Annotated in this window: 169 protein-coding genes, 2 tRNA genes and 1 pseudogene; 73 read left to right on the top strand and 99 right to left on the bottom strand. The window is 49.0% G+C overall.

The genetic code is table 11. The features are described 5' to 3' along the window. Positions 1-173: 173 nt before the first annotated feature. The 6 genes from flgE to ACXAH4_RS16715 form a co-directional block, all read right to left on the bottom strand. Positions 174-1,559, bottom strand: a complete 1,386-nt coding sequence (gene flgE / locus ACXAH4_RS16740) for a flagellar hook protein FlgE (RefSeq protein WP_474844623.1) — start codon at positions 1,557-1,559, stop codon at positions 174-176. Positions 1,560-1,573: 14 nt separating this feature from the next. Next, complete coding sequence (locus ACXAH4_RS16735; protein WP_119500516.1) at positions 1,574-2,263, bottom strand: flagellar hook assembly protein FlgD; 690 nt, start codon at positions 2,261-2,263, stop codon at positions 1,574-1,576. A 24-nt stretch (positions 2,264-2,287) separates the two neighbouring features. Continuing rightward, positions 2,288-2,710 (bottom strand): flagellar basal body rod protein FlgC, encoded by a 423-nt coding sequence (flgC, locus tag ACXAH4_RS16730; protein WP_119500515.1) that lies wholly within the window; start codon positions 2,708-2,710, stop codon positions 2,288-2,290. Beyond that, positions 2,710-3,117, bottom strand: coding sequence for a flagellar basal body rod protein FlgB (flgB, locus tag ACXAH4_RS16725; protein WP_119500514.1), 408 nt, complete (start codon positions 3,115-3,117; stop codon positions 2,710-2,712). Before flgB ends, flgC begins: the two co-directional genes overlap by 1 nt. 142 nt (positions 3,118-3,259) lie before the next feature. Beyond that, positions 3,260-4,093, bottom strand: coding sequence for a CheR family methyltransferase (locus ACXAH4_RS16720; RefSeq protein WP_474844622.1), 834 nt, complete (start codon positions 4,091-4,093; stop codon positions 3,260-3,262). A gap of 19 nt (positions 4,094-4,112) precedes the next feature. After that, positions 4,113-5,033: a chemotaxis protein CheV gene (locus ACXAH4_RS16715; RefSeq protein ID WP_474844621.1), complete on the bottom strand. Its 921-nt coding sequence runs from the start codon at positions 5,031-5,033 to the stop codon at positions 4,113-4,115. A gap of 165 nt (positions 5,034-5,198) precedes the next feature. Here ACXAH4_RS16715 and flgA point away from each other — a divergent pair, with 165 nt between their 5' ends. The 3 genes from flgA (at position 5,199) to flgN (ending at position 6,804) form a co-directional block, all read left to right on the top strand. Further along, complete coding sequence (gene flgA, locus ACXAH4_RS16710; RefSeq protein ID WP_474844620.1) at positions 5,199-5,933, top strand: flagellar basal body P-ring formation chaperone FlgA; 735 nt, start codon at positions 5,199-5,201, stop codon at positions 5,931-5,933. A 93-nt stretch (positions 5,934-6,026) separates the two neighbouring features. Beyond that, positions 6,027-6,362 (top strand): flagellar biosynthesis anti-sigma factor FlgM, encoded by a 336-nt coding sequence (flgM, locus tag ACXAH4_RS16705; RefSeq protein WP_119500510.1) that lies wholly within the window; start codon positions 6,027-6,029, stop codon positions 6,360-6,362. Between the two features lie 10 nt (positions 6,363-6,372). Continuing rightward, a complete protein-coding gene (gene flgN / locus ACXAH4_RS16700) occupies positions 6,373-6,804 on the top strand; it encodes a flagellar protein FlgN (protein WP_119500509.1) in 432 nt (143 codons plus the stop codon). A 78-nt stretch (positions 6,805-6,882) separates the two neighbouring features. On the opposite strand, the gene ACXAH4_RS16695 is transcribed toward flgN, so the two are convergent. After that, on the bottom strand, positions 6,883-7,359 hold the full coding sequence (locus ACXAH4_RS16695) for an LPP20 family lipoprotein (RefSeq protein ID WP_119500508.1): 477 nt from the start codon (positions 7,357-7,359) through the stop codon (positions 6,883-6,885). Between the two features lie 234 nt (positions 7,360-7,593). Between ACXAH4_RS16695 and ACXAH4_RS16690 the strand changes: the two genes are divergently transcribed. The 3 genes from ACXAH4_RS16690 to smrA all read left to right on the top strand — a co-directional run bounded on the left by ACXAH4_RS16690 (position 7,594) and on the right by smrA (position 9,556). Then, on the top strand, positions 7,594-8,769 hold the full coding sequence (locus ACXAH4_RS16690) for a flagellar assembly protein T N-terminal domain-containing protein (protein WP_474865838.1): 1,176 nt from the start codon (positions 7,594-7,596) through the stop codon (positions 8,767-8,769). Positions 8,770-8,854: 85 nt separating this feature from the next. Continuing rightward, a tRNA-Arg gene (locus ACXAH4_RS16685) sits at positions 8,855-8,929 on the top strand. A gap of 39 nt (positions 8,930-8,968) precedes the next feature. Then, positions 8,969-9,556 (top strand): DNA endonuclease SmrA, encoded by a 588-nt coding sequence (gene smrA / locus ACXAH4_RS16680; protein WP_474844618.1) that lies wholly within the window; start codon positions 8,969-8,971, stop codon positions 9,554-9,556. Positions 9,557-10,517: 961 nt separating this feature from the next. Here the strand turns inward: smrA and purL are convergent. Then, entirely contained in the window at positions 10,518-14,414 is a 3,897-nt protein-coding gene (purL, locus tag ACXAH4_RS16675) for a phosphoribosylformylglycinamidine synthase (protein ID WP_474850998.1), read from the bottom strand. A 214-nt stretch (positions 14,415-14,628) separates the two neighbouring features. Here purL and ACXAH4_RS16670 point away from each other — a divergent pair, with 214 nt between their 5' ends. Further along, entirely contained in the window at positions 14,629-15,582 is a 954-nt protein-coding gene (locus tag ACXAH4_RS16670) for a membrane-bound lytic murein transglycosylase MltF (RefSeq protein ID WP_474882694.1), read from the top strand. Positions 15,583-15,857: 275 nt separating this feature from the next. Here ACXAH4_RS16670 and tadA read toward each other — a convergent pair whose 3' ends face one another. Continuing rightward, positions 15,858-16,394, bottom strand: a complete 537-nt coding sequence (gene tadA, locus ACXAH4_RS16665; protein ID WP_474882692.1) for a tRNA adenosine(34) deaminase TadA — start codon at positions 16,392-16,394, stop codon at positions 15,858-15,860. Positions 16,395-16,689: 295 nt separating this feature from the next. On the opposite strand from tadA, the gene ACXAH4_RS16660 reads away from it, so the two are divergent. Next, entirely contained in the window at positions 16,690-16,923 is a 234-nt protein-coding gene (locus ACXAH4_RS16660) for a hypothetical protein (protein ID WP_119500502.1), read from the top strand. Between the two features lie 8 nt (positions 16,924-16,931). Here the strand turns inward: ACXAH4_RS16660 and ACXAH4_RS16655 are convergent, their stop codons facing one another. After that, a complete protein-coding gene (locus ACXAH4_RS16655) occupies positions 16,932-18,869 on the bottom strand; it encodes a cation:proton antiporter domain-containing protein (protein ID WP_474882702.1) in 1,938 nt (645 codons plus the stop codon). Positions 18,870-19,043: 174 nt separating this feature from the next. Between ACXAH4_RS16655 and ACXAH4_RS16650 the strand changes: the two genes are divergently transcribed. Then, entirely contained in the window at positions 19,044-19,949 is a 906-nt protein-coding gene (locus ACXAH4_RS16650) for a GGDEF domain-containing protein (protein ID WP_474844614.1), read from the top strand. A 62-nt stretch (positions 19,950-20,011) separates the two neighbouring features. Here ACXAH4_RS16650 and tilS read toward each other — a convergent pair whose 3' ends face one another. From tilS to rpsB, 17 genes are all read right to left on the bottom strand, one after another. Beyond that, on the bottom strand, positions 20,012-21,364 hold the full coding sequence (tilS, locus tag ACXAH4_RS16645) for a tRNA lysidine(34) synthetase TilS (protein ID WP_474882691.1): 1,353 nt from the start codon (positions 21,362-21,364) through the stop codon (positions 20,012-20,014). 16 nt (positions 21,365-21,380) lie between these two features. Then, entirely contained in the window at positions 21,381-22,337 is a 957-nt protein-coding gene (gene accA, locus ACXAH4_RS16640) for an acetyl-CoA carboxylase carboxyl transferase subunit alpha (RefSeq protein ID WP_119500499.1), read from the bottom strand. A 33-nt stretch (positions 22,338-22,370) separates the two neighbouring features. Then, positions 22,371-25,853 (bottom strand): DNA polymerase III subunit alpha, encoded by a 3,483-nt coding sequence (gene dnaE / locus ACXAH4_RS16635; RefSeq protein WP_474882689.1) that lies wholly within the window; start codon positions 25,851-25,853, stop codon positions 22,371-22,373. An 11-nt stretch (positions 25,854-25,864) separates the two neighbouring features. Next, positions 25,865-26,440: a ribonuclease HII gene (gene rnhB / locus ACXAH4_RS16630; RefSeq protein ID WP_474844611.1), complete on the bottom strand. Its 576-nt coding sequence runs from the start codon at positions 26,438-26,440 to the stop codon at positions 25,865-25,867. Then, positions 26,433-27,587, bottom strand: a complete 1,155-nt coding sequence (gene lpxB, locus ACXAH4_RS16625) for a lipid-A-disaccharide synthase (RefSeq protein ID WP_474844610.1) — start codon at positions 27,585-27,587, stop codon at positions 26,433-26,435. Before lpxB ends, rnhB begins: the two co-directional genes overlap by 8 nt. After that, positions 27,588-28,358: an acyl-ACP--UDP-N-acetylglucosamine O-acyltransferase gene (gene lpxA, locus ACXAH4_RS16620; RefSeq protein WP_474844609.1), complete on the bottom strand. Its 771-nt coding sequence runs from the start codon at positions 28,356-28,358 to the stop codon at positions 27,588-27,590. Between the two features lies 1 nt (position 28,359). Then, positions 28,360-28,809, bottom strand: a complete 450-nt coding sequence (gene fabZ / locus ACXAH4_RS16615; protein WP_303574431.1) for a 3-hydroxyacyl-ACP dehydratase FabZ — start codon at positions 28,807-28,809, stop codon at positions 28,360-28,362. A gap of 186 nt (positions 28,810-28,995) precedes the next feature. After that, positions 28,996-29,511, bottom strand: a complete 516-nt coding sequence (locus tag ACXAH4_RS16610; RefSeq protein WP_119500493.1) for an OmpH/Skp family outer membrane protein — start codon at positions 29,509-29,511, stop codon at positions 28,996-28,998. A 48-nt stretch (positions 29,512-29,559) separates the two neighbouring features. Then, on the bottom strand, positions 29,560-32,037 hold the full coding sequence (bamA, locus tag ACXAH4_RS16605) for an outer membrane protein assembly factor BamA (protein WP_474844608.1): 2,478 nt from the start codon (positions 32,035-32,037) through the stop codon (positions 29,560-29,562). 57 nt (positions 32,038-32,094) lie between these two features. Then, positions 32,095-33,450, bottom strand: a complete 1,356-nt coding sequence (gene rseP, locus ACXAH4_RS16600; protein ID WP_474882688.1) for a sigma E protease regulator RseP — start codon at positions 33,448-33,450, stop codon at positions 32,095-32,097. Then, positions 33,450-34,631 (bottom strand): 1-deoxy-D-xylulose-5-phosphate reductoisomerase, encoded by a 1,182-nt coding sequence (gene ispC / locus ACXAH4_RS16595; protein WP_474882686.1) that lies wholly within the window; start codon positions 34,629-34,631, stop codon positions 33,450-33,452. The genes rseP and ispC overlap by 1 nt, the downstream gene beginning before the upstream one ends. Next, a complete protein-coding gene (locus tag ACXAH4_RS16590; RefSeq protein WP_119500489.1) occupies positions 34,631-35,494 on the bottom strand; it encodes a phosphatidate cytidylyltransferase in 864 nt (287 codons plus the stop codon). The genes ispC and ACXAH4_RS16590 overlap by 1 nt, the downstream gene beginning before the upstream one ends. A gap of 53 nt (positions 35,495-35,547) precedes the next feature. Then, positions 35,548-36,327, bottom strand: coding sequence for a polyprenyl diphosphate synthase (uppS, locus tag ACXAH4_RS16585; RefSeq protein WP_474882684.1), 780 nt, complete (start codon positions 36,325-36,327; stop codon positions 35,548-35,550). A gap of 9 nt (positions 36,328-36,336) precedes the next feature. Beyond that, positions 36,337-36,894, bottom strand: coding sequence for a ribosome recycling factor (gene frr / locus ACXAH4_RS16580; RefSeq protein ID WP_119500487.1), 558 nt, complete (start codon positions 36,892-36,894; stop codon positions 36,337-36,339). Positions 36,895-36,910: 16 nt separating this feature from the next. Continuing rightward, complete coding sequence (gene pyrH, locus ACXAH4_RS16575) at positions 36,911-37,651, bottom strand: UMP kinase (RefSeq protein WP_119500486.1); 741 nt, start codon at positions 37,649-37,651, stop codon at positions 36,911-36,913. 193 nt (positions 37,652-37,844) lie between these two features. Further along, complete coding sequence (tsf, locus tag ACXAH4_RS16570) at positions 37,845-38,717, bottom strand: translation elongation factor Ts (protein ID WP_474844604.1); 873 nt, start codon at positions 38,715-38,717, stop codon at positions 37,845-37,847. A 128-nt stretch (positions 38,718-38,845) separates the two neighbouring features. Beyond that, a complete protein-coding gene (gene rpsB, locus ACXAH4_RS16565; protein WP_119500484.1) occupies positions 38,846-39,577 on the bottom strand; it encodes a 30S ribosomal protein S2 in 732 nt (243 codons plus the stop codon). A gap of 404 nt (positions 39,578-39,981) precedes the next feature. On the opposite strand from rpsB, the gene map reads away from it, so the two are divergent. From map to dapD, 3 genes are all read left to right on the top strand, one after another. Then, positions 39,982-40,776: a type I methionyl aminopeptidase gene (gene map, locus ACXAH4_RS16560; protein ID WP_303574437.1), complete on the top strand. Its 795-nt coding sequence runs from the start codon at positions 39,982-39,984 to the stop codon at positions 40,774-40,776. A gap of 184 nt (positions 40,777-40,960) precedes the next feature. After that, positions 40,961-43,612 carry a [protein-PII] uridylyltransferase gene (gene glnD / locus ACXAH4_RS16555; RefSeq protein WP_474882682.1) on the top strand — a complete coding sequence of 884 codons (2,652 nt, stop codon included), beginning with the start codon at positions 40,961-40,963 and terminating at the stop codon, positions 43,610-43,612. Further along, on the top strand, positions 43,609-44,433 hold the full coding sequence (dapD, locus tag ACXAH4_RS16550) for a 2,3,4,5-tetrahydropyridine-2,6-dicarboxylate N-succinyltransferase (protein ID WP_119500480.1): 825 nt from the start codon (positions 43,609-43,611) through the stop codon (positions 44,431-44,433). Before glnD ends, dapD begins: the two co-directional genes overlap by 4 nt. Before the next feature lie 100 nt (positions 44,434-44,533). Here dapD and ACXAH4_RS16545 read toward each other — a convergent pair whose 3' ends face one another. From ACXAH4_RS16545 to ACXAH4_RS16535, 3 genes are read right to left on the bottom strand one after another with little or no spacing between them, the layout of a single operon-like run. Next, complete coding sequence (locus tag ACXAH4_RS16545) at positions 44,534-44,983, bottom strand: flavodoxin domain-containing protein (protein ID WP_474882680.1); 450 nt, start codon at positions 44,981-44,983, stop codon at positions 44,534-44,536. Positions 44,984-45,005: 22 nt separating this feature from the next. Continuing rightward, positions 45,006-45,725: a pseudouridine synthase gene (locus ACXAH4_RS16540; RefSeq protein WP_474844601.1), complete on the bottom strand. Its 720-nt coding sequence runs from the start codon at positions 45,723-45,725 to the stop codon at positions 45,006-45,008. Between the two features lie 28 nt (positions 45,726-45,753). Next, positions 45,754-46,065: a YqcC family protein gene (locus tag ACXAH4_RS16535; protein WP_474844600.1), complete on the bottom strand. Its 312-nt coding sequence runs from the start codon at positions 46,063-46,065 to the stop codon at positions 45,754-45,756. A 109-nt stretch (positions 46,066-46,174) separates the two neighbouring features. Between ACXAH4_RS16535 and ACXAH4_RS16530 the strand changes: the two genes are divergently transcribed. After that, positions 46,175-47,227: a DUF3549 family protein gene (locus ACXAH4_RS16530; RefSeq protein WP_474882678.1), complete on the top strand. Its 1,053-nt coding sequence runs from the start codon at positions 46,175-46,177 to the stop codon at positions 47,225-47,227. 4 nt (positions 47,228-47,231) lie between these two features. Next, the gene (locus tag ACXAH4_RS16525) at positions 47,232-47,534 is read left to right on the top strand and encodes a DUF3301 domain-containing protein (protein WP_303574442.1); all 303 of its coding nucleotides are present in this window, start codon (positions 47,232-47,234) and stop codon (positions 47,532-47,534) included. Between the two features lie 847 nt (positions 47,535-48,381). Here ACXAH4_RS16525 and ACXAH4_RS16520 read toward each other — a convergent pair. Both ACXAH4_RS16520 and ACXAH4_RS16515 read right to left on the bottom strand, forming a co-directional pair. Continuing rightward, positions 48,382-49,029 (bottom strand): GNAT family N-acetyltransferase, encoded by a 648-nt coding sequence (locus ACXAH4_RS16520; protein ID WP_474865750.1) that lies wholly within the window; start codon positions 49,027-49,029, stop codon positions 48,382-48,384. Between the two features lie 135 nt (positions 49,030-49,164). Beyond that, a complete protein-coding gene (locus ACXAH4_RS16515) occupies positions 49,165-49,524 on the bottom strand; it encodes a DUF3192 domain-containing protein (protein ID WP_474844597.1) in 360 nt (119 codons plus the stop codon). Positions 49,525-49,732: 208 nt separating this feature from the next. On the opposite strand from ACXAH4_RS16515, the gene ACXAH4_RS16510 reads away from it, so the two are divergent. Beyond that, the gene (locus ACXAH4_RS16510) at positions 49,733-50,026 is read left to right on the top strand and encodes a hypothetical protein (protein ID WP_474844596.1); all 294 of its coding nucleotides are present in this window, start codon (positions 49,733-49,735) and stop codon (positions 50,024-50,026) included. Positions 50,027-50,029: 3 nt separating this feature from the next. Here ACXAH4_RS16510 and syd read toward each other — a convergent pair whose 3' ends face one another. Beyond that, entirely contained in the window at positions 50,030-50,578 is a 549-nt protein-coding gene (syd, locus tag ACXAH4_RS16505; RefSeq protein WP_474882677.1) for a SecY-interacting protein, read from the bottom strand. Positions 50,579-50,680: 102 nt separating this feature from the next. On the opposite strand from syd, the gene queF reads away from it, so the two are divergent. The 7 genes from queF to ACXAH4_RS16470 all read left to right on the top strand — a co-directional run bounded on the left by queF (position 50,681) and on the right by ACXAH4_RS16470 (position 58,254). Beyond that, positions 50,681-51,523 carry an NADPH-dependent 7-cyano-7-deazaguanine reductase QueF gene (queF, locus tag ACXAH4_RS16500; protein WP_474844843.1) on the top strand — a complete coding sequence of 281 codons (843 nt, stop codon included), beginning with the start codon at positions 50,681-50,683 and terminating at the stop codon, positions 51,521-51,523. Between the two features lie 32 nt (positions 51,524-51,555). Continuing rightward, positions 51,556-53,076 (top strand): GGDEF domain-containing protein, encoded by a 1,521-nt coding sequence (locus ACXAH4_RS16495; protein ID WP_474882675.1) that lies wholly within the window; start codon positions 51,556-51,558, stop codon positions 53,074-53,076. Between the two features lie 9 nt (positions 53,077-53,085). Further along, a complete protein-coding gene (ppnN, locus tag ACXAH4_RS16490) occupies positions 53,086-54,444 on the top strand; it encodes a nucleotide 5'-monophosphate nucleosidase PpnN (protein WP_474844593.1) in 1,359 nt (452 codons plus the stop codon). 91 nt (positions 54,445-54,535) lie between these two features. Further along, positions 54,536-54,910 (top strand): DUF3192 domain-containing protein, encoded by a 375-nt coding sequence (locus tag ACXAH4_RS16485; protein ID WP_119500471.1) that lies wholly within the window; start codon positions 54,536-54,538, stop codon positions 54,908-54,910. A gap of 10 nt (positions 54,911-54,920) precedes the next feature. Beyond that, entirely contained in the window at positions 54,921-56,534 is a 1,614-nt protein-coding gene (locus tag ACXAH4_RS16480) for an HDOD domain-containing protein (RefSeq protein ID WP_474850990.1), read from the top strand. A gap of 219 nt (positions 56,535-56,753) precedes the next feature. Beyond that, a complete protein-coding gene (locus ACXAH4_RS16475) occupies positions 56,754-57,761 on the top strand; it encodes an isocitrate dehydrogenase (protein ID WP_119500469.1) in 1,008 nt (335 codons plus the stop codon). 169 nt (positions 57,762-57,930) lie between these two features. Beyond that, positions 57,931-58,254: a ComEA family DNA-binding protein gene (locus ACXAH4_RS16470; protein ID WP_119500468.1), complete on the top strand. Its 324-nt coding sequence runs from the start codon at positions 57,931-57,933 to the stop codon at positions 58,252-58,254. 58 nt (positions 58,255-58,312) lie between these two features. Here ACXAH4_RS16470 and galU read toward each other — a convergent pair whose 3' ends face one another. The 4 genes from galU to wecA form a co-directional block, all read right to left on the bottom strand. Further along, positions 58,313-59,206, bottom strand: coding sequence for a UTP--glucose-1-phosphate uridylyltransferase GalU (gene galU / locus ACXAH4_RS16465; RefSeq protein WP_119500467.1), 894 nt, complete (start codon positions 59,204-59,206; stop codon positions 58,313-58,315). Positions 59,207-59,566: 360 nt separating this feature from the next. Then, the gene (locus ACXAH4_RS16460; RefSeq protein ID WP_474882674.1) at positions 59,567-60,424 is read right to left on the bottom strand and encodes a glycosyltransferase family 2 protein; all 858 of its coding nucleotides are present in this window, start codon (positions 60,422-60,424) and stop codon (positions 59,567-59,569) included. Further along, positions 60,421-61,311: a glycosyltransferase gene (locus tag ACXAH4_RS16455; RefSeq protein WP_474882672.1), complete on the bottom strand. Its 891-nt coding sequence runs from the start codon at positions 61,309-61,311 to the stop codon at positions 60,421-60,423. Before ACXAH4_RS16455 ends, ACXAH4_RS16460 begins: the two co-directional genes overlap by 4 nt. Positions 61,312-61,405: 94 nt before the next feature. Then, complete coding sequence (gene wecA, locus ACXAH4_RS16450) at positions 61,406-62,476, bottom strand: UDP-N-acetylglucosamine--undecaprenyl-phosphate N-acetylglucosaminephosphotransferase (RefSeq protein WP_119500465.1); 1,071 nt, start codon at positions 62,474-62,476, stop codon at positions 61,406-61,408. A gap of 553 nt (positions 62,477-63,029) precedes the next feature. Between wecA and ACXAH4_RS16445 the strand changes: the two genes are divergently transcribed. From ACXAH4_RS16445 to galE, 8 genes are all read left to right on the top strand, one after another. Further along, entirely contained in the window at positions 63,030-63,383 is a 354-nt protein-coding gene (locus ACXAH4_RS16445) for a hypothetical protein (protein WP_474882670.1), read from the top strand. A gap of 14 nt (positions 63,384-63,397) precedes the next feature. Continuing rightward, positions 63,398-65,245: a polysaccharide biosynthesis/export family protein gene (locus ACXAH4_RS16440; RefSeq protein ID WP_181013654.1), complete on the top strand. Its 1,848-nt coding sequence runs from the start codon at positions 63,398-63,400 to the stop codon at positions 65,243-65,245. Then, positions 65,245-66,027: an ABC transporter permease gene (locus ACXAH4_RS16435; RefSeq protein WP_119500462.1), complete on the top strand. Its 783-nt coding sequence runs from the start codon at positions 65,245-65,247 to the stop codon at positions 66,025-66,027. The genes ACXAH4_RS16440 and ACXAH4_RS16435 overlap by 1 nt, the downstream gene beginning before the upstream one ends. After that, positions 66,024-66,674, top strand: a complete 651-nt coding sequence (locus ACXAH4_RS16430) for an ABC transporter ATP-binding protein (RefSeq protein ID WP_119500461.1) — start codon at positions 66,024-66,026, stop codon at positions 66,672-66,674. The genes ACXAH4_RS16435 and ACXAH4_RS16430 overlap by 4 nt, the downstream gene beginning before the upstream one ends. 25 nt (positions 66,675-66,699) lie before the next feature. Then, complete coding sequence (locus tag ACXAH4_RS16425) at positions 66,700-67,806, top strand: KpsE/RkpR family capsule polysaccharide export protein (protein ID WP_474844587.1); 1,107 nt, start codon at positions 66,700-66,702, stop codon at positions 67,804-67,806. A gap of 199 nt (positions 67,807-68,005) precedes the next feature. Beyond that, positions 68,006-69,487 carry a peptide MFS transporter gene (locus ACXAH4_RS16420; protein WP_474844842.1) on the top strand — a complete coding sequence of 494 codons (1,482 nt, stop codon included), beginning with the start codon at positions 68,006-68,008 and terminating at the stop codon, positions 69,485-69,487. A 110-nt stretch (positions 69,488-69,597) separates the two neighbouring features. Beyond that, positions 69,598-69,900: a DUF6170 family protein gene (locus tag ACXAH4_RS16415; protein ID WP_303574457.1), complete on the top strand. Its 303-nt coding sequence runs from the start codon at positions 69,598-69,600 to the stop codon at positions 69,898-69,900. Continuing rightward, entirely contained in the window at positions 69,897-70,916 is a 1,020-nt protein-coding gene (gene galE, locus ACXAH4_RS16410; RefSeq protein WP_474844586.1) for a UDP-glucose 4-epimerase GalE, read from the top strand. Before ACXAH4_RS16415 ends, galE begins: the two co-directional genes overlap by 4 nt. 99 nt (positions 70,917-71,015) lie before the next feature. Here the strand turns inward: galE and ACXAH4_RS16405 are convergent, their stop codons facing one another. Genes ACXAH4_RS16405 through ccmA form a run of 10 tightly spaced genes read right to left on the bottom strand, consistent with a single transcriptional unit; the run spans position 71,016 to position 78,903 of the window. Next, positions 71,016-71,834, bottom strand: coding sequence for an MlaA family lipoprotein (locus ACXAH4_RS16405; protein ID WP_474850973.1), 819 nt, complete (start codon positions 71,832-71,834; stop codon positions 71,016-71,018). Further along, a complete protein-coding gene (gene ccmI, locus ACXAH4_RS16400; protein ID WP_474844584.1) occupies positions 71,831-73,084 on the bottom strand; it encodes a c-type cytochrome biogenesis protein CcmI in 1,254 nt (417 codons plus the stop codon). The genes ACXAH4_RS16405 and ccmI overlap by 4 nt, the downstream gene beginning before the upstream one ends. Next, positions 73,081-73,533, bottom strand: a complete 453-nt coding sequence (locus ACXAH4_RS16395) for a cytochrome c-type biogenesis protein (protein WP_474844583.1) — start codon at positions 73,531-73,533, stop codon at positions 73,081-73,083. The genes ccmI and ACXAH4_RS16395 overlap by 4 nt, the downstream gene beginning before the upstream one ends. After that, positions 73,530-74,135: a redoxin family protein gene (locus ACXAH4_RS16390; RefSeq protein WP_474882668.1), complete on the bottom strand. Its 606-nt coding sequence runs from the start codon at positions 74,133-74,135 to the stop codon at positions 73,530-73,532. Before ACXAH4_RS16390 ends, ACXAH4_RS16395 begins: the two co-directional genes overlap by 4 nt. Beyond that, positions 74,132-76,129 (bottom strand): heme lyase CcmF/NrfE family subunit, encoded by a 1,998-nt coding sequence (locus ACXAH4_RS16385; RefSeq protein WP_474882667.1) that lies wholly within the window; start codon positions 76,127-76,129, stop codon positions 74,132-74,134. The genes ACXAH4_RS16390 and ACXAH4_RS16385 overlap by 4 nt, the downstream gene beginning before the upstream one ends. Beyond that, positions 76,126-76,596 (bottom strand): cytochrome c maturation protein CcmE, encoded by a 471-nt coding sequence (gene ccmE / locus ACXAH4_RS16380; protein ID WP_119500454.1) that lies wholly within the window; start codon positions 76,594-76,596, stop codon positions 76,126-76,128. The genes ACXAH4_RS16385 and ccmE overlap by 4 nt, the downstream gene beginning before the upstream one ends. A gap of 1 nt (position 76,597) precedes the next feature. Beyond that, a complete protein-coding gene (gene ccmD / locus ACXAH4_RS16375) occupies positions 76,598-76,828 on the bottom strand; it encodes a heme exporter protein CcmD (RefSeq protein ID WP_474865695.1) in 231 nt (76 codons plus the stop codon). Beyond that, positions 76,818-77,573 carry a heme ABC transporter permease gene (locus ACXAH4_RS16370; RefSeq protein ID WP_474850959.1) on the bottom strand — a complete coding sequence of 252 codons (756 nt, stop codon included), beginning with the start codon at positions 77,571-77,573 and terminating at the stop codon, positions 76,818-76,820. Before ACXAH4_RS16370 ends, ccmD begins: the two co-directional genes overlap by 11 nt. Continuing rightward, positions 77,573-78,241 (bottom strand): heme exporter protein CcmB, encoded by a 669-nt coding sequence (gene ccmB / locus ACXAH4_RS16365; protein ID WP_303574465.1) that lies wholly within the window; start codon positions 78,239-78,241, stop codon positions 77,573-77,575. Before ccmB ends, ACXAH4_RS16370 begins: the two co-directional genes overlap by 1 nt. After that, positions 78,238-78,903 (bottom strand): cytochrome c biogenesis heme-transporting ATPase CcmA, encoded by a 666-nt coding sequence (gene ccmA / locus ACXAH4_RS16360; protein WP_474851167.1) that lies wholly within the window; start codon positions 78,901-78,903, stop codon positions 78,238-78,240. The genes ccmB and ccmA overlap by 4 nt, the downstream gene beginning before the upstream one ends. 141 nt (positions 78,904-79,044) lie before the next feature. Between ccmA and ACXAH4_RS16355 the strand changes: the two genes are divergently transcribed. Continuing rightward, on the top strand, positions 79,045-81,108 hold the full coding sequence (locus ACXAH4_RS16355) for a hypothetical protein (protein WP_474882665.1): 2,064 nt from the start codon (positions 79,045-79,047) through the stop codon (positions 81,106-81,108). After that, a complete protein-coding gene (locus ACXAH4_RS16350; protein ID WP_474844574.1) occupies positions 81,105-81,413 on the top strand; it encodes an EscU/YscU/HrcU family type III secretion system export apparatus switch protein in 309 nt (102 codons plus the stop codon). The genes ACXAH4_RS16355 and ACXAH4_RS16350 overlap by 4 nt, the downstream gene beginning before the upstream one ends. Before the next feature lie 52 nt (positions 81,414-81,465). Here the strand turns inward: ACXAH4_RS16350 and ACXAH4_RS16345 are convergent, their stop codons facing one another. The 3 genes from ACXAH4_RS16345 to ACXAH4_RS16335 form a co-directional block, all read right to left on the bottom strand. Then, positions 81,466-83,454 carry a methyl-accepting chemotaxis protein gene (locus ACXAH4_RS16345; RefSeq protein WP_474882664.1) on the bottom strand — a complete coding sequence of 663 codons (1,989 nt, stop codon included), beginning with the start codon at positions 83,452-83,454 and terminating at the stop codon, positions 81,466-81,468. Between the two features lie 378 nt (positions 83,455-83,832). Next, entirely contained in the window at positions 83,833-84,870 is a 1,038-nt protein-coding gene (gene recA, locus ACXAH4_RS16340) for a recombinase RecA (protein WP_119500446.1), read from the bottom strand. Positions 84,871-85,078: 208 nt separating this feature from the next. Continuing rightward, complete coding sequence (locus ACXAH4_RS16335; protein WP_474850951.1) at positions 85,079-85,594, bottom strand: CinA family protein; 516 nt, start codon at positions 85,592-85,594, stop codon at positions 85,079-85,081. 329 nt (positions 85,595-85,923) lie between these two features. Here ACXAH4_RS16335 and mutS point away from each other — a divergent pair, with 329 nt between their 5' ends. The 9 genes from mutS to ACXAH4_RS16290 all read left to right on the top strand — a co-directional run bounded on the left by mutS (position 85,924) and on the right by ACXAH4_RS16290 (position 98,590). Next, positions 85,924-88,497, top strand: coding sequence for a DNA mismatch repair protein MutS (mutS, locus tag ACXAH4_RS16330; protein ID WP_474851166.1), 2,574 nt, complete (start codon positions 85,924-85,926; stop codon positions 88,495-88,497). Positions 88,498-88,663: 166 nt separating this feature from the next. Then, a complete protein-coding gene (locus ACXAH4_RS16325; protein ID WP_303574471.1) occupies positions 88,664-90,295 on the top strand; it encodes a CTP synthase in 1,632 nt (543 codons plus the stop codon). 58 nt (positions 90,296-90,353) lie between these two features. Then, entirely contained in the window at positions 90,354-91,646 is a 1,293-nt protein-coding gene (gene eno, locus ACXAH4_RS16320) for a phosphopyruvate hydratase (RefSeq protein WP_119500443.1), read from the top strand. A gap of 78 nt (positions 91,647-91,724) precedes the next feature. Next, positions 91,725-92,384 (top strand): hypothetical protein, encoded by a 660-nt coding sequence (locus ACXAH4_RS16315; RefSeq protein ID WP_474882662.1) that lies wholly within the window; start codon positions 91,725-91,727, stop codon positions 92,382-92,384. Positions 92,385-92,652: 268 nt separating this feature from the next. Further along, positions 92,653-94,212 carry a 2-isopropylmalate synthase gene (gene leuA / locus ACXAH4_RS16310; protein WP_119500442.1) on the top strand — a complete coding sequence of 520 codons (1,560 nt, stop codon included), beginning with the start codon at positions 92,653-92,655 and terminating at the stop codon, positions 94,210-94,212. Beyond that, a complete protein-coding gene (leuB, locus tag ACXAH4_RS16305; RefSeq protein ID WP_474882661.1) occupies positions 94,213-95,310 on the top strand; it encodes a 3-isopropylmalate dehydrogenase in 1,098 nt (365 codons plus the stop codon). It begins immediately after the preceding gene. A 9-nt stretch (positions 95,311-95,319) separates the two neighbouring features. Continuing rightward, positions 95,320-96,720: a 3-isopropylmalate dehydratase large subunit gene (gene leuC / locus ACXAH4_RS16300; protein WP_349584831.1), complete on the top strand. Its 1,401-nt coding sequence runs from the start codon at positions 95,320-95,322 to the stop codon at positions 96,718-96,720. A gap of 3 nt (positions 96,721-96,723) precedes the next feature. Beyond that, entirely contained in the window at positions 96,724-97,326 is a 603-nt protein-coding gene (leuD, locus tag ACXAH4_RS16295; RefSeq protein WP_474844569.1) for a 3-isopropylmalate dehydratase small subunit, read from the top strand. 85 nt (positions 97,327-97,411) lie between these two features. Beyond that, positions 97,412-98,590, top strand: a complete 1,179-nt coding sequence (locus tag ACXAH4_RS16290) for an HD-GYP domain-containing protein (protein WP_474882659.1) — start codon at positions 97,412-97,414, stop codon at positions 98,588-98,590. Between the two features lie 7 nt (positions 98,591-98,597). Here the strand turns inward: ACXAH4_RS16290 and ACXAH4_RS16285 are convergent, their stop codons facing one another. Together ACXAH4_RS16285 and ACXAH4_RS16280 are read right to left on the bottom strand one after the other, a co-directional pair. Further along, positions 98,598-99,725, bottom strand: a complete 1,128-nt coding sequence (locus ACXAH4_RS16285; RefSeq protein WP_474882658.1) for a general secretion pathway protein GspB — start codon at positions 99,723-99,725, stop codon at positions 98,598-98,600. Then, on the bottom strand, positions 99,718-100,629 hold the full coding sequence (locus tag ACXAH4_RS16280; protein WP_474844566.1) for an ExeA family protein: 912 nt from the start codon (positions 100,627-100,629) through the stop codon (positions 99,718-99,720). Before ACXAH4_RS16280 ends, ACXAH4_RS16285 begins: the two co-directional genes overlap by 8 nt. 136 nt (positions 100,630-100,765) lie before the next feature. Between ACXAH4_RS16280 and ACXAH4_RS16275 the strand changes: the two genes are divergently transcribed. From ACXAH4_RS16275 to hemW, 5 genes are all read left to right on the top strand, one after another. After that, complete coding sequence (locus tag ACXAH4_RS16275) at positions 100,766-101,878, top strand: tRNA nucleotidyltransferase/poly(A) polymerase-related protein (protein ID WP_474882701.1); 1,113 nt, start codon at positions 100,766-100,768, stop codon at positions 101,876-101,878. Positions 101,879-101,939: 61 nt separating this feature from the next. Further along, positions 101,940-103,892: a RecQ family ATP-dependent DNA helicase gene (locus ACXAH4_RS16270; RefSeq protein WP_474882656.1), complete on the top strand. Its 1,953-nt coding sequence runs from the start codon at positions 101,940-101,942 to the stop codon at positions 103,890-103,892. 66 nt (positions 103,893-103,958) lie between these two features. Next, complete coding sequence (gene srmB / locus ACXAH4_RS16265; protein ID WP_474882655.1) at positions 103,959-105,170, top strand: ATP-dependent RNA helicase SrmB; 1,212 nt, start codon at positions 103,959-103,961, stop codon at positions 105,168-105,170. 19 nt (positions 105,171-105,189) lie between these two features. Beyond that, positions 105,190-105,792 carry an RdgB/HAM1 family non-canonical purine NTP pyrophosphatase gene (gene rdgB / locus ACXAH4_RS16260; RefSeq protein ID WP_474882654.1) on the top strand — a complete coding sequence of 201 codons (603 nt, stop codon included), beginning with the start codon at positions 105,190-105,192 and terminating at the stop codon, positions 105,790-105,792. Next, entirely contained in the window at positions 105,785-106,924 is a 1,140-nt protein-coding gene (gene hemW / locus ACXAH4_RS16255; protein WP_474882653.1) for a radical SAM family heme chaperone HemW, read from the top strand. The genes rdgB and hemW overlap by 8 nt, the downstream gene beginning before the upstream one ends. 4 nt (positions 106,925-106,928) lie before the next feature. On the opposite strand, the gene ACXAH4_RS16250 is transcribed toward hemW, so the two are convergent. The 11 genes from ACXAH4_RS16250 to ACXAH4_RS16200 all read right to left on the bottom strand — a co-directional run bounded on the left by ACXAH4_RS16250 (position 106,929) and on the right by ACXAH4_RS16200 (position 115,759). Then, positions 106,929-107,723 carry a DUF2884 family protein gene (locus ACXAH4_RS16250; RefSeq protein ID WP_474882651.1) on the bottom strand — a complete coding sequence of 265 codons (795 nt, stop codon included), beginning with the start codon at positions 107,721-107,723 and terminating at the stop codon, positions 106,929-106,931. Between the two features lie 95 nt (positions 107,724-107,818). Then, on the bottom strand, positions 107,819-108,325 hold the full coding sequence (locus tag ACXAH4_RS16245; RefSeq protein ID WP_303574488.1) for an Lcl C-terminal domain-containing protein: 507 nt from the start codon (positions 108,323-108,325) through the stop codon (positions 107,819-107,821). A gap of 2 nt (positions 108,326-108,327) precedes the next feature. Further along, positions 108,328-109,998, bottom strand: a complete 1,671-nt coding sequence (locus ACXAH4_RS16240) for an Lcl C-terminal domain-containing protein (protein ID WP_474882650.1) — start codon at positions 109,996-109,998, stop codon at positions 108,328-108,330. Positions 109,999-110,097: 99 nt separating this feature from the next. After that, positions 110,098-110,589 (bottom strand): PAS domain-containing protein, encoded by a 492-nt coding sequence (locus ACXAH4_RS16235; RefSeq protein WP_474850934.1) that lies wholly within the window; start codon positions 110,587-110,589, stop codon positions 110,098-110,100. Next, positions 110,589-111,581 (bottom strand): response regulator, encoded by a 993-nt coding sequence (locus tag ACXAH4_RS16230; protein ID WP_119500426.1) that lies wholly within the window; start codon positions 111,579-111,581, stop codon positions 110,589-110,591. The genes ACXAH4_RS16235 and ACXAH4_RS16230 overlap by 1 nt, the downstream gene beginning before the upstream one ends. Before the next feature lie 209 nt (positions 111,582-111,790). Further along, complete coding sequence (locus ACXAH4_RS16225) at positions 111,791-112,531, bottom strand: LrgB family protein (protein ID WP_474850930.1); 741 nt, start codon at positions 112,529-112,531, stop codon at positions 111,791-111,793. After that, on the bottom strand, positions 112,528-112,914 hold the full coding sequence (locus ACXAH4_RS16220; protein ID WP_474882648.1) for a CidA/LrgA family protein: 387 nt from the start codon (positions 112,912-112,914) through the stop codon (positions 112,528-112,530). Before ACXAH4_RS16220 ends, ACXAH4_RS16225 begins: the two co-directional genes overlap by 4 nt. Positions 112,915-112,983: 69 nt before the next feature. Beyond that, positions 112,984-113,814, bottom strand: a complete 831-nt coding sequence (locus ACXAH4_RS16215; protein WP_474850926.1) for a LytR/AlgR family response regulator transcription factor — start codon at positions 113,812-113,814, stop codon at positions 112,984-112,986. 17 nt (positions 113,815-113,831) lie between these two features. Next, positions 113,832-114,179: a DUF3718 domain-containing protein gene (locus ACXAH4_RS16210; RefSeq protein WP_474850924.1), complete on the bottom strand. Its 348-nt coding sequence runs from the start codon at positions 114,177-114,179 to the stop codon at positions 113,832-113,834. Positions 114,180-114,501: 322 nt separating this feature from the next. After that, positions 114,502-114,831, bottom strand: a complete 330-nt coding sequence (locus tag ACXAH4_RS16205; RefSeq protein ID WP_119500423.1) for a hypothetical protein — start codon at positions 114,829-114,831, stop codon at positions 114,502-114,504. 118 nt (positions 114,832-114,949) lie between these two features. Next, positions 114,950-115,759, bottom strand: coding sequence for an MbnP family protein (locus ACXAH4_RS16200; protein ID WP_474882647.1), 810 nt, complete (start codon positions 115,757-115,759; stop codon positions 114,950-114,952). A gap of 313 nt (positions 115,760-116,072) precedes the next feature. Between ACXAH4_RS16200 and ACXAH4_RS16195 the strand changes: the two genes are divergently transcribed. Continuing rightward, positions 116,073-116,149, top strand: a tRNA-Ile gene (locus ACXAH4_RS16195). 174 nt (positions 116,150-116,323) lie between these two features. Here ACXAH4_RS16195 and ACXAH4_RS16190 read toward each other — a convergent pair. Then, positions 116,324-116,629 (bottom strand): annotated as a pseudogene (locus tag ACXAH4_RS16190) (integrase core domain-containing protein); the annotation flags it as partial. Positions 116,630-116,780: 151 nt separating this feature from the next. Between ACXAH4_RS16190 and ACXAH4_RS16185 the strand changes: the two are divergent. From ACXAH4_RS16185 to ACXAH4_RS16175, 3 genes are read left to right on the top strand one after another with little or no spacing between them, the layout of a single operon-like run. Next, positions 116,781-118,151, top strand: coding sequence for a sugar porter family MFS transporter (locus ACXAH4_RS16185; RefSeq protein WP_474846329.1), 1,371 nt, complete (start codon positions 116,781-116,783; stop codon positions 118,149-118,151). A gap of 19 nt (positions 118,152-118,170) precedes the next feature. Further along, positions 118,171-119,154, top strand: coding sequence for an inositol oxygenase family protein (locus ACXAH4_RS16180; RefSeq protein WP_474846331.1), 984 nt, complete (start codon positions 118,171-118,173; stop codon positions 119,152-119,154). A 55-nt stretch (positions 119,155-119,209) separates the two neighbouring features. Further along, positions 119,210-120,148 carry a family 43 glycosylhydrolase gene (locus tag ACXAH4_RS16175; protein ID WP_474846333.1) on the top strand — a complete coding sequence of 313 codons (939 nt, stop codon included), beginning with the start codon at positions 119,210-119,212 and terminating at the stop codon, positions 120,146-120,148. 134 nt (positions 120,149-120,282) lie between these two features. Here the strand turns inward: ACXAH4_RS16175 and ACXAH4_RS16170 are convergent, their stop codons facing one another. After that, entirely contained in the window at positions 120,283-122,997 is a 2,715-nt protein-coding gene (locus ACXAH4_RS16170) for a TonB-dependent receptor (RefSeq protein WP_474850916.1), read from the bottom strand. 499 nt (positions 122,998-123,496) lie between these two features. Between ACXAH4_RS16170 and ACXAH4_RS16165 the strand changes: the two genes are divergently transcribed. Continuing rightward, positions 123,497-124,513, top strand: a complete 1,017-nt coding sequence (locus tag ACXAH4_RS16165; RefSeq protein WP_474846337.1) for a LacI family DNA-binding transcriptional regulator — start codon at positions 123,497-123,499, stop codon at positions 124,511-124,513. 934 nt (positions 124,514-125,447) lie between these two features. Next, positions 125,448-127,115 carry a glycoside hydrolase family 28 protein gene (locus ACXAH4_RS16160; protein WP_474882645.1) on the top strand — a complete coding sequence of 556 codons (1,668 nt, stop codon included), beginning with the start codon at positions 125,448-125,450 and terminating at the stop codon, positions 127,113-127,115. Positions 127,116-127,452: 337 nt separating this feature from the next. On the opposite strand, the gene ACXAH4_RS16155 is transcribed toward ACXAH4_RS16160, so the two are convergent. After that, complete coding sequence (locus tag ACXAH4_RS16155) at positions 127,453-128,277, bottom strand: inositol monophosphatase family protein (RefSeq protein ID WP_474882644.1); 825 nt, start codon at positions 128,275-128,277, stop codon at positions 127,453-127,455. Positions 128,278-128,470: 193 nt separating this feature from the next. Between ACXAH4_RS16155 and ACXAH4_RS16150 the strand changes: the two genes are divergently transcribed. Further along, on the top strand, positions 128,471-129,046 hold the full coding sequence (locus tag ACXAH4_RS16150; protein WP_474882642.1) for a DUF502 domain-containing protein: 576 nt from the start codon (positions 128,471-128,473) through the stop codon (positions 129,044-129,046). Here ACXAH4_RS16150 and ACXAH4_RS16145 read toward each other — a convergent pair. After that, entirely contained in the window at positions 129,043-129,465 is a 423-nt protein-coding gene (locus ACXAH4_RS16145) for an RrF2 family transcriptional regulator (RefSeq protein ID WP_474846343.1), read from the bottom strand. The two genes, ACXAH4_RS16150 and ACXAH4_RS16145, sit on opposite strands and share 4 nt — an antisense overlap. Before the next feature lie 117 nt (positions 129,466-129,582). On the opposite strand from ACXAH4_RS16145, the gene ACXAH4_RS16140 reads away from it, so the two are divergent. Further along, on the top strand, positions 129,583-130,485 hold the full coding sequence (locus ACXAH4_RS16140) for an NAD(P)/FAD-dependent oxidoreductase (RefSeq protein ID WP_474846345.1): 903 nt from the start codon (positions 129,583-129,585) through the stop codon (positions 130,483-130,485). Between the two features lie 70 nt (positions 130,486-130,555). After that, complete coding sequence (locus tag ACXAH4_RS16135; protein WP_474882641.1) at positions 130,556-131,077, top strand: GNAT family N-acetyltransferase; 522 nt, start codon at positions 130,556-130,558, stop codon at positions 131,075-131,077. A 19-nt stretch (positions 131,078-131,096) separates the two neighbouring features. On the opposite strand, the gene ACXAH4_RS16130 is transcribed toward ACXAH4_RS16135, so the two are convergent. The 5 genes from ACXAH4_RS16130 to ACXAH4_RS16110 form a co-directional block, all read right to left on the bottom strand. After that, a complete protein-coding gene (locus tag ACXAH4_RS16130; RefSeq protein ID WP_474882640.1) occupies positions 131,097-131,441 on the bottom strand; it encodes a Dabb family protein in 345 nt (114 codons plus the stop codon). A gap of 29 nt (positions 131,442-131,470) precedes the next feature. Then, positions 131,471-132,508, bottom strand: a complete 1,038-nt coding sequence (locus tag ACXAH4_RS16125; protein ID WP_474882699.1) for a sulfotransferase domain-containing protein — start codon at positions 132,506-132,508, stop codon at positions 131,471-131,473. A 48-nt stretch (positions 132,509-132,556) separates the two neighbouring features. Continuing rightward, a complete protein-coding gene (locus ACXAH4_RS16120; RefSeq protein ID WP_474882638.1) occupies positions 132,557-133,465 on the bottom strand; it encodes a MipA/OmpV family protein in 909 nt (302 codons plus the stop codon). A gap of 67 nt (positions 133,466-133,532) precedes the next feature. Further along, on the bottom strand, positions 133,533-133,769 hold the full coding sequence (locus tag ACXAH4_RS16115; protein ID WP_474850906.1) for a hypothetical protein: 237 nt from the start codon (positions 133,767-133,769) through the stop codon (positions 133,533-133,535). Positions 133,770-133,873: 104 nt separating this feature from the next. Continuing rightward, positions 133,874-134,353, bottom strand: coding sequence for a (R)-mandelonitrile lyase (locus tag ACXAH4_RS16110; protein ID WP_474882637.1), 480 nt, complete (start codon positions 134,351-134,353; stop codon positions 133,874-133,876). A gap of 365 nt (positions 134,354-134,718) precedes the next feature. Between ACXAH4_RS16110 and ACXAH4_RS16105 the strand changes: the two genes are divergently transcribed. Then, positions 134,719-135,177 (top strand): (2Fe-2S)-binding protein, encoded by a 459-nt coding sequence (locus tag ACXAH4_RS16105; RefSeq protein WP_474882636.1) that lies wholly within the window; start codon positions 134,719-134,721, stop codon positions 135,175-135,177. Then, the gene (locus ACXAH4_RS16100; RefSeq protein WP_474882635.1) at positions 135,177-137,417 is read left to right on the top strand and encodes a xanthine dehydrogenase family protein molybdopterin-binding subunit; all 2,241 of its coding nucleotides are present in this window, start codon (positions 135,177-135,179) and stop codon (positions 137,415-137,417) included. The genes ACXAH4_RS16105 and ACXAH4_RS16100 overlap by 1 nt, the downstream gene beginning before the upstream one ends. Positions 137,418-137,502: 85 nt before the next feature. Here the strand turns inward: ACXAH4_RS16100 and ACXAH4_RS16095 are convergent, their stop codons facing one another. From ACXAH4_RS16095 to ACXAH4_RS16080, 4 genes are all read right to left on the bottom strand, one after another. Continuing rightward, positions 137,503-138,990, bottom strand: coding sequence for a catalase (locus tag ACXAH4_RS16095; protein WP_474850899.1), 1,488 nt, complete (start codon positions 138,988-138,990; stop codon positions 137,503-137,505). A 240-nt stretch (positions 138,991-139,230) separates the two neighbouring features. Next, a complete protein-coding gene (locus ACXAH4_RS16090) occupies positions 139,231-139,419 on the bottom strand; it encodes a hypothetical protein (protein ID WP_150154239.1) in 189 nt (62 codons plus the stop codon). A gap of 82 nt (positions 139,420-139,501) precedes the next feature. Beyond that, positions 139,502-140,266, bottom strand: a complete 765-nt coding sequence (locus tag ACXAH4_RS16085) for a hypothetical protein (RefSeq protein WP_474846363.1) — start codon at positions 140,264-140,266, stop codon at positions 139,502-139,504. Positions 140,267-140,427: 161 nt separating this feature from the next. Beyond that, positions 140,428-141,336 (bottom strand): LysR family transcriptional regulator, encoded by a 909-nt coding sequence (locus ACXAH4_RS16080; protein ID WP_474850897.1) that lies wholly within the window; start codon positions 141,334-141,336, stop codon positions 140,428-140,430. A 335-nt stretch (positions 141,337-141,671) separates the two neighbouring features. Here ACXAH4_RS16080 and ACXAH4_RS16075 point away from each other — a divergent pair, with 335 nt between their 5' ends. From ACXAH4_RS16075 to ACXAH4_RS16050, 6 genes are all read left to right on the top strand, one after another. Then, positions 141,672-142,877: a CaiB/BaiF CoA transferase family protein gene (locus ACXAH4_RS16075; protein WP_474850895.1), complete on the top strand. Its 1,206-nt coding sequence runs from the start codon at positions 141,672-141,674 to the stop codon at positions 142,875-142,877. Beyond that, the gene (locus tag ACXAH4_RS16070; protein WP_474882633.1) at positions 142,874-144,160 is read left to right on the top strand and encodes a serine hydrolase domain-containing protein; all 1,287 of its coding nucleotides are present in this window, start codon (positions 142,874-142,876) and stop codon (positions 144,158-144,160) included. The genes ACXAH4_RS16075 and ACXAH4_RS16070 overlap by 4 nt, the downstream gene beginning before the upstream one ends. 6 nt (positions 144,161-144,166) lie before the next feature. Further along, entirely contained in the window at positions 144,167-145,444 is a 1,278-nt protein-coding gene (locus tag ACXAH4_RS16065) for a CitMHS family transporter (protein ID WP_474882631.1), read from the top strand. Positions 145,445-145,465: 21 nt separating this feature from the next. Further along, complete coding sequence (locus ACXAH4_RS16060; RefSeq protein WP_474882629.1) at positions 145,466-146,374, top strand: hydroxymethylglutaryl-CoA lyase; 909 nt, start codon at positions 145,466-145,468, stop codon at positions 146,372-146,374. A gap of 84 nt (positions 146,375-146,458) precedes the next feature. Continuing rightward, positions 146,459-147,034, top strand: a complete 576-nt coding sequence (locus ACXAH4_RS16055) for a tannase/feruloyl esterase family alpha/beta hydrolase (RefSeq protein ID WP_474882698.1) — start codon at positions 146,459-146,461, stop codon at positions 147,032-147,034. Positions 147,035-147,278: 244 nt separating this feature from the next. Next, a complete protein-coding gene (locus ACXAH4_RS16050) occupies positions 147,279-150,050 on the top strand; it encodes a TonB-dependent receptor domain-containing protein (RefSeq protein WP_474846375.1) in 2,772 nt (923 codons plus the stop codon). A 234-nt stretch (positions 150,051-150,284) separates the two neighbouring features. On the opposite strand, the gene ACXAH4_RS16045 is transcribed toward ACXAH4_RS16050, so the two are convergent. The 4 genes from ACXAH4_RS16045 to ACXAH4_RS16030 form a co-directional block, all read right to left on the bottom strand. Further along, positions 150,285-150,530 carry a hypothetical protein gene (locus ACXAH4_RS16045; protein ID WP_474846377.1) on the bottom strand — a complete coding sequence of 82 codons (246 nt, stop codon included), beginning with the start codon at positions 150,528-150,530 and terminating at the stop codon, positions 150,285-150,287. 111 nt (positions 150,531-150,641) lie between these two features. Next, entirely contained in the window at positions 150,642-152,198 is a 1,557-nt protein-coding gene (locus ACXAH4_RS16040; RefSeq protein ID WP_474882627.1) for an MFS transporter, read from the bottom strand. Further along, the gene (locus ACXAH4_RS16035; RefSeq protein ID WP_474846381.1) at positions 152,191-153,201 is read right to left on the bottom strand and encodes a LacI family DNA-binding transcriptional regulator; all 1,011 of its coding nucleotides are present in this window, start codon (positions 153,199-153,201) and stop codon (positions 152,191-152,193) included. The genes ACXAH4_RS16040 and ACXAH4_RS16035 overlap by 8 nt, the downstream gene beginning before the upstream one ends. A gap of 41 nt (positions 153,202-153,242) precedes the next feature. Beyond that, positions 153,243-154,574, bottom strand: coding sequence for a GH1 family beta-glucosidase (locus ACXAH4_RS16030; protein ID WP_474846383.1), 1,332 nt, complete (start codon positions 154,572-154,574; stop codon positions 153,243-153,245). A 150-nt stretch (positions 154,575-154,724) separates the two neighbouring features. On the opposite strand from ACXAH4_RS16030, the gene ACXAH4_RS16025 reads away from it, so the two are divergent. After that, on the top strand, positions 154,725-157,229 hold the full coding sequence (locus ACXAH4_RS16025) for a glycoside hydrolase family 3 protein (protein WP_474846385.1): 2,505 nt from the start codon (positions 154,725-154,727) through the stop codon (positions 157,227-157,229). A 230-nt stretch (positions 157,230-157,459) separates the two neighbouring features. Beyond that, complete coding sequence (locus ACXAH4_RS16020) at positions 157,460-160,282, top strand: hypothetical protein (RefSeq protein ID WP_474846387.1); 2,823 nt, start codon at positions 157,460-157,462, stop codon at positions 160,280-160,282. 64 nt (positions 160,283-160,346) lie between these two features. On the opposite strand, the gene ACXAH4_RS16015 is transcribed toward ACXAH4_RS16020, so the two are convergent. After that, positions 160,347-162,716 carry a fatty acid cis/trans isomerase gene (locus tag ACXAH4_RS16015; protein ID WP_474846389.1) on the bottom strand — a complete coding sequence of 790 codons (2,370 nt, stop codon included), beginning with the start codon at positions 162,714-162,716 and terminating at the stop codon, positions 160,347-160,349. A gap of 186 nt (positions 162,717-162,902) precedes the next feature. Between ACXAH4_RS16015 and ACXAH4_RS16010 the strand changes: the two genes are divergently transcribed. Next, the gene (locus ACXAH4_RS16010) at positions 162,903-163,409 is read left to right on the top strand and encodes a M48 metallopeptidase family protein (RefSeq protein ID WP_474846391.1); all 507 of its coding nucleotides are present in this window, start codon (positions 162,903-162,905) and stop codon (positions 163,407-163,409) included. A gap of 75 nt (positions 163,410-163,484) precedes the next feature. On the opposite strand, the gene ACXAH4_RS16005 is transcribed toward ACXAH4_RS16010, so the two are convergent. Both ACXAH4_RS16005 and ACXAH4_RS16000 read right to left on the bottom strand, forming a co-directional pair. Continuing rightward, positions 163,485-166,427 (bottom strand): TonB-dependent receptor, encoded by a 2,943-nt coding sequence (locus tag ACXAH4_RS16005; RefSeq protein ID WP_474846393.1) that lies wholly within the window; start codon positions 166,425-166,427, stop codon positions 163,485-163,487. Positions 166,428-166,490: 63 nt separating this feature from the next. Then, on the bottom strand, positions 166,491-169,157 hold the full coding sequence (locus ACXAH4_RS16000; RefSeq protein WP_474846395.1) for a family 16 glycosylhydrolase: 2,667 nt from the start codon (positions 169,155-169,157) through the stop codon (positions 166,491-166,493). Positions 169,158-169,543: 386 nt separating this feature from the next. On the opposite strand from ACXAH4_RS16000, the gene ACXAH4_RS15995 reads away from it, so the two are divergent. From ACXAH4_RS15995 to ACXAH4_RS15975, 5 genes are all read left to right on the top strand, one after another. After that, positions 169,544-171,136, top strand: coding sequence for an ABC-F family ATPase (locus ACXAH4_RS15995; RefSeq protein WP_474846397.1), 1,593 nt, complete (start codon positions 169,544-169,546; stop codon positions 171,134-171,136). A gap of 101 nt (positions 171,137-171,237) precedes the next feature. Then, positions 171,238-172,095, top strand: a complete 858-nt coding sequence (locus ACXAH4_RS15990; protein WP_474846399.1) for a patatin-like phospholipase family protein — start codon at positions 171,238-171,240, stop codon at positions 172,093-172,095. 175 nt (positions 172,096-172,270) lie between these two features. Further along, the gene (gene zntR, locus ACXAH4_RS15985; RefSeq protein WP_349584671.1) at positions 172,271-172,696 is read left to right on the top strand and encodes a Zn(2+)-responsive transcriptional regulator; all 426 of its coding nucleotides are present in this window, start codon (positions 172,271-172,273) and stop codon (positions 172,694-172,696) included. Continuing rightward, positions 172,693-173,988: an SO_0444 family Cu/Zn efflux transporter gene (locus ACXAH4_RS15980; protein ID WP_474882626.1), complete on the top strand. Its 1,296-nt coding sequence runs from the start codon at positions 172,693-172,695 to the stop codon at positions 173,986-173,988. The genes zntR and ACXAH4_RS15980 overlap by 4 nt, the downstream gene beginning before the upstream one ends. Positions 173,989-174,006: 18 nt before the next feature. Beyond that, on the top strand, positions 174,007-174,141 hold the full coding sequence (locus tag ACXAH4_RS15975; RefSeq protein ID WP_474882696.1) for a DUF3703 domain-containing protein: 135 nt from the start codon (positions 174,007-174,009) through the stop codon (positions 174,139-174,141). Here the strand turns inward: ACXAH4_RS15975 and ACXAH4_RS15970 are convergent. From ACXAH4_RS15970 to ACXAH4_RS15950, 5 genes are all read right to left on the bottom strand, one after another. Further along, complete coding sequence (locus tag ACXAH4_RS15970) at positions 174,131-175,693, bottom strand: tryptophan halogenase family protein (RefSeq protein WP_474882624.1); 1,563 nt, start codon at positions 175,691-175,693, stop codon at positions 174,131-174,133. The genes ACXAH4_RS15975 and ACXAH4_RS15970 overlap by 11 nt on opposite strands. A gap of 18 nt (positions 175,694-175,711) precedes the next feature. Continuing rightward, positions 175,712-177,208, bottom strand: coding sequence for a tryptophan halogenase family protein (locus ACXAH4_RS15965; protein ID WP_474882622.1), 1,497 nt, complete (start codon positions 177,206-177,208; stop codon positions 175,712-175,714). Positions 177,209-177,217: 9 nt separating this feature from the next. Beyond that, a complete protein-coding gene (locus ACXAH4_RS15960) occupies positions 177,218-178,252 on the bottom strand; it encodes a cupin-like domain-containing protein (RefSeq protein ID WP_474882620.1) in 1,035 nt (344 codons plus the stop codon). Between the two features lie 75 nt (positions 178,253-178,327). Next, the gene (locus tag ACXAH4_RS15955) at positions 178,328-179,047 is read right to left on the bottom strand and encodes a SapC family protein (RefSeq protein ID WP_474882619.1); all 720 of its coding nucleotides are present in this window, start codon (positions 179,045-179,047) and stop codon (positions 178,328-178,330) included. Between the two features lie 173 nt (positions 179,048-179,220). Further along, complete coding sequence (locus tag ACXAH4_RS15950) at positions 179,221-182,235, bottom strand: TonB-dependent receptor (RefSeq protein WP_474846412.1); 3,015 nt, start codon at positions 182,233-182,235, stop codon at positions 179,221-179,223. Positions 182,236-183,206: 971 nt separating this feature from the next. Here ACXAH4_RS15950 and ACXAH4_RS15945 point away from each other — a divergent pair. Further along, the gene (locus ACXAH4_RS15945; RefSeq protein ID WP_474846414.1) at positions 183,207-184,268 is read left to right on the top strand and encodes an ROK family protein; all 1,062 of its coding nucleotides are present in this window, start codon (positions 183,207-183,209) and stop codon (positions 184,266-184,268) included. A 22-nt stretch (positions 184,269-184,290) separates the two neighbouring features. On the opposite strand, the gene ACXAH4_RS15940 is transcribed toward ACXAH4_RS15945, so the two are convergent. The 11 genes from ACXAH4_RS15940 to ACXAH4_RS15890 all read right to left on the bottom strand — a co-directional run bounded on the left by ACXAH4_RS15940 (position 184,291) and on the right by ACXAH4_RS15890 (position 202,547). Continuing rightward, on the bottom strand, positions 184,291-187,983 hold the full coding sequence (locus tag ACXAH4_RS15940; protein ID WP_474882617.1) for an AAA family ATPase: 3,693 nt from the start codon (positions 187,981-187,983) through the stop codon (positions 184,291-184,293). Next, positions 187,980-189,203 (bottom strand): exonuclease subunit SbcD, encoded by a 1,224-nt coding sequence (gene sbcD / locus ACXAH4_RS15935; protein WP_474846418.1) that lies wholly within the window; start codon positions 189,201-189,203, stop codon positions 187,980-187,982. Before sbcD ends, ACXAH4_RS15940 begins: the two co-directional genes overlap by 4 nt. 113 nt (positions 189,204-189,316) lie before the next feature. Further along, on the bottom strand, positions 189,317-190,045 hold the full coding sequence (locus ACXAH4_RS15930) for a transglutaminase-like cysteine peptidase (RefSeq protein ID WP_474846420.1): 729 nt from the start codon (positions 190,043-190,045) through the stop codon (positions 189,317-189,319). A gap of 55 nt (positions 190,046-190,100) precedes the next feature. Beyond that, a complete protein-coding gene (locus tag ACXAH4_RS15925) occupies positions 190,101-192,035 on the bottom strand; it encodes a bifunctional diguanylate cyclase/phosphodiesterase (RefSeq protein ID WP_474846422.1) in 1,935 nt (644 codons plus the stop codon). Positions 192,036-192,046: 11 nt separating this feature from the next. Next, positions 192,047-193,291, bottom strand: coding sequence for a sensor histidine kinase (locus ACXAH4_RS15920; RefSeq protein ID WP_474846424.1), 1,245 nt, complete (start codon positions 193,289-193,291; stop codon positions 192,047-192,049). 12 nt (positions 193,292-193,303) lie between these two features. Next, on the bottom strand, positions 193,304-194,851 hold the full coding sequence (locus tag ACXAH4_RS15915) for a DUF3369 domain-containing protein (RefSeq protein WP_474882615.1): 1,548 nt from the start codon (positions 194,849-194,851) through the stop codon (positions 193,304-193,306). 3 nt (positions 194,852-194,854) lie between these two features. Then, a complete protein-coding gene (locus ACXAH4_RS15910) occupies positions 194,855-196,516 on the bottom strand; it encodes a sensor histidine kinase (RefSeq protein WP_474882613.1) in 1,662 nt (553 codons plus the stop codon). 27 nt (positions 196,517-196,543) lie between these two features. After that, the gene (locus ACXAH4_RS15905) at positions 196,544-197,134 is read right to left on the bottom strand and encodes a response regulator transcription factor (RefSeq protein WP_474882611.1); all 591 of its coding nucleotides are present in this window, start codon (positions 197,132-197,134) and stop codon (positions 196,544-196,546) included. 2 nt (positions 197,135-197,136) lie between these two features. After that, entirely contained in the window at positions 197,137-198,468 is a 1,332-nt protein-coding gene (locus ACXAH4_RS15900; RefSeq protein WP_474846432.1) for an HlyD family type I secretion periplasmic adaptor subunit, read from the bottom strand. A gap of 9 nt (positions 198,469-198,477) precedes the next feature. Beyond that, the gene (locus ACXAH4_RS15895) at positions 198,478-200,643 is read right to left on the bottom strand and encodes a type I secretion system permease/ATPase (protein WP_474882609.1); all 2,166 of its coding nucleotides are present in this window, start codon (positions 200,641-200,643) and stop codon (positions 198,478-198,480) included. After that, positions 200,643-202,547, bottom strand: a complete 1,905-nt coding sequence (locus ACXAH4_RS15890; protein ID WP_474882608.1) for a TolC family outer membrane protein — start codon at positions 202,545-202,547, stop codon at positions 200,643-200,645. Before ACXAH4_RS15890 ends, ACXAH4_RS15895 begins: the two co-directional genes overlap by 1 nt. A gap of 242 nt (positions 202,548-202,789) precedes the next feature. On the opposite strand from ACXAH4_RS15890, the gene ACXAH4_RS15885 reads away from it, so the two are divergent. Next, the coding region (locus ACXAH4_RS15885) for an Ig-like domain-containing protein (RefSeq protein WP_474882606.1) at positions 202,790-208,300 on the top strand (5,511 nt) is incomplete at its 3' end.

Here is a 208,300-nt window from a genome sequence, read left to right as displayed (position 1 = left end):
GGGGGGGGGGGGGGGGGGGGGGGGGGGGGGGGGGGGGGGGGGGGGGGGGGGGGGGGGGGGGGGGGGGGGGGGGGGGGGGGGGGGGGGGGAGTGGGGGGTGTGAGTGAACGCGCCGCTGCGGAAATAAAACAGGCCGGAAAACCGGCCTGCCTGAATGTCATACCACTGACGTATTAACGGATATTCAGAATTGTCTGGTTCAGCTGGTTATTGACCTCCAGCGCCCGTGAGTTTGCCTGGAAATTACGCTGAGCGATAATCAGGTCAATCAGTTCGGTAGTCAGATTAACGTTCGCCTGCTCCAGAGCTGATGAGTTAATTTCACCGTAGGTACCGGTTGTGGCTTCACCTGCCAGTGCCTCACCGGAAGCGATTGATTCTTTCCACTGGGTGCTGCTTTGCTGGGTCAGGCCCTGCTCATTTGAAAAGCGCACCAGCGCAACCCTTACAATAGGCTCAGAAGTACCGTTCGAAAAGGTTGCCCGAACCAGACCGTCGGCACCAATATCAATACCCGTTAAACGGCCAACCGGTAAACCATCCTGTTCCAGTGAAGTAACCTCAAACGCTGACGCAAACTGCGTCGGTTCGTTGGTGGTTGCTCCCGTCGGATCAAGGTTAAAGTCTATTGCAATTTGTTGTGACGGATCAGAACCGTTTGACAAAATAGTTCCACCTAAGGCTTCTGTTTGAATCTTCAGGTTAGTCTGAGCCACACCATCCGGCGATTCAATGCCCACAAAATCACCGCCCTGACTGAAAGACATTTTCGCCACGGTGACTGCTGAACCACTTGCAGTACCCACCACGTTAGTCGCCGTTGCCGGGTCTGAGTTAGTCCCGTCAGAGTTCACCAGATCGACGAGATTGTCATCAATGGCAGTAGCAACATACCAGTCATTAGTGGTTGTAGCCGCCGGGTCTTTGATGAAATAGTAAGTCATTACATGGCTGTCACCCAGTGAATCGTAAACGGTGACTGATGTGGCCGCGTTATAAGTCAGCGGATCGTCCGGATTAAATAATGTAGGGTCTAGTGCCTGATCCCCTGCCGGCAGGTTCATCCGGATATCCACTTCGCTTGTTTGTTGCGGCGAACCGGATGAGTCAGGAATGCGTACGGGGATAGTAGTACTTAATGCTACAGATGAACTTGTGCCATCTGTATTTACGGGAAACCCTAATAAGTTGTCACCGTTACTGTTAACCACGAAGTTATCTTCATCCAGCTTGAACTGTCCGGCACGGGTAAATGAGAAGTCCCGTGATGTGATTTCAGGCACCGTGGCAAAGAAGCCGTTACCTGTGATCGCAAGATCCAGAGAAGTATTAGTAAACTGTAAACTACCCTGAGAAAACTGCTGTGCCACATCTTGTGTCAAAACACCGTCACCGACTTTTGTTTTACCGCCTGCCAGCAATGACGATGCATAGACATCACCAAATTCTGCGCGGGACTCTTTAAAGCCCACCGTGTTGACGTTCGCGATGTTATTGGCGGTTACGTCGAGATCTTTCTGCGCGGCTGCAACGCCACTAAGTGCAATATTAAAAGACATAACTCTTTCTCCTGTTAACTGCCTATCTGGATGACGTCGCTAAGATTGATACTCACATCACCCGCCAAATTCAAAATAATGCCCTGACTGCTGCCAGTCATGCTGACACTGCCTACCTGCCGGTTAATAGCAGTAGGAACGGTTGTCCCTTCATTGTCGACGGTGCCGTTAGCATTAACCACATATTCTCCGGCCGGCATAGGATTGCCGTTTGTGTCTGTTCCGTCCCAGTTAAACTGGATATTTCCTGCCGCCTGCGTTCCTGCGTCAATGGTCTTAACAATTTCACCATATTGATTTTCGATGGTGATCTTCAGATCCTGCACGGTCTGATCGTTAACCAGTACGCCACTGAAGCCGGCACCTTCTTCTGCCATATAGCCTACATTACCTTCTACCAGCACCTGCTGACCAATCAGACTGGAAGCCTGCAATGCCTGGTTGGAGGTCATAGACGCGGCAAAGGATTCGAACTTTTCATTTAACTGGGAGATCCCGTCTGCCATCGTGAAAGATGTCATCTGGGCAACCATCTGATCATTGTCCACCGGTTTGGTCGGATCCTGATTCGCCAGCTGCTCTGTAAGCAATGAGAAAAAGTCTTCCTGAGTCAGGCGCTGTTCGCTGCCATCGGCAACGGCTACACCTTCTTCCTGCCAGTAGAGCTCTGAATTTAAGCCTGTCGTATTTGAAATAGTACTCACGAAAATACCCTCTGCTCAGCGCGGTTACTGACCGCGACCAAGCTGCAGTACCTGACGGAAAATACGTTTGGTTGTATCAGCAACCTGAACGTTTGTTTCGTAGCCTTTCGAAGCGGACATCATATTTGCCATCTCTTCGACAATGTTGACGTTGGGCTTGTAGATATAACCGTTTTCATCAGCCATGGGATTGTTCGGTGCATACTCAATTTGCAGAGGTGCATCGCTTTCCACTACGCCTTTAACCTCAACACCCACGCCTTTACTCTGTTCATCTGATGCTCTGGCAAGTTCTGCGGCGAAAACCGGGTAGCGTGCCTTATAGGTTTCTTCGTAACTGCTGCTGACGCTGTTAGCGTTAGCAATGTTACTGGCGGTGGTGTTCAGACGGACACTTTCTGCTTCCATACCGGTACCGGAAATGGACATGACATTAAACAGGCTCATTAACTTTGCCCTCCACTTAAGGCCTTCTTCATACCTTTCAGTTTTCCTTCGAGAAATTGCAGGGTTGCCTGGTATCTCATTCCGTTATCCAGAAAGGCATTTCTTTCAGCCTGCACTTCAACGGTGTTGCCGTCCCCGGTGTCGGGCTGATTTGGGATTCGATAATCGATGTCGAAGCTGTTGATATTGAGACCGCCACCAATGTGATTTTCATGAGTGCGTTGCAAAGAACCCTGGCGCTGTTCACTGCGGGCGCTTTCCATGGCTTGCTTAAAGTCTATATCGCGGGCTTTGTAGCCGGGGGTGTTTGCGTTTGCCAGATTACCGGCAATCACTTCCATCTTCTGCTCTCTGATATCCAGCGCTTTTTTATGGAAACCGGTCAGATTGTCTAGGTTGATGGCCATGTAAAACACTCCACAGGCAAAGATTTCAACAACATCGAATTAAAAAGAGACTCAGAGTATGAATCGTCGTTTTCTTATTGTTGAAAACTTTGCAAATGAAGTGCCAAGTATTTTTTGACGCCCCGGGCGGGGCGTCAGGAGATTATTTATTTCTTTGATAGTAAAGGCCGGGATGGCACTTCACCATGGTAAAATGAGATCCGGCTTCACCGATAGATTCGGAAGCGCCGAGGAACAAAATCCCCCCGGGCTGCATCTGGGCGGCAATTTGTTGCAGTATCTTTTGTTTCACATCTGCCGGAAAATAGATCAGTACATTACGGCAAAATACGATGTCGAAGCGACCCAGGGCCGTATAACTGTGCAGCAGATTCAGGCTTTTAAAAGAAACCATTCTGCGTACTTCCTCATTGACCTGAACCATCCCCTCACTGTTGGGAGAGAAATAGCGTTGACGGCGTTCTGCCGATAACCCGCGGGCCAGAGAAAGTTCGTCATACACACCTTTGTTGCACTTCTCCAGCATGGCAGACGACAAATCTGTGCCGGTAATTTCCACGCCGGCTCTCAGAGCGCCGGGTTTTTGCCGCTGAAATTCCAGTACTGACATAGCGATGGAGTACGGCTCCTGCCCGGAGGAACAGGCGGCACTCCAGACCCGCAACCGGCGATTTTCACTGGCGTACTGCGGCAAGATATTATTAATAAGTAACTCGTAGGGATAATTATCACGAAACCAGAGAGTTTCATTGGTGGTCATGGCATCCAGAACGGATTGCAACAAATTACGGTTTCCACCCCGTACCACAGCTGCAATCAGTCCGTCCAGGCTGTCGTAGTCGTATTCGTACATCAAAGACGACAAGCGGCTACGGACAAGATATTGCTTGTTGTCGCCTAATGAAATGCCACACTGTTGCTGCAGAAAAGTTCCGAATTGACGGTAACTGTCGGCAGACACTTCTTTATTTTTCAAGCTTCCCTGGCCTCGTCAATCAATTAGACAACCATTTACCTACAGCAGTAGCAAGTTCATCAGGATGGAATTTTGCAATGAAATCATCGGCACCGACTTTTTGCACCATCGCCTGATTGAATACCCCGCTTAATGACGTGTGAAGAACCACTTTTAATTTCTGCAATTCGGGGGTGTTTTTAATTTCAGCCGTCAGTGTGTATCCGTCCATTTCCGGCATTTCTATATCGGAAACCAGTACGCCCACTTTATCTGTAACGTCGCCGGTTTCAGCAGCAATCTCTTTGAGACGGTTCAATGCTTCCAGGCCATTCTTAGCCAGCTCCATTTTCAGTCCCAGTGCCGTCAGCGCTTTTTTCACCTGACTGCGGGCAACAGAAGAATCATCGGCAATGAATATAATCTTATCTTCCTGAGCAGTGGTATCCAGCCCGGCGATAACATCTTTACTAACCTCGGCTTTGAGGGGAGAAATTTCGTTAAGAATTTTTTCTACGTCCAGAATTTCCACCAGCTCTTTATCCACTTCCGTAACGGCAGTAAGATAACTGGCGCGACCCGTCCCCTGCGGCGGTGGCATAATGGCATCCCAGTTCGTATTGATAATGCGTTCAACCGCGCCAACCAGAAAGCCCTGTACTGAGCGGTTGTACTCTGCAATAACGATAAACGCTGTTTCGAGGTTTTCAATCCGTCTGCCGCCTGTTGCCATGCTCAGGTCGATGACAGAAATGGTTTGCCCGCGGATATGCGCAATTCCCCGTACCAGTGAATTCAATTTAGGCATTGCTGTCAATGGCGGGCACTGCAGTACCTCCCGCACTTTGAACACGTTAATACCAAAGCGCTGACGGCCGTTGAGTCTGAACAACAGTAGCTCCAGCCTATTCTGCCCCACTAACTGCGTGCGCTGGTTAACGGAATCAAGAATGCCTGACATACATCACCTCTAATTTAAATTGGGCACGAACATTGCGTTTCACCATATCACTTAATGTTTAAAAACAGAATCGCCAAAAAAGTGACACTTTAACCATTACGAATCTAAAGGTTCTGCTTTTAATCATAGTCAAAATACAATGAACTGAACACGAAAAAAGTCATCATGCAGAAAAAGTTATCGAAATTATTGCAGAAATCTTTAAGCAGGCCGCTGATGGTTATGTTGCTGATGATGCTAAACATAGCCAGTATTCCGGCATTTGCCCAATCTTCAGCGCAGATGCGGGAAAAAATTAAGCAGGAAGCTCAGGCTTATCTGTTAAGCGCTATTGGGGACGCTCACGGCGACGATAATATTCAGGTAAGTATTGTGCCAGTTGATGACCGCATTCAGATCCCAGCCTGCCATACGCCTTTTCAGTATCACGCAGACAGCAGCGCCCTCACCCAGTCCTATATTTCAGTAAGAGTGAGTTGCGGCAACAATGACTGGTATCTGTTTACCAACGCACGGGTTGTGCGGACCCGCACGGTGGTGGTGACCTCCGGTCTTATCAGTCCTGGCACAGTGCTGACATCAGCAAACCTGAAGCTGGCTGAAGTAGACATTAACCAGTTACGGCACACCAGTTATATGTCGCAAAAGGAGCTTATCGGCGCGAGAATGAAAAGACGGGTCCGTGACGGCCAGCCTGTACAGGCAAATATGCTATGCTTTGTCTGTAAAGGTGATCGCATCACCATCCGTGCTCAGGCCGCGGGAATGCAGGTGAAAACGGCCGGCATCGCTAGACAGGACGGGGTAATAGGCGATAGTATTCAGGTAGTTAACGCATCGTCGAAAAAGACGCTTATCGCTGAAGTTGCCAGCACGCAAACAGTGGTTGTGAATTTATAGCCTCAAACAGTAAAAAACACTGAAAAAAGGTTAAAGATGCGCCAGTTCAGGCCGATAACGTGTATGAGGTGTTATTGGTAGTGGAAAAAATTTATGGCAATCAACAATGTTAACAATGGAACCCCTAAGGCGCCCATTGACAATGCAAAGCTGAATAATCAGCAGGCACAGACACAAACGGCGCAGCAACAGGAAGCTGCGGCGAAAAATACACAGACAACGGCTCCGCGCCAGGACTCTGTCTCACTGACTCAGTCTGCCCAGCAGTTAAGTCAGGTACAGAAGAAAGGCACTGAGGCGCCGGTCAATCAGGAAAAGGTCGACAAACTGAAGAAAGCCATTCAAAGTGGTGAGTATAAAATCGACCCGGATTCCCTGGCGCAGAAAATCGCACGGTTAGAAGCGCAGGTTTTTGGCATTAAATCGTAGAGAGTAATTTATGTCGCAGTCACTGGTACAGGCACTGGAGCAACAGATCGCAAACTTAACGCATCTGGCGACTTTGCTTGAACAGGAATTGCACCTGATCAGCTCCCGGGATGCTGAGGCATTGATGAATCTGCTCAAGGATAAAGAGCAAACCCTCGATACCATTCAGCAAAGTGATATTGCTATCAGTAAGCAATACACTGCACTTACAGCGGAAAAAACAGCGCCAGACGATGTTACCGCCTTGATTGCCCAGGCCAAAAAGCTTCTCGAAGAGTGTCAGTACCGTACATCAGTTAATCAAAAAGCCGTTGAACAGGGTCAGCTCAGGTTGACCCACCTGCGTAATTTAATGCTGGAAGTCCGCGCCAAAGAATCTCTGACCTACGATAAAAGCGGAAAGCCGAAAGGCTCCGGACTAGGCAGAGGCGTGAGCGCCTGATAACAGTGACAAGTACCAAAAAGCCCGTGAAAACGGGCTTTTTTGCTTTTTGCAGAAGACCGGAGCCAGTAAACCGGCTCAGTAATAAGTAACGTCTCTAATCCTTTTAGGCTTAGCGGTTGTCAGGTAAATATCGTACACCTTACGCATGTCCAGCTCTAACTCAGTAGCGTAAGTATCCTCGCCCACCGGATAACTTTTTATCACCCTCGCGCCGCGGATCACGCCTTCAACAGATGCTTTTAATTGTGAATCCTGCATCACCATGTTCGCCACCGACTGAGAACCATTCAGTCGCTGACCGTATACCTGCTCAGCCAGTTCGCGGTAGGCATCCAGCTTTGATGCTTTCATTGCCATCAGGGAGCGGTCATTTTCCGTCTGACCCATTTGCTGCGCAACCGGTGCATATCCTATCGCTGTCAGCACGGGGTAACTTTCCGGCTCCACCACTTCCCACTCAACATGCTTATCAATAAGCCCTGAGCAACCACCCAGCAGTAATACCAGACTGACGCCTGTCGCTCTTGCTGATCGCAGGATAATAGATTGCATAACCCACCTGTAGTTCTTAATCAGTTTGCTGAATGTCGCTGAACACCATTGTTCTGCATCCACAGCAGATTGTTTCTGTTACCCGTTTCCAGCAATAACCGTGCCCTGATGTTCTGCGCCATTTTTCAGACGCAATTTCAGGAACGTTTTTTGCTCTTGTCTTTGCACATAAAGCCGGAAACGCTGCTTCGCCAGCGGTTCCGCTTCATTTTAAATATGATTGCGGTGATAAAGATGACTCGAATTGACAATTTGCTCCGGCCAGCGGGGATTAAACTGTTTCTTACAGGGCTATTTTTATTACTGTCGTGGCAAACTTCTGCCGCCTGGTATGAAGCCAGAGGACAGGCACTCATCCAGGGCGGAGATAAAATTGCCGCCAAAGCAAAGGCCACCGAAGAGGCGATCAGACAGGCAATGATTTTTGCCGGCGCTTCTGTGCAAAGTGTTCAGATGCTGACCAACGGACTGTTGCAGGAAGACAGGCTTCAAATTAGTGCCAGCGGAGAAGTAAACAACCTTGAGCTTATTGATGAGAAATGGCACAGCGATTATGTAACAGTAACCATACGGGCAGATATTTTTCCGCAAACCGCTACTTGCAGTGCTGCTGACTTTCAAAAAACCCTGGTCACCACCTGGTTTCCTATCGAACACAGGGCGCAGGCACAGGACGGACAAATCCACGATTTATCCGAACAGGCACCCAGACACCTCCAGCAATTATTTAAAGCCCGCTCTGAATTAACTTCTCTGGCTCAGATAGTGCCCTACACTGTCAGATGGAACCGCGCTAATGTGCTGGCTCAGGCACCTGACCTGGCCCGTCAGAGCCGCTCACAATACATTCTGGCAGCAACCATTACAGATTTGAGTATGCTGCGTCCCGCTCACTCTTCACTGGCATTCTGGAAGAGTGATGATGCATTGCGTCAGTTTTCCCTCGATGTATCTCTGGTAGACGGTATGAACGGTGCCGTACTCATGCAGAAAAATTATGCTACCGAAGCCGTGTGGGAATTCGATCAGTTCTCACAGATTGATGTCAGCAGCTATCGGTTCTGGCAAAGTGAATACGGCAAAGCCGTCAACCGGTTGTTTACCGGCGTGGTTGAAGATATTGATGATATGCTCACCTGTCAGCCTGCTACCGGCCGGGTACTGGCCGTCAGAGGCGATGTCTTGCAGGTATCCATTGGCCGGAGTCATGGTATTCAACCCGGTGACGAACTCACCGTCTATAAAACCAGCCAGGTGCGCGATCCGCAGGGTATGACATTTTTGCAATATAACCTTTATCCCGTGAAAGTGCGGGTAACCAGCGCATCCGTTGACAGCGCTACGGTTGAAGCGGTTGACGGGGGAATTCTTGCCAATATCCAGCCCAATGATTTTGTAGCCAGACGATAGAAAACACGGTAAATCAGAGAATTGCGGGTTCAACTTCCATTCAGGATAGCTATAATAGCGGTTCTCCGGCAGTTCCGGACCGGATGTCCCTATAGTTTAATGGATAAAACAAGGCCCTCCTAAGGCTTAGATGTTGGTTCGATTCCAGCTAGGGACGCCATAGCGTTAAGCGACATATTCTTTGTGTTCGAGGTCAGCCATGCACCACCAGTTCGACGATGATGATTTACGTTCTTTCATGGAAGAGATGGGCGATGTACAACGGATAACTACAGACGACAAAGTATTCAATCACGACGCACAGGACAGCCTTGCGAAAAAGGCCAAAAGAGCCGCACTGGCCAAAGATAATCCGGACATATTCAATCCCCTCAGTATGGAAAACGTGAAACCCGTCAAACCCGACGATTTCATTGCTTTTCAACAACCCGGCATTCAGGACGGCGTGTTTAAGAACTTACGGCTGGGTAAGTATGAACTTGAACAGCGTATATCCCTTAAAAACCTGACCCTCGCTGAATCCAGAGACTTACTTTACAAGCAACTCAAAAACGCCCATGAACGGGGCACACGCGCTCTGCTTGTTCAGCATGGCAAAGGCGAAAACAGTAAACCGCTTCCGGCAATGAAAAAAAGCTACGTAAACCACTGGCTCGCCGAACTGGATTTCGTCATCGCGTGGCATACCGCACAACCCGGTCATGGCGGTTTCGGCGCAACTTATGTATTGCTGAAAAAACATCCGCAACAAAAGTTAATAAACCGCGAAAAAAATAGAAAAAGATAAAGTGGAAAAATTGCGATAGTGATCTATGTTTAAAGACCGGCCGTTAAATGATATATGTGGCGGTTTTGAGATGTGTTTCAGGTGTTGCGTTTGCACCGAAAATCATTCTTGAGTTTACGAAATTGACTACACCAGAAGTTTTTGAAGACAGTACTAACCCACTCCGCAATGCGAAGAGAGCACTGTTAACTGACCCTGCGACTAAACAGCAATCAGATTGATTGCGAGCGCTTTTCGCTCACTTTTAATTCTGCGGAACTTGCGGAAGAACTGAATACAGCGGTCAGAATCATAAACAAGACTGCGACAGCGACACCGGTTAAACCGAACCCCTTACCAGAACGATACATATTCGTCTCTTATTATCTAACGTTAACTGCGGATCCCTAACGATCCTAACCAAACAACCCGCTTCCGTTGCTACCTTTTATAAGTCTTCCTGACACGCCTAATGTAAAACAGTGTTTTACAGATCACAAGAGATCGGTTCAAAAATTTGACACTGAAACAACTTATTTTTGGCGCTCAGTATATGCAGACCACGTCCGGTTAAAATTGTTCCGGAAAATGTAAAAATTAATCAATTTCCGTAAATCTTTGTAACTGAGCAAGAATGGGTATGGAGATGCGGCTTCCGCAAACAGCGAGTGCGGCCGGTTTCGAAAACTGAAAAGGCTGAAGATGTCAGCTTCCGCAACCAGCGAGTGCGGAAGCGACTCAAGTGCTGAACAGGTTGACTAACCAGCGCTCGCACAAAAAAAGAGGGGCTGCGTTTTAAAAACCGTTTTGGCAGGATTTGAAACCTGAAAAGGCTGGAGATTGAAGATTTCGCAGAACGGATTCCGTTGCAAAAGTTAAAAACCGTCAGCCGCAGGGAAGCGGCTGCCGAGCCCCCAGGGATGGGTTTACGGCGTGTTTTTAACTTGCAACGGTCTCCGTTCGTCAGCGAAATCGAAAACTACTAGCCGACGAAAACGCGGGCGTTGCGGAAGATGCGCATCCACGCGCCGTCTTCCTGCCAGTCGTCCGGGCGCCAGGAGTTCGCTACAGTACGGAATACACGTTCCGGGTGAGGCATCATAATCGTTGCCCGACCATCAGCAGATGTCAGACCCGTGATACCCGCCGGAGAGCCGTTCGGGTTCGCAGGATAGGTATCTGCTACCTGACCGTAGTTGTTCACGTAACGCAGGGCTACCTGATTCGCGCTCTGTACCGCACTCAGTGCGTCAGCAGAGGCAAACTCAGCCTGACCTTCACCGTGGGATACCGCGATCGGCATCATTGAGCCTTTCATGCCCTGCAGCAGCACAGAGTTTGACTCTGTTACTTCTACCATGGCAACACGGGCTTCGAAGCGCTCAGACACGTTAGTCACAAAGTGTGGCCAGTTTTCTGTGCCAGGGATCAAGGATTTCAGGTTTGACAGCATCTGACAACCGTTACATACACCCAAGCTGAACGTATCATTGCGGTTAAAGAAAGCAGCAAACTGGTCACGGGCTTGGGCATTGAACAGAATCGACTTCGCCCAGCCTTCACCGGCACCCAGTACGTCACCGTAAGAGAAACCACCACAAGCCGCCAGACCTTTGAAGTTGTCCAGAGACACACGGCCGCTCAGTACATCACTCATGTGCACGTCGATAGCGGTAAAGCCAGCACGGGTAAATGCCGCTGCCATTTCCAGATGAGAGTTAACGCCCTGCTCACGCAGAATCGCTACTTCAGGCTTAACACCTTTAGCAATATAAGGCGCAGCAACGTCTTCAGTAACATTATAGCTCAGCTTCGCGCTCAGACCCGGATCTGCCGCATCCTGCTTGGCAGCGTGCTCTTCGTCAGCACATTTCGGGTTATCACGGAGGCTTTGCATGTTATGTGTGGTTTCTGCCCACATGGTACGCAGGTTCACGCGGGTGTCGGTCAGTACTGCAACATCACCACGGTTGAACTCAACCATGTCTGTCGCATTCAGCGTACCAATATCGTGTAACAGCGCGCCCAGACCGTGAGCTTCAGCAATCGCTGTCACAGCTTCAACATCGCTTTCTGCTACCTGAATAACCGCACCTAATTCTTCGTTAAACAGTACCGCTAAGTCATCGTCAGCCAGACCATCAAGAGAAACGGTTACACCGGTCTTACCGGCAAAGGTCATTTCAGCAACGGTTGTAAACAGACCGCCGTCAGAACGGTCGTGGTACGCGATAACCAGTTCTTTTTCTACCATCGCCTGTACAGCGTTGTAGAAACCAAGCAGGGTTTCAGCGTTGTCCACATCAGCCGGTTTGTCGGCCAGTTGCTGATACACCTGTGCCAGACAGCTTGCACCCAGACGGTTCTGACCCGCGCCTAAGTCAATCAGCATCAGGCGGGTTGCGCCTTTATCTGTACGCAGTTGTGGCGTTAGCGTTTTACGAATGTCTTTTACTGCACCAAATGCCGTGATCACCAGTGACAACGGAGACGTTACTGCCTTGTCAGCACCATCGTCGTCCTGCCATGCCGTTTTCATCGACATGGAGTCTTTGCCCACCGGAATCGTCAGGCCCAGCGCCGGACACAGTTCTTCACCTACCGCTTTTACGGCTTCGTAAAGACCCGCATCCTCGCCCGGGTGACCGGCAGCAGCCATCCAGTTCGCAGACAGTTTGATACGCTTGATATCACCAATGTTTGATGCAGCAATGTTAGTCAGTGCTTCCCCCACTGCCAGACGGGCAGATGCTCCGTGAGACAGCAGTGCTACAGGCGTACGCTCACCCATAGACATGGCTTCACCATGATAGGTGTCAAACGCACTGGCGGTAACTGCAACGTCAGCCACCGGTACCTGCCACGGCCCCACCATCTGGTCACGTGAGACCAGACCGGTTACTGAGCGGTCACCAATGGTAATAAGGAAGGTTTTTTCAGCGACTGTTGGCAGACGCAGCAGTCGCTGAGCCGCATCAGCCAGCGTGATGTCTTCACGCTTCAGCGCTTCCGGCGCAACCGTTGCTGATTGTACATCACGATGCATTTTAGGCGGCTTGCCTAACAGTACATCCAGTGGCATATCAATCGGTTGGTTATCGAAGTCGGCATCGTGTAATGACAAGTGCTGTTCTTCAGTAGCCTCACCCACTACCGCAAACGGGGCACGCTCACGGGCACAAATCGCCGCAAATTTTTCCAGGTTCTCAGGGGCGACAGACAGTACATAACGTTCCTGCGATTCGTTACACCACAGTTCCAGTGGCGTCATGCCCGCTTCGTCGGCGAGCACGTCACGCAGTTCGAATTTACCGCCACGACCACCGTCGTTAACCAGTTCAGGCAATGCGTTAGACAGACCGCCCGCACCCACATCGTGGATAAACTGGATCGGGTTGCTGTCACCCAACTGCCAGCAGGCATCAATAACTTCCTGACAGCGACGCTCCATTTCAGGGTTGTCACGCTGTACAGAAGCAAAATCCAGATCTTCGTTAGACTGACCGGACGCCATAGAAGACGCCGCGCCGCCACCGAGACCGATATTCATTGCCGGGCCACCCAGCACGATAAGTTTCGCGCCAACGGTGATTTCGCCTTTTTCGATATGGGATTTACGGATGTTACCCAATCCACCGGCCAGCATGATCGGTTTATGGTAACCACGCACTTCCACACCGTTGAAGCTGGACACTTCCTGCTCATAAGTACGGAAATAACCTAACAGGTTAGGACGACCGAATTCGTTGTTAAACGCCGCGCCACCCAGCGGGCCTTCAATCATAATATCCAGCGCGCTGACAATACGCTGTGGTTTGCCATAGCTGATTTCCCATGGCTGCTCAGCACCCGGAATGCGCAGGTTAGACACGGTAAAGCCAACCAGACCGGCTTTAGGCTTAGAACCACGGCCTGTTGCACCTTCGTCACGGATTTCACCACCAGAACCGGTAGCGGCACCCGGGAACGGCGATATGGCTGTTGGGTGGTTGTGGGTTTCCACCTTCATCAGAATGTCGATATCTTCATGATGATATTCGTACTGATGCGACTGCGGGTCAGGGAAGAAACGACCCGCCTGCCAGCCTTCCATCACAGCTGCGTTATCTTTATACGCAGAGTGAACAAATTCAGGGTGGGTTTCGAAGGTGTTTTTAATCATTTTGAACAGGGACTTGTCCTGCTCTACGCCATCAATAGTCCAGCTGGCGTTAAAAATCTTATGCCGGCAGTGCTCAGAGTTGGCCTGCGCGAACATGTACAGCTCAACATCGTTAGGGTTACGGCCTAGACGGGTAAAGCTGTCAAACAGGTAATCAATTTCATCGTCGGCAAGAGCCAGACCCAGACTGATATTCGCATCAACCAGTGCCTGTTTGCCGCTTCCCAGCACGTCCACCGAGGTAAAGCTCTGGCCTTCGGCATGTTCAAACAATACTGATGCGCTTTCCGGCGCAGCAAACACTGATTCAGTCATGCGATCATGCAGTTCTGCTGCCACCAGCGATTTATCGGCATCTGTCAGCTCACCATTTACGTCAACATAATACGCACAACCACGCTCAATGCGGTCGATAGCCGTCAGGCCGCAGTTTTGTGCAATGTTAGTGGCTTTAGATGACCACGGAGAAATGGTGCCGGGACGGGGAGTGACAAAAAAGCACTCTCCCTGAGGCGCTTTCGCCTGAGTTTTCGGACCGTAAGTCAGCAATTTGTCGAGAACCTGACGGGCATCGTCAGTTAACGTGCCGGTTGTGTCCACAAGGTGAACAAACTCAGCGTAAATGCCATTCACAGTAATACCGGATTGACCCAGCCTTTCAATAAGTTTAGTTTGTCTGAATTCAGACAGTGCGGGAGCGCCTCTTAGGACCAACATATCGTTTTACCTGATTGTTTGGAAACAGCGTCTGACAGCTCAAACGCTATCTCTTGGATGCACGGGGATTTCGGCGCGGATTATAGAGGAATTCCGCCCACTTGATAACCTACATTCAAAACAAGTTTAGTTTTTTTTCGATTTTCAACCAAAGGTAATACCACTAACTGTGTCGAGTAAGATGTCTTTTCTCCTGCCTGCCCCCCTGACAGTAATGTTACGTTCCGTTACCGGTTTGCTGTTAGTTCTGACCGTTGCCGCCTGCAGCGAACCTGAATTACCCAATCACCTTCGTTCTGTTAAGGAAGCCGGTAAGCTGACAGCAGGCATTGAGTATGCACCTTCACGTTATGAATATGGCCCGCAGGGGCCCCGCGGGTTTGATTACACACTGATCGCCGGATTCGCTGATTACCTTGGCGTGGAACTGGCACTTATCCCCTATTACGACGACCACAGTCTGAACGCTGCTCTGGCCGGCTCAGATATCGATTTGATTGTGAGCAGTGATGCCGGCGCGCAGGCATTGTCAGCAGATATGGTTACCGGACCGGCGTATGCCGGCACCGCCTGGGCATTCTCAGCCCGCCTTGATGACTCTCTTCGCAGTGCAGTCTTTGATTACTTTGCGACGCTCAGGCAACAACGTGTGGTTGCCAAAATGCAGAATGAATGGCTGACGCCGGCGACTCCGCTGCAAGAGGCAGATATTCCGGCATTCATTCTTGCGGCTGCCGGAAAAATAACGGCGCTCAAAGAGCAATTCAGTGCTTACGACAGCGATGCAAAGTGGACTTTGCTGGCAGCTTTCGCCTGGCAATTAAATCAGTGGGAAGATGCCGGTGAAACCGCCGGCGCAGTAGAGCAACTGCTTATACTGCATGAGAAAATCCCGTCACGGATCCCGACTGCGGAGAGGATGATGATGACCCTTGCAGCGTGGCGCACGGGGCTGACACATCTTGAGGATTGCCGGGAACTGACATCCCGCCAGGGCGGCAATAATGATCGCTGGCTGGACGTGAAACAGCGCTATCCATTGCTGGCCGTTAAGGACGTTTACCGTCACCTTGATTATGGCTACGCAGACGGTGCAGATACCGTGAGATTTACAGAAAATATTCAGCAGTACGCAACAACGTTGGAAACACTGTCTGAAAAAGATTGAAAATTGTCATAAAGCCTTCATGTTATACCGGTAGAACGGCATGAGGCATAAGAACAATGCCACCCTGAATACGTTCTCCTTACACATTTAAGGATGAGGAGGGTTTATGAGAAGACAAAAAGCAATAAAGGCAAAGAAAATTTTGAAAAGTAATAACCGCAGAAAATTAATGATTAAACGTGCCCATCAACGGGTCCTTCAACGACGCCGTCATTTTATGACTCATGAAATGTTCGCGAAAAGTCCGGAGTCAACCTGCCAGTAGCAGTTCCGGACTACGCCTTCCCATTTCCCCCGCACTCTTCTGCCTGAGTCGCTCTGGCCAGTAACTTAGCAGCTTTGATTTCAGCCCGGCGACGCCGGAAAAATGCAGACAATTTTTCTCCGCAAATGTCAGCCAGCACCCCTCCGGTGATATCACACTGGTGATTAAGCTCCGGATGTTGCAACAATTGCATCACTGATCCCGCAGCACCGGTTTTTAAATCACTGGCACCGAATACCACTCTGGCGATCCGTGCGTGCACCAGCATTCCGGCACACATAGCACAGGGCTCAAGAGTGACGTAAAGGGTTGCACCGGTAACCCGGTAATTTTCTATATGGCTGGCGGCTGCACGTACAGCCAGCATTTCCGCATGAGCGGCGGGATCATGGTCTGTAATCGGTGAATTCCAGCCTTCTCCGATGATCTTTCCGTCTGCAACGACTATCGCGCCCACCGGTACTTCGTTAATCGCTTCAGCTTTGTCAGCACGAAGCAACGCCTGCTGCATCCAGTGTTCATCACTGAATAATTCTTCGTTACTCATTGGTTATTTTGACCAAACTTTTGGTTATTTCAACTAAAGGAATACAGTACACGAAATAGTAAAAGTCATAACCAATTGAAATATAATGATTTACCAAATTGGTCACAATCTTGCGTACTCTTGGTTATCATACAGCAAAAGCACGGTTAAAAAGGGTCTGTATGCAAAAATTCAGACTGATGAAAAACACAATGTTACGATTTAAATTGTACAAACAGGTTATAAAACAGGCTGAATTAACGACAAAATGCCCGCAAGCCGTTACACTAAAATTTTACTTTGTTGAGGGAACAAAATGAATACAACCGCCGTTGTCATTGTTGCAATCTGTGCCTGGGCACTGGTCTCTATCGTCACTGCAGCGAAAGACAAGAGTAAATCGAAAAAAGATATCCGTAGTGATAAAGCCATGGAAGCCGAAATCGCGGCACTACGGGAGCGCGTTGAAGTACTGGAAAAAATCGTCACTGAAGAAAATTACGATCTGAAAAAGCAATTTAAAGATCTGGAGAGCGGTAAAGTCGCATAGCGGCTTTGTCAGGCACCGTCCATAAAACGACGCTCTGCCCGCTCTACTCTTCTCGGCTTGCCGGCGATGATTAGCACATCACCGGCTTGCAACACCTCATTGCCATCCGGCTGCGCTATTTCGCTGCCATTCCTTCTCAGCCCCTGCAATCTTACCCGCATCCTTTGAAAATCGATGTCTGACAACGACTGACCTAAACAGGCTGCATCGTTATTCAGTACAACAGCATGTACAAATTCCAGTTTATCTTCTGTGCCGTAGCTGATTTCAGTGGTTTCCCCGGGATAAAAGCCGTGCAGGTGATCGTACCGCCCCTGACGTTCCTCCCTCACCCGTCGCAGGATCCGCGACATGGGTACACCGGCATAATGCAGCACCTGGGAAATCAGCATCAGACTGCCTTCCTGTATTTCAGGTACCACCTGACTGGCACCGGCTTTATACAAAGCATCCAGCTGATAGTCCCGTTTTGTGCGTACCATTAGATTGATGTCCGGCGAGATTTGCCTTGCTGCGTTAATGACCTGCTTAGCTTTCTCAGGCTGATCAAAAGTGACCAGCAGTAAACTGGCTCTGCCAACACCGGCATTTTCAAGAATGTCCTTCTGGCTGGCATCACCAAATAAAATCGGTTCGCCGGCATTGCGACTTTCATGCACCCTTACCGGGTCTGCATCAATGGTGATAAAGGCAATGTTCTCCAGTTTCAGCAAACGGGCAACAGACTGCCCCACCCTGCCAAATCCGGCGATGACAATATGGTTCTGCAAAGCTGAAGCTTCAGGAATGGCACTGTCGGGCTCCACGTTGACCGCTGACGCAGGTTCGAGTTTCTGCGCCCAAGCTACACTGCGGGTTACCAGCAGGGGTGTCAGTGCCATGCTGATCACACCCATACTGATGATAATAGAAGATGTTCTGCTGTCGATGACTCCTTCTGCGGTAGCCAGTGCAGCAATAACAAAACTGAATTCGCCAATCTGACACAATTTGATGCCGGTAGCCCAGGCATCCACCGCATCAGAATTCAGTAACCTTGCAACCAGGCGCAACACCAGCACCTTAAGTACCATTAATACCGCCACCCCACTGAATATCCACAGACCATCCTGATAAAGTACGTGCAGATTGAGTTGCATGCCGACAGTAACGAAAAACAGGCCCATCAGAATATCTCTGAATGGCCGGATGTCCGCTTCCAGCTGGTACTTATATTGGCTTTCTCCCAGCATCATCCCGGCAAGAAAAGCCCCCAGCGCCATGGACAAACCGAAAATATAGGTCAGCCCGCCGGCGAGAATAGCCACAAGAATAGTGGTGAGCACGAACAACTCATCAGTTCTGGTTTTCGCCACCTCCCGGAATATCCAGGGTAAAACCCACTTGCCGGCAGACAGAAGCAGGATCACGACCAGTACACCTTTTATGAGAGCCTGAATTAACGCGGTGGCGAGACTGATGTTCTGTTCTGATGACATTAATGGAATGGCAATGAGGAATGGCACCACTGCCAGATCCTGAAACAGCAGAATACTGATGGCCATTTCTGTACGACGATGATTAAGTGCTCCGGCTTCAGTAAGCTGCTTAATGACGATAGCAGTGGAGCTCAGTGCCAGCATGCCGCCGATGATAACTGCCGGCCCCCAGGCAAATCCGAGAAAGTGTGCGATTGCTGAGAACACACCCGTAGTAACGACCATTTGCCCTAATCCGACACCGAAAACCAGTGAGCGCATGGACATAAGCTTGGGCAGTGAAAACTCGAGCCCCAGAGAAAATAACAGAAATACAATCCCGATTTCTGCCAGCAGGTGCATGTCTTCCGGATGAGGGAACAACGCCAGCAGTTCCGGGCCGGTAAGCAGTCCGGCAAAAAGGTAGGCCAGAATCGGTGGCAAATGAAGCTTGCGGAATACTGCTACACTGACTACTGACAGCGCCATTAACACTACGATTTGTCCAAATCCACTTGCTACCACGGCAACTCCTTTAATCCGGCACTACAAGCAGGCACACCACTTGCAAGACTTCAGTCAGATACGCTTAGATGACGATTTTCTGACGTAAAAGTAAACAATTGACTCTAAGTATAACCCATGTTCCCGAGGAGTACTGTTTTGGAATTCTCAACTTCTGTTTATGAACACGTATACCCTGACAGCTTTTATCCTATGGCCTCATCCGGCCCGCGGTTAACCGCCGATCAGAAAAACAGCTTCCTGGGGCAGATCCTGTCAACCATCGATATTTCTGCACTGGGTTCTCTTTACTTTCATCAACTCAGACAACATGTTGCACTCGTTCACCTTAACCTGAGCGATGCGTCACGTCACCTGAGTTATGGCCGCATTAAGCCGGAAGACAATGACTCAAACACCCTGATGCTGCCTATGAACAACCGTCACAGCACATCCGCGCCAGAATACATCCGCTATGTGTTTGCCAGCATGCCATCACGGGAAGAGCGTCAGTGTGTGGCTGAGTTACATGTGCTGTTCAGCCATCAGTTCGCCAATGCTCTGGAGTTCGAACGACTGAAAAAAATGGCGACAAAAGATGCACTGACCACATTAGGTAACCGCAACGCATTTGATGAGTCCTGTGGCCGTCTGACAAGCAGAGCAGATCGCCATGATGAAAAATTCGGATTACTGGTCATAGATTTAGATAACTTTAAGACAGTGAATGACACCTATGGGCACCAGGAAGGTGACAAGGTATTGCAAGCTGTGGCTGCGGAGATTTCGTCTGTGCTGCGTAATGAAGATGAAGCATTCCGCATCGGGGGTGATGAGTTTTGTTGTCTGCTGGACTGCAAACAAAAAGAGTCGCTGAAAGTCATTGCTGACCGAATCAACAAACGAATCGAAAAGAACACGTTACTCAAAGGTCACGGAGTTTCCTGCAGTATCGGCGGTGCGGTCTACCGTCAGGGAGACAACATGCAGTCGTTATTTGAGCGCGCTGATCACGCGTTATACCAGGTCAAAGCCGCCGGAAAGAATGCTTATCTTGCGGCATAATCTCCCCGCAGGCTTTTAAACGAAGAGGCAAAACCTTGCCTCTTTACCAGAAGACTGCCATCTTATTCACCGCTACTTTTGTACATTATCCTGTTGAGATCCTGATTGCCGGCCGCCAGCCAGACCACTCTGTCGGTAAGCAGCAAAGCTGCCGCTTCACCATTGCATAGTAAAACAGGAATGCGTTCTCTTTCCCAGGGCGGTATCTTCCACTGCTTAAACCATTTCCGCGCTGTTTTCCCTGTGGGGTTCCGGCTCACATAAATTTTATCCAGACTCACCGCCGGCACCCGCTGCCAGTCACCCGGGCCGGAGATTTTAAATGTTACCGGCAACCCCGGGACTTGCTGCCACTGCTCTTTATCTACCTGTTGCGGATCCCCGCTTTCCTGCATTATATCGACCGTGCAGTTCCCGCTATCCGCAGTAACCAGCAGTTCGCTGTTGTAGCGGCGGATCACGCCAGTGCCGCCTTTAACGCATGGTATGGCATCGTCTCTGGCATGTAACATAGCAAGGATCTCGTCCATCTGAGCTTTAGAAGGCAAGGTCACACCCCGTCCGGTAAGCCAGTGACGGATAATCGCCCTCTGCCAGCCTGTGCTTTGCAGCAGCAAAGCAGGAACACTCAGTCCACCGTTACCGGTCTCAGCGTCTTTAAGCCGTTCCGCGGTCACTTCTGCCAGCAATGCATTTTGTTCCTGTAACAGTTCACAGGAGCGTGAAGCGGCTTTTGCAAAGCCGGGCCAGCGCCTGTGCATATCCGGCAGAACACGGTTGCGAAGAAAATTACGGTCAAAGCGGTTGTCCTGATTGGACTCATCTTCAACCCGCGGCATTGCCAGTGAATCCGCCGCAGCCTCAATGTCTTCACGGCGAAAATTAAGCAGAGGCCGCAGAATAGCAACGGGTGACTCGCTCTCACTAACTAGCCGGTAATGCAGCCCCGGCATGCCAGCCAGACCTGCCGGCCCGCTTCCCCGCTTTATCGCCAGTAATATGGTTTCGAGCTGGTCGTCCTGATGCTGGCCTAAAACCAGCGCACCGTTGTGCTGCCGGCAATAGCGCAGTAATGCATCATAACGGGCATCTCTGGCACTTGCCTCAAGGCTGGTGCGGGACTGAACCGTCACGTTAACGGATAACGCAGAAAAGATAACATTGCGCTGGTGACAAAAGGTTTCGCAGTGGTTTTGCCACGTGTCTGCGTTGGGACTCAGACCGTGATGGATATACACCCCGTGAACGGGCAAAGAAGAATATGAAGAGAGTGCGTGGAGTAATAAACCGGAGTCTACCCCGCCACTGAAACCTACCACAAGGCAGTTGGGCGACGGGGTGACAGTATCGAGCAACCTGGCCGTTGTGCAGATGATGTCAGAACACAGCGGCTTGACATCCATTTCACCAGCCATCGTTACCCGCTCCGGATCAGCAGTAACCGAAAGACATCAGTCTCTGGTAACGCTCTTCCATCAGGTTTTCAACATCCAGTGTTTTCAACTGGTTCAATTGCTGTTTGATGGTCGCTTTCAGGTTTGCAGCCATGCCGTCATGGTCACGGTGTGCGCCACCTAAAGGCTCTTCAACAATACTGTTGATTAAACCCAGCTCTTTGATTTGCGGTGCACTTACACCCATCGCTTCTGCAGCCAGGGGCGCTTTATCTGCGCTCTTCCACAGAATAGATGCACAACCTTCCGGAGAAATAACGGAATAGGTAGAATATTGCAGCATGTTAACGCGGTCGCCAACACCAATTGCCAGTGCACCACCGGAACCACCTTCACCGATAACGGTACAGATGATCGGCACACGAAGCTGAGCCATTTCAAACAGGTTGCGGGCAATAGCTTCACTCTGTCCACGTTCTTCCGCGCCAACGCCCGGATATGCTCCCGGTGTGTCGATAAGTGTAACGATAGGCAAATTGAAACGCTCAGCCATTTTCATCAGACGCAGAGCTTTACGGTAACCTTCAGGTTTTGGCATACCAAAGTTACGCTTAATTTTTTCGTGCGTATCACGCCCTTTCTGATGACCAATCAGCATAATTGGCTGATCATCAATTTTTGCCAGACCACCAACAATCGCTTTGTCGTCAGCGTAAGCACGATCACCGGCCAGTTCATCAAACTCAGTGAAGATGCGGCCAACATAATCCAGCGTGTAGGGACGCATGGGGTGACGGGCAAGCTGGGAAATCTGCCAGGCGCCCAGATCTGAGAAAATCTTGCGTGTTAAATCCGAACTTTTAGTACGAAGTTTTGTGATTTCTTCTTCAATACCAACGTCAAATTCACCGCCCTGATTAACCAGCCGAAGCTCTTCGATTTTTGCTTCTAGTTCAGCGATCGGCTGTTCAAATTCCAAAAACTGTATACTCATTCTGTGTCCTATCTATACTACCTTTCACGCCTGTCAGTGATAACACATGGCGACTGACTGCTCACCCAGACACTGTTTTAATTCGTGCAACAGCTGGTCTTCCGGCGTCACATACCATTGTGCGCCACAGGCCAGCACTGCTTCCGCATCTGGGTGTACTACACGCATTTGTACCGGACAACTGCCGCCCCGGTACGTTTGAAGAATTGCCTGTAGCGACGAAATTCTGTTTTCATCAATTTGCACGATGTCGAGTTCCAACATCAGTGCTTTTGCGTTCTGTTCTCTGGCCTGAACAATATCCATTGCATCACGGGCAGAGATTGTATTGCCACCGGAGAAATCATCAAAGCTGACCTGTCCTTTTATTAACAGGATACGGTCAGTTTCGAGAATACTCTCATATTTTTCGTACATATCGGGGAAAAAACGTACATCCATGCGCGCGCTCTTGTCGTCGAGAGTCACAATGGCCCAGCGACGCCCCTTCTTGTTTGTCATTACCCTGACGCCCAGCACCAGACCAACGGCGGTAGACATCTGATCTTTTCCGGTCGGTTTTAAATCAACCAGACGACCATCAGAGTAATGCTTAATTTCGTCAGCATACTGATTAATAGGATGCCCTGTCAGATACAAGCCCAGGGTGTCTTTTTCACCATCAAGCCAGACTTTTTCCGGCCAGTACGGCACATCCGCAAAGGCTTGCTTTACGTCATCCGGCTCTGTAGTCAGCAAACCGAACATGTCAGACTGTCCGTAGGATTCCGCTTTTGCATGTTGATCAGCTGCTGCAATAGCTTCAGGTAAAGAGGCCATAATCGATGCACGGTGCGGACCCTTGCCGTCCTGCGGACCAAGATTGTCCATGGCGCCGGCGAGGACCAGCTTTTCCAACACCCGCTTGTTCACCCGTTTGAGGTCAACTTTAGCACAGAAATCAAACAAATCAGTAAAATTACCTTGTTGTTCCCGGGCTTCAATAATGGCTTCAATGGGGCCTTCTCCGACCCCTTTAATAGCACCGATACCGTAAACAATGCGGCCATGCTCATCAACCGTAAACTTATACCGGCCAACATTCAAATCCGGCGGCAAAATGGTCATCCCCATACGGTCGACTTCATCTACCAGCGTTACTATCTTATCGGTGTTGTCCATGTCCGCCGACATTACCGCCGCCATAAATTCAGCAGGGTAATGTACTTTCAGCCACAGCGTCTGGTATGACACCAGTGCATAGGCCGCAGAGTGCGATTTGTTGAATCCGTATCCGGCAAATTTTTCTACCAGATCGAAAATTTTCATCGCCAGCTCGCCGTCGATGTTGTTGTCTCTTGCGCCATCCTCGAAGGTTGAGCGCTGCTTCGCCATTTCTTCAGGTTTTTTCTTACCCATCGCACGGCGAAGCAAGTCAGCGCCACCCAGACTGTACCCGGACATTTCCTGGGCAATCTGCATAACCTGTTCCTGATACAGGATGATACCGTAGGTGGGCTCAAGAATTTCTTTCAGACACTCATGCTGATAATCAGCATCCGGATAAGAGATTTCTTCACGACCGTGCTTACGGTCAATAAAGTTGTCTACCATGCCTGATTGCAGCGGGCCCGGACGGAACAGGGCCACCAGTGCGATAATATCTTCGAAACAGTCTGGTTTCAGGCGCTTGATCAGCTCTTTCATCCCGCGGGATTCAAGCTGGAATACTGCCGTGGTTTCTGCCGCCTGCAGTGAGCGGAAACTCTTTTTATCTTCCAGCGGGATGGCACTGATATCGACATCCACTCCCTGACCTTCTTTGATCATGTCCAGTGCCCACTGGATAATGGTCAGTGTACGCAGACCGAGGAAGTCAAATTTAACCAGACCTGCCGTTTCAACGTCGTTTTTATCGAACTGGGTGACCGGGTTTTTCCCTTCGTCATCACAGTAAAGCGGAGCAAAGTCGGTGATAGTAGTAGGCGCAATAACCACACCACCGGCGTGTTTACCGGCATTACGGGTAACACCTTCCAGAATGCGGGCCATGTCGATAAGGTCTTTGACTTCCTCATCGTCGTTATAAAGTTCCGGTAAACGGGGCTCGACCTCAAAGGCTTTGCCAAGAGTCATACCGGGATCGGACGGGATCAGCTTGGAAATCCGGTCAACGAAACCGTAGGGATGACCAAGCACACGGCCCACATCACGCACAACAGCCTTAGCAGCCATCGTACCGAAGGTGATAATTTGTGATACCGCCTGACGGCCGTAAAGCTCGGCCACGTGGTCAATAACCTCATCGCGGCGATCCATACAGAAGTCGACGTCGAAATCAGGCATAGATACACGTTCGGGGTTCAGGAACCGTTCGAAAAGCAGGTCAAATTCCAGCGGATCCAGATCGGTAATTTTCAGCGCATAAGCCACTAATGAGCCTGCACCGGAACCACGACCCGGTCCCACCGGAATCCCGTTGTCCTTACTCCACTGGATAAACTCCATAACGATAAGGAAGTAACCCGGGAACCCCATCTGGTTAATTACGTCGAGTTCTATTTTCAGACGGTCGTCGTATTCAGGACGCTTTTCTGCTCTGACGGTTTCATCAGGGAACAGGAATTCAAGACGCTCTTCCAGTCCCTCTTCCGATTTTTTAACCAGAAAATCTTCCGTTGTCATACCACCGGTAGGGAACTGAGGCAGGAAGTATTCACCAAGCCTCACAGTGACATTACAACGTGTAGCAATTTCTACTGTATTTTCGATAGCTTCCGGAATATCACTGAACAGCTCAACCATTTCATCGCTGCTACGCAGATATTGCTGTTGGCTGTAGCGTTTAGGGCGACGGGGATCTTCCAGTGTGTAACCGTCGTGAATGGCTACGCGGATTTCATGGGCCTCGAATCCCGCCTGTTCAATGAAACACACTTCATTCGTAGCCACCACCGGCAAACCGTATTCTTCTGCCACAGCCACAGCCTGATGAAGATAGTCTTCTTCACCGGGACGGCCGGTGCGGATAAGCTCAAGGTAGAAACGGTCGGCAAAATGCTGCTGATAAAACTCAAGGGAATCAGCCAGCATTTTCTGGTTGTTCTTGGTCAGAGCAATACCGACGTCGCCGTGCAATGCTCCGGAAAGTACAATCACGCCTTCAGCATGTTCTTCCAGCCAGGCCTGCTCTATCACCGTTTTATGGTGCACCGCACCGCGCAGGTAGCCTTTTGAAATCAACAGGGTAATATTTTTATAGCCCTCGTTGTTCATGGCCAGCAAAGTGAGGCGGAAAGGTTCCTCATTCAGAACATCGTTCTGCACCCAGAAGTCGGTGCCGATAATGGGTTTGATGCCGCGGTTATGGGCTTCAGAATAGAATTTAACCAGACCACACATGTTCATCTGGTCTGTAATAGCCACCGCAGGCATGTTAAAGGCTTCAACCTGCGCGAGGATGGGTTTAACCTTGTTTAACCCATCCATCATTGAAAAGTCGCTGTGAACGCGAAGATGAATAAACGGCGAAGACATGTGAGTTTCTCTTATTTTTGTGCTGCCAGACGCGCCTGTACGGGCTTAAAGCTCATACGATAACACGGCAGGACACCATATGCTTCTAATGCTTCAAAATGGGCTTTCGTCGGATAACCTTTGTGGCCGGCGAAGTTGTACTGCGGATGAAGGGCATGCAATGCAATCATATCATTGTCACGTTCAACTTTAGCAAGAATCGAGGCTGCAGAGATTTCTGCATGCAGTCCATCCCCTTTCACGATCGCTTCTGCTGCATACTGCCAGTCCGGCAGACGATTTCCGTCTACCCGCACGAAATCCGGCTGTACTGACAATCCCTCAACGGCACGCTTCATGGCCAGCATGGTTGCGTGCAGAATGTTCAGCGTATCGATTTCCTGTGGCGTTGCCCGCCCGATTGCCCAGCAGAGGGCTTTTTGCTTAATCTCTTCTGATAAAGCGATACGTTTTTTTTCGGATAATTTCTTTGAATCGTTGAGTCCGGCAATGGGTTTTGCAGGGTCAAGAATAACCGCAGCGGTCACTACATCCCCCACCAGCGGTCCGCGTCCCACTTCATCAACACCGGCAATATATTCAACCATTGATAACCTCTGCAATCGCATCTGCTGCCATTTTATCAGCATCCAGTTTTAGGGACTGGTGCAAACCGGTAAACCGGCTTACCAGTTCAGTCGTATCCTGCGTGAAAAGGGGCAATAAGTAATCGCAAAGCGTGTCAGGATTCACGTCGTCCTGCAGTAATTCAGGAATTAACGCTTCATTGGCCAGTAAATTAGGCAGGGAGAAGAACGGCGCTTTGTAGAGTCGCTGCATTATTTTATAGGTCAGCGGTGACAACTTATAGCAAGTCACCATGGGGCGCTTGCAAAGCATGGCTTCCAGGGTTGCCGTACCTGATGCCAGCAAAATGACATCGCTGGCAATCATGGCGTCTCTGGCCTGCCCTTTCACCAGCTTGTAGTCGCTGTCACTGAGCCAGGCACTGCAATGCTCTTTCAGATAAGCCTGAATGCCATTAAAACGATACTGATTAGCAGCAGGAATGACAAAACGGATGCCTGGCAGCAGGGTTTTCATTTTCTCCATGGTGGCAGTAAAAACAGGTAACAGTGCTTTTAACTCACCGCCACGGCTGCCGGGCAATACGGCCAGCACAGGACCGGAGCTGCTCAGGCCCAGTGTCTCACGGGCGGCAGACTGATCTGGTTCTAATGGCACGGCATCAGCCAGTGTATGACCGACAAACGTGTAGGGAACATGGTACTTATCGTAAACCTGCTGTTCGAAAGGAAACAAACCCAGCACGTGATTTGTGGCGGCTTTAATTTTATGAATGCGTTTTTCACGCCATGCCCACACGGTAGGACTGACATAATGAACAGTTTTAATCCCCCTGGCTTTCAGGGCTTTTTCCACACGAAGATTAAAGTCAGGTGCATCCACACCAATGAATACATCCGGCGGATTGGCTTCAAAATGCGCCAGCAGTTGCTTCTTCAGTTTGAGAATAGCAGGAAGATGAGACAACACTTCCACCAGTCCCATGACAGAAAGTGTTTCCATATCGAAGAGTGAGTGAAAGCCGGCGGCTTTCATGTGATCACCACCGATGCCTTCGATAATGGCATCGGGGTAACGCTTTTTCAGTTCGGCTATCATACCGGCGGCAAGCACGTCTCCTGACGGCTCACCTGCCACAACGCCAATTCGCAATGTTGATGCGGGCATTTAGCGGATGATACCCCGCTCAGCATTTTCAAGGAAAGACACCAGTAAGCGGATATTTTCATCGCTTTGGGCTACATCAGACAGCTTAGCCACAGCTTCAGCGATGGTATTGTTGTCACGGTAGATGGCACGGTAAGCCCGCTTTATTGCCATAATTTGACCGGATGTAAATCCACGGCGGCGTAAGCCTTCAGAGTTAATGCCCGCAGCGACGTGCTTCTGCCCGTTAACCATGACAAACGGCGGTACATCACGCAAGACTATCGCGCCGGCGCCAACGAAGGCATGACTACCTACTTTGCCAAACTGGTGAATAGCGGCACCACCACCAAAAATAACAAAATTACCCAGTTCAACATGCCCTGCCAGTGAAACATTGTTCGCAAGAATACAATCGTCCCCGATGATCACATCGTGAGCCACGTGGGCATTGATCATAAACAGGTTGCGGGAGCCAATTTTTGTCACCCCTTCATCCTGAATAGTGCCGCGATGCACTGTACAGGTTTCACGGAACACATTGTCATCACCGATTTCCAGACGGGTTTCTTCTCCGGCGTACTTTTTGTCCTGGCATTCTTCACCTACAGAACAAAACTGAAAGAAGCGGTTGCGCTTACCCACAGTCGTCGGGCCTTTGATGACCACATGAGACTCAAGTACACAATCGTCACCGATAACCACATCGTCACCGATATAACAGAAAGGACCTACGGAAACATTATTTCCCAGTGTCGCCTTTTCAGATATCACGGCAGTAGAATGAATCACGTTAAACCATCTCTCTCATTGCACACATGAATTCGGCACTGCAAGCTTCTTCACCATCAACGCTGGCGGTACCCTTAAACTTCCAAATCCCTCTGCGCTCTTTGACCAGACATACATCAAATTCCAGTCTGTCACCAGGCGTAACAGGACGCTTGAAGCGCGCGCAGTCAATGCCGGCATACAAGTATAGCTTATCTGACTTACCCATGGTTTTGAATCCAAGCACGCCGGCAGCCTGTGCCATTGCTTCCAGGATAAGAACGCCCGGGAAAATTGGACGGCCGGGGAAGTGCCCTGTAAAGCAGGGTTCATTCATGGTGATGTTTTTATATGCCTTGATAGACTCGCCTTCCACGTAATCAGTTACGCGATCAACAAGCAAGAACGGATACCGGTGAGGCAATAAATCCAGGATTTCCTGAATATCAATAGTGTTGAGTGAATTGGCCAAAAAAGCTCTCCTAATGCCAAAACCAGTCTGTCATAGGCTTATAGCAGACTGTTTGCCGTATTGTAATTTTAAATGGCGGCAACCATACGCGCATATGCGCTAAAAACAAATCAGACCAACGCCTCACGACGTTAGTCTGCTTGCGGGCTCAGGCCCGGTAATCTTCAGCCGGTAACCGGCCGGACATTACTTAATTTTTTTAACCTGTTCCAGCACTTGCTCAGACAGATCATGCTGGTCGTCTGCGAATGCTACAGCACCGGCATTCAGTACCAGGTCGTATTTTTCTTTCGCAGCTACTGAGTCGATCGCCTGCTTGATCAAGCCCAACAATTTGTTGCGCTCTTCGTTGCTGCGACGCTGGATGTTCTGTTGCAGAGGCTGACCTTTTTCTGCCAGTTGCTCACGAACACTCAGAATTTTCTGTTGCAGTTCTTTTTTCTCATCTTCACTCATCGTAGCGGCATCACGCTGCAGACGCTCAGCATAGAACTGACCATCTTTCTGAAGCTGGTTAACTTCGTCGATTTGCGCTTTGAATTCGACCTGAATGTTATTAGAGATTTCAGCGGCCTGTGGCATCGCCTGGAATACGCCCTGTACATCTACAACGCCAATTTTTTGTTCAGCCATTGCAGAGGCACTTACCAGCGCACTACCTAACATCAGGGTTGCTACGAATTGTCTTGCCAACTGTTTCAAAAGGAACTCCTTTTTAAAATTTAAGCCCGGTTCACTGCCGGATTAGTATTAGAATGTTTGACCGATATTAAACGTAAAGAACTTGGCATCATCACCATCGCGTTCCTGAATAGCACGCGAGAAGCTGAATACCATAGGTCCCATCGGTGAAATCCATTGTACAGAAATACCGGCGGAACTACGATACTGTGTCCAGTCGGAATAGTCCAACAACTTACCGTACGATGAGTTGATCTGGTCTAAGTTTTTGTACTTATCGTAGTCGAATTCAGTATCCCACACGTTACCTACGTCGAGGAAAACACTGGTACGTACTGAATTATCGTATTCCACATCCACAAATGGTGTCGGAACGATTAACTCGATGCCACCCAATGCCATGGCGTTACCACCCAGGCTCCGGCTGGAGATCTGAATACTATCATCAGCTGCATCGCCCGGATACACCTCTCCGTCAGGACCGGTCACCGTATTATAATTACGTCTGATCACACCACGGGGGCCCACGGTGTTATTTTCAAAGCCACGCAGCGTATCTGCACCACCGGCCGTGAAGTTTTCCGTAAACGGCAGGATCTGCTCATTACCGTTAATGTCGCCGTAGCCGTTACCATAACCTAAACGCAGACGAGCCAGCACTGACCAGCGCTGATTACGTGACAGCGGGAAATAGAACTTGGTATCGAATACAGTTTTAAAGTAATTCACGTCAGAGTTCGGCGTAGTAATACTGAAACTCGCACGTTGTGATGAACCGGCTGTAGGGAACAGACCACGGTTCAGTGTACTGCGGCTCCACGCCACACTGGCCTGGAAGCTGTCATAGTTAATAGGTGCTTCCGGATCGGCGGAATCACGGAACTGATTATAAAACTGCTCAGTCTGCTCGTAATAACCGGTGTTATATAACTCCACACTGGAGTAAGTAATACCGAAATTAATACGGTTAACTTCGTTGATTGGATAACCAACGTTAGCCCCCACTGACCAGCGCTTAGAGTTGTACTGGATAACGTTAAAGTCAGAGCCGTCGAACTCGCTGTAACCGATGCTACCACCCAGACTGATACCGTCGATGGTGAAATAGGGGTCGTTATAGGTAATTTGAGCTGAACGCTGATACGATACCGTACTGATGTTCAGACCCACCTGCTTACCTGTACCCAGGAAGTTATTTTGTTGAATACCGGCATTCAGACTCAGTTTCGTTCTGTCACCGTAACCGATACCGGCGTTAAACGAGCCTGAAGGTTGCTCCTTGACTGAGAAGTCCACATCAACCTGATCATCAATACCTGGCAGACGGTTAGTTTCGAACTCAACTTCTTCCATGTAAGTCAGACGGGAAAGCTGCGCTTTTGAGCTTTCCAGCAGTGAATTCGACAGCCACGTGCCTTCCATCTGGTTAACGTTATGACGTAATACATTATCAGACGTAACAGAATTACCTTCGAAGTTTATACGACGCACATAGATACGCTTACCCGGATCGACTGACAGGGTCAGTTTAACTGTTTTATCTTCGTCGTTGATTTCCGGCACCGTGGTCACTGTCGGATAAGCGTAACCAAAACGGCCCAGGTATTTACTGATAAATTCTTCGGTATAGGTAACTTCAGCCTGACTGTAAAGCTCGCCAACAGTCAACGGCAGCACCCGCTCGATATACTCTTCGTTACCCAGCAAATCACCGACAAGCTCCACATCAGAGATGGTGTATTGCTCTCCTTCGGTGACATTCATCGCAACGTAGATGCCGTCTTTTTCCGGCGTCATGGAAACTTGCGTAGAATCAATATTGAAACGCAGGTAACCACGGTCCATATAGTGGCTTCTTAATGTTTCCATATCCCCTTGCAGGGTTTGCTGCTGGTAGCGGGTTTCAGACAGAAAATCCCACCAGGGTGTGTCGAACTGCAGTTCAAGGTCCTGCATCAGTTCTTCATCAGTAAATACTGAGTTACCGACGATATTAATTTGCTGGATTTCTGCGGCATCGCCTTCTTCGAACAGCAGTTTCAAATCAACACGATTACGGGGCAACGGTGTCACAATAGCAGACACATCAGCATTGTATTTACCAATGCTGTAGAAGAAGTCTTTGAGGCCATTTTCAATTGACGTCAGCACGGTTTTATCCAGCGGCTCTCCCACACGGATCCCGTTACCATCCAGACTCTCCTGTAACTGCTCATCTTTGATGTCATCGTTACCTTCAAAGATAATGTTACTGATAGTAGGACGCTCTGACACTTTCACGATAAGGGTATTACCGTCGCGTAATACCTCTACCCGCTCAAAGTGAGTAGAAGAATAAAGAGAGCGAATAGCCTGGGTGATGCGGAAGCTGTTAAGGCGGTCGCCTACCTGAACAGGCAGATAGGTCAGTGCCGCACCCAGTGCCACACGTTGCAGGCCGGTAATTTTAATATCTTCAACAACGAATTCACTGTCAGACGCTGCAGCATTGGCGAAGCTAGCACTGGAAACCATGATTCCGGCTGCTACTAACTGATTTAACTTCATCTATTCTTTTATTCCTGGCCGCGTTTGCTGTTCTAATGTAAAACTGCCGTTTTGTCCCTAAGAAACAAAGCGACTAATATCGTTAAATATGGCGATGCTCATCATCATGAAAAGCAGTGCGCCGCCAATTTTAAACCCCCACTCCTGCACATGTTCCGGTACAGGTTTGCCCGATGCCCACTCGATGATATAAAACAGCAAGTGACCGCCATCCAGCATGGGGATTGGCAACAAATTGATAATGCCGAGACTGACACTGATCAACGCTAAAAAACTTAAAAAGTATGCCAGTCCGTATCCGGCACTGACGCCTGCGCCCTGCGCAATGGAAATTGGTCCGCTGAGATTATTCAGCGATACATCGCCGGTAACCAGCTTGCCGAGCATTTCTACGCTGACGGCAGTCAGCCGCCAGGTTTTATCCAGTGCTTTACTCACGGCTTCAACAGGACCGTACTGATGAGTAAAGACATAACCTTCAGGCCAGGGTTCAGCTTTAGGGCTTACCCCTAAGAAACCATCCTGACCGTCAGGGGTATCCCGGCGCGCTATTGTAGCACTAACTGTCTGTTGCTGACCGCCCCGCATTAATGTAATGCTGACGGTTTCACCGGGTAACCCTTTAATAGTGTCAACCAGAGACATCCAGCTTTCTATCTTTTCGCCATTTAGCGCAATCAGTTCATCATCGACCAGTAACCCCGCCTGCTCTGCAGGACTGTCTTCAGAAATGAATGCCACCACGGTGGTAATTTCAGGTCTGAAAGGTACGATGCCCAAACTGTTTAAAGCAGACTGTTTTTCCGGGTCAAAGTTCCAGCCGGCAATGTGTAAATTCGTCTGACTGGTCACACCTTGGGCAGATTTCACGGTAATTCCCACCTGAGGTGTACCAATCGCAGAAATCAATTCCAGATTTACCGATTCCCAGTCAGGCGTTTCATGACCACCCACTGCAATAATTTCATCACCGGCTTTTATCTGAGCCTGCGCGGCGAAACTGTCCGGCGTTATATCGCCAATCACCGGTTTTACTGTATTCTGACCAATCAGGAACATCATATACAATGCGAGCACTGCAAAGATAAAATTTACACCGGGGCCAGCGGCAATAATTGCCATACGTTGTAATACAGGTTTGTTATTGAACGCCAGGTGACGTTTTTCCGCAGGCACGACATCCACACGCTCGTCGAGCATACGTACATATCCGCCCAGCGGTATAGCGGCTACCGCAAATTCGGTGCCCTTCTTATCTTTTCGTGTCCAGAACGGTTTACCAAAGCCGATTGAAAACCGTTCGACATGCACGCCACACATCCGGGCAACAATAAAATGTCCCCACTCGTGCACCGCGACTAAAATACCCAGTGCGACTATGAATGAACCTAAACTCCACAGAAACGTGAACACTACACCTTACTCCGTACCAGTTCTGTGGCGACTTCTCTCGCCATTCTGTCTTCTTCAAGGATCTGTTGGAGTGACGATACCGTTACAGGTTCCATTCTGTTTAACGTTTCCTCGTTAATTGCTGCAATATCGGTAAAACCAATGGCGCCATCCAGAAAGGCGGCAACGGCAATTTCGTTGGCCGCATTAAGGCGCGTTGTGGCAGCCTGACCGCTGTCACAGGCATCAATCGCCAGTTTCAGGTTAGGATACCGCGCGTAACAGGGTGACTCAAAAGTAAGGCTTGCCATTTTCGCAAAATCCAGCGGTTCAACGCCGGCATCAATACGTTCAGGCCAGGCGAGGCCATAAGCAATGGGCGTACGCATATCAGGGTTGCCTAACTGGGCAATCACCGAACCATCGGTGTACTGTACCATGGAATGGATCACACTTTGAGGATGCAGTACCACCGTAATATCTTTTGAAGAAGCACCGAATAACCAGCAGGCTTCAATAAATTCCAGTCCCTTATTCATCATGGTCGCCGAGTCCACCGTGATTTTCCGTCCCATGGACCAGTTCGGGTGATGACAGGCTTCCTCTACAGTGATGCTGTGAAAGGTGTCAATATCGCGGTGACGGAAAGGTCCGCCGGAACCGGTGAGCAAAATTTGACTGATCCCTGCCTGCTGCAATTCACCATAGCGAAATCCTTCAGGCAAACACTGGAATATGGCATTGTGTTCACTGTCTATGGGAAGAATTTCTGCCCCGCTCTGATTAGCGGCATCGATGAAAAGCGCACCGGACATAACCAGCGCTTCTTTGTTTGCCAGCAATACACGCTTACCTGCTTTTACCGCTGCAAGGGTTGGTAATAAGCCTGCTGCACCAACAATGGCCGCCATCACCGAAGTCACCTCCGGTGCACTGGCAACTTCTTCCAGCGCCTTAGGGCCACAAAGAATTTCCGAACTGACTTTCATCGACTGCGCCAGCTTCACCGCATCGTCATACAAATTATCGTCTGCGACTACCACGTATCGTGCTGCGCAGCTGATTGCCTGCTGCATGAGCTTTTCAAGCTGACTGTTGCCGGTAACAGCGAAAACCCGGTATTTATCCGGGTGTCTGTTGATAACGTCGAGGGTACTGCAACCGATGGAGCCGGTTGCGCCAAGTATGGTAACTGTCTGCATCAAGCCATCCAGGTAACATAGCAAAATGCAAATACGGGAAAGGCCGCAGTGAGGCTGTCGATACGGTCAAGAATACCACCGTGTCCGGGCAATAATTTGCCACTGTCCTTAATGCCTGCACAGCGCTTCAGCATGCTTTCGTTTAAATCACCCAGCGCAGATACCGCCACGGTAATGCCACCAATAAGCAAGTGCAGCCAGATGCGGTCTGTTGCTACCTGATAATGTAATGCTGCAAAAGCGATAATAGCGAAAGATGCACCGATACCACCGATTAAACCTTCCAGCGTTTTGCCGGGTGACACATTAGGCCGCAGTTTATGGCGACCGAATTTAACGCCGCTGAAGAATGCGCCGATATCTGCCGCCCAGACAATACCGAGCACATAGAAAATCAGCGATGAGCCATATAAGGTATCAACATCATGAAGACTGGTTCTGAGACTGATAACGGCAACCCAGGTCGGGATTAAGGTCAGCAGACCGAAGCCTAAACGAATCAGGTTATTGTTCCGCCAGAAGGCTGAATAACGGGGATAGAAAATGATCATCCACAGCGAGAACATCCACCAGATAACGGATACGCCAAGGATGAAATGGTAAAGCCCGTGGAGTTGCCCCTGGTACCAGATGTATTGAGCATCCACAATGGACGACAGCACCAGACACAGCGCAAAAACAAAAGCAGCGAACATGGCTTTGCGGGGACGTGCTGTGATGCCGGACATATTCGCCCACTCATAAGCACCCAACCCGACGACACCGGCAATGGCAACTTCAAACTGCCAGACCGGTAAAAAAAGGATGGCTATCAGCGCCAGAGGCGCCAGAATTAATGCTGTTATTATTCGTTGTTTTAGCATAATTGGCGATGTGCTCCTGATGGCGGTGCCGGCACCGCCGTTAGTTGCAGGCTTCAGTTCCGTGGAACGCTGACCTGTTCGCCCGTAAGACCGAAACGGCGCTGGCGTTGTTTGTAATCATTGACTGCCTGCTGAAAAACATCTTCAGAAAAATCAGGCCATAACACGTCAGTAAAATAGAGTTCAGCGTAGGCACATTGCCACAGCAAAAAGTTGCTGATGCGATGCTCACCGCCTGTGCGGATAAGTAAATCCAGCTCCGGCAGCCCTGCTGTTGACATTTTTGCGTCGAAAGCCTCTTCAGTGATATCTGCAGCAGTCATCGAGCCTTCTGCTACAGCCTGAGATAACTCCCGTGCCGCATTAACGATATCCCAGCGGCCACCATAATTGGCAGCAATATTGAGAACAAGATCCTTATTGTCAGCAGTCATTTCTTCTGCTTTACGGATCTTATCTTTCAATTTATCATCAAAAGCTGAAACGTCACCGATCACTTTTAAACGTACACCGTTTTTATGTAATCGCTTCGCTTCATTGTTCAATACCAGATTGAACAGTTCCATCAGCACCGACACTTCTTCTTCGGGACGCTTCCAGTTTTCACTGGAGAAAGCGAACAGCGTCAGTGATTGTATTTTGTTCTGGCGGGCAAAACGCACTACCGCGCGAACAGACTCAACGCCGGCCTTATGGCCAAACGTTCTGATTTTGCCCTTTTTCTGCGCCCATCGACCATTTCCGTCCATGATGATCGCAACATGCTGAGGACCCGGTACATTGACCGGGGTCTCAGTGGTTTCAGGCGCTGTGTTAGACCGCATTCCTAACATAGTAACTTTTTAAATTTCCATCAGTTCTTTTTCTTTGTCTGCCAGCATGGCATCCACTTTTTTAATAAAATCATTCGTCAGAGACTGAATGTTTTCTTCCGCAGCGCGGCTTTCATCTTCACTGATTTCTTTTTCTTTCAGCAAATCTTTAATGTCACCGTTTGCGTCACGGCGGATGTTACGGATAGCAACACGACCACCTTCCGCCTCGTTACGTACAACGCGGATAAGATCTTTACGACGCTCTTCCGTCAGCGGAGGTAACGGGATACGAATCGACGCTCCTGCACTCATCGGGTTGAGGCCCAGATCAGATTGCATGATAGCTTTCTCTACAGCCTGAATAGCACTTTTATCAAATACACTCAGCGCCAGCGTGCGGCTGTCTTCTGCGACAACGTTCGCAACTTGCTTCAGCGGCGTATCCACACCGTAGTAAGGCACCATGATGCCGTCAAGCAGGCTCGGGTGAGCACGGCCTGTACGAATTTTGCTTAACTGACTTTTCAGTGCACTGATGCTTTTATCCATACGCTCTTGCGCATCTAATTCAATTTCATCAATCACAGTTGTTTCCTATTTCTTACTTAAAATTTTCAGGATGGTCAATCAACGTACCTTCCTGCTCACCCATGACAACCCGCTTCAGACAGCCCGGTTTGTTCATGTTGAATACGCGGATAGGCATACGGTGATCACGTGCCAGAGTGAAAGCAGATAAATCCATCACTTTGAGTTCTTTTTCCAGCACTTCCTGATAAGACAGTTGGCCATACAGTGTAGCGTCAGGATTTTTTACCGGGTCGTCACTGTATACACCGTCTACCTTAGTGGCTTTCAATACGGCTTCAGCTTCAATTTCAATGCCGCGCAGACAGGCAGCAGAATCGGTAGTGAAGAAAGGATTACCGGTACCTGCAGAGAAGATCACAACGCGGCCGGATTTTAATAAGCTGATAGCTTCTGCCCAGTTGTAGGCGTCACAAACACCATTTAAAGGAATAGCAGACATCAGGCGGGCGTTTACAAAAGCACGGTGCAATGCATCACGCATAGCCAGACCGTTCATGACAGTGGCTAACATACCCATGTGGTCACCCACTACACGGTTCATACCCGCTTTCGCCAGGCCTTCACCACGGAAAAGGTTACCGCCACCGATAACTAAGCCAACCTGTACACCCAATTCAACCAGCTCTTTAATTTCCTGAGCCATGCGATCGAGCACTTTAGGGTCGATACCGAATCCTTCGGAACCCATTAGCGCTTCACCGCTGAGTTTTAACAAAATACGTCGATAGGCTGATTTTGGTGTGATACTCATTGTTTGAATAGTCCTTATGAATTCGGCTTGTCTCATGCCTCGTTATACATAACAAGAAATGACGCAAGCCGACTCGTTACAAGCGATATTTTTACTGTCAGGCAGTTGATTGCCTCACTCATAAAAAAGCACCCCCGAAGAGGTGCTCTGTAGTGTATCCGACATTGGCCGAATGAAAAAGCGAAACGCAGAATTATTTCTTCGCCGCTTCCATTTGAGCCGCAACTTCAGCTGCGAAGTCTTCAGTTTTCTTCTCGATACCTTCACCCACTTCAAAACGGATGAAGTTAACAACGTCAGCGCCTTTGCTCTTCAGCAATTCACCAACAGAAACAGAAGGATCTTTAACGAAAGGCTGACCTGTCAGGCTGATTTCGCCGGTGAATTTCTTCATACGGCCAGCAACCATTTTTTCAGCGATATCAGCAGGCTTACCAGACTGGATAGCCAGTTCAACCTGGATTTCTTTCTCTTTTTCTACTACTTCAGCTGGCACTTGCTCAGGCTTAACGAACTGAGGGCTTGCCGCTGCAACGTGCATTGCTACGTCTTTAGCCAGTTCTTCGTCGCCACCGTTTAAGATAGCGATTACGCCGATACGACCGCCGTGCACGTATGCACCCAGGTTGTCGCCTTCAACGTTGATAACGCGACGAGGAGAAATGTTTTCACCGATTTTAGCAACTAACGCGTCACGTACTTCGATAACTTTCGCGCCGTCTAATTCAGCTTCGTTCAGCTCTTCAACAGAGTTGATGTTACCGGCATGTGCAACGGCCAGAACTTTGTTACCGAAGCCAAGGAAACCTTCGTCACGGGCAACGAAGTCAGTTTCACAGTTTACTTCCATCATGGTAGCGCGGTTGCCTTCAACCTGAGTCAGGATTACACCTTCAGCGGCGATACGGCCAGCTTTTTTAGCGGCTTTAGCCTGACCAGACTTACGCATGTTTTCGATGGCCAGTTCGATGTCACCGTCGGTTTCAACAAGCGCTTTTTTACAATCCATCATACCTGCGCCGGTACGCTCACGCAGTTCTTTAACAAGTGCTGCAGTCACTGCCATTTTTCAATTCCTCAGCATTAAACATTTAATAAGGTAAAAGGGGCTATTGGTGCCCCTCTTGAGATATTCGGTATTTTTGATGACAGTGGCATGTCATTGCCATGACCACTGTCACCGGTCAGATCTGATTACTCAGCGGCTTCTACGAAGTCGTCTTGCTCAGCCTGAACTTCAAGGTTGCTTTCGCGACCTTTGTTTACTGCATCAGCAGCAGCATCAAGATACAGCTGGATAGCACGGATCGCGTCGTCGTTACCAGGGATGATAAAGTCAACACCGTCAGGGTTAGAGTTAGTATCTACAACACCAACTACAGGAATACCCAGGTTACGTGCTTCAGTGATTGCAATGTGCTCGTGGTCAGCGTCGATAACAAAGATCACGTCAGGCAGACCGCCCATGTCTTTGATACCGCCAAGGCTGCTTTCCAGCTTGTCCATTTCACGTTGCAGCATCAGCGCTTCTTTTTTGGTCAGCTTGTCGAAAGTACCGTCTTGTGCTTGTTGCTCAAGATCTTTCAGACGCTTGATAGACTGGCGAACTGTTTTCCAGTTAGTCAGCATACCGCCCAACCAACGCTTGTTCACGTAGAACTGGTCACATTTCTGTGCTGCATCTTTTACAGCTTCACCAGCCGCACGCTTAGTACCAACAAACAGGATTTTACCTTTCTTGGAAGCAACACCAGACAGGTAGTTCATTGCTTCGTTGAACAGAGGTACTGTTTTTTCCAGGTTGATGATATGAACTTTGTTACGGGCACCGAAGATGAAAGGCTTCATCTTAGGGTTCCAGTAGCGGGTTTGGTGACCGAAATGCACACCGGCTTTCAGCATGTCACGCATTGATACGTTAGCCATGATATTTTCCTCTTGGGGTTAGGCCTCCATATACCCCTTCCATCGATCCGCGCAGTCTGTGAAGACCTTGCAGACACCCCGATGACAAGTGTCGGTATATGTGTGTTATTTAAAAAGTTAATTTACGAATATTGCGGTCCGGATAAACAGTGTTTTTCCGACTCTCACAAAACGCGGGCGCTTTATACCACAACAAGCCCCCATGCTCAAGTTTTAACGTCATCTGAGGCTGTCAAAATGCAGGATGACTATACAGTTGCGCTGTCAGACGTTACCATAACAGCAATCATGCGCCTGCCGTTTTAATTTGTGATAACTACAAATACCTGAGTCAGGTATATCATCAGACTAAACACATTTCCGGCGCATTCCCGTTTTCTCTGTTATCAATAATCGAGGGTACAGTGGCAGCTATAATTAAAACCGCTGAAGAAATTGAAAAAATGCGCGTTGCCGGCAAACTCGCCGCAGACGTGCTGACGATGATTACACCACATGTAAAAAAAGGTGTAACCACTGACGAACTGAATACCTTATGCCACGACTATATTGTCAATGAGCAACAAGCGATTCCGGCACCATTAAACTATGGTCATCCGCCCTTTCCAAAATCTATTTGTACGTCGGTAAACCATTGTATTTGTCATGGCATCCCGTCGGATAAAAAACTTAAAGACGGCGATATCATTAATATTGATGTAACCGTGATAAAAGACGGTTACCACGGCGATACCTCAAAGATGTTTATCGTCGGTAAGCCCGCCATTCTGGCTGAACGCCTGGTGCGGGTAACACAGGAGTGTTTGTATAACGCCATCAGGCAGGTAAAACCCGGCATGCGCCTGGGGGACATCGGTCACCTTTGTCAGACACACGCTGAATCGCATAATTATTCTATTGTCCGTGAGTACTGCGGACACGGTATTGGTGCAGGTTTCCACGAAGAACCTCAGATTGTGCACTATGGCCGTCCGGGCACGGGGGATGAACTGGTTCCGGGTATGTGCTTCACAATCGAACCCATGGTAAATGCCGGTAAGCGCCACTCAAAGGTACTGCCGGATCAATGGACTGTGGTCACTAAAGACCGTAGCCTGAGCGCCCAGTGGGAGCATACTTTGCTGGTTACTGAAGACGGCGTTGAAGTACTGACGCTGCGTGAAGAAGAAGATTTGCCCAGAGTCATCAGCCACAGTTAATTCCGGCCGGTAAGTTTTTCCGACAGGCGTATCCCGGCGCCTGTCCTTCTCCCTTAGTTATAACTTTTTCGACTAATTATTCACTTTTTAGCTCATTTTCATCACCTTTGCATAATGCGAAAATATGACGTTTCATGTTATTGTTCGCCAGATTTTTCCTTTCTGAAGTAATAAAAGGCACATTTTGAGCTTACAAAGACTAATCGAACAGGCCGAAACCATCACCTCCGCTGAAGATATCGCAGGTATCAAAGCGTGTATTACCGCGTCTAATCAGTGGCTCGAAAGTGCGTTTGATACGACACCGGTGGATCAACTGGTCACCGGCCGTGCGAAGTTTGTGGATGCCATGCTTGCCCACCTCTGGCAACTGATGGGTCTGGATGTTGTATCCGGCCTGGCGCTTTGTGCGGTAGGGGGATATGGCCGCGGTCATCTTCAACCGCATTCAGACATCGACTTATTAATTGTCAGTCACAAAAAGCTCAATAAAGATGTGCAGGAGCGTATCAGTCAGTTCATCACGCTTTTATGGGATATCAAACTGGATGTGGGTCAATCTGTCCGTACAGTGAAAGAAACACTGCAACTTGCTAAAGAAGATATCACGATCACCACAAATCTTGTGGAGAGCCGCCTGCTCACCGGTGATATGGATGTGTTTGAAACACTGTGGGATAAGCTGAACAGCCGCAAAGCCCTTTCATCGAAAGACTTTTTCAAAGCCAAGTACGACGAGCAAATGGCCCGCCATGCCAAATTCAATGGCACGTCTTACAACCTTGAGCCTAATATTAAAGAGAACCCGGGCTGTTTACGTGATATCCAGTCCATTGGCTGGGTCGCAAAAAAGCACTTTAAAGAATATGACGGCTTTAATCTGGTTGGCCACGGTTATTTTACCGAAGAAGAACATGGCGAACTGATAAGCTGCCGCATGCACCTCTGGCGTATGCGTTTTGCTCTGCACCTTATAGCCGGACGCAGTGAGAACCGCTTACTGTTTGATTACCAGCCGGATGTAGCAGAAAAACTGGGTTACGGCCGCGACGGAAAAGCATCAGTAGAAAAAATGATGCGGGACTTTTTTCGCATTATCCGCCGTGTGAGTGAACTGAATAAAATGCTGCTGCAACGGTTCCGCTACGATATGCTGAATCAGAGTGTGCAGTCTGAAACGCCGGTTAACGCAGACTTCAAACTCCTGGACGGAATGATATCCCCTACCCGCTCCGGTGTATTTGATTGCCCGGAAGCTGTGCTGGATTTTCTCAAAGTCGTGGCCGACACCCCTGCGGTACAGGGACTGGACACCGATACCATCCGCCAGCTCAGGAATGTCCGCAGAAAGTTTGAAAATAACTACTACGTAGAACGGGAAGGTTGCCGCGAACGGCTGATGCTTCTTTTCCGCCATCCGCACTTTTTCGATTTCGCATGGGATATCATGCATCAGTACGGCATTCTGGAATGTTACCTGCCTGAATGGGATAAGATTGTTGGCATGATGCAATTCGATTTATTCCATGCCTACACCGTTGATGAACACACCCACCGTGTGGTGAAAAATGTGAATCATTACTTCCAGCCGGAAAACATTGAATTTCCCCGGTGCGGCAGAATTGTCCGTAACCTGGACAAACCTGAGCTGATTTATATTGCCGCAGTATTTCACGACATTGCAAAAGGCCGGGGCGGCGACCACTCAGAACTGGGCGCTGAAGATGTGGCAAAGTTTGCCGGACTACATGGCATAAAGCCGAAAGATGCAGAGCTGATTGAATGGCTGGTCGAAAACCACCTGCTGATGTCAGTGGTTGCCCAGCGTCGTGATATTTATGATCCGGATGTGATCAGCGAATTTGCCACCGCCGTGCGCAGCCACACCCACCTGAACCTTTTATACGTACTCACTCTGGCGGATATCCGCGCCACCAATGATAACCTGTGGAACGACTGGAAATCATCGCTGCTCAGAGAGTTGTATCTCATGACCCAAAAGGCACTGGACAATGGTTTGCAATGCCAGGTCACGCTGGACGACCGGGTAAAAGAACATAAACACACAGCGCGTATTATTCTGGACGCGCAAGGCGTGCCGGAAAACGATATTCAGTCGCTGTGGGATCGTCTGGAAGACGATTACTTCGTGCGCTTCAAGCCGGCGCAGATTGCCTGGCATACATTGGAGATTTTAAACGGGGAAAAATCCGTACTGGCAGACAATCCCGACGCTCTGGTTGTTAAAGCTAATGACAACTCCGCAAAAGGCGGCACTGAAATTCTTATTTACGGGCGGGACCGGAAAGCACTGTTCGCTCAGGTTGCCTCAGTCATAGACAGCAGAAACTGTTCAATTCACGATGCCCACATTACAGTCACCCGTGACGGCTATGTGTTTGACAGCATTCTGGTGCTGGAAAATGACGGTTCCAGATTAAGCGGTGAAAACCGTACGAAGAGTCTGGAGAACGCCATTCTTTCTCAACTGGAAAAGCCGGGACGGGCCCATGACAACAAGCGCAAACTTTCCCGCCAGATGCGTCAGTTGGATGTCCCCACGAAAGTCCGCTTTTTTACATTAAATGATGAAAGCACACTGATAGAACTGGAAGCGCTGGACGCCCCCGGGATTCTGGCTAAAATTGGCCATGCATTCGTGGATAAAAGCGTGGTTCTGAAACTGGCAAAGATTGCCACCATCGGGGAGCGTGCCGAAGATATTTTTATTGTCAGCAACGACGCTGGCAAATCATTAACCCAGGAGCAGCAGGTTGCCCTTAAAAAGCAAATCCTGTTTAAACTCGATCAACTTGAAGACATCAACATATCATGACTGAATTGAAATCCATCATTGAAGATGCGTTTGAAAACCGTGACGCTTTGTCACCCTCTTCTGCGCCGGACGAAGTAAGACAAGCTGTTGCAGACGCTATCGCTATGCTGAACAGCGGTAAAGCCCGCGTAGCGGAAAAAATTGCCGGTGAATGGGTTGTTCATCAATGGCTGAAGAAAGCGGTATTACTGTACTTCCGTCTTCACAACAATGACATTATCGATGGTGCTGAAACAACATACTTCGATAAAGTACCTTTAAAATATACCGGCTACACTGCTGAACAATTTGCCGCGGAAGGCGTACGTGTTGTGCCACCGGCTGCAGTACGTACCGGTTCATTTGTCGGTAAGAATGTGGTTGTGATGCCGTCTTACGTAAACATCGGCGCATTTGTTGATGAAGGCACTATGGTAGATACGTGGGCAACTGTTGGCTCGTGTGCACAAATCGGTAAAAATGTTCACCTGTCTGGCGGCGTAGGCATTGGTGGTGTACTGGAACCACTGCAGGCCAACCCGACGATTATTGAAGATAACTGCTTTATCGGTGCACGTTCTGAAATCGTTGAAGGCGTGATCGTAGAAGAAGGCGCGGTAATTTCTATGGGCGTTTACATCTCCCAGAGCACCCGCATTTATGACCGTGAAACCGGCGAAATTACTTATGGTCGCGTACCGGCAGGTTCAGTTGTGGTTTCAGGTTCTCTGCCTTCTAAAGATGGCTCTCACAGCCTGTATGCAGCGGTCATCGTGAAGAAAGTGGACGCAAAAACCCGTGCAAAAGTAGGCATCAACGCCCTGCTCCGTGGGGTAGAATAATTCTGCGGATCACATAAATAAAAAGCGCAGCCGGGAGTATAAACTGACCCGCCTGCGCTTTTTTCGTTATAGCTGCCTGCTATAAACACACTGACGGCGATTACACCACCAGTTCATCTTTGATAGATTCAACAAACGCCAGCACCGGCTTTTCCGGCTCAAAGCATTCAATAGCATCCACCTCCAGCATCTCAGCCACGGCTTTACCCTGCAATTCGCTGAGCAATTCAAACCACTGGCGTCCTGCTGCACAATACGTATCTCCGTAGCTGCTGTCACCTAACGCACAAACAGCGAATGGTTTTCTGTCGAGCAACGGAAACTGGTCTTTTAGATCTGAAAATACAAATTCCAGATTCGGTGGCACATCTCCCTGTCCGGTTGTTGATGTGATCACCAGCAAAGCACCGGCGTCAGTCACATCTGAAACTTGCGGATCACTGCACACCTGACACTCGATTCCTTGCGCACTCAGGGATTCAGCTACCGTTTCTGCGGCATGCTGCGCATTTCCGTAAACACTGCCGGTAAGAATGGTTAATGCTGTCATATCAGCCCTCTTTAATCAGTCATTAAGTCACCTCGTACCCGGCCAGGTTGCTGAGCATACTGGCAAAAGGCGCATGAGGCGTAGTATTGATGGTAACGGTTTTTCCCGTCACCGGATGTGAAAATTGCATTAAAGTACACGTAAGGGCTAATTGATTAAAACCAAACTGCTCCCGTGCAAATTTATTTTGTTTGCCATCACCGTGTGAGGTGTCACCGATGATTGGATGGCGTAAATGAACAAGGTGTCTGCGCAACTGATGTTTGCGTCCGGTAAACGGCCTCAGCGCCACCAGCGAATAACGCGCAGAATCATACCTTCCCACCGGCACAGGCACACTGAATTTTTTCATAACCGTGTATTCAGTTACTGCATGCTGCGGGGCTACGTCTTCTGCCCGGTGAGCATCGGCAAACTTGTCCCTTTTAAATGTGAGGGCATAATCGATTAAACCACAGCCATTCATCCATCCGCGCACAAGGGCCAGATAGCCTTTACGGATCTGTTTGCCCATCATTGCCTGCCCCAGCTGACTGGCGATCTGTCCGTTAAATGCAAATACCAGTACACCGGAAGTAGGCCGGTCCAGACGATGGACCGGATAAACGTGCTGCCCCACAGTATCCCGTAATCTCTGAACAGCAAATTCAGTTTCCCGCTTATCTATCGGGCTGCGGTGAACCAGCAAACCCGGAGGCTTGTCCATGGCAACAATGTGATCATCCCGATATAAAATCTTCACTGGCTGATGACCGGTTATCAATCCCGCTTCACTCTCCACAAACAACCTCGTCAAGTTGCTGCAGCACCAGATGCAAATCCACCTCGCCCGGCAACGCAATTTGCGCCATCGGCAGTAAAGCCATATTGGCGGGTAAAGATTGTCCTGCAGCGATTAATTGCTGAAAGCGGGGAATGAAAATAAATTGCAGCCATGCTTCAAAGGCCAGCGTATCGCGGGCGAAGGGCTGCGTACTTTGCAACGCTTCCGGCGCCGGTGCTGTTGACGACCAGTAGCCACCTGCTTTAAGGACTATTTCCAAATCTTTCAGTAACAGACCAATGTGTTCAACCTGTGACATAACGGCTCTTTATGATGAAAAGCGGCCATTATAGAGTCACTGTTACGGTAGTAAAAGCCCCGGCACACCGTTATCATACCGCCTTTGTTTTCAGGTGGAGCAGTTCAGTATGTCCGGTCAGTCAGCCCAATCTATTCAAACACTCAGCGAATTTCTGCTTCACGCAGGAACGGACTTTCAATTGTTTGATTTAGGCCGCGGTGTACACCCTCTGGACACACAGCAATTCCTTGAAATGGAAAGCGGCATGCGCCCCTGCCCCAGACCACGCCAGCAACACGCCTGGTTTGGCATTGTCTTCTGGTCGGGCAAGCCGGTAAAACATCATTATATCTGGTTTCTGAAGTTCCCGGTTGATGAGCGGGGTTTACTGGTCATGGCCGCCCGTAATCATTTTTTGCAAATTATTGTCGATGTGCTCGGTAGCAGTCCGGAAAATGAAAAGCAGGATACATTGCCGGATAATCCTTACTCTTTTGTGCCGGTACAGTCGCAGATGGCGCAGTTCAACGCCCTGACCCGAAATATGCTCGGCCTGCCGGCGGCGCCGGGCACAGATAAAGTTGCGCAGTATGTAAAAGCCCCGGCAGTCAGTGACTGGCGGGAACTCTCTGTACAGGCCATTGCCGATTATGCTACTACGCTGACATCAGATGACGCGGTCACCGCTGTAATAACTAACCTGTCACTTTTTCAGCAGGATTTTGTCAAGACACTGATGGAGAGTTGCGAACCCGTCGACCTGGCACCAACATTGAAACAGGCCATCGCCGTTTACTGTCAGGAAACGCTGATTGAGAACCCGGTAACGGGTCTGGCAGCATTGCGGGCGCTGGCCAGCGAAACAGCAGATGAAAGTGTCACAGCACTGTTGACAGATTTACTGAACGGGGAACAGGCAGATATTCATCTGCTCAGCGTGATTGCCGGCCGCCACTATGCGCAGCTCGATGAACCCCTTCTTGTTCGCTTTTTTGAAAATGCTGCCGCTGTGGATGATAAAGAAAGCAGGCAAGGCGCAGTATTTGGCGGTTTTTTCTCTGACCTGGTTCAGTTACCGGTGCTGAGATTACAGGTATTGACCCTGTTGAGAACAGATACGTGCAGCGAAAAGCTGAAGCTGGCCTTCGGGCGGTTGTTTAACCAGGCACAGAAGCAGTAAACAAATGACTTTAGGTGAATTAACTTTATTTCTGTTGATTGGATTTGCGGGCTTTCAGTTCTGGCGGATCCGCAGCATTTCAGAGGCGGCATTCGAACACGCGCGCCGGTACTGCGACACACATCATCTCCAGTTGCTGACACTGGCCCGGCGCTCCACACGACTAACTTTCAAATATGCTAAGCCAGACTGGCATTCACGATTTGAGTTTGAATTTTCCGGAAACGGAGAAGACAGATATACAGGAGAAATGGAAATGGTGGGAAAACGGGTACTCAGAACGCAATTACCGCCTTACCGCGTATAAAAACGCAAAAAAAGCGATAGCCCGACGCTATCGCTTTTTCTGAATTTTGAGCGTCCTTCTCTGCGATCCATTGCGACTTTCACCGTCCAGTAAAAATCCGTATGCGCCCCTTTCCTTCTTTTCCTGCGTCATCCTGAGCAGGCCACTCTGTTCCGTGAGCGGATCCCTTTCCATTTTTCCTGTATTAACTACACATCCTTCGTGCAGCATTCTTCAATCCCTGAAGTTGTCCATTGCGTTCATCATGAACGCTATCCTTATCCCTTAATCCATATTAACCACTCATCCGTGCAGTGGTAATCCCCGTTCCTGAGGTTGTCCCTGATGCGCTTTCCCTCGCGCTTCCAATGTCCTTGTGACCATAATCCCCTTGGTATTCTTCATCCTGAAGTTGTCCCTGACGGTCATCCTGACCGTATCCCTTTTCCGTTCTCCTGAAAACTGGCTCTTCCTGAGTCAGTATTCCGTTCCTTCGGTTGTCCGCAGTTCATCCATGAGTGTCGTAAAGTTCATCCCTGACTCGTCGTGTTTCCCTGTGACATGATTAATAGTACTGATCCTGAAGATCTGTGCTACATGCTTTTTTCAATTATTTTCACCGTCATAAATCTGTCATTACCGGCATTACCAAAAAGTCTAATAAAAACAGCTACTTTATACTTTGGTATAATAAAAGCGTCATAAAAAAAACTTCAAAGTCCCACACTTTTGTAAGACATGTCTTACAAACTTTTGGGTAATGTCTACAGGGGAAATTTTGTGAAAAAACACCGGTAGCAGAATAATGATGAAAAAAAGCGCAACCATCAGGTTACGCTTTCAAAACAGGTAGATAGAGGCTAAGTGATCAGACCAGTGGCTTTGGCTTAAAGAGGATCTCTCCGGTAACGTCAGACACTGTGATCACCGAGATCTGTTGATAGAATCCGCTTCTGAAGAACTTCAGATATTTGGGCAGGCTCACAAAAACGCCTACCCCTTCGCTGGATGGGTCTTCATTAACAATACTGTCTATTGCCCCCATTAATAAATGACCCAGACCATGATGCTGATGGTCCGGATGGACGGCGATAAAAGATACCATATGATAATGTTCAGCGGGCATTGCACTACGGATCTTCTCTTCTTTCTCAACCATAGCACGGGTACTGAAATAGCCTGCTGTCAGCAGCATTTTCAATCGCCAGTGCCAGAAACGCCCGCTGGAAAAGCTGCTTCCGGGTTTCGTCAGACAAGTGACAGCCAGCAAGCGACTGTCTTCGAACAAACCTATCATGGGTTGACCTGCATCCCAGAAGGCATCCAGCTCTTCTCTGATGGCACTGCGCAGACGGCCTTCATAGCCTTCTTTTTCTGCCTGAAAGATGTCCATGAACAGAGGATCATCATGATAGGCGTTATAAAGAATGGAAGCGGCTACTTTCAGATTGTCGGCAGTGAGGAATACTGCACGCACGTCTTCGATATGTACATCTGGCTCAAGAACGGTATTCATGGGACGATCTCCTGTAAATGAGAACAGGCGGATGTACTACTGACGCCTGACAAACAGTTATAGCCTGTTTTTTAATCACTTTACAGAAGAACGCCTCACTTGTTAACTAAAAGTTAATTCACACTATTGAGCGGTTCAGAGCTGGTTGTAAGCACCCTCACCCCAGCCCGTAAGAATTCCGTCACGGAATACCAGAGGCGTACATTCGTCTTTAGATGTGACACCATCATCCATGGTGCGTTGAGTACGGTAGAACAGTACGCGATAAGCGTGATCATTCTTATCGTGCATTTCGTTAAAATCGGCTACACCCATTTTGCGGACAACAGACTCGTAGGTCATACCGGTTTCTAACTGCGAAACATGCTTACGGTTATTGTATTCACGATCCTGCCAGTCTGAAGAATAATGTCCGTCATCTCCGCCTACAGAGATAACACAACCGGTGAGTGTGAACGGTGAAATAAGAGCAGCGGCCAGAATGAGATGTTTCATTGTAATCCTTTTTATAAAAAATAATTTCAGTGGTTTTATTAACACCTAAAGAATCAAATTTCAGACCACAAATTAACTCACTGATTTTGTTTAACATTATAAAATTTAGCAAAATAAACTGGGTTAAAATTTAGTGTATTACACTATTAACTGGTGCTTTATACTATTCCCGAAACCTCTGTATTCTCAGTAACCGAAGTAAGGAAAAATGATGTCTCAGGCCGACCAGTCACAACAACTCGTTATGATTTGCCACAAAATGCACCAGGAAGGTTTGCAGCCCGGCGTAGGGTTGTTGCGCGCGCGGGCTCCTTTCAAAGTCTCAGTGACGCAGGCTATCGATGCCATAAAAGCCTGGAATGCCAGCAGCAAAATGCCGGCAACACCAGCTTCAGATGCCGGCGACCGGGTCGCTGCGCTGGAAAAACGTGTCAGCGAAATGGAATCGGCTATTGCGATACTTGAACAACGTCTCGCACAATTGAGCGATAAAACAGCGTAAAAATTAAGGACGCGGTATAAGCGCTGACAGAAAATCAGCCATTGAAGGGGCAAGCACCTGCTCAGCACGTTTGCCAACTCTCTCCAGCAACACCTCTCCGGTACTATTGTCCAGTGAAATCAGGTAGTCATCGTCGTCTGTGAGTGCGAAGAATAACGTAGCAGGCTGTTTCAGGCGACGTTTCATCATAATGTGCCCTATGAGATTTTCCTGAAGTCTTTCAAAATCTTCATCGCTGCAAACCTGCAGCAGTTCACAGTTGCCCTGCTCTGCCTTTGCCGGTAAATGAAAGCTGAAGTAGCGGGTGAACCAGGTAACAAAATCAGGGTGCAATTTAATATCCAGCGCCTCTTCCAGACCATTGAAGTTATTGTTGCCAGTTTGCTTAACAGGTTGCCAGTTTATCACTTCACCATTTTCAGCATTCCGTGAATAACACGGTGAAGGCCAGTCTTTATCAAATTCAATCGTCAGAAAATCGGGATTTTGTGACGCAGCGGTAAGGCATTGCTGAATAAAAGCATCTAAACTTTGTGTTAATTGGTCGGGCATTTCGGTGGCCTTTTGGTTACACTGAGGACCTGCTTCATTCTGGTTTTATCAGATTGCGGGCCCGTTGACTTTTCTGCCCGCTATTTTAAGGTTGAATCACACATTATGACAAACCCAAAGCCTTTCAAGGTGCCTTCAGATCTTTCCCTTGGAAAAACGGTTGAATATGAAACGTCCTACAATCCTTCATTGCTACAAGCTGTACCACGGAGCCTGAGCAGAGATACACTGTCATTATCAGCGGAAGCCTTGCCTTTTCAGGGCTGCGATATCTGGACCGGCTACGAGTTGTCATGGCTGAACAGCAAAGGTAAACCCTGTGTGGCGATTCTTGAATGCAGAGTACCGGTCACGTCTCCTTCATTAATCGAGTCTAAATCTTTCAAGCTTTACCTTAACAGCTTTAATCAGTCGAAATTTGATGATGCAGAAGCGGTAAAGGACGCCCTGACCAGAGATTTATCTGCCTGTGCCGGAGAAGTTGTCGATGTCGTAATTATCCTGCCAGACGCATTCAACACGCTGGGAATGGAAGAACTGTCAGGGCAGGTGATTGACGATCTGGATATTACGGTGACGTCATATTCCCCTGACAGCGGGTTATTAACTACAGAAAATCAGGATGTTGCCGAAACAGTAGTCAGTCATCTGCTTAAATCGAATTGTTTAATCACAAATCAGCCAGATTGGGCTAGTATTCAAATCAGGTACAGCGGAAAACAAATCAATCACGCATCGTTACTGAAATATCTAATTGGTTTCAGACAACACAATGAATTCCATGAGCAGTGCGTTGAACGAATATTTTGCGACATTATGAGCCAGTGTAAACCGGAAAAACTTACCGTCTTTGCCCGTTATACCCGACGGGGAGGACTGGATATTAATCCGTTCCGGTCGAATTATGAAACTGCAGGTTTAAACACCCGTTCGGCTCGCCAATAGTGGGCGGTCACTCCGCCGGTATGCAAAGGAAAATGATGGATTCTAAGCAATTATCTTCATTAGCTTCACATAATGAGACGCTGGTACAGTTCATAATACGGTTAAGTTCCTTTTATGAGGGTTTGTCAGCCGAAACAGATAAAGAATTACGGGTTCTGCGGGGACACTTATCCGGAAAACCTGATTTTACTCTCGCCACGGTCAGTATTAACAAGCTGAATACCCATATTCAGCATGCTGACACGTCAGTGAAACAGCACACCCAACTTACCGTTAAAGAACTTGAAAAGGCGATCAAACAGTTTCAAAGCACATTTCAGCAGAATAAGACATTGCGTCAGCAAAGTACGCATTTACTGATTGCCGCTCAACAGCCCGTCGATAACCTGTTTCAGCTGCAGTCATTGTGTCTTAAAGCAATCAAGCTGTTCTCTCTTGTGTCAGCAGAAGCCGTTGATGAAAACGCCGGCTCATCTCCCCGACTGCACAAGAGGCCTGAAGCACGGACGAGCGGCTCACTGTTTGAGGAAATTCAGAACGAACTGAGTCAGCTCATCGACAGCTATGCAAAAAAGCAACCTGATGAACCGAAGGTCGTTGATTTGCGCACGAAACTGGAGTCGCAACTTTCTGAAGAAGAGCTGCTGCAGACTTGTATTATTGTTATCAGGCTGGTAGTCACGGAATCCATGCATGAGGCAACCCTGTCCGGACGTATGATCTACCGTATCCATCACGCGTTAGGCGGGATTCAGGAAGGCGTTGAAGCCAGTATGGCTTCGTCGGGCAAAGCCTTTGAAGCGCGAAATGCCAGTGCAGATGACATTACCAGCCAGCTGACGGAAATGGGTCAGACCGTTCAGGACTCTGATTCACTGGAGAAACTGAAAACGCAGGCTCAGGCACACATTACGTCTATTTCTGCGGCCGTGGCTAACCGGAAAGAGGCAGACAATAAGGAACAGCAGGCACTGATGGGCTTGCTGAGTGCTATGCAAACGCAAATGGAAACCCTGCAGCGTCAAACCCAGGTTTACCGTCGCAAGCTGGCTGAGCAGACTGCATTTAGTCATACTGATCCTCTTACCCGCCTGCCAAACAGACTGGCTTACAATGAACGCTTCAACCGCGAGTATGAAGATGCCCTGAATGACAACCGTGCGTTATCACTCGCTGTGATTGATATCGACTTTTTTAAATCTATTAATGATCGCTTCGGCCATCAGGCCGGTGATAAAACCTTGCAGGTGGTGGGACACCATCTGAGAAAACAGCTTCACGGTGATGAGTTTATTTCACGCTGGGGTGGTGAGGAGTTTGTCATGATCCTGCCATTTATCGAAACCTCAGCGCTGGAAAAAAAGCTGGATGACATGCGGGAGTCACTATCCCGTTTACCTTTCAAATTTAAACAGGAAAAAGTCAGTATAACCGCATCATTCGGTGGTACCTGCCTGCGTGAGAACGATGAACCTCATTCCATGTTTGAGCGGGCCGACGAATTACTCTATCAGGCGAAAAAGAACGGCAGAAATCGCGTTGTAGTCGAATAGGACTGTGATATGAATAAAGTGCAACTGAACCCGGTAGGCTGGATGAGCCAGCTGTCACAAGACGAAGTCGCCAGACTTCAGGACACCACTAACAGCAAGTTATTCGATGTTTTTAAACGATGTTGTCTCGCAGTCCTCAACAGCGGCGTAGACGAAGACAATTTCGAACTGCTCTTTGCACCATACGACGACTTTGATATTCGCCTGATACGACGTGAGCGCGGAGTCAAAATAGAGCTGATTAATCCCCCTGAGGTTGCCTTTGTGGACGGCAAGCTCATGCGTGGCGTACATGAGCACATATTCGCGGTGCTCCGTGATTTACTGTTCATGGGCAATAAATACGCTTTTGTACATGAAAAAGCGCCCACAGAAGGCAGTGCTGTTACCAATATGGTGTTCGATATGCTGCGTCACGCCCAGGCACTGGAAGGCAATGATGAACTGAATACCATTGTTTGCTGGGGTGGTCATTCCATCAGGCAGCACGAATATAAATACACCAAGGAAGTCGGATACCAGCTGGGTCTGAGAGAAATGAATATTTGTACCGGCTGTGGTCCCGGCGCCATGAAAGGGCCGATGAAAGGGGCTGCCATCGGCCACGCCAAACAGCGTTATTCCAAAGGGCGCTACATTGGCATTTCAGAGCCGGGCATTATTGCTGCCGAGCCGCCAAATGCTATCGTCAATGAACTCATTATCATGCCGGATATAGAAAAGCGTCTTGAGGCTTTTGTTCGTCTTGCACACGGCATTATCATCTTCCCGGGTGGCGTGGGTACAGCAGAAGAATTGCTGTACCTTCTCGGTATTTTGATGAACGACCGCAACGCCCAGCAGCCTTTCCCTGTCATTCTTACCGGTCCCGCTGAATCAAGAGTCTGGTTTGAAGCGATAGACGAGTTTATTGGTGCAACTCTCGGTAAAGAAGCACAGGATAAGTATCAGATCATTATCGATGATGCCGCAGAAGTCGCCCGTACGCTCAGCGCCGGTTTGAAAAAAGTAGAAAATTTCCGCCGCGCAATGGGGGATGCATTCAGCTTCAACTGGTCGGTGCGTATCGATGAGTCATTCCAGATGCCTTTCGAGCCCACTCACGAGAGTATGGCTGCCCTTCCTCTGCACACTGACCAGCCGGTTTCAGAAATAGCGAAAGTACTGAGACAAGCCTTTTCCGGCATTGTCGCCGGTAACGTAAAAGCGGACGGTGTAAAACAGATTAAAGAACAGGGGCCGTTCCGTCTTACCGGCGATCCCGCCATGATGGAACGCATTGATACGCTGTTGCAGTCATTTGTATCACAACAGCGAATGAAATTGCCCGGTTCGGATTACGTTCCCTGCTATACAATTAATACCTAGTTCCGGTTAAAGCTTGTTACGATTTAGTCGTTACAGTTGAACGGTGTTTTAAGGTACACTGAGGGCAATTCGCAGTTAAAAGTGAAAAAGGATGAATGGCAAGGTTTTAAAACTGATTTTGCTGGGCGCGTGCGCCTACGCCCTCTTTGTTTTTCTGGTAATGTCATTTTACCCTGACAAGCCGGAAAATATGGACTGGCAGGATCGGGAAGAATACAACAAGGTTCAAATCACCAAACTGAAGTTAGGTGCCACCCGTGAAGAAGTACTTGCCCTGCTCGGGTCTCCGGACATTACCGAAGCAAAGATGGACTCTGGCACAACTATCCAGGTGATGTTTTACCGTACTCAACATGTCAGGGCTGATGGCCTGACTACTCAGGATGAGTGCACACCTTTGTTGTTTGAGGGCGATCAGTTGATCGCCTGGGGAGAAGGTGCCTATCAGAGTTATCTGAAGTCATAACTCCCCTGCAATGCACAGTGCCATTGAAGATCTTGTAAACCATATCCATCAAACCAGCCTGCTGTTTACGCAGGCGTGTCCTCCCGCAGAAATAACGAGGCAGAGTCTCTCTCTGGCCATCCGGCTAATTAAATCCGGCCGCACATTACCCGACTCACTTCTTGCCATAGGATCGCTTCCGCAGGACTCTTCTGTTCACAATCTGTTGCCACAACGTGCAGCTTGTTTAATGACCTTTCTGGGCCTTAAGTTTCAACTTAATGATCACTATCTTCAGCACCTCGTAGCCGCTACTTTCGCCGTTTGCAGTCTGAAGGACAATGCTGAACAACAAGAAGGTTGTCATCTTTTCTGGCGGGGGAAGCGACTGCTTTTTTTTTCCGGTTTACTGAAACTTAAAAAAGTGGTTCAGGCACCCGCCCCCCACCGTTTCCTGCATCCTCACCGGTTAAACGAAGAACAGTCTTTGTTTATCTCCGTCATTTCACTGATTAAAAATCAGCAGGGCTCAATGGTAAGCAGATTGAAACCGGTTATCCCCCGCACTAATGAGAGGGATCTGCACCGGTTTGAATCTTTGCTGAAGTATCCCGGCGAATTTATGCCCGGCTGCGCAGTGTCTTTTCCTAAAGGCGAAGGTGTTTTCCTGTTCACTTTAACGTCCACCACAGGTGCTGTATTGACAGCCTCCGGGGATGTTGAAGAGAAACACCTTCGTCAGATTAAAATAACACGCTATCAGGCTCTGTCTCTGAATGAATGGCTATCAGAAGTAAAAGCCTGCGATGCGGCTTTTAAACCTGCCGTCAGACAACTGATACCCGATACCTACCCTGTGAGTCGTTTACCCGGTGATCTGCAGACTATCATTACGAGTTTGCACGATACCAATACCGACATTCACAAGCTCTCACGCAGGCTTTCACGCATGCCGGTATTTTCAGACTATCTGAAGAAAACGGCCAGTCTGGACAACCGGCTTCAGTTACCGGTGAAAGACGTTAAACAAGCCATTATGACTTACGGCCTTACCCGGGTAGGCGATATGCTTATCATGCGGGCACTGAACCAGCGTCTGCACCAGCGGCACTTCCCGCAGCTTGCTGTTTGTATCCGGTTCGCTGAACTTGTTGCTGCGATTGCATCAGAACTGGCTGAGAGGAGTAATGTTAAGCAGACACCGCAAACGGCAGCTTTGATTGCCACCTTCACAACCGCACCTTTATTTACTTTGCATGCACTGAAGATTATAAAACACTGGCCGCTTCAGCGGCAGCGGCTGTATCAGCTAACAGCATTGCAGGAGACGGAGACCCAGCCCCTCCCTGCCCTGTCTGCTTCACTGGCAAAACAGTGGCAACAGCCGGCGCGCTATCAGGCTGTGATCAGCCATTGTTCAACGTTACCGGCTCATGTGCCTGAAGTGGTACGGGCAGACGCGGCTTTAGCCGGACTCAGTATCCTACTGGCTAACAAATGGCTGTTTGGTGGCACTGAATGTGAGGATACGAAGCTGTTTCAAAGTCAGGCATTACAGACTCTGAAGCTCACACCTTCTTCTTTGTCACAGATAGCCGGCGCTACCGGCTATCTGATGTGGTTACCTCTTCGCCAACGCTCATAGCCAACATTCATGAAATTTATGGCGAGTGACATGCAGTTTTCTGTTACACCCTGTCGTCTTGATATAAAATAGAGGGGTTAAGACTTTTGCCGCTGGCATCGGTTTTACGCATTTCCGGCTTTGGCGACTCTCCGTAGGTGACACAACTTTACCGCTGTCACAGTAGCGCCTGGCAACCTGACGATTAATTAAAAACAGAAACCCAAAGGATTCCTCAACATGACTCAGCAACGCATTACAGTCATTCGCGGCGACGGCATTGGTCCGGACATCATTGATGCCACTATTAAAATTCTGGACAAGGTGGGATGTAACTTCGCTTATGACTATGCTGATGCAGGTCTGGTAGCGCTGGAAAATCATGGCGAACTGCTACCACAAGAAACCCTCGACCTTATCGCCAAAAACAAAGTGGCACTGAAAGGCCCGCTGACGACGCCGGTTGGTGAAGGTTTTACATCAATCAACGTAAGCCTGCGTAAGCAGTTTTCTTTATATGCTAACGTACGTCCGGTGTTATCTTTCAAGGGTACCAAAGCCCGCTATGAAGATATCGACATCATTACTGTACGTGAAAACACCCAGGGTATGTACTCAGGTCTTGGCCAGGTGGTCTCTGAAGACGGCCAGGAAGCTGAAGCGATGAGTAAAATCACCCGCCAGGGTGCAGAGCAAATCGTAACGTTTGCCTATGAACTTGCCCGCCGTGAAGGACGCAAGAAAGTCACTGCAGTGCATAAGGCTAACATCCTGAAGTCTACATCCGGCTTATTCCTGAAAGTGGCCCGTGAAGTGGGTGAGCGTTATCCGGACATCGAATCAACAGAAATGATTGTTGATAATACCTGTATGCAACTGGTTATGAACCCTCACCAGTTTGATGTCATTGTTACGACCAACCTGTTCGGTGACATTTTGTCTGATCTGTGCGCCGGTCTGGTAGGCGGTCTGGGTATGGCTCCGGGAGCAAACATCGGTAAAGACTGCGCCATCTTTGAAGCGGTACATGGTTCTGCACCGGATATCGCTGGTAAAAACCTGGCAAACCCGACATCAGTGATCCTTGCTGCAATCCAGATGCTTGAATATCTCAACATGGGTGACAAAGCAGAAAAAATCCGCAGTGCACTGAAAGAAGTTATCGAAACCGGTGACCGTACAACCCGTGATCTGGGTGGCCAGGCCGGAACGACTGAGTTTACCGACGCGGTACTGGAACGTCTCTGATAGCGAACGGCTGAATGAACTTTGTAGAAAGCGGACATCATGTCCGCTTTTTTATTGTCCTGACCTTTACCTGTACAAAAACTGGCCTCTCATTTTATCTTCTTTGGATTTAAGCTTTTTATGTACACCGGTACACACAAATCACTTAATTCAACACAAGGAAGATACAATGAACAAATCCAGACTGGCACTGGCCGCTTTATTTGCAACACTCTTTTTGAGTCAAAGTGGCGCTACTCTTGCCAATACTATTGAAACAGATGTCACTGAAGCAGCCGGAATTACTCTGCCCGATGCATTAGACTTAAACACTGTTACGGCAGAAGAATTGACTGCCTTACCTGGCATCGGACTGAGTAAAGCGGAAGCCATCATTGCTTACCGCAATGAAAAGGGCTATTTCCATGAAGTAGACCAACTCACCGAAGTAAGAGGTATAGGTGAAAAATTGCTGGCAAAAGTACGGGACCGCGTAAAAGTAGTTCAACATTGATCACCGCACATAAAAAAGCCCGCAAAACGCGGGCTCCATTATTATTCTCGTTGCGGCATTAACCATTCAGTGAAGCAATGTACTGCTTGAACTCTTCACCCAGGTCAGGGTGACGAAGAGCATATTCAACATTTGCTTTCATATAACCAAGTTTACTACCACAATCATGGCTCTTGCCCTTCATGTAATACGCATCAACCTGCTCAATTTTCATCAGTGAATCAATGGCGTCAGTTAACTGAACTTCACCACCGGCACCTGGAGGCGTGAACTCCAGCAGATCCCAGATTTTCTCGGACAGCACATAACGACCGACTACTGCAAGATCTGAAGGTGCTTCTTCCAGTTCTGGTTTTTCTACCATTTTGTGGATTTTCGCAGATTCACCCGGCTTAATGTCTACGCCTTCCAGATCTGCAATACCAAATTTAGAGATATCTTCTTTTGGCACCTGCTCCACCATAACCTGACTAACACGGCTGGTATTAAATTTAGCAACCATGTCTGCCAGGTTATCTTTCTTCGGATTACTCGCAACATCGTCAATGATTACGTCAGGCAGAACAACCGCGAACGGTGCATCACCTACCAGCGGATGCGCACACAGAATTGCGTGACCCAGACCTGCAGCATGGCCCTGACGGACGTGCATGATGGTTACGTCTTTTGGACAGATTGACTGTACCGCTTCGAGTAACTGACGTTTAACACGTTTTTCCAGTGTCGCTTCAAGCTCGAAGGACGTATCGAAATGGTTTTCAATGCTGTTTTTACTCGCGTGAGTAACCAGGATAATTTCTTTCACACCAGCAGCAACACATTCGTTTACTACATACTGGATAAGCGGCTTATCAACAACTGGCAGCATCTCTTTCGGGATGGCCTTGGTTGCCGGCAACATACGTGTTCCCAAACCAGCTACCGGAATAACCGCTTTCTTTACTTGACTCATATTCGTGTCCTTTTACTGAAAATCCTCAACCGATGATGTAGTAATGCAATCCGTATTCCGCTCTACAACATGGTTCACAACTTAAGCTGCCGTCAGTGATTAACACCAGCTTTAAATATCATTTTACATAAGCAGGATGCGTTACCCATGCTTCTACGATAAACGAGTTGATATGGCTCAATCAACTTGCATTTACTGCAACCAATACAAAATAGCAGCCACTTACGCACAGCTTCGGTGCATACGCACTAAAATAGACACAGACGCACTTCATTAGAACAATTTCTTCATGTCGTCTATGTATTAAAATCGCGACAGTTTACTCAACCACCGTGACGGATTGATGACGGAACATGAATCCTATTTCAAAGGTCCTTTTTTTCCTTTGAGTCCGTCGACCAATCCCTTCGCAAAATACCGGCCCCGCAGCTTTCCGTTATCGAAAACCCAGCGGTTAATGAACCACCTTAACGGAATGGCCGGAATGTTTCTCAGCTTCCAGTAAAGCGGCACGTAGCTTCTGCGACTTAATATAAGCACATTACGTACCTGATAATATAATCTGACCGGTGCACCACGTTTAAAGGTAATTCCGAGGACCTTATGTCGGCCGTCACCCTGCTTATGTAACATGGTCACGTCCGTCAACTTAACCACAGAGAATCCTTTGTGTCTGGCTCTCCAGCACCATTCATGGTCTACACCGTCAATGAACAGTGACTCTTCCTTGTGACCAATGTTTTCCAGCTCAGAAAGGCTGAGCATCATCCCTGAGGCAATTATTTGTTTAACACTGGCAAGGCCGTCCCGCACATCTACTGCCTGCTGCACTTTTGGCTTTACCGGCTGATTATAAAATTCACAGATAATTTGCGGGCCCACCGCCGCTACCTTGCCGAAATGTGCTTGCGCTTCAACAAAACCGGCGCACAATCCTCCCATCAGCGCTGGCGTAACAGCACTGTCCTGATCGAATAAAACAGCATGGCTGAACTGTTGCCCGGCAAGATGAGACAAACCGCGATTCTGAGCAGCGGCAATCCCGATATTTTGGGGATAATGGAGATAAACCACTTCCTGCGGCAATGCCAGCTTCAATTCATGGGGAGAATTATCTACCAGTACCACCTGGTAACCCGAATCAATCAGCGTTTCTAACATCCGGCTAAGATGCGAAGTATCAGGATGAAACAGGATTATAACAACCCCGGTTTTCATGACTTCTCGCCTCTCTCCAGCATCTTACGGTCCAGTTTATACGCCAGTTTAACCAGCTTTGAAGGCATCATCCGCATCAGCAGTACGCAACTGGCATAAAACAGATTCCAGGGCGTCATCCGCTTTAAGGCTCGCATAGCGTAGAGCCTTGCACGAAATTCGTTGACCGACTTGGAAAAGCCCCGGCGTTTATAGAAATTATTTACCCGGCGGAATTCCAGTAAACGCTCACTGAGATTTCTGAATACGAAACCTTCCTCTGCCAGTTGGATCCACAAGAAATAGTCCTGAGTATTCATCAGTTCAGCATCATAGCGAAAGCCCTTCCGGAATATTTCATATCTAAAAGCGACTGTAGGATGATTTATGGAACAGCGGCGGGGTAAGACTTTAACGATTTGCTTGTGGGATGCCGGCATAATTCTCGCCCCTACGACCACACCACTTTCATTGATTTCAGTCAGTGCTGTACCAAGGATTCCCACGTTCTGATGATTATTGAGGTATGTCACCTGTTTTTCGATACGATCCGGCAATGAAATATCATCGGCATCCATTCTGAAAAAGAAATCAAAGTTCAACGCCATGCCCCACTCTATAGCAAAGTTCATACTGGCCGCCAGACCAATATTAGAGCTGTTCTCTGCGAGAAAAATACGTTCATCACCGGCCGCGGTATGCGTCAGAAAATCACTGATATTGCTGTCGACAGGACCGTCTTTGATGATAAGGAAAATAAACGTTGAGTAGGATTGACCGGTAATGCTGCTGACAGCTTGCTTCAACCAGTTCAACTGGTCTTTATGATACACCGCCATTGCCACCAGAGACCCGGTACCGGCAGGAATTTTACCCTGATGAATTATCGTTGTTTTTGCTTTTGACAAGGCAGCCGCCAGTAACACATCACTATTTTAACTGGCAGCAAACATACCAAAATTATTCCCTGTCGTCTGCACTATTTATGGGCAGTTGACGGTTTTAAGGTTTTGTTTTCAATGATCGTTTAACGTGACGGATCAATTTCCAGATGTTTTGAATGATATAGCTGTAAACCATCAGCAAGCCGAGGAACGACCAGAACATGACATACTCAGGCACCATCAGGATTTCTCCCAGAATACCCACACCGGCGTAACACAAACCCAGGAACAAAATCGCAGCCAGCGCTTGTCTGCTGGAGAGCCCTGCGCGCATAAAGATATTGTGCAAATGCTTGCGGTCAGGGCGCAACATTGACTGCCCTTTGCGTGCACGGCGGTACATGATAGCTGCCATGTCCATCAGCGGAAGACCAATCAACCACACAGCGGTAATAGGTCTGAAAGCGGCGGCCTCGCCCTGCGTGTGGTCCACCAGCAACCACACAATAGTGAGCCCGACAAACATACTGCCGGCATCACCCATAAAAATTTTATTGCCTTTGAATCCTTTCCAGCTCAGATTGAAAGCCAGAAACGGCACGATAGCAGCGACAATAATCAGCGGCTCCATGATAGCCGCACCGTTACCTGTTCCCAGCAGAATACCGACAACAGTCAACAGAACAATCAAACTCATGCCACCGGCGAGCCCGTCAATACCATCAATCATGTTGAAAGCGTTAATTACACCCACAACGCAGACGATGGTAAAGAAGTAACCGGCAATCCCCAGATACGCTTCACCGAAGCCGAAAATGTTACCCAGGGAAGTAATATAATTCTGTGCACTCCATGCCATGATGGCAGCAACACCAAACTGACAAAGGAGACGGCCTTTGGCACTTAACTGGAAGCGGTCGTCCAGCATGCCAAGCAAGACAATAAACGCTGATGCAGTGAAAAACAGAGGATTGTTTTTCATCCACACATCAGTCGCAACACTCGCCACCAGCACAGCCATGAAAATGGCAACACCACCAGTCAAAGGCACCATGCCTGCGTGACGTTTACGGTAAGTCGGATGATCAACCAGGCCAAACTGATGAGCCAGTGGTGTCATCACAATCAATAAAATCAGGGCGACAAAAAATGCCGTGAACAACGGTACAATTTGAAGATAATCAAACATACAAAGTACTAATCCCTAACCATAGGTCTGACTTGCCGGTAGATGTGAAATGTGTGTGAGCGGTGTTGATAGCGATATTCCATTTTGTCTAAAACTTCCTGATGCCGGGCAGCATTTTGATCAGCAAACACCAACATGCCAATATAATAATAGACTAAAGACAAAAAGACTACCTCCTGAAATTACAACAGAGAAATTTTCTTTCAAATCTTTAAATCTGCTTTACCTGTTCTGACACACATCTGACATTCCACCGCCTTACAAAGCATACTGCAAACTTTTTTAGCTTCACAGACTCACACAGACGTCATTTTTTAGTTTTAACGTTACACGGGGGAACCGTCTTATGCAGATACGAAACATCTGCAGGCACTCCTGAGTAACAACACCATTTTAAATGTCATGAGCTGTTAAGCAATTATCAAGCCATCACTTTAATTGGTTACTAAACATGACAAATTACAGATTTAGCGCAGATGCATAAAGGGCAGACTGCAAAAGCCGGTGAATGTGGTATGCTATCCGGCCAGATTAGACAAGGAATTATTAAGACATGAGTATTATCAGAAGTTTAAGTGCTGGTCTGATAGGTCTTACCGTACTGTTGAGCGGATGTTCTTCAGCCCCTACGCAGGTGAATGCGAATATTCCGCTGGTTTCAGGCGATTCAATGCGACTAGCTGACAGCCAGGTATATCCGGTACCGCAAGGCAATTTGTCGCCGGGTGAGATGTTGCAGATTGGCAACGAACAGTATCAGATCCACAACCGCTATATCTCTGCATCAGGATTAACCTGTATGTCATTGCGGGATCTGTCCAATCCGGCAAACCGTCGTGCAATTTGCGAACGGGACGGGCAATGGCAAATGCTTGCTCCGCTTCTTACTCAAATCTCAGCTAAATAATCATGGCAGAATCTATGTCAGTAATCCGTACACTTTCCACCTTGGGTAAGGTGGTATTGGCCTGTGCCTGTTTTTCTTCTCTTGCAACAGCACAATCTCTGGCCGATCTTCAGCAATTACGTGAACAGGCCCAACAGCAAAACTCGGGCAATTCCGCTACCACTGGAACCGGGAACGCCCAGACTCAAGCCGTGTCGCCGATGAATGTGCAGACTTCCCGTACTTTGCCGGGCGCGCGCAGCAGCATGTCAACGTCTACCGGCCAGTACAACAAAGAACCCCGCTCCGGTGTGTCTCTGCCCGGCGAACCAACCGTAGAAGATGTATTTCCTTACAGCGAACCACTTGTCAGCCCGCCATTCGCTGCCAACCTCTTCATCGGCGGTTTTGAATCTGAACGCAGCTCAGGCCTTAATGAAAACTATCTGATTGCGCCCGGTGATAAGATTTCAATCTGGATGTGGGGTGCCGTCAACTTCTCCGATGTGGTAACTGTTGATAACCAGGGAAATATTTTTATTCCTAACATTGGTCCTGTGCATGTTGCAGACACGCCAGCCGGTTCGGTGAATGCACTGGTCACTAACAGTATTAAAAGAATCTATACCAACGACGTTAACACCTACGTGAATCTGCTCACGTCTACGCCAGTAGCGGTTTATCTTACCGGCCCCGTTATCCGCCCCGGCCAGTATGCTGGCCTGGCATCAGACAGCGTGCTTTATTATTTAAAGCGTGCCGGCGGTATTGATTTCAACCGTGGCAGCTTCCGTAAAATCGATATCCGCCGTGAAGGAAAAGTAATTGCCACGGCAGACCTTTATGAATTTATCCGTGAAGGCACCCTGCCCGGCGTTTCTTTTAAAGACGGTGATACCATTGTTGTTCATCCGGTAGGTGACAGAGTTACTGTCGCCGACGGTGCTAATAACAGCTATACCTTTGAATTCAAAAAAGACGAGTTGATGGGTGAGACTTTGCTTGACTATGCCAGACCACGGGATTTTATCAGCCATGTTTCCGTTGCCGGCCTCAGAAGCGATCAGCAGTTTGCCCAGTACGTTTCGCTAAATGAATTCAACAATGTTGTTTTGCAGTCCGGTGATGAGGTCAATTTCATTAATGACCACGTCGCGAAAGTTTACCAGATAAACATTGAAGGTGGTCACACTGGTCCTTCCAAAATCATGGTTGACCGGGGTACCCGTTTGCAGGATGTCCTGGATTACATTCATGTTGACCCGTCACTCGCCAGTGCGTCAGATGTTTATCTGCGTCGCGAAAGCGTGGCACAAAGTCAACGGGAGCTCATAGAACAGTCGCTGCAGCGCCTGGAGCGCAGCATCTATACAGCACCAATCAGTTCTACCGGAGAAGGTTCTATCCGTGTTCAGGAAGCGCAACTGGTCAGCGACTTCATTGAGCGGGCCAGACAAGTAGAGCCACAGGGTAAAGTCATTGTGGCTGAAAACGGTGAAGTGGCCAATGTACTGCTGGAGCCAAATGATACCATTGTCATCCCTGAAGCCACTGATCTCATTCATGTGGGCGGCGAAGTAATGATGCCTCAGGCTATTGTCTTCAATAAAGATGCGACCACCGCTGATTATGTTGCATGGGCCGGCGGGTTTACCCAGCGCGCTGACGACGAGCGCATCCTTATCATCAGACAGAACGGTATCGTAGAGTTCGACAGTATTCACAGCAGTTTGTGGTCTGAAGGCGAAGGTAAGCTCACTATCCGTCCCGGTGATCAGGTTGTGGTATTGCCGTCAATTGATGTGAAGTCTTTGCAGACCATCAAAGATATCACACAAATCATTTATCAGATTGCTGTGGCGGCCAACGTAGCTACCAACTGATGGATATTACCTTTAAATCACAGGTTGCAGCATGGCGAAGAGTGATCTTCGCCCTGTTTCTCCGTGAGCTGCAAAGTAAGTTCAATGATAAACTGGGACTTGGCTGGGCCTTTATTGAACCCTTCGTGTTCATTTTTGCCATGTCCTATCTCCGCAGCTTTATCAGCGGCAGCGATGTTCATTCCGTACCGTTATTTGTATTTATGATGATGGGCCTGATGGGCGTACAAACATTCATGACCTGCACGTCTGTGGTACCTGAATCAATCGGTAAAGCAAAACCCCTCTATGCATTCAGGCAGGTACAGCCTATGGCTGCGCTTATCACATCAGCATTTATGGAATTTGTGATAAAAGTTGGTGTGGTTTGCCTTGTTGTATGCGCTGTATATCTGCTGGATATTGATTTTGACGTGGACAACCCTCTGCTGTTAATTGCACTTTTCGCATTACTGTGGATTTTTTGCTTTTCCATCAGCCTGGTATTCGGTGTCCTCATCGCCTTCATACCTGAAATGAAAAAAATTAAAAATATGCTTAACCGGCCTATCTTTTTCATTTCCTGTACCTTTTTCAGTCTGCAGGATCTGTCACCTGAGGTATGGCCCTGGTTGACCTGGAACCCACTGGTTCACTTTATTGAACTCGCCAGATACGCCTGCTATGAAACCTATGGTGATACCGGTGTGTCTTTGCAGTTTGCTGTTGAAGTTACCGCCATCACTCTGTTTGCCGGATTAGCGCTCTATCACACAACCTGGAAGAAGGTGTTGTCACGGTGATTAGAATAGAAAATCTGACTAAGAGCTACCCGAGCAAACTCGGGCCGCAATACATTTTTAAAAATTTAAACTTTGAATTCCCCACCGACCATAGTGTGGCCATATTGGGTAAAAACGGTGCCGGTAAATCCACATTGTTCCGTATGCTGGCCAAAAGCGAATATCCGGACAAGGGCAGGATCCTGACAAATAAATCCATGTCCTGGCCGGTTGCACTGGCCACCGGTATTCATCCGCAAATGACCGGCAGGGAAAATACGCGATTTATTGGCCGTATCAACCAGGTGAAGTCGCTGCCTCAGTATGAAAAACAAGTGCAGGAATTCGCCGAGATTGGTGGCCGGTTTGATTTACCGGTTAAGACGTATTCCTCAGGTATGCGTGCCAAGCTGGTTTTTGCCTGCTGTATTAATATTGATTTTGATATTTATCTCATTGACGAAGCAACTTCTGTAGGCGACCCCACATTTCGCCGCAAGGCCCGTAATGCCCTGAAAGAGAAAAATCTGACAGCAGGTATGATCATGGTCAGTCACGAACTGGACCAGATCAGGGAATTTTGTACTTCAGCCATTCTTATTGAAGACGGTAAGCTGAATTATTTCAGCGACCTGGAAGAAGGCATCAGTGCCTACATGGCAGAATAAATTTAGGTTAAGTGATATTAAGATTATGAAAGCGAAAGCAACCCTCAACAAACTGAAAAAGAACAAGCTGGTTTTCATTCTTGCGCCCTGGCTGTTATATGCGTTCTACCTGATTGTGTGGGCAGCACCGCAATATGAAAGTACAAGTAAGCTCATTATTAAATCCACAGACGGCGGTAGTTCCTTTGACCCCACCAGTCTACTTGGCGCGTCAATCAGCGGCGTAGCGTCGACAAACGACAGCCAAATCATCGAAAGTTATATTAAATCTCAGGATATGATGCGTTATCTGGAGAAAACGTTGTCCTTAAGCAGCCATTACGGTGCAGACCATGCGGACATGTTCAGCCGTTTGCCGGAAGACCACAGCCAGACACAATTTTATGAGTATTACCTGCAACAAATTTCAGTGGAAGTAGATTCAGCATCTTCTGTTATCACCCTGAATGTAAAAGCTTATACCCCGGAATTTGCACAGCAGGTCAACAGCACCATTGTGGATAAGGCCGAGCAATTTCTGAACGACATTAATAACAATCTGGCCAAATCTAAAATGGAATTCGCTAAGGGCGAACATCAGGTGGTAGAAGATAAACTGCAAACAGCAAAGCGTGACATCCTCGCCTTCCAGTCTAAGTACAACGTGCTTGACCCTACCGCCGAAGGTGCCGCTTCCCAGCAAATTGCGTTCTCTTTACAGGCCACGCTGGCACAAAAGAAGGCAGAGCTGAATACCATGGAGACGATGATGTCACCCAGTGCCCCTGAGGTACAAAACATCAAACGTCAGATTGGAGCCCTGCAACAACAAATTAATATTCAAAAGGAAGGCTTCAGCAACCAGGTAACCGGTGAATCGCTGTCTGTAACAGAACAGATGGCAAAGTACTCTGACCTGCAAATTCAGATGCAACTGGCTATTCAGGCCTTTTCGTCCTCGCTGGTGTCACTGGAAAATGCCAGGGTCGAGGCCTATCAGAAGTTACAATATTTGGTCACCATCGAGTCACCCACCCTGCCGGATGACAATGCATATCCTAAAATAGTCTATAACCTGGTGCTTTTTGGTGTCATTTTACTCATCCTGTATGGCACAGCACGTATTATCATTGCGACTATCAAAGAGTTGTAAACAGCTAAAAGGGCTACACCTGCCTTACAGGGTAGTCCTTTTAAAGACTAAGCGTTTTACCCTGTAATTCTCTTGTGTATAGTGGAGTCAGGCATTAATTCACCTGACTGAGTCCGCAAGGAAACAGAACCGCCGTTATCTCAGGCAATGAATTACAAAACCAATAACAATCATTACAAAACGGAACGACATTGTGACAATAAAAACATCTAACGATTCCAGTTTCTTTGGCCATCCGGGGGGCCTGCAGACACTGTTCTTCACTGAAATGTGGGAGCGCATGAGTTACTACGGTATGCGCGCCCTGCTTGTTATTTTCATGACTCTCACCATCCAGCAGGAAGGTTTAGGGTTCGACAAAGAAACCGCCTATGCCATTTATGGCTTGTATACCGGTGCAGTTTATTTCATGGGCCTTTCCGGCGGCTGGCTGGCAGACCGTCTGTTCGGTGGCCAGAATGCAGTGTGGTACGGCGGTATTATTATTATGTGCGGCCATATCGTGCTGGCCATCCCCACCACCTCTACCTTCTTTATTGGCTTAATCCTGGTTGTGCTTGGCACAGGTTTGTTGAAACCCAACATCAGTGCAATGGTCGGTCAGCTTTATTCTGAACATGATGCCCGCCGCGACAGTGGTTACACCCTGTATTACATGGGTATCAATATCGGGTCAATTATCGGTAACCTGGTGTGTGGCTGGTTAGCCGTTAACCAGGGTTATCACTGGGCATTTGGTGCTGCTGCAGTGGGCATGGGTATTGGTCTTGTTCAATACAAAATGACTCAGCATAAACTGCCTTCAGAATCAGCGAGTCCTACAGTGAACATGACACCAGCCGGTGTGAAGAAAAGCTGGACCGGCATTATTTTATTCCTCGTCACACTGTCCATCGTCACTTATGCTATGAGCATGGGTTATCTGGTCATTGATGTTGCAGAAGTCGCAGAATCGGTAGCCTATCTGTTTACTGCTATTTTCCTGCTGTATTTTGGTTTCATCTATTTCTTCGGCGATTTAAGTGAAAATGAAAAGAAGCGGATGCTTGCATTGTTCTTAATCTGCGTAGCCTCTTCCTGCTTCTTTGCCGGCTTCGAACAGGCAGGTTCTTCACTGAACGTGTTTGCTAACGAAGATACTGACCGCATGTGGGGCGACTTTGAAATTCCTTTCGCCTGGTTCCAGTCACTCAATTCGTTGTTCATTATTGTACTGTCACCTTTCTTTGCCGCCCTGTGGATCCAGTTAGGTAAACGAATGATGGATCCTTCCTACGGTATCAAGTGTGCCCTGGGTACCCTTATCATGGGCAGCGGTTTCATCGTAATGTTTTTTGCAGCCATGTATGCAGCGGGCGATCAGAAAGTGGCGCCTTACTGGTTAGTTGCTACCTACTTCCTGCACACTGTGGGTGAACTGTGTTTAAGCCCCGTAGCATTAAGTGCGGTAAGTAAATTATCCCCCCGCCGCTTCTCAGGACAGCTGATGGGTCTGTTCGTACTGACTTACTCTATCGGTAGTGTGATTGCTGGTGTAATGGCCGGTGCGTTTGGTACAGAGTCAGATAATGTGTCGGCACTGTTCAGCAATATCGCCATGTTTGCCGGCGTCATCGGTGTACTGGTTCTGGTATTCTCGCTGAAAACCCGTAGCTGGGAGAAGCTGCCACAGGAAGATTAAACACCTTCCACCAAAGGCGGGTTGATCCCGCTACCGATTAATCTATTATAAACCGCTGTAACGTTATTCCTGGTTCAGCGGTTTTTTCTTTTCAGGATCATCAAGCAGTAATGGCAATTTATTTTTCTACCAGACAAATTCCGGGCCTGTCCGCTCTTCCCCTTGCTCAGCGTATGACTGTGATGGACAGTGCCGCAAAATGTCTCACTGTCCCCGAAAAAACTCTGCTCAATATTTTAAAACTACTGGTTATCGTACCGGTGTTTGCATTGATTATACGGACAACGACGAACTGGCACTCATTGCTGTGGGCATTGCTGGTATTTTTGTTGTATCCGTTAGTCGTGAAACCTATTCAATATTCACTGTGCGCCAAGTATGTGCCACAAATATTATCTAAGGAGAGACAATGAAAACCATCCTGGTAACAGGCGGTGCAGGATATATCGGCAGCCACACTGTGCTTCAGCTGCTGGAACAGGAGTATCATGTTGTCGTACTCGATAACCTGGTTAATTCCAGTGCCGAATCCCTTCGTCGTGTTGAAAAAATCACTGGCAAAAACGTGACATTCGTACAGGGTGACATCCGCGATGACAATGTACTGAATACCATTTTCAGCCAGCATCAGGTCAATGCAGTGATCCACTTTGCCGGTCTGAAGGCGGTTGGTGAATCTGTACAGAAGCCTTTGGAATACTATGAAAACAACATGTACGGCACGCTGAGCCTGTGTAAGGCAATGCGTAAGCACAATGTCATGAATCTGGTTTTCTCCTCTTCAGCCACCGTTTACGGCGATCCTGTATCGTTACCATTGCATGAGAAAATGGCAACAGGTCATCCGACTAACCCTTACGGCATGTCAAAACTCATGGTGGAACACATGCTGACAGATTTGTACAAGTCAGATGAACAATGGAATATCGTATTGTTGCGTTACTTCAATCCGGTGGGTGCACATAAGTCAGGCCTGATTGGTGAGGATCCTAATGGTATTCCGAACAACCTGATGCCATACATCTCTCAGGTAGCTACAGGTAAACTGGAACAACTGAGCGTATTCGGTGATGACTACGATACAGAAGATGGTACAGGCGTAAGAGACTACATTCACGTTGAAGACCTTGCCAATGGGCACCTGAAAGCACTTGACCGTCTGGCGCTAAATATGGGACTGGATGTGTACAATCTGGGAACCGGACAGGGCTATTCCGTGCTGGAGATGATTAAAGCATTCGAAGAAGCATCAGGGCAAACTGTTAACTACCGGATAGCTCCCAGACGCAGCGGTGATGTTGCAGCCTGTTATGCCGACCCTACACTGGCGGCAAAAGAGCTTAACTGGCATGCTGAAAAAAACCTGCAGGACATGTGTAAAGATGTGTGGCACTGGCAGTCAAATAACCCGAAAGGTTACCAGGACTGATTATGAACCGGCACATTGAAATGTGTGCCGGAATAAGTAACCGGAGTGCGGAGAAACTTTCTCCGCATACATTTATTACTGTAGCAATCTGAATGGCGGTTAATTCTGTTCTTCAGGCAAATCAAGATCATCAAGCATAGATTCGAATTCTTCGAAATCGTCCAACTCTTCCTGCTTAATCACCTTTTCGCCACTTTTTCCGTCAGTCACACGAAATTCCAGATTCTGGAAATAGGCGTTTTTAATGAAGGCATAGTCATCAATCGCCTGCTCAAGCTGCGGCTCCTGATCGATCAACCCTGCTCGGCCTTCCAGAATAGAGACAGCGAAACGGGCCACATTCATACTACCGGTAAGCACAGTCATCGGATAATACACATTATCCGCTACATCACCGGCCAGTGAGCGCGGATCGCTTGGCCCCAGTGCAGGAAACATAAGGTAAGGACCTGTTTCCACGCCCCAGTAGCCGAGTACTTCTCCAAAATTCTCACGCTGACGTTTGATACCCATCGCGTCGGCCACATCAAACGCACCGAACAATCCTACGGTAGAGTTGATGATAAATCTGGCCAGGCTATCCAGCCCTTCATCAATTTTTCCCTGGAAAAAGTTATTGAACATATTGCCGGGCTCATCCAGGTTATTGGTAGCATTCACAAGCCCGGTCCGGGCAAATTGCGGCATGACCGTCACATAACCAATTGTTACCGGGCGCAATATGTATTGATCAAGTACTTCCCAGTTGAAATTCCAGGCCACACGGTTCAGTGGCTCCAGCGGATCCCTCGGGTCACCTTCCGGTAACTCATTGGTGGCCTGTGCCTGCTCATCCACCGCACGCTGACTGGCGCAACCTGACATTAACGTTATGCCCAGCAAAATGCAGGCGAAGAGTGATTTAGACGTATTGATCACTGCAATTCCTTGTTGATTTGTATCGGGAGCGGGAGCACTTCGCCCGGTGACACCGGTACCGTAAGTACTCCACTGAGGTCTCCGGCAGCGGGCATAACATCATCACCGGTCGATATTCTTGCGGTAAGCTTAACCTGCTGCAGAGATGCCAAAGTGAACGTTGGCACCATGGCATTATCCGTACTTAGAGACAAAGATACAGGAAAATTTTGTAACTGCATTTTAACTACTGCCGCCGGCATACGGTTTTCACTCTGTGCATCCTGCGCATAAACAATCAGATAACCATCGTCAGGGAGTTTATCTTTTATTTCATCAGCAATAGTTACCGTAATATCAAACCCGGTTTTAGCAGTCATTTGCTCTGCTGCAACAGGCACAGCTTGTTGCTGTTTTTTAAGACCGGCAATACGTTCTTCCAGCGCCAGGCGGGTTTCATGTTGCGGCGGCAGTTTATTGCGGATAAGCGCAAAGTACCGTTCGGTGCCGGCCAGATCACCCAGCCTTGCCGATACCACAGCCATCATCAAAGACAAGTTGTCATTCTCAGGGTTTTCTTCTGTCAGACTCTGCAAAACCCGCCGGGCAGCGGCCAGCTTTCCGGCGTCATCAGATACCATCAATGCCTGTGCATAGGTAATCCTGATAGTCATGTCACCGGGTTTGAGTGACATAGCCCGCTGAATGGATTGTAAGGCCTGTTCATCTTCTCCCACAGACATCCACAACCGGCCCAGAAACATCCATCCGGTAGCATCTTCGGGTTCGCTGCGTAGCCGCTGACGGATAGCATAGGTCAGGCTGGCAATATCCTGCGCGGTGAAGTTACCGGCATCACCGGATGCCAGCTTGTCACTCAATTCCGGTAATGACTCAATCGCTGCCTCAGCCTGTCTGACCTGTTGCAGATGGTTGACCGACCCGTAAACAATGGTGCCCGTTGCTATGGCCAGCACTGCACCGGTCAGCAAAGGCAGAAATGCAGACTGTTTCTTCACCGTCGCTTCAGAACCGGCCTCATCCACCATAGCCAGCTTCAGTTCATCACTGGCTTTTTGCCTGTCAGCTTCGGAAATGAGACCTTCAGAGACCTCTCTTTCCAGTTCAGTCAGCCGCTGACGGACAATTTCAATATTCGACAATACATCCCGCTGACGTACTTCACGACGACGTAACCAGGGGAAGGCAATGAGCAACAGAACCAGTGTGATAAGTCCTGAGGTAATCAGCCCGAATTCAATCCAGCTCATTCTTTATCCTGCTTTAACATAGCTTCTGCGCGCTTTAATTTCTCTTCCGTGTCCACCGGCATACTCTGCCCTGACTTACGGGTGACGAAGAATAGCACCACTGCAATAAACAGCACGGGTAGAGCCCATAACCAGAATGTGGCAATGTTCACCGGCGGCTTGTAGTAAACAAAGTCACCGTAGCGTTCTTTCATGTAGCTGATGATTTCATCTTCCGACTTGCCCTGCTGCATCAGAGAATACACTTTCCTGCGCATATCATGGGCGATCATGGCGTCAGAATCGGCAATATTCTGGTTCTGACACATGGGACAACGCAGTTCTCCGGTCAGCTTGAGAAAAAGTGCCCGCCGGGCCGGATCGTCAAAAGCATAGTTATCTTCTACCGCTATCGCGGTCACAGACAGTAAAGAAACCAGTAAAAGCAAAGCTATCCGTATGCTATTCATCGGGCTCCTCCGGCTTGCTGCGCTTCCTGCTCAGTCAGGAGCTTACGGTACAAGGGCCCGACTTTGGTTTCCCAGACTCTGGGATTGATATCACCGATGTGATGCATTCTGACAATACCGCGGCTGTCTATCAGGAAGTGCTCCGGAGCACCGGTCACACCTAAATCCAGCGAGGTGTCACGGTAAACATCAAAGATATTGTACTGATACGGATTGCCGTAGCGGCTTAGCATTGACGTGACTTCCTGCTGCACCCGGCTCAGTGTTTTCGTGCCGAAGTCAGGGTCCAGATCCTGATCAAAATACAAACCGACAAAGTTGACCTGCTGCTCATTACGTAGTTCCGTGAGATAAGGCATTTCAACGGCACAGGTAACACACCATACGCCCCACACGTTCAGAATCGTGACCTTGCCTTTAAAAACGTCGGGAGTGTAAACAACATCAGGCTGCATCAGATCGGGCAACGAGAAGTCCGGCACCACCTTATCCTGCACTTGTGAGTCCAGTGCTCTGGGATCGGAAAACAGTCCCTGAAAAAGAAACACCACCAGAGCCAGAAAAATCACCAGCGGAATAACAAATAAACCTGTTTTTTTCATCCCTGCTCTCCTGCCATAGGGGATGTTGAAGCACGAAAGATTTTTTTCACTTTTGCCAGCCTCGCCATCCGGTAGCGGCGGTCTGAAACAGAGCAGATCCCACCCAGCGCCATAATAACTGCTCCGGCCCAGATCCATGTGACAAAGGGTTTAATGTACACCCGCACCGCCCAGGCACCGTCATCAAGAGGTTCGCCCATAGCAATGAAAAGGTCACGGAAGACGGTGGAGTGAATGCCCGCTTCCGTCATCGGCATTCTCTGCACGGTATACATGCGTTTTTCCGGTTCCAGGTGGACCAGTTTTTCACCATCAACATACACATCAAAAACGCCGATATCAGCGGTATAATTAGGGCCCTGAAACGGTTTCACTTCACTGAATTTGAACGTGTAACCGCCGAGTTCTGCGGTCTCTCCGGGGGCCATACGGATATCACGCTCCAGCGCGTAATTTGACACAAGGGTGATACCAATAATCGTGACAGCAAAACCAAGGTGCCCAAGAACCATGCCCCAGTGGCTGGGTGTGAGCTTTCGTAATTTCCGCCACAAGCTGTCCTGCGGCATTGCATCAGTGCGCTGCATGACTTCCAGCACCGAGGTCACCAGGATCCACGCAGCCAGTACCAGGCCGAGAGCAGCCATATAGGTGGGAGAGTCGTAGGTAAAATTAATCAGTAACCCGGCGCTGATACTCAGCCCGGCGGCAATGGAAATTTGCTTTTGCAATGCACCCGGCGCCTGGTGCTTCCATCTTGTCAGCGGGCCGAGGCCAAGAAAGAACACGAAAGGTACTATCAGGACAGTAAACATCTGATTAAAGAACGGTGCACCGATGGATATAGAACCCAGGCCAAGCTCTTTATGAACCAGAGGTAGCAGCGTGCCCAGAAGCACCACCAGTGTTGCTGCACACAAAAATACATTGTTCCCCATCAGCAGGACTTCACGGGAAAACAGGCCATAACGGCCTGGTGATTTCAGCTGTGATGCTCTCAGCGCATATAGCAATAAACCGGTTCCGGACAGCACTACCAGAATACCGAGTATAAAAAGTCCTCTTGACGGGTCACTGGCAAAGGAGTGTACAGATACAATGACGCCGGAGCGCACCAGGAAAGTGCCTAGCAGGCTTAATGAAAACGCTGCGATGGCTAACAGAACAGTCCAGGATTTAAACACCTTACGCTTTTCTGTCACAGCCAGAGAATGCATCAGCGCCGTACCAACCAGCCATGGCATGAAGGACGCATTCTCAACAGGATCCCAGAACCACCATCCGCCCCAGCCGAGCTCATAATAGGCCCACCAGCTTCCCAGCGCGATCCCCACGGTGAGGAACGACCATGCAGCAATCACCCAGGGGCGTGACCAACGTGCCCAGGTTGAATCCAGCTGACCGGAAATCAGTGCGGAAATGGCAAAGGCAAAGGAAACAGAGAAACCCACGTATCCCATATACAGCATGGGGGGATGAATAATCATGCCGAAATCCTGCAAAAGAGGATTTAAGTCCCGCCCGTCCACGGGAAAGAAAGGCAACATGCTGTCAAAAGGGTTTGAAGTGAGCAGCATAAACAGGTAGAAACCGATCCCCACAGCGCCCAACACCGACAAAACACGGGATACCATTTCATCCGGAATGCCTTTGCAAAATATTGCTACAGCCATGGTCCAGACAGATAACATCAGTACCCACAGCAGGAACGAACCTTCATGTCCGCCCCACACGGCTGTCACTTTGTAATAGTCCGGCAGTCTGCTGTTAGAATGTTGCGCTACGTAAGCGACACTGAAATCATCGGTGACGAAGGCCCACACCAGCGCAACAAACGCCAGCAATGTAAACAGGAACATGCCTGAGGCCAGCGGCTTGGCGGTGCCCATCAAAAAAGTATGCTTTGTCTGTGCGCCCCACAGCGGATACACAGCCAGTAAAATCGCGCATACCAGTGCCAGTGTCAGTGAAATATTACCCAGTTCAGGGATCATTGTCCGGCTCCGGTATTTGCCGGCTTCACGTGTTTAATGCCTTTCATCTGTTCAGCCAGTTCCGGCGGCATATAATCTTCGTCGTGTTTTGCCAGCACTTCCTGCGCTTCAATGACACGGTCTGCCACCAGTGTACCGGTAGCCACAATTCCCTGCCCTTCGCGGAAAAGGTCCGGCAGAATGCCTTTGAAACGCACCGTTACTGCGGGCCCTGTATCGACAAGGTCGAAGGATACCGCGAGACTTTCTTTGTCACGGTTGACAGTGCCGGGCACAACCATTCCGCCTATTTTCAGTCGCTGGCCAACCTGTGGCTTCACGCCTTCACGGCCATCGACAATTTGAGATGGCGTGTAAAACAAATCGATGCTGTCGGTCAATGCGAACAGCATCAGGCCCACAGCACCGGTAACCAGCGCGCCAACCAGAGTAACAACTAATAACCTTTGTTTTCTGCGCGGATTCATACTAAACGCTCCTGTCAGAATTAGGGGAAGAGGCCTGAGCGGCTTGCGCAGCCTTACGGATGCGCCCTTTACGTTTTTGCTCAGCAGCAATGTGGCGGATGAGTTGCTTATGCGCCAGCCAGCTTTGACAAATAATGCCGGTCATCACCAGCGCGGCAATGCCAAAGGACAGCCAGACGTAAAATCCGTAACCACCCATAGCCCAAAATTCTGCCCAACTGTTAAATTGCATCAGATGTCTCCCGCAAACCGGTGATATCCCGCACCCAGGGCCGGTGCATTTCCCGCCGCAGAATTTCAGTTTTCATACGCATGGTCGTAACAGCGGCGATAAACAGCGCAAAGCCTGCAAGATTAATCAGCAGTGGCCACAACATTTCCGGTGCAATAGACGGCTTGTCGAATTTGGTGATGGTGGAACCCTGATGCAATGTATTCCACCATTCTACTGAATAGTGGATCACCGGGATGTTCACAACCCCCACCAGCGCCATAACACCTGCCGCTTTACCCGCCTGCTGTTTATCTTCAAACGCGGTATATAAGGCAATGACGCCAAAATACAAAAACAGCAAAATAAGTTCTGATGTGAGCCGGGCATCCCACACCCACCATGCGCCCCACATAGGTTTCCCCCATGCCGCACCGGTAAGCAAAGCAATGAATGTCATTGCAGCACCCACAGGCGCCATGGCAATCATGGCCATGTACGCGGTCCGCCATTGCCAGACCATTCCCACCAGCGCAGCTACGGCCATGGCGACATAGGTACTCATTGACAACATGGCAGATGGCACATGGATGTAGATAATCCTGAAGGAGTCACCTTGCTGATAATCCTGAGGCGCAAATAAAAGCCCCCATACTGTACCGCACAACAAGCTGATTACTGCAGCCACTGAAAACCAGGGGAGCAGCGTATTACAAAGCTGGTAAGCCCGCTCAGGCTTTGCGTAGGGATGTAACCACTTCCACATCAGTTCTGACTCACTTTTAAAGAGTAGGCAATGGCAGCCGGAGCTAATGCCATTGCCAGCAACAACATCGCGCCAATAATAGCAATTTGCGCCCTGTAGGGTAATTGTAGCGCAGCTGCATCCACTGCCGAGGTAGCAAATATCAATAATGGAATGAAAACCGGGATCAAAAGCAGCGCCAGGAGTACGCCACCACGCTGAAGCCCTACTGTTAATCCCGTGCCGATTGCCCCCACCAGTGACAAAAGCGGTGTTCCTAACACCAGGGTGAGTACCAGCGCTATGTACATGTCAACAGTGAGATTGAGAAACAGCGCAAGCAGAGGTGACAACAGCAAAAGCGGAATGAAAGTCACCAGCCAGTGGCAAAGTACCTTTAGGGCGGCGACGGCATAGTAGGGCTGTCCGGATAATTGTAACTGTTCCAGTGAACCATCTGCGAAATCGTCCCGGAATAACCGCTCCATCCCGAGCAATGAGGACAATATTGCGGCTATCCAGATAACGCCCGGTCCTATCCGTTGCAGGGTTTCAGGGCCGGGTCCTATTCCCAGCGGAAACAATGTCACTACCATTAATAAGAACATAAGCGGCTGTACCAGCTCGGCCTTCTGACGAAATGCCAGTGCCAGGTCCCGTTTAAAAACCCCCTGATACAGGCCGCTCAAAACCGGTACTCCAAATCAAATGTCTGATACCCGCCCGCACGATGGCTCAGTGTCTGGTGTGAGGTAGTCAACACAGCACCGCCAGTGCTTACATGTTCACACATTTTATCTTCCAGTTGGGCAACGCCACGGGTATCCAGTGCGGTAAAAGGCTCATCGAGGATCCACACGTCTGCCTGCTTCAACCATAATCTTGCCAAAGCGGCACGGCGAAGTTGCCCTGCAGACAGTGTGCGGCAGGGTACATCTTCCATACCCACCAGCCCCACCAGAGCCAGCACGTCATAAAGATTGTCTTCGTTAAAGCTGACTTTATGCTGCGCACACCAGAATTGAAGGTTTTCGAAAGGCGACAAGATGCCGTTTATGCCGGCTTTGTGTCCTATATAGATGAGGCTGGTGAACCAGTCTTCGCCCAATGGTTTCCCCTGCCAGAGAAGGGAGCCGCTTTGAGGCTGACTTAATCCACTGAGGATACGCAACAAACTGGTTTTCCCGGCACCGTTAGGCCCACGCAAATAAATCAGCTGCCCTGGCAGGAGCTGAAAAGACAGATCTTCGAACAGTACTCTGTCCCGTTTAATGCACGTTAGTTTGCTGGCAACCAGTCCCGACAAACCGCTATCCTCTTTAACATATCTTTGTATATTCCGGTCTGGCATTCTAGCATAGGCAAAACGGAACACATCACGCCCATTGGCGTATTAAACTTTTTTATGACTTAGTTCAAACTGAAGGACCATTGACAACAGTGAAATGCACAAAATGCTTGAATTTTTCAATTAGTTGCCGATAAATCTGACATGAACTTGCAGATTGCTCAACTGTTTTCGGCGAATGCCACTGCCGCACCGGTTAATGCCGACGCAGGAGCATTGCGTTCAGACACCTTGCAGCAGCTGCCTGCAGTAGCCATAACCCGTTTACCCGGTCCGCTTATTCAGTTAACCGGGAACGCCCTCCCTCAGGAGGGACTTGTCGTAAAAGATCCCGGTCTCAGCACATCTCAGCCGCAGGTTTCCCTGGCCAGAACATCAGTCAGTCAGATGACGTTATTTGAACTTCTGCCTGTGAAGCACAGTGCAGTGCTGACACAGGCTGACACACAAAGACTGGTTACAGCACTGGCAGAAGGGCTGGCACAGTCGCAGCAACTCAGCCTTGTCAAAAATAATCCGGCCTTATCTCTGGGTGCCATAGTTGAGCAGGCGTCCCCCAAACAACTGACACTCAGGTTACAGTTACCCGGCGCACCAGTGATTAAACTGGATTTACCGGCAACCCAACACGGTGCCACTGAGGCCGGCGATAAATTTTCGTTAAAAATAACGCCTTCAACTGACAACAGGCAGTCAGGATGGCAAATTACCTTAACGCCACAAGGGAAAGGCTCTGTCCAGCCTGCTCAAAGTGTGAATGCACCGGCACCGGCGCCGGTAGTAAAACTGGCTCTGGCAAAAGCGCTGGTCAGTGAAGGGCTCAGCATTGAGGGGAAATTGCAGGGGGCTCTGCAACGTTCATTGCATTTACCCGATGGACCATCAGGCAGTATGGGAAGAGAAACATTTCAAACCCTGAATGTCAGCATGCGCGGAACGCAACTATCAGCGACGGGCACCCAAACACGCCCCCTTGCTATGGTCAATTTGCCACCTGCTTTAGCGACATCTGCAAGCAATACTCTGCAGGCTCTTCCGCCGGTCCCGCTTAAACTGGCAGACATTGCAAGCCGGAAAGGGTTGCCGGTATTGCATATCCAACCGCCACCGGATCTGGCGGCTCCGGTAGCCGGTCAGCAAATATCAGGTGCGACATCTAATAATATAAAAGATGTCCTTTCTGCAGGGCCGCTGAACCTGCCGCCCGAACAGCTTAGCCGCGTCAGTGAAAATATCCGTCAGCTTTCACGGCAACTTCTCGCAGAAACAGGTTCTACATCAGAAGCACTGACTAAACTGGTTTCTATCCTTACCAAAGCGTCTCCGGGAACGGCTGCCGGTACAAGGGATTTAATGAGTGCTTTATCCGCTCAGATAGCCGCTTCACTTCCTGTTATAAAAACTGCCGCGGGAACTGACAATATTCAACATGCCGTTACCGTTCAAACAGAGACTGGCATTCCGTCTCAGGATACGGCGCAGTCGATTAAACAGCTGTTACAGACACCCGCCCTGGTGACAACGCCAACGAATATTCTTAATCCGCCATCACAATCCGGTTTCGTGAATGCCCTTATCACACTATTACAAATCAGTTTTGCAGGCCGTGCTGTTCGAAATCAGCCCGACCTTGCAAAAGCGCTGGATAAAGCTGAATCGGTAATAGTCAGAAGTGGTGCTTCCGCCGGCGGGGGTAGTCCGCCATCAAAAACTGCCGGCGATATGGCGCAAATCGACAGCAGAACCCATTTGCTCGATCATGTTAAGTCACTGCTCGCTAATCATCAGCAACAAAAACTCCAGAGTGCAGAAGCCCGGTTGCAGGGTCAGGACACCTTGTATTATGTGTTGCCTGTAGCCGGTGATGAGCAGCCACCTCCCGAACTGTTTCTTCGTGTCGAAGAACGGGACGCGCGGGAAGAGCAGGCAAAGTCGTCCGCACAGAGAATATGGCATCTGACCATGAAACTCAGTGCAGGCGAGTATGGAGAGCTGCTGGCAAAAACTAAAATTGATAAGGACGTTATTCATATCAATGTATACACATCGACAGATGCACTGTTGATAAAGGTTATGGACACCATGCCATGGCTGTTAAAGCGTTTAAAAGGCCTGGGTCTTGAGGTTGAACAGCACAGTTGTCAACGGGGAAAAATACCGCCGTCACTCAAAGATACGCCCTATCAACTGTTCGAGACACTGGTATGAGTGACAAAACACGTAAAGCGATTGGCTTGAGATACAACAGTGGCGAAGCCGGAGCAAAACCTAAAGTCGTGTCAAAAGGGTACGGTGAACTGGCCGGTGAAATCATTCGGGCCGCTGAAGATGCTGGCATTCTTATTCACGAAGATCCCTACCTTTCTGACTTGCTGGCAACATTAGATCTCGGGCAGGAAATCCCGGAATCTCTGTATTATGTAATTGCAGAATTGATTGCCTGGTCCTATGTGCTTCAGGGTAAAATGCCGGAAGGCTGGGAGAACAGCGGGCAACTTCCCCAGCGGGTATAAGCCGGCACAGAAACCTGCCGGCCTGTTTACCCGATACGGCCTGACCGCAAAGTTACAACTTAAACTGTCCCGCCAAATCTTTCAGCTCGGTAGATACACCGCTGAGCTGAGTAGCCTCGGCAGCCAGCTCCTCTGAATGTTCGCTGGTCTTTTCACTCAGATTAATGATTTTAACCAGCGCCTCATCTATTTCAGTTGCCACCACGGTTTGTTGCTCAGTCGCTCTGGCAATTTGTGTACTCTGCGATTGAACAGTACTGATCGAGTGGCTGATATCCCGCAAGGAAGACACCACCAGTTCGGTTTTCTCTACGCCTTTTAATGAGCGCTCTTTACCAGCCTTCATCGCCGTGTCGGTTTCTGATGCCATCTTCTGGAGCTTTTCTACCATCTTGCGGATATCATCAGTGGAGTCCTGAGTCCGCGAAGCCAGCGAGCGTACCTCATCAGCAACGACCGCAAAACCTCTTCCCTGTTCACCGGCACGGGCAGCCTCAATAGCCGCATTCAATGCCAGTAAATTTGTTTGCTCCGCTATGCTGTTGATCACATCAACGACCGCGCCGATATTATCTGACTCCTGGCTCAAACCACTAACTGTCTGAACGCCCTGACTGATTGCGTCTGCAAGAGCATGGATCTCAGTTAACATGTTTTGTGCCTGCGACATGCCGTCTGTCGCCTGCTGCTCTGCTACGGTTGCGGCTCTGCTGGATTCGGCAGCATTAGCTGAAATTTCCTGTACGGTATGCGCCATTTCCGTTACTGCCGTCGACACACTGTCTACTTCAGTTCTTTCCTGATTGATTTCGCGGCTGCTGGCGCCGGACACATCACGCAAGTGGTCTGCGGCCTCAGCGACAGCTCTGGTATGCTGAACAATATCCTGTAGTAATGTATGAATTTTACCGGTAAATACATTGAATTGTTCAGCCAGTTGCCCGACTTCATCGCCCGACTTAATTTCAAGACGACGGGTTAAGTCACCATCTCCTGAAGCAATATCAGCCATAGCGTCTTTGAGCTGTAAAATCGGACGGGTGATCACTGCACCAGCAAACCAGGTAACTGCTCCGGCGATAACCAGTACAACCACAGCAACAATTAGTGAAGTATGTAACGCCTCTTGTACCGGCGCTTCAACCACGGCCTCCGGAACCAGTAATCCCAATGTCCAGTTCATTTGCGGCGAAGCTAGAGTGACATGTTTATAAACAACAAAATAATTTTCATTGTTGTATGAAACTGGCGTCATACCTTCCGGATGGCGGGCAATATCTACGCTTAAAGCTGCAAAGCCATCAGCACCTTTCAGGCTTTTATCAATGGACGCCAGTGGAGATGATAGTGGCAGGGCTTCCCTGCTCCCCGGGAAGTACACAATATTTTGTTCGTCATCGACAAGAAACGCAGCGCCGGCTTTCTCATATTGGATCTCTGACAGCATATCTGCGACTGTGGTGATGAGAATATCCACGCCACCCACTCCCAGAAGCTTACCATCCCGGTACACAGGCCCCTGAACCACCGTCGAAACGCTTCCATCCTGTGAATCTGTCGCCGGAGGTGTGACATAGATGCCCCCTTTTTCTACAGCGGTCAAAAACCACGGGCGCTGATTTGCAAAGTAATTATCTTCTTCACCCACACGGCCCTGCTCATAAAAATACTCTCCGGTACCGGCGGTACCGAAAAAAGCAGACTTAATGTGCTTGTCATTACTGCTGATGGCGCTGAATGACGCAAAAATATCGTCAGCAGCCTCACCACTTAACGTACCGCCACGCTGCGAGTGTTGAGTAAAAAAGTCAGTGAAGAAAGGATTGTTCAGAAATGTAGAAGCGACACCTCCGTAGGTAGCAAAGAAACCTTTTACAGATTCCGCTTCACTGGTAACGAGAAAATGGAGATCCCGCTCAACGGTCTGCCTGGTTTTATCGCTGACAATATTGAGCAGGAAAATCGTTGCTACAATCAGTAACAATGCGATAGCACCGCCAACAATGAGCACAAATTTTTTCTGAAGTGAGAGTGATTTCATAACGCGTTCCCGTGTTTGTGTTTCACCTTCCATATTCGGGAGCTGGTGAAATCTTTTTTATAAGTTTATGTTTTTAACGGCAGTCATCTTCACTTCTACAGTAAATTGAACGATAAAAAAGTGCATTCCTCGTCTTTTGTACAGTTCATTACCTACTGATTTTATTGTTCTTTTCATTAGATAACACTAATAAAAGGAGCTAAATGGTCTACAGAGGCCTTCTTACAGGACGGCTCGCCTTTCCGGGTATTGATTTTTTTAAAACCGGTTTTTCACACAAAAAAAGAAGCCAGCTTTTCAGCTGGCTTCTGATTTAATTTACTGTCTATTGATTTGTCGTTTCATGCGCAGCCTTTCACAGGCTGCCGGACATAAATCTTACAATTTCTCTTCTGTTTCGCCTTCGGCTTCTTCAGGCTTCACTGTTTTTTGAGCCAGTAACTCTGCGCGCAGCTTAGTTTCGATGTCATTCGCAATATCAGGGTTATCTTTCAGGAACGCCATTACGTTCGCTTTACCCTGACCAATACGGTCACCGTTGTAGCTATACCAGGCACCGGCTTTATCAACCAGCTTCTGCTTCACACCAAGGTCAATAAGTTCAGCTTCCTTACTGATACCCTCGCCGTAACGAATCATGAATTCCGCCTGCTTAAACGGTGGTGCAACTTTGTTCTTCACCACTTTCACACGGGTTTCGTTACCAACAACCTCATCACCTTCTTTAACCGCACCGATACGACGGATATCCAGACGCACAGAGGCATAGAATTTCAACGCGTTACCACCTGTTGTGGTTTCAGGGTTACCGAACATAACACCAATCTTCATACGGATCTGGTTGATGAAGATACACAGCGTATTCGATTTCTTGATGTTAGCGGTAAGCTTACGCAGTGCCTGAGACATCAGACGTGCCTGAAGACCCACGTGAGAATCACCCATCTCACCTTCAATCTCTGCTTTCGGTGTTAACGCAGCTACCGAGTCAACAATTACTACGTCGACTGCACCGGAACGAACAAGCATGTCACAGATTTCCAGCGCCTGCTCACCGGTATCAGGCTGAGAGACCAGCAGGTCGTCAATGTTTACGCCCAGCTTTCTTGCATAGACAGGATCCAGTGCGTGTTCAGCATCAACGAATGCACAAGTTTTGCCTTTCTTTTGCGCTTCAGCGATAACTTGCAGTGTCAGAGTTGTTTTACCTGATGACTCAGGACCGTAGATTTCAACAACACGCCCGCAAGGTAAACCGCCTATTCCAAGTGCAATGTCGATACTGAGTGAACCGGTAGAAATGGCTTCGATATCATGCGCCTGATTGTCACCCAGACGCATAATGGCACCTTTACCAAATTGCTTTTCAATTTGGCCAAGAGCGGCGGAAAGAGCTTTGTTTTTGTTGTCGTCCACGATATTATCCTCAAGATAATGACTGTCCGGTAGTTACCCTGTCGTATTACGCTGCCACTTTTACTTCTGTTATTTTTTAACTTCCGCAAAATATGATTCGGTCAGCGCTTCAGTAACTCACGAAACGTAATTCGAATGTTGAGTGCATTTTATACTGTATAAGCATACAGTCAAGTAAGATTTCACAATTAGTCTGTCAAATCCCGTTTTATACAGCAACCAGTCGTTGGTACAGATATGAAACTGCATGGGCAATGGCCTGTTCCCGCACCGCTAACCGGTCACCGGAAAATACGTGACGCTGCGTGATGAGTTCACCGTCTATCATAAAGCCAAACCAAACTGTACCCACCGGCTTTTCCGCCGAACCGCCGCCAGGCCCTGCAATACCACTCACCGACACGCCAACCTGCGCACCACTCTCCTGAACAACACCCTGCACCATTTCAGCTACAGTTTGTTCCGACACTGCGCCAAATTCCGCAAGCGTTTCAGCTTTCACTCCAATAAGTGATTGCTTAGCCTCATTTGAATAAGTGACCCAGGATTGATTGAACCAGTCAGAACTACCGGAAACAGAAGTTAATACGTAAGCAATTCCACCACCGGTACAAGACTCAGCACAGGATAAATGCCAGTTCCGCCGGCGAAGCACATCTCCGGTGGCAACCACCTGTTTAAGTAAGGCACTGTCTTGTGAAACAGTTGAAAAATCTGCGCTCATACGAATAATACTCACCAATGAATTAATTCCGTTGTACCATTTTACACATTTAGCGGACGCCGGAGTGATTAAGTTCAATCCTGTCGGGGAAGGAATTGCTTCGTGTTTCCAATGCAGTTCCATGCTCCGGCCGGAAGCGCCTGACTGAGAAGGCGCGCGTACGGAATACGAGGACTGCATTTGAAACCGTCTGCCGCAGGGAAGCGGCAGTCGAGGCCCCATGGATGGGTTTACGCCGTGTTTCAAATGCAGTTCCGTCTTCCGGACAATAGCGCCTTCGCAAACAGCATCAACATAACAAAGAGGTTTTCTTGGAATCACATACGCCGATGATGCGCCAGTATCTGGCCATAAAAGCACAACATCCTAATATTTTACTGTTTTACCGGATGGGAGACTTTTATGAACTCTTCTATGACGATGCCAAAAAGGCCGCACACCTGCTGGATATTTCATTAACAGCCAGAGGCAAATCCGGCGGTGAACCCATTCCCATGGCGGGAGTGCCTTATCACGCAGTGGAAGGTTACCTGGCGCGCCTGGTAAAAATGGGCGAGTCCGTGGCGATTTGTGAGCAGGTTGGCGATCCTGCCACCAGCAAAGGGCCGGTAGAACGTCAGGTTCAGCGTATTGTCACCCCGGGTACAGTCACCGATGAAGCACTATTAGAAGAGCGCCGTGATAACCTGCTTGCTGCAGTGTGTGGTCACAGCATGCAGTACGGCGTTGCCACCCTCGATATCAGCAGCGGACGTTTTCTGGTGGTTGAATGTGACAGCGATGAACAATTGCTGGCCGAATTGCAACGCCTTAATCCTGCAGAACTGCTTTATCCGGAAGGATTCGAGGGTTTACCTCTTATTGAAAAACGAAAAGGTTTACGTCGCCGTCCCGAATGGGAGTTTGATCAGCAAACGGCAACTGAGCAACTCAATCAGCAATTCGGCACAAAATCACTGGATGGTTTTGGGATCAACGGCTTAGATAAAGCCACCGGTGCAGCCGGCTGTGTACTGCAATACGTTAAAGATACTCAACGTACCGCCCTGCCCCATATTCGCAGTATTCATCGTGAACAGCAGGAAACACGTATTCAGTTAGATGCCGCCACGCGAAGAAACCTGGAATTAACCTCGAACTTATCAGGCAGTCAGGAAAATACCCTGTTCAGCGTGCTGGATTCTACCGCCAGCCCCATGGGCAGCAGATTACTTCAACGCTATTTGCACGCCCCCATTACCGATCATTATGAACTCACCCGACGCCAGCAGGCCATCGGAAAACTGATTGAACAGGGTCATGAAGATATCGCCGATACATTAAAACGCATTGGTGACATAGAACGTATCATGGCGCGGTTAGCCCTGCGTTCGGCCCGTCCCAGGGATTTCTCCCGTTTACGCAATGCATTTAACGAATTGCCCGGACTACTCGACCAGTTATCCTCTCTTGAGGACCCGTTATGTGCAGATCTGGCCAATGCTGTGAGCACCTATCCTGAATTACAAAGCCTGTTAAATCAGGCTATCGTAGATAACCCTCCGGTTGTCATCCGCGATGGTGGTGTTATCGCTGAAGGTTTTAATGAAGAGCTTGATGAATTGCGGGCGCTGTCAAGGGGAGCCACGGACTACCTGGATGCTCTGGAGGTCAGAGAACGGGAGCGTACCGGCGTCTCTACACTGAAAGTGGGCTATAACAAAGTGCATGGCTTTTTTATCGAATTAAGCCGCGCGAATAGTGGCGCTGCCCCGGCAGATTATATCCGCCGTCAAACGTTGAAGAACACCGAGCGTTACATTACGCCTGAGCTGAAAGAACATGAAGATAAAGTACTGACCAGTCAGGGCCGGGCGCTGGCTCTGGAAAAGCAACTTTATGAAGGATTATTCGATGCCTTCCAGCCTCAGCTTACTAAGCTGATAAACACAGCGGAAGCACTGGCTAAACTGGATGTGATTCAGTGTTTTGCCGACCGGGCGACCGCGCTCGACTTACATTGCCCTACCCTCACAGATAACCGTGAAATCACTTATGAAGCCGGTCGGCACCCTGTGGTTGAGCAGGTCATGACGGACCCGTTTATTGCCAACCCGGTAACACTGGACACCAAACAGCGCATGCTTGTTATTACCGGTCCGAACATGGGCGGTAAATCAACGTACATGCGTCAGACCGCTCTGATTGTACTGATGGCATACCTTGGGTGTTACGTACCTGCAGAAAATGCAAAAATCGGCCGTGTGGATCGTATTTTCACACGTATTGGTGCATCAGATGACCTGGCGTCAGGGCGTTCTACCTTCATGGTGGAAATGACCGAGACCGCCAATATTTTGCATAATGCCACTGAGCACTCGCTGGTATTAATGGATGAAATCGGGCGCGGCACCAGTACATACGATGGCTTATCTCTCGCCTGGGCATGTGCCTGCTTCCTGGCAAGGGAGATTAATGCTTATACCTTGTTTGCCACCCATTATTTTGAACTGACACAATTAGCTGATTCTGAAGAAGGCGTGGTCAATGTGCATTTAGATGCCGTAGAGCACGACGATACCATCCGCTTTATGCATACTGTAGAAACCGGTGCGGCCAGCAAAAGCTATGGCTTACAGGTTGCCCAGCTTGCCGGCGTTCCCCGCCCGGTAATCAATGCTGCCCGGGCTAAATTACATGAACTGGAAAACCGGGCACCACAGGAAGACGCCCCGGCCACAAAGACAACAAAAACTTCGTCAGATTCCGGTGCTCCCACGACCAGAGCCGGACAATCGGAAATGCACTTTACCGATATGCCTGACCCGCTGCGGGATGCACTGAATAATTTGTCTCCCGATGAGCTTTCTCCCAGGCAGGCACTGGATTTAATTTATACGCTAAAACGGCTAAGTCAGGCGTGATACTTAAGGCTTTATTAACTTACCTGAAATAAACCCGCCAGACCAGCAGGCAAACAGATTGTTTGCCTGCTACTCTTTCGCTATAATATTGCGCCGTCCAAGTGCTGAATCCCGTTTTGCCAACTCTCAGCACATTAGCCATACAATCCAAAGCCTTAGGTTTCGCATGACAAATTATATTTTCGTCACCGGTGGTGTCGTATCATCGCTTGGTAAAGGTATTGCTGCCGCTTCGTTAGCAGCCATTCTTGAAGCGCGTGGTCTCACCGTTACGATGTTAAAACTGGATCCGTATATCAACGTTGATCCAGGCACAATGAGCCCAATTCAACACGGGGAAGTGTTTGTCACGGATGATGGCGCAGAAACCGATTTAGATTTAGGTCACTACGAGCGTTTTATCCGCACCCGTATGACCAAGCGTAATAACTTCACCACTGGCCGGGTTTACGAAGAAGTATTACGCCGTGAAAGACGTGGTGACTATTTAGGTGCAACCATCCAGGTCATCCCGCACATCACCAACGAAATTAAGCGTCGCGTTATCGACGGTGCAGAAGGTCACGATGTGGCAATTGTTGAAGTAGGCGGTACAGTAGGTGATATTGAATCACAACCGTTCCTGGAAGCTATCCGCCAGTTAGGTACAGAAGTCGGCCGCGAGCGCGCCATGTTCATGCACCTGACGCTGGTACCTTACATGCCGGCTTCCGGCGAAGTAAAAACTAAGCCTACTCAGCACTCTGTTAAAGAGCTGCGTTCTATCGGTATTCAACCGGACATCCTGGTTTGCCGTTCTGTTGGCGCCCTGCCGGCTACCGAGCGCTCTAAGATTGCCCTGTTCACTAACGTGGCAGATAAAGCCGTTATCTCACTGAAAGACGTAGACAGCATCTACCGTATCCCGGCTGCGCTTAAAGCACAGGGTATGGACCAGCTGGTTGTTGACCGTTTCCGTCTGGATTGCAAAGAAGCCGATCTGACCGAATGGGAACAGGTACTTTATGCAGAGTCTAACCCTACTGCAGAAGTGAATATCGGTATGGTGGGCAAATATGTTGAACTGCCTGACGCGTACAAATCTGTCAATGAAGCATTAAAACATGCTGGTCTGAAAAACCGCCTGACAGTGAATATTCACTATGTCGATTCTCAGGACGTTGAAACAAAAGGTACACAAATTTTAGAACACCTGGATGCTATCTTAGTACCCGGCGGTTTCGGCGAGCGCGGTATCGAAGGCAAAATTGCAGCAGCACGCTATGCCCGCGAGAATAAAGTCCCTTATCTGGGTATTTGTCTGGGTATGCAGGTTGCTTTAATTGAATTTGCCCGCAATGTAGCTGGTATGGAAAACGCAAACAGCACCGAATTCGATCCCAAAACACCGTTCCCGGTTGTTGGCCTGATCACCGAATGGCTGGATGCAGACGGCTCTACCGAACAGCGTGATGCCTCTTCAGATTTAGGCGGCACCATGCGTTTAGGCAGCCAGCTTTGTCACCTGATCCCGGGCAGCAAAGTCTGTGAAACCTACGGCAGCGAAGAGATTTACGAACGTCACCGTCACCGTTACGAAGTAAATAATAACCTTCGTGACCAGATTGAAGCTGCAGGCTTGAAAGTAAGTGGTTTGTCCACCGACAAACGCCTTGTAGAAGTGATCGAAATCCCTGACCATCCATGGTTTGTTGCCGGTCAGTTCCACCCTGAGTTTACTTCTACGCCCCGTGATGGCCACCCGCTGTTTAAAGGATTTGTAGAAGCTGCCGGGAAATACCAGAAAGAAAATCACTGATTCTAAAAAGCAGAAGGCTTACTCCCGTTGCCTTTTGCACAAACGTTGAGGAAATAAAATGGCGAAGATTGCTCGCATTGTAGGACGCGAAATCCTGGACTCTCGTGGTAACCCCACTGTAGAGGCAGACGTTTACCTTGATTCAGGCGCAATGGGTCGTGCCGCTGCACCATCCGGTGCATCAACTGGTTCACGTGAAGCACTGGAACTGCGTGACGGTGATAAAAGCCGTTACCTGGGCAAAGGCGTAGAAAAAGCCGTTGCTGCAGTAAACGACATCATTGCTCCGGCGCTGGCTGGCATGGATCCACTGGCACAAACTGACGTTGATAACAAAATGTTAGAGCTGGACGGTACAGAGAACAAAGAAAAGCTGGGTGCAAATGCGATCCTGGCGGTTTCTCTGGCTGTTGCCAAAGCGGCTGCAATTGAAAAAGGCGTTGCACTTTACGAGCACATCGCTGACTTAAACGGTACGTCAGGTCAGTACTCTATGCCTGTACCTATGATGAACATCATCAACGGTGGTGAGCACGCTGACAACAACGTAGACATTCAGGAATTCATGGTTCAGCCAGTTGGTGCCAAGAGCTTCAAAGAAGCCCTGCGCATGGGTGCGGAAATTTTCCATAACCTGAAAAAAGTACTGTCTGCTAAAGGCCTGAACACAGCAGTAGGTGACGAAGGTGGTTTTGCACCTAACCTGAGCTCTAACGCTGAAGCGCTGGCTGTTATTGTAGAAGCCGTTGAAAAAGCGGGCTACAAAATGAACGAAGACATCACGCTGGCACTGGACTGTGCGGCGTCGGAATTCTACAAAGACGGCAAATATGTCCTGTCTGGTGAAGACAAATCTTTTGACTCAGAAACCTTTGGTGACTACCTGGCTGAACTGGCTGAACAGTACCCTATCGTTTCTATCGAAGACGGTCTGGACGAGAGTGACTGGGACGGTTGGGCAAGCCTGACTAAGAAGATTGGTGACAAAGTACAACTGGTTGGTGACGACCTGTTTGTGACTAACACCAAAATCCTGTCCCGTGGTATCGAGAATGGTATCGGTAACTCTATCCTGATTAAATTCAACCAGATCGGTTCACTGACCGAAACCCTGAATGCAATCAAGATGGCGAAAGATGCCGGCTTCACTGCGGTTATCTCTCACCGTTCAGGCGAAACCGAAGATGCGACTATCGCTGACCTGGCGGTTGGTACTGCAGCGGGTCAAATCAAGACCGGTTCTCTGTGCCGTTCTGACCGTGTTGCCAAGTACAACCAGTTACTGCGTATCGAGCAGGCACTGGGCGACAAAGCGGTTTATCCGGGTCGCAGTGCAATCAAAGGTCAATAATGACTATGAACGGGTAGCGCTGGCTACCCGTTCTTTTTAATGCTACTTTACTGATATTCTTCATAATCCTTTGTAGCCATGTCGTCAGGTTCTCACACGTCGTCCAGTCAGACTGATATTTTTGCTGCCACCGGCGCAACCGACGATTCTCCGGTCTTCACAGAAATTTGTAATGCCCTTTACGAGCGCGAGTTGCTAGTGCTTTCACAAGCGTCCGCTGCGCAGATATCCTACCTCCAACGCAGACTGGCCGCACTTCCTCACCGGATCCAACGGGCAGCCCACTATCTGGCAAACCACAAAACACCGCTTGCAGTAGACAGTCACAACGGTACCTGGCAATGTAAACAGGCACCTAAATGTCCAGCCCATAAAATTACGCCGGAGGACACGCAAACCTGGTATACAGGCCATGCAGCCTATGGTTTACCCGTACCGGTAAGATTACTTCGCTTTGATGAAGAGCATATCGAGCTGGACTCTATTGACCGTGTTCAGCCTGAGAATGAAATGGTGCACACCAATAAGTATGGCTGGTTTACTTTTGATGGTGTGAGTCAGGCTAACAATACAGACACCGACTATACACTACTGAAACCCACCAAAGCTGTGATGGCTGCCGCATGCTGCGGACACCGCTGGAATCACAAAGGCAGACTGGCCCCACGCACACTCTCATTAAGAGAATTATTGCTTTCCACCACGGTAAAGTGGAAAAAATTCACCTTAAATACCTGACCAACCAAACAGAGTTAGGATAAATATAACCAATTATTATATTCATGATGGCAAAGAAAGGTTGACCTGTGGCCCCTGTATGGTTACATTGACGGCTATCAATTGGATGCCCGTGAAATTCGCATAATTATGCAACATTTTTTACTTTCTCTTCTACTCCTTATGGCAGCAAGACTGCACGGGTAGAATGCATCCAGTAAGAGGAATTACAATAAACCCGTGCATCGCACGGGTTTTTTTTTACTAATTATCACCACGAGTACAAGCCATGACGAATCAGGTAAAAATCTTTGATACCACGTTACGCGACGGCGAGCAGGCACTGCCCGCCAGTTTAAGTGCCAAAGAAAAATTGCAGATCGCTCTGGCCCTCGAACGTCTGGGCGTAGACATCATCGAAGCGGGTTTCCCGGTATCTTCGCCGGGTGATTTTAAATCCGTGCAGATGATCGCCCGCGAAGTGAAAAACAGTGTGGTTTGCGGTTTATCCCGTGCCCTTGAAAAAGACATCGATGCATGTGGCCAGGCGCTGAGTGTCGCTGAACAATTCCGTATCCATACCTTTATCGCCACATCTGAAATTCATGTTGGCGCCAAACTCAGAAAATCACAGGACGAAGTCGTTGATATGGCAGTAGCTGCAGTAAAGCATGCCCGCCGCTACACCGATGATGTGGAATTTTCCTGTGAAGATGCCGGCCGTACCCACATCGATTATCTTTGCCGCATGGTTGAAGCCGCCATCAATGCCGGTGCCACTACCGTAAATATTCCGGATACCGTGGGCTACACAACACCCACCGAGTTCGGCGGCATCATCGGCAACCTGTTTAACCGCGTACCGAATATCGATAAAGCCACGATTTCCGTGCACTGTCACAACGATTTAGGTCTGGCGGTTGCCAACTCGCTGGCGGCTGTCGAGCAAGGTGCACGTCAGGTAGAATGTACCATTAACGGTATCGGTGAGCGTGCAGGAAACTGTTCACTGGAAGAAATCGCGATGATACTGCAAACCCGCGAAGCCATGCTGGGCATGCAAACCAACATCAATTCCACTGAAATTTTCCGTACCTCCAAGCTGGTCAGCCAGTTGTGTAATATGCCGGTTCAGTCGAACAAAGCCATTGTGGGCGCGAATGCCTTCAGTCACTCCTCAGGTATCCACCAGGACGGTGTATTAAAAGCGCAAAATACCTATGAAATCATGACACCGGAAAGTGTGGGTATTAACAAAAACAACCTGAACCTGACATCACGCTCCGGTCGTCACGTTATCAAGCACCGTTTGACAGAGTTGGGCTACAAGGCGGAAGACTACGACCTGGAAACGGTTTACACCGCATTCCTTGCGCTGGCCGATAAGAAAGGTCAGGTTTACGACTATGATTTGGAAGCCTTGCTGTTTTTCGATCAGCAAAAACACGAAGACGCGTATTACCAGCTGTCTTATCTGCAGGCCAACTCTGGCCGGGAAATCATTCCCAGTGCCACTGTACGTTTACAGGTCGGCAGCGAAACCGTTACCAAAACAGCCATCGGTAACGGTCCGGTGGATGCCGCCTTTAATGCCATTATTTCTATTCTGGGCCATGAAGACCTGGAAGTGGTGGACTTCAAACTGGACTCGAAAGGTGAAGGTGCTGACGCCCTTGCCCAGGTCGGTGTTATCGCCGAGTACAAAGGCCGCCGTTTCCACGGTATCGGCCTGGCCACAGACATTGTCGAAGCCGGGGTTAAAGCCCTTATCTTCGTACTGAACAATACACATGTTGCTGACCAGATTGATCAGCAAAAGATTCAACAAGAACGCGTTGCAGGAGTATAAATGAGCGAATTCAATATTGCCGTACTCGCCGGAGACGGTATCGGCCCGGAAGTCATGCAGGAAGCCAACAAGGTCCTGGATGCCGTTGAGAGCAAATTCAAAGTGACTTTCAACCGGACCGCGTATCCGGTAGGTGGCTATGCCATTGATACTGAAGGTGAAGCATTACCGCCAGCCACTCTGCAAGGTTGTGAACAGGCCGACGCGATTTTATTCGGCTCAATCGGTGGACCAAAATGGGATTCCCTGCCACTGGAACAACGCCCTGAACGCGCAGCACTGTTAACCCTTCGCAGTCATTTCGATTTATTCAGTAACCTGCGTCCTGCCAAAATTTATCCGGGTCTTGAGAACTTATCCCCGCTGCGTGCAGACATTGCTGCCAGCGGTGTGGATGTACTGGTTGTCCGCGAGCTGACCAGCGGTATCTATTTCGGTCAGCCCAAAGGCCGTGACGGCGAAGGTGAAGAAGAATACGCCTTTGATACTATGCGCTACTCCAAACGGGAAATTCGCAGAATCGCGGTATCAGCCTTCGAAGCTGCGCAAAAGCGCCGTGGCAAAGTTACCTCGGTAGATAAAGCCAACGTACTGGTATGCAGCCGTTTGTGGCGCGAAGTCACTGAAGAAGTCGCCAAAAACTATCCTGATGTGGAACTTGAGCACATCTATATTGATAACGCGACCATGCAGGTGATGAAAAACCCGGCCCAGTTCGACGTGATGTTATGCTCTAACCTGTTCGGCGACATCATTTCAGACGAATGCGCCATGATGACCGGTTCTATGGGCCTGCTGGCATCAGCCAGTATGAACGAAGAAGGCTTTGGCTTATACGAGCCGGCCGGTGGTTCAGCACCGGATATTGCCGGCCAGGGTATTGCTAACCCTATCGCTCAGGTGCTGTCAGCAGCCATGATGTTGCGTTTCAGCTTAAACCTGCAAGATGCTGCAGACGCTATCGAAAAAGCGGTTGTAGCCACGTTAGAAGCCGGTGTATTAACCGGTGAATTGTTACCTGAGAATAAACGCGCACAAGCGTCCACCACGGCTCAGGTCGGCGATGAAATTGTCAAACAGATTTTAAATCAGGAGTAACAGACCGTCATGGCCAAGACCTTATATGACAAAGTCTGGGAAGCACACGTTGTAGACCAGATTGGCGAAGACAGCTTATTGTATATCGATCGTCACCTGATCCACGAAGTGACTTCGCCTCAGGCCTTCGCAGGTTTGAATGAAAAAGGCCGCAAAGTGCGTCGACCTGACCGTACATTCGGCACCATGGATCACAGTATCTCTACCCGCTCGCTGGCCATTGACGCCTGCGGTCCGCAAAATGCGTTACAGTTGCAAACGCTGGCGAAAAACTGTGAAGAACACGGCGTTAAGCTCTTCCCTGTTGGTCACCAGAAGCAGGGTATTGTTCACGTAATGGGTCCTGAACTGGGCCTGATCCTGCCCGGCGTTACCGCAGTTTGTGGTGACTCGCATACCGCAACCCATGGCGCATTCGGGGCTTTAGCATTCGGTATCGGTACATCTCAGGTTGAGCATGTACTCGCCACACAAACTCTGAAGCAAAGTAAAGCGAAAAGCATGCTGATTAATGTGCACGGTAAATTACCGGTGGGCATTACGGCAAAAGATATCATTCTGGCCATTATCGGCAAAATCGGACACGCCGGCGCTACCGGTTATGTTATCGAATACGCCGGTGAAGCCATCCGCTCTCTGACCATGGAAGAGCGTATGACTATCTGTAACATGAGTATTGAAGCCGGTGCGAAAGCCGGTATGGTTGCGCCGGATGAGACCACATTTAACTACGTGAAAGGCCGTGAATATGCACCCTCCGGCGAAGCGTGGGATGACGCCGTTGCATACTGGAAAACACTGTACAGTGAAGATGGCGCGAAGTTCGACAGTGTTGTTGAATTAAATGCCGCTGATATCGCACCACAGGTCACCTGGGGCACTAACCCGGGGCAGGTAATTGGTGTGGATACACCGGTACCTGCAGCTGACTCCTTCAGCGATGCGGTAGAGAAAGAGAGCGCGAGAAAAGCCCTGTCATACATGGGCTTATCTGCCGGCGACAAGCTGGAAGATGTGGCCATCAGTCATGTATTTATCGGCTCTTGTACCAATGGTCGTATTGAAGACATGCGTGCTGCTGCATTCATCGCCAAACAGGGCAAAGTCGCTGACAACGTCACCGCGATTGTTGTGCCGGGCTCCGGTGCGGTTAAACGTCAGGCGGAAGCAGAAGGTTTGGATAAAATCTTTACCGATGCAGGGTTCGAGTGGCGTTTGCCGGGTTGTTCGATGTGTCTGGGCATGAATGATGACATTCTTCAGGCCGGTGACCGTTGTGCTTCAACCAGTAACCGTAACTTCGAAGGCCGTCAGGGCCGCGGTGCCCGCACTCACCTGGTGAGCCCTGCGATGGCAGCTGCCGCTGCATTAAAAGGCCGTTTCGCCGATGTCAGAGAATTTCAGGAGTAAGTCATGAGTCAAGGTTTTACTACACACACCGGCCGCGCCTGCCCCCTTGATCAGGCTAACGTCGATACGGATCAGATCATCCCGAAACAGTTCCTTACTGGCGTAACACGCAGCGGATACGGTAAACATTTGTTTCACGACTGGCGCTATCTGGACTTACATGAAAAAGAACCCAATCCTGATTTCGTGTTAAATAAACCGGAACACGCCGGCGCAAGTATACTGATGTCGCGGGAAAATTTTGGTTGTGGTTCCAGCCGGGAACACGCGCCATGGGCACTGGCAGATTTTGGTTTTGATGCCGTTATCGCCACATCCTTCGCTGACATTTTCTACGGCAACTGCATTAACAACCAGTTGCTACCGGTAGCGCTGACATCCGCGCAAATGGATAAGCTGTTTGCCATTGTCAAAACCAAACCGGAAACCGCTGTGGAAATCGATTTGCCGGCACAAACAGTGAAAGCAGGCGATGCAGTATTTAGCTTTGATATACTTGCACACCACAAAAACAATCTGATCAAAGGCTTAGATGCTATTGGTCAGACGCTGGAACTGACAGAGACCATCGAATCATACGAAAGTAGACAACCAGTCTGGCTTTAATTTTTTCGATATCAACTATACTCAAAGGGCGATGCATCAGCATCGCCCTTTTTTTCGGCCCCGGCTTCTGCTCAGGTAACATTGCATGCTAAAAAACGTGACTATTGATGAACTCATTCCGGGTATGTACGTCAATCAGGTTTTAGAACAAACCGGACAATTACGCGTGCGCTCCAGCGGCGTGGTGAAATCACCGGTATCCATCGGTAAGCTGAAGGAAATGGGGATCACCGTGGTAGAAGTCGACTTTGCCAGAAGTCAGTTGCCGGAAGCAGCAATGGTCAGTGACCAGGTGCCCGCCCCTTCACCTGCCACACAGTCGAATTCAGACGCTCTGAATGCCGCCAGCGTACTTTATGAAGAAGCCGTGAGCTTACAGCAGTCTTTCATCACCTCTCTCAGTCAGGGAGCTCCGAATGATCTCTCGCAGGCATCAGACCTGTCATCCAGCATCATTGATGCAGTTTTCGATAATCAGGATGCCATGTCCTGCCTGACAATGATAAAGAATTCAGATCAATACCTGCTTGAACATTCGATTAACTGTTCCATCCTGATGGCTATGTTTGCCCAGCATCTTGGTTATGATCGGGATACGATTGATGAAGCGTGTATGGGCGCATTGCTTATGGACGTGGGTATGTCGCAGATCCCACAGGAACTGAGGCATAAAAATGGAAAACTGAGTCAGGCCGACTGGGATGTGGTGAAAAGCCATGTTGATATTGGCGTGGAACTGGTAGAGCAAGGGGAACAAATTTCAGATTTGGCATTGTCGGTCATATCACAACACCACGAGCGGGAAGACGGTTCCGGCTACCCGAAAGCACTGAAGAGTGACACCATCTCCCCCCTGTCAAAAATGGCGGCTATTGTGGACTGTTACGATGCGATGATTTCCAACCGTCCTCACAAAGACAGCATTACACCGGCCCTTGCGCTGAAAAGGCTGGCTAAAGATCCGGCTCTTGACAGCGTGTTAGTTAAACAGTTCGTGCAGTGTGTCGGTGTCCACCCCGTGGGCTCGCTGGTAAAATTGAAAAGCGGGAGACTGGGGATCATCAGTAAACAAAATCCGGACGATCTCACCTCACCGGTGGTAATGACTTTCTACAGCATTACCGGAGGTCACTTCAGTGAAATCAAACGCATTGATTTGCTTACTGTCGACGATGAAATTGAGTCAGGTGTCCGCCCTGATGATTTTGGCATTAATCTGCCGAAATTTTTCAAAGATGTATTTATCAGCCAGGTGCCGGGCTGAAACCCGGTCACCAGTCTGTTAACGCCGCCATAGAAAACTCTTTATTTTCGAAACTCAGAATAACCCGCTGAGCTTCAATCTTTACTATTTGCACCTTGTCATCAATCCAGTCCCCTTCCCCGAGTTGTTTGCCGTTCACTCTGACCCAGCGGTCAGACGGACGACTGGCATACATGTGAGCATTAAACGCCATACCGGGCAAACGGGTAAGCATTCTGACAGGAAGTTGATCGACACGGGGTAAATCGTCACGCACGGTGATCTGTGTTTCAGGCTCGTCCTCGGTAGCCTTGTTGTCCAAGTCTTCAATGGCCTTGTTAAACCGTGCCATAAGCTCCGGTGACACATTCACATCGCTTTCCTGCGGCGCATTTATGATTTCACCGCCTAAATCTGAGGCCTGCGCAGCAGTATCATTCCCTGCGCCATCTCTGTTCACCGGATTGGGGGACACAGTATTTTGCTGCCCGGTTGTGCTCTGGTTTGGGATTGCGCTTATTTCACGCTGACTCCCTGCGGTGGTATCAGGAACTGGGTTTAATTCATTTGTGTTATTTACCGGGCTGCTATTCACTGCGGCAATATTATTACCGTCTGGCACCACAGCCTCTCCGGTAGATTTCAGGTTTGTGCTGTCTTCAGGTGTTGTTCCCGGTATCTCCTGTCCGTTTCCGCGCTCATCGCCGGCGGACACGATATTTACCGTATCAGGCCACCACGCAGGGTAACTGCCGATGGCACCACCTGTAATCAGTCCGGCCAGAATGACACCGGCAAAAGACACTGCCTGTCTGGTATACACTTTCCACAACGACGGCATTCCCTGCACAGTGGGAAGGAACAAGCTGCGGTTAAATTGATCTGACAACCCGGCATCAAACTTACTGACACTGGTGTCGTGTTCTCCCCTGAGCAGCGCCTGCGTTTGCGTGCGGTGATGCACCGGCTTTTCAATTTCAACGGCTTGAGCAGGGTCAACTTCAACTTCCTGCACTCCCATTTCCGCCAGGCCCTGTACCATGGCGTCACTGGATACCAGACCACTTTTGCGAATTTTAACCGGCCCGTTCTGCTCAGTGATGCGAATAATCACCATACCGGGTTTCAGCTCTGCAATTTTAATGAGGTCAGACATACAACCTCCCGAGGCCAAAGCCAGTCACCACAGCAATCACAAACAACAATATCATCAGCCATTTACGCTGACTTTGAATACGCTGGCTCACCACATCCTCGCCAAGAATTTGTTCTGCTGCGGCAAGGAATACAGGTTTCTTCACTACTGCATGCTGTTTGGTGAATGACAGGGTCAGTGCGCGGTCACAAAGCAAATTAATCACTCTGGGAATTCCGCCAGTGATTTGGTGAATGGCTTTTATCGTCGAAGGGCTGAAAATGCTCACGTCCCCCTTTGCCACACTTAAGCGGTGTGCTACGTAAGAAGAGACTTCCGGTGCGGTGAGCGGTAACAAATGATAACGGGCGGTAATACGCTGAGCCAGCTGCCGTAATTCGTTTCGCTTCAGTAACTGTTGTAATTCAGGCTGTCCTATTAACACCACCTTCAGCAGTTTCTCACGGTTGGTTTCCAGATTGGTCAGTAAACGCAGCTGTTCCAGCACTTCAGGCATCAGATGCTGGGCTTCATCAATCATCAGTACCGTATTCATGCCGGCCTGATGATTGTCAGCCAGCTTCGCCAGAATACGATCAGTGAAATATTTCAGACTGGCCTTGTCCACATCATAGGGAATGCCCAGCTCGTCGCAGACGGTAGCCAGCAGTTCCAGAGCAGACAACGTGGGATTTAGAATCATTGCTACCTGGGTATTGTCAGGTAATTGCTGCAACAATCTCCGGGATACCGTGGTTTTCCCGGTGCCAACCTCGCCGGTCAGCATCACAAAACCGCCGCTTTCGCGCAGGCCAAAGGTTAAATGTGCCAGTGCCTCTTTGTGGCGCGGGCTCATATATAAATAATCGGGGTTTGGCGCTATGGAAAACGGGTTGTCCGTCAGTCCAAAATAATTCAGATACATGTGTTTGAGAGAGTTAGCAATTCACCGCGACTAAACTAACCGGCCCGGGTGAATAAGTCAAAATCAAAGCCTTTCGATAAACAAAAAGCCTCTTAGTTCAGGCATAATGAAACAAAACAAACAGCGTGATGGGTTTATGGATGTTTATTTAGTGGGTGGCGCAGTGCGGGATGAATTACTCGGACGCCCGGTAACAGAGCGGGACTGGGTAGTAACAGGTGCCACACCACAGGAGATGCTCAGCAAAGGCTATGAACAGGTCGGGAAAGATTTCCCAGTGTTCCTGCATCCGAAAACCAAAGAAGAGTACGCCCTTGCCCGCACGGAAAGAAAATCCGGCAGCGGTTACACCGGTTTTGTTTGTTACGCTGCACCTGACGTCACGCTGGAGCAGGATTTGATCCGTCGGGATCTCACCGTAAATGCTATCGCCAGAGACAAAGACGGCAATCTGATTGACCCTTACCAGGGCGTTGAAGATATCGAATCCCGCACATTGCGGCATGTGTCTGAAGCCTTTAGTGAGGATCCCCTGCGGGTATTCCGTGTTGCCCGTTTTGCAGCAAGGTATGCTTATCTCGGGTTTACCGTAGCGGATGAAACCGCTTCGCTCATGCGCTCCATGGCTGACAGTGGCGAACTTGCCCATCTCACGGCAGAGCGTGTATGGAAGGAGACTATCCGTGCGTTGGGAGAAATGAATCCTGAAGTCTATTTTCAGGTGCTTGAAAACGCTGATGCACTCAGTTACTGGTTTTTGGAGCTCATCCCGTCCCGGGCAAACAGTGACTTACGACTTCAGCGGGCAGCTGCGGCGCAATGCAGTGACGACATTCGCTGGGCACTGCTATTTGCAGACGTTTCACCGGAACAAACAGAGAAGTTGTGTGAGCGGATAAAAGCACCCAACAAATACACCGGACTGGCGATCCTGATCAGCCGTTTCAGCAAGAACTTTACCGCATCAAACCAGGCAGAAGACTGGCTTGCCCTGTGTAATCAGTGCGACGCCTGGCGTAAACCGGAACGCTTCACTGACTTTATTACAGCATGCTCACTGATAACGGCCCCCTCAGATATGGTCAATGATTTAGCAACGGCACTGAATGAAGCGGTCAGCAAGGCTGGCAAGCTGAGCGCCAAAGCCTTTGTTGAACAGGGCCTGCGGGGACCGCAAATAGGCGAAGCCATGGATCAGGCCCGTATGGAAATTATTGCGGAGTACCTGCCGGCAAATCAGTCCTCATAGCCAGTCATAAGATATCTGGTTAACGATTAATATCAGTCTAAATCACTTATTGAATAACAATATGCACACCCTGATACAACAGCTTCAACAACGTTTTGGCTTCGACGGTTTCCGCGAAGGTCAGCAACAGACTATTGAGCAGCTTCTGGCCGGTCATTCTTCGCTGGCGGTGTTTCCCACCGGTTCAGGGAAGTCTTTGTGTTATCAGTTCACCGCGACACAATTGCCCCATCTCACACTGGTGATTTCGCCGCTCATTGCGCTGATGCATGATCAGCTGGCATTTCTGCGGAGTAAGGGTATTGCAGCTTCCAGCCTGGATTCCACTCTGAGCAAAGAAGACAGCCAGCAGGTGATGCAGCAGGCACGGGACGGTGAGCTTAAGATCCTGATGATTTCGGTAGAGCGATTTAAAAACGAGCGCTTCCGCCGCTTCATCGACAGCATTCCTGTATCCATGCTGGTGGTGGATGAAGCCCATTGTATCTCCGAATGGGGGCACAATTTTCGTCCCGACTATCTGAAACTGCCCCGCTACCGCCAGTCACTGAACATTCCGCTGGTGCTGTTGCTCACCGCTACGGCGATGCGCCGGGTACAAAAAGACATGGCGCAGAAATTCGATATCGGCCTGCAGCACATCGTACAAACAGGATTCTACAGGGCTAACCTGGACATAGACCTGATTCCGGCACAGAACACCGGTAAATTCCCGTTGCTCACGCAAGTACTTGATGAAACTGCCGGCGTCGGCATTGTGTATGTAACCCAGCAAAAAACGGCGGATGAACTTGCCGGAGAGTTACAAGCAGCAGGTTATTCTGCGGTTTCTTATCATGCAGGCCTTGGTAACGACAACCGTGCTGCTATTCAAAATCGCTTTATGGCGGGTGAAACACGCATCATTGTGGCAACCATCGCCTTTGGTATGGGTATCGATAAAGCAGATATCCGTTTCGTGGTGCATTACGATCTCCCGAAATCCATAGAAAATTACAGTCAGGAAATCGGTCGTGCCGGACGTGACGGACAGAAAAGCCGGTGCGTACTGCTGGCCAGTCTGGACGGCATTAACGTGCTGGAAAACTTTGTCTATGGCGACACACCTGAAAAGCATGCCATTGATACACTACTTAATGAAATCACGGCCAACACACAAAATGGTCAGTGGGAAACCAGGGCCTGGTCGCTGTCGCAAACCACCAATATTCGTCCTTTACCACTGAAGACGCTGCTGGTGCAGCTGGAACTCGCCGGCGCAGTTGAACCTGAGTACAGCTACTACGAAGACGTAAAGGTAAAGTGGCTGACGACTCCTGAACAAATTACACAGCACTTACCGCAGGAACATCAGGGACTGTTCGACGCCATCGTCAGCCACACCCGCTTCAGGAAAATTTGGGGCGTTCCGGATTTCGACGCCCTTCAGCACCAAGGATTCCTGAGGGGAATGGTGCTGAGTCTGCTGGAGCAACTGGCTGACAACGGCCAGGCTGAACTGGAAACCAAACAACTCACCGATGTGTACCGGGTGAACCACGAGTTAATCACCCCCGATCTTGCAGGCAACCTTTATCAGTATGCCTGCAAGAATGAAGAATCAGAAATTGCCCGTATTGCTACCATGCTGCGCTTTTTCAATCTCGACCGCTGTCTGAATCACAATCTGGCATTGTACTTCGGCGATCAGCATGCACCTGAACACTGCGGGCACTGCTCAGTATGCAGGGGACAACCACTGAGTCTCAGCCGTGATAACTCAGAAGCTCAGTCCGGCAATATCGCCACTGACATGCAACTGGCCCGCAACTGGCTTTCTGAAAAGCTGCCGGCACAGATGCTGACACCTGTCTTGCTGAGTCGCTTCATGGCCGGACTTACCCAACCCGTTTTCACCAAAATCAAGGCAAAGCAGCAGCCGCAGTTCGGAAAATACGAAGAGACGGCTTATCACGTACTGCTCAGCTATGCCAATTCTGTTGTGAATGAATCTGAAGGCGCAGTTTCGGGATAATAGTTATCAAAACACAGCGGTGAGGTGCTACAATATGCCTTTATTTTCGCGACGCAAAAACACCGAATGACCTTTGAAGAATTAGAGCTTGATGACAGCCTCTGTCAGGCTGTTACGGAGATGGGATTTAAAAACCCGACTTCCATTCAGTCTCTCGTGATCCCGCCGGCGATGGACGGCAAAGATATCCTCGCATCGGCCCCCACCGGAACCGGAAAAACGGCGGCCTTTTTGCTGCCTGCGTGCCAGTTTTTGCTGGATTTCCCACGTCGGGAACCCGGTTCGACACGCATCCTGATTCTCACGCCAACCCGTGAACTTGCCTTACAGGTGTATGAGCAGGCACTGGCAATTACCCGTTATACCGAACTGGTATGCGGCGTAATTACCGGCGGCATAAACTATGGTACTGACAGAGAAACACTGAGCCAGAATCTGGATATCCTGGTGGCCACGCCGGGGCGCTTATTTGAGCATATCGAGAAAGAGTCTGCGGATTGTCGCAATATTGAATGCCTTATCCTGGATGAAGCAGATCGTATGCTCGACATGGGGTTTGGTGCCATTGTGGGTCAGATTGCCTCGGAAGCCCGCTGGCGTAAACAGAACATGCTGTTCTCCGCCACACTGGAAGGGCCGGGGGTGAAGTTTTTTTCCCGCGATATTCTTAATGATCCGGTTGAGGTAGAAGCGAATCCTTCACGGAAGGAAAAAGCGAAAACTCATCAGTGGTATCACCTGGCGGATGACATGGCCCACAAACAGGCCATGCTGGTGCATATTCTTAAAAACGACATTACCAATGCGGTGGTGTTTATAAAAACCCGCGAGCGCCTGCAGGCACTGAAAGATTTTCTGATGTCAGAGAAAATTGAAGTGTGCTGGCTGCAGGGAGAAATGCCGCAGGATAAACGCAATGACGCCCTGCTACGGTTTAAATCCGGAAAAGTACCCGTACTGCTGGCAACCGATGTTGCTGCCCGTGGTATCGACGTACCTAACGTCAGTCATGTCATCAACTTCGATATGCCCCGCAAGGCCGACATCTACGTTCACCGTATTGGCCGTACAGGTCGTGCAGGCGCAAAAGGTACCGCCATATCACTGATTGAAGCACACGACTTCGACATGGTAGGCAAAGTTGAGCGTTACACCGGTGAACCGCTTAAATCCCGTTTCGTAAAAGATTTGCGGCCTAAGCATAAAGCTCCGAAAAACACCGCGAAGAAAAAGACCAAAAAGAAAAAAGCCGCCACAGCGAAAAAGAAAAGTAAGTAATCAGTAAGGACGGTTTGATATGTCATTTCCGGAAAAAATTGTACTGGCATCCGGTAACGCCGGCAAAGTGAAGGAATTCACCCGCCTGTTTTCAGCGCTGAACGTGACCGTGGTTCCGCAAAAAGAACTCGGCGTGGAAGACGTTCCGGAAACAGGCACCACATTCGTGGAGAACGCCATTATCAAAGCCCGTCATGCAGCTAAAGTCAGCGGCTTGCCGGCGATTGCAGACGACTCAGGGTTGGTAGTGAATGCACTTGGCGGTGCGCCTGGTATCTATTCCGCCCGCTACGCCGGAGCACAGGCCAGCGACAGTGATAACATTGATAAGTTGCTGGCAGCGCTGGATGGTAAAGCAAACCGTCGTGCACATTTCTTTTGTATGCTGGTGTTCATGCGTCATGCAGACGATCCGGTTCCGCTTATCAGTCAGGGTTACTGGCATGGCACGATTACGGATTCTCAGGCCGGTCACGGCGGTTTCGGGTATGATCCGGTGTTTTATGTACCTTCCCATGAATGTACCGCCGCTGAACTGGACCGTCAGGTTAAAAATCAAATCAGCCATCGTGGTCAGGCCATGGCATTTCTGCTCGAACAAATGAGACAAACTTTTGCGTAATCCCTCACTGGGCCTGTATATCCACATTCCCTGGTGTGTTCAGAAATGCCCTTACTGCGACTTCAACTCACACGGGTTGAAGTCATCACTTCCTGAAAATGAATATGTCGCCCATTTGCTGGACGATCTGGCTATTGACGCAGCCCGTGTAAAAGGACGCGAGATCACCAGTATTTTTATCGGCGGCGGTACGCCAAGCTTGTTTTCCGCAGAATCCATAGCAACCCTGCTGGACGGCGTTAAACAACGGGTAGCGTTGTCTGAGCATGCTGAAATCACTCTTGAGGCTAATCCCGGTACTGTGGAAGCGGGACGCTTTGACGGCTATGCTCAGGCCGGAGTAAACAGGATTTCCATGGGGATCCAGAGCTTTCAGAACCATCACCTTAAAGCCCTTGGCCGCATTCACGATACTGACCAGGCAAGCCGGGCCATCACTCTGGCGAAGGCTGCACCGCTGAACAGTTTTAATGTGGATTTGATGCACGGCTTACCGGATCAGAGTATTTCAAATGCGCTGGACGATTTAGACCGTGCCATTGCCATGTCTCCACGCCATCTTTCCTGGTATCAGCTCACCATTGAGCCCAACACACCGTTTTACTCAAAGCCTCCAGAGCTGCCCGATGATGATATTCTATGGGAAATCCAGTCACAGGGGCATAAGAGGCTTAAAGCTGCCGGCTTTGAACAGTATGAAATTTCCGGTTACAGCCAACCCGGCTTCCAGTGTCAGCACAATCTGAATTACTGGCGCTTCGGTGATTACCTGGGGATAGGCTGTGGTGCTCACGGTAAAATCACAGATATCAACAGCGGTGAAATAGTCCGTACAGTAAAAGTGAAGCATCCCAGAGGCTATATGGATATTGCCCGCCCCTATCTTGATAATTCCTCAACGGTAGAAAAAGAAGATTTAGCCTTCGAATTTTTCATGAACCGGTTTCGCCTTGTGGAACCCTGCCCCAAGCAGGATTTTACTGATTTTACCGGACAGGCATTATCATCTCAGGAATTAGCAGAGCTTTCTAAAGCCCGCGAGCAGGGATTGATTGAAGAATCGGAGTTGCACTGGCAGGTGACGGCAAAAGGCAGACGATACCTTAACAGTCTGCTCTCAGCATTTGTTTAACGATTTATTCCGAAATAATAATGTCGTAAGGTTTCAGCGCAGGGATATGCTTGCGCAGCTTTTCTTCCAGGTTATTCAGACGGTGTAGTTTGTCACAGAACCACTGCGCTTTATTGTTCAGTGATGCCGGCCCTGCTTCAAAATCCAGTTGCTCACCTACGGCCTCAAGCTGACGGGTGATTTCTTCCACCCTTTCGCTGCTTAAATCTACCCGGTTTTCATCCATGCCGCCAATGGCTGAAAGAATACCGCCGATGGACATTGAGATAGCCTGCTCCAGTTCAGCTTCAATTTCACTGTCGACAAAGTGGTCGACACTTTCCAGTGATCCAGGGCCGATAAAGTAATGGTTGCTGGCATGACGGAACTTGTCTTTAACACGGTTACGCACGCGCTTCATTGCGTGCTGCAGCTTTTCGTAACTTTCGTGATCGGTTCCCACCAGCCCCTGATATACGTTATCCACGGTATCTGCTGCCAAGTCTACACCTTCAGTCGCCAGAATAATCATCTTGGGAACAATGTAATGCAGTCCCCGCGAATAATCACGGAGCCAGCGGCGCTCGGGTACACTCAGGTTTTGCCAGCGACCTTTTACGAACAGCTGATCCTGGTCGTTGATTTGTACGACAGTACGGCTCTTATCGAGGATCCGTAACTGATGTTCGTTAACCACCAGACCATAGGCAAAGTCGATGTCACAGGATATATCTGCTGACGCACAAAAAGGCACCGTGGTGAAAAACACCAGCGGAACTCGCAAAGCAGATAGTAATTTTCGCATTCTCATGCGTAGCATTGTGTACGCCTTACCCCTAAATAAAAAGCCGCGACAAGTCCAACCTGCTAAAATTCAGGTTGAATAAATCGCGGCATTATAAGGGCTGTTAACGGCTAATCAAGCTGTGTGCGCACTAAACGCACGTAAACAAATCTGTCCTTTTCTTTGATTGAGTGACTGGCGTTAAAAAATGCGACTACCCAGGAACGTACCGGATCTTCCAGTGAAGGCGTTGATGTCCAGAAATCATCCGGCGGTGTATTGGGGAAAATAGCTTCATTAATCGCAGGGCGTACACACAGGCGTTCAGTAATGGTCGACAGCTCTTTGATGTTAGGTAAACGCAATCCTGCAAGGTCAACGGCATCGGCTTCCTGCGCCGCAATGAGCGCTTCCTGCCAGTTATATTTAGTGGCAGTGCCTGTGCAGGTTGTCCCGTTCCAGGTCTGACCCAGTGAGCAACGCTGCCAGATTAGCTGAGTTTCAATATGCAGCACTTCGCCGTCACCCAAATCTTCAAAATCGTCCTCGCCGGCGGTTTCAATACCATCACCCAGACAGGTCTGAGCCATTAAAGACGCCGAAAACAGCCAGCATAACAATACAAATACAGGTTTCATGCTTATCTCCCTGCCCTTACCAGACGCACACGCGCCGGGCTCGATTTGATTAAGAAGTTATCCAGGCCGGAAGCAAAGTCCAGTGCCCAGGCATTTTGTGCCGCATCACCGGACACGCCGTCAGCACTTGGCATGCGGGTCCAGTACCATAACTTGTCTTCACCGGCCGCCAGTGTGCCGGCGAAAGGAAAGTAGTCATCATCAAGCATCACGCCGCTGGGCTGGCCGAAATGTATAATCGACATCAGCTCCTGATGTGTCGGCATACGCCAGTCGTAGAATCCGCACAGGCCCTGAGCGTTTACCGCACTGACATACGCCTGGGTGTTACAGTTAGTCATTGTACAGCTGGCGGTAGTCGTAGTTTGCGGGCCCTGATAACCTCCGTTTTGCGCAGAGAAGAACCAGGAATAGGTGTTATCTGCATCACGAAGTCCGGCATCGTCGGTTTTCTTCTCCCAGATTAGACCGGTGATGTTATCGCGTACACAAGACCAGGCCTGCGACGTATCGTCTTCTTCATCACCGTTGCTATTAAGTTTGGTGAAATCAAAACCCGCTTTACCACGGCCTGCCTTTTCGAGGAAACCGGCAGCACTGATCACATCACCGCCCCGCTGTCCGTCCTGACCGGGAAAATCGTTCTGCTGGGTATTGGCGTAGGCTGTATTATTCGCCTGCACTGTAACGCCGGTGTCGTTTAACAAAGGAACGGGCATGGGACGGACGGTAACGAAAATTTCGTCATAGACGATATGACCGAAGGCATCACTCACGGCAAGGGTATAACTCATTTGCGTTTCCACATCGACCTGCGGCGCAATCGCATACGTTGAAAGAGCATCTGCATCGCGGACCATACCGGCACTGCCTGACGCTTCCCATTCGCTGAGTAGCGGTAAACCGGCGGATACCGTCGTACTTGCAACGCCATTGAGGACAATCCGCTCACCACTGAATACCGCCTGGTCGCTGCCGGCACTGACCTTCGGCAAGGTCTGGCTTTCTGACAATGTATTCAAAGTGACAGTGGCAGTATCTGTAGCACCTTCTGCATCAGTGACCGTCAGCGTCAGTGTCAGCGCCTGCGCACTGGTTTCCACCGGCATAGTAATGGTTATCGAAGGCTGATCGGTGGCGATACCATTTAAAACACTGTTACCTGAAGTTTGTTGCCACTCCCAGGCTGCAATGGGGTTTGCTGAATCCGGAGCATCCTCGTCTGTACTGGCCAACCCGCTCAGCTCCACGGTACTGCCGGCAGAATATGTATTCTGCGGCTGACCGGCTTCCTGCTCCGGCGTGATCACAGCTGTCGGTGACACATTTACCGGCCTGACCAGAATATTTAAGGTATCAGAATCGCTGTTACCGCTGCTATTGGTGACAGTCAGGGTAACAACAAACGACGTGTCTGTGGTAACGACAGGTGCAGTAAAAACCGCGTCTGCTACTGTATTGTCATCCTGCGTGATAGTGGCAGAAGGCGTTACAGACCAGCGCCAGGTTGCGCCGTCGGTATTGCCTGTAGCACTGCCACTCAAACTGGCGTCCGTGGCCTCCAGTACTTCAATGTCGGCACCGGCATTCACGTAAATCGCATTGGGATTAGTAGGCGTGCCACCGGAGTCATCACCGCCGCCTCCGCCGCATGCACTCAGCACGAGACTCATCAAGAAAACGGCGAATCCGTGCCGGCACGGAAGGTGTGGAGAAATTCGAAACATCACGTCGTCTTACCCTCTGAAAAAGAAAACGCCGGTGTATTCAGTTTATTGTGGTGAACGTCTTTCCTTGCGTTCTTCACTGCTCACCTGCAACGCTTCAAGTTGCTTTTTACCGGACGCGATATCCGTCATATCGTAAATCATTACGCTGATATGGTCGGTTTTCCCGTTCGCCGATGTTAAAGGTGCCAGTGTGATATTCTGATACATGTACGGCTCATTACCTGTAATCGGCCGGTAATTGTGAAACTTGAACAAATGAGGCCGCTGTTCCCAGGTCATGAATGCCCGGGTTTTCAACTCGAATACAGGTTTGCACTTTTTAGCAAACCAGCTTTCATTGATGTGAGGGAAAATGCTGAATAAGGTTTTGTCACGCACTTCGCTGGGTAAGAGGCCGCTGTGGCTTTCCATGAAGCCATTCCATACCTTTACCTGAAATGCTCTGTCCAGAACGATAATGCCAACATCAACACTTTGCAGCATATCCATCATCCAGTGGAAAGACTGCATTTGCTCTAATTCACTGTCCTGCATTACATATCCTCCAGTAAATGAGCAAGTTTGGCGTTCATGGTTTGCATAGAGTCTTCGGTGAAAAGAATTAACAGGTCACAGTTCACATTGTAGCCTTCCAGCCCGTAACTCAGTTCAATTGCCAGAGTACGTTTCCACTTCACCTGATTAGTCTGAATAATATCGGTAATCGCACGGTGCTGCCCCAGAACAATGGGCTGCCCCTGTGCAAAAGTCACGTCCATTTGTTGCGCCAGGCCAGTAAGGCAGGTGCCGATAAGAATACTGGCCGCATCCATTAGCAACTCAAGCTGCAACTGATCGTCCACATCCTCCTGCACATCGAGAATTTTTGCCACATCTTCAAAGCTGGAATCACTGAGAATACACATGACTTCGCCGCGGATCCCTGAGCCGATAAAGCCCTGACACACTGCCGTTACCTGCTCATGGCTGTCTATATCCGACAGCATCATGCGCATTTCAGATGCTTCAATAAGATTCACATTGGGGATAGGCAGGTGAACAAACACATTCATCGTCCGCGCAAGGTGGTCACCCGCCCGTCCCATGGCAATATTAGTGATTTCCTGATAGCAGTCGCGGATATCCGGATCCAGTTCAACGGACTCTTCAACTTCCGGCTCGTTTTCCAGCAAATTATGTTTAACCAGCACGCTTTCCAGCGTTGCAGGGTCCACGGGCTTGCGAATAAACTCCAGTGCTCCCAGCCGGGTTACCCGTTCATGAGCCTCGGGCTGTATATCCCCGGAGATCACAACAACTTTGGTTTTCAGCCCCTTATCCTGAATGGCCTGCAAGGTGGCGTATCCGTCCATCACCGGCATATTCAAATCCAGTAATAACAGTTGTCCTTTACCCTGCTCTAAAGCGGCAACCGCTTCCTGACCATTTTTGGCGAAATGAACAGCGACATCCCAGTCAGGCGGCAAGCACTTTGCTACCTGTTTGCGTGCTACCAGCGAGTCGTCACAAACCAATACCGAAATCATGTAAAAAGATTACCTTCCTTTAGCCTTCGCAGAATTGCGAAATCTTTTGCAGAAATTGTCTGACCCTGAACATTGTACACCGTGCATACAACAGTTTTCAGTCAACTGAATCCCTTATACATTGATAGCAGGATTCTGAGTAATTTCCATTCGTCATTGGTGTAACACGGCGGTTATTTTTTAAACGCAGCATCCTGCTGATGACTCTGTTACGCGAACAATAAAGGCAGGATAATGGCCGTCATGATGCCGTTCAGACACAACCCTAACGTTGCCAGCGCGCCGGTGCGCTCGCTCATTTGCAATGCTTTGGCGGTCCCCACTGCATGACACACAGCCCCCAGCGCGACACCACGGGCTTGCGGCAGAGTGACATTTAACAAGTGATAGACTCCCGGCGCAATTACCGCCCCCACGATGCCTGTAGTAATAACGAATACAGCAGCCAGCGCAGGAATACCATTGATTTGCGCAGTCGCCTCCATCGCCAGCGGCGTAGTAATGGACTTCGCCAGCATGGTCATCTGAATAGCCAGCGGTGCATCATAAAACCACACTGTCAGCCATGCTGTTAACGGTGCGATGACGCCGGCAAAAAATACCGCCAGAACCAGACGCCAGCCCAGTTCACGAATTTTTTGCCACTGGGCATACATAGGGATTGCCAGCGCTACCGTGGCCGGCCCCAGTAACCAGTGAATAAAGCCCGCCTCATGCTGATAATTACCCGTTCCCTGCCCGCTTATCAAAATAACCATGCCGGTGATCACCGCAGTGACCAGAACAGGGTTCGCCAGCGGATGTCCGCGGGTTCTGCGTGCAACGGATAATGCGAGTAAATAGGCCACAATAGTTATACTTATCCAGATAAATCCCGTTGCTGAAAAAGAAGGCACAACGAGCGCTGAGACACTTGCAAACCAGTCATTAAATGCCTGTACAACAGTCATAAGCCGGCATCTTCTTCTGAATCTACAGCAACAGATTGCAATAAACGTTGCGCTATCCATCCGCTGAGGCCCAGGCTGACAGTGGTTGAAACAATGATGGCTAACCCGATGCCGGTCAGGTTTTCGCTGATTTGCTGCCAGTAGACGCCAACGCCCAGCACAGCAGGAACAAAAAGCATCGCCATATGCCTTAACTGCGGGGCCCCGCCCGATATCAGCACGACAGGAGTTTTCCTGCAAAGAAACTGAAAGGCGAGCAACATTAGCAGTCCGGCGAGTGTGCCGGGAAACGGCAGTGCCAATACTCTTACCAGCATCTCTCCGCAGAAATAAAAAAGAAAGATCGCAGCCAGACCGGCAAGCATGTGCAGCAGGTTATTCATAGGCGTCCGTGTTAATGAAGATAAGGCAGTGTATCTGACAGAGACCGGGTCTCACAACCGACAATGGTCTTAGTTCGAAGTATTGATACGTGATGTTCTCATCGCATAATGCTGACTTATCTTAAGTTTTATGTTGCCAGACAAGTGAATAAACCGGGGGCGCCTGCAACATTCATCGATTCTGACAATAGCAGTACAATTAATTATGGCTGAGCGGCTGATACGCGTAAATTGATCCGGCAATTTGCGCTGCATATCACAGAGCGAGCAACGGACAACATGATTTTCAGACAGACAGTGCACAACTAGATAGTCCCCTGCAGCTTCTATCCAAATGATGTCGCCATATTCAAGATATGTCCACTCACCCGCACAACGTAAACTCAGACGACGTTCAAAACCCGGGTGGTTAAGTTGACGGTTCAACCTCGCTTTCAGTGCGCTTACGGAAATACCAGCCTGGAGCGAAATAGTTTTACAAGCGGATTCATAACCGGCGCGTTCCGTACGGGCACTGAACAGTGCGTGCTGATGTTGCAGGCAAGACCGGACATTTTCCTTTGAAGGAGGCATAGAGATAAATCCTCCAGCATTGATAGCGAAGGCCTTTAAAGCTTCCTCATTTGTACTGCCGGCAATAACAAGTGGACATAGGTGAGGGCCGGTAACAGCAAAAGAGTTGAGACAACTTATTAATATTGAGTTGCGGGAACCATTAAACCAGTAAAGTTCTTCGGGGGTACGGCATATTGTCACACATCCAACCTGCGGGATATCTTCTAATATCAGCCTGAGTGACGAATGATACTGCTCATTCTCAATCATCACCAGTACATTAAGCAGGGGTAGCGGACCGGCTACAACTTCTGTGTGGCTGCCGGTACCGTTTTGACTTTCCATGTTCGTACCTGCCGGGGTTAACGCCGGGCTGTTAATGTTTCATCCTGAAGCTTCAGTCGTCTCGCGATCAATTCACTGGTGTCCATTGCACGGTGGCGCTCTGCAAAGGACATCATATCTTCACCATTACAGACTAATCCTTCATGAAGAACTTTCAGTGACACCCTCGAATCTCTTACTGCGTTTTTTAAAGCACGGGTATCATCCTTACGGATAGCATGACATACAGATACAAGGCTGCTCTCAAGCCATCTGGGATAGGTTGCGGCAATTGCATTTGAGCTTGTCACAGGAATAATGAATGACGCGCTGGTGATAACAGCGACAATTAACGCGGTGTTGCGTTTGGGAAGTTTAGATTTCATGGTCGTCTCCTTGTTAAAATCACCTTCCATCAGGTCGATGGTCAGGATATTGATAACGTAGAGAAGTGTTGTTAAAAGGACTGTGAAGAATCGATGAATCGCAAAGTTTTGAGATCTTGCGATGAACAACATTTTTTTGCCGTTCACTTATCGGCAACAGAAGGAATACATCGTGCTAAAAACACATTTTGTCACATTCATATTTAGTAAGAAGATGAGTAAAAAACGAGGGAGGAAAAGAATTAAGCAGGTCAGTTCAGGTTCTGTTTGAAAGCGGCCCGGGATATTTGCCGGGCTCCGGAAGGCGTAGTTCAATGGCAGATCAGAAAGCGCTGTCCTGATGCACTTTAATGAACATAGGCGTTTCAGCTTTGCTGTAATCAACCTTGTATTCTTTTCCATTCAGTGTCTGAATGAACACCAGTGTCTTTTCGTCACCGAAAACATCGCCGGTTGTAATATCAACCAGTTCCATGTCCATCATTTTGGCTTCACGCTTGTTATCAGGAATTTTTCCCTCGTAGCGCTTAATACCTTTATAAGTCACGATTACCGGCGGATTTTCGTCACCGTTAACAATCAACAAATCAAACTTGCGAACTTTGTGGATGATTGTATTGCGGCCACTCACCAGGAAGGGCTTCTCAGTCATTCTTATCTCCATGCTGGCTGGCTAAAATTAGTGTAAAGGAAAGATAGCAAAGAATCTGAAACCTTGCACTACGCCACAGGCAAATTTCGCCTTAAACCACCGACTTACGTTCATACCCTCAGGATTTCAGGTATACCTTTTCAGGCGCGTCCCAACGCAACCATTCCCTACCGGTGAGATTTTTCATGACTTTTTCACAGCTTTTATCGTGAGAACCGGCCATATTACATTCCGTAACCGCTTTTAAATCAACGCGGAACAGAATTTGTTGCAGCTTCGCGAGCAAGCTGAGGTCCGACACGTTCTGGGCCATAGGTAACTTCACCGTTACACGATTGGGAAACGCACAATCTGACGGCTTCGTTTCAGCATTCACTCCATTGCATCCTCCGCTGGCCAGTAAAAACGACCAGATGGCGCCCGGCTCGCGGGTATTTTGTAATTCCACACGGAAGAAGTTATGTCCGGCATTCACCGACTGGTACATCGTTGGTTTGTCCAGCGGCGGTGTTTGTTCCACAGGCAATGAATGGTTCTCATCAAAATTAAGCCCCATCGTCAGGCGCAGTTCTGTAGCTCTGCTTAGCAAAGCTTCATTGGCATCCAACAGAATATGATTGTTATTCAGCTTTTTATCGCAGGCATGATGAAACTGCAAAAAGGCGACTTTATCTGACTGCCAGCCGTTATTGACGAAGTTCAGTGGTACCCATCTGCCCTCCACTTTCACTTCCGGTTGGCTCAGATAAAAAGCCAGATAGTTTATTTTCCACAGATCTTTATCCACCGTGACTTCCCAGGCACAGTCTTCACCTAATGAGAGGTCGGTAAATTCCACGGGGATATCTCCGGGGGCTCTGCTGCTCCCGAACAGATCGCCGCAGCCTGTCAGCATCAGAAAAGCCGGGATCAGGAAAATCCATTTCATGTTCATAATTACGCTTAATTTAAAACTTACACCGCCACCATAGTGAGCGGGCAGCCACCATTTCGTCAACCAGACAAAAGACTAACGGGGCAAAGAATGAGGTGCGCGGAAGCCATACGCTTTTTACTAACAACTTTAACCGCCGGGTATTACAACTGCAGGCTGAACAACTTTTCGCCAGGCAATTGAATTCACAGGCTGTATAGGGTGACAAGCCACAAAAAACTGCTTATACTTCGCCCCGCTTGTAAAAACCAGTGCGCAGTTCTGCAGCAAACACTGGCTCTCCATACAAGCTTCTTAAAGTTAGAATGGCCCTATAGCTCAGTTGGTTAGAGCACACGACTCATAATCGTTAGGTCCCTGGTTCGAGTCCAGGTGGGGCCACCATTTTTAAAGACTTCTAACGTTAGTAATCACCAACCATTTTCCTCTGTGCTACACATGTGCTACAGCGTTCATAAATAATGCTGGCGAAAATGTCATAACAGTCTTTTATTCAGTTAATCTAGCTCCTCTTTGCATCTATCATCATCCAATAGTCTTCTAGGGGAACTGTAGTGGTCAAGTAATTTTGGCCACATCGTTGTAGCTATTCCAGTAACGTTTCTCCGATTCATTCGGTGTTAAACCACCGTTGTATGAATGCGGTCTCAGTCGGCTGTATTAGCCATGAATGTAATCACCAATCTTCTGCTTTGCTTCAGTAAAGTTCCGGTAGCCAGTTGTTGGAATCCACTCGGTTTTAAGGCTCCTGAAGAAGCGTTCCATCGGGCTGTTATCCCAACAATTTCCTCTGCAACTCATGCTTTGTGTTAAGCGATACCGCCAAATTAGCTGACGGAATATTCGGCTTATAAATTGAAATCCCTATGCGCTTCTCTTTCTGAAATCAACACTTCACGTTAACTTGACACACAAGTAACAACAAAATAACATAACCCTTATGACACCGGTGTCAAGTCAATGTATTCATTATGCAGTTGTGCGTTGGGAATTATTGAAAAAATTTAGGGAAGTTATGTCCAGATTCAACCCATATTTACTTATCACAATCTGTATATCTGCAACATGCGGATTATTATTTGGTTTTGACACCGCTATTATCGCGGGGGCATCTCCATTCATAGAAAAGGAATTCAGTGCTTCAATCGGACAAATAGAATGGATAGTGAGTGCTTGTGCATTAGGAGCTCTGTTTGGCGCGATTTCCAGCGGACGTGCAACAGACATTTTAGGTCGACGAAAGGTATTAGTGATTACTGGATGCATATTCGTTGCAGGCACCCTATTGGCAGCCTATGCGCAATCTGTTGCAGCGCTGATTGCAGGTCGTTTTATCCTCGGCTTTGCTGTTGGAACAGGTTCATTTGCGACGCCTCTGTTCATCGCTGAGATGGCTCCCGCTCAGTCACGGGGGAAACTCGTGCTATGGAACGGCGCGTTCCTTACTGGAGGACAGGTAATTGCATTTTTAGTAAATTTTTCACTGACCTCTTCGGGAGACTGGCGGTTGATGATTCTAAGCGGCATTGTTCCGGCAGTCATTCTTACTGTAGGCATGTGGTTTATGCCTGAATCTCCAAAGTGGCTTGCCCAAAAAGGCCAGGAGCAAAAAGCGCTAAAAATCCTATCTAAAATTCGTATGAGTAAGGATAGTGCGAAGACAGAACTCGACCTCATCAAGAGCACACTGAATGATAAACAAGCTAGTTTTCGGGAGTTATTAAATCCAAAGTTGAGAGGAGTCCTGGTAATAGGGTTGTTTATGGGGATTGGTCAACAGATGATGGGCATAAATACTGTTATGTATTATGGTCCGTACATCATGAAGAATATTGGCTTTTCCGGAGCAGAAACACAAATGTTTGGCACTCTGGGGTTAGGCGTAACGAACTTCCTTTTCACTATTCTCACACTGGCATTCATCGACAAATTAGGAAGACGCAAATTTCTACTTTGCGGCTCACTGTTAGCAGCACTGAGCCTGTTCGCTCTGGTCGTACTGTTGAACAATACAATGACCAGCACATCAGCGTATTTTGCCCTGTTTTTTCTCATGACTTTTATCATTGGTTACTGCATAAGTTTGGGCTCTCTGTTCTGGCTTCTTATCGCTGAAATTTTCCCCCTACACGCAAGGGGTACCTGCATGAGTTTTGTTGTTGCCATTCAGTGGGCAACAAACTTTCTCGTTTCAGCAACATTTTTAACCATATTAGCCAACCTGGGAATCGCCGTCACTTTTACCCTGTATGGCACTATTTCACTCATAGTCTTCATGTTTGTTTTACTCAAGGTGCCTGAAACCAAAGGCGTTCCTCTGGAAACAATAGAGAAAAATATTAATACAGGATTGCCAACCCGAAAGCTGGGTCATCTGGGCAATTAGTTTTACAAGGAAATTTAAAATGATTACAACTGAAAAGAGCCTGGAAGTTTCATCTGACAACTTCAGAAACTACACCGACTCCAAGTTCCAGGATAGAGTTGAGCGCACATATCGCGAAATGCAAACAAACCAGACGGTTGATTTCGTGAAAGAAAAAAAGCAACATTATTTTAAGCTCGCTTATGGCTCGATGGACGTGTATCAGGTATTTAAGCTTCTTGAAGACATTGTTGATGAAAGCGATCCTGACAGCGACTTACCACAAATTATTCATGCTTATCAGTCGGCAGAGTCCATCTGTGAATTTGCAATGAAAAATGAGACTGAGTTACGGGATGACCTATCCATAAAAACTCTGTTCAAACATAAAGCCTGGTCTGAATTACCCGGGAAATGGCGTGAACTATACGAGTCAAATACAATAAAAACACTGTACAGTCATATAGATGACTGGTCATGGTTCCCGCTTACAGGCTTTATTCATGATCTCGGCAAAGTGATGTTACTGCCACGTTTTGGCCAACTACAGCAATGGTGTGTAGTAGGCGATACCTATCCGGTAGGTGCTCCGTTTGCATCTTCCAATGTGTTTTACGACAAGAAGTATTTTCACCTTAGTCAGGATTACCCTGCTTATGAAAATATATCTGACACAAAGTTCGGGAAATACGACCGGAATTGTGGTTTTGATGCAGTAGATATGAGCTGGGGACACGATGAATACATCTATGAAGCAATGAGACAAGGCAGTCTCCTTAATAAAGAGTCGCTTTACCTCTTACGCTACCACTCATTTTACCCTTGGCACACACCGCAAAACGGAAGCATGGCTTATAGTGAACTAGCATCCGACTTTGACTGGTTAATGCTACCTCTGTTGAAAGCTTTTCAAAAAGCAGACCTGTATTCCAAAACACCGGATTTGCCGCCACAGCATATATTAGAAGCCAAATACAAAAAGCTGTTAGACAAATACATTCCTGCAAAATCGATTAGCTGGTAGCGCGACACTTGTACCTTTACTCACTCCAATAATTAACGCTTGCAGGAATATGAAGATGAAAGCGGGGATAGTTTCAAAATTAACTTTAGCGCTTACCGTGCTCTTTCCTGCAGGCGCTGAAGTTATTATATCAGACAGATTCAGTGCAGATCCTTCAGCACATAAGTTTGGTGATACGTACTACGTATATGCTACAAATGATGAAGACAACTCAGGTAAATACTGGGACTCTACTGACTGGCGGTTATTTAGCTCTACGGATCTTGTGAACTGGAATGATGAAGGCTCTTTTTTGCATAACAGCGTGTTCAGTTGGGCTGCAGAAGACGCCAAAGCATGGGCTCCCGGAGCTATTGAGCGAAATGGAAAATATTATTTTTATGCACCAGTAGGCGGCGATCAAATAGGCGTTGTTGTTAGTGATAACCCGAAAGGTCCCTTTGTCGATCCTATTAATAAAGCGCTTATTGAAAAGTCACGGGATAATAACGCAGGAGACGAACCCATTGATCCTGCACTGTTCATTGATATTGATGGTCAGGCTTATATGTACTTCGGCACCCGGGTGCCTAAAGTTGTTATGCTGGGCAGCGACATGATCAGTTTAGCCAGTGAAATCCGTGATGTTGAAATTACTGATTTCCCCTCCGGTGACGAAAAGAAACAATATGGAGAAGCTCCGTATCTTCATATGCATGAGGGAAAATACTACTTCACGTTTTCAACTGGCTGGCCTGGTCAAATTGTTTATGCTACCGGCGATTCTCCACTTGGTCCTTTTGAATACCAGGGTGTAATCATTGACTACCTGAACATAAATACTAATCATCAGGCCATATTGCAGGACGGAGATAAAAACTATATTTTTTATCACGATAGCATTAAGGAAGGCGGCGGCTATTACAGACGCTCCATCTTAGTTACAGAGCTGGAATATAGTGGAGAAAATGAAATTCGCCAGATTGACCTGAAAGCCAGAAAACTCAGAGATTAAAACATTGGCTCTTAGTATCATGAAACTAAGAGCCAATCCTTTATTTATTTTATAAATTTAGTTGAACAGCCCTGTCTCCAATGCAGGCGTGAAGAAATAAATCTTCACGTCTGCATTCAGTTTTAAGTGGCCAATCAGAACTTGTAAGACGTACCCAGGTAGAAAGTGCGTCCGCTAGTTGTCACATTATAAATGCGATCTGCCGTGTCACTGTACTGTTCATCAGCTTGATTGGTCATATTAATGCCTTCTAAAGTAACCTTGATATGTTCATTGATCTGATAGAACATAGATATATCCACGAAGGTTGAGCCATGCATACCATGTTCATCTTCATCTTCAGCAACGCCCGCTCCCCACGTTATGTAATCGCTCCGGCTGGCTGCTGAGATACGAGCTCCCCAAACATCAGTTTCATAAAAGATAGTGAAATTTGTGTTGTGTTTTGACAACCCTTCAAAAGTTTTATATTGATTTTCTCCGGAGTTCTGCACATTCTCATACAAGAATTCACCATCCGCAAACGTGTAGTTTGCAATGAAGCCAAGGTTATCAAACGGCTCAGGCAGGAAACTCAGTAGACTTTGATACGATAATTCCAGACCTTTAATATCAGTAGATCTGCCATTTTCAGGGCGCGTGTAGTTGAATAACGTATCCCCAGTCTGACCAAGAGTCTCATCCAGCAGTGACAGCGGAAAGCCTGTATCGCTGTAAGGAACTTCAACCGTAGTGCCAATGACAAAGTTATCAATTTGCTTGAAGAAAACCCCTGCAGAAACAGAGCCTTCTTCCGAAAAATACCATTCGAATGACATATCATAATTATCAGATTCATATGGCTGCAGTTTCGGGTTGCCGGCAGAAACATCCAGTCCCCTGGCCCCGTCAGGATCCACCTGAACCTCTCCGGATACGCCTAATGAGCCTAGTGATGGCCGGGTTACATTTTTTGCAGCACTAAAGCGAACTACAGTTTCTTCCGTAGGTTCCCAGGCAAGGTTAAGAGTAGGAAGCACACCGTTATAATCAGACCCAATATCAACCGCAACTCCATTTGTAATGCCATAAGACGTAATCTGAGTATCGTAATAGCGCAGTCCAATATTCCCCCTGAGAGTACTGTCGCTGAAATAATTCACCCACTCATATTCAACATATGCCGCGTTTGTATCTTCTTCCACCTTTCCCGTAGCACTGGTAACGATACTCGCTGCGCCCAGATCACGATTAACCCCATAGAAATCCATTGCCGAGTTTAAATCGATCGCAATCCAGTCAATATCGTCATGATTGGTATACGCGTAAGCAAACTGATCTATAGATCTTACTTCATTATTTTGAGGCGCTTCCTGATTTCTGCCAATATCGTTGTTGTCACGTAACTCCCGTGAGTTTTCGAATTTCTTAAACGAAACGCCGAATTTCAATGATGCATCATTTGTTAAGATATAACTGCCGTTAATCGCTAACATATCATAGGTATTATCGATTCTGTCTTCACGAAGGTCGATTTCCCGAAATGTCCAAACATCCGCGTCAGTAGGAGTAATACTATAGGTATTAACGGGGTCAAACCTGCGCGAACCACGATAGTCCGTAGTAATATTTCCCATACTTTCTACATAAAATTTATCTCTCTTCGGTTGGCTAAACTTAGAACTGGAGTGTCCTATCAAAGTAGTTAATAACAAATCATCAGTGACATTCCATTTGTTTGTCAGCGTTATTTGCGTAAACTTAGTTGTATCCAGGTCTTCACGTGTTTCAGTACGCAATGGAGTATTTGAAAATTCGCCGTATACGGCTTCAAAACCATCGCCATCAGATGCAGGTATAATTTCAAGTGCATCGATATACCCTATAGCAGTGCTGCTAGAGCCAGAAGTAGGCAGGTGAAATTCCGCACGATTGTTTTCCAACTCGCTGTATAAAATATCAAAATCGAAGGTGAAATCAGGAGACGGACGATATTGAAGTGATGTGGCCAGGCCGGTTCTTGTCTGTTCATTTTGCCAGACAGAGTAGCGGTTACCGCGGTTAAAGAATATTTCTCCGTTTTCCAACGCAGTTTTCACATCCTGCGACAATGAATCGCTGTAACCTTCCGCATCCACAGTCCGCTTCCGCCAACGATAGCCATTGTAGCCTTGCTCATTAATATCTCTTTGACTATATGATGCTGAGAACAACGCGCCGAAGTTACCCCAAGTGTCTGATACGATGATTGACATTCGCGGGTCGGTACCTTCAGTTTGGCTATTTGTACCAATCTGTGCGCTTGCTGCCGCCGTGAAGCCGTCGTAATCAAATGGCTTGGCTGACCGTAAATTAACAGTTCCTCCGATACCGCCTTCATCGAGACTTGCCTGATAGGATTTTTTAACATCGATTTGATTAAACAACTCAGATGCAAAAATATTGAAATCAAATGCTCTTGAACGACTCACTGCACCACGACTATCCATTGCAGATGCGCTGGTCGCTAATCCTTCCATGCCATTGACCTGCACACGCGCAAAGTCAGGCCCCAGTCCGCGCAGAGATATATTTCGACCTTCCCCCCCTTCTCGGGTAATTGAAATCCCCGGTACTCTCTGCAGCGAATCTGCCAGATTCAGATCGGGAAAATCTGCAATGTCTTCAGCAACGATCGAGTCCTGCGAACCGATAGCATTGCGCTTTAGATCCCGGGCTTTGATTAATGAACTTCTGAAACCTTTTACTTCGATTATTTCTTGAATTTCAACGTCGTTATTTTCTTCTGCTATGGCCGCTTGAGCTTGCATGCCAGCTATTCCTGCGAATACTGCAACCGACATCAAACTTCTTTTAAAAGTGAGTTTCATTTGAGTGCTCCTAAATACGGATTAGTCCTATCGTTCGAATCCAAAATTTATGCTGTTGATAACAATACACTTGAAATTTTTCTGGCTATTCAAACTGTCGGTTAACAGCGTCAATTCGAATTACAGTGGTAACGAATGACAAAACACTCTTTTGAAAAGCTATGTGTATCGCGGCAAAGTGAAAACAAATAAGTTGGAAGTTAATCAACTGTTAACACTGGGTTAACTATAATCGTCGTTTGACACCGGTGTCAATCCTAGGTGTTAAATTTCTGATATTGACGAACATGATGATAAATACAGATAATTTTTATAAGAAATTGCTATGTGGTTTTATTGGGAAGTTAGTTCAATCACACTGAATAGTAAGTGCCGCATACTATACTCATAAAAATTTTAAGTTTAATAAGCGGAATCTGCTTACATTTAATTTCACCAAATATTAGTATTGTTATGAAATCGAAATTTCGCTGATCGATCACAGAGGCAAATAGTTTTCATGAAACCTGCAACAATCAATGATGTAGCCAGGCAGGCTGGCGTATCAAAAAAGACCGTATCACGAGTCATCAATAATGAAATTAATGTCAGTGAATCCATGCGTGAGAAAGTTCAGAAAGCTATTCTGGAAACCGGATTTAAGCGAAATCCCCTTGGTATGGCTTTGGCAAAAAATCGCTCATTTTTTATAGCGCTATTGACTGACAATCCAAGTCCTGGTTATCTGATGAAGTTGCAGAGGGGAATTTTACAAGGCTGTACTGAAGAACAAATGGGGCTCTTCCTCTACGATTGTAGCTATTACTCAAGTAATCTACTAAAAGAGATTGAGGAGTTTATAGATAACACACTGGTTGATGGACTTATTCTGGCGCCTCCGATCTGCGATAAACTGGAATTGCTCGAAATGCTCAGTACCAAGGGGATTAACTATATGCGCATCGGTCCCAGTTACAAAAGTCGCGGGGAATTTGTTGGACTCAATTATCAAAAAGCGGCTTATGACGTTACAGATTACCTGATTCGCCTGAAGCACCGGCGAATTGGTTACATCCAGGGCCATCCGGACGAAGAGTCCAGTATAATTAAAGAAGCCGGGTTCAGGAAAGCATTTGAGGATCATGAGCTAAACCCTGATGAGTCATTATTAGCACAAGGCTACTACACTTATCAGTCCGGCAGAGATGCAGCATCAGTCCTGTTAAATAAATCACCCAGACCGACGGCGATTTTTGCTTCTAACGACGAAATGGCCGCTGGCGTGCTTTATGAAGCTCAAAGCCGTGGAATAAAAATTCCGGATGAACTTTCCATTTGCGGTATTGATGACATATCTATTACTACGAAGGTGTTTCCTAATATTACAACATACCGTCACCCTTTGGTGAACATAGGTTATCGTGCTGCTGTACGGCTGATTCAACGACTAAAGAGTAAGCAAAGTAACTCAACTGATAATAATGAAATATTTGATGGAGAATTAGTCATTCGGGATTCTACCACTAGCGTTAAATAGTAGTACTCAGGGCCTATCTGGTTTAATCCACTACTTTTTCTGATATCAGGATCTATAAAACTGTACTAGTTCAGTTCCAGTTTACGATCGAAAATGACGCATTTATCCATTTTAGCTACAACCGATAAGCGCGGTTGCAGTATTGCGGCGGAAACAGACGGGCTGGTTTTGCCCTTCGGACAATCTAAAAGCGACTCGTCAACCATGACTCCAGCGCCAAACACTCTTATATATGGCTACCCTGCAATCAACGTCCCGGGAATTTGTAAAAAGCGAATCCATGGCTGTCCTGCCCGCCTTCCAACTGACCTTATTCTTATTTAAAGATAATTCATGAACACTAGTTTTGGTCAGGAGCTTTTATTCACGGCAGCATATCAAGTGGGCTGCTAGTAATCATTTGGCTAAGCGGTATATTGGAAACTTCCAGCACACCCTATCGGCCTTACCAATACAGAAAAACAGTGAACATCACTTATCTGGCATGGAAAGGATTCATGCATTAAACACAATACCATTCCGCATTGAATTTCACAAATATCACTTATCATCAACGCATTAAGATTCATAAACCTAAACAATGTTGATTTTTTGTTGACATGCATAACTATCAAAAGCATAGTTATTTGGCCTTACCAAAGCAATCTAAAGTCTTGTTTGCTGAGGAGCCTGAAGGTATAGCACGGCATGCGTACTAACCGGTTGCTATTGATTAGTAGCACGTACGAACATAAATGCCAGATGATTTTTTTCACGGGTGAAGTCGATTCAGGGTAGTAATTATTCGTCGTTCGAAGTTATAGATGATTTCAACAAGCGAAATTCAACGGCACTCCACTGATGAACCTGCCCCTACTCGTTAGATAAAAATCGCAGGTCGTGTTCTTGAGATGACAATGGTTCCATCACCATCTACCTCAAAGGAGAGAAAATAATGATTCGCCGTGATTTTATTAAGGCCAGTGTACTTGCAGGGCTTTACTCCCAGCTTTCAGCCTGTTCCAGTTCATCAAAACAGGTATTTTCATCACTTGAAAGACAGTTTGATACCAACCGTAAAATTGCCGCCGATCGGGTTCAATTGCCCCAAGGGCCAAGTTTGCATGTTAGTAGTTTTGGTGCCGTGGGTGATGGCAAAACACTGAATACTGATATCTTACAGCGGGCATTAAATAGCGCGGCAACACAAGGGGCAAAATTAGTCATTGATGGAGGACAATTTGTTACCGGTACTCTCATCATTCCAACCAATACGCACCTGCACATTGAAGAAGGTGCCGCCTTACTTGGAAGTAATAATATTGCGGATTATCAGCGCTCAGCCCGGGGCTGGTACACGCTGTTAAGTGCTCACAAAGCCAGCAACATTTCAATCTCCGGCGGAGGTAAAATTGACGGACGTGGACGGCAAACAGCACTGAATATTGATTATATGCATCACTCTGGTGAGAGGCCGGTAGACAATTATAATTCTCGCAGAATGCGCCCCCATGAATCAGACCGTCCTCAGATTATTGATTTTATTGACTGTCATCAGATTTCAATCTTCGATGTCACCATTACAAATTCAGCTAGCTGGGTACAAACCTATTATCATTGCACAGATGTACACATCGATAATATCAAGGTAGTAAGTGACGCTTACTGGAACAACGATGGTATAGATTTTGATGGTGTAGTTAACGGCCGGATATCAAACTGTTTTATAAACGCTGCTGACGATGCCATTTGTATAAAATCAGAACAGGATACTCAAATTAACGATTCCATAATAATTGAAGACTGTATTGTTCGTTCAAGTTCCAATGGCGTCAAATTCGGAACATCCTCTTATAAAGGTTTCAAAAACATTACAATTCGTAATATCCATGCGTTTGACACCTACCGTTCGGCTGTATGTCTGGGTTGCGTAGATGGGGGGTATATTGACAATATTAAAATAAAAAATATCACTGCTACTAATACAGGTAATGGTTTTGTCATAAGACTCGGGCAGCGATATCAAAGTGCGCCTCCGGGTTCAATTCGTAATGTAACCATTGATGGACTCACAGCTCAAATTGCTTTTATGCGAGCGGATAGCAGCTACCAGCTACGTGGACCGGGGTTGAATGCATTTTTTAATCCTATCCCGGCTTCCATTACCGGGTTACCTGATGCAAAAGTTACTGGTATTACTCTCAAGAATATCTCATTAACGTACCCCGGCGTTGCCAATAAAGGGCTTGCTTATATTCCTGTTAGCCAGCTTTTTCAGGTACCAGAGAAACGCAGGGAGTACCCTGAATATTCCATGTTCGGTGAGCTACCGTCTTGGGCTCTATATGTCAGACATGCCACCGGCATCAATCTTAAAAATCTCAAATTGAATGAACTTGATTCTGACTTCAGACCAGCTCTGGTTCTTGATGATGTGGCAAAACTGGTAATTAATGATATAGATATAGGTACCAGTAAAGTCCACCAACAATTGATACTCAATGATGTCAGCGGGGCCTCTGTATATAATGTATCGTTGCAAGGAAAATTGTTAGCCTCAGGATTAAAACTAGGTCAAACAACATCTGTCGACAGTGATGTCCCGGGGTTGATGGATATCTAAAAACGTCAGATTAATGTCCAATAATCAATTGGGTTATAAAGACAATACAAAAGCTCAATTATAGTGGTAGCCGTTGACCTTATAAGGTCAACGACTTTTGATATCCTATACTAAAAAGCAATAACCGTGAGTCCCTATAATGCGACCTGAAGATCGTGATGAAGATTCTCAGGACACTTCGTTATGGACTGAAGCCCCGGCTCCGGCCGCACTATAAAGTCTGATTGAAGAAAGACTGTTGATAATGCATACCAATTTCTTTATAAAATAGGTATTTACACGCAACATGCCTATTGAATTTTATAGGCCATGACAAAAGCTGAAAAGAGAATAATCCTTATTTTACAAACAACCCTGCCACTTCCTGCCAGCGGGCTTCGCTTTCCGCCACCAGCAATTTGCCGGTGATTTGCGGTGTGTACTCGCTGCCGTCGATCATTCTTGCTACTGCCCCGGCTTCTTTGGTAATGAGTAATCCTGCGCCATGATCCCACAAATTAAGCTTGTTCTGGAATAACACGAAAGAGACGGCGCCGGTGTTGAGCAAACGATATTCTGCTGCCGCACAGCGGTAATCCGTCACCCGCCCCATTTTCATTACGGCTTTCACCGCTTGTTCCCGCTCTTCTTCCTTTGTGACGCCGAAAGAGTAACATCCCATGGTATCTGTAAGTGGCAGTGTACCGTGACGATTAGCCGTTAACGGAACGTCTGAACTGTTTATGCGCTGAAAAGCCCCCTGCCCTTTGATTGCCCATAAATAGTCGCCGGTCACAGGCTCAAAGATAATGGCAGCGGACATTTCACCGTGACTGGCGATACCCAGCATCACGCCGAAGTTCACCGAACCGTTGGCGTAATGCCAGGTCCCGTCGATGGGGTCGAGCACAAAACTGAGAGGTGCATCACCGAACAGTTCTAATGCTGCCGGGTCCTCATACACACTTTCCTCACCAATCAGTAACGCATCGGGGAACAGTTCACGAAGTCGCTGAAGAATGAAGGTTTCAGCCGCTTTATCTGCTACGGTCACGAGATCGTGGTGACTTAGCTTTTCTTCTATCTGCCCGTTTTGTAGTTGTCTGAAACGGGGCATGATTTCAGCGTCAGAGGCTTCTTTGCAAATACCGGCAAGCTGGTGTAACTGTTCTTTATCTATCATTGTGATCCCTGAGTGATATGACGAAGGTAGAATTGGGGTTATTCCCGTATGTGTTCATAATGCCACGGTGAGCAAAACGTGCCAGACATGAATCATCAAACCCGACATCCGGGGCTGATTTCAACACCGCCAGCTCTGTTCTGAGCACCCATGCTGGTCTACACTACACCGCTAATTTTCCAAAAGGGTTACAATGCTGAATAAATTGATCTTATTACCGGTCAAAGGGCTGATCACCATACTGCCGTTTGCCATTACTATCTATTTTCTTGTCTGGCTGGTCAGTACAACGGAAGCATTGTTATCGCCCTTTCTTCCTGAAGATTACTACTTCCCTGGCCTTGGCGTCGTTACAGTCATTCTCGCCCTGACTGCCGTCGGCATTTTAATTAACGCCTATCTGTTCAACTGGGTTATTTTGTTAGGTGAACGTATTTTTGCCCGCGTACCGGTAGTAAAAACATTGTTCGGTGCCGTGCAGGATGCAGTAGAACTGTTTGAAGTAAAGCCTGACGAAGACAGCAGAAAAGCGGTTTCCGTAGAAATGGAAGGTGGCATTGAGTTAATTGGCTTTATGACCAGCGATAAGGTGGCCAATAAGTTATTTCCTGATGAGGACAAAGTAGCCGTGTATTTGCCCATGAGCTATCAGATTGGCGGATACACGCTGTACTTACCGAGGGAAAAAGTTACGCCGCTGGATATTGATGTAGAAACCGCCATGCGCATAGCAGTGACCGGGGGTAATTCGATTGAAAAAGACAATTAGCCATAGTTGTTCTCAAAATCTCTGCTGAGATCTGCCAGCGTCACCTCTCCAAACCGCTGGAGCAAAAGTGCTTCAGCATCTTTCATCGCACCGTCGAGTGCGCGATTTACCGCATGCTCAATTAAACAGTTGTTGTGCTCATCAGTGAGTCCTATAGTAAATACACTTCTTTCACCAAGAGCACGGTGAATATCAAGCAATGTAATATCTGACAGGGAACATGAAAGCGACCATCCCCCCTTATGTCCTTTTACTGCTGCAACGTACCCGCACTCTCTTAAAAGCGCCATCGTTCTCCTGACCACCACAGGGTTTGTAGTAAGCATTTTAGCAATGCTTTCTGACGTTACGGGTTGTTCGTGCACGTCCAGATGAACCAGAACATGCAGCACCCGCGAAAGGCGGCTGTCTTTTCTCATTTTACATTCTCTAATTTCAATTAGTTGAGCATAACATGAAACTTTTAATGTTACATGATTCATGCTAACTTAAATTTGTAACATCATAAGTTACATTAAATCTACCGGAGCGACATTATGAACTATGACGTCATCATTATCGGAGGCAGTTTCGCCGGTTTATCGGCAGCCATGCAACTGGTCCGTGCTCAACGCAATGTGCTGGTAATCGATTCAAATCTACCAAGAAACCGGTTTGCATCCGCATCTCACGGCGTATTCTGTCTGGACGGCAAAACACCGGATGAAATCCGTAAAACGGCATTAGAGCAACTATTTGCTTATCCGACCTTCACGTTATGGCAGGACGCTGTAATAACGACGGAAAAGCTGCAAAATGTGTTTAAAGTCAGAACCCGTCAGGATATTGAAGCAACCGGCAGAAGGCTGATACTAGCTTGCGGCATAGCAGACAAATTGCCTGAACTGCCGGGAATCAAAAAATACTGGGGTAAAAATGTTGTTCATTGCCCCTATTGTCACGGATACGAAATTCGCAATACTGAGCTTGGTGTACTGGCCACATCAGACATGTCTCTCCACCAGGCGGCAATGCTCCCGGACTGGGGCAATACAACATTATTCACTCAGGGCATGTATACGCCTGAAGGTGATCTTTTGTCACTTTTAGAATCCCGGAAAGTGCGTATAGAGGATACACCTGTCGTTGCAGTGAATGGTAATGATGCGAAAATGGAGTCTGTCACCCTCGCAGGGGGGAGAATTATTCCTCTGGGCGGTTTGTATGTCTCTCCGCAAATAGAAGTGCATGCTCCGTTTCTGAAACAGCTGAGTCTGGCCCTTGCCGATTCACCGGCAGGCAAAGTTGTTTGTGTAGATGCTTTTAAAGAGAGTTCCGTTAAAGGCGTATTCGTAGCCGGCGATTTATCTAACCCGATGCAGAGTGGAACACTTGCTGTTGCATCCGGAACACTTGCAGGTATCGGTGCGCATAAATCGTTGATATTTGACCAGACCTGAGTTTATGAATGGTGTTCTGAAGAAGCTTTGATAACATAACGCTATCTCCGGTATTTCAGAAGTATTAATAGTGAAATTAACATTAGCTCAGCCAGATCACATTCCCGCGCTACTTGAAATCGCAAAAGATGCGCGAATAACCAGGACAAGTGGCGTACCGGAAAATTGTAGTGAGCAGGACGTCCTGAAATGGATTGCTGCCGGAAAATCAATCCCTCCTCAGGAGATGCATTTCGTCATTACCATGGGCTCTGAAACGGCTGGATGCTGTATTTTGAAGAAAATGGACTGGCGCAAACGGGAAGCAGAACTTTCATACTGGCTGGGAGTGGATTTCTGGGGAAAAGGCCTGGGAACAAAAGCGGCAGAAAGTATGTGTGAACTGGCTTTCGGAATACTCGGAATGGACAGACTGGTATCGCATTATCTGAAAAAGGGTAATGCGCCTTCCGGAAAGATACTCGCAAAACTTGGCTTTACTGACGACGGGGACAAAGAGGATCTGCCGGCGGAAGGCCGTTTTCTCATTGAAGATAGTGATGTATGGACCTTTGTAAAACTGAACAGAAGTCAGTTTATTTCAGGCCGCTAAACGACGGCCTGAACAGAATTTACTTCGCGTAATCCACCACAAAGACGTCATCCAGAATGCCGAGTTCAGCGAGTAACTCACCAAACTTCTTGTGTTCCGGGTGGGGCAGATAAGTATCCCGTGCCGCTTCATCAGTAAAGGTGAGCAGATAAATATGCGTAAAGCCTTTATTAAGCGCCTCCGGACTGTTATTCACCCCGTGCTCAAATGACTCAATACCGGGGATTTTATGCTCTAGCTCAGCAAACGCGCGGGTGACTTTATCAATATCCGCAGCACTCGCATCGCCGGTATATTTGAATACAACGATATGTCTGACGGTTTGTGACTCCGTATCTGCGTTAGCGTTAAAGGTTGCGCACATAAATAAACACCATAGTAATATTCGTATCTTCATTTTGACTCAGCATACTCTCTGGTTGATTGTTCTGACGTGTTTTTTTCGCCTGCCAGACCGGTTAAACGCGGGGTCATAGCAAACCTTGCTGCAATATCTTCTATCGTCTGCAAGTGTGCCTCTCCAAGCTTACCGGCCCAGCCGGAAGTCACTTTACTGGTCTCCATTTTCTTTGTCGAATCAGGCACGTAAGCTGTTGAAGACGGCTTTTTAAAGTCCGGTACTTTAATGTCATCACAATTCAGATATCCGGCAATCTTCTGGAATTCCAAATCAGGATTTCTGGCCAGCTCTTCAAACCGCACGTAATGGAGTGAGTCACCGGCGAAGCTGTCTTCGATAAATTTTTCCGTGAGAAAATAATAGCCGGTAAGCCTTTCGAAATCTCCGGCTTTATCGATAGCACGGATGTCATCACTGTACCGGCTGAAGTAATCAGCCCTGCCATCGTTCACATTAAGCAAATGGTTGGACAGAGAAAAGTTTTCAAACGCACCTTCAGCCCAGTTTTTTCTTGCTTTAATGGAAGAGATTACGGCACGGGGATCACGATAAATATGGATGACCGGACACTGATAAGTATCTTTCAGATATTTCAGGCTTAATGCCCCTTTCACATACTTCACTACAACCCGGTTTTTAAAAGCCCTGCCCGGGTCGAGTAGTGCCTGATCACGCAACACAAACGGATTAGTCAGTATGCCTTTTTGCGCCTGATGCAAAAGCGCTTTCATATCCGGAGACGGCGGATGTGCCGCTGTCGCATAAGGCATAAAACCGTTAATGTAAGCATAACCCTGGTCAGGCAGTGCGATGCCCTGCACGGCTTTCTGAATATATCCGCACCTGGCCTGCAAAGGTTCAAACACCCGTTTGGCACTCAAACCTTCCGCGACCAATTCCTGTAACCACGTAGTACCACTACGCCAGAAACCGTTAATGACAACAGTTTCAGCGGTATTCACCCGCAATGCGTTTACCCTGTCGGGCGCACTTAACACATAACGTTTAAGCGCTTTCACATTTTCTAACATCAATGGGTTGTCCTGCTTATTATTCTGAACAGGTTAATATGCGTAAACTCACCAGTTGGATCTCGCCTCGCTCTCCCAGGCCCGCCAGACAAATCCAACTCCTATACTGTAAGTCACATCTTTTTCATACAGCGGGCTGTCTTCATTGGCTGCACCCTGATTAAATTGCAGAGATGTGCCCAGAAACCCGCGAACTTTATTCATAACAGGAAACGACAATCCCAGCGACACTTCTGATCCCAGATAACCACCTTTGGCATTAAATTGACGACGAGTCGATGTAACATACGCCTCATCGACCTGATAAAAATAGTCATGTAATTTTTCTGTCGCCCAGGTCATTCTGAATGCCAGACTTAGTCCGGTACTGTCGAAAAAGACGCCGCGCTGCTGATAACGTAAAGTCGGTTCAAAAACATAACCTCTGGTATGCAAATCACCAAGATCTGTTGAAAATACAGCCCTTGCCTGCACTCTGCCGGTAAGCCTGCCATTTCCACCACGTTGGAATGAAAAATCCCGTATTTTGTAGATAAGCTGCGGACCGGCCTCGAACATATAATCCAGCTCAGGCATGCCTTCCCGCGCCGTATTGTCGTCGCTGTCGGCAGAGAACGCGCCACTGAAACTCATGTCCAGTTCAAGTTTTTCATTTTCCAGAAATACAGCACGGGCCCCGCCGTCACCGCCAATACGAAAAATATCACCGCGATAGATGGCATACGGTGCAGCAAGTCCGACAAAATTACGCTCTTTGGATGCAGGGTAATTCGGCACTTCTATCATGCCGCCGCCAATACCCACTTCCCACAATGGCTGCTTTTCATCAAGCGACTCAAAACCGGTCAGGTTGCGGTTAGGTGAGTCGCCTGCAGCGGCAGTTTCGTCGTCCGCAAGGGTGTAAAAGGCAGTCATCATGAGAAGCAGCGCTGGCATAAAAAATGGTGATGAGCTCAATTCAAATCCCTTGTGTTGTCAGTGACATAATTGTGAGTACCGGAGCGGAAGCAGATACCGGCGTGAATCATCTTTTTACCATTTCGTTTATGCGGACAAACTCGTCATCCAGACTGTTTGAAGGCATCGTTTCACCGGCACGGGTGTACCAGTAGCGGGCATTGAATTTATCGCCCTCTACCCGGTGCAGATAGCCGTGAATTAAACATGACAATGCATCATTTTCATTTTCGACAATCGCGTGGGCGCTGTCCCAGTTTCCCTGAGAGGCTTTGTCCAGCGCCTGCTGATGAAGGTTTGTCACTAATATTTTCCCCGTAAAGACAGTTTTTCATCACTTTTTAAAACACTATATCACAGCCTCTTTAATTCGCATTACGCTGTCACTGTTGCGTTCGTATTGTGAATTTACGGGGAAACCGGTGTTTGCAGGTACTCCTCATCACTGACCTTTTCCATCCAAACCACATTTTTACCATCACCGAATTGCTGAATGGCGATATGTGACATCATGGAATGCTCCGTAGCACCGTGCCAGTGTTTAACACCGGGCGGGGTCCACACCACATCGCCGGGCTTAATGGTTTGCTTTTCTTTACCCCATTGCTGAACGTATCCCGTCCCTTCGGTAACAACGAGATGTTGTCCTTTGGGATGGGTGTGCCAGGCCGAGCGTGAACCTGGCGAAAAAGTGACACTGGCACCGGAAACACCGGCTTCTTTGTTACTGAAATACGGATTCACGATACTGGTACCGGTGAAGAACTTGTCTGAGCCGGTGATTGCCTGCTGTTCACCGTTTTGCGTGACTTCAAGAGATTGCGCTGAAGACAATGAAGAAATAGCGAGTAAACAGGCCACACTGAATGACGTTGCGAAAGTATGCATAACACTGAGTTCCTGATGTTGGAAAGGTTATTCAGATTACGCCAAACCACCGCCAAAGTTTTTCAAAAGCTGTGCATAGCACCTATGAATTTTTTTAATAAATAGATGGGTTACAGTTACTTGGAAAGGGCCAGATATCCCCGTGATATACAATTAAAAAGCCCCCGGAGGATCAGGCAATACTTTCACAGGATCAGACTATCGCTTCACAGCAAATTAGCGCTATCTTTTACAGTCAGGGATCTAAAGATTCATATTACGCATTAGCACAATGCATATGCTACCACCACAAAGAATCGCTTTCCCCCTGCATACAAACATTTTGAAACCCGTAATCTGAACAGGCCAGCTTCAAGGGAAATATCATGATTAAGCTTACCGTAAACGGTCGTCCCGAAACCTTTGACGGAGACCAGCAAATGCCACTGTTGTGGTATTTACGAGATGAAATCGCGCTTACCGGCACAAAGTTCGGGTGCGGTATGGCCCAGTGCGGTGCATGTACCGTGCACGTTAATGGCAAGCCGGTCAGATCCTGCGTCACTCCGATGCTGGCTCTGGAAGGAGCCGCTGTCGCCACCATTGAAGCCGCTGAAACCGACAGGGTTGGTGCAGTTGTTCAGGCTGCGTGGATAGAGGAGCAGGCGCCGCAATGTGGTTATTGCCAGTCTGGTCAAATCATGTCTACGGTCGCGTTGCTGAAAGAGAAACCTGCGCCTACGGATGACGATATTGATGCCGCCATGAACGGAAACATTTGTCGTTGCGCAGCCTATCCGCGGATCCGCAGCGCTATTCACCGTGCGGCAAGGGAGCTGAAATAATGCTCATTAACCCTCAACAACAGCAACAACCTGAAGCAGCGCAACACGGTGCTGCCATTACCCGCAGGCAGTTTCTGGCCGGGATGGGCGCACTGACGCTGGCGGTAAACTTTAAAGGCCAGGTTGCGCTGGCCGCAGAAAACGCCGGGTCTGATGTCTTTATGCCCAATGCGTTTATTCAAATCGATAAAAACGGCTTTGTTACGATTATTTCCAGCTACATAGAAATGGGCCAGGGAACCTTCACCGGCCTGGCTACACTGGCGGCTGAGGAATTACACATTACACCGGAGCAACTGCAGGTGACGGGCTCCCCTGCCGATTTAGAAAAATACGGCAATCCAGCGCTGGCGGCGGTAGGTTTTAATGTGCAGGGCACCGGCGGCAGTACTGCTATGGCCGGTGCATGGAATGTAATGCGAACCGCAGCAGCATCAGCCCGTCACATGTTACTTCAGGCAGCGGCCCTTGAGTGGAAAGTCCCGTTTAAAGAACTGGTTGTGGAAGACGGTATCGTTATTCACGAAGCTACGAATAAGCGTGCCGGTTACGGTGCCTTTATCGATGCCGCAGCAGAGTTACCGGTGCCTGATGCGGGTACACTTACGTTTAAAAAACCGGCTGAGTATCAGCGCATCGGAAAAGCGGATGGCATGCGCCGTGTCGACGTGCCGGAAAAAGTAAACGGCAAAGCGGTATATACTCAGGACATCAAGCTACCGGATATGCTGGTAGCCGTCATTGCCCACCCGCCACGTAAGTTCGCTAAAGTAGCCAGCGTGGATAAGGCGCCTGCCATGGCGGTGCCGGGCGTCGTTGCAGTACTGGAAATCCCCGGTGACAACGTGATTCAGGGCGGCGTTGCTGTGCTTGCTAAAAACACATGGATTGCGAAGAAAGGCCGTGATGCGCTGAATATTCAATGGGACAGGAATACCGGTTCACACGCCGGTACCGCAGCCCTGTTTGAAGAATACAGGCAGCTGGCCGCGACGCCCGGGCTTGAAGTGGCGAACACCGGCCCGCAATTAACTGAAGTACCTGAAGGCGGTTATGAAATCGATGCGGTGTTTGAATTGCCTTACCTTGCTCACGCAGCAATGGAGCCGATGAACGCATTGATTCACCTTCAGGAAGACAGCTGCCATATGTGGAACGGCGAACAATGGCATACCGCAGACCAGGCTGCCATCGCTAAAGAGACTGGTTTGCCGGTTGAAAAAGTGCAGATCACCCAACTTTATGCAGGTGGCAGTTTCGGTCGCCGTGCCGGCCCGGGCTGCGATTTTGTAATAGAAGCAACCCGTATTGCTAAAGTTGCCCGTGCTCAGGGCATAAACGTGCCAATCAAAATGGTGTGGCTGCGGGAAGAAGATATGGGTGGCATGCAGTATCGCCCGATGACAGTACACAACAACAAAATCATGATTAACGCCGATGGCAGTGTTGCTTCCTGGCGCTGGCGTGTTGTGGGGCAAAGTTTCTTCCCCATGCCGGCCACGCAGGTTGACCATACGCTGATGGAAGGTGCTCACGGCCTGCCCTACGCCATTAATAACATGCTGGTAGAGCAGCATCTGGTTAAAGGTGATGTGCCTGTTTCGTGGTTGCGCTCTGTAGGCCATACACACTCTGCCTTTGTCGGCGAAGTGTTGATTGATGAAATTGCCACTAAAACCGGACAGGATCCATACCTTTTCAGACGTAAATTACTGGCTGATGCGCCTGAATTTTTAAACGTGCTGGATCTCGTTGCTGAAAAATCCGGCTGGAATACGCCACTTCCGCAGGGCAAAGAGGGCGAAAGGCGAGCCCGCGGTATTGCCATACGTCAGTCGTTTAACACCATCGTTGCCCAGGTGGCGGAAGTCACAGTGCGTGCAGACAACACCTACAAGGTAGACAAGGTGTACTGCGCTGTGGACTGCGGCCAGGTAATTAACCCGGTCAATGTGGCGACACAGGTAGAGGGCGGGATCGGTTTTGCTATGTCATTCCTGAAACAGGAAATCACCTTGAAAGACGGTGTGGTAACACAGAGCAATTTCCACAATTATCCGGTTCTTCGCATCAATGAAGCACCTGCAGTGGAAGTATTTACGGTTGACTCCGAGAAGCCGCCAACGGGGATCGGAGAGCCCGGCGTACCGCCTGCCGTTCCGGCTATCTTAAATGCCATCAGCAGCATAACCGGTAAAGTAGTTCGCAGGTTACCGCTGGGCGCTAAAGTGCCGGCATAGTCGCCGGTTGCAAAAATAGCTTCACTGCAGAGATAAAAAAGAGCCGGTGACTTACCTCACCGGCCCTTCTTTTTATTACCGGCGTTTAGCCGCCAGTCAGTCTTGCCATCACGGCTTCTTTTACTCTGCGTCCGTAGTCTTCATCGGCGGCATCGTATTGTGCAAACATGGCTTCCTGTACATCAGCAGTTGCCTGACTTAAACCATCTGCAATATTGCTTACCAGTTGCTGCTTTTGCGATTCGTTCATGATGCGGTACAGCTCACCGGCCTGAGAAAAGTTATCATCATCCTGCGTATCGTAAATGTCCAGCCATGCATCCTGCTCCAGCGGCATGGGTGGCTCTGCATATTGCACAGCTTCTGCCGGCTCACCGGCCATAGCACGGTTGTTCGGATAGAAGTTAGCACCACTACTTGCCAGTGCGGGGTTAATACCGGCAAAAGCACCGTCACGCTGGTAGTTGTGCACCGGGCATTTTGGCGCATTCACAGGGATCTGATTCACATTCGCGCCCACGCGGTAACGGTGTGCATCCTGATAAGCCAGCAAGCGCGCCTGTAACATTCTGTCCGGCGATACACCAATCCCCGGTACTAAATTATTTGGTGCAAACGCCGCCTGCTCCGTTTCTGCAAAGTAGTTATCAACATTGCGGTTCAGCTCAAGCTGCCCGATTTCCTTTAACGGGAAGTCTTTGTGTGGCCATACTTTCGTTAAATCAAAAGGATTTATGTGGTAGCTCCGGGCTTCCTCTTCCGTCATGATCTGTACCTTCACGGTCCAGGATGGATAGTCACCTTTATCAATGCTGGCAACCAGGTCCTGCTGTGCGCCGAAGGCCGGCATTTGTGCAGCTTCTTCAGTGGTCAGCGTTTTAATCCCCTGATTAGTTTTGAAGTGCCATTTCACCCAGTAACGCTCACCTTTACTGTTCCATAAACTCAAAGTATGAGAGCTGTATCCGTTCACATGGCGGTATGATAACGGGATCCCGCGGTCAGACATCAAAATGGTGGACTGGTGCAACGATTGCGGGTTATTCGCCCAGAATTCGTAAACCGCCTGCGGATCAGGCAGATTAGTCCGCGGATTCTTCTTCTGACTGTGAATAAAGTCGGGGAATTTAATCCCGTCCCGTAAGAAGAATACCGGCGTGTTATTGCCCACCATATCCCAGTTTCCCTGCTCTGTGTAAAACTTCACAGCAAAGCCACGGGGATCACGGGCATAATCACTTGAATCCTGGCCGCCGCCTACTGTCGAAAAGCGCAGAAATACCGGTGTTTGCTGACCTTCCTGCTGCAGGAAATCAGCTATCGTATAATCCGACAGGCTGTTGGTCAGTGTGAAGGTGCCGTAAGCCGCACTGCCTCGGGCATGGACGACACGCTCGGGAATACGCTCGCGGTTAAAATGAGCCAGCTTCTCAAACAGGTAGTGATTGTCGAAAGTCACCGGCCCGCGACGACCCGCAGTGCGACTTTGATTATCATTCGCAACCGGCGCACCGTTAGCCGAGGTTAACGTAACAGATTGAGGGTTCTTACCCGAAAATGGACACTGACTCATAATATTATCCTTCTGAACTGACACTATTGTGATGGACAGATTTTTATTTAAGTGCTCAGGTAGCGACTGTTTCTGTCCGTTGAGAAGATTATGGTCGATTACTATTTTTGAATAAAACGAAGTAAATTGATTGCTTAAATTGATTTTAAGGATTAGAAACGTGTAGTTTAATCGGGGCCTAAAAAGCCAGCTATCCCCGGGGATAGCTGGCCCGATAAAGAGAACAAGTTAAGTAATCGCTCAAGGCTTTTCAGGTGCGTCCTGAAGCAATGTTTTAATTGACTCATTACCGGCGAGGTCTGCAAGATCTATCAGATAGCTTTTCTGCAACTCGTCCAGCGTTTGTCCCGCCAGTAGTTGCTTTACTCTGTCTTCTTCACCATTGGCTATCGCCGTTTTCAGTCCGGACATATTGGCTATGGGATTCACTATTGTTTCTCCTCAGCGGTGATTACAAACGTTCACAGAAAACAAAGCCCGCCGGAGGGCGGGCGCTTTACGTTTCGTCAAATTAGCTTTTCATTTTCATCAGGCCTTCGGCCTCAACGGTAAAGGTATTGAAGAATTCCTCTTCCATCTCACCGGTGACACGAACCCGCTCGCCCTTAATCAGTGTGAGCTTGCCATCCTGATCCAGCGGCATGTCATCAAGATCGTCCAGCTCTACAGTCAGCGTTGAGTCGCCTACTTTTAACTGCAGTGCTTTTTTACCGATAGACTGAACTGTGCCCACCAGCACCATTTCTTCGTCATCCACGTCCAGCGAATTTGCAGCACTCAAGTACATATCTGCGGAATGTTGGTCCACATCATCAGCCAGATAGGTTGTTTCCAGCTCGTCCACAAAAACACTTTGTGCCACGATTCGGGAGTCAGTAAATAAACCATCATCCAGCTGTGCGGTTACCATGACATCTTTCCCTTCCAGCTCTTCATATGCCTGTGCGTCCAGGTCAGTATTATGAAGCTCTACGAAAATAGTGCCGTCACCGTAATCCAGCGTGAAGAACTTTGAATCCACATCAGTGACTTCACCAGTGAGCGTGATCCAGGTATCCGGCATATCTGCCAGACGCGTTGTGGTGTTGGAGTCCTGAGCCTGCATCACAGCTTTATTCATCCGGTCACGGGCGTTAGTCTGTTGCTGATTTTCCATTTTCACCGGCTGCATGGCACCGGTCTGTGTTTCAACCTGTTTGGCTGCAGCGGCACCGGCAACACTGGATAAAGTGGCAGTAACAAATACAGCAGCTAATGTTTTCTTCGTGTTCATCATAACGACCTCCTGAATTGATATGTCTTTTGAGAACAATGAATAGTCATTCGGAGTTAACTGATGCAAAGCCAGTGCCGCCCTTTGGGATCAATAAGTTACGAGAAAACGGTGTTTTAAAAGTGATACGGCTACAGAAATATACACGCGAAAAAATGTAGAGTTTACAGACTTGTAATTGGGGGCCTTGAACCATTAACCGCCTCCATCAGATACTGCTTTAAAATATTACCGGCGGGAGACAAGGCTACGCCCCGACGCCGGAGTAAAGAAATATTTCTTTCCACTACCGGATGGGTGAGTTCGATTGCCCGTAATCCCGGGGACATGCGTGCCGGAACTCCTGAACTGGGTAATACTGCCACGCCCAGTCCGGCTTCTGCATAGGCAAAAGCAGATGTCATCTGCATGGGTTCAAGAATAATATCCAGCTTCATATCCTGAGCCAGTGCCGTGCTGTCGATGAGGGTCCGGATCGTCGTCCCCTTGTTCATAGCAATGACCGGTTGATTTGCCAGTTGTGCCCATTTGACAGACTTCTCCTTTGCCAGAGGGTGATTATCAGCACACACCACCACCATGGCATCTTTGATTAGGGTCAGTGCTTCCACTTCTTTATCAGACTGGGCATAGCAAATACCGAAATCAATCCGCTTTTCATTCAGCGCATTGATGATCTCCTGTCCGGCACAGTCCTGAATGTTTAACCGGATATCCGGATAATCGCTATTGAAACGTTTCAGCACCCGTGGCAGCAAAGAGCTGCAAACTGAGGGCAGCACCGCTATATCCAGCCTGCCCCGCCTTACGGATTTGTAAGTTTTAACGTCGTATATGGCCTGCTCAAAGTCAGCCACCAGCTTTTCTGCTGTGTCACGAAACTCTTCTCCGGCAGGCGTCAGTTCAACCTGGCGGGTATGTCTTCTTACAAGCTGGATCCCGAAATCCTGTTCTAACTGCTGGATCAGCGAGCTTAGTGCTGGCTGGGTGAGACAAACCCGTTCTGCAGCCCGGGTAAAGTGAAGTTCTGTGGCAAGAGCAATGAAGGCTTTGAGATGTTTGATGTTGACCACGTGAGCACACCCAATTAATCAAAATAAACTATAGATTTATACAATTTATTTATTGGAGTTATAGATAATAGAAAATCATAGTATGAATAAAATGTAAACTTTTAATCCAAAAAAGGTTAATTTGATTTCTGAACGTCAGCTCCGTATCAAACAACATCAGATTCCGGCAGCGGGGCTGACAAAGCCCCCGCCTAATTAATAGATTTTCCATATTGAATTATAGAATTAATTGATTTGCCTGATAGATAACCATTCCGCATAGTATGAACAACTTGTAAAAATTAAGTAGCCGGCACGTTACCCTTTCCATCCGCCGGCTTATCTGAGGAGAATCTATGTTTTCGTTGCTCAACGGGATCAAGGTCCTTGATTTAACCACCATCGTTTTAGGGCCCTATGCAACGCAATTCCTTGGTGATTTTGGTGCAGACGTTATCAAGGTAGAGAACATCACCGGGGACTTATTCAGAACCGTCAGACCCGGCCGTTCAGCGGAAATGGGGGCGGGCTTCATCAACTGTAACCGCAATAAAAAAGCCATCGCTCTGGATTTAAAAAGTGAGGGCGGACAGGAAATACTTCAAAAGCTGATCGCAGAAGCCGATGTGGTTGTTCACAACATGCGTACTGCTACGGCAGAGCGTCTTGGCATTGACTATCCTGCGGTAAAGAAGATTAACGATAAAATTGTGTACTGCTTTGCGCCCGGCTACGGTCAAAGCGGCGCGTATGCCCACAAACCTGCTTACGATGACATCATTCAGGCGGAAAGCGGCATTGCCTATCTAAACCGCACATCTGACGGTCAGCCCCGTTTTATTCCCACAATTATTTGCGACAAAGTGGGTGGTATGCATCTGGCCATGTCGGTGCTGGCCGGCATGGTTCACCGCCTGAAACATAACGAGGGCACCTGCATTGAAGCGCCCATGTTTGAAGGCATGGTGTCATTTCTGATGACCGAGCAACTGGCCGGCGAAACTTTTGTACCGCCTCTCGGCGGCACCGGCTATGAACGGCTGAATTCGCCCTACCGTAAGCCCTTTCCTACGGCAAACGGCTACATCAGTATTTTGCCCTACAGCACCCGTCACTGGCAGCGCTTCTTCCGCCTGATTGGACGCGAAGATATGACTGAGCACGCCACGGTGACCGATCCGGTAAAGCGGAGCGAAAACGTGGGCTCGCTGTATAAAATTGTCAGTGAAGCCACTCCTGCGCGGACCACGGAAGAGTGGGTCACCGCACTGACTGAAATTGACGTTCCTTTTGCTCCGGTGAACAACATTGATGGCTTACTTCATGACCCGCACCTGTCATCCATCCGCTTTTTCAATGAATACGAGCACCCCTCTGAAGGCCGCTTACGGCAACCCGGCAAACCTTTTAATGTTGACGGAGAAGTCACAGACGATTTACCGCCACCGCTACCCGGCCAGCATACGGTGAGCATTCTTGAAGGATTAGGCTACAGCCACGACGCTATCGATGAGTTACAGAAAAAGAACATCATATTCAGCACTGAACGGAGTGAAAAATGAGTTTCAACATTCAGGCAAAATCATACATTCTCGGTGCAGCTGCGCTTTTTACTTTTGCTTCGCTGAGCGGATGTGCAACGCCCTCTGCTGACAATGACCACAGGTTTGCGGCATTGTCTGCCAAATTAGATACGCTGGTTGAAAACGGCACTATGCCGGGCTCAGTCACCACAATTATTGAGCAGGGTAAGCCGGTTTATCATTATGTGAACGGGTATCAGGATACTGGCAGCAAAACGGCGATGACGGATGATACCCTTTTTCGTCTTTATTCTATGTCCAAACCCATTACCAGTGTTGGCATTATGATGCTGCAGGAGCAGGGTAAGTTGCAGGTGTCCGATCCGGTCAGCAAGTATCTGCCAGCCTTCAAAGACTCACAGGTTTATGTGTCCGGCGACCTTGAGAACATGGTCACGGAGCCGGTAAAGCGGCAAATGACCATTGATGACCTGCTGGCCCATAAATCAGGCATAACCTATCACTTTACCGGCAACACACCGGTTCATCAGTATTACCGGAAATATGGCGTGAAGCGTGATACCCCCGTCGGCACACTGCCAACTGACGGCGCGCCGGCGCGTAATCTCACGGAACTGGCTGAACGACTCGCCGCGGCCCCGCTGCTGAGCCAACCGGGCGAAACGTTTGACTACAGCTATTCCACTACCCTCCTGGGTAAAATTATTGAAACCGTTACCGGCGAGCGGCTGGATAACTGGCTTGAGAACAACCTGTTTACGCCTCTTGGTATGAACAACACCGGCTTTTTTGTCACCGGTGACGATCTCAACCGGTTTGTGACCAATTATCTGATGACTGAGAATGGTCTGAAGGTCATAGAAACGGCACAAAATACGGATTACAAAGATGCAAACCGCTTACTCGATGGCGGCGGTGCACTGGCCGGCACCGCCTCTGATTACGTGGCGTTTGCCACCATGCTGGCAAATAAAGGTACTTATAACGGTAAGCGGCTGTTAAGCGAAGCGTCTGTGGATGCCTTATTTGCGCCACGCATCACCATTGAAGAATTTGGTAACGACGCCCCGATGGCGTTCGGATACGGCTTTGCTATTGGATCACCGGACACCGAAGCTGAAAACTTCATGCCCGACGGGTCTTTCGGCTGGGCAGGTTCCGGCAATACGGTGTTCTGGGTCAACCCCGAAACCCAAAGCCTGGTGGTCTTTATGACGCAGGTTATTACGCCGCCTCCCTTTGCTAAACAGGTACCGTTTCGTCAGTACCTGATTGAAACGACTGCCGCAGAAGCCCGTTAACAGTTTATGTTAGCGCTCACCGGCTTTCTGACCATCGTGACCGTTTTGCTGGCTATCGTCAGCAAACGTCTCTCCCCGCTGGTTGCACTTGTCGCTATTCCTGTGGCCGGCGCGCTGATTGCCGGCGAAGGTATGGCGGTACCCGGCTACCTGGTTCAGGGTATCACCGCTATTGCTCCGGTGGCGGTCATGTTCATGTTTGCCATATTGTTTTTCGGCATCATGAACGACAACCATGTGTTTACGCCCTTTATCAACGGCGTGCTGAAAGTGTGCGGCAGCGACCCGAGAAAACTGTTCACCGGTGTCGTGCTGATTACCGCACTGGTGCATCTGGACGGCTCCGGCGCCAGTACCTTTTTAATTGTGATACCCGCGGTATTACCGGTTTTTGATGCACTGAATATTGAGCGCAAAAAGCTGGCAGCACTGGTAGCGATGTCGACAGGTGTCAACAATATGCTTCCCTGGGGTGGTCCCACCATCCGTGCGGCCGCCGCCCTCGACGTACCGGTTATGGAGCTTTACGCGCCCTTACTGCCGGTGCATCTTTGCGGCTTTGCTTTTGTGCTCCTGATTGCTTACTGGATGGGCCATAAAGAACGGCTGAAACAAAATGCGATTTCAGATACGTCCATCACTTCAGCACAGCAAACCCGCCGGACTGACGTAAAATGGTTCATCAACATTGGGCTCATAGTCATTGTCATAAGCGCCATTGTCGCCAGTCTGCTCCCCCCTGTTGTGGCGTTTACCGGCGGTGCGCTGGCCGCTTTGCTGATTAATGCCCCCTCGCAGGAAGCACAGAAAACAACCATCGATAACCACGCTGCGCCTGTATTCATGATGGTCAGCATTCTGTTTGCTGCCGGATGTTTTACCGGCGTACTGAAGCACTCTGGCATGCTGGATGCCATGGCATCAAGTGGCAGTACCTTGTTACCTGAGGCATTAACCGGAAATATGCCTCTTGTGGTCGCAGTGTTATCTATGCCCCTGAGCCTGTTGTTTGACCCGGACTCTTTTTACTTCGGCATTATGCCGGTACTGGCAGGCATTGCTGCTGAATCGGGCCTGCCTGCTGTCAGCGTGGCACACGGTGCACTGCTGGGACAAATGACCACCGGATTTCCGGTCAGCCCGTTAACACCGGCGACATTCCTGCTTATTGGTCTTACGCAAATCAGTCTGGCAGATCATCAGCGCTACGCCCTGCCCTTACTGGCCGGCGTGTCGTTATTTATGACGCTGGTAGCCGTGTTGCTTGGCGTGATCCCCTTATAAAAGTCGTTACAGGGTAAAAACATGACGAACACCGATATTAAGATAGTGGAAATGGGTGCCAGAGATGGCCTGCAAAGCGAGCGGTTACCGGTTTCCCTGAACACGAAAATTATGCTCATCAACCAGCTTGCCGGATGCGGGTTAACACATATTGAGGCCGGCAGTTTTGTTCGCCCGGACCGCGTTCCGCAAATGGCGGATACCCCTGCCGTATTTGAAGGCATATCTCGTAAATCCGGTGTGATTTACTCAGCCCTTACCCCTAACCTGAAAGGCTTTGAGCAGGCGGTAAGTGCCGGAGCAGATGAAGTTGCGATATTCGCTTCAGCATCAGAAGGTTTTTCCCATAACAACCTGAATTGCGATATTGCCACCAGCCTGATCCGTTTTGCAGAAGTCACCCGCGCGGCGCAACAGGCAGGCATTCCGGTGCGGGGTTACGTATCCTGCATTGCCGGCTGCCCTTACGATGGTGACGTTTCACACGCAAGTGTGATTAATGTAACAGAGAAGCTGTTTGATATGGGCTGTGTTGAAGTGTCTTTAGGTGACACCATCGGCACCGGCACGCCGGGGCGCATCAGGCACTTACTGAAGGCCCTGTTACAGAGCATACCGCCACACAAAATTGCCATGCACATGCACGATACCTACGGGCAGGCCATTGCCAGCATTTATATTTCACTGGAAGAAGGCATCCGTACCTTTGATGCTTCAGTGGGTGGCATTGGCGGTTGCCCTTACGCAAAAGGAGCTACTGGCAATGTAGCCACTGAGGATCTCGTTTATCTGCTTGACCGCGAAGGGTTTAACCACGGCATCGATTTACTCAAACTCAGTGAAACCGGATTATGGATAAACAGGGAACTGCAACGACAAAGTACATCCCGCGCCGGTCTGGCAATGCTGAACAGGCAGAATACACAATGAGCCGGGTGTTCTTAAGCCGGTTATTGCTGAGCCAACTTGCAGTTGCCACTTTCCTTCTGAGTTCTCACACATTGGCAGCCAAAGATTTATCAGGGTCCGGTCGAGCCTGTCACTAATGAGCAAATCTATCCCGGTTTTCCACCCGGCAGTGAATACACCGAAGGTGCAGGCTGGGCCGCTTATATGGCCGACCCGAAAAACCCTTCCCAACCTGCCAGAGCAGACTTCTGGCGTTTGTGGGCATTTGATCAGGCGGAATGGGATCCATGGACATTTGACTGGCACACAGATTATCAGCGGGCAAGCAACGCTCTCTCCCCGCGTATCGACGCCACAGAAACGGATCTGTCTGCCTTCATGCAACGAGGCGGAAAACTCATTATTTATCATGGCCTGGCAGACCCGGTTGTATCATCAGCCGATACGGCACGCTATTTCCGTGAAGCCGCGGCAGATACCGGAGCGTCTTTTAATGCCAGATATTACGAAGTGCCGGGCATGTCTCACTGCGCCGGCGGCCCGTTTATCAGCGAATTTGATGCTTTTCCTGCCCTGCAACAGTGGGTTGAGCACGGCACAGAACCCGGCGTCATCCACGCACCGGTAAACGGTAAATCAAAAGAGACTTTTCAGTTAGCCCCCGCCAAAACCATACATTAAATAATGTCTATATGGGCTAACGAAAAAATTTAGCTAATCCCCTCGACATCAAATCATTATATTTCAGAAACTTAAAACCCACTCATATTAAAAATTTGTTAATTAATAGTATAAATCAATTTAACTTATTGATATCACCATGGTGTGATGAGAACTGATAAGGACTGCCAGCCGGGAGCTGGCAAACACATAAAACAGGACGGTATTAGTGGTTACCGTCCGACCAGATTCAGGACTAAACATCATGTTCAGCACATCAAAAAAGCATCCGCTCTTAAGAAGCAAGCTGCAACTCGCCGTTCTCGCCGCTCTGCTTAACCCGGCTACATCAACAACTGTTTTTGCTCAGGACAAAGAAGAAAAAGACGTTGAAGTCATCAGAGTGACCGGTAGTTATGTAACCCGCGATGCACAGGCTTCCATGTCATCACCCATCCAGATTGTCGGCAGTGAAGAAATCCTCAAATCCGGCTTTTCCGGTGTGGACGATATTATTGTAAACAACACAGCGAACACGGGTAGTGTGGGCGGCGTAAATAACCTCGCCGGCGGCGGCTCAGAATCCCGTCAGACCCGTTCAGCTAACTTGCGGGGTCTTGGCCCCTCTTCCACGCTGGTATTGCTTAACGGACACCGTGTTTCTTCACAGGAAATGGATGCTAAACGGAACAGTTACACCAACCTTGCAGCGTTAGTTCCCACTATCGCGGTGGGAAGAATTGAAACCGTACTGGACGGCGCATCTGCCATTTACGGTTCTGATGCCATAGCCGGCGCCATGAATATCATAACCGATGATCGCTACGAAGGTGTGACGGCCAGCTGGCAACATACGGCGATTGAAAACGCACCGGCTAATTTGCTGCAATTTAAACTGGGTGGCGGAAACGACAAGTTTCACGGCATGATCGCCAGCAGCTACGAGTACAAATCAAATTTGCAGAATTCAGATCGCGCCGTCACAGCCACTAACAACACCTCAGGTACAGCGCAGCCGGGCAACTTCGTACTTACAGAGCGCCCTGTCAGCGCTGACGGTTCAGATGTCATCATCGATAATGGCGTAAACGGACCGGTAAACTATTCCGCCCTGTACGACCAGATTTCAGCAGATACAGGCAGCAACAGAGTGACGCTGGCCGATCCGCACTGTACCGCCGAAGGCACCGGCGGCATTTATGTTGGCAGCAATCCGTTTCCCTACGGCACTTGCCAGTTCAGCTACCAGCAAATGAACCCGATCATGCCAGAGTCTAAAACCTGGTTGACCTATGCATCAGCCAATTACCTTGTAAATGATGAGCATGAGATGTTCTTCGAAGGCCGCTTCTATAAGCAAGAAGGTAATCGCTATGGTGTCGCCAGTATGCCCATCTCACTGGGATCCCCCGTTGTCCCGGCAGAAAACCCATATAACCCTTTCGGCGTTGATGTCCAGTTCAATGGCCGTGTGCTGGGAATTAATGCGGATTACCGTCTCGCAGAATCTGACGTGGACGGTACCCATTTAGTATTAGGGGGGAAAGGTGAGCTGGGCTTCTCTGACTGGCAGTACGAAGTCAGCGGAGTGTGGAGTCAGGAGCGCGCACTGAATACAGAGCCGGACACTGATCTGCAAATGTTGCAAAATGCTTTAAATGGTTATGGTGGCGCTGATTGCCAGACAGATCCGTTTGGCAACCCAAGTAGTGCTGAAACCGCCGGTGAAGGAAACTGTGTCTGGTTCAGCCCATTTGGTAAAGATCAGCTTAACCATGATGACCGCGTATTTTACAACCTGTTGCAACCCAGCCGTTCCTCAGATGAAGTGATTTATCAAATCATTGAATTTGTTGCCAACGGCTCCTGGTTTGATTTGCCCGGCGGAACGATTGGTGTGGCTATTGGCGGGCAAACCAGAAAGGAAACCCGTAAAGTTACTGTTGATGCGGCGACGCAGGCCGGACGCTGGGGCTTTACCGGCAAGCAGTCTCCGGGACAAGGTTCACGGACCATCGATGCTGTCTTTGCAGAATTATTCCTGCCCTGGACACTGGATTTAGATATGCAACTGGCGTTGCGCTATGAAGACTACGGGCGCTTCACCACTACTGATCCGAAATTAGGTCTTAACTGGCGTGCTACCGACGACCTCACCTTCAGACTCTCTGCCAGTACCGCTTTCAGAGCACCGTCTCTGGCGCACTCAGTGGGTAATCAGTCATCTTCCGGCGTCAGCCAGACTATCGATCCACTGGACCCGAATGACAACGGGACTTTCCGTGTAATCAATACAATTGCCAATCCCGACCTGGAGCCGGAAGAATCAACTAACTTTAATATCGGCATGACCTGGGCAGTAACAGATGAATTAACCACATCGTTAGATTACTGGAGCTTTGAGTTCGAGAATCAGGTAACAGCAGAAACAGCAACACAGGTGATAGAGCGGGATCCAAACGGGCCTGATTTGATTCGGGATGCTGATGGCCGGTTACTGGCGGTAAACGTGGGATATTTCAATGCGGGTAAAACCGAAACAAACGGTATTGACTGGCGTCTGGATTACCGTACAGAAATCATTGATGGTCACATTCTCAGCATCAGTAACTCGCTGACCTGGATTAACGAGTACACCGTGCAGGTGGGCCCGGACCAACCCGTGTATGACGTAGTGGGACGCAGAAACGACAACAATCCCGGCTCTGTTGCACCGGAATACCGCGACACGATGCAGGTATCCTGGTTACACAACGCCCACTCCGCAAACGTCACCTTGCGCTTTGTTGATGGTGTGGAAGATGACGTGTTCCTGCCGATGAATTACACCACACCATGGGGGCAGATCAGTTCATCCACGGTAATTGATGCTCAGTACGCGTTCCGCTTTGGCGGCAACGAGCAGTATCAGATTGCAGTGGGTGCCGTGAACCTGTTCGACCGCGAACCACCGGCAGCCTTTTTCACCAAGTATCTGTCTACAGCCGCCGACCCGTTAGGCCGTCAGGCATATGTGAGACTGTCTTTTGAACTGTAAAAAGTGAATGGAGAAGCAGTGCGCCTGGCGCACTGCTTTTTTAACCTGAGGTTGTCAACAACTTCCGGCAATACAATACCGGCAGGAAGCCGCCCCCAATCAGGATAACTATCCTGAATGCCTCGTACTCTACAAACCAGAGAGGTTTGAAAAACGTGAGTATGATCATCACTGATGTGATAACAGTGAAAACAGGATTCAAATACCGGATGAGCATGTTCATAAAATGAAACTCTAGTGGGAGTGATAATTCCGATGCTGCATAGTCGTCAAATGATTGGAAGATGGGCCAGATGGACCCGGTATAGATAATCCGCTTTGGAAATCATGATAATAACCAGCTCCCCAAGCTGTTGCTGCCATTAAAAAACCATTACCTCCAGAGACCAAACCAGCGAACATACTTGTTGTAAATTGCATGGATTCGCGATCCATACCACCACTCACAAATAAAATTTCATTACTGTCTAAAATTTCCATATTTCAATATCCTTTTAATCGTTACTCAAATTAGTAACAAGTACGAACTTACCACCTCAGCTCGCTTTCGCAACTGTCCTTGATGCCAGCCTGCACACGCAAGAGGTTCCTCTAAAATCCCTCAGAGATTTGCTCCAGCGAACGTCCTTTGGTTTCCGGAAACAGTTTAACCACCAGCACCAGGCTGATGAGCGCGAATATACCGTAGGAGGCAAAAGTGACGGCGGCGCCGAGATTCATCAGCTCCCAGGGAAACAGAAACTGGACCAGGAAGCTTGAGAGGGAATTAACTACGCCCACCACGGAGATGGCGAGGGCCCTGCTCTGGTTAGGAAATATTTCTGCCAGCATAGCCCACATGACAGGCCCTAAAGACATGGCATAGGATGCCACAAACGCCAGTAATCCAAAGAGAACCACTGGTGCATTCATATTGATGCCCTTACTTAACAGCACCCGCTGATGCTGACTGTATTGTTCCTGTCCCAGTGCATTTATTAAAGACTGCTTAAATGACACGTCTGATGAAAATGCCTTACCCGTGAGTGGCACAAGTTGTGTGGCCAGCGCCGGATCGCCAAGTGAAATTTCAGCCACTTCCACAGAATTTAGTTCATAAGTGGCTTGTTTAAAGCCCCAGCTACAGATTGCCATGCTCAGCATCACTCCGCAGAGTCCGGTTACAAGCAACGGTTTTCTGCCCCAACGGTCTATGGTCACCATAGCAATAATGGTAAAAACAATATTGATTAATCCTATCCAGATCGCCTGCATAAAAGCCGCATCGGTGCCGACTCCGCTATGCTCAAAAATGGTCGGGGCGTAGAAAAATATTACGTTAATACCCGTGATTTGTTGTGACACTCCCAGTATTAATCCGACAATGAGAGGAAAGCGCATGCGGGGTGCGACCAGAAATCCAAGCCGCTGCCGCCATCGCCAGTGTTTGTTTTCTGATAACTGGCTCATAGCCGCGAGCTGTCTTTCAGCCTGCTCATGACTGAACAGTTTTCTGACAACCTGTCCGGCTTCTGCCTGACGATTTTTAAGCATGAGCCAGCGCGGACTGCGGGGCACTTTAAACAACAGCACTAACCATATGGCCGCCGGTATCATTTCCAGTCCCAACATGTAACGCCAGCAGTTGTCACTGATCCCAAGATCACTTACCCATTGCGCATCACTGCCACTGAGCTGAAGGAAGGCGTAATTGCTGAAATACGAAAGTGCCAGACCCGTGACAATATTGAGCTGGTTTACTGACACCATTTTGCCGCGATTTTCCGGAGCGCTGATTTCAGCGATATACACCGGCGCAATTAACAGTGAACAAAATGCCATGCCGCCAAGAAATCTGGCGCTTACCAGCATCCAGTAATTCACCGACAGAGCTGAGGCCAGAGCGGAAACCAGATACAGCCCAGCAATGATGATAAGGGTTTTTCGCCTGCCAATAGCGTCACTGACCGCACCGGCACAGCACATGGCTATTAATGCGCCCAGTGTGGGAGAGCTGACAACAAACCCCTGCTGCCAGTCTGACAACCCGAAGGCTAAATCAATGAAACCGATAGCGCCGGAAATTACGCTGGCATCGAAGCCAAAAATGAACCCGCCAAGCGCTACAATGAGTGTGTAACGCAGCGAAGGAGAAAGCCTGTTAAGCATGGGGTGCCGGTCCCAGCGAATCCCGTAAGATTAGTTCAGGCTCAAAGATATGCGTGACAGGTTGAGGACATTTGATGTCGTAAACATGTTCCAGCACCCAGTGCGCTGCCATTTCGCCCATGGCACGTACCGGGTTGCTTACCGTAGTCAGTTTGGGATACAGATAGCGACAGAAAATGGCATTATCAAACCCCACTACCGACAACTGTTCAGGTAAATCGAAACCCGCTTCTCTGGCGGCGGTCATTGCCCCTGAGGCCATCTCATCGTTGGCGCATACCAGTGCAGTCATATCCGGATGCTGAGCCAGCAGGCTGGCAAACCCTTCCTGACCTGACGACTCATGATAGTCTCCCTCAAACATCAGTGAAGACTCAAAACTAATACCCGCTTCTGCTAATGCCTTTTTATGTCCGGTTAACCGGTCCGAGGCATCTGCTTTGAAAAGCGGTCCGCTGATGTAGCCGATATTCCGGTGACCTTTGTCCAGTACCGCTTTTGTTGCCAGATAGCCGCCATCCACGTTATCAGCGACAAAACACTTATCTTCCAGACCGTTAACTTTACGGTTCACCACCGCCACCGGTACAGATGTTTTGCTTAAGGAAATCAGATAGTCATCAGTCACAGCTTCAGCATGGACAATCAATGCGTCACAACGCCGGCTGGTCAGAAAATCGATGGCGTCTGTTTCACGGTTTTCATCTACGTGGCCCGCGGTGATAATAACGTGCTTGCCATGTTTTTTAAGGATCAGCTCTATGGTGCTCATCAGATCACCAAAATAGGAGCCGTGCAGTTCAGACACCAGTAAACCCACACTGTTTGTGCGGTTTGAAGCTAAAGACTGGGCGATAGCATTAGGCTTGTAACCTAACGCTTCCATTGCATCCACGACCTTTTGCCGCGTCCGGTCACTGACTTTGGCATTGCCATTCATCACCCGGGACACTGTAGCCAGCGAGACTCCTGCCGCTTTAGAAACTTCGTAAATGGTTGCCATAATAAAAATACTGCGCCTTCATCATGCCACCAATTTACCGGTTATTTGCGGGTTATCAACTCTTTATAAGCAAATCCGCTTTGCTTGATGATGCGTTGTCCGGATTCATAGTCTGTGTAGACCAGTCCGAATCGCTTACTGTAGCCAAATGCCCATTCAAAATTGTCCATCAGTGACCAGGCAAAATAGCCGCGTATATCCACGCCCTGACGCATGGCTTCATCCACCGCATTTAAGTGAGTGTGAAAATAGGCGACGCGGTCGTCGTCGTGCACCTGATCGTTGACCAGGATATCATGCATCGCGGCTCCGTTTTCGGTGATATAAACCGGCGGCAGCTGATAACGCTGATGCAGCGACACCAGCAATTCAGTGAACGCTTCCGGCCGGATTTCCCATCCCATATCTGTAACCGGTACATCACGGGGTGGCTGCGCAATAAAGCTGCCTTTGCCATTATCCCGGTATACTGTCGGCGAATAATAATTGACGCCCAGGTAATCCAGCGGTTGACGGATTAACGCCATGTCGTCCGGCAGGATTTCAGGCCGTTCTTCCGGTGCCAGTGACAGCAGGGTATCCGGGTACTCACCGGTTAACACCGGCTGCAAATACCACTGGTTGTGATAGGCATCAGCCTGAATAGCGGCTCTTATGTCATCAGCAGACGGTGACGCAGCAATACAGGTAGAAAAATTCAGCACAATGCCATGAATGCCGTCGGGACAGCAGGCACGCAAGGTTTTCATGCCTATACCATGGGCCATTAATATATGGTGTGCTGCCTGTCTGCCATTTTTAACACCGGTAATACCAGGCGCATGCACACCGGTTTCGTATCCCAGATAAGCTGAACAAAAAGGCTCATTGATGGTAGCCCAGGCATAGACCTTATCGCCCAGAGCGCTGGCAACAATGTCAACATACCGGGCAAACGCCCGGACAGTATCGCGATTTAACCACCCGCCCTTGTCCTCAAGGCATTGCGGAAGATCCCAGTGATAAAGGGTAACAAAGACTTTGATCCCTCTGTCGTGCAGCCAGGTTACCAATTCAATGTAAAAGGCCAGCCCCTCCTCATTCACTGTTCCCTCATCATTAATAACTCTGGGCCAGCACACAGACAACCGGTAGGCATCCACGCCAAGGAATGCAATAAGCTCAGCATCTTCCCGCCACTTTTCGATATGCCTGCAAGCAATATCGCCGTCAGATCCATCGCTGATGGCACCGGGCTTTTTGCAAAAAAGATCCCATATGCAATCATCCCGCTGATGCCTGCCACCTTCAATTTGATAGCTGGACGTAGCAACGCCAAACAGGAAATCGCGATGCCACACCGGGCTGTCATCAGGTAACTCAATTTTTTTCATATCTGTTCCCGGCAGGCAAACCAGTTTCATTATTCAGGATTGAACTTGTTAACGCTTCGTGTAATTATCATGAAAAAATGTAAGCGCTTTCAAATAACATTATTACAAAATGTAAGCGCTTTCAAATCTAACTATGAAGGTTCTTACATTATGCGAAAGACTTTGCTCTCGACGGTCGTTGCCTCCGTTCTGCTGACAGCCTGTGTTTCTTCCACAGATAACGCAGACAGTTCGTCAGTCTGGCCTCACCTGGATATAGCCGTTAAACCGGACCAAGCGACGGAAGACAGAGTGTCTGCTTTGTTAGCGTCAATGACTGTTGAGCAGAAAGTCGCACAGGTGATCCAGCCTGAAATCGGCAGTATTACCCCGGAAGATATGCGTCAATACGGCTTTGGCTCTTATCTTAACGGCGGAGGTTCATTTCCCGGCAGTAATAAACATGCAACGCCGAAGGAATGGATAGATTTGGCAGAAGCCATGTATCAGGCTTCTGTTGACGACAGTAAAGACGGCTCCACGATTCCAACCATGTGGGGAACAGATGCGGTACACGGTCATAATAATGTGATTGGTGCCACGCTGTTTCCCCACAACATTGGTCTTGGCGCTGCGAACAATCCGGCATTGATGGAAAAAATAGCTAACATCACGGCGCAGGAAGTCATGGCCACCGGTATCGACTGGGTATTTGCACCAACGGTTGCCGTAGTCCGTGACGATCGCTGGGGCCGGACCTATGAGAGTTACTCGGAAGATCCGGAAATCGTAAAAGCGTATGCTGCGTCTGTGGTTAAAGGCCTGCAAGGCCATGCTGATGCCGGTGATTTCCTGGGTGACGAGCGGGTGATCAGTACAGTAAAACACTTCGTTGGCGATGGCGGCACAGTGAAAGGCGACGACCAGGGTGACAACATCGCTACCGAACAAGCCCTGTTTGAAATTCACGCCCAGGGATATGTGGGCGGCCTCACTGCGGGCGCACAATCAGTGATGGCATCGTTTAACAGCTGGCACGGCAAAAAACTACATGGTCATGAATACTTACTGACAGACGTGCTGAAAGACCGCATGGGGTTTGACGGCTTTGTGGTGGGCGACTGGAACGGGCATGGACAGATTAAAGGCTGTACTAACGACAATTGCGCACAAGCTTTGAACGCCGGGCTGGACATATACATGGTCCCCTCTGACTGGAAGGCGCTTTACCACAATACAGTGGCACAGGTGAAAGACGGCACCATCAGCAGCGCCCGGTTAGACGACGCGGTAAGGCGTATTCTGCGGGTAAAAATGCGGGCAGGACTTTTTGATAAAGCCAGCCCTGCACAGCGCCCGCTTTCCGGTAAACAGTCTCTGATTGGCAGTGAAGAACACAGAAAAGTCGCCCGTCAGGCCGTTAAGGAATCTCTGGTTTTACTGAAAAACAAACAAAACCTGTTGCCACTGTCTGCAAGCGCGAACATTCTGGTGGCCGGTGATGCGGCTGACAACATTGGCAAGCAATCCGGCGGCTGGACAATTACCTGGCAGGGGACGAACAATACCAATGACGATTTCCCGGGTGGCACGTCGATATTTGATGGTATTTCACAGTACGCAAAGCAAGCTGGCGGCAATGCCACACTGTCAGTTGATGGCAGCTATAGCAGCAAACCTGATGTGGCCATTGTCGTATTTGGTGAAGAGCCATATGCAGAAGGTGTGGGCGACAGAGAAACGCTCGCCTACCAGCCAGGTAATCAGAAAGATTTAGCCTTACTGAAGAAACTGAAAGAAGACGGGATCCCTGTGGTATCGGTGTTTGTTTCTGGCAGGCCGATGTGGGTGAATGCTGAACTGAATGCTTCAGATGCGTTTGTTGCTGCCTGGCTTCCGGGATCCGAAGGGGCGGCTGTGGCAGAGGTATTATTCGGCGATGATGATTTTAAAGGTAAACTGCCCTTCTCATGGCCGGCATCACCCCTGCAGATAGCCAATGTGGGAGATGATGATTACGCCCCTCTCCTGCCCTATGGTTTTGGTTTAACCTTCAGCGACAAGAATGTTCTGCCGGACAACCTGAACGAACAAAATGAAAGCCTGAAGCAACAATCTGCAGAGTCTGTTGCCATTTTACAGGGCGGCGTCCGCGCGCCATGGTCGTTACAGCTTACCTCAAACAATGAACGCAAAACTGTTGCCGCCAGCGCTGAATCCTTCGACAGCATTACTTACCGCACCAGCGACAAAGTGGTACAGGAAGATGCGATCACCGTCACCTTCGATGGAAAGACGCCGGCCGGTGTTGCTTTCACGCGCACTGAAAAAGCTGAATTAGTTGCGTCGAATGCGCATTCAGAAAACCGTGCGCTGGTTTTCAGTGTCAATGTCTCGCAACCTTTTTCAGATGATGTTTTCGTTATCTTGTGTTCTGAACAGCAAGACGGCGATGAAGCCTGCCCGTCCGGCGTCAATATCGCACCGGCGCTGTCGAGCTTAGAGGCTAACAGCTGGCAGTCACTGGCGTTGCCCCTTAAATGTTTCGCCTCCCCTGACATAAACACACTGACAACTGCCTTCGCCCTGCGCACATCAGGTAGCGGAACGTTAAGCCTTGCCGATGTGTTTATTCAGCAAGCGCCAGAGCACTCAAGGGTGCTGGCATGTGAGTAGGTCTCAAGTTTTGCACTTTGCTCATCACCTTTTTAATCAGAGCGGGTAATTTGAAAGGCGTCCGATACATTAAACTTAAGTCTGAATAAGACAAATTTTATGCACTTAATTAGTGCTATCTGCGGTTTTAGATAGTAACTTAGACTTGGATTTTACCTACAAAAATAAACTCAGGCACGGATGCCTGGTTCGGAAACGGCCACACCAGCCTGTATAACAAGGATGATGTAATGAAATATTCAGCAGTATGTCTTATTGTCACCGCCGCTCTCACTGGCTGTGGCGGAGGCGGAGGAAGCGACAGCAGCCCGCAAACCCCGTCTGATAATACTCCTTCGACGCCTGCACCGGTAAACGACAGCCCCGAAGTTACGCTAAACGCTGACAGCCTCACTGCCAAAAATTATGAACAGATCACTATCAGTGCTTCAGCCACCGACGCTGATGGTATTACCTCCTGGGACTGGTCTGTTTCAACTGAAGATGTAAGTTTAATATCCTCATCAGAAACTGAAGCCGTACTCGATTTAACCGGTGTAACGGAAGACAGCGATATCACTGTAACCTATACCGCCACCGACAGCACGGGCAAGTCAACCGCAGAAACCATTACTGTGTCTGTAAATTCAGCAGGTGCTTTAACTGTAGAACTAACCGGCTCCGCCACCCTGTCGATGGGAGACTCACTGAGCATTGGTTACACGTCAGGTTTTACCCCGGACAGCGTCCTCTGGTCTGTAGAAGACAGTGACGGATTCAGTCTGGAAAATACTACATCAGACACCGTTACTGTTAAGGCGTTATACGATACTGCTAAACAGGAAGGCACACTCAAAATTACCGCTCTGATTGATGATTTTGCAGTATCCGGCTCCATGCCTTTATCATCTTTGTACATGCCCCTGGAGACACCTGTATTTACGCAAAGTGCTGACAGAGTCGCTTCAGGCGGCATTGTGAAGCTGAAGGCAGATATTAACTTCTCAGATTACGAAGTGTCCTGGGGAGAGACCAGTGCGCCGGTATCCTATGCGCACAATAGCACAGACAGTGAACTTACGGTTAAAGTGAAGGGTGTGGAGCAAAACACTGATACATCAGTAGATGTCACAGTGTCAAAAGACAATGTCGAATTTCAGCATACATTTGATTTTTCTGTTACTCCGTCTGCATACGAAACCTCTGTCACCTACAACATTGATGTGACCGCCGGTGAAACTCAGACCATAGAAATTCCTGATCCGGAAAGCGAACTTTTTTTAATTGAGGGGCCCTTGTATGTAGAAGTTGGCAGTTTCTCTGCTACTCATACCGGCAATGGGATTGTCGCTACCTACACTGCGCCGGACGTTATCGGAAAAGACTTCGCATTTGAGCAACTGTACGCATGGCTTGATTCTGCGGATAAGTTTGGTGGTTTGGGCGAAATTAGTGTGACTATTCGTGCTGGCGGGTCGGGCTCTCTTGTATCCGGCAACGCTTTTTTCGAAAAAGTACCGGCAACAACAACCGGACTGGATCACGCAGGTATGTTTAATTCACCGGCATACGGTGCGTCTGTCATCGCCACAGACTCAGCAGGAACAACGGTTGCCAGAACGGAAGTTGAAACAGACGGTTCGTTTGAGCTGTTAGTTCCGGCGGACGCTCAACTGGATATCAAACTCATCCCCTCTTTTGAAATGGATAATGCTGAAATAGTTGTGGTGAATACGGGAACACCGGGTTTAAGTGATCTGACAGACCAGGTGACCTACTACCCGATACCGCCACACGAACTTCTGATCACGTCCGGAACATTTACCACTGACACCAGTGGCTTAACAATCACAGCTTCTGCAGACAGTGATGGCAGCAGTCTTGGTGAAGACCGCACTGCCGGTGCTTTCAATATTATTAATGTCGCCCGTACTGCTCTGGAACGTGTGTCCGGGCAGCTGCCAGCCGGACAAAACATCAAGCCACTGTTATTTGCCTGGTCTCCGGATGATGCCGGTGACGGAGACTGGAGGAACAATGAGCTGGAAACCGGCTATTCCGGCGAATGGCCCTACACAATCATTTACGTCGACAGTGAAAGCACAGCCGACACAGACGAGTACGATGACACATTGCTCGCTCATGAGATAGGACATTACATTCATTCAGTTGCAGGCAGAAATGATTCTCCCGGCGGCACGCATGGCATTAATACCCCACTGGATCCCCGGGCAGCCTTCGCGGAGGGTTTCGCAAACTGGTTCAGCTACTATGTGACAGGTGAAGAACTGGTTACCAATACCTTTGCTTCAGGTGCTTCTTCTGACAACTTTGTCAGCGGCGGCGTAACTGAAATTAATAAGGGCTGGATGTTTGAAGCAAGTACCGGCAATATTCTTTTCGGATTGCAGTCGTACTTTGTTTCTCAGGGCAAAAGTGCTGACGACTTCGGCACACATGTTTTCTCAGCGTTAAGAAAACAAGGAAAGTCAGAGTTCTACTCCGGCGCTTATTACTTCACAACCATTTTTAGTTTCCTGGATGCACTTGAAACTGAAATATCGTTAAACCTGAGTAACGGTGAACTGAGTGATTTTGGCGTGAACAGTGTGTCCGGCAATGCTGAAGGTGAAAGTTTTTATGCCAGTCTGTCGAATCCTGACATCAACAGCGCCGCGGTGATTGAAGATTATCTGCCTGTTTATAAACCGGTAACCTACGATGGTACACCCGTAGAAATGTGTATGCAGACTACCATAGGCTCCAGTGTGAACGGAACTGCACTGACTGCATTCGGTTTCGGGGAACCGGAAAAAGTCATGAACGTTACAGTAACTGTTGACACGAATCCCGGCGGTCTGACGATTTGGGTTGCTGATAACGATGGTCCCGACATTCAGGGGATTACACCTCAACTGTCATCCGCTGTGATCCTGGAACCGGGGCAAACTACCGGAATTCTGGAAAATATTACGCCGGAAACAAAGCGTATGTGGGTCAGGAGTAACGACATGTATAATTCCGTCGATGACAGCATACATCGCTGCTACACCTTAACCTTTTCAGAACAATAAACTGACAACACTCAGTGCCCGCTCAGCGGGCACTGAGTACAAGTTTGCCATTTACATTTCCCGTTTACCGGTCCTCTAACCGGTTGTAATCAAGCAAACCGCCGTCAATGGGATAACGGGCTTCTGACCATCTGATAAGCTCATCACTGAATAACCAGAATTCAGGGTCGGTACGGCGTACCCCCACCTTATCTAACAGACGCTGATAGTCACTTTCGTTTTTCACTTTATTTAACTGTTTAACGACCTGCGGAATATCTGAGGCATTAACCTGCCAAAATACATCAGGATAACTACCGAGAAAGCCCTGAACCAGTGTCAGTGAATCGTTGGCGTGGTCACGGTTCTTATCTTCTTCAAACAGGCTGCTTACGTTAAAGTGTGCGCTGTTTCTCAGCACAGTGAACACGTCGAAGTCTTCCGGTTTTTCGTCATCTCGCACCATAATCATGGTGATCTCCGGCATGATTGTGGCTTGCTGAGCAGGTAATTCGTCTATGGTAGCCAGCGCGGCAAGCTGCTCTTCGTTAAGTACATCACTGTGTAATCCGGTATTTTCCGGCTGAACGTGCTTGAGATAAGCAGCCAGAAGGCGGTACAACTCCCCTTTTGGCTTACCGGTGTCGTATTCAATCCCGGTGTCCTGTTCAAAGCTGTTGATATCGCCCTCAATGTAATCCGTCAGTTCCGGCCCGGCGTGCTGATACCAGTCAGCTAACTGGGTACGGCGGGTTTCTGGTGGCAGTAATGTGAGAAAATTCGATTCTCCTTCCATTCGCAGGAAATCCATATAGAGCCTTGTCATCAACTGATGACCATAATTGCCATACACATCAAATCCGGCCACCAGCAAATAATGGATGCGCTCAAGCAGTGCGTAATCAATCACCCATGCGGTTTTCGGGGGGTTACCCACCATGCCTTTCACCACGGTGGCGTTGTCGAAATGACGAAATACGGTCAGACTGGCGTTAGTATTTTTGCCGTCGCCGGCCCAGACACTTTGTAAACTCAGGTGTTCACCCTGCGTAAACGCTTCATTAAGAAATGTCGTTCTGGCACGCATGTACTCGCCCTGGCGACGGGCGTATTTCACCCAGCTTACCGCCAACGCAGTACTGTCTTTTTCTGCCGGCAGATGCAGATTTTCCCGTTGGGAGGCATAGAATTCATTAAGCTCTTCTGAAGCCGCGACTTCCGGATCGACAAAAAACACCCAGAAACGGTCATTGATGACATTCAGTGCGACCTGGCCACGGCAGACCGGCCCTTTGATATATCCCATGATGGTATTTTGTGCCCGCTCCAGCATGAAACGGTACCGGCTTTTCACCGGTAACAAAGTAAAGGACGTGAGAGGGTTTGCCGCCACATCCGGTTTATAAGAGGGTAATGCCGGCACATCAAAGTCCGCGTCCACAAACCAGGCCTGCCATTTAGCCCGTAAATCATCATTAATCACATAGGGCTGATGGGTTTTGCTGACAATGGTTGAGAACACAGGCTGGAGCCTGTACCACACCCTATCAACGCCGGGATCATCGAAGGGCCGGCGGGTTGCGATTACCGCAAGCGGTTTGCCCGGCGGCGTGGCTGACCGCACCAGGTTAAAGAACTGCGGCGTTTCGCCTTCGGGACTCAGGCCGTCAAAATACAAATGAGTGGTGAACAGATGCTCATAAATATAACGCGCAGATAATTTCGCTTTGTTGTTATCTGCATTCAGCCACGTTTCCAGCTCCGATACTTTAGCAACAGTCTTTTCGTCTAACGAAGGAGATTCAGGTAAAGGTGCATTGTGCTGCAGCCATCTTAGCAGTGTCAGTTCTTCTTCAGCATTCAGGTTCGGTAAGGCATAAGGCATGCCCCCAAGAGGCTGATCTGCAATATAACGCCCCATTTCATCAAGTGTCGGACATTGCTGCTCTCTGTTTAAGCTGATATCGAAACCGTCTCCCAGGTGGGTGGTATCAGGTTGCGGATTGGCCCGCTTTAATAACAGCATCTGCGCCAGGACAGAGGTTTGCGTTTCCTGCACAACGTCGCTGTCTTCATCAGGTAAAACAGAAAAGAAACCACGCTTGCGCCAGGCGTCTTCAGAATGTGCGTCGATAAATAACCGGTTCGGCTGGGCGGCAGTTAAGCGGGTACCTTCGTAAACCTTCTCTTTATTCGCTCCGCGGGCAATACCTTCCGGCGCTGTCATTTTCAGCTGGCAGGGAGCGTCATAACAAGCGTGACATACCACACAACGCTTCGTCAAAACCGGGCTGACCTCATGTTCAAAGAATTGTGCAGGTAAGGGTTCTGTCGTCACAACCGTATCAGGGTTATCAAATAGTGGCGCTTCTGCTGCAGACCATTGCCAGATTGCCACACCGGCGATTAAAACAGCCAGCACCAATGCCGCCTTCCCCTTACTAAACCAATTCATACTTCGCTTCCCGTAATGCCCGGCGCACAGTCTACCACCCATTTACTCCTGCTCCATCTATCCATAGTGAAATCCTGTCAAAGGTTTAATATTCAGCCGCTGACCCGCAAACTCAAAGCCGGATGCATGGTGAGCGGTTAATCATGCTGTATACTGGCTGCAACACTATTATTTTATGCATTCATCATGTCCCGGCCACTGACCTATTTATCTCATTACCCTCAACATCTTCAGGATCAGATCCACCACCTCATCGACAACAATCAGTTGGGCGACTGGCTTCGCTCCCGTTACCCGTCCGTGCACAACATCAACAATGACCGTGATTTGCGTGAGTACGCCATGGACATAAAAAACCGGTACATGAAGAAAACCCAACCTTTAAGCAAAGTCATTTACGACGGTAAAATTCATATCGTGAATCACGCGCTTGGGTTGCACTCCTATGTAGCGAGAAATCAGGGCGGGAAGCTGAAAAGTAAGAACGAACTGCGGGTCAGCGATTTATTCAAAAATACGCCTGAGCCCTTTTTGAACATGATTGTGGTGCACGAACTGGCTCACCTTAAAGAAAAAGATCATAGCAAGGCGTTCTATCAGCTTTGCCGCCATATGCAGCCTGACTACCACCAGTTAGAGTTTGATGTAAGGGTTTATCTCACCGAAATGGACACTAACGGAAAAGTATTCTGATTAGGCTTTGCATATAAAAAAGGCCGCAAAGCAAAATGCAATGCGGCCTGAACTCATGTGGTCCTGTTATTTTTATCAGAACGTATACCGGGCACCGAGGGTATAACGCGGACCATATTGACGGGCGTAAAGGAATTGTTCCTCAAAGCGGCCGTAACCACGTTCAGTCTCGTTATTTACATTCACGCCTTCAACAAACACGGTGAAATGTTCGTTGAAATCGTAATTGATACTGAAGTCCCACTGACCGAAAGAGTCTGCCTGTGTTGGCGGTACATCAGATGAACCCTGTGCCTGCCCCATGCCCTGCAGATAGCCTGCACGCCATGCATAAGTCACTTTTACCGACAACGCTTCTTTTTCATAGAACATCTGGAAGTTAGCAGAATCACCGATACCCACCAGCGGGTTCTGACCGCTTTCGAGAATATAGGGGTCATACTTCACATCACCGTCGACCAGCGTACCGTTCACGCCCACACCGAAACCGGTGTCACCGAAAGTATGCTGAACGGCCAGTTCAATACCATCCACTGTGCGGGAATCCGGCAAATTTCGCGGCTTGGTCACACGCCACGTGATGAGTGGATCATCAGCGTTTGGCTCAACAACACCTTCTGCGTTAGCGTAGCCGTTATCCTGGAAATACTGGAAGATGGCACTGTCTGTGGCCTGCACACCATCAGCTTCAAGAGCCGCAACGGCTTCGTTCCACCGCGGTCCCTGGTAAATATCACGCAGCCCTTCGAAGGTCTGATCGCCCCCGGTGGTTTCGATATACTCACTCACCGTCTTGCGGAATAAGCCGACGGAGGCATAGCTGTCTTCGCTGTAATACCATTCCACTGACAAGTCGAGGTTTTGCGACTCGTAAGGTTTCAGGCTGGTGTTACCTTCAGAGGCGGTACGGGCACCAATTTTGGGGCTGCCGCTAAATGCACGACCACCTTGCAGCAAGCCAATAGGCGCACGGGTAATCGATTTACCCCAGGAGAAACGGGCAACCACGTCTTCTGTCACGTCCACTTTAATGTCGAACATGGGCAGCAGAATGTCATATTCACCGGTGAAATCCTGCAGGATAAGTTCCGACTGATATTCAGTGATCCACTCAGAGGGTGCGACCCAGTTTACCTGTGTGGGTACACGCACCTGCGCGGAACTGGGCACTTCAGTTTCTTCATAGCGCACACCGGCATTCACCTGCACATAGAAATCACCAATATCAAAATCCCACTCGGTTTGTACGTAAACAGAATCGGTGATCTCTTCAACAAAATTCACCGTTGGCGCATTAAAGAAAGGATCGATGGAGTAAACATTGCTGTCACCGGTCACGTCTGCCGTAAGGTAAGCCAGCTGCCGGGTGATCGCTTCGTCAAAGCTGTAGGTGTAAAAGTAATTCGGATTCAGCGCATCACCGCCGCCACTGAATGCATCCAGGAAATCACCGGTATCATGGCGGGTAAACATGCTGTCCGGGAAAATTTCGGTATAGGACGGGCTGAAGCCGGGTCCGCCACGCAAACCACCCCAGGCGTCCGTTGCACCCAACGACTGTTCGGTACGGGCATAACCAAAGTCGACTTTCACCAGCGGAATGCTGTCAAAAACCGAGTTGTACCAGGTACTGTCGATTTGTAGCTGCTCAATATCCGAACGGCCCTGATTGCGGGTAAACTGACTGAAGTTAGAATCAATTTCACCGGGCATCAGCTCGTTGGTGCCGTTATTCCAATTGATGTAATAACTGGGAATATCACCTTCCCGATAATCATACACTTTGGAGATCAGCTGATCGGAGCCAAGAATGACCTGGCCACTGCCCCCTAACCCTTTGTCCTTGCCGTTATCAATCTGATTGTAGGAGTCGTGATAATCCACTGACACTTCCCAGTCACCGGTGATTTGCCACTCCAGATTTACACCCAGTGAGCGGGCGTTCACTTCGGTGGTGTTACGGCTGGCTGTAGCAGAACCGTCGTCACCGGCAATATCGGCATACAACGCGGTACCATTTTCGTCCAGTTCATAAGCATTAATATTAGGCCCGAAGTTATTCCAGATCCCCCAGCCAAAGCTGTTAGTGCCGGTGACGGCGTCTGATGCGGTGTAATCCAGGGTTGCGGTGAAATTATCGGTAGGACGAAACTGGAACGTGACCTGTGCATTGGTACGTTCACGCTGAACATCGGCAAAGCCAAAGTTCAGATCCTTAGGAAAGAATGCCGCATCGGTAATGACGGAACGGTTATCCACCACCATGGACGGGTCCAGTTCGGGCAAATCCTGGTCAGGCACAAGCACCCAACCCTGGATGCTGGCAGATTGCTGACGGAAATCACGTTCCTGGTGAGATACCGAAATACCGATACCGAACATATCGTCAGCAAACGTGTTAGTGAACACGCCGGCTACTTCAGGCGTAATATCACTGCCTTCTTCGTTAGAGGTGTCCATAATGCCTTTAGCCGACACCGAGAACTGCTGACCGGGATTATCCATAGGACGCATGGTCAGAATATTCACCGTAGCACCTAAGCCACCACTGGGGTTTTCCGCCCGTGCAGTTTTCTGCAACTCCAGGGTTTTTACCCCTTCCGAAGACAGGTTCTGCAAATCATAAGAACGGGTAAAACCGGTGCCCGGCATCTGACGGCCGTTCAGGGTGATAAGGTTAAATTCAGGGCCAAAACCACGCACAGTGATCTGACTACCCTCACCGTTTGCCCGACTGATAGTTACGCCGGTGACACGCTGTAACGCTTCCGCCAGGTTAGTATCCGGGAATTTACCCAGTTCTTCAGCAGAAATGGCATCTACGACACCGCTTGAATTGCGCTTCAGGTCCTGAGAGCGCATCAGTGAGCCGCGGATCCCCTTAACCTGAATGACTTCCATGCTTTCGTCAGCAGCGGCTTCAGCTTCCTGTGCCTGCGCGCTGAACATGCTTGTTGTACCCAGTAACAAAGCCATTGATGTGGCGACCCGGGTCTTTTTAAATGTATTGTTTTTCATAGTTGACCTACTCATCATAATCAATTGTTCCGGCGAGCCGGTATGGCTTCACCGGAGGCTTTGTTATTGCGCTGCAATTTCTGCGTTATCGATGCGGTAAACCGCGCCGTCACCCTGTCCCCATGCCGGAAACACCATCACCACGTTGATGTCTGACACATCGAGACCAAGATCAGACAGCGTTTGCAGCGGGAAGGTATAGGTTTGCCATTCGCCGGCTACCGGATCGACGCCTTCAAGGCTTTCCGACAGCGGCAACTCAACGGCAGTAGCAGCACCGGTAGATTCAATCTTAAACAGCCAGGGGGCTGTGCTGTCAGCAGGCATAGAAGTCACTTTCATTTCAAAGCGAACCGCGCCTGTGGTAAGAAGTGCTGAAGCATCGAAAGACACCTCTTCATCTGCCAGGAAGCCCATTACCGTCGGGGTACCGCCGATACGGAATTCGGCTACGTCACCGTGGGCATCATCATCGGCTTCGATTGTCGGAGTAGAACCGCCACAGCAATCCCATACGCTCCACATATCCGCTGCGGTATCAGCGAACAGGGTTAAACCTGCAGCCGCACCGGCATCCGGGTGGTACAGTTTCATGTTGTCGATACGATATGCCGCACCTTCACCGGCCCCCCAGGCCGGGAACACCATGATCACGTCAATGGCGCTGATATCCAGGCCACCGGCCTGCAGGTCAGCTATGGGGAAGGTATAGGTTTGCCACTCGCCTTCAACCGGTGCTTCCCCTTCCACACTTTCTGTGATGGGTAATTCAATGGCCGTAGAAGCACCGTTAGATTCCACCTTAAATAACCAGGCTGCAGAGGCATCGTTTGGCAAGCTCACAACACGCATATCGAACTGCAGCAGGCCGCCGTCTGCCAGTGCAGTGGCGTCGAACGGGGTGTCACCGCCACCGTCAGCGGGACGGGTAATAAAGCCCATTACAGTAGGTTCGGCACCGATACGGAATTCAGCGGTCAGGCCGTGGGCATCGTCATCCATTTCTTCTGTGGGGGTTGAGCCGCCGCAGCAGTCCCACATAGGCCAGTTAGGGTTTGTAGCATCTTCAAAAATCACCAGTTCCGGGTAGCTGGATTCTGCAGAAATTTCCACGTTGGTCAGGCGGTAAGTTGCTCCGTCACCCGCGCCCCAGGCAGGGAACACCATAATGACGTCAATGGCGCTCACATCCAGACCAGCTTCATCGAGCATGGAAAGCGGAAATTCATAAGTTTCCCACACGCCCTCTTCCGGCATATCGCCGGCAGATTCATTCGGGCCCGTGTAGCCGGTTGCCAGTGGAAACTCTACAGCGGTTGATCCTTCTGAACTTTCAATTTTGAACAACCAGGCAGCACTGGCATCTAAAGGCAGCGACGTGACTTTCAGATCAAACTTTACACTACCCGTTTCCAACATAGGCGCACCGTCAAAAGGGGTTGCCTGCCCGCCCGGATCGGTAATGAAAGTACTGCGGCTGACGAACCCCATCACAGTAGGTGTTGCGCCAATAGAGAATTCGTAAACGTCACCTTTTTCGGCATCGTCGACGATGGCAGGCGTTGAGCCACCACAGCAGTCCCATGCTGGCCAGTTCGGATTATCGGTACCACCAAAGATGGTCAGGTTCTGTGCCACACCGCTGGAAGGTGGTGAAGGAATGGGCGCTTCACCTTCTACCAGAGCATCATCTGTAGAGTCATAGCCGGGGCGCACAGTTTCACAGCCTTTACCGGTATCCGGATTGGCTGAACATTGATAAACACGCACATAATCGATTTCGTAAGTTTGTCCTTCCGCGAAAGCTTCAGCATCAATGCCCAGCTCGTTCACGTTGGATGGCCAGTCGCCGCCCACCGCCAGGTTCAGGATCATAAAAAACTCCTGATCGAAAGGGGCATTGGTGTAATAATTCTGCAGCTCACCGGTGGTTTGCTCGAAATATTCTGTGTACCAGCCACGATGCGCCAGACCGGTCGCTTCGCCTTTGCTGTTGTAACGCACCGTTGACTTTCGCTGTGTGGCGTACAGGTAATCATCCATATACCAGCGAATTTCGCCTTCCTGCCATTCCACCGCATAAGTATGGAAATCGTCAGCTGGATTAGCGCCGTCCGGTAACTTATAGGCCTTACCACTGTATTTGTTATTCGGCCACTCACTGCCGTAATGCAGGGTACCGTGAATATTGGCTTCCGGGTTGCCGTCGGCGTCCATGGCTTTCAGATTAACCGCTTCCATGATGTCGATTTCACCACTTCGCGGCCAGCCACCATAAACAGAATCGGTAGGCATCATCCAGAATGCCGGCCAGCTTCCCTGACCAGAGGGCAGCTTTGCGCGCATTTCAAAACGGCCATATTTAAAGTCTGCTTTGTACTGTGTAACGAGTCGGGCTGATGTGTAAGGCTTCTCCGCCCCTTCTGCGGCGGGTAACGCGACAATTTTTAGCGTGCCGTCAGAGACAAATGCATTTTCAGGACTGTCGGTGTAGCACTGGGATTCGTTGTTGCCACCACCGGCGCAATTGACTTCATGAGTCCAGTTATTTCCGTCAATAGAAGACCCGTCAAAATCATCACTCCATACCAACTCCCAGTCTGTTATCGGTACCGTTGGCTCAACAATATTCACGTCCGTATTTGTGGTGGCGCCACCGCCACATCCCACAAGGGTTGTGACCGATATCGCGGCCGCCAGCCGCGACAATTGTAAAAATGTTTTAGTCATTGTGTTCAGCCCTGTTTTCAACTTCCGGCAAGCAGGCGGTGCCGGAAATTTGTTTTTAGTTTTCGTCCCGTCTGTGTGGTCGAATTAATTTTGTAAGCGCTTACAAATCTTCTCAAAAAGAAAGCACTGTTCAGTTGAGCGCGATTGAATTCCATTCCCGCCGACTATGAAAGCGCTTTCATTACATTACGACACGGTCAAATAAAGGTCAATGCCATTCTCATTTTTTTAACATTTCAGTCACCTTCGTGACAGATTGACTCACCGGTGCGCTATTGCGCGACTTTTAGCCAGTTTAACCTCGACACGGCCGGCAGGATTCTTTATATTGCGCGGCCTTGAATGCACTCACGTGTACCTCTTATTTTGTTTTCCGGGAATTTGTTGTGATCACCACCGCCAATATCACCATGCAGTTTGGCTCTGCGCCTTTGTTCGAAAATATCTCCGCTAAGTTCGGTAACGGCAATCGCTACGGCCTGATTGGCGCGAATGGCTGTGGTAAGTCAACCTTCATGAAAATTTTAAGCGGCAAGCTCACCCCTTCCGCCGGGAACGTATCACTCTCCCCAGGCACCAAGCTTGGGATCCTGAATCAGGATCAATTCGCCTTCGAAGAAATGTCGGTGGTTGATGCTGTGATCATGGGCGACAACGAACTGTGGGAAGTGAAGAAGGAACGTGACGAGATTTACAGCAAAGCGGACATGAGTGAAGAAGACGGTATGCGTGTAGCCGATCTGGAAACCCGTTTTGCTGAAATGGACGGTTATACCGCCGAAGCCCGTGCAGGAGATATCTTAATTGCTGCAGGCATTGAGGAAGACTATCACTTTGGTCTGATGAAAGAGGTAGCGCCGGGTAAAAAAGTCCGTGTGTTGCTGGCACAGGCGTTATTTGCCGATCCGGAAATTCTGCTGCTGGACGAACCGACTAACAACCTCGATATCTACACCATCAACTGGCTGGCTGAAGAGCTCAACAAGCGCAAGTCTACGATGATCATTATTTCTCACGATCGTCACTTCTTAAATTCCGTATGCACTCACATGGCCGATATCGATTACGGTGAATTGCGTATTTATCCCGGTAACTATGACGATTTCTCAGAAGCCGCTGCCGCTGCGCTGGAACAGCTCCATCATGAAAATGATAAGAAAAAGGCAGAAATTGAAGAGCTGCAAAGTTTCGTAGCCCGCTTCTCAGCTAACGCCTCAAAAGCTAAGCAAGCAACTTCACGGGCAAAGCGCCTTGAGAAAATTGAGCTGAACGAAATTAAAGCGTCCAGCCGCCGTAAGCCATACATCATTTTTAAACAGCACAAGAAGCTGCACCGTCTGGCGATTACTCTTGAAGATCTGGGGCACGGCTTCCCTGAATTGCCACTTTTCAGTAACGGTAATTTGCTTTTAGAAGCGGGAGCCCGCCTGGCCATTATCGGTGAAAACGGTGCCGGCAAAACCACCCTGCTGAAATGTCTGATCAACGAACTGGACGCCAATGAGGGCGTGGTAAAGTGGGCTGAAAACGCTGAAGTAGGTTACGTTCCTCAGGACAGCAACCGTGATTTTGCCAACGATCTGACTTTATTTGAATGGATGAGCCAGTGGCGCGGACCGAAGCATGATGATCTGCAGGTTAAAGCCATGCTGGGTCGTTTGCTGTTCACCTCTGATGATTTCAATAAGAAAGTGAGTGTTTGCTCCGGTGGTGAGAAAAACCGTCTGTTGTTTGGCAAGTTAATGCTGCAGGATATCAATGTACTGGTAATGGACGAGCCTACTAACCACCTTGATATGGAATCTATTGAGGCACTGAATAATGCTCTGGCAAACTACGACGGCACTGTAATTTTTGTCAGTCACGACCGTGAATTTGTCTCTTCACTGGCCACCCAGGTTATCGAAATTAAAGATCAGAAAATCAATCATTTCGAAGGTACCTACGAAGAGTTCCTTGCACACAGCGCTGCTGTTTAGTATTAAATTCAATAACTGAAAAGCGCTTATCACACAGCGGAAACTGTCGCCTTTTTCAACCTTGAACTATGCTTTGTATAAGGTGAAAAAGGTGATGGTGTATGTCTGTATCCAGAATATTCCCCAAGCAAATCGTTCCCATTCTGTCCGGCGGCGGTACACGGCTGCCTGCTCACATAGGTATATTACAGGCACTCGACGACCTTAACGTAAAACACAACACTATTGTGGGCGTATCCGGCGGCTCTATCATTGCGGCAATGTACGCACGGGGCTTCACAGTAACCGAAATGAAGCATCTGGCACTGAATACTGACTTCCGTCAGTTTGCTGATTTTTCTTTGTGGCGACTGTTACGTGAAGGCGGCCTGGCATCGGGAGATATTTTCGAACAATGGCTGGATGAGCAGCTCGACGGCGTCACCTTTTCAACCATCAACTATCCTTTACATATTCTGGCCACAGATGTGAACGGCGGCGGTCCGGCGCTGTTTAATGCGACAGAAACACCGGATGTGAAAGTCTCCGCTGCAGTAAGGGCTTCCATGTCGATCCCCCTCATTTTTGCCTTCAAACAATTCGAAGATAAATTACTGGTGGACGGCGCGGTACTGTCTGAGGACGCACTGTTTCGTGACTGGCAGCAGGACGGCACACCTTCGGTCTGTTTCCGCCTGCAAAGCCGTCAGAAAAAAGAGAACCTCGGCAAGAAGAAAGCCCGTTTCGCCCTGCCCACTTATGTCATGCTGTTAATCCGTACTTTTATGTCGGCACTGGCAAGGGAGTACGTACACGCTGAATTCTGGCAGCGCACTATTTTGATTGATACCGGCGAGGTCTCCGCCGTGGACTTTGATGCCAATGGCGCTGACAAAGAAGCGTTATTCGAAACCGGCTACAACACGACAATGGCCTACCTGCCGGATAAATTAAAGAAGCAGTATTCCAGAATTAGCTGAATTCAAGCTTGTTCAAATAAATCTAAGGTTCATTCAGGGCGTTAAGGTGCAACAACTCAGCGCCCTTTATATCATCGCTGATATCTATAAATCCCCGGCAACGCTAATCCTGCTTCTATATATTTTTGAAAAACATTTGACTCTGGAGTTAACTCCAGGGTTTATAGTAAGCACTATGAAAAAATCAGACTTGCTGAAAATAGGCGAACTGGCCCGCCTGACTGACCTGAGTAACGACACCATCCGCTTTTATGAGAGCAAGGGTTTGCTTACGCCTTCCGAACGCTCTGATGCAGGTTATCGCCTGTATTCTGAAGATGATGTGGAAAAGCTCTTATTTATCCAACGCACTAAAACGGTGGGTTTTACGCTGAATGAAATCAGCGAACTCATGGAGCTGAAACTGCATCCTGATACCCACACGTGCGGTGAAGTGAAGAAAGTCACCGAACAAAAGCTACAGCAAGTAACAGCTAAAATTAATGAACTGGAGCGTATCCGTCAGTCGCTGCTTCAAATGAATAATTTGTGCGATGGCGGCCCTGAAAGTGCTCAGCATTGCACGATTCTACAACTACTGGACTCAGAAAAACCGCTATGAACGATATAACGCTATTGCTCACCAATTTCTTTGGTCTGTTTATGGAATCAGCGCCGTGGTTACTCATGGGCTTACTGGTTGCAGGTATTATGCACGAGCTCGTCCCTGTGAGCTTGTTGCAGAAACATATGGGTAAGAACAGTGTGGGGGCGGTGATAAAATCTGCCTTCATTGGTGCACCATTACCACTGTGCTCATGCGGAGTCATTCCCGCCGCACTGGGATTAAGAAGAAGCGGAGCTTCGAAGCCGGCCACAGCATCCTTTCTCGTTTCCACACCGGAAACAGGGGTAGATTCAATATCGGTTTCCTACGCCCTGCTCGGCCCCGTATTCGCCGTGGTTCGCCCTGTGGCTGCCATCTTCAGCGCCATTTATACCGGTTTGATGGTGAAGTGGTTTGTAAAAGACGACCAGAACATATCATCTTCATCTGCTGCCCCAAAAAAGGTTGAGCAGGACAGTTGCTGCAGCAGTAAAGCACCGGAGCAGGAACCGGTATCGTCTTGTTGTGCCTCAAAAGCTGAAGTGGTTGCGCCGGTTAAATCCTGTTGCAGCGAAACGGCACATGAAAAGCCGGAATCAACCTGTTGCAGCAGTGAAAAGCCTGCAGTGCAAAGTAGTTGCTGCGACACGAAAGTCACTACACCGGCACCTGCAGAAACGTCTTCCTGTTGCAATTCAACTCAGGCCGAATCAGAAAAAGAGAATAAAGTCGTTCAAATCTGGCAGTTCGCTACAGGTAAACTACTGGAAGATATCACCATGTGGTTGCTCATTGGCCTTACGCTGGCTGCAGCCATTCAGACCTGGGTACCGGTATCTTTTCTGACCCAATGGGGCGATGGTTTTCTGGCTATGCTGGTTATGGCGCTGATTGGGATCCCTATGTATATCTGTGCAACGGCATCAACACCGCTTGCCGTTGGCTTTCTGTCTGCCGGCCTGTCACCCGGTGCAATCCTGGTGTTCCTGCTCGCGGGTCCGGCAACCAATATTTCTACCATGGGAATGATTGGCCGCGAACTCGGCCGCCGCTCTCTTATCATCTATTTGTTCTGCATACTCACAGCCAGCATCGGTTTGGGTTATTTGCTGAATGCAGCGGTGGAGGCATTTAACTGGCAGTCCTTTATTCCCAACGGTGAGGGAGCCCACCATCACGGCGAGACAGTAAATGCCTTTTACGCATTGTGTGCGGTAGTGCTCGGCGCACTGATGTTACGTAACAGCTGGCAGGCAGCGAAGGACAAGTGGTTTTCCGGCAATAATATGCAAAGCAGCTGTCATTAAGAAACTGAACAGGAAGTCATCACATGGGTAATTTTACAAAAAACATCGCCATGTCTGTTCGCCGGTAACACCGGCGGCGGAAACGTCAGTGCGTTTAAGCCGATGCCTGTTTCTGAGGCTCTGGCTGAAAAAATTGCGGGGGCTAAGCGGTAGCCCTGCAGTCCTTTTTAACTGCGCCTGCCAGCCGTGACAGAAACTCGCGGTTGGTGGGTAAGCCATTTAGCAATTGCTCTGTCGAGCGTCGCACATCATTTAAAGCCTTCTCCGCCACCCGCATTTCATGTTGCGACAGGCCTGTACATGCCTCACCGAATGTAGATTGCATGCCCATCAGCACGTATTGCTTACTGGCTGAGGAAAAAAGCTCCAGACGGCGATCGCTCTCGTAAAGCCAGGGCGGCTGGGTTTGCCACAATGCCAGAGAATCTTTCAGGCTTTGCGGCACTGAGGATGCATCGCGGTGAGCACGCCAGTATTCACTGTCATCCCGGGACGACAACACATAATGCAGCTTGATAAAGTCGATGATCTCTTCCCACCGGCTGTGGGTAATTTCGTTATAACGTTTCGCCAGTACCGTCATGGCATTGCGGCAACGGGGAAACTGGTGGCTTATCCATTCAACAGATTTTTCCACCAGCACCAGCGCTGTTGCTTCAAGAGGCTCCACGAATCCGGCTGACACGCCAATTGCTACACAGTTGCGGTGCCAGAACACCGAACGGTGACCAGGCTCAAAAGTGATTAACCGGGGCTCTGCTTTTGATGCATCCAGATGCGGGTCATTTCTCACATACTGCATCAGTGCATCCTGAGCCTGGTCTGCCGAGCAGTACTGGCGGGAGAACACATGGCCAATACCCCGGCGGCCGGACAAGGCAATATCCCAAATCCAACCGTGCTTTTGTGCCGTTGCTACGGTTGCAGAAGCTACCGGCGCATTTTCGTCACGATAAGGCACCTGAAGTGCCAGCGCAGCATCATTGAACAACTGATCACGCCTGCACACCATAGGAACGTTATAAAACCCGTTCAGCAATAATGCTTTAAAACCACTGCAATCGATAAACAAATCACCTTCAATGACACGGCCATCCGACAAGGTCACTGAAGCGATATCACCGTCCGGCGCACCATTAACCTGTTCAACATGTCCGGTGGTATGCACCACACCTAATTTCTGCGTGCAGTGCAAACGCAGCATTTCGGTAAATTTACCGGCGTTGAGGTGATAACCGTAATTCAGAGCAAAAGCAAATTCCGGCGTTGCCAGCGTCTTCGGTGCAAGTGACTGCTCACACACAGCCCCCTGGGCACAGACCAGTGTTTCAAAATCAGAACCGGGACGGTTTTTAAGAAAATATTGCGACAGATTCACCGCGCCATAGCCAGCCGGTGCAGTGAACGGATGATAGTAATGCTCTCCGTTACCATATTGCCAGCCCACAAACTTAGAAGCCTGTTTAAACCCGGCATTGCAGAACTGCATGAAGTCTTTTTCAGATATGCCAATCTGGCGGAGAGTATCCCGCATGGTAGGCCAGGTGCCTTCGCCTACCATGAGGTTTTTAACGTTGGGAGATTCAACCAGTTCAATGCGAACCGGATGGGTACATCCGGATTTTTCGCCATTTTTCGCGGCCAGGATGCCTGCTGTCAGCCATCCGGCGGCACCACCACCTACAATTACAACACGGTTCGTCATTTTCCAGTCTCCTGAAAATTAACCCACCTTCCCTGCCGGGCAATATTTCTCTATGAATTGTGCGTGTGGCGGCAATTGCGCCAACTGGTTGTCAATTTGATTCTTTAATGCTGTTAACTGTTGTTTCAGTCCTTCAGGAGGAAGCAATTTACCGGCCTGATGATAGCTTCCGGGCATCAGTCCCTGCCCCATCATAACCTGTACCCATGAGTCCACTCTGAACAGCGATACATCGTCAGGCCACACATAACCATTTTCACGAAAAATCGACAGTCTGTGTTTCAGCGAACCGGGCACATCCATTGTCCTGTAGTGGTTCCAGAACGGACTGTCATCACGTGTAGTCTGATGATAATGAAGGATAATAAAGTCCCGGATAGTTTCAAGTTCAACCGCCGTTTCCTGGTTAAACCTTTCGGCTAATATTCCAAAATTATCCGAAAACGGAAATAACTTCATAAGACGGATAAGTGCCGTGGTGACCAGGTGAATACTGGTTGATTCAAGAGGCTCCAGAAAGCCGCCGGACAAACCGATGGCGACACAATTCTTATGCCATGCCTTTACCCGTCTTCCGGTTTTAAACTTCAGTTTCCGCGGTTGAGTCAGGGGCTTGCCGTCAAGGTTTGCCAGCAGTGTCTTTTCAGCCTCTTCATCGCTGAGAAAACGACTTGAATAGACAATGCCGTTACCGGTGCGGGTTTGCAGCGGTATACGCCACTGCCAGCCGGCCTCGTGGGCAATAGCACGGGTGTAAGGTAGAGGTGGCTCAACGGACTCAGTTTGCACAGCAATGGCGCTGTCGGCTGCGAGATAATGACTCCAGTCTTCGTACTCAACACCCAGGTGTTCACCAATAAGCAGTCCGCGAAAGCCAGTACAGTCAATAAACACATCCCCGGTTATGACCCGGCCCGTCTCCAGCTTTAATGCCGTAATGTTGCCACTGTCACTGTGAAGATCCACTGCAGCGATTTTGCCTTCAATGCGTATCACACCAGCGGCTTCACTCTTTTTACGCAGCCAGACGGCATAGGCAGTGGCATCCAGATGAAAGGCATAATTCAGTGGCTTCTTACCCGCCGCAAGGGCAAACTTACCTTCTCTGGCGGCTTTCAGCTCAAGACAGAAGTCGTCCAGTCCGGCACTGTAGCCACTTTCTTTTGCCGCCATCCAGAAGGCGTGAAACTCTGCCATCCAGGCACGCTGACCAATTTCGCCAAAGGAATGCAGATAGTTTTCATCTTTAGACCCCCAGTTTTCAAACTGAATGCCCAGTTTGAATGTGGCCTGGGTGGCAGACATAAATTCCTGTTCGTTTATGCCCATCAACTGATGGAAACTACGCATGGTGGGAATAGTGGCTTCCCCTACACCCACGGTGCCAATCTGGTCGGATTCAACCAGCGTAATGTCGAGTAAATTTCCCAGCCTGGTAGCCAGACTGAATGCAGTCAGCCAGCCGGCTGTACCACCACCGGCAATGACAACTTTTGTTTTTTTATTTTCGCTCACACCTGCTCCTTACCGGTTCAGGTTACTGATTAACATGGAACGCAAACGCCTGGCGTTAATGTCGTCCATTTCCCCCAGCGCACCGCGGCACTCCGGCGGAAGATGTTCACGAACACGCTGCGCATCACCAAACACGTAATAATCAAACAACGCCTTCCAGGCTTGTTTTTCCTGTTCAGGTTTTTCCCGCAAACTCATCATGCCATGTAACAGCACATCCATGGGGTTGCCTTTGTGACGCTCTGTGGTCATCCACCAGAAATTAACCATTACGTTAAAACGGTCGTATGCCGTCACTTCATGCCACCACATACTGGGGTAATAAAGGCCGTCACCAGGTTCCAGGTCAGCAATCCACGCATTGTCCATCGCCTCTTTGAGGCGGGGGAACTTATCGAAGTCAGGTTCAGCGAGATTCGCCAGCGTAACAACCTGACCGCCCGGCGTGGGATGCAGCGGCCCGGGATAAAGGTTCCCCACCTGTTCCGGCGGAAACAGCATGAACCGTCGTTTGCCCACAACACAGCAGGCCAGATTTTTAGGTTGATCAAAATGTGCAGCGGCTACAGATTCTGTTCCCAGCCAGATTTTGGCGACCACCGGATTTTGCTCAAATTCAGGATGGGTAAACGCCAGAGAATGACTGTCTGCCAGTGCAGGAAATCCTTCTTTCAGCACCAGAGAGTTGACGTACAGGTATTCATGTTCCTGTTCACTGAGCTCATTACGGATTGTGTTGAACACATCAGGGATCGTTGACCGTTCTGCAGAGAAGTTAAATCCGGTACAGGTATCGTTGTATCCGAAGCGGGACTGAATTTCTGATGGTGCGCGATACACCAGCATGGGTTTGTTGCTGTAGTTATCTTCCAGCATCTGCATGGTATCAAGGGGGGATGTCCGCCCTGCTTTAACCATTGGCCAGTCGTTTACCAGCCCCTTAAGAATAACCGGCTGGTTAAGAGCGAAGAGATCATCAAACGGGATGGCATCTGCTGTGATGCCTTCCCACACTGTTACGGTTTGTCGGGAAGGTGTAACCATTGTTTTCGTCCGTTAATAAAAAGCGGCTTAAATGTCAGTACCAGCCGGCACTGACAATCCGGACCAGCACTGTACCTAAATCAGCGCAGATTTTGCGTTCTTCAGATCAATTAAACGCTGAAAATTACCCAGTGAAGATAAAATAAAGTAAAGCGGGCCAAGCATACCGTACTGACTTAACTTTGCCAGACTGTCACCGTCGAGCTGAGAAAGCTTTTCCTGATTGACAGAATAGTAGTTAGAGAAATTCACCTGCTCTACATTGCTGAGCTTAATCTCAATGTTCACCGGCTCCAGAAGCTCCATCTCTTCCACCAGGGTAAACAGAGTTTTGTTGTATTGGGCACCGGCTTCAATAGTCTGCAATGCCTTTTTTACATAATTCAGATAACCGGATTCGCCACCCATTGGCAGGAAGACCGCTTCACCTTCTTCGCCAACTCGGGGATCGTCCATATCAATACAAATAAACGGTTCCGGTGCGGCATCATCAGATTCGCGATAGGCAATACTGAATGGGCCGCGCCCCAGCACGGCAGGAATATAACGGGTTGTCCATCCGTCTTCACTCAGGAACAGGTTTTCGTCTTTGCTGAGCCCCAGAATACTGTGGATCTGCAACTCACCACTGTCGGCATCTTTATAAAATACCAGCGGAAACTCTTTGTGCAGCTCGCTGATTTCAGACGCGAATACACGGGTACGGTTTACCTGATGGCCGGAAAAAGCACCCGGACGGGTATTAACTTTCAGATCTTTATGATCGACGTTATTCAGAACAGCTGGTTTAGACATAGATTGGTCCCCGTTACTGCGGGTTGAGCGAAAGGTATACGCAGGATGTTATCGCGCTACCCCGTCAGGCGCAATGTCATGTTTGTAAGGATTAAGGCCGGCATGCGAGGGCACACCGGCCTGAGAATCAAAGGTCACAATCCGGGAGGATTGTGACCGGATGCTGACAGCTATCAGAAGCTGTAGCGGGCACTCAGTACAATACGTCTGTCCAGTTCCTGGATGAAGAACGTGTTGTTGTAGCTACGGCCGTATTGACGTGAACCTTCTTCGAACAGGTTGATTACGTCCATGCTTACTGTCAGGTCTTCGCTGAAGTCGTAACTTACGTTAACGTCTACCTGCTTGTACTCATCGATGAACAATGGGTTACGAACAGAAGATACGCCACGGTTTACTTCCGCCAGGAAGGAATCACGCCAGTTGTAAGCAACACGGGTAGACAGGCCGTCTTTTTCGTAAATCAGTACTAAGTTAGCTGAGTCACTTAAGCCTTCCAGTGCGAACTGGTCGATTGCCGGATCTGCACCTACATCGTAACCGATATCACCGTCAACGATGGTGAAGTTAGCCTGGTAACCGAAACCGCTGTCACCGAAGAAGTGCTGCCATGCAAACTCGTAACCGGAGATACGTGCGCTCTGGTTGTTTACAGGCTGAGTAACTTCGAAGGCCATTTCAGGGTCGCCTGCCATTGGCTCAACATTGTTGTTAGCGAATACGTCATCAGCAAATGCCTGACCTTCTTCGAACTCATCAGCGCCACCAGGGAACACGTCAGGGTTTGCAAGCAGTGCAGACATGGTGAAGAAATTACGTTCTGTTACTTCGATACCACGTGCTTCAAGCTCTGCAATAGCTTCACCTGAAACAGTACCGGCAGCACCTGAAGTCGCATCAAGCAGACCGAACAGAGTTTGAGAAACCTGTTGTGTACCAACGAAGTTGTCTACGTCTTTACGGTAGTAACCTACTGACACCATGCTTGAATCACCGTAGTAGTATTCAAGTGACAGGTCGAAGTTGTTGGACTCCAGTGGATCCAGCGCAGCGTTACCGCGGCTACCTGATGCCACACCGCCTAAGTAAGTAGGACGACCAGGCGCACCAATGCTGGTAGCTGTGTACATCTGGTTATACGCAGGGCGAGCCAGCGTCATGCTGTAAGACGCACGGGCTTTCAAATCGTCAGTCAGGTTAACCGAGAAGTCGATGTTTGGCAGGAACGCTTCATATGAGTGGTCCTGAGACAGCGCTTCAGTCTGATCGCCGTAGCTGATAGTGAAGTCGTTATCTGACAACCAGATGATCTGCTCTGGTACAGATTGCAGAGAGATAGACTCAACGTCTGTCTTCTCATAACGGGCACCAACCACTAAGTTAGCTTCGAAACCACCGATTTCGCCGTCCATTGTCGCCATCGCGTACAGAGACAGGATATCTTCTTTAACGGTGTTGTTCTGAGCACCAACAGAAGGCAGATCACCCGGGGTGAAGCCATACGCCGGCGCAACAGCGTTCAGCAGGTCTACTGCGTTACCGCGGAAAGATACGCTACCCAGAGGGATAGTGGTTGAACCTGCAGGTTGGGCAATTGAATCCGCACCGGCAACACCGCTCATGTTGTGATCTTCAAATGCACATGCAGTACAAGTCACTTCCAGCAGACCTTCAGGAATATTACCTACATCAGCAACACCCCAGCCACCAAGCTGCGCTTCAGTTTCATAACGAAGCTGATTCATTTCAGTCGCCATGTAGCCGATACCGAAGTCAACTTTTACGTCAGAACCTTCGTCCCAGGTACCGTCGAAACGGAACTGTTTAACGTCAGATTCCTGATCAGAAGAAATGGCACGGGTAACCTGAGGACCAACATCGGCCAGGTCGAAGATACCGTTGTTGTTACCTTTAACAGAGTCATCAACAACGATGCTTGCCTGAGGCATATCCAGACCGAAGTCCATGGTTTGCCAGCCGGCAGTTGCACCTGCTACGTTGAAACGGATTACGTTTTTACCGTAAGGACCGTTACCGCCAGATTTTGCATTCGCCATGTTAGCGTCGAAACGCAGGTTCAGTGAATCGTTTGCCCACCAGTCAGCGTTGAAACCGAAAGATGTCAGTTCATCTTTAGCGGCCATCACCAGGTTCTGGAAGAAGAAGTCTTTACCACCGTCGATATCTTCAGTGAAACGGATTGGCGTGGCAACAACCGGGTTACCATCGAATTCCATATCCGTGAACTGACGGGCAAACCAGACACCGTCAACAACAGAGGTAGAGTTAATTTCGTTGCTGGCGTAAGTTGCGTCAGCGGTCAGTGTCAGAGTTTCTGAAGGTGCGAACTGTAAGGTAACCATACCGTTCATACGTTCGCGGTTATCTTCGTTAACACCTAAACCTAAGTTAGAAGGCATGGCAACCAACTGACCTTCCGCAGGTGCGTTAGTCACGTTAGCGCCGTCTACCAGACCGAAAGTGCCAGGAGACGTTGAATCCCAGTTGTACAGCTGGTAGTTCTCAACACTCATGTGGCGGCTACCGGAGTCGCGCTCCTGGTAAGAACCGAACACAGCTACACCAAATGTGTTGTCATCGTTTGACCAGTTCGCAACACCACTTAATTCTGGTGTCACACCGTCACCGCTGTAGTCTTTCATGGCTTTCGCGCCGATAGAGGCACGGTTTTCACCTTGAGACAGTGGCTTTAACGTATTGATGTTAATTGTTGCACCGATACCACCTGATGGTACGGCTGCACGGCCAGTCTTATAAACTTCAATGCCACTTACACCTTCAGATGCCAGGTTAGAGAAGTCAAAAGAACGGGTTGTACCGGAAGCACCCTGGTCAAGCGGGTTACCGGTGATAGATGCTACGTTCGCAGCAGGCATCTGACGGCCGTTTAATGTGATCAGGTTGAAGTTACCACCGAAACCACGAACGGTAACTTCTGAACCTTCACCGTTTACACGGTTGATAGAGACACCAGTGATACGCTGCAGAGATTCTGCCAGGTTGGTGTCCGGGAATTTACCCATGTCTTCAGCAGAGATGGCGTCAACAACACCGGTAGACTGACGTTTTACGTTCATAGATTGAGACAAACTTCCGCGAACACCGCGTACTTCAATCTGTTCTACTTGTTCTGGTGCGTCCTGAGCAAATACAGGTGATGCGACCATTACGCAGAGTGCCCCTGACACTGCGCAAGATAGCTTTGTTTTATTAAACATAGTTTGGTTTCCAGTTGAGTTTTCACACGTGAATTAAAGTGCGTGTCCCTTATGAGGAGGATGACTACCGCGCATAAAACACTGGTCAATCAGTTCACTCAACCCCATCACGCACTCGCTGTGCAAACCGTTACGTTGTGATCCCATTCTCACAATGTAACGCGTTACAAGCCGCCATTTAACGTTAACGAATTGTAACGGTGTAGTTATAGCCCGCCTTGTGAAGCAATTGCAAGTATTTTGTTAGGTTGCCTAACAAAATTAACCTTTTTCTTGAAATTGAAGTATTCTTTAGTCTTAAATGAGCGGGTAAATGCAGATTTTACTATCTGTATCTGATTAGAATAAATGGCCTGTCAGGCACTTTTTATTTACAAATACAGGTTAAGTAAAGGTGACAACTCTCCGGAGTGCAAGGATTGGTCATATTAAATTTTTATGATAAGTCACTGTTTGAAAAGGCTGAAAATTTGCTATGAAAAATAAAGGAAAAATATAAGCATTAGTTATAGAGAATATAACCGGAAGATGATAGAGGCCCCTGAAAAGGGAATGGTGCAAAGCAAAAAACAATAATAAAACTGACTTTGCTGTCACACAAATGTAAAGAAACCAGAAAGTTCCGTAAAGCCTGAATTATCGCAAAAAGAACAAAAAACAAACAGCGGTAAACCCTGAACTTTTTTAGTGCAGAAGACTCTTTAACAGCGATCTGGTTTTAACAATGTGTGTCACAAAAACGGCTTTTAAAGTCCTTTTACCGTTAACAATTATTCAACAACAGGATAAAACAGCGCGAGCTGTTCCATAACAAAAATACTATGCCCGTACACAAGCAATCGAGTCAGCGTCTCCAACAGCAAGGCCTGGCACTGGACACAGACAGACAGTTTTTTCGCTGTCTTCGCGAAAATGGCCCCATGAGCAGAGCAGCCATCTCTCAGCTTACCGGCATTTCCCGCCCCACTATTTCAGAGGCTGCAGGACGTTTGCAGGGCCAGTCTCTGGTCAATGAAACGAAAAAGAAAACCCAGAATAAACAGGGCCGTGCAGGTATACTTTATGAAATTAATGCCAACCGGGGTGTTACCTTGTCTGTTGCTCTGGACAGTCAGCACATTCAGATGCGCCTCACCGACCTGGCTGAAAATATTGTTGCAGAAGAGCAGTTCAAATTAGCCGCGCTTAACGGCCACGCCATACCCGATTACGATGTAGAAGCAGCACACGTACCGTCTACCCGAATTGACAGCAGCGAAGCCTTCTTCCAGAAACTGACCACCATGGCTGAAGACATGGTTGCACGAACGAAAAGCGCAGTCCTCGCCATAGGCATATCGATTGCCGACCCGGTGAATTCTGAAACGGGCCAGGTATTACCTCTGCACGGTGCCCCTTTCCCCCTCGCCCACGACATTAATTTTCCCTCTCTGTTTGCCAGTATGTTCCATTGCCCCATTACTATTGATAACGATGTGAATTGGGCAACCATGGCGGAACGTTCGCAGGGTAACGCTATCGGCGAGAAGAACTTCATGTTCTTTTATTTTGGCCGGGGGATCGGTGCCGGTATTTATATCAACGGACATCTTATCCGCGGAAGTTCGGGTATTGCCGGCGAAGTGGGCTATTTTAAAGTGGATGGTTCGAAGAACCTTCAGGATTACGTGGTAGAGAACCAGCTGGGTAAAGCCTTACTGGAAAACCGTTCTTTGTACGATCATCCGGCTATGGATAAAATTATCCACGTGATTTCTAACGCGGGAATTCTGGTGAATCCGGATCTCATAGTGATTGGTGGTCCGCTTTCCCGTCACGACGCCTTTATGAAAACACTGAAAGACACGATTCCACAAAAAACACTGATGCCGACCAGGGTAATTGCCAGTGCAATGCCGGATACCGCCCCGCTTTGCGGCGCATCAGCCGGCGCTCATGAACTGGCACTGGCTTCGCTGGGGCTGATACAGCATCCGGAATAGCACAGTCTCAGACCGGATTTTACTATCCGGCAAGAGGGGCTTCAGGGGAAAAGCGGAAACTTTTATCCAGCTCACTGATCCCGAGGCCACTTCGCTTATTCACCCTAATCTGTACCGGGATCCGTTCTTTCATCGCTTCGATATGGCTGATCACGCCAATCATTTTGCCGGAGGCGTTTAAGTTATCCAGCGCATCCAGTGCAATATCAAGTGTTTGAGCATCCAGCGTACCAAATCCTTCGTCCAGAAACAGCGAATCAATGCTGGTTTTATGACTGACAAGATCAGACAGCGCCAGTGCCAGCGACAAACTGACCAGAAAGCTCTCGCCACCGGATAAAGTCCGGGTGTCTCTGGCGATATCGCCCTGCCAGGTATCCACTACCAGAATAGCCAGACCGTCCGCCTGCTTTCGCTGCAACCTGTAGCGGCCATGCAGACGTTGTAACTGACGGTTCGCCAGCACAATGAGATTGTCCAATGTCAGGCCTTGCGCAAATTTTCGGAATTTATCACCGGTGGCGGAACCGATGAGACCGTGCAGGGCCGATGTGATCTCAAACGCCTGTTCTTTTTCCGCTATACCTTCTGACAAACTGTACAATTTCTCACGCTGCTCATCATCAGCCTGACATCTGGCAGCCAGTTCTCCCCGCCGGGTGAGAATGCGATCCCGTTCTTCATTCGCCTGCTGATATTTACTCTGCAACTCATCGCCGTCAGCTTGTTGCCACAATGCGGCCTGTTCATCATTGAGCCAGCTGTTGTACTGGGTACAGGCACTGTCAAATAACGCGGAATGACGCTGAGTTGCGGCTTCCAGGGTTTGCTTCTCACGGCTGAGCTGGTCACGTAGTCCGGGTGTGAGTAACGCATTTTGAAAAACCATATCGCTGTCAAAACCGGCCCGCTTGCGCTGCATTTGCCAGCGTTCAGATAATTCTTCCGTCTTTTGCCGGGCGGCTACCAGTGCTGCAACAGCAGCGTTTAATGAAGATGTGATGCCGGTATGGCGCTCCTTTGCGGCCGTTGCCCGCTCCTGTGCCTGCTGTGCAACCTGCTTTGCCTGCGCGATGCGCTGTTCCGCTTCCGTGATGGCTGTTTGCGACGGGGTTGTACCGGCCAGAGCATGGCGTTCGGTTTGATGCTGAGTAAGGGTGTCACATAAAGCGTTAAATGCAGTTGTCAGCTTACCGGCCTGCGCTTTTGCTGCCTGCCAGTTTTGCTGTGCATTTTCACGATACACCGCCTGCTGTGATGCCTGCTTCTCAAGTGCAGTCACCTGCTCTTTAGTATCAGCCCATTGCTGCGCTTTCTCCTCCAGCCTGTCCAGCCAGGCTGAAAAATCCGATGGCGGTAACGGATGTCCGGCGTCAGCGGTTTCTTTCGCTATGGCATTGTGCAGCGCAACACATTGTTGTTGTGCGCTTTCAAGTGCACTTTGTGTGTCACCAGCCTGCTTCTGATATTGGGCCAACCGTTCAGCGGCGAGTGCTACCTGGTTTTCACCATGACTTACCTGCCGTTGCAGTTCGCTCATTTCAGTGATGAGTGCTGCAAGCTTCTCCTTCTCAAGATTTGCTCTGCTTCGCTGTTCCCGCAGCGCTGTCGCGCGATTTTTTTGCTGCTGTTCATATTGAGTCAGTCCGCGTTTATCATTCAGAGCAACAGAAATACCGGCTTCCTGTGATGTGGTTTCCCACTGTGCGGCAATGTCATCTGAATCTTGCACAGCTTTTTCCAGCGCTTGCGTGGTTTGTTCCAGTCCGAGCCTTAATCTCTCACAACGCTCGTTTTGCCCAATGCCGCGACTTTCCGCCTCTTTAAGCTGTGCTTCCAGTTCATGCTTGCGGGTTAATGTAGCAGACACATCCAGTGCAACCTCCCCGGAGGCAGGATGAGACAATGAGCCGCATAGCGGACAAGCCTCACCGTCTGTCAGTTGCATGCGATACTCTGCCAGTTGCTCCTCTTGTTTCAGCAATAACGTGACATCCTTTAATGACTGCCTGAGGGCGACAAATTCTTCGCGCATGAGGCCACGTTGCTTTACCGCTTCATCGTAGTCACTTTGCAGCCTCACCTGTTCAGCTTTGTACTCAGACTGTTTCCCGCATAACTTCAGGTATTGCTGTTGCAACGACATCGCACGGTTAAGCGGTGCCCAGCCCTGTTCTATGGCCAGTAACTCCTGTTCGATCTGCTGCCCGTTTAGCTCAGCGGCCAGCGAATCTACTGTCTGCTGTTGTTTTGTCACAGCAGACTGCTTGTCGTTATAAAGATTGATAACCTCATTGCGGGCTTTTTCCGCCTGTTCAACCTGATGTGTCTGCCCGTCAACCTGCTCACGGGTCTTTACGGCTTGTTCTTCTGAGGTCTCCACACTGGCGGTGAGCCCGCCAAGCTGATTAATTTGTCCGCGCCAGCCTGACAGCTTCGTCAGCAAAACACTGTCGGCCTGATGTTCGTCCAGGTAGTTTTTATGCGCAGTCAGTTGCTCATACATGCTTACCGCCGCCTGCTCATACCCTGCTATATCAGCGGCAAGTTTACCGGTGATTGCTTTTTGCTGCTCCAGCGCGGATTCAAGTTCACGCTTTTCCTGAGTCAGCCTGGCAATATTATTATCCAGCGGAATAACCCGGTTATGGATAAGTGCAATGCGGGCACTTCCTTCCTGCTCCGCGATTTCCAGGGCTGCGGTGCACTGATCTTTCTCTTTAAGGCTGCTTTCTGCGTGCTGTGCACTTTGCTGTTGCTGCTCTTTCAGCAGTTCATTGCGCTGCTGCAATGTCTGCACTTCAGATTCTGCCGCACTCAGTTGCTCATATTCAGGTTTAATTTGCTCTGCCAGTTCACCCTGCCGCAGTTTTTCTGCCTCCGGCGCAAATGCAGTGAGGTCATCTTTAGCCTTAGTCAGCGCAGCTTCTGCCTGCTGCTTTTGTGACAAGCGCTGCGCAAAACCGGCCTGCCAGTTCAGTCCGCTCTGCCAGTGTTCACACGCTTCGCGGGCTTCTTTCAGCGTAATGTCAGCCTGCGCCAGTGCCGAAATCAGCGACGCTCTTTCCTCATCACTCAGCACAGAAATGTTATTGCGGTTTCCCCGCAGCAATGCCAGTTCCTGTTCAGCTTCTTTATATTTTTCATGCACGCGGCGGGAAATCTCACCGTATATTTCGGTACCGGTCAGTTCTTCAAGCAGCTCCGCTCTTTCGTTTTCCTGCGCATTCAGGAAGGCTGCAAAGTCCCCCTGCGACAACATCATGGATTTAGTAAAACGGGCAAAGTTTAAACCGGTGATCCGCTCTATCTCGTCGGCTTTCGGGCGTATTTGTGTAGCCAGTACCTTGCCGCTTTCTACTTCGGCCAGTTCCACTTCCGCCGGTTGCAGGTTTCCGCCGGCATGACCCCGTGCCCGCCGCATACTCCAGAAAGCACGGTAGGCCGTGCCCTTAACAGAGAACTCAACTTCAGCCAGACAGTCACCTGTGCCACGGGTCATAATTTCATTGGATGACGCAGACAGCTGGCCGAGCCTGGGCGTCTGATGATAAAGCGCCAGACAGATTGCATCCAGCAAGGTAGTTTTGCCTGCTCCGGTAGCACCGGTGATGGCAAAGAGTCCGTTATCCGTAAACGGTGCGCCGGTGAAATCCAGCTTCCACTCACCTTTAAGCGCATTGAGGTTTTTAAGCCGCAGGGTCAATATTTTCATTGTGCTGCTTCCCCTGCATCAAGGCCCGATACCACTTCACGGAACTGTGTACGCAACTCTGCTTTCACCCCTTCCTCTGTGGCCTCATCCATTAACAGCAAGCGCCGCTCAAAGACCTCTTCCGGCGACAGTTCTGACAAATCCTGTTCATATTCTGCCGTCAACGACGCTGCAGCCCTTTCATGAACCCGCCTGAGTTGCAGTACCTCCACCGGCTTATCTTCTGTCATTGCCTGAATGCGCTGATGCAAATCAGACAAATGCCCCTGCGTGGTGACTTCGATACAAAGCCAGGTGGTTGCTGCCGTATCAGTGAACGCTTTCAGTGACTGCTCAATGGTATCCAGATCGCCACGGATAACTGCCATAGGCTGGAAAACCGGTACGGGAAGGGCTTCGATAGCAGGGGTTGTGCTGCCCTCAAAACTCACCAGCACCACCTGCTTTTGTGTACCCAGCTCATCAAAACTGAGAGCAACAGGAGAACCGCTGTAGCGGATATGCTCTGATTTAGCCACTTTCTGTGGCCGGTGAATGTGGCCCAGCGCAATATAATCTGCCGGCGGAAAGCCGTCGGCGGCGAAGCCTTCCAGCGTACCGATGTAGATATCCCGCACACTGGACGAGGCTGATACGCCAAGCGCAGTAAGATGACCTGTAGCAACAACAGGAACGGCTTTTCCTGAAATTTCACGGCGCTCAGCCGCGACATCGTACACACTCCGGTAGTGAGCTTTGATTGCATCACCCAGGTGCTGTTTCTTCTCATCTGTGGACTGACCCGCAGCACTGACCAGCACGTCTCTGGGGCGGATGAACGGGATCGCACAAACAAATGCGCCGGTTTCGCCGTTTTTATCTTTAAGTTCTACTACCTGATCTGCCGGGTTTTCCAGCACCGAGGCAATAACATGGGTATTCAGACAAGACAGCAGCCCCCGTGTTTCATTCAGCACTGACACAGAGTCATGGTTTCCGCCCAGCACAATCAGGGTACAGCGGTGAGCCTGCAAAGCCACCACAAAACGGTTATACATTTCTCTGGCATAACTGGGTGGCGTGCCGGTATCAAACACATCGCCGGCAACGATGATGGCATCAACTTGTTGCGCTTCTACAACCTGCAACAGCCAGTCGAGAAACTGCTGATGTTCGTCTTTGCGGTTTTGGGTAAAAAAGCTCTGACCGAGATGCCAGTCTGAGGAATGGAGGATTTTCATAAGAACAACAATATAAAGTCAGAGACACATCATGCCTTATGTTGACCACACCGGCGCGGCGAGTCAACAATCCGCCGCGGCACCGGCGATGATTCGTGCAGGCTTAAGCGGGATCAGGATGTTACTGTGATGCCTTCAGAGCTGATTTTGTCCAGCACATTACGCCACCGTGATAATCTGGCCGAAGGAGAACCGGATGATTGCTTCTGGCCCGGAGACCAGATCCCCATACTGTTAAAACTGAACACAGGAATGAGATCTGTTCGCTGCCGTGCTGGCAACACTTCTGAAATTAAACTGTCGAGGATCATAGGCTGACTGGTGGGAGTTTCATAATAACCCAGAACCATGTGCGCCTGTGTCACAGTGCTGCGGCGCCCGCCCACTTTAGCTTTTACGTAGATAAGACGCAGCTTTTCTTCGGCGACCCCCAATTTGAGCAGGAAGATGTATTTAGCTATAGCGTAATCTTCACAATCGCCCAGTTCTTTAGCCAGAAACTCTGCAGGTGATGCCCAGTAATCGCTTTGCTTCCAGACGATATCATCGGTTTTGTAGGTTACATTATCGCGAAAGTAAGCATTAACCAGAAGAAGCTGCTTCGACTCCGGCAGATTCTGCGCTTCATTGAACATGCCTTCCAGACCCGCCTGGCGGCCTGCATTAACTTTACCGCCATGTCTGGCGACGGCCTGCCAGAATTTGCCAAAATTAATATCGACAAATGCGCGGGTAACAAATGCGTTTGTCAGCAGGAAACAGGCAATCACCATAATGCACAGCCGGCGCTGACTGAATGATATGGGGTTACCCTGAAAGAGTGGCTGTTTCAACAGGAGCACAACTACTTACCCTGATAAAGACTGAGCATGTACTGTACCACGTACGGCGAGTTTGTCACTTTACTGCAACCTGATCGTCAATGTTTAGCCGCGCCACACCGTCGAAACCGATAGACAGCAGAACTTCCTCGTCTTTTTCAGATACTACGCCATCGGCAATCACCGCCATTCCCAGGGAGTGGGCAAGATCGGCAAGACCATTCAGGTAAACCTGATTTGAGCGGTTGTTCACCACGTCATACACGTAAGTACTGTCAATCTTCAGGTATTTAAGGCCAAATTCATGCACATCGGCCACCTTCGAAAAGCTTTCTCCCACTCTTTTGAGCCCGGTATCCACTTTGAAATAATCAGCCAGCTCACAAAACTGACGGAAGGATTTAGGATGGCTTGCAGCTGTATGCTCCCGCAACTCCAGCGATAACCGGGTGATCACATCCTGATTCGATTTTAATAAATCTTCCAGTTGTGATCTGTTAAACGTATCCAGGATTGTTTCCTGATAAAGAAGCACCGCGCAGCATTTTTCGGGATTATCTTTCAGCCATGCCAGCGCTTTATTCAGAGCAAGAAGGTCGATTTTATCAACCGTATCAAAGCGGCGGGCCGCTTCAGTAAAACGTCCGAATCCTCGCATTTCATCGCCGTCTTTATACAGCACGAAAGCCTGATAATGCATGGTTTTACCGCTGTGGGTATGAACACTCACTGTCATCAGTTCGGCAGACTGACTGGCGATGTCGAAATCCTTCTGCCATTTCTCTTTGCTGTCACAGCGATAGTGCGTTTCCGGCAACGGCTGCAGATTAAAACCGAAAACAATTTCACTTTCCTGCACTTCTTCCAGTAATCCGTCAACCCGGTCGAGCAGTTCGTAACTCGCTTCATCAGCCCGGATGTAGACGCCGGCGGTGACGCAGTGAATATTCAAATCGGCAAAATCCGGACTGTGCTCCAGCGGATTGTCTTCCATAAACACTTCCTGAATCCCTTCCAGATCACGGCACTCTGTCAGCAATACACAAATATCTGTTTCATTGATTCGGGCCATGCGGAAGTCGGTGTAAAGCTCACTGTGTTCACGGTAGAAGCCGTCCAGTCTGTCAGCAAACTCTTTTACGAACTGATTAAAAATCTCCGGCGCAAACGCCTGAATATCGCCTTTGTCTTTCATCAGACTGTGCATGAGCAACACGTTCTGACCATCTTTATCACGAAATCTCAGTTGAGACTCCAGCAGTGTAAAGAAGGCATTGATATTAGGAATATTCGTCACCGGATCATGCTGTTCCCGTTCTCTGGCAAGTTCAAGCCGGCGGTTGTTCTCTATGAGGTTTGCTTTAAAGCGGTCGGCCAGCGAGTTCATGGCATTTACCACCCGGGCAAAGTCGGCGGTCCAGGGAAGCGCAATTTTTATAAACTTCCTCTCTGAAAAACTGTTGGCCTGGTCGACAATAGTCCCCAACGGTTTCAGGATGACACGTAAAATGAGGGAGCCGATTATCCCGATCCCTACAGTGAGGATCACGATACTCATCACAAAACTTTTAAACTTCGACCACAATGTATCCATGGCAAAGGCAGTCTGACTTTCCACATAAAGGGTGCCAAACTGATCCCAACCGTCACTCACCTGGGAAATGCCGGGCGGCACGGTCAGTTCCGCCATGGACTGAAACCAGTCCGGCGCGTTTGACGCTTCCCCCTCAAAGTAGATTTCGTCGATAACATTCCCGTCCGTGCCTTCAAGCCGGATAAGCGAATAATGCCCTGAATCGAATTTTGCAGACAACATGAGGCGAATGCCGGCTGGTGATTTCTCCGCCTGCGTCAGCACCAGTGCCAGTGAATTCGCATCATCAATGTTCTTCAGATACAGCTGTTCCTCGGTGTTTTTCTGCGTAGAGAAAAATAGCACCAGAAAGCTCACCACACTGTTAATGGCAATAATGGTGAGAATGGCAATCCACAGCTGCTTATTCAGGGTCATTCACAACTACTCTATTCAGCGTCTATCTCAACGGGAAGGACCATAACAAACTCAGTCCCCTTACCCACTTCACTTTTTAGCGTCAGCTGTCCCTGCATCTTGTTTTCTGTCAGGTTCTTCACGATATGTAACCCCAAACCGCTGCCACCTTCTTCACGGCGGGTGGTAAAATAGGGCTCAAACATCACTTCACGAAATTCTTCAGGGATCCCTTTACCATTATCATTAAAGGTAATCGTTGCCTTGCCATCCGCTGATTCTGCCCTGATTTGAATTTTAGGAGACGTAATGGATTTATCGAATGCGTGAATAGACGCATTGAACAGTAAGTTTGTCAGCACCTGAGACAGGGCTCCCGGAAATCCCTTCATAATAAAGGAGTCGGGCACCTGACAATCCAGCACAATTTCAATTTGCTTCGCTTTCAACTGCGGTTTTACGCTGCTCAGCACACTCTCGATGGTGCCCTTCAGCGGGAACGCCATCAGCACATCAGCGCTTTGGTTTACCGCATTGGTTTTAAAGTCACGGATGAGTTTGGCAGCACGCCCTAAGTTGAACGAGAGCAAATCGCTCACTTCGTTACTGTCATCTATAAAGTCTGAGAAATACTCTTCCGTCAGGGTTCCGTCTTTGAAACTTTTATCAAGATCATCAACACTTTCTTTAAGGTGCGACAAAGATGTGATCGCCACACCGAGAGGGTTATTTACCTCATGAGCCACCGTTGCCACCATGCCACCTAAGTTGCACAGCTTCTCCATTTCGATGGCCGCTTCCTTCTTTTCCTTCAGATACTCACTTTCTATGAGTAACGGCGTGAATTCGTCCAGCAATTTCGTCAGACCTGCATCGTTTTCATCTACCGGCGTTTGCGTTACCAGAACAATGAATCCCCCCACATGGTCTTCATCGGCAATCACATACACAGAGCAAACTTTGTCCGCCATGCCTGCCTGTGCCATCCAGTCAGAGAAACTGTCATCAACGACACTGCGTTCTGCCCAGCGATTTCCCCCCTTACCGGCCAGCAAGGAACTTAACATGCTGTTTTCCAGTTGACGGCCGGGAATACACCCCATGCAGTCCACGGCAATACTGGCCTCGTCACTCACATGCCAGCTTGATACATGATAACAATCAGCACCAATGTAAACGGCCTGATCCAGCAGCGGAAACTGAGACTGTACCGGGAGTGCCCGCAGCAAATCAGGGCTGAGTAACGCCGCCATCGATTCGGTTACAGATTTGGACACGATACTCTCCTCTTAATCCGGATAGCGGGTACGCAGAGCCCAGAAGTCATCAAAATTGGCCAGTAAGATTTCCGCCAGTTGCGGATCAAACTGTTCACCTTTTTGCGCTTCTATTTCTGAAATAATGTTTTCTTTCGGCCACGCCTCTTTATAGCTGCGTTTTGAGCCCATGGAATCAAAGGCATCTGCCAGCGCCGTGATCCTCGCTGCCAGAGGGATGTCTTCGCCCTTCAGACCCTCAGGGTAACCGCCACCGTTCCACTGCTCGTGATGTGCATAGCAAATCTTCGCCGCATTCTTAATCATGGGTTTGTTAGAAAGGCTCAGCATATCCGCACCGACTTTGGGGTGAGACTTCATGATGTCCCACTCCTCAGGGGTCAGCTCTCCGGGTTTGTGTAAAATAGTATCAGGTATGGCGACTTTGCCCAGATTGTGAACCGGGGCAAAACGGCGGATATTTTCAGCTTCATCATCGCTTAAACCTGCCATAATCGCGAGTTTGTAGCTGATTTCTGCCACACGTTTAACATGCGCGCCAACTTCCTTGGTGCGTAATTCAACAGCGTTCCCCAACATGTGGATAATGTCTTTTTGTGTCTCTGAAATTTCTTCTGTAATCATCAGGTTTTCGTAAACCAGCGAGACGTTTATGCAGTAAATTTCCAGAAACTCTTTCTGTGCATCAGAAAGCGTACCTTTGGTGTCGATAAACAACAGGTTTTCATAACCCAGGTCGGTACAGTTATAGAACACATAGCCAGAAGGGAAATGCTGAGACTGTTTAGAAGCCAAAACCTCTTTAAAGCAGTTTTCCACTTCGTCAGGCACTTCAGGTTGGTGGCTTTCCTTGATGTCAGCCAAACTTCCGGTAGCTGCCAATACCGTGCGGCCTTTGGTGGCTTCTGCGCTTTGCGGGAAGGTAGAACAATAAATAGCACTGGAGTCAAGTTGCAGCAGGTTCATAATTTCCTTCAGCACCGCTGAGGCGAACTCGTTCAGCGCATGGGTCTGCAACATTTTAGTCGTACTTTCTATGACCTGACGCAAACCTTTCCGGTGGCTTTCAATGGTGGAGATATCGCGGTATGAGCGCAGCCCTGTGTACATCAGAGTTTTCAGCTTCTGGCTGGTTAATTCCGTTTTTTCTTTGTAGTCATTGATATCATAGCGCTCAATGACTTCATGTTCAGGCGCCTGACCGGGCTGACCGGTACGTAATACCAACCGGCAGGCTGTGTTGTTCAGCTCTTTACGCACATAATGCACCACATCCAGGCCGGCATGATCCGTTTCCATTACTACGTCCACGAGGGCCAGCGCGATGTCGGTCTCTTTATCGAAAATCTCTTTCGCTTCTTTTCCGGAATACGCATGCAAAAACTGAATTTTCTTGCCGTCAAAGCGGAAGCGCTTTAACGTCAGGTCGGTTACCCGGTGAACTTCGGTTTCGTCATCGATAATCAACACTTTCAACGGTGAGGTATCTTTCTGCTCTGCCGCGTCATCCACAGACTCAGCTGGTGCAGCTTTCTGCTTGGCAAATAATGGATTCCCCATAGTTTACTCCTTCTCTTCTAAGTCTTTAATTCGTAGTGATATCCACAGACCACCTCCGGGTACTGCACCATGGTTCAGTTCACCTTTCAGCTTACTTTTCACCAGGTTGTACACCACGCTTAAGCCGAGGCCGGCATTACCGGCACCACGGTTGGTGGTATAAAAGGGGTCAAAAATTTGTGCGAGATCTTTCTTTTTCACGCCGCTACCGTTATCTGCAAACTTCAGCAACACAGAGTTACCGAAGGAAGATACCCGGATTGAAATAACACAGTCTTCATCCTTCTTCGCAAACGCATGAACCTCTGAGTTCGATGCCAGGCTGGCGAGCACCTGAGTAATAACAGTAGGGTAGGTTTGGATTTGTGTCCGCTTGCCAATTTCCACATCAAACTTAATCTTCGTTGACATGGCATTCTGCTGATAATGCTCAACAAAGTTTTCAACGATTTCGGCCACGTCAACCAGCTCTGTTTTGGTGGAATCGTCTGCATTAATGACGTCAATTTTCTTAAATGATGCAATCAGCTTAGATGCCCGGCCCATATTTTCCAGCGCCATACCCAGCATTTCCTTGCCGGAGGAGAGAAAATCTTCAAATTTTTCCTGATCCAGTTCACCGCGGTCGAAATCCTCTTTCAGATCCCGCATCAAGTCATTCACGTGGGAACAACTGGTAATACTGATGCCCAGGGGCGTATTCACTTCATGGGCGATGCCGGCAACCAGCCCCCCCATTGCACCTATTTTCTCGGCCTCAACCATCTTGCTCTGGGCGAACTTCAAATCCTGCAGGGCCAGTTGCCGGTCATCGCTGAGCTTGTGTAATTTGAACGCGAAATAAACCAGATACAGCACCATCAAACTGAACAGGAAGGCTATGACAGGGATAGCTACATAATATTGGTTGAATAAATTTGCCGGCGGATAAATCACCATGGACCAGACACGGTTAAACAGGAAGATTTCGCCGTTAAAAGGCTTTGCCAGTGTCGCAGAATATTTCACATCAGAAAAAGCCAGTTCTTTTCTGTTTTCTCCCTCACGGTAAACAATGAAATTACTGACAATCCGGTTACTTACAGAAAGCTTGGCAGCGCGGTGTAGATCAACCACCATAGCCAAAAGTAACTTGTGTTCAGGCATTGCCCGAACAAGTAATACGTATTGCTGCTGGCTGTCGTTAACACTGAAAAGATCGGAGGCAAAATTGTCCAGCTTTGTCGCTTCCCGTAACTCAACGTTACGCTTCATCGCCATCGTCACTTCCCGTTTGGTAAATTGGGGATATGAATCAGATGCCAGCCAGTACTGAGGCTCCGGCAAGGTGGTTTTAGCTCCCATTTCACGGGAGTCAAAATTGAAAACGCCGATACCTGCAATGGACAGGTTGTATTCCAGAATCAGACCGCTGAAAGTATCAAATTCCATTGCATCTACATTTGAGGAGGAGTCAAATAACTGATTTACAGAGTGCAGGGTGTACTCCATGTCCTCCAGATTCTCATTAAAATGGTCATTAAACTCTTTAACCGGTCCATCGAAAGATGCCGCGCGCTCCTGTTCTGTCAGTTGCACGTACACCTTGTAACCGCCAAAGGTGCAAAGAATGCTGAAAAGCACACTCAAAAAAGTGAGTACTTTTTTTTGAAATATTAAATTCACCCCTACCTCTCCGGATTCTCAGCGCCGTTAAAGGGCAGTTCGTCTGAATTGGCCAATTTTAAGCAGCAAGGCCACCCTGTCTTTCACTCTGTATTTCTTAAGAATAGACGACATATGCTCTTTTACCGTTCTGACAGTAATATTTAGCTTATCCGCCATATCCTGATTAGAATCACCGTCCAGTAAAAGCCGCAAAACTTCCTTTTCCCGTTCGGTGAGCACTTCGGTCTGCACTTCTTTAAACTCATAATCCGGATGTTCACTGAGGCGGTGAACCATCGCCGTGACGAGTCCGCCGGGGATCCACATGCCGCCCGCCATCACAGCACTGGCAATTTCATTGCAATGGCGTATCAATTCGGTTCCGTTGCAGTAGCCCCGTCCGCCAACCACCAGACTTCGTTGCATTTCCTTGATATCAGGTGCATGGCTGATCACCACAGGATGCACGCCCAGCACACTGCTTTCCCGCACAAAGCGTAACCAGTCAGTTTCACGGGTATCGACCCAGCAGATCCCCCCGTCAGCAGCAAGGGAAAATGAAACTTCGTGCCACGCTATTGCATCAGATAGCGGTGCATACTCCTTAAGCGACTCTCCTAACACGAAAAATTTCATTCCTAACGTTCTCCTAATGCTGATGAAGAGGCCCTGATAAGCGGGTTTAGCAGGTACTGCATGACGGTACGATTACCGGTGATGATATCTACCTGCACCATCATGCCCGGCAGGATATCCATATTGAGGGCGTTTTTGTCTTCGGTGGAAAGCCTGACGAGGTAGTAAGTCCGGTCCTGATCGTCAGTCACGGTATCAGCACTGATGTGCTCAACGCTGGCTTCCATACCGCCGTAAATAGCAAAATCATAAGCACTGAATTTTAAAATGGCGGGCTGTCCTAATTTCAGAAACGCGATATCTTTGGGTGGGATTTTTGCCTCAACGATTAACCGGTCATCGGCAGGAATAATTTCCACAACGGCACTGCCCGGCGTCACCACACCACCCACAGTATTTACCAGCAGTCGCTGAACGGTACCGGCGACCGGCGACCGGATTTCAGATTGTTTCACCACATCTTCCAGACCGGTTTGAGACTCCTGCAAGGATTGCATGGTGGCAACCGCTTCATTGAGTTCTTCATTCCAGCGGTTCTGCATTTTCAGGCTGGCTTCTTTAAGATTGTTCTGCTCTTCATCTATGGTTGCCTGACTGCGGGTTATTGCAGCCCGTGTGCGCTGAATGGCCCCCTGATTTTCAATAACCTGCTTTTCCAGCCGCAGAATATCGATTTCAGAAACAGCGCCCGAAGCCATCAGCGGACGTGTGACCGTAAGCTCCCGCTGCGCGATAGATAGAGTGTCCTGATATTGCTGTAATTCGGCGCGGTAAGATTGCAAATCCTGCCGGCGCTGGGCAATCCGGCTTTCAAACCTCGACAAGGTTTCTTCCAGTTCTTTCACACTGGAAAAATATAACGCCGTTTCATTGGCAACAATTTCAGGCGCGGCCTGTTTAAGGTCTTCCGGGAAGCTCAATGGCTGCGCCCGTGTCTGTGCCGTCAGCCTGTGAACTTTCGCAGCCACAGCGTTTCTCTTAGAATTGTTTTCCTGCAGCGAAGATAAGTAGCGGGTAGGATCCACTTTCAGGATAATGTCACCGGCGTTGACTTTCTGCCCTTCCCTTACCTGAATGTCCTGAACAATACCGCCGTCATAGGACTGCAAAATCTGTAGCTGGCTGGATGGCACGACTTTACCCTCTCCCCTTGCCACTTCAGCGATGGGAGCAAAGCAGGCCCACACAATTAATGCCGTGATTGTCAATACAACCACATATAGCAGCGCTTTGGCCCGCAGTGGCCGCTGCTGAATCCGCGCCCACTCGGCTTCCAAAACCCAGTCATTTTCAGGAGGAGGTGCCAGCCATTCGCGGGCCCATGACATAAGCATAATGAATCCTTAGCCTTTTACCGCAGCAGCAAGACGTTTAATGACTTCCTGACGGGGACCGTCAACAATGATGTGCCCCTGATCGATAACAATAATGCGGTCGACCAGTGAGAGAAGAGAGTGCCGGTGGGTATTCAGAATTAAGGTTTTCCCTTTCGTTTCTCTGTCCAGCAGCTCCTTTATACGTTGTTCGGCAGTGGCATCCATGGCCGAAGTCGGTTCATCCATCAAAAAAAGTGACGGACGACGGATGAGTGCCCGCGCCAGAGCGACAGACTGACGTTTGCCCCCGGACAGTAATTTTCCGCCTTCTCCCACACTGAGATTCAGACCGTCAGGATGATGGTTAACAAAATCAGTTAAACCGCAGGCATTGAGTATCTCCCAGATAAAATCTTCGTCGTAGTCTTCCTTAAACACCGTGATGTTGTCCCGCAGACTGCCGGTAAACAGATTAATATCCTGAGGTACATAACCTATCTGATTACGCAGCGTACTCGGTTCGTATTGCTGTAAATCAATATTATCCAGAGTGATAAGGCCACTGGTTGGCGCATAGGCGTGCAGCAACAGTTTGTGCAGTGTAGTTTTACCGGAACCGTTATTGCCAAGAATTGCTACCCGCTCACCGGCTTCGATGGTGAGGGACATTCTGCTAACCACATGGGATGGCTGCTCAGGATAAGCAAAGGACACTTTATCGAAGTGCAACCGGCCATGAATGCGGGTATGCTGCGTCCATTTTTGTTCGGCTTTTGACTCATCTTCTCTGGCCATTAAGTCAGACAAGGTTTCGTAAGCGGTCTTAGCATGATGATATTGTGACAGCAGACTGGCAGCCTGTGATAATGGTCCCATTGCCCGTGAAGACAACAAATACGCAGCGATCAGCCCGCCTTGCGTAAGTTCGCCGTCCACGATCAGAAATACACCGACGACAATCATAGACACGCCCACGGTCTGCTGGATCCAGAGAGCAGCACTGCTGACCGATGTTCCTGCGATACGTAATTTGGCATTGAGTTTTGCCAGATAAATGGAATGCTGTTCCCATTCATGCTGCACATGATGACCGGCATTAAAAAACTTAACGTCATCGAACATGTTGACTGATTCAGTCACCAGCCCGTTTCTGGCTGAGCCGGCTTCACTTGCACTGCTGGCGAGCCTGGCCATATTGCGCTGGGCGTAAAGCCCGAAACAAATCAGTAAAAGTCCGCCCACCAGAATTGGCAGTGATAAAAAGCCGTTGATCAGCGCAATAATGACAATAAAAAATACTGCGAAAGGCAGATCGACCAGCGCCACCAGGGTCAGTGAGTTCGTAAATCCGCGGATCGCTTCAAAAGATTGCAGGTTGTTGACAAAGGCACCGGTGGAGGCCGGCTTTTCCTTAAACGAAAAGCCGAGCACTTTTTGCATTAAATTCGCCGTCAGGGTGATATCAATACGACTGGCTGCCAGTTCAACAAAGAAATGCCGCAGCATACGTAATGAAAACTCGGCAAACAGCACCAAAGCAGCGCCGATAGCCAGTACCCACAACGTTTCCGTCGCTGCGTTTGGCACCACCCTGTCATACACATTCATCACAAACAGAGGCATGGCAAGGGACAGCAGTCCGATGAATATTGAGGCCAGCAAGACATCTTTATACAGCGAAATCGCTGAAGCTACGGTATGCCAGAGCCAGTGCACACCTTTTTGAGAATTGGATACCGATGCCGGTCTACCAATGCGCCTGTCCGGACGCAAAAACATAACGAACTGAGTGTAGTCCTTCTCAATATCCTCTATGTCGACGACTTCAACGGTTTCTGGTGCTTCAGGGAATACCACTTCAGCCTGGCCGGATTCAATCTGACAGGAAACTAACACGCAGGAACGCTGTTCTGACAACACCAGAATTGCCGGCAATAACGCGGGGTTTATTTCAGCCAGCTCTCGTTTGACCACCTTGCAATTAAGGCCTACCCGGCTGGCAGCACGGGGCATCACCGATGGTGATAATTCACCGTTGTCCATCGGCAATCCTGCCATAACCGCATCAGGTACAAGGGTTATGCCGTGGAAATCACAAATTGCTTTCAGGCAGGCCATCAGACAGCCGCCGTGAATTTCAGAAGACTCTGCCAGCCTTTCAATCGAGGAGTCAGACAACTTGGGTTGCGCCATTAATTGATGTACTCCGGCGAATCTATTGAAGAGTTAAGTACCACGACAACGGCTTCCACGCGCCGGTTCGCCAGGTTCGCTTCAGGTGAAATGTCATTGATAAGGGGCTTATCTTCACCCAGGCCGATGGCAGAGATGCGTTGCTCATTACTACCGGACTGAACTTTCAGCCAGTCAGCAACGGCATTGGCACGCCTTACAGAGAGCATCATATTGTAGTGAGACTCCCCTTCCAGAGAGGCGTGGCCGTACACAACAACGCCGGCTGCGGGGTCTTTACCGAGCGTATCCAGCATAGGCTCAAGTTTAACGAGGTATTTAGGGTCCAGTTCAGCGGAATCAGCGCCGAAAGGAATAACCACTTCAGATTGATGTTTTACACCAATGATGTCACCGGTGTTTTGCTGCTGAGTTGCGCAACCAAAGTCATCCACTGCGGTATCAAAAGGCGTGTCAGGACATTCATCCCACAAGTCGGTAATACCATCACCGTCTGTATCACGGATCAGAATATTAGTTTCCTGAGACATCACATCGATGGTTTCAGCCGGACAAACATACATGGGATCGTACACGGCTTCCGACAGACGAATAGCTTCAGTCACATCAAACTCATCCCGGGTCACCGTAAGGTATTCAGCCAGTTCACCGCCACCGGCCATCAAACGTAAAATGGCTTTGTATTGGGTGAAAACAGCTTCGGTGTATGCGCGGCCGGATTCATAGGCTTCGTTCTCTGAGTCCAGTAGATCCAATAAAGTCCTGTCACCTATTTTGAATTGATCCAGGTAGGCGGTACGCACCCTGCTGGAAGACAACCGGTGTTCATTCAGTGCCGGGATCTGTCTGTCGAGGTTGCGAATGTCGTTGTAAGCTATCTGCACTGTCTGACGAACATCCCGGCAGGATTTATCCCGCAGATCTTTAGCCTGATCGGTTACCGCCAGCGCAGCACGGATCGACGCCCGATCTGCACCACCGTTGTAAAGATTGTATGAGAACTGGAGTCCGATTTGCCCTTCGGTCTGGGTGTTATCAAGGCCCGCATCATCTCTGGACTGAGAACCGTAACTCCCCACCAGATTTAATGTGGGATGATAACGACTCCTGGCTGAATCGATGCCGTAATTGGTTGAATTTACGTTATACCATGACGCCAGAAAACCGGGGTTACGCTTGTAGGCTTCAAGTAAACTCTCTTCCATCGATAACGGGATCTCAGCGTTTATGAGATTGTCTACCGGTTCAAGTTCCGCCGGCGGCCGAAACCCGGTTAATCGCAGGAAGCGGGAAGAGACATCATGCAAATTCGACTGTTCGGTCATCACGTTAGATTCAGCCAGGTACAAACGTCCGCTGATTTGTTCCAGATCAGCACGTCTGGCCACACCGGCAGCAGCACTTTTTTCGATTTGTTTATAAACGTCGACGTGGGTTTTGAGATTGTCTTCTGCCACCAGTAACAACTCGCGGTAAAGCAACACATCCGAGTAGGCAGTGGCAACCTCTAATGAAATCTGTTCTACCTGATTTAACAGTTCAAGAAATCTGACCTTCTTCGCCGACTCGAGACGCTTTACCTCCGAAGAGGTAAAGAAGCCGTCGTAAAGCATTTGGGTAACAGAAATACGAGCTTCATTGGATACATAACTCTGGTCAAGACCATAGTTCCTGCGCACCAGACTTGAGCTGGCAGTAACATCCACTTTCGGTAGATAGCCCGATCTGGCAATCTTCACATTTTGTTCTGCTTCCAGAAATTCCCGCCACGCTGCCTGCACATCAGGATTTGTGTCAATGGCTTGTTTAACGACTTCTGTCAGGCTCACTGGTGCGGCGCTCACAGGCGTACCGCACAGCGAAAAACCTGCTGCCAAACCCACGGCCAAAATTCGAATCAGCATGAATACCCCATTTCCGTTTACCGACAAATATCCATTTTCGCTATTAATTCCCTGTAGTTGTAAAAGTAGTCACGAACTTTGAAGCCCGCAAACCGACAGGAATGAATTTTTATTACGGAAAAAAAATTTGATTTTTAATTGCTATAAAAACAGGCATTTAGATTCAGACTGTTCTCAGGTACAGGGTCAAACTTTTTGCGGCAACTAGTTTTTAGTGCATCAAATGCAAAAGGTATTGAATTATGTTGAATGTAACTAATGTGTCCGGTGACGTATTTATCCGCCTCCCCAACGGGGATGAATTCCCTGTCTCAGCCGGCGATACGATCCCGTCAGATGCGCAAATCGTTTCAGACAACGGTGGCCAGATCATCACTCAGGAACAGGGAGCCATTGACCTTGCTCCGGGTGCACCGCAACTGGTAGCAGATGTAGAATCATTTGAATCATCTGCTTTCGATGATGAATTCGTGGTTTACGACGATTCTCTTGATGACATGCTTGCCATGGTTGACGGTGGTGATACGGGATTTGACTCCACCGGTTCGCAGGGCGTTCCGGATATTGATGCCCTGCTGAGTGGCGACGGCGACATCCTTGATGCGTTAGAAGAAACTGCTGCCGGTGGCGGCGGTGGTGCCGGTGGCGGCGGTGCGTCATTTGTGCAATTAAGCCGTATTGCTGAAGATGTGGATCCGCTGGCATTTGATTATGAGCCGGCGACAACAGAACCACAGAATATCGAGCAGGATCCTGCCGGCACAGCGACTCAGGACGAACCCACTACACTGGACAACATCACCGTTTCCGGTGATTTTCCGCCTGTAGTAGCCGGTGATTCTAACCTGGAACCCGGTACCCCGATTACAATTACAGTAATTGATGAGACTGGCGCCGAAACAGTTATTGACGTTATCGTTGCAGATGATGGCAGTTTCAATGCTACGTTACCGGATACGCTGGAAGACGGTACTTTCGATGTTGTTGTTGAAGCACCGGATCCTCAGAACGGCACAGTTACGGTATCAGAAACATTTGTGGTTGATACCACACCTCCCACTATCGATGTAAATCCCATCGAGGTTACCAATGATGAGTTTCCCGAAATCAGCGGCACTTCAGATTTGCCTGCAGGCAGCGAAATATCCATCACAATTACTGATTCGGACGGAAACGAGCAAACTATCACTGCTATCGTTCTTGAAGATGGCAGCTTCTCTGCAACGCCGGTAGCCCCTCTTGCGGAAGGCGCTTTTGATGTAGTGGTTACCGCCAGCGATGAAGCGGGTAATACGACGTCAGTGAACGCCACCGGTGAAACAGATTTCACTCCACCAGAGCTTACTTTTGAGGTAAATGCAGCTGAGGGAGAAGCGCCTGTATTAAGCGGTACGACTGATTTGGCTCAGGGCAGTGTCGTTGAAATTACCGTGACCGGCGCAGATGGCAGCACTCAAACATTTACTGCCGATGTCCTCGCGGACGGCAGTTTTAATCTGACTTTACCGGACAACTTCGCTGAGGGTGATTACACAGTAGGTGTAACCGCAACGGATGCAGCCGGCAACCAGACTCAGGCTAACGACACCTTCTCTGTAACTGCGGCAGAGCCAGCACCGGCAGAAGAGACAACACCTGACGCACCGGCCGAAACCGGCGAAACAACCACTCCGGGCGAAACCGGCGAGACAACGACACCGGGCGAAACCGGCGAGACAACCACTCCGGGCGAAACCGGCGAAACAACCACTCCGGGCGAAACCGGCGAAACGACTACTCCGGGCGAAACCGGCGAGACCACTACTCCGGGTGAAACCGGCGAGACCACTACTCCGGGCGAAACCGGCGAGACAACTACTCCGGGTGAAGCCGGCGAGACAACTACTCCGGGTGAAACCGGCGAGACAACTACTCCGGGCGAAACCGGCGAAACCACAACTCCGGGTGAAACCGGCGAAACAACGACTCCGGGTGAAACCGGCGAAACAACGACTCCGGGTGAAATCGGAGAAACAACCACTACTCCTGAGGGTGGCGACACTACAACTTCCCCTGAAGGTGGCACTACTACCCCGCCTCCCTCAGAAGGCTCGACAGATGTCGATCCCTCTGAGCCAGTAGAACCATCAGACCCCGTCGATCCTGTTGAGCCAGATACAACAGCGCCTGAACTGACTATCAATCCACCTGATGTAGATTCCGATACTACGCCTGTCATTTCCGGTACAACGGACTTACCAGCCGGGGAGACCGTCACGCTGACTGTCACTGGTTCAGACGGCAATGAACAAACAATTACAGCTACCGTTGAACCTGACGGCACTTTCAGTGCAGAAGTCCCTGCTGAGCTGGCAGAAGGCGGATTCACTGTTGAGGCCACCGCTACTGACGAAGCAGGTAACACAACTACGGTTACCGCGACTGGTGGTGAAGTTGACACGACTGCCCCAACGGTCACGCTGGATGCGCAAGGTTCAGGCAACGACACCACACCTACTATTTCCGGTACCACCGATTTGCCAGCGGGAGAATCTGTGACGTTGACCGTGACAGATGCGAATGGTGATGCGCAAACTGTAACGGCTACCGTACAGCCAGACGGTACGTTTAGTGCCGATGTGCCTGCGGAAATGGCAGAAGGTAGCTTTACCGTTGAAGCGACAGCCACCGATGCAGCTGGTAATTCCACGACAGCAACAGCGACTGGCGGTGAAGTTGATACGACTGCACCAACAGTCACACTGGATGCGCCAGGTTCAGGCAATGACACCACGCCAACTATTTCTGGTACCACGGATCTGCCGGCAGGCGAATCTGTGACATTAACCGTGACAGATGCCAACGGCGATGCACAAACTGTTACCGCAACCGTGCAGCCAGACGGTACCTTCAGCGCCGATGTGCCTGCAGAAATGGCAGAAGGTAACTTCACCGTTGATGCAGCAGCCACCGATGCAGCCGGTAACACCGGTACGGCTTCAACCAGCGGTAATATTGACACCACTGCACCAACGGTCACTCTTGATGCTCAAGGTACCGGTAACGACACTACCCCGACTATTTCTGGTACCACCGACCTGCCAGCCGGTGAATCCGTCACCCTGACGGTGACAGATGCGAATGGTGATGCGCAGACTGTGACTGCGACCGTACAACCTGACGGCACCTTCAGCGCCGATATCCCTGCAGAACTGGCAGAAGGTAGCTACACGGTTGAAGCGACGGCCACTGATGAAGCCGGTAATTCCACGACAGCAACGGAAAACGGTGGAGAAATCAATACTGAGGTGCCAAGCCTGAGCATCAATCCTCAAGGTGATGGTAACGATACTACGCCCACGGTTTCTGGCTCGACTGATCTACCAGCCGGCGAGACAGTGAACATTAATGTCACTGACAGCAACGGAGATGTACAAACTTTCACATCCACCGTTCAACCAGATGGTACCTTTAGTGCGGACGTACCCGCAGAGCTGGCTGAAGGCAGCTATACAGTTCAAGCCACTGCAACAGATGCAGCAGGAAACACTGCATCTGCAACCACTTCAGGCAACCTGGATACCACTGCCCCGACAGTCACACTTGATGCGCAGGGTACCGGTAACGATACCACGCCAACTATTTCAGGCACCACGGATCTGCCAGCGGGTGAATCTGTCAGCCTGACAGTGACCGATGCGAATGGTGATGCACAAACCGTCACAACCACTGTGCAACCAGACGGTACCTTCAGTGCTGATGTCCCTGCAGAAATGGCAGAAGGTAACTTCACTGTCGATGCTGCGGCAACCGATGCAGCCGGTAACACCGGTACAGCCTCAACGTCCGGTACAGTGGACACCTCCGCTCCGACGGTAACATTAGACGCTCAGGGCACTGGTAACGACACCACACCGACTATTTCAGGCACTACAGACCTGCCAGCCGGTGAATCTGTGACGCTGACAGTCACTGATGCGAATGGTGATGCGCAGACTGTAACGGCTACTGTGCAGCCAGACGGTACGTTCAGCGCCGATGTACCAGCGGAAATGGCAGAAGGCAACTTCACCGTTGATGCAGCCGCTACCGATGCCGCCGGTAACACTGGTACTGCTTCTACGTCCGGTACAGTGGATACCACTGCACCAACGGTCACTCTTGATGCTCAAGGTACCGGTAACGACACTACCCCGACTATTTCTGGTACCACGGATCTGCCAGCCGGTGAATCAGTGACGTTAACGGTCACTGATGCTAACGGCGATGCACAAACTGTTACCGCAACCGTACAACCAGACGGCACCTTCAGCGCCGATGTCCCTGCGGAAATGGCAGAAGGTAACTTCACTGTTGATGCTGCCGCCACCGATGCGGCCGGTAACACCGGCACGGCTTCAACGTCCGGTACGGTGGATACCACTGCCCCAACGGTCACGCTGGATCCCCAGGGCACAGGCAACGACACCACGCCTACGATTTCCGGCACCACGGATCTGCCAGCCGGCGAATCTGTGACGTTGACGGTCACCGATGCAAATGGTGATGCGCAGACTGTAACGGCTACCGTACAACCAGACGGCACCTTCAGCGCCGATGTGCCTGCAGAATTGGCTGAAGGTAGTTACACGGTCGAAGCGACGGCTACTGATGCGGCGGGTAATTCCACGACAGCAATAGCAACTGGTGGTGAAGTTGATACCACTGCACCAACAGTCACTTTAGACGCCCAGGGTACAGGAAACGACACCACGCCAACTATTTCAGGCACCACCGATCTGCCAGCAGGTGAATCTGTAACGTTAACCGTGACAGATGCGAATGGTGATGCACAGACTGTTACCGCAACGGTGCAGCCAGACGGTACGTTCAGCGCCGATGTGCCAGCGGAAATGGCAGAAGGTAACTTCACGGTTGATGCTGCGGCGACCGATGCTGCCGGCAATACCGGCACTGCCTCAACCTCAGGTACGGTGGATACCACTGCACCGACGGTAACACTGGATGCCCAAGGTACCGGTAACGACACTACCCCGACTATTTCTGGTACCACGGATCTGCCAGCCGGTGAATCAGTGACGTTAACAGTCACTGATGCCAGCGGCGATGCGCAAACCGTCACCGCTACTGTGCAACCTGACGGTACATTCAGTGCCGATGTGCCTGCAGAAATAGCAGAAGGTAACTTCACCGTTGATGCAGCAGCCACCGATGCAGCCGGCAATACCGGCACGGCTTCAACCTCAGGTACGGTGGATACCATTGCACCGACGGTAACACTGGATGCACAAGGTACAGGTAACGACACCACCCCGACTATTTCCGGCACCACGGATCTGCCAGCGGGCGAATCAGTGACGTTAACCGTGACAGATGCCAACGGTGACGCGCAAACAGTAACAGCAACCGTACAGCCAGACGGCACTTTCAGCGCCGATGTCCCTGCGGAAATGGCAGAAGGTAACTTCACTGTCGATGCCGCTGCCACGGATGCGGCCGGCAATACCGGCACGGCTTCAACCTCAGGTACGGTGGATACCACTGCTCCAACAGTCACGCTGGATGCACAAGGTACCGGTAACGACACCACACCAACTATTTCAGGCACCACCGATCTGCCAGCCGGTGAATCTGTGACGTTAACCGTTACGGATGCCAACGGCGATGCACAAACCGTCACCGTTACCGTGCAACCTGACGGTACCTTCAGTGCCGATGTCCCTGCAGAACTGGCTGAAGGTAGCTACACGGTGGAAGCGACTGCTACCGATGCA

Source organism: Alteromonas sp. ABV2_168 (assembly GCF_056161165.1).
Note: the sequence above shows the minus strand (reverse complement) of the source record. Positions and strands in the feature narration are given on the sequence as shown.

Excerpts from the sequence above, each read along its gene's own strand:
- flgE (WP_474844623.1), bottom strand. The coding sequence starts at position 1,559 with ATGTCTTTTAATATTGCACTTAGTGGCGTTGCAGCCGCGCAGAAAGAT.
- flgC (WP_119500515.1), bottom strand. The coding sequence starts at position 2,710 with ATGAGCCTGTTTAATGTCATGTCCATTTCCGGTACCGGTATGGAAGCA.
- flgB (WP_119500514.1), bottom strand. The coding sequence starts at position 3,117 with ATGGCCATCAACCTAGACAATCTGACCGGTTTCCATAAAAAAGCGCTG.
- ACXAH4_RS16715 (WP_474844621.1), bottom strand. The coding sequence starts at position 5,033 with ATGTCAGGCATTCTTGATTCCGTTAACCAGCGCACGCAGTTAGTGGGG.
- flgA (WP_474844620.1), top strand. The coding sequence starts at position 5,199 with ATGCAGAAAAAGTTATCGAAATTATTGCAGAAATCTTTAAGCAGGCCG.
- flgM (WP_119500510.1), top strand. The coding sequence starts at position 6,027 with ATGGCAATCAACAATGTTAACAATGGAACCCCTAAGGCGCCCATTGAC.
- flgN (WP_119500509.1), top strand. The coding sequence starts at position 6,373 with ATGTCGCAGTCACTGGTACAGGCACTGGAGCAACAGATCGCAAACTTA.
- ACXAH4_RS16695 (WP_119500508.1), bottom strand. The coding sequence starts at position 7,359 with ATGCAATCTATTATCCTGCGATCAGCAAGAGCGACAGGCGTCAGTCTG.
- ACXAH4_RS16690 (WP_474865838.1), top strand. The coding sequence starts at position 7,594 with ATGACTCGAATTGACAATTTGCTCCGGCCAGCGGGGATTAAACTGTTT.
- smrA (WP_474844618.1), top strand. The coding sequence starts at position 8,969 with ATGCACCACCAGTTCGACGATGATGATTTACGTTCTTTCATGGAAGAG.
- purL (WP_474850998.1), bottom strand. The coding sequence starts at position 14,414 with ATGTTGGTCCTAAGAGGCGCTCCCGCACTGTCTGAATTCAGACAAACT.
- ACXAH4_RS16670 (WP_474882694.1), top strand. The coding sequence starts at position 14,629 with ATGTTACGTTCCGTTACCGGTTTGCTGTTAGTTCTGACCGTTGCCGCC.
- tadA (WP_474882692.1), bottom strand. The coding sequence starts at position 16,394 with ATGAGTAACGAAGAATTATTCAGTGATGAACACTGGATGCAGCAGGCG.
- ACXAH4_RS16660 (WP_119500502.1), top strand. The coding sequence starts at position 16,690 with ATGAATACAACCGCCGTTGTCATTGTTGCAATCTGTGCCTGGGCACTG.
- ACXAH4_RS16655 (WP_474882702.1), bottom strand. The coding sequence starts at position 18,869 with ATGGCGCTGTCAGTAGTCAGTGTAGCAGTATTCCGCAAGCTTCATTTG.
- tilS (WP_474882691.1), bottom strand. The coding sequence starts at position 21,364 with ATGGCTGGTGAAATGGATGTCAAGCCGCTGTGTTCTGACATCATCTGC.
- accA (WP_119500499.1), bottom strand. The coding sequence starts at position 22,337 with ATGAGTATACAGTTTTTGGAATTTGAACAGCCGATCGCTGAACTAGAA.
- dnaE (WP_474882689.1), bottom strand. The coding sequence starts at position 25,853 with ATGTCTTCGCCGTTTATTCATCTTCGCGTTCACAGCGACTTTTCAATG.
- rnhB (WP_474844611.1), bottom strand. The coding sequence starts at position 26,440 with ATGGTTGAATATATTGCCGGTGTTGATGAAGTGGGACGCGGACCGCTG.
- lpxB (WP_474844610.1), bottom strand. The coding sequence starts at position 27,587 with ATGCCCGCATCAACATTGCGAATTGGCGTTGTGGCAGGTGAGCCGTCA.
- bamA (WP_474844608.1), bottom strand. The coding sequence starts at position 32,037 with ATGAAGTTAAATCAGTTAGTAGCAGCCGGAATCATGGTTTCCAGTGCT.
- ispC (WP_474882686.1), bottom strand. The coding sequence starts at position 34,631 with ATGCAGACAGTTACCATACTTGGCGCAACCGGCTCCATCGGTTGCAGT.
- ACXAH4_RS16590 (WP_119500489.1), bottom strand. The coding sequence starts at position 35,494 with ATGCTAAAACAACGAATAATAACAGCATTAATTCTGGCGCCTCTGGCG.
- uppS (WP_474882684.1), bottom strand. The coding sequence starts at position 36,327 with ATGTTAGGAATGCGGTCTAACACAGCGCCTGAAACCACTGAGACCCCG.
- pyrH (WP_119500486.1), bottom strand. The coding sequence starts at position 37,651 with ATGAGTATCACACCAAAATCAGCCTATCGACGTATTTTGTTAAAACTC.
- tsf (WP_474844604.1), bottom strand. The coding sequence starts at position 38,717 with ATGGCAGTGACTGCAGCACTTGTTAAAGAACTGCGTGAGCGTACCGGC.
- rpsB (WP_119500484.1), bottom strand. The coding sequence starts at position 39,577 with ATGGCTAACGTATCAATGCGTGACATGCTGAAAGCCGGTGTGCATTTC.
- dapD (WP_119500480.1), top strand. The coding sequence starts at position 43,609 with ATGACTGAATTGAAATCCATCATTGAAGATGCGTTTGAAAACCGTGAC.
- ACXAH4_RS16545 (WP_474882680.1), bottom strand. The coding sequence starts at position 44,983 with ATGACAGCATTAACCATTCTTACCGGCAGTGTTTACGGAAATGCGCAG.
- ACXAH4_RS16535 (WP_474844600.1), bottom strand. The coding sequence starts at position 46,065 with ATGTCACAGGTTGAACACATTGGTCTGTTACTGAAAGATTTGGAAATA.
- ACXAH4_RS16530 (WP_474882678.1), top strand. The coding sequence starts at position 46,175 with ATGTCCGGTCAGTCAGCCCAATCTATTCAAACACTCAGCGAATTTCTG.
- ACXAH4_RS16525 (WP_303574442.1), top strand. The coding sequence starts at position 47,232 with ATGACTTTAGGTGAATTAACTTTATTTCTGTTGATTGGATTTGCGGGC.
- ACXAH4_RS16520 (WP_474865750.1), bottom strand. The coding sequence starts at position 49,029 with ATGAATACCGTTCTTGAGCCAGATGTACATATCGAAGACGTGCGTGCA.
- ACXAH4_RS16515 (WP_474844597.1), bottom strand. The coding sequence starts at position 49,524 with ATGAAACATCTCATTCTGGCCGCTGCTCTTATTTCACCGTTCACACTC.
- ACXAH4_RS16510 (WP_474844596.1), top strand. The coding sequence starts at position 49,733 with ATGATGTCTCAGGCCGACCAGTCACAACAACTCGTTATGATTTGCCAC.
- syd (WP_474882677.1), bottom strand. The coding sequence starts at position 50,578 with ATGCCCGACCAATTAACACAAAGTTTAGATGCTTTTATTCAGCAATGC.
- ACXAH4_RS16495 (WP_474882675.1), top strand. The coding sequence starts at position 51,556 with ATGATGGATTCTAAGCAATTATCTTCATTAGCTTCACATAATGAGACG.
- ppnN (WP_474844593.1), top strand. The coding sequence starts at position 53,086 with ATGAATAAAGTGCAACTGAACCCGGTAGGCTGGATGAGCCAGCTGTCA.
- ACXAH4_RS16485 (WP_119500471.1), top strand. The coding sequence starts at position 54,536 with ATGAATGGCAAGGTTTTAAAACTGATTTTGCTGGGCGCGTGCGCCTAC.
- ACXAH4_RS16480 (WP_474850990.1), top strand. The coding sequence starts at position 54,921 with ATGCACAGTGCCATTGAAGATCTTGTAAACCATATCCATCAAACCAGC.
- ACXAH4_RS16475 (WP_119500469.1), top strand. The coding sequence starts at position 56,754 with ATGACTCAGCAACGCATTACAGTCATTCGCGGCGACGGCATTGGTCCG.
- ACXAH4_RS16470 (WP_119500468.1), top strand. The coding sequence starts at position 57,931 with ATGAACAAATCCAGACTGGCACTGGCCGCTTTATTTGCAACACTCTTT.
- galU (WP_119500467.1), bottom strand. The coding sequence starts at position 59,206 with ATGAGTCAAGTAAAGAAAGCGGTTATTCCGGTAGCTGGTTTGGGAACA.
- ACXAH4_RS16460 (WP_474882674.1), bottom strand. The coding sequence starts at position 60,424 with ATGAAAACCGGGGTTGTTATAATCCTGTTTCATCCTGATACTTCGCAT.
- wecA (WP_119500465.1), bottom strand. The coding sequence starts at position 62,476 with ATGTTTGATTATCTTCAAATTGTACCGTTGTTCACGGCATTTTTTGTC.
- ACXAH4_RS16445 (WP_474882670.1), top strand. The coding sequence starts at position 63,030 with ATGAGTATTATCAGAAGTTTAAGTGCTGGTCTGATAGGTCTTACCGTA.
- ACXAH4_RS16440 (WP_181013654.1), top strand. The coding sequence starts at position 63,398 with ATGTCAGTAATCCGTACACTTTCCACCTTGGGTAAGGTGGTATTGGCC.
- ACXAH4_RS16435 (WP_119500462.1), top strand. The coding sequence starts at position 65,245 with ATGGATATTACCTTTAAATCACAGGTTGCAGCATGGCGAAGAGTGATC.
- ACXAH4_RS16425 (WP_474844587.1), top strand. The coding sequence starts at position 66,700 with ATGAAAGCGAAAGCAACCCTCAACAAACTGAAAAAGAACAAGCTGGTT.
- ACXAH4_RS16415 (WP_303574457.1), top strand. The coding sequence starts at position 69,598 with ATGGCAATTTATTTTTCTACCAGACAAATTCCGGGCCTGTCCGCTCTT.
- galE (WP_474844586.1), top strand. The coding sequence starts at position 69,897 with ATGAAAACCATCCTGGTAACAGGCGGTGCAGGATATATCGGCAGCCAC.
- ccmI (WP_474844584.1), bottom strand. The coding sequence starts at position 73,084 with ATGAGCTGGATTGAATTCGGGCTGATTACCTCAGGACTTATCACACTG.
- ACXAH4_RS16395 (WP_474844583.1), bottom strand. The coding sequence starts at position 73,533 with ATGAATAGCATACGGATAGCTTTGCTTTTACTGGTTTCTTTACTGTCT.
- ACXAH4_RS16390 (WP_474882668.1), bottom strand. The coding sequence starts at position 74,135 with ATGAAAAAAACAGGTTTATTTGTTATTCCGCTGGTGATTTTTCTGGCT.
- ACXAH4_RS16385 (WP_474882667.1), bottom strand. The coding sequence starts at position 76,129 with ATGATCCCTGAACTGGGTAATATTTCACTGACACTGGCACTGGTATGC.
- ccmE (WP_119500454.1), bottom strand. The coding sequence starts at position 76,596 with ATGAATCCGCGCAGAAAACAAAGGTTATTAGTTGTTACTCTGGTTGGC.
- ccmD (WP_474865695.1), bottom strand. The coding sequence starts at position 76,828 with ATGCAATTTAACAGTTGGGCAGAATTTTGGGCTATGGGTGGTTACGGA.
- ACXAH4_RS16370 (WP_474850959.1), bottom strand. The coding sequence starts at position 77,573 with ATGTGGAAGTGGTTACATCCCTACGCAAAGCCTGAGCGGGCTTACCAG.
- ccmA (WP_474851167.1), bottom strand. The coding sequence starts at position 78,903 with ATGCCAGACCGGAATATACAAAGATATGTTAAAGAGGATAGCGGTTTG.
- ACXAH4_RS16355 (WP_474882665.1), top strand. The coding sequence starts at position 79,045 with ATGAACTTGCAGATTGCTCAACTGTTTTCGGCGAATGCCACTGCCGCA.
- ACXAH4_RS16350 (WP_474844574.1), top strand. The coding sequence starts at position 81,105 with ATGAGTGACAAAACACGTAAAGCGATTGGCTTGAGATACAACAGTGGC.
- ACXAH4_RS16345 (WP_474882664.1), bottom strand. The coding sequence starts at position 83,454 with ATGAAATCACTCTCACTTCAGAAAAAATTTGTGCTCATTGTTGGCGGT.
- ACXAH4_RS16335 (WP_474850951.1), bottom strand. The coding sequence starts at position 85,594 with ATGAGCGCAGATTTTTCAACTGTTTCACAAGACAGTGCCTTACTTAAA.
- mutS (WP_474851166.1), top strand. The coding sequence starts at position 85,924 with ATGATGCGCCAGTATCTGGCCATAAAAGCACAACATCCTAATATTTTA.
- ACXAH4_RS16325 (WP_303574471.1), top strand. The coding sequence starts at position 88,664 with ATGACAAATTATATTTTCGTCACCGGTGGTGTCGTATCATCGCTTGGT.
- eno (WP_119500443.1), top strand. The coding sequence starts at position 90,354 with ATGGCGAAGATTGCTCGCATTGTAGGACGCGAAATCCTGGACTCTCGT.
- ACXAH4_RS16315 (WP_474882662.1), top strand. The coding sequence starts at position 91,725 with ATGTCGTCAGGTTCTCACACGTCGTCCAGTCAGACTGATATTTTTGCT.
- leuA (WP_119500442.1), top strand. The coding sequence starts at position 92,653 with ATGACGAATCAGGTAAAAATCTTTGATACCACGTTACGCGACGGCGAG.
- leuB (WP_474882661.1), top strand. The coding sequence starts at position 94,213 with ATGAGCGAATTCAATATTGCCGTACTCGCCGGAGACGGTATCGGCCCG.
- leuC (WP_349584831.1), top strand. The coding sequence starts at position 95,320 with ATGGCCAAGACCTTATATGACAAAGTCTGGGAAGCACACGTTGTAGAC.
- leuD (WP_474844569.1), top strand. The coding sequence starts at position 96,724 with ATGAGTCAAGGTTTTACTACACACACCGGCCGCGCCTGCCCCCTTGAT.
- ACXAH4_RS16290 (WP_474882659.1), top strand. The coding sequence starts at position 97,412 with ATGCTAAAAAACGTGACTATTGATGAACTCATTCCGGGTATGTACGTC.
- ACXAH4_RS16285 (WP_474882658.1), bottom strand. The coding sequence starts at position 99,725 with ATGTCTGACCTCATTAAAATTGCAGAGCTGAAACCCGGTATGGTGATT.
- ACXAH4_RS16280 (WP_474844566.1), bottom strand. The coding sequence starts at position 100,629 with ATGTATCTGAATTATTTTGGACTGACGGACAACCCGTTTTCCATAGCG.
- ACXAH4_RS16275 (WP_474882701.1), top strand. The coding sequence starts at position 100,766 with ATGGATGTTTATTTAGTGGGTGGCGCAGTGCGGGATGAATTACTCGGA.
- ACXAH4_RS16270 (WP_474882656.1), top strand. The coding sequence starts at position 101,940 with ATGCACACCCTGATACAACAGCTTCAACAACGTTTTGGCTTCGACGGT.
- srmB (WP_474882655.1), top strand. The coding sequence starts at position 103,959 with ATGACCTTTGAAGAATTAGAGCTTGATGACAGCCTCTGTCAGGCTGTT.
- rdgB (WP_474882654.1), top strand. The coding sequence starts at position 105,190 with ATGTCATTTCCGGAAAAAATTGTACTGGCATCCGGTAACGCCGGCAAA.
- ACXAH4_RS16250 (WP_474882651.1), bottom strand. The coding sequence starts at position 107,723 with ATGCTACGCATGAGAATGCGAAAATTACTATCTGCTTTGCGAGTTCCG.
- ACXAH4_RS16245 (WP_303574488.1), bottom strand. The coding sequence starts at position 108,325 with ATGAAACCTGTATTTGTATTGTTATGCTGGCTGTTTTCGGCGTCTTTA.
- ACXAH4_RS16240 (WP_474882650.1), bottom strand. The coding sequence starts at position 109,998 with ATGAGTCTCGTGCTGAGTGCATGCGGCGGAGGCGGCGGTGATGACTCC.
- ACXAH4_RS16235 (WP_474850934.1), bottom strand. The coding sequence starts at position 110,589 with ATGCAGGACAGTGAATTAGAGCAAATGCAGTCTTTCCACTGGATGATG.
- ACXAH4_RS16230 (WP_119500426.1), bottom strand. The coding sequence starts at position 111,581 with ATGATTTCGGTATTGGTTTGTGACGACTCGCTGGTAGCACGCAAACAG.
- ACXAH4_RS16225 (WP_474850930.1), bottom strand. The coding sequence starts at position 112,531 with ATGACTGTTGTACAGGCATTTAATGACTGGTTTGCAAGTGTCTCAGCG.
- ACXAH4_RS16220 (WP_474882648.1), bottom strand. The coding sequence starts at position 112,914 with ATGAATAACCTGCTGCACATGCTTGCCGGTCTGGCTGCGATCTTTCTT.
- ACXAH4_RS16215 (WP_474850926.1), bottom strand. The coding sequence starts at position 113,814 with ATGGAAAGTCAAAACGGTACCGGCAGCCACACAGAAGTTGTAGCCGGT.
- ACXAH4_RS16210 (WP_474850924.1), bottom strand. The coding sequence starts at position 114,179 with ATGAAATCTAAACTTCCCAAACGCAACACCGCGTTAATTGTCGCTGTT.
- ACXAH4_RS16205 (WP_119500423.1), bottom strand. The coding sequence starts at position 114,831 with ATGACTGAGAAGCCCTTCCTGGTGAGTGGCCGCAATACAATCATCCAC.
- ACXAH4_RS16200 (WP_474882647.1), bottom strand. The coding sequence starts at position 115,759 with ATGAAATGGATTTTCCTGATCCCGGCTTTTCTGATGCTGACAGGCTGC.
- ACXAH4_RS16185 (WP_474846329.1), top strand. The coding sequence starts at position 116,781 with ATGTCCAGATTCAACCCATATTTACTTATCACAATCTGTATATCTGCA.
- ACXAH4_RS16180 (WP_474846331.1), top strand. The coding sequence starts at position 118,171 with ATGATTACAACTGAAAAGAGCCTGGAAGTTTCATCTGACAACTTCAGA.
- ACXAH4_RS16175 (WP_474846333.1), top strand. The coding sequence starts at position 119,210 with ATGAAAGCGGGGATAGTTTCAAAATTAACTTTAGCGCTTACCGTGCTC.
- ACXAH4_RS16170 (WP_474850916.1), bottom strand. The coding sequence starts at position 122,997 with ATGAAACTCACTTTTAAAAGAAGTTTGATGTCGGTTGCAGTATTCGCA.
- ACXAH4_RS16165 (WP_474846337.1), top strand. The coding sequence starts at position 123,497 with ATGAAACCTGCAACAATCAATGATGTAGCCAGGCAGGCTGGCGTATCA.
- ACXAH4_RS16160 (WP_474882645.1), top strand. The coding sequence starts at position 125,448 with ATGATTCGCCGTGATTTTATTAAGGCCAGTGTACTTGCAGGGCTTTAC.
- ACXAH4_RS16155 (WP_474882644.1), bottom strand. The coding sequence starts at position 128,277 with ATGATAGATAAAGAACAGTTACACCAGCTTGCCGGTATTTGCAAAGAA.
- ACXAH4_RS16150 (WP_474882642.1), top strand. The coding sequence starts at position 128,471 with ATGCTGAATAAATTGATCTTATTACCGGTCAAAGGGCTGATCACCATA.
- ACXAH4_RS16145 (WP_474846343.1), bottom strand. The coding sequence starts at position 129,465 with ATGAGAAAAGACAGCCGCCTTTCGCGGGTGCTGCATGTTCTGGTTCAT.
- ACXAH4_RS16140 (WP_474846345.1), top strand. The coding sequence starts at position 129,583 with ATGAACTATGACGTCATCATTATCGGAGGCAGTTTCGCCGGTTTATCG.
- ACXAH4_RS16130 (WP_474882640.1), bottom strand. The coding sequence starts at position 131,441 with ATGTGCGCAACCTTTAACGCTAACGCAGATACGGAGTCACAAACCGTC.
- ACXAH4_RS16125 (WP_474882699.1), bottom strand. The coding sequence starts at position 132,508 with ATGTTAGAAAATGTGAAAGCGCTTAAACGTTATGTGTTAAGTGCGCCC.
- ACXAH4_RS16110 (WP_474882637.1), bottom strand. The coding sequence starts at position 134,353 with ATGCATACTTTCGCAACGTCATTCAGTGTGGCCTGTTTACTCGCTATT.
- ACXAH4_RS16105 (WP_474882636.1), top strand. The coding sequence starts at position 134,719 with ATGATTAAGCTTACCGTAAACGGTCGTCCCGAAACCTTTGACGGAGAC.
- ACXAH4_RS16100 (WP_474882635.1), top strand. The coding sequence starts at position 135,177 with ATGCTCATTAACCCTCAACAACAGCAACAACCTGAAGCAGCGCAACAC.
- ACXAH4_RS16095 (WP_474850899.1), bottom strand. The coding sequence starts at position 138,990 with ATGAGTCAGTGTCCATTTTCGGGTAAGAACCCTCAATCTGTTACGTTA.
- ACXAH4_RS16085 (WP_474846363.1), bottom strand. The coding sequence starts at position 140,266 with ATGATGAACACGAAGAAAACATTAGCTGCTGTATTTGTTACTGCCACT.
- ACXAH4_RS16075 (WP_474850895.1), top strand. The coding sequence starts at position 141,672 with ATGTTTTCGTTGCTCAACGGGATCAAGGTCCTTGATTTAACCACCATC.
- ACXAH4_RS16070 (WP_474882633.1), top strand. The coding sequence starts at position 142,874 with ATGAGTTTCAACATTCAGGCAAAATCATACATTCTCGGTGCAGCTGCG.
- ACXAH4_RS16065 (WP_474882631.1), top strand. The coding sequence starts at position 144,167 with ATGTTAGCGCTCACCGGCTTTCTGACCATCGTGACCGTTTTGCTGGCT.
- ACXAH4_RS16060 (WP_474882629.1), top strand. The coding sequence starts at position 145,466 with ATGACGAACACCGATATTAAGATAGTGGAAATGGGTGCCAGAGATGGC.
- ACXAH4_RS16050 (WP_474846375.1), top strand. The coding sequence starts at position 147,279 with ATGTTCAGCACATCAAAAAAGCATCCGCTCTTAAGAAGCAAGCTGCAA.
- ACXAH4_RS16045 (WP_474846377.1), bottom strand. The coding sequence starts at position 150,530 with ATGGAAATTTTAGACAGTAATGAAATTTTATTTGTGAGTGGTGGTATG.
- ACXAH4_RS16040 (WP_474882627.1), bottom strand. The coding sequence starts at position 152,198 with ATGCTTAACAGGCTTTCTCCTTCGCTGCGTTACACACTCATTGTAGCG.
- ACXAH4_RS16035 (WP_474846381.1), bottom strand. The coding sequence starts at position 153,201 with ATGGCAACCATTTACGAAGTTTCTAAAGCGGCAGGAGTCTCGCTGGCT.
- ACXAH4_RS16030 (WP_474846383.1), bottom strand. The coding sequence starts at position 154,574 with ATGAAAAAAATTGAGTTACCTGATGACAGCCCGGTGTGGCATCGCGAT.
- ACXAH4_RS16025 (WP_474846385.1), top strand. The coding sequence starts at position 154,725 with ATGCGAAAGACTTTGCTCTCGACGGTCGTTGCCTCCGTTCTGCTGACA.
- ACXAH4_RS16020 (WP_474846387.1), top strand. The coding sequence starts at position 157,460 with ATGAAATATTCAGCAGTATGTCTTATTGTCACCGCCGCTCTCACTGGC.
- ACXAH4_RS16015 (WP_474846389.1), bottom strand. The coding sequence starts at position 162,716 with ATGAATTGGTTTAGTAAGGGGAAGGCGGCATTGGTGCTGGCTGTTTTA.
- ACXAH4_RS16010 (WP_474846391.1), top strand. The coding sequence starts at position 162,903 with ATGTCCCGGCCACTGACCTATTTATCTCATTACCCTCAACATCTTCAG.
- ACXAH4_RS16005 (WP_474846393.1), bottom strand. The coding sequence starts at position 166,427 with ATGAAAAACAATACATTTAAAAAGACCCGGGTCGCCACATCAATGGCT.
- ACXAH4_RS16000 (WP_474846395.1), bottom strand. The coding sequence starts at position 169,157 with ATGACTAAAACATTTTTACAATTGTCGCGGCTGGCGGCCGCGATATCG.
- ACXAH4_RS15990 (WP_474846399.1), top strand. The coding sequence starts at position 171,238 with ATGTCTGTATCCAGAATATTCCCCAAGCAAATCGTTCCCATTCTGTCC.
- zntR (WP_349584671.1), top strand. The coding sequence starts at position 172,271 with ATGAAAAAATCAGACTTGCTGAAAATAGGCGAACTGGCCCGCCTGACT.
- ACXAH4_RS15980 (WP_474882626.1), top strand. The coding sequence starts at position 172,693 with ATGAACGATATAACGCTATTGCTCACCAATTTCTTTGGTCTGTTTATG.
- ACXAH4_RS15970 (WP_474882624.1), bottom strand. The coding sequence starts at position 175,693 with ATGACGAACCGTGTTGTAATTGTAGGTGGTGGTGCCGCCGGATGGCTG.
- ACXAH4_RS15960 (WP_474882620.1), bottom strand. The coding sequence starts at position 178,252 with ATGGTTACACCTTCCCGACAAACCGTAACAGTGTGGGAAGGCATCACA.
- ACXAH4_RS15955 (WP_474882619.1), bottom strand. The coding sequence starts at position 179,047 with ATGTCTAAACCAGCTGTTCTGAATAACGTCGATCATAAAGATCTGAAA.
- ACXAH4_RS15950 (WP_474846412.1), bottom strand. The coding sequence starts at position 182,235 with ATGGTCGCATCACCTGTATTTGCTCAGGACGCACCAGAACAAGTAGAA.
- ACXAH4_RS15945 (WP_474846414.1), top strand. The coding sequence starts at position 183,207 with ATGAGCAGAGCAGCCATCTCTCAGCTTACCGGCATTTCCCGCCCCACT.
- ACXAH4_RS15940 (WP_474882617.1), bottom strand. The coding sequence starts at position 187,983 with ATGAAAATATTGACCCTGCGGCTTAAAAACCTCAATGCGCTTAAAGGT.
- sbcD (WP_474846418.1), bottom strand. The coding sequence starts at position 189,203 with ATGAAAATCCTCCATTCCTCAGACTGGCATCTCGGTCAGAGCTTTTTT.
- ACXAH4_RS15925 (WP_474846422.1), bottom strand. The coding sequence starts at position 192,035 with ATGACCCTGAATAAGCAGCTGTGGATTGCCATTCTCACCATTATTGCC.
- ACXAH4_RS15915 (WP_474882615.1), bottom strand. The coding sequence starts at position 194,851 with ATGGGGAATCCATTATTTGCCAAGCAGAAAGCTGCACCAGCTGAGTCT.
- ACXAH4_RS15905 (WP_474882611.1), bottom strand. The coding sequence starts at position 197,134 with ATGAAATTTTTCGTGTTAGGAGAGTCGCTTAAGGAGTATGCACCGCTA.
- ACXAH4_RS15900 (WP_474846432.1), bottom strand. The coding sequence starts at position 198,468 with ATGCTTATGTCATGGGCCCGCGAATGGCTGGCACCTCCTCCTGAAAAT.
- ACXAH4_RS15895 (WP_474882609.1), bottom strand. The coding sequence starts at position 200,643 with ATGGCGCAACCCAAGTTGTCTGACTCCTCGATTGAAAGGCTGGCAGAG.
- ACXAH4_RS15890 (WP_474882608.1), bottom strand. The coding sequence starts at position 202,547 with ATGCTGATTCGAATTTTGGCCGTGGGTTTGGCAGCAGGTTTTTCGCTG.